This is a genomic window from Neorhodopirellula pilleata (genome assembly GCF_007859915.1).
In the GTDB taxonomy this organism is placed as follows: Bacteria; Planctomycetota; Planctomycetia; order Pirellulales; family Pirellulaceae; genus Rhodopirellula; species Rhodopirellula pilleata.
Genome location: NZ_SJPM01000004.1, coordinates 1 through 230686 on the forward strand (window position 1 = coordinate 1; position 230686 = coordinate 230686).

Annotated in this window: 187 protein-coding genes, 2 tRNA genes, 2 pseudogenes and 1 riboswitch; of the genes and pseudogenes, 71 read left to right on the forward strand and 120 right to left on the reverse strand. The window is 55.1% G+C overall.

The window, feature by feature from the left end:
• Nucleotides 1-450: 450 nt before the first annotated feature.
• The 3 genes from greA to Pla100_RS10870 form a co-directional block, all read right to left on the reverse strand.
• A complete protein-coding gene (greA, locus tag Pla100_RS10860) occupies nt 451-930 on the reverse strand; it encodes a transcription elongation factor GreA (protein WP_146577757.1) in 480 nt (159 codons plus the stop codon).
• A gap of 315 nt (nt 931-1245) precedes the next feature.
• Entirely contained in the window at nt 1246-4392 is a 3147-nt protein-coding gene (locus Pla100_RS10865) for an efflux RND transporter permease subunit (RefSeq protein WP_146577758.1), read from the reverse strand.
• Between the two features lie 168 nt (nt 4393-4560).
• Nucleotides 4561-5892 (reverse strand): efflux RND transporter periplasmic adaptor subunit, encoded by a 1332-nt coding sequence (locus Pla100_RS10870; protein ID WP_231602946.1) that lies wholly within the window; start codon nt 5890-5892, stop codon nt 4561-4563.
• A 217-nt stretch (nt 5893-6109) separates the two neighbouring features.
• On the opposite strand from Pla100_RS10870, the gene Pla100_RS10875 reads away from it, so the two are divergent.
• From Pla100_RS10875 to Pla100_RS10885, 3 genes are all read left to right on the forward strand, one after another.
• On the forward strand, nt 6110-8188 hold the full coding sequence (locus Pla100_RS10875) for a TolC family protein (RefSeq protein ID WP_231602947.1): 2079 nt from the start codon (nt 6110-6112) through the stop codon (nt 8186-8188).
• Nucleotides 8189-8212: 24 nt separating this feature from the next.
• Nucleotides 8213-8743: an SGNH/GDSL hydrolase family protein gene (locus tag Pla100_RS10880; protein ID WP_146577759.1), complete on the forward strand. Its 531-nt coding sequence runs from the start codon at nt 8213-8215 to the stop codon at nt 8741-8743.
• A 138-nt stretch (nt 8744-8881) separates the two neighbouring features.
• Nucleotides 8882-9289 carry a GDSL-type esterase/lipase family protein gene (locus Pla100_RS10885; RefSeq protein ID WP_231602948.1) on the forward strand — a complete coding sequence of 136 codons (408 nt, stop codon included), beginning with the start codon at nt 8882-8884 and terminating at the stop codon, nt 9287-9289.
• Between the two features lie 106 nt (nt 9290-9395).
• Here Pla100_RS10885 and Pla100_RS10895 read toward each other — a convergent pair whose 3' ends face one another.
• A complete protein-coding gene (locus tag Pla100_RS10895; RefSeq protein ID WP_146577761.1) occupies nt 9396-10787 on the reverse strand; it encodes a Gfo/Idh/MocA family protein in 1392 nt (463 codons plus the stop codon).
• Between the two features lie 207 nt (nt 10788-10994).
• On the opposite strand from Pla100_RS10895, the gene Pla100_RS10900 reads away from it, so the two are divergent.
• Nucleotides 10995-12242 (forward strand): radical SAM protein, encoded by a 1248-nt coding sequence (locus tag Pla100_RS10900; RefSeq protein WP_146578106.1) that lies wholly within the window; start codon nt 10995-10997, stop codon nt 12240-12242.
• Between the two features lie 65 nt (nt 12243-12307).
• On the opposite strand, the gene Pla100_RS10905 is transcribed toward Pla100_RS10900, so the two are convergent.
• Nucleotides 12308-12901 carry a hypothetical protein gene (locus Pla100_RS10905; protein ID WP_146577762.1) on the reverse strand — a complete coding sequence of 198 codons (594 nt, stop codon included), beginning with the start codon at nt 12899-12901 and terminating at the stop codon, nt 12308-12310.
• A 473-nt stretch (nt 12902-13374) separates the two neighbouring features.
• Here Pla100_RS10905 and Pla100_RS10910 point away from each other — a divergent pair, with 473 nt between their 5' ends.
• The 3 genes from Pla100_RS10910 to Pla100_RS10920 are packed head-to-tail and all read left to right on the forward strand — an operon-like array spanning nt 13375 to nt 22415.
• A complete protein-coding gene (locus tag Pla100_RS10910; protein ID WP_146577763.1) occupies nt 13375-16083 on the forward strand; it encodes an autotransporter outer membrane beta-barrel domain-containing protein in 2709 nt (902 codons plus the stop codon).
• Entirely contained in the window at nt 16080-21734 is a 5655-nt protein-coding gene (locus tag Pla100_RS10915; RefSeq protein WP_231602949.1) for a protein kinase domain-containing protein, read from the forward strand. Before Pla100_RS10910 ends, Pla100_RS10915 begins: the two co-directional genes overlap by 4 nt.
• A gap of 48 nt (nt 21735-21782) precedes the next feature.
• Nucleotides 21783-22415 (forward strand): RNA polymerase sigma factor, encoded by a 633-nt coding sequence (locus tag Pla100_RS10920; protein ID WP_146577764.1) that lies wholly within the window; start codon nt 21783-21785, stop codon nt 22413-22415.
• A gap of 19 nt (nt 22416-22434) precedes the next feature.
• Here the strand turns inward: Pla100_RS10920 and Pla100_RS10925 are convergent, their stop codons facing one another.
• Together Pla100_RS10925 and Pla100_RS10935 are read right to left on the reverse strand one after the other, a co-directional pair.
• Complete coding sequence (locus Pla100_RS10925) at nt 22435-25467, reverse strand: PVC-type heme-binding CxxCH protein (protein WP_146577765.1); 3033 nt, start codon at nt 25465-25467, stop codon at nt 22435-22437.
• A 457-nt stretch (nt 25468-25924) separates the two neighbouring features.
• Nucleotides 25925-27523 carry a sulfatase gene (locus tag Pla100_RS10935; RefSeq protein ID WP_146577767.1) on the reverse strand — a complete coding sequence of 533 codons (1599 nt, stop codon included), beginning with the start codon at nt 27521-27523 and terminating at the stop codon, nt 25925-25927.
• Nucleotides 27524-28293: 770 nt separating this feature from the next.
• On the opposite strand from Pla100_RS10935, the gene Pla100_RS10940 reads away from it, so the two are divergent.
• On the forward strand, nt 28294-28554 hold the full coding sequence (locus tag Pla100_RS10940; RefSeq protein WP_146577768.1) for a hypothetical protein: 261 nt from the start codon (nt 28294-28296) through the stop codon (nt 28552-28554).
• A gap of 222 nt (nt 28555-28776) precedes the next feature.
• Here Pla100_RS10940 and Pla100_RS32410 read toward each other — a convergent pair whose 3' ends face one another.
• Nucleotides 28777-29139, reverse strand: coding sequence for a DUF1905 domain-containing protein (locus tag Pla100_RS32410; RefSeq protein ID WP_390620596.1), 363 nt, complete (start codon nt 29137-29139; stop codon nt 28777-28779).
• Nucleotides 29140-29790: 651 nt separating this feature from the next.
• On the opposite strand from Pla100_RS32410, the gene Pla100_RS10950 reads away from it, so the two are divergent.
• Entirely contained in the window at nt 29791-31029 is a 1239-nt protein-coding gene (locus Pla100_RS10950) for a serine/threonine-protein kinase (RefSeq protein WP_146577770.1), read from the forward strand.
• Nucleotides 31030-31303: 274 nt separating this feature from the next.
• Here the strand turns inward: Pla100_RS10950 and Pla100_RS31540 are convergent, their stop codons facing one another.
• Nucleotides 31304-31633 carry a hypothetical protein gene (locus Pla100_RS31540; protein WP_231602950.1) on the reverse strand — a complete coding sequence of 110 codons (330 nt, stop codon included), beginning with the start codon at nt 31631-31633 and terminating at the stop codon, nt 31304-31306.
• Between Pla100_RS31540 and Pla100_RS31545 the strand changes: the two genes are divergently transcribed.
• The gene (locus Pla100_RS31545) at nt 31616-31873 is read left to right on the forward strand and encodes a transposase (protein WP_231602951.1); all 258 of its coding nucleotides are present in this window, start codon (nt 31616-31618) and stop codon (nt 31871-31873) included. The two genes, Pla100_RS31540 and Pla100_RS31545, sit on opposite strands and share 18 nt — an antisense overlap.
• A 61-nt stretch (nt 31874-31934) precedes the next feature.
• Here Pla100_RS31545 and Pla100_RS10960 read toward each other — a convergent pair whose 3' ends face one another.
• Nucleotides 31935-32741 carry an SDR family NAD(P)-dependent oxidoreductase gene (locus Pla100_RS10960; RefSeq protein WP_146577771.1) on the reverse strand — a complete coding sequence of 269 codons (807 nt, stop codon included), beginning with the start codon at nt 32739-32741 and terminating at the stop codon, nt 31935-31937.
• A 301-nt stretch (nt 32742-33042) separates the two neighbouring features.
• Here Pla100_RS10960 and Pla100_RS10965 point away from each other — a divergent pair, with 301 nt between their 5' ends.
• The gene (locus Pla100_RS10965; RefSeq protein ID WP_197167847.1) at nt 33043-33411 is read left to right on the forward strand and encodes a hypothetical protein; all 369 of its coding nucleotides are present in this window, start codon (nt 33043-33045) and stop codon (nt 33409-33411) included.
• Here the strand turns inward: Pla100_RS10965 and Pla100_RS10970 are convergent.
• Complete coding sequence (locus Pla100_RS10970) at nt 33388-33807, reverse strand: efflux RND transporter periplasmic adaptor subunit (RefSeq protein WP_146577773.1); 420 nt, start codon at nt 33805-33807, stop codon at nt 33388-33390. The genes Pla100_RS10965 and Pla100_RS10970 overlap by 24 nt on opposite strands.
• Nucleotides 33808-33855: 48 nt before the next feature.
• A complete protein-coding gene (locus Pla100_RS10975) occupies nt 33856-34266 on the reverse strand; it encodes an efflux RND transporter periplasmic adaptor subunit (protein ID WP_146577774.1) in 411 nt (136 codons plus the stop codon).
• Between the two features lie 62 nt (nt 34267-34328).
• Between Pla100_RS10975 and Pla100_RS10980 the strand changes: the two genes are divergently transcribed.
• On the forward strand, nt 34329-34754 hold the full coding sequence (locus Pla100_RS10980; RefSeq protein ID WP_146578109.1) for a winged helix-turn-helix transcriptional regulator: 426 nt from the start codon (nt 34329-34331) through the stop codon (nt 34752-34754).
• A gap of 123 nt (nt 34755-34877) precedes the next feature.
• Here Pla100_RS10980 and Pla100_RS10985 read toward each other — a convergent pair whose 3' ends face one another.
• Nucleotides 34878-35399 carry a hypothetical protein gene (locus Pla100_RS10985; protein ID WP_146577775.1) on the reverse strand — a complete coding sequence of 174 codons (522 nt, stop codon included), beginning with the start codon at nt 35397-35399 and terminating at the stop codon, nt 34878-34880.
• A gap of 81 nt (nt 35400-35480) precedes the next feature.
• Nucleotides 35481-36242 (reverse strand): SDR family oxidoreductase, encoded by a 762-nt coding sequence (locus Pla100_RS10990; protein ID WP_146577776.1) that lies wholly within the window; start codon nt 36240-36242, stop codon nt 35481-35483.
• A gap of 115 nt (nt 36243-36357) precedes the next feature.
• Between Pla100_RS10990 and Pla100_RS10995 the strand changes: the two genes are divergently transcribed.
• Nucleotides 36358-36747: a winged helix-turn-helix transcriptional regulator gene (locus tag Pla100_RS10995; protein ID WP_197167849.1), complete on the forward strand. Its 390-nt coding sequence runs from the start codon at nt 36358-36360 to the stop codon at nt 36745-36747.
• A 100-nt stretch (nt 36748-36847) separates the two neighbouring features.
• Here the strand turns inward: Pla100_RS10995 and Pla100_RS11000 are convergent, their stop codons facing one another.
• The 10 genes from Pla100_RS11000 to Pla100_RS30660 form a co-directional block, all read right to left on the reverse strand.
• Nucleotides 36848-37462 (reverse strand): isochorismatase family cysteine hydrolase, encoded by a 615-nt coding sequence (locus tag Pla100_RS11000; RefSeq protein ID WP_197167850.1) that lies wholly within the window; start codon nt 37460-37462, stop codon nt 36848-36850.
• The gene (locus tag Pla100_RS11005; protein ID WP_146577779.1) at nt 37452-38090 is read right to left on the reverse strand and encodes an isochorismatase family cysteine hydrolase; all 639 of its coding nucleotides are present in this window, start codon (nt 38088-38090) and stop codon (nt 37452-37454) included. Before Pla100_RS11005 ends, Pla100_RS11000 begins: the two co-directional genes overlap by 11 nt.
• Before the next feature lie 768 nt (nt 38091-38858).
• Nucleotides 38859-39104 (reverse strand): carbon storage regulator, encoded by a 246-nt coding sequence (locus Pla100_RS32170; RefSeq protein WP_146577780.1) that lies wholly within the window; start codon nt 39102-39104, stop codon nt 38859-38861.
• Nucleotides 39105-39271: 167 nt separating this feature from the next.
• Entirely contained in the window at nt 39272-39892 is a 621-nt protein-coding gene (locus Pla100_RS11015) for a hypothetical protein (protein WP_146577781.1), read from the reverse strand.
• A 161-nt stretch (nt 39893-40053) separates the two neighbouring features.
• A complete protein-coding gene (locus Pla100_RS11020; protein WP_146577782.1) occupies nt 40054-40635 on the reverse strand; it encodes a redoxin domain-containing protein in 582 nt (193 codons plus the stop codon).
• A gap of 331 nt (nt 40636-40966) precedes the next feature.
• Entirely contained in the window at nt 40967-42199 is a 1233-nt protein-coding gene (locus Pla100_RS11025; protein ID WP_197167851.1) for a dockerin type I domain-containing protein, read from the reverse strand.
• A gap of 128 nt (nt 42200-42327) precedes the next feature.
• Entirely contained in the window at nt 42328-43944 is a 1617-nt protein-coding gene (locus Pla100_RS11030) for a hypothetical protein (protein WP_146577784.1), read from the reverse strand.
• A gap of 126 nt (nt 43945-44070) precedes the next feature.
• A complete protein-coding gene (locus Pla100_RS11035) occupies nt 44071-45012 on the reverse strand; it encodes a hypothetical protein (RefSeq protein WP_146577785.1) in 942 nt (313 codons plus the stop codon).
• The gene (locus Pla100_RS11040) at nt 45012-45542 is read right to left on the reverse strand and encodes an RNA polymerase sigma factor (protein ID WP_146577786.1); all 531 of its coding nucleotides are present in this window, start codon (nt 45540-45542) and stop codon (nt 45012-45014) included. Before Pla100_RS11040 ends, Pla100_RS11035 begins: the two co-directional genes overlap by 1 nt.
• Nucleotides 45543-45973: 431 nt before the next feature.
• Nucleotides 45974-46150: a hypothetical protein gene (locus tag Pla100_RS30660; RefSeq protein WP_197167852.1), complete on the reverse strand. Its 177-nt coding sequence runs from the start codon at nt 46148-46150 to the stop codon at nt 45974-45976.
• Between the two features lie 158 nt (nt 46151-46308).
• Here Pla100_RS30660 and Pla100_RS11045 point away from each other — a divergent pair, with 158 nt between their 5' ends.
• Complete coding sequence (locus Pla100_RS11045; RefSeq protein ID WP_146577787.1) at nt 46309-46692, forward strand: linear amide C-N hydrolase; 384 nt, start codon at nt 46309-46311, stop codon at nt 46690-46692.
• On the opposite strand, the gene Pla100_RS11050 is transcribed toward Pla100_RS11045, so the two are convergent.
• Entirely contained in the window at nt 46682-48289 is a 1608-nt protein-coding gene (locus tag Pla100_RS11050) for a sigma-54-dependent Fis family transcriptional regulator (protein ID WP_146578110.1), read from the reverse strand. The two genes, Pla100_RS11045 and Pla100_RS11050, sit on opposite strands and share 11 nt — an antisense overlap.
• A gap of 223 nt (nt 48290-48512) precedes the next feature.
• Here Pla100_RS11050 and Pla100_RS11055 point away from each other — a divergent pair, with 223 nt between their 5' ends.
• The 4 genes from Pla100_RS11055 to Pla100_RS11070 all read left to right on the forward strand — a co-directional run bounded on the left by Pla100_RS11055 (nt 48513) and on the right by Pla100_RS11070 (nt 51698).
• Nucleotides 48513-49133 carry a carboxymuconolactone decarboxylase family protein gene (locus tag Pla100_RS11055; protein WP_146577788.1) on the forward strand — a complete coding sequence of 207 codons (621 nt, stop codon included), beginning with the start codon at nt 48513-48515 and terminating at the stop codon, nt 49131-49133.
• A 359-nt stretch (nt 49134-49492) separates the two neighbouring features.
• Nucleotides 49493-49963 (forward strand): nuclear transport factor 2 family protein, encoded by a 471-nt coding sequence (locus Pla100_RS11060; protein WP_146577789.1) that lies wholly within the window; start codon nt 49493-49495, stop codon nt 49961-49963.
• 43 nt (nt 49964-50006) lie between these two features.
• The gene (locus Pla100_RS11065) at nt 50007-50999 is read left to right on the forward strand and encodes an alpha/beta fold hydrolase (RefSeq protein WP_231602953.1); all 993 of its coding nucleotides are present in this window, start codon (nt 50007-50009) and stop codon (nt 50997-50999) included.
• A gap of 90 nt (nt 51000-51089) precedes the next feature.
• Nucleotides 51090-51698: a pyridoxamine 5'-phosphate oxidase family protein gene (locus tag Pla100_RS11070; protein ID WP_146577790.1), complete on the forward strand. Its 609-nt coding sequence runs from the start codon at nt 51090-51092 to the stop codon at nt 51696-51698.
• A gap of 238 nt (nt 51699-51936) precedes the next feature.
• Here Pla100_RS11070 and Pla100_RS11075 read toward each other — a convergent pair whose 3' ends face one another.
• The 7 genes from Pla100_RS11075 to Pla100_RS11105 form a co-directional block, all read right to left on the reverse strand.
• Complete coding sequence (locus Pla100_RS11075; RefSeq protein ID WP_146577791.1) at nt 51937-54276, reverse strand: M56 family metallopeptidase; 2340 nt, start codon at nt 54274-54276, stop codon at nt 51937-51939.
• Nucleotides 54191-54493, reverse strand: coding sequence for a VF530 family protein (locus tag Pla100_RS11080; RefSeq protein ID WP_146578112.1), 303 nt, complete (start codon nt 54491-54493; stop codon nt 54191-54193). Before Pla100_RS11080 ends, Pla100_RS11075 begins: the two co-directional genes overlap by 86 nt.
• A 165-nt stretch (nt 54494-54658) precedes the next feature.
• Nucleotides 54659-55399: a phytanoyl-CoA dioxygenase family protein gene (locus Pla100_RS11085; protein ID WP_146577792.1), complete on the reverse strand. Its 741-nt coding sequence runs from the start codon at nt 55397-55399 to the stop codon at nt 54659-54661.
• Between the two features lie 178 nt (nt 55400-55577).
• On the reverse strand, nt 55578-56132 hold the full coding sequence (locus tag Pla100_RS11090) for a hypothetical protein (protein ID WP_146577793.1): 555 nt from the start codon (nt 56130-56132) through the stop codon (nt 55578-55580).
• The gene (locus Pla100_RS11095; protein ID WP_146577794.1) at nt 56129-56365 is read right to left on the reverse strand and encodes a hypothetical protein; all 237 of its coding nucleotides are present in this window, start codon (nt 56363-56365) and stop codon (nt 56129-56131) included. The genes Pla100_RS11090 and Pla100_RS11095 overlap by 4 nt, the downstream gene beginning before the upstream one ends.
• Before the next feature lie 57 nt (nt 56366-56422).
• Nucleotides 56423-57013, reverse strand: coding sequence for an AlkZ-related protein (locus tag Pla100_RS11100; protein ID WP_231602954.1), 591 nt, complete (start codon nt 57011-57013; stop codon nt 56423-56425).
• 103 nt (nt 57014-57116) lie between these two features.
• The gene (locus Pla100_RS11105; protein ID WP_231602955.1) at nt 57117-57698 is read right to left on the reverse strand and encodes a protein-tyrosine phosphatase family protein; all 582 of its coding nucleotides are present in this window, start codon (nt 57696-57698) and stop codon (nt 57117-57119) included.
• Between the two features lie 143 nt (nt 57699-57841).
• Here Pla100_RS11105 and Pla100_RS11110 point away from each other — a divergent pair, with 143 nt between their 5' ends.
• Nucleotides 57842-58300 (forward strand): hypothetical protein, encoded by a 459-nt coding sequence (locus Pla100_RS11110; protein ID WP_146577796.1) that lies wholly within the window; start codon nt 57842-57844, stop codon nt 58298-58300.
• A 368-nt stretch (nt 58301-58668) separates the two neighbouring features.
• Here Pla100_RS11110 and Pla100_RS11115 read toward each other — a convergent pair whose 3' ends face one another.
• From Pla100_RS11115 to Pla100_RS11125, 3 genes are all read right to left on the reverse strand, one after another.
• Nucleotides 58669-59646 (reverse strand): DUF6807 domain-containing protein, encoded by a 978-nt coding sequence (locus Pla100_RS11115; RefSeq protein ID WP_146577797.1) that lies wholly within the window; start codon nt 59644-59646, stop codon nt 58669-58671.
• Nucleotides 59647-59776: 130 nt separating this feature from the next.
• Nucleotides 59777-60586 carry a carboxylesterase family protein gene (locus tag Pla100_RS11120; protein WP_146577798.1) on the reverse strand — a complete coding sequence of 270 codons (810 nt, stop codon included), beginning with the start codon at nt 60584-60586 and terminating at the stop codon, nt 59777-59779.
• A gap of 39 nt (nt 60587-60625) precedes the next feature.
• Complete coding sequence (locus tag Pla100_RS11125; protein WP_146577799.1) at nt 60626-62092, reverse strand: sulfatase family protein; 1467 nt, start codon at nt 62090-62092, stop codon at nt 60626-60628.
• 327 nt (nt 62093-62419) lie between these two features.
• Between Pla100_RS11125 and Pla100_RS11130 the strand changes: the two genes are divergently transcribed.
• Together Pla100_RS11130 and Pla100_RS11135 are read left to right on the forward strand one after the other, a co-directional pair.
• On the forward strand, nt 62420-63364 hold the full coding sequence (locus tag Pla100_RS11130) for a nucleotidyltransferase domain-containing protein (RefSeq protein WP_146577800.1): 945 nt from the start codon (nt 62420-62422) through the stop codon (nt 63362-63364).
• The gene (locus Pla100_RS11135) at nt 63361-64137 is read left to right on the forward strand and encodes a nucleotidyltransferase domain-containing protein (RefSeq protein WP_146577801.1); all 777 of its coding nucleotides are present in this window, start codon (nt 63361-63363) and stop codon (nt 64135-64137) included. Before Pla100_RS11130 ends, Pla100_RS11135 begins: the two co-directional genes overlap by 4 nt.
• Here Pla100_RS11135 and Pla100_RS11140 read toward each other — a convergent pair.
• The 5 genes from Pla100_RS11140 to Pla100_RS11160 all read right to left on the reverse strand — a co-directional run bounded on the left by Pla100_RS11140 (nt 64091) and on the right by Pla100_RS11160 (nt 68075).
• Nucleotides 64091-64675 carry an AlkZ-related protein gene (locus tag Pla100_RS11140; protein WP_146577802.1) on the reverse strand — a complete coding sequence of 195 codons (585 nt, stop codon included), beginning with the start codon at nt 64673-64675 and terminating at the stop codon, nt 64091-64093. The two genes, Pla100_RS11135 and Pla100_RS11140, sit on opposite strands and share 47 nt — an antisense overlap.
• A complete protein-coding gene (locus Pla100_RS11145) occupies nt 64672-65460 on the reverse strand; it encodes a methyltransferase family protein (RefSeq protein WP_231602957.1) in 789 nt (262 codons plus the stop codon). The genes Pla100_RS11140 and Pla100_RS11145 overlap by 4 nt, the downstream gene beginning before the upstream one ends.
• A gap of 121 nt (nt 65461-65581) precedes the next feature.
• Nucleotides 65582-65926: a low molecular weight protein tyrosine phosphatase family protein gene (locus tag Pla100_RS11150; protein WP_146577804.1), complete on the reverse strand. Its 345-nt coding sequence runs from the start codon at nt 65924-65926 to the stop codon at nt 65582-65584.
• On the reverse strand, nt 65923-66486 hold the full coding sequence (locus Pla100_RS11155) for a 3'-5' exonuclease (protein WP_146577805.1): 564 nt from the start codon (nt 66484-66486) through the stop codon (nt 65923-65925). The genes Pla100_RS11150 and Pla100_RS11155 overlap by 4 nt, the downstream gene beginning before the upstream one ends.
• Before the next feature lie 149 nt (nt 66487-66635).
• Entirely contained in the window at nt 66636-68075 is a 1440-nt protein-coding gene (locus Pla100_RS11160) for a protein kinase domain-containing protein (protein WP_146577806.1), read from the reverse strand.
• Between the two features lie 111 nt (nt 68076-68186).
• On the opposite strand from Pla100_RS11160, the gene Pla100_RS11165 reads away from it, so the two are divergent.
• Nucleotides 68187-68441, forward strand: a complete 255-nt coding sequence (locus Pla100_RS11165) for an indolepyruvate ferredoxin oxidoreductase subunit alpha (RefSeq protein ID WP_146577807.1) — start codon at nt 68187-68189, stop codon at nt 68439-68441.
• A gap of 34 nt (nt 68442-68475) precedes the next feature.
• Here the strand turns inward: Pla100_RS11165 and Pla100_RS11170 are convergent, their stop codons facing one another.
• On the reverse strand, nt 68476-68775 hold the full coding sequence (locus tag Pla100_RS11170; RefSeq protein ID WP_146577808.1) for a VF530 family protein: 300 nt from the start codon (nt 68773-68775) through the stop codon (nt 68476-68478).
• Nucleotides 68772-69038 (reverse strand): hypothetical protein, encoded by a 267-nt coding sequence (locus Pla100_RS11175; RefSeq protein ID WP_146577809.1) that lies wholly within the window; start codon nt 69036-69038, stop codon nt 68772-68774. The genes Pla100_RS11170 and Pla100_RS11175 overlap by 4 nt, the downstream gene beginning before the upstream one ends.
• Nucleotides 69039-69558: 520 nt before the next feature.
• On the opposite strand from Pla100_RS11175, the gene Pla100_RS11180 reads away from it, so the two are divergent.
• Both Pla100_RS11180 and Pla100_RS11185 read left to right on the forward strand, forming a co-directional pair.
• Nucleotides 69559-70488: a recombinase zinc beta ribbon domain-containing protein gene (locus Pla100_RS11180; protein WP_146577810.1), complete on the forward strand. Its 930-nt coding sequence runs from the start codon at nt 69559-69561 to the stop codon at nt 70486-70488.
• Nucleotides 70485-70883: a hypothetical protein gene (locus Pla100_RS11185; protein WP_146577811.1), complete on the forward strand. Its 399-nt coding sequence runs from the start codon at nt 70485-70487 to the stop codon at nt 70881-70883. The genes Pla100_RS11180 and Pla100_RS11185 overlap by 4 nt, the downstream gene beginning before the upstream one ends.
• 681 nt (nt 70884-71564) lie before the next feature.
• Here the strand turns inward: Pla100_RS11185 and Pla100_RS11190 are convergent.
• The 3 genes from Pla100_RS11190 to Pla100_RS11200 all read right to left on the reverse strand — a co-directional run bounded on the left by Pla100_RS11190 (nt 71565) and on the right by Pla100_RS11200 (nt 74214).
• On the reverse strand, nt 71565-72266 hold the full coding sequence (locus Pla100_RS11190; protein WP_146577812.1) for a M90 metallopeptidase family protein: 702 nt from the start codon (nt 72264-72266) through the stop codon (nt 71565-71567).
• Between the two features lie 182 nt (nt 72267-72448).
• Nucleotides 72449-73465 carry an aldo/keto reductase gene (locus Pla100_RS11195; protein ID WP_146577813.1) on the reverse strand — a complete coding sequence of 339 codons (1017 nt, stop codon included), beginning with the start codon at nt 73463-73465 and terminating at the stop codon, nt 72449-72451.
• Nucleotides 73459-74214 (reverse strand): SDR family NAD(P)-dependent oxidoreductase, encoded by a 756-nt coding sequence (locus tag Pla100_RS11200; RefSeq protein ID WP_146577814.1) that lies wholly within the window; start codon nt 74212-74214, stop codon nt 73459-73461. Before Pla100_RS11200 ends, Pla100_RS11195 begins: the two co-directional genes overlap by 7 nt.
• 142 nt (nt 74215-74356) lie before the next feature.
• Here Pla100_RS11200 and Pla100_RS11205 point away from each other — a divergent pair, with 142 nt between their 5' ends.
• On the forward strand, nt 74357-74665 hold the full coding sequence (locus Pla100_RS11205) for a hypothetical protein (protein ID WP_146577815.1): 309 nt from the start codon (nt 74357-74359) through the stop codon (nt 74663-74665).
• Between the two features lie 725 nt (nt 74666-75390).
• A complete protein-coding gene (locus tag Pla100_RS11210; RefSeq protein WP_146577816.1) occupies nt 75391-76467 on the forward strand; it encodes an integrase core domain-containing protein in 1077 nt (358 codons plus the stop codon).
• Nucleotides 76468-76756: 289 nt separating this feature from the next.
• On the opposite strand, the pseudogene Pla100_RS11215 reads toward Pla100_RS11210, so the two are convergent.
• The 5 genes and pseudogenes from Pla100_RS11215 to Pla100_RS30675 all read right to left on the reverse strand — a co-directional run.
• Nucleotides 76757-76984 (reverse strand): annotated as a pseudogene (locus Pla100_RS11215) (ADP-ribosylglycohydrolase family protein); the annotation flags it as partial.
• 19 nt (nt 76985-77003) lie between these two features.
• The gene (locus Pla100_RS30670) at nt 77004-103826 is read right to left on the reverse strand and encodes a PKD domain-containing protein (RefSeq protein WP_197167855.1); all 26823 of its coding nucleotides are present in this window, start codon (nt 103824-103826) and stop codon (nt 77004-77006) included.
• A gap of 714 nt (nt 103827-104540) precedes the next feature.
• Complete coding sequence (locus tag Pla100_RS11285) at nt 104541-104795, reverse strand: hypothetical protein (protein WP_146577817.1); 255 nt, start codon at nt 104793-104795, stop codon at nt 104541-104543.
• Between the two features lie 140 nt (nt 104796-104935).
• A riboswitch (SAM-I-IV-variant riboswitch) is annotated at nt 104936-105045 on the reverse strand.
• Between the two features lie 346 nt (nt 105046-105391).
• Nucleotides 105392-105835: a hypothetical protein gene (locus tag Pla100_RS11290; protein WP_146577818.1), complete on the reverse strand. Its 444-nt coding sequence runs from the start codon at nt 105833-105835 to the stop codon at nt 105392-105394.
• Between the two features lie 931 nt (nt 105836-106766).
• A tRNA-Cys gene (locus Pla100_RS30675) sits at nt 106767-106837 on the reverse strand.
• Nucleotides 106838-106889: 52 nt separating this feature from the next.
• On the opposite strand from Pla100_RS30675, the gene Pla100_RS11295 reads away from it, so the two are divergent.
• A complete protein-coding gene (locus Pla100_RS11295) occupies nt 106890-107249 on the forward strand; it encodes a four helix bundle protein (RefSeq protein ID WP_146577819.1) in 360 nt (119 codons plus the stop codon).
• 150 nt (nt 107250-107399) lie between these two features.
• On the opposite strand, the gene Pla100_RS11300 is transcribed toward Pla100_RS11295, so the two are convergent.
• From Pla100_RS11300 to Pla100_RS32570, 3 genes and pseudogenes are all read right to left on the reverse strand, one after another.
• A complete protein-coding gene (locus Pla100_RS11300) occupies nt 107400-108392 on the reverse strand; it encodes a hypothetical protein (protein ID WP_146577820.1) in 993 nt (330 codons plus the stop codon).
• Between the two features lie 243 nt (nt 108393-108635).
• Nucleotides 108636-108809 carry an SPFH domain-containing protein gene (locus Pla100_RS31555; protein WP_231602958.1) on the reverse strand — a complete coding sequence of 58 codons (174 nt, stop codon included), beginning with the start codon at nt 108807-108809 and terminating at the stop codon, nt 108636-108638.
• 177 nt (nt 108810-108986) lie between these two features.
• Nucleotides 108987-109454 (reverse strand): annotated as a pseudogene (locus Pla100_RS32570) (SPFH domain-containing protein); the annotation flags it as partial.
• Between the two features lie 305 nt (nt 109455-109759).
• Here Pla100_RS32570 and Pla100_RS11320 point away from each other — a divergent pair.
• From Pla100_RS11320 to Pla100_RS11330, 3 genes are all read left to right on the forward strand, one after another.
• A complete protein-coding gene (locus Pla100_RS11320) occupies nt 109760-110182 on the forward strand; it encodes a hypothetical protein (RefSeq protein ID WP_456238270.1) in 423 nt (140 codons plus the stop codon).
• On the forward strand, nt 110179-110595 hold the full coding sequence (locus Pla100_RS11325; protein WP_146577823.1) for a hypothetical protein: 417 nt from the start codon (nt 110179-110181) through the stop codon (nt 110593-110595). Before Pla100_RS11320 ends, Pla100_RS11325 begins: the two co-directional genes overlap by 4 nt.
• Before the next feature lie 452 nt (nt 110596-111047).
• On the forward strand, nt 111048-116132 hold the full coding sequence (locus tag Pla100_RS11330; RefSeq protein WP_146577824.1) for an NACHT domain-containing protein: 5085 nt from the start codon (nt 111048-111050) through the stop codon (nt 116130-116132).
• Between the two features lie 366 nt (nt 116133-116498).
• Here the strand turns inward: Pla100_RS11330 and Pla100_RS11335 are convergent, their stop codons facing one another.
• The 4 genes from Pla100_RS11335 to Pla100_RS11345 form a co-directional block, all read right to left on the reverse strand.
• Nucleotides 116499-117956: a hypothetical protein gene (locus tag Pla100_RS11335; protein ID WP_146577825.1), complete on the reverse strand. Its 1458-nt coding sequence runs from the start codon at nt 117954-117956 to the stop codon at nt 116499-116501.
• Between the two features lie 145 nt (nt 117957-118101).
• Complete coding sequence (locus tag Pla100_RS11340; protein ID WP_146577826.1) at nt 118102-119007, reverse strand: hypothetical protein; 906 nt, start codon at nt 119005-119007, stop codon at nt 118102-118104.
• A gap of 8 nt (nt 119008-119015) precedes the next feature.
• The gene (locus Pla100_RS30685) at nt 119016-119186 is read right to left on the reverse strand and encodes a hypothetical protein (RefSeq protein WP_231602960.1); all 171 of its coding nucleotides are present in this window, start codon (nt 119184-119186) and stop codon (nt 119016-119018) included.
• A 439-nt stretch (nt 119187-119625) separates the two neighbouring features.
• Entirely contained in the window at nt 119626-119958 is a 333-nt protein-coding gene (locus Pla100_RS11345; protein WP_146577827.1) for a four-helix bundle copper-binding protein, read from the reverse strand.
• 117 nt (nt 119959-120075) lie between these two features.
• Between Pla100_RS11345 and Pla100_RS11350 the strand changes: the two genes are divergently transcribed.
• Nucleotides 120076-122523: a heavy metal translocating P-type ATPase gene (locus tag Pla100_RS11350; protein ID WP_146577828.1), complete on the forward strand. Its 2448-nt coding sequence runs from the start codon at nt 120076-120078 to the stop codon at nt 122521-122523.
• 222 nt (nt 122524-122745) lie between these two features.
• Nucleotides 122746-124197 (forward strand): TolC family protein, encoded by a 1452-nt coding sequence (locus Pla100_RS11355; RefSeq protein ID WP_231602961.1) that lies wholly within the window; start codon nt 122746-122748, stop codon nt 124195-124197.
• 37 nt (nt 124198-124234) lie between these two features.
• Here the strand turns inward: Pla100_RS11355 and Pla100_RS11360 are convergent, their stop codons facing one another.
• The gene (locus Pla100_RS11360) at nt 124235-124630 is read right to left on the reverse strand and encodes a four helix bundle protein (protein ID WP_231602962.1); all 396 of its coding nucleotides are present in this window, start codon (nt 124628-124630) and stop codon (nt 124235-124237) included.
• A gap of 50 nt (nt 124631-124680) precedes the next feature.
• On the opposite strand from Pla100_RS11360, the gene Pla100_RS11365 reads away from it, so the two are divergent.
• The 6 genes from Pla100_RS11365 (at nt 124681) to Pla100_RS11390 (ending at nt 130139) form a co-directional block, all read left to right on the forward strand.
• A complete protein-coding gene (locus Pla100_RS11365) occupies nt 124681-126195 on the forward strand; it encodes a multicopper oxidase domain-containing protein (protein ID WP_146577829.1) in 1515 nt (504 codons plus the stop codon).
• A gap of 77 nt (nt 126196-126272) precedes the next feature.
• Nucleotides 126273-126551 carry a metal-sensitive transcriptional regulator gene (locus Pla100_RS11370; RefSeq protein ID WP_145283216.1) on the forward strand — a complete coding sequence of 93 codons (279 nt, stop codon included), beginning with the start codon at nt 126273-126275 and terminating at the stop codon, nt 126549-126551.
• Between the two features lie 159 nt (nt 126552-126710).
• Entirely contained in the window at nt 126711-127595 is an 885-nt protein-coding gene (locus Pla100_RS11375) for a potassium channel family protein (RefSeq protein WP_231602963.1), read from the forward strand.
• Between the two features lie 108 nt (nt 127596-127703).
• Complete coding sequence (locus Pla100_RS11380; protein ID WP_231602964.1) at nt 127704-128084, forward strand: hypothetical protein; 381 nt, start codon at nt 127704-127706, stop codon at nt 128082-128084.
• Between the two features lie 116 nt (nt 128085-128200).
• Nucleotides 128201-128611, forward strand: coding sequence for a hypothetical protein (locus Pla100_RS30690; RefSeq protein ID WP_197167858.1), 411 nt, complete (start codon nt 128201-128203; stop codon nt 128609-128611).
• Nucleotides 128612-128690: 79 nt separating this feature from the next.
• Nucleotides 128691-130139 carry a PP2C family protein-serine/threonine phosphatase gene (locus Pla100_RS11390; protein WP_146577830.1) on the forward strand — a complete coding sequence of 483 codons (1449 nt, stop codon included), beginning with the start codon at nt 128691-128693 and terminating at the stop codon, nt 130137-130139.
• Here Pla100_RS11390 and Pla100_RS11395 read toward each other — a convergent pair.
• The 7 genes from Pla100_RS11395 to Pla100_RS31570 form a co-directional block, all read right to left on the reverse strand.
• Entirely contained in the window at nt 130131-130802 is a 672-nt protein-coding gene (locus Pla100_RS11395) for a GNAT family N-acetyltransferase (protein WP_146577831.1), read from the reverse strand. The two genes, Pla100_RS11390 and Pla100_RS11395, sit on opposite strands and share 9 nt — an antisense overlap.
• Nucleotides 130803-130821: 19 nt before the next feature.
• Complete coding sequence (locus Pla100_RS11400; protein WP_146577832.1) at nt 130822-131097, reverse strand: hypothetical protein; 276 nt, start codon at nt 131095-131097, stop codon at nt 130822-130824.
• 134 nt (nt 131098-131231) lie between these two features.
• A complete protein-coding gene (locus tag Pla100_RS31565; RefSeq protein ID WP_231602965.1) occupies nt 131232-132386 on the reverse strand; it encodes a hypothetical protein in 1155 nt (384 codons plus the stop codon).
• 108 nt (nt 132387-132494) lie between these two features.
• Complete coding sequence (locus tag Pla100_RS11410; RefSeq protein WP_146577833.1) at nt 132495-136049, reverse strand: efflux RND transporter permease subunit; 3555 nt, start codon at nt 136047-136049, stop codon at nt 132495-132497.
• Nucleotides 136042-136617: a four helix bundle protein gene (locus Pla100_RS11415; RefSeq protein WP_146577834.1), complete on the reverse strand. Its 576-nt coding sequence runs from the start codon at nt 136615-136617 to the stop codon at nt 136042-136044. Before Pla100_RS11415 ends, Pla100_RS11410 begins: the two co-directional genes overlap by 8 nt.
• Nucleotides 136614-138746 (reverse strand): efflux RND transporter periplasmic adaptor subunit, encoded by a 2133-nt coding sequence (locus Pla100_RS11420; protein ID WP_146578119.1) that lies wholly within the window; start codon nt 138744-138746, stop codon nt 136614-136616. The genes Pla100_RS11415 and Pla100_RS11420 overlap by 4 nt, the downstream gene beginning before the upstream one ends.
• A gap of 278 nt (nt 138747-139024) precedes the next feature.
• Entirely contained in the window at nt 139025-139612 is a 588-nt protein-coding gene (locus Pla100_RS31570) for a hypothetical protein (RefSeq protein ID WP_231602966.1), read from the reverse strand.
• Nucleotides 139613-139745: 133 nt separating this feature from the next.
• Between Pla100_RS31570 and Pla100_RS11435 the strand changes: the two genes are divergently transcribed.
• Nucleotides 139746-141461, forward strand: a complete 1716-nt coding sequence (locus tag Pla100_RS11435) for a TolC family protein (RefSeq protein ID WP_146577836.1) — start codon at nt 139746-139748, stop codon at nt 141459-141461.
• Between the two features lie 95 nt (nt 141462-141556).
• On the forward strand, nt 141557-142948 hold the full coding sequence (locus Pla100_RS11440; RefSeq protein ID WP_146577837.1) for a hypothetical protein: 1392 nt from the start codon (nt 141557-141559) through the stop codon (nt 142946-142948).
• Between the two features lie 6 nt (nt 142949-142954).
• Here the strand turns inward: Pla100_RS11440 and Pla100_RS11445 are convergent, their stop codons facing one another.
• Both Pla100_RS11445 and Pla100_RS11450 read right to left on the reverse strand, forming a co-directional pair.
• Nucleotides 142955-143650 (reverse strand): hypothetical protein, encoded by a 696-nt coding sequence (locus Pla100_RS11445; RefSeq protein WP_146577838.1) that lies wholly within the window; start codon nt 143648-143650, stop codon nt 142955-142957.
• A 66-nt stretch (nt 143651-143716) separates the two neighbouring features.
• The gene (locus Pla100_RS11450; protein WP_146577839.1) at nt 143717-144268 is read right to left on the reverse strand and encodes an RNA polymerase sigma factor; all 552 of its coding nucleotides are present in this window, start codon (nt 144266-144268) and stop codon (nt 143717-143719) included.
• Between the two features lie 213 nt (nt 144269-144481).
• On the opposite strand from Pla100_RS11450, the gene Pla100_RS11455 reads away from it, so the two are divergent.
• Nucleotides 144482-144958: a DUF305 domain-containing protein gene (locus tag Pla100_RS11455; protein WP_146577840.1), complete on the forward strand. Its 477-nt coding sequence runs from the start codon at nt 144482-144484 to the stop codon at nt 144956-144958.
• 14 nt (nt 144959-144972) lie between these two features.
• Here the strand turns inward: Pla100_RS11455 and Pla100_RS11460 are convergent, their stop codons facing one another.
• The 13 genes from Pla100_RS11460 to Pla100_RS11520 all read right to left on the reverse strand — a co-directional run bounded on the left by Pla100_RS11460 (nt 144973) and on the right by Pla100_RS11520 (nt 161027).
• Nucleotides 144973-147447 (reverse strand): heavy metal translocating P-type ATPase, encoded by a 2475-nt coding sequence (locus tag Pla100_RS11460; protein ID WP_146577841.1) that lies wholly within the window; start codon nt 147445-147447, stop codon nt 144973-144975.
• A 30-nt stretch (nt 147448-147477) separates the two neighbouring features.
• Nucleotides 147478-147759, reverse strand: coding sequence for a BON domain-containing protein (locus Pla100_RS32175; RefSeq protein ID WP_146577842.1), 282 nt, complete (start codon nt 147757-147759; stop codon nt 147478-147480).
• A complete protein-coding gene (locus Pla100_RS11470) occupies nt 147717-148478 on the reverse strand; it encodes a methyltransferase family protein (protein ID WP_146577843.1) in 762 nt (253 codons plus the stop codon). The genes Pla100_RS32175 and Pla100_RS11470 overlap by 43 nt, the downstream gene beginning before the upstream one ends.
• A 187-nt stretch (nt 148479-148665) precedes the next feature.
• Complete coding sequence (locus Pla100_RS11475) at nt 148666-149349, reverse strand: ABC transporter ATP-binding protein (RefSeq protein WP_146577844.1); 684 nt, start codon at nt 149347-149349, stop codon at nt 148666-148668.
• A gap of 57 nt (nt 149350-149406) precedes the next feature.
• Nucleotides 149407-150633, reverse strand: a complete 1227-nt coding sequence (locus Pla100_RS11480; protein ID WP_146577845.1) for an ABC transporter permease — start codon at nt 150631-150633, stop codon at nt 149407-149409.
• Between the two features lie 116 nt (nt 150634-150749).
• Complete coding sequence (locus Pla100_RS11485) at nt 150750-151532, reverse strand: hypothetical protein (protein WP_146577846.1); 783 nt, start codon at nt 151530-151532, stop codon at nt 150750-150752.
• 143 nt (nt 151533-151675) lie between these two features.
• The gene (locus Pla100_RS11490; RefSeq protein WP_146577847.1) at nt 151676-152206 is read right to left on the reverse strand and encodes a hypothetical protein; all 531 of its coding nucleotides are present in this window, start codon (nt 152204-152206) and stop codon (nt 151676-151678) included.
• Between the two features lie 61 nt (nt 152207-152267).
• The gene (locus Pla100_RS11495; protein ID WP_146577848.1) at nt 152268-152951 is read right to left on the reverse strand and encodes a hypothetical protein; all 684 of its coding nucleotides are present in this window, start codon (nt 152949-152951) and stop codon (nt 152268-152270) included.
• Nucleotides 152952-152988: 37 nt separating this feature from the next.
• Nucleotides 152989-156240 carry an efflux RND transporter permease subunit gene (locus Pla100_RS11500; RefSeq protein ID WP_146577849.1) on the reverse strand — a complete coding sequence of 1084 codons (3252 nt, stop codon included), beginning with the start codon at nt 156238-156240 and terminating at the stop codon, nt 152989-152991.
• An 11-nt stretch (nt 156241-156251) separates the two neighbouring features.
• Nucleotides 156252-157712, reverse strand: a complete 1461-nt coding sequence (locus Pla100_RS11505) for an efflux RND transporter periplasmic adaptor subunit (RefSeq protein WP_146534462.1) — start codon at nt 157710-157712, stop codon at nt 156252-156254.
• A gap of 274 nt (nt 157713-157986) precedes the next feature.
• Complete coding sequence (locus Pla100_RS11510; RefSeq protein ID WP_146577850.1) at nt 157987-158499, reverse strand: hypothetical protein; 513 nt, start codon at nt 158497-158499, stop codon at nt 157987-157989.
• 246 nt (nt 158500-158745) lie between these two features.
• Entirely contained in the window at nt 158746-159129 is a 384-nt protein-coding gene (locus tag Pla100_RS11515) for a hypothetical protein (protein WP_146577851.1), read from the reverse strand.
• A gap of 107 nt (nt 159130-159236) precedes the next feature.
• Nucleotides 159237-161027: a serine/threonine-protein kinase gene (locus tag Pla100_RS11520; RefSeq protein WP_146577852.1), complete on the reverse strand. Its 1791-nt coding sequence runs from the start codon at nt 161025-161027 to the stop codon at nt 159237-159239.
• On the opposite strand from Pla100_RS11520, the gene Pla100_RS30695 reads away from it, so the two are divergent.
• The 5 genes from Pla100_RS30695 to Pla100_RS11545 all read left to right on the forward strand — a co-directional run bounded on the left by Pla100_RS30695 (nt 161016) and on the right by Pla100_RS11545 (nt 163827).
• Nucleotides 161016-161879, forward strand: a complete 864-nt coding sequence (locus Pla100_RS30695) for a hypothetical protein (protein WP_197167859.1) — start codon at nt 161016-161018, stop codon at nt 161877-161879. The two genes, Pla100_RS11520 and Pla100_RS30695, sit on opposite strands and share 12 nt — an antisense overlap.
• 64 nt (nt 161880-161943) lie before the next feature.
• A complete protein-coding gene (locus Pla100_RS11530) occupies nt 161944-162141 on the forward strand; it encodes a 4Fe-4S binding protein (protein WP_231602969.1) in 198 nt (65 codons plus the stop codon).
• A complete protein-coding gene (locus Pla100_RS11535; protein ID WP_008658347.1) occupies nt 162138-162461 on the forward strand; it encodes a hypothetical protein in 324 nt (107 codons plus the stop codon). The genes Pla100_RS11530 and Pla100_RS11535 overlap by 4 nt, the downstream gene beginning before the upstream one ends.
• Before the next feature lie 156 nt (nt 162462-162617).
• Nucleotides 162618-162887 (forward strand): DUF2024 family protein, encoded by a 270-nt coding sequence (locus Pla100_RS11540; protein ID WP_146577853.1) that lies wholly within the window; start codon nt 162618-162620, stop codon nt 162885-162887.
• Between the two features lie 163 nt (nt 162888-163050).
• Nucleotides 163051-163827, forward strand: coding sequence for an HPP family protein (locus Pla100_RS11545; protein WP_146577854.1), 777 nt, complete (start codon nt 163051-163053; stop codon nt 163825-163827).
• A gap of 17 nt (nt 163828-163844) precedes the next feature.
• On the opposite strand, the gene Pla100_RS11550 is transcribed toward Pla100_RS11545, so the two are convergent.
• Entirely contained in the window at nt 163845-164270 is a 426-nt protein-coding gene (locus Pla100_RS11550; RefSeq protein WP_146577855.1) for an RrF2 family transcriptional regulator, read from the reverse strand.
• A 155-nt stretch (nt 164271-164425) separates the two neighbouring features.
• Between Pla100_RS11550 and hmpA the strand changes: the two genes are divergently transcribed.
• The 10 genes from hmpA to Pla100_RS11600 all read left to right on the forward strand — a co-directional run bounded on the left by hmpA (nt 164426) and on the right by Pla100_RS11600 (nt 174190).
• Nucleotides 164426-165652, forward strand: a complete 1227-nt coding sequence (hmpA, locus tag Pla100_RS11555) for an NO-inducible flavohemoprotein (RefSeq protein WP_146577856.1) — start codon at nt 164426-164428, stop codon at nt 165650-165652.
• 114 nt (nt 165653-165766) lie between these two features.
• Complete coding sequence (locus Pla100_RS11560; protein WP_146577857.1) at nt 165767-168100, forward strand: nitric-oxide reductase large subunit; 2334 nt, start codon at nt 165767-165769, stop codon at nt 168098-168100.
• Between the two features lie 122 nt (nt 168101-168222).
• Entirely contained in the window at nt 168223-168939 is a 717-nt protein-coding gene (ric, locus tag Pla100_RS11565) for an iron-sulfur cluster repair di-iron protein (protein WP_146577858.1), read from the forward strand.
• Nucleotides 168940-168943: 4 nt separating this feature from the next.
• Nucleotides 168944-169786, forward strand: coding sequence for a class I SAM-dependent methyltransferase (locus Pla100_RS11570; RefSeq protein WP_231602970.1), 843 nt, complete (start codon nt 168944-168946; stop codon nt 169784-169786).
• 27 nt (nt 169787-169813) lie between these two features.
• A complete protein-coding gene (locus Pla100_RS11575) occupies nt 169814-170107 on the forward strand; it encodes a GYD domain-containing protein (protein ID WP_146577859.1) in 294 nt (97 codons plus the stop codon).
• Nucleotides 170104-170439, forward strand: coding sequence for a cupin domain-containing protein (locus tag Pla100_RS11580; RefSeq protein ID WP_146577860.1), 336 nt, complete (start codon nt 170104-170106; stop codon nt 170437-170439). Before Pla100_RS11575 ends, Pla100_RS11580 begins: the two co-directional genes overlap by 4 nt.
• Nucleotides 170440-170584: 145 nt before the next feature.
• Nucleotides 170585-171922, forward strand: a complete 1338-nt coding sequence (locus tag Pla100_RS11585) for an outer membrane protein assembly factor BamB family protein (RefSeq protein ID WP_231602971.1) — start codon at nt 170585-170587, stop codon at nt 171920-171922.
• Nucleotides 171919-173070, forward strand: coding sequence for a cytochrome P450 (locus tag Pla100_RS11590; RefSeq protein ID WP_146577861.1), 1152 nt, complete (start codon nt 171919-171921; stop codon nt 173068-173070). The genes Pla100_RS11585 and Pla100_RS11590 overlap by 4 nt, the downstream gene beginning before the upstream one ends.
• Nucleotides 173071-173075: 5 nt before the next feature.
• Nucleotides 173076-173411, forward strand: a complete 336-nt coding sequence (locus Pla100_RS11595) for a cupin domain-containing protein (protein ID WP_146577862.1) — start codon at nt 173076-173078, stop codon at nt 173409-173411.
• A 29-nt stretch (nt 173412-173440) separates the two neighbouring features.
• A complete protein-coding gene (locus Pla100_RS11600; RefSeq protein WP_146577863.1) occupies nt 173441-174190 on the forward strand; it encodes a DUF542 domain-containing protein in 750 nt (249 codons plus the stop codon).
• Here the strand turns inward: Pla100_RS11600 and Pla100_RS11605 are convergent.
• Nucleotides 174174-174623, reverse strand: coding sequence for a hypothetical protein (locus Pla100_RS11605; RefSeq protein ID WP_146577864.1), 450 nt, complete (start codon nt 174621-174623; stop codon nt 174174-174176). The two genes, Pla100_RS11600 and Pla100_RS11605, sit on opposite strands and share 17 nt — an antisense overlap.
• Nucleotides 174624-174798: 175 nt before the next feature.
• Here Pla100_RS11605 and sdhB point away from each other — a divergent pair, with 175 nt between their 5' ends.
• Nucleotides 174799-175626, forward strand: coding sequence for a succinate dehydrogenase iron-sulfur subunit (gene sdhB, locus Pla100_RS11610; RefSeq protein ID WP_146577865.1), 828 nt, complete (start codon nt 174799-174801; stop codon nt 175624-175626).
• Nucleotides 175619-176017, forward strand: a complete 399-nt coding sequence (locus Pla100_RS11615) for a YbaN family protein (protein ID WP_146577866.1) — start codon at nt 175619-175621, stop codon at nt 176015-176017. The genes sdhB and Pla100_RS11615 overlap by 8 nt, the downstream gene beginning before the upstream one ends.
• A 95-nt stretch (nt 176018-176112) precedes the next feature.
• On the opposite strand, the gene Pla100_RS11620 is transcribed toward Pla100_RS11615, so the two are convergent.
• The gene (locus tag Pla100_RS11620) at nt 176113-177744 is read right to left on the reverse strand and encodes a TolC family protein (RefSeq protein ID WP_146577867.1); all 1632 of its coding nucleotides are present in this window, start codon (nt 177742-177744) and stop codon (nt 176113-176115) included.
• Between the two features lie 238 nt (nt 177745-177982).
• Nucleotides 177983-178576 carry a hypothetical protein gene (locus Pla100_RS11625; RefSeq protein WP_146458968.1) on the reverse strand — a complete coding sequence of 198 codons (594 nt, stop codon included), beginning with the start codon at nt 178574-178576 and terminating at the stop codon, nt 177983-177985.
• Between the two features lie 300 nt (nt 178577-178876).
• Here Pla100_RS11625 and Pla100_RS11630 point away from each other — a divergent pair, with 300 nt between their 5' ends.
• A complete protein-coding gene (locus Pla100_RS11630) occupies nt 178877-179242 on the forward strand; it encodes a hypothetical protein (RefSeq protein ID WP_146577868.1) in 366 nt (121 codons plus the stop codon).
• Nucleotides 179243-179355: 113 nt separating this feature from the next.
• Nucleotides 179356-180120, forward strand: coding sequence for a hypothetical protein (locus Pla100_RS31580; protein WP_231602972.1), 765 nt, complete (start codon nt 179356-179358; stop codon nt 180118-180120).
• Nucleotides 180121-180272: 152 nt separating this feature from the next.
• Here Pla100_RS31580 and Pla100_RS11640 read toward each other — a convergent pair whose 3' ends face one another.
• From Pla100_RS11640 to Pla100_RS11670, 7 genes are all read right to left on the reverse strand, one after another.
• Entirely contained in the window at nt 180273-182417 is a 2145-nt protein-coding gene (locus Pla100_RS11640) for a heavy metal translocating P-type ATPase (RefSeq protein ID WP_197167860.1), read from the reverse strand.
• Nucleotides 182414-183058, reverse strand: coding sequence for a cation diffusion facilitator family transporter (locus tag Pla100_RS11645; protein WP_231602973.1), 645 nt, complete (start codon nt 183056-183058; stop codon nt 182414-182416). The genes Pla100_RS11640 and Pla100_RS11645 overlap by 4 nt, the downstream gene beginning before the upstream one ends.
• Nucleotides 183055-183510 carry a thioredoxin family protein gene (locus Pla100_RS11650; RefSeq protein ID WP_146577869.1) on the reverse strand — a complete coding sequence of 152 codons (456 nt, stop codon included), beginning with the start codon at nt 183508-183510 and terminating at the stop codon, nt 183055-183057. Before Pla100_RS11650 ends, Pla100_RS11645 begins: the two co-directional genes overlap by 4 nt.
• A 94-nt stretch (nt 183511-183604) precedes the next feature.
• Nucleotides 183605-183961 carry a heavy-metal-associated domain-containing protein gene (locus tag Pla100_RS11655; RefSeq protein WP_231602974.1) on the reverse strand — a complete coding sequence of 119 codons (357 nt, stop codon included), beginning with the start codon at nt 183959-183961 and terminating at the stop codon, nt 183605-183607.
• A gap of 193 nt (nt 183962-184154) precedes the next feature.
• Nucleotides 184155-184514 carry an RND transporter gene (locus Pla100_RS11660; RefSeq protein ID WP_146578126.1) on the reverse strand — a complete coding sequence of 120 codons (360 nt, stop codon included), beginning with the start codon at nt 184512-184514 and terminating at the stop codon, nt 184155-184157.
• A 43-nt stretch (nt 184515-184557) separates the two neighbouring features.
• The gene (locus tag Pla100_RS11665) at nt 184558-187767 is read right to left on the reverse strand and encodes an efflux RND transporter permease subunit (protein ID WP_146577870.1); all 3210 of its coding nucleotides are present in this window, start codon (nt 187765-187767) and stop codon (nt 184558-184560) included.
• Between the two features lie 12 nt (nt 187768-187779).
• Nucleotides 187780-189465 (reverse strand): efflux RND transporter periplasmic adaptor subunit, encoded by a 1686-nt coding sequence (locus Pla100_RS11670; protein ID WP_146577871.1) that lies wholly within the window; start codon nt 189463-189465, stop codon nt 187780-187782.
• Here Pla100_RS11670 and Pla100_RS30700 point away from each other — a divergent pair.
• Complete coding sequence (locus Pla100_RS30700; protein ID WP_197167861.1) at nt 189464-189649, forward strand: hypothetical protein; 186 nt, start codon at nt 189464-189466, stop codon at nt 189647-189649. The genes Pla100_RS11670 and Pla100_RS30700 overlap by 2 nt on opposite strands.
• Before the next feature lie 517 nt (nt 189650-190166).
• On the opposite strand, the gene Pla100_RS11680 is transcribed toward Pla100_RS30700, so the two are convergent.
• The 9 genes from Pla100_RS11680 to Pla100_RS11720 all read right to left on the reverse strand — a co-directional run bounded on the left by Pla100_RS11680 (nt 190167) and on the right by Pla100_RS11720 (nt 204368).
• Entirely contained in the window at nt 190167-190502 is a 336-nt protein-coding gene (locus Pla100_RS11680; protein WP_146577872.1) for a DUF3147 family protein, read from the reverse strand.
• 29 nt (nt 190503-190531) lie between these two features.
• On the reverse strand, nt 190532-191065 hold the full coding sequence (locus tag Pla100_RS11685) for a hypothetical protein (protein WP_146577873.1): 534 nt from the start codon (nt 191063-191065) through the stop codon (nt 190532-190534).
• Between the two features lie 57 nt (nt 191066-191122).
• Entirely contained in the window at nt 191123-194599 is a 3477-nt protein-coding gene (locus Pla100_RS11690; protein ID WP_146577874.1) for an efflux RND transporter permease subunit, read from the reverse strand.
• Nucleotides 194600-194609: 10 nt separating this feature from the next.
• Entirely contained in the window at nt 194610-196034 is a 1425-nt protein-coding gene (locus Pla100_RS11695; protein WP_146577875.1) for an efflux RND transporter periplasmic adaptor subunit, read from the reverse strand.
• A gap of 163 nt (nt 196035-196197) precedes the next feature.
• Entirely contained in the window at nt 196198-196653 is a 456-nt protein-coding gene (locus tag Pla100_RS11700; protein WP_146577876.1) for a hypothetical protein, read from the reverse strand.
• 86 nt (nt 196654-196739) lie between these two features.
• Nucleotides 196740-200732, reverse strand: coding sequence for an efflux RND transporter permease subunit (locus tag Pla100_RS11705; RefSeq protein WP_146577877.1), 3993 nt, complete (start codon nt 200730-200732; stop codon nt 196740-196742).
• A gap of 2 nt (nt 200733-200734) precedes the next feature.
• Nucleotides 200735-201088: a four helix bundle protein gene (locus Pla100_RS11710; protein WP_146578128.1), complete on the reverse strand. Its 354-nt coding sequence runs from the start codon at nt 201086-201088 to the stop codon at nt 200735-200737.
• Between the two features lie 7 nt (nt 201089-201095).
• The gene (locus Pla100_RS11715; protein WP_146577878.1) at nt 201096-203447 is read right to left on the reverse strand and encodes an efflux RND transporter periplasmic adaptor subunit; all 2352 of its coding nucleotides are present in this window, start codon (nt 203445-203447) and stop codon (nt 201096-201098) included.
• Between the two features lie 9 nt (nt 203448-203456).
• Nucleotides 203457-204368: an anti-sigma factor family protein gene (locus Pla100_RS11720; RefSeq protein ID WP_231602976.1), complete on the reverse strand. Its 912-nt coding sequence runs from the start codon at nt 204366-204368 to the stop codon at nt 203457-203459.
• A gap of 181 nt (nt 204369-204549) precedes the next feature.
• Here Pla100_RS11720 and Pla100_RS11725 point away from each other — a divergent pair, with 181 nt between their 5' ends.
• Genes Pla100_RS11725 through Pla100_RS11735 form a run of 3 tightly spaced genes read left to right on the forward strand, consistent with a single transcriptional unit; the run spans nt 204550 to nt 206543 of the window.
• Nucleotides 204550-204969: a hypothetical protein gene (locus Pla100_RS11725; RefSeq protein WP_146577879.1), complete on the forward strand. Its 420-nt coding sequence runs from the start codon at nt 204550-204552 to the stop codon at nt 204967-204969.
• A gap of 2 nt (nt 204970-204971) precedes the next feature.
• The gene (locus Pla100_RS11730; RefSeq protein ID WP_146577880.1) at nt 204972-205649 is read left to right on the forward strand and encodes a class I SAM-dependent methyltransferase; all 678 of its coding nucleotides are present in this window, start codon (nt 204972-204974) and stop codon (nt 205647-205649) included.
• 18 nt (nt 205650-205667) lie between these two features.
• A complete protein-coding gene (locus tag Pla100_RS11735) occupies nt 205668-206543 on the forward strand; it encodes a hypothetical protein (protein ID WP_146577881.1) in 876 nt (291 codons plus the stop codon).
• Nucleotides 206544-206575: 32 nt separating this feature from the next.
• Here the strand turns inward: Pla100_RS11735 and Pla100_RS11740 are convergent, their stop codons facing one another.
• Complete coding sequence (locus Pla100_RS11740) at nt 206576-207784, reverse strand: AlbA family DNA-binding domain-containing protein (RefSeq protein ID WP_146577882.1); 1209 nt, start codon at nt 207782-207784, stop codon at nt 206576-206578.
• A gap of 110 nt (nt 207785-207894) precedes the next feature.
• On the opposite strand from Pla100_RS11740, the gene Pla100_RS11745 reads away from it, so the two are divergent.
• The 4 genes from Pla100_RS11745 to Pla100_RS11760 all read left to right on the forward strand — a co-directional run bounded on the left by Pla100_RS11745 (nt 207895) and on the right by Pla100_RS11760 (nt 213569).
• Nucleotides 207895-209214 (forward strand): GIY-YIG nuclease family protein, encoded by a 1320-nt coding sequence (locus tag Pla100_RS11745; RefSeq protein ID WP_146577883.1) that lies wholly within the window; start codon nt 207895-207897, stop codon nt 209212-209214.
• 278 nt (nt 209215-209492) lie between these two features.
• A complete protein-coding gene (locus Pla100_RS11750) occupies nt 209493-209984 on the forward strand; it encodes a hypothetical protein (RefSeq protein WP_146577884.1) in 492 nt (163 codons plus the stop codon).
• A gap of 40 nt (nt 209985-210024) precedes the next feature.
• Entirely contained in the window at nt 210025-212301 is a 2277-nt protein-coding gene (locus Pla100_RS11755) for an argonaute/piwi family protein (protein WP_146577885.1), read from the forward strand.
• On the forward strand, nt 212301-213569 hold the full coding sequence (locus Pla100_RS11760) for a PD-(D/E)XK nuclease domain-containing protein (protein ID WP_146577886.1): 1269 nt from the start codon (nt 212301-212303) through the stop codon (nt 213567-213569). Before Pla100_RS11755 ends, Pla100_RS11760 begins: the two co-directional genes overlap by 1 nt.
• A gap of 285 nt (nt 213570-213854) precedes the next feature.
• Here the strand turns inward: Pla100_RS11760 and Pla100_RS30710 are convergent, their stop codons facing one another.
• The 15 genes from Pla100_RS30710 to Pla100_RS11830 form a co-directional block, all read right to left on the reverse strand.
• Nucleotides 213855-213992 carry a hypothetical protein gene (locus Pla100_RS30710; protein ID WP_197167864.1) on the reverse strand — a complete coding sequence of 46 codons (138 nt, stop codon included), beginning with the start codon at nt 213990-213992 and terminating at the stop codon, nt 213855-213857.
• 66 nt (nt 213993-214058) lie between these two features.
• Nucleotides 214059-214724 carry a ThiF family adenylyltransferase gene (locus Pla100_RS11765; protein WP_231602977.1) on the reverse strand — a complete coding sequence of 222 codons (666 nt, stop codon included), beginning with the start codon at nt 214722-214724 and terminating at the stop codon, nt 214059-214061.
• The gene (locus tag Pla100_RS11770; protein ID WP_146578131.1) at nt 214721-215308 is read right to left on the reverse strand and encodes a Mov34/MPN/PAD-1 family protein; all 588 of its coding nucleotides are present in this window, start codon (nt 215306-215308) and stop codon (nt 214721-214723) included. The genes Pla100_RS11765 and Pla100_RS11770 overlap by 4 nt, the downstream gene beginning before the upstream one ends.
• Nucleotides 215283-216308, reverse strand: coding sequence for a hypothetical protein (locus tag Pla100_RS11775; RefSeq protein WP_146577887.1), 1026 nt, complete (start codon nt 216306-216308; stop codon nt 215283-215285). The genes Pla100_RS11770 and Pla100_RS11775 overlap by 26 nt, the downstream gene beginning before the upstream one ends.
• 82 nt (nt 216309-216390) lie before the next feature.
• Nucleotides 216391-216612 (reverse strand): MoaD/ThiS family protein, encoded by a 222-nt coding sequence (locus Pla100_RS11780; RefSeq protein WP_146577888.1) that lies wholly within the window; start codon nt 216610-216612, stop codon nt 216391-216393.
• Nucleotides 216613-216737: 125 nt separating this feature from the next.
• A complete protein-coding gene (locus Pla100_RS11785; protein WP_146577889.1) occupies nt 216738-216956 on the reverse strand; it encodes a hypothetical protein in 219 nt (72 codons plus the stop codon).
• Nucleotides 216957-217056: 100 nt separating this feature from the next.
• A complete protein-coding gene (locus Pla100_RS11790; protein WP_146578132.1) occupies nt 217057-217269 on the reverse strand; it encodes a hypothetical protein in 213 nt (70 codons plus the stop codon).
• A 41-nt stretch (nt 217270-217310) separates the two neighbouring features.
• The gene (locus Pla100_RS11795) at nt 217311-218255 is read right to left on the reverse strand and encodes a hypothetical protein (protein ID WP_146577890.1); all 945 of its coding nucleotides are present in this window, start codon (nt 218253-218255) and stop codon (nt 217311-217313) included.
• A gap of 25 nt (nt 218256-218280) precedes the next feature.
• Nucleotides 218281-218463 carry a hypothetical protein gene (locus tag Pla100_RS11800; protein WP_146577891.1) on the reverse strand — a complete coding sequence of 61 codons (183 nt, stop codon included), beginning with the start codon at nt 218461-218463 and terminating at the stop codon, nt 218281-218283.
• Nucleotides 218464-218473: 10 nt separating this feature from the next.
• Complete coding sequence (locus Pla100_RS11805; RefSeq protein WP_146578133.1) at nt 218474-219967, reverse strand: AAA family ATPase; 1494 nt, start codon at nt 219965-219967, stop codon at nt 218474-218476.
• Nucleotides 219968-219993: 26 nt separating this feature from the next.
• A complete protein-coding gene (locus Pla100_RS11810; RefSeq protein WP_231602978.1) occupies nt 219994-220494 on the reverse strand; it encodes an ATP-dependent endonuclease in 501 nt (166 codons plus the stop codon).
• A 113-nt stretch (nt 220495-220607) separates the two neighbouring features.
• On the reverse strand, nt 220608-220802 hold the full coding sequence (locus Pla100_RS11815) for a DUF2997 domain-containing protein (protein WP_146577892.1): 195 nt from the start codon (nt 220800-220802) through the stop codon (nt 220608-220610).
• A 1-nt stretch (nt 220803) separates the two neighbouring features.
• Nucleotides 220804-221031 (reverse strand): DUF1257 domain-containing protein, encoded by a 228-nt coding sequence (locus Pla100_RS32290; RefSeq protein ID WP_315853469.1) that lies wholly within the window; start codon nt 221029-221031, stop codon nt 220804-220806.
• A 161-nt stretch (nt 221032-221192) separates the two neighbouring features.
• Nucleotides 221193-221744 carry a hypothetical protein gene (locus Pla100_RS11825; protein ID WP_231602979.1) on the reverse strand — a complete coding sequence of 184 codons (552 nt, stop codon included), beginning with the start codon at nt 221742-221744 and terminating at the stop codon, nt 221193-221195.
• Between the two features lie 351 nt (nt 221745-222095).
• Complete coding sequence (locus Pla100_RS11830) at nt 222096-222872, reverse strand: hypothetical protein (protein WP_146577895.1); 777 nt, start codon at nt 222870-222872, stop codon at nt 222096-222098.
• Nucleotides 222873-222975: 103 nt separating this feature from the next.
• On the opposite strand from Pla100_RS11830, the gene Pla100_RS11835 reads away from it, so the two are divergent.
• The gene (locus Pla100_RS11835; protein ID WP_146577896.1) at nt 222976-223251 is read left to right on the forward strand and encodes a helix-turn-helix domain-containing protein; all 276 of its coding nucleotides are present in this window, start codon (nt 222976-222978) and stop codon (nt 223249-223251) included.
• A gap of 224 nt (nt 223252-223475) precedes the next feature.
• On the opposite strand, the gene Pla100_RS11840 is transcribed toward Pla100_RS11835, so the two are convergent.
• The 3 genes from Pla100_RS11840 to Pla100_RS11845 form a co-directional block, all read right to left on the reverse strand.
• Nucleotides 223476-225755, reverse strand: coding sequence for a recombinase family protein (locus Pla100_RS11840; protein ID WP_197167865.1), 2280 nt, complete (start codon nt 225753-225755; stop codon nt 223476-223478).
• On the reverse strand, nt 225748-225993 hold the full coding sequence (locus tag Pla100_RS30715; RefSeq protein WP_197167866.1) for a hypothetical protein: 246 nt from the start codon (nt 225991-225993) through the stop codon (nt 225748-225750). Before Pla100_RS30715 ends, Pla100_RS11840 begins: the two co-directional genes overlap by 8 nt.
• Before the next feature lie 158 nt (nt 225994-226151).
• Nucleotides 226152-227027, reverse strand: a complete 876-nt coding sequence (locus Pla100_RS11845) for a hypothetical protein (RefSeq protein ID WP_146577898.1) — start codon at nt 227025-227027, stop codon at nt 226152-226154.
• Between the two features lie 663 nt (nt 227028-227690).
• Between Pla100_RS11845 and Pla100_RS11850 the strand changes: the two genes are divergently transcribed.
• The gene (locus Pla100_RS11850) at nt 227691-228878 is read left to right on the forward strand and encodes a hypothetical protein (protein WP_146577899.1); all 1188 of its coding nucleotides are present in this window, start codon (nt 227691-227693) and stop codon (nt 228876-228878) included.
• Nucleotides 228879-228882: 4 nt separating this feature from the next.
• Nucleotides 228883-230520, forward strand: coding sequence for a recombinase family protein (locus Pla100_RS11855; RefSeq protein ID WP_146578135.1), 1638 nt, complete (start codon nt 228883-228885; stop codon nt 230518-230520).
• Here Pla100_RS11855 and Pla100_RS11860 read toward each other — a convergent pair.
• Nucleotides 230482-230554 (reverse strand) — tRNA-Asn (locus Pla100_RS11860). The genes Pla100_RS11855 and Pla100_RS11860 overlap by 39 nt on opposite strands.
• Nucleotides 230555-230686 lie beyond the last annotated feature (132 nt).

Genomic DNA, 230686 nt, shown 5'->3' on the forward strand with positions numbered 1-230686 from the left:
CTGACATGATGAGTCCTTCCTAGACTACGGGGCCTATCCAACTTCAGCCGATCTTAGCGTCCTGGCTGGAAAATCGCCCTCCCAATTCTCAAACGTCATCCCAACGCCGATTAGCGTGCCTGCACCCCGAAACTCGCCAAGAGCTTCGGCCTAAACGGCCGGTCACCGAAAGTCTTGGCGATTTTCGCCGCTGCCAGGCTGATTCGCTGGTTCCAAGGCTCCCGCCCTTTTGATCCTACACATTTTTTTGACCCCCACGAGCTTGTCTCGTGGGTGGATAAGGTTTGCAAGCTTGCCAACCTCGGCTTCCTGCCCGACGAGCTGGCCGGGGATCAATCCATGAGGACTTGTGGGCTAGAAAGAAGACGGGAGCCTGGGAACGAGTGGAAATCCGAAACTCTTGGCGAGTTTCGGTGCGCCACGGTCCTCGAGCCGAATCGAGACAAGGGTTTAGAAATTCATTTCGATCTTCAAGATTTTGAATTTCATCTTGCCCGCCGGCACGTCGACTTCGGCCGTTTCACCGACCTTTTTGCCCAGCAAACCCTGACCGAAGGGGCTCGTGACCAAGATTTTGCCCGCGTCGTAGTCCTCGTCGCCGGCACCGACCAACGTGAACTCTTCCTCGTCCCCGTACGCGAGGTCTTCGACCGTCACGGTGCATCCGAAAACGACTTCGTCTTTGGGCAATTTCGAGATATCGATGATGGTGGCCCGCGCGATCTTGTCTTTCAGCTCGTTGATTTTCGCCATCAACATACCTTGGTTTTCTCGCTGGGCGTGATACTCGGCGTTCTCTTTCAAGTCGCCTTCCGCGCGGGCTTCGGCAATTTTCTCCGTCACCAAAGGCATCTCGACGTGCTCGAGGCGATGAATTTCAGCCTTGATTTTGTTGTAGCCTTCACGGCTCATCGGGACGGATTCGACCATGTCATGGTTCCTGGAAACAAGCAAAAAAAAGAAACCTTTTCCGAATTCGCTCCGTTGGGAACGCGAGCCGGAAAAGGCCGTCGTCGTTAGTTGGGATCAATTTGTCGGCCGTCAGGTTCGCCGACGCCGGGCCCCCATTGTGAACAACGACTCGCCCTGGGGCAAGTCCACCCGGGGTGGCTATTGGTCCGGGGCGAACATAACCGTAGCCGGAGTCGCAAGACTTCGGTGTCCGTCGAAAATCGTCTGAACTCTTGCGAGTCCAGCTACCTCTTGGCGAGTTTCTCTAACCGAAGATTCGGCCTTGACGAACCACTACGCATTTTGCCAATCGGATACTTTCCGTCCGTGCACCAACACATAAACGCACGGGACTAGCAGCAACGTCAGCACGGTGGAAACCACCATTCCGCCCAGGAGCGCTCGGGCGAGCGGGATCATCGCCTCGTTGCCCGGGGCGAGCTGGAACGATAACGGGATCATCGACGCGATCAACGTCAGCGACGTCATCAAGATCGGTCGCAAGCGAACCTGAGCCGCTGACAGAGCCGCGTCGTGGGCGGATAGTCCTTCGCCGAGACGTCGGTTGGCGAACTCGACCAACAGGATCGAATTATTGACAACGACGCCGATCATCATCAACGTCCCCATCAGCGATTGAATGTTGATCGTCGTGCCGGTGAAGAACAGCACCACGATCACGCCGCCGATGCCCAGCGGAACAGCCAACATGATGATCAACGGATCGACAAACGAACGGAACTGAGCCATCAGGACGAGATACACCAATAAAGTTGCGACTGCCAAGCCGATCGACAACAAGCTCATTCCCGATCGCATCTTTTCGACCGGGCCACGCAGCGTCACCGAGACGCCGTTGGCGAATTCCATGTCGGCGATGACCGCGTCAATGTCACGGGCGACCGACCCGAGGTCACGGCCGGAAACGTTCACGTGAACGTCATTGACCCGCGCGATGTTGTAGTGTGCGATCTCGCCGGGAATCGTGACCCGACTAACCGTGGCAACGTTCGACAACGGGATCGTCACGGGACCGTCCTTGGTATCCAACGACAACGGAATGTTGCGAACCTCATCGAGCGATTGGAAGTCGTTGGATTCGTATTGCACGCCCATGAAGAAGTCCGTGCCGGATTTGGGATCGATCCAAATCGTCGGTGCGTAGCCGACGCTTGAACCGAGCGCCGTCAAAACCGTTTGGGCGACTTGTTCTTGATCGAGACCGAGGTACTTCGCTCGCGTTCGATCGACCTGCACGTCGAACTGCGGATAATCCATCGACTGTGCGATCTGAACATCTTCGGTTCCGGCGATCGGGCGAATCGCGTCGACCAATCGCTCCGCCGCGTCACGGCACTGTTGCAATGTTCCGGCCGAAACCTGCACACTGATCGGCGTCGGCACGCCTTCGTTGAGCGCCATGTTGACGATACCACCGGTGACGAACAGAAACTGTTCCATCGGATACTGCTGTGCAAGCTCGTCACGAAGCTCGTCGATGTAAATCTTCGTGCTCGTCGTTCGATTGTCTTGCTTCAGGTTAACAATCAGATACGCCGTGTCGGGCCCCGAGTTGGAACTGAGCACGGTCGAAAAACCCGCTCCTTTGCCGACCGGCAAGCCGATGTTCGCGATCAGCGTCTCGATCTGTTCCTCGGGGATGACCTCCTTGATCGTGTTCTCGATTTTGGCAACCAATTCCTCGGTTTTGTCGAGCGAGGTCCCCGGCAATGTCTTGATACGAAGTTCGAACGAACCGGCATCCACTTCGGGAAACAATTCCGTGCCAAGTCTTGGCAATAATAAGAACGAAGCCCCTACCCCAGCCACGATAATCAACGACGTCAAGGCTGGAGCTTTCAGCAAACCCGACAACAACCGGTCGTAGAAACCGTCGGCTCGGACCGGAGCATCGGACCTCACGTCGGACTCGCGTTTAGCATTGACACGATCGCGAACAAATGTCGCGCAGAACGCCGGCACGACCGTTAACGCGAGTATGTACGAAGCGCCGATCGTGAACGCTGCCGCGAGGGACAAAGGCGTGAATAAGTATTTGATCATCCCGGTCAAGAACACTGCGGGCAGGAACACGGCGAGTGTGGTCAACGTGCCTGCCAAGATCGCGCCGGCGACTTCTCGCGTTCCCTCGAGCGCCGCTTGCATTTTGTCTTTGCCCATTCGTCCATGGCGGATGACGTTCTCCACGACGACGATGCCCGCATCGACCACCGTTCCGATCGCCAGTGCGATCCCGCCGAGCGTCATGACGTTGATCGTTTGGCCGGTGAAGGCGAACCCGAGTGCTCCGATCAGGATCGCAAGCAGAATGGTGGAAACGATGATCACCGTCGGTAGCAACCGCCGCAAGAAAACGAGCACGACGATCGCCACCAAGACCGCCCCCAAGCCGACCTGGGTCAAGAGATTGGACATCGCGTTGCGGATGTAGCTCGATTGGTCCGACACGAGGGTGACTTCGGTCGCCTCAGGAATGTCGCCCCGCTCTTTCATTTTCGGGATTTCGGTCGCGATGCCTTCGTAGATCCGGTCGACGACGGAGATCGTGTTCTCGCCCGGTTCTCGCAACAGCGGACAATACACGCTGCGTTTGCCGTTGACGCGGACGATGTTGTACTGCAAAGCCGCGTCATCGACGACGCGACCGACATCGCGGATGAAGATCGGCCGACCGTCGCGAACGGTAATCGGGATCGCTTCGATCTCTTCGGTTCCCGGCAACGTGTTGCGTGGATGAATCTGGTAGTCGGTGCCGCCCATTCGCGCCGTTCCGGCGGCCAAGACGAGATTGGATTTTTGCATGGCGTCGACCACGTCGGTGGCGCTGACGTGATACGCCCGCAGTTTATCCGGATCGACATACACCATCATCTGCCGAAACTTGCCGCCAAATGGGTGAGGGATTTGGACGCCTTGGAGTCCGCCCATTTTGTTTCGGACGGCGTAGTAGCCGATCGTGTAAAGCTCCGATTCGCTGAGTCCTTCGCCGGAGATCGCGGCCAACACGACGGGCAAGTTCGCCGGTTCACTGCGGAGTGTGAAGGGCCATTCGATCCCGGGCGGCAAGTGAAACATGTCGCTGGCTTCCAAATTCACGATGTCGTTCATCGCCGAACTGGGATCGGCACCCGGTTGAAAGAACACTTTAATGACCGCCGCGCCGGGAACGGTGCGAGATTCTTGGTGTTCGATCTTTCCCGCCAACGTTAAGGCACGTTCGACCCGTGAGCTGACCGACTTTTCCATGTCGAGCGTGGGCAGACCTGGATAGGAAAAGAAGCTGACCACGACCGGCTTTTTGAAGTCGGGCAAGATATCGATCGAGATGCCGGGAATCACTGCCGCACCGAGCACGCACAATGCGATCGAAACCGACAAAACGGCAAAGCGATTCTTCAGTGAGAATTCAATCAAACCCATCGGGGCCACTAAGTTGTGAAGGAAGTTACATGGAGCTCAAGTAGGCTGGGTCGCAGCGATAGCGGAGACCCGGCAACCGAACGAGGAAATGAAAAACGATGTATCAAACGGTTGGCGGCAATGCCGGGTGTTCGTCGCAAAGCCTCCTCCACCCAGCCTACGGGCAACCTACAGTGGCTGGACCTTTTGGCCGTCGGTGAAGCGTTTCAGGTGAGCGTCGATGACCCGTTGTCCCGGTTGCACCCCGGAGGTGATCTCGATGAAGTTGCCGTCGTCGATGCCCGTCGTGACCGTGGCCACTTTCACTACGTCGTCGTCGGACAGAACGTAAACGTAAGCCTTGCCCGTTTCATCGAACCGGATCGCGCGGGCGGGTAACATGTGTGCGGCGACCTGCGTGGACAACTCGATCGTGGCTTGCCCGAACATCCCCGGTAACAACTTGCCATCGGTGTTTTCCATTTCGGCTTCGACCATCATCGTTCGCGTGCTCGGGTCCAAACTGCCGCTCGTTCGGGTCACCGTCGCGGTCATCGGCGATTCGCTCGCGAACGAAGGGAACGTTAATGTGATCGTGTCACCTTGGTTGACCATCGGCGCGTCCGTTTCGGGCACCGGCACGCGAACTCGCAACTTGGACACGTGACTGACGACGTACAATGGCTTGCCATTGCCCGTGTCGGATTGGGCACGAACCAGGTCGCCCGGTTCGATGTTTCGTTCGGTAACGATTCCGTCGAACGGTGCCTTCAGGACCGCGAAATCGATTTGCACGTTGAGTTCATCGAGCTCACGTCGGGCGACTTGCGTGTCCGCTTGAGCGGCTTGCAAGTCCGCCTCGGCCGCCGCCAGTTCGGCGCGGGCGACTTGAACGTCCGCTTCGGCCGCGTTGACCAACGACTCGATCGAATCTTTCATGGCCGCTTGCGAGTCGCGATTCTTGCGGGCTTCGTCGAGCATGCGATCTTGCAATGATTGTCGTTCGACCAAGTCTTCGGTTCGATCGAATTGAGCTTCAGCGGCGGCCAACGACGCGTCCGCTCCACTCATTTCAGCTTGAGCTTGTTCGACTTTGGCTTCGGCCGACCGGACGCCCGCCCGAGCCAACTCGACGCGAGATTGCGATTGTTTCTCTTTTGCTTCGGAACGTTGCACATGAGCCTGTTTGACTTGGGCTTGCATCTTCAACTCGGGTACGTCGAGCGTCGCCAATACCGCGCCCGCCTTCACGTAGTCGCCGATGTCGGCGTGCATGGCCTCGACAAACCCACTCACTCGGGCATTGATTTCGGTGCGGTAGTACGCGTGGACGCTGGCTGGTTGCGAGGTGGTGCGGCGAACATCAGTCGTGGCAATCGCAACGGTTTTCACCGGGACGACCTTCACGTCAGATTCTTTCTTCAGAGCAACCGAGGCAGGTTGACATCCGGTCACTGCGATTCCCCACATTGCGATCAGCATCACGGCATGAGGAACGTGAGTCGTGGCGGTAGGCGGCATGGGGTCCCTTCGTTCGTTGAATTTTACCTGATCGTTACAACCGTTCGACGCGCTCGGGTTTGTCTGACAGGCTGTCTTACTGTAGTCGGATCAAGCGGGTTTATCGATGCGACAGTAGCGTGAATCGAAGAGTTTGTGGTGCGCAACCCTCAATATCGGATCGACCGATTGCCGAAGCAAATCTGGCACAACCGAGCCATTCCGACCGAGGAAACACATGACCCGCCCGAAAACGATTCCGGTTTCCATTCGACGACTTACACTGTTGGGATGGATTGGTTGCACAAGCTGTTTGGGTACGGTTGCATCGCCGGGTTGCGCGAGCAGTCGTTATCTCGCCGACGCACCACCCACGGTAGCACCTGAACATTCGCTGCCGATTCAGCCCGAACTGGTCGCCAGTCGCATCGCAGCCTCCGGGAGAGCGATCCAGTCACCGCTCGCCCGAACTTCCACGAAATCGATCCCTGATTCTTCCGACGCGATCGAACCGAATGAAGCGCGAGCAGCCACCATTCGGCTCGCCAGCGCACGGCTGAATCAGGATGTTCCCAAACCGTTCGCGACCAAAACAGCGACAACTCAAGCTAGTCGCCCAAAGACAGACCAATCGCAAACGGTCAAGGCCATGCCTGAGTTACCAGACGCTGCACCAAACGAAAGTGCGGTCACGAGCGCGGTGGCCATCAATAAGGCCGACGACGACACTGCGAGAAACGGTGATCAGGCCCCGCCGTCTCAGTTCGGCACGCTAACAATCAACGGGCAACAATACACGATTCAATTGGCCGAACCCAAACCGTCCGAAGGAGACTCCGCCCGATCGGACCATTCGCTCGTTGCTCTGCCGACTCCTATGGTCAAGGCGGTTCAAACGTCCGATGCGATGAATGAAAGCGACTTGATCCAGGAAGTCAGCGTCACGCAGGAGTACTACGACGAATCGGTTTACCACGCGCCCGTGGTGAACGAAACCATGGTGCCCGTCGACAGTGCCGACGACATCAGCACTCTGGATTTGAACCTGCCTTCGGCACTTGCGATGATCGACGCCAAACATCCTGCGGTAGGCTTGGCGCAGTGGCGCGTTCAAGAAGCGTACGCGAGACTCAGCCAAGCCGAGGTAATGTGGTTGCCCACGATCCAGGCGGGACTCAGTTTCCATCGACACGACGGCAACTATCAATCGAGCAACGGAGACATTGTCGACGTCAACCGAAACTCGATGCAGTATGGTCTCGGCATGGGGGCCACCGGAGCGGGTACGACTCAACGTCCCGGTTTGGTTGCTCAATTTCATCTCGCCGACGCGTTGTTTCAGCCAAAGATCGCCGAACGAAACGCATGGGCTCGCGGTCACGCTGCCAAAGCGGTCGTCAACGACCAGTTGTTGCGGGTCGCGATCGCTTACAACGATTTATTGCGGGCTCACCAAGATCTGCGGATCGTCGAGGAGTCTCGCGATCGAATGAATGAACTCTTCAAAATCACCGACGACTTTGCCCAAGCCGGACAAGGGTTGCGAGCGGACGCGGATCGCGTCGAGACCGAACGACTACTCGTCCAGCGGAGCATCGCCGAGGCTCAAGAAGCCATCGCGACCGCATCGGCGAGGCTGGCCGAAGCTCTCAGCATCGACGCGTCCACCACGATCATGCCGATGGATGTGAATGCGGTCGCGTTGGACTTGAATCCGCCTGGACTCGACAAAGCATCGTTGATTCAAACGGGCTTGACGAATCGGCCGGAACTGAAGGAGTCTCAGGCTCTCGTGGCGGCCGCCTGCGAAGCCTACCAGCGAGAAAAGTACTCGCCATTGGTACCTAGCGTTCTGCTCGGTTTCAGTACTGGCGGATTTGGCGGCGGACTCGGCGGCGACGTCGACGATACCGACGGGCGTTACGACTTCGATGCATTGATGTCGTGGGAAGTACGCAATCTCGGCTTCGGCGAAAAGGCGGCTCGGCGATTGACGTCGTCCCAGGTCGAACAGGCCAAGTACGAGAAAATTCGAGTGATGGATGAAGTCGCTCGTCAAGTCAGCGAAGCGCATTCGCAACTCGATTTCCGACGACAACAGATGTCGTTGACGCAATCGGCGATCCGGTCGGCTCAAGCATCGTATGAACGCAATGTGTCTCGAATCCGGGATGGGCAAGGTTTGCCGATCGAAGTCTTGCAGTCGGTCCAGGCCCTCGAGACCGCACGGAGAGCGTACTTGCGGTCGGTCGTCGACTACAATGAATCGCAGTTCCGATTGCAATGGGCGTTGGGATGGCCGGTCTCACAAGGGTAAGTAATCATCGAGAGGTCAGACGGATTGAACCAAGACGATCCACCCACCAAACCTTTAGCGAGGCGACGACGCCTTTTCGCCATCGCATCCGTTACGCTCGGTTTGGTGGTCTCGGCATTGATAGCGGAGTTCGCCCTTCGTGTTTACGTCGCTTCGCGCGGCTGGACCCCCAATTGTTATGTCACCGGTATGGCGTTCCTTGTGCCGCATGAACAGGCCGGTCATACGCTGCGTCCAAACCTGCGATTGCGCTCGTCGGTGTACAACGTTACGACCAACGCGTTTGGTTTGCGAGGGCCTGAAATCGAAGCAATCAAACCCGACGACACCACCCGTATTCTCGTTTTGGGCGGTTCGAGTGTGTTCGGCTATTTAGTTCCCGACGGACAAGACTCATGTGTTCAGTTGCAAGCGATCTTGAAACAAGAGTCCTCATTGGCGGAACACGATTGGCAAGTTCTCAACGCCGGAGTACCGGGTTACAACATGACGCAATGTCGTTTGCGATACACGTCGGACCTCGCCGCGTTGAAGCCCGATTGGGTGATCCTGTAACTCGGTTGCAACGATACGCCGACGATCATCAGTCCCGAACCCGACCAGATCGACCGCACGCCGCCCGCCCCACCATGGTGGAAACGCGTGATGATCCACAGTGTTCTGTACGGTTTGATCAGTCACCGATTGTTACCAATGAGTGCACCAAAGTTCGTGCCGCCGGAAGACGAGTCAATAAAAATCACCGCTGAGGGTATCGAACGGTTTCGCAACGACTATCAGGCACTGATCGATACGATCGAAGCCTCCGGGGCCAACGTATTGGTTAGCACGCAAATGATGGCAGGCTTACCCAATTGCGAACCGATGGATCGATACCTAGGCGATACGCCTCAACAGATTCAAACCAATAGCGAAATCGCGCAAGCGATTACCGATGCCGTTCGCGAGGTGGCGGCGGCAAATGATTTGCCCTTCGCAGATATCGCCGCGGACGTTCCGTGCAATGATTCCTTACTCGGCGACTCGATCCACCTCACTCGCGAAGGCCACCGTGTCGTCGCCGAGGCATGGGCCGACCATTTCCAATTTGGAAGCTATTAGCTATTAGCTATTAGCTATTAGCTGTTAGCTGTTAGCCAACAGCCAACAGCCAACAGCCAACAGCCAACCGCCAACCGCCAACCGCCAACCGCCAACCGCCAACCCATTACATTTCGATCGCGTAGCCTTCGCGGTAGGGCCGACCGAGCATCGCGTTGGCTTGGTCGTCGCCGACGATTTGTTCGTTCGCGTCGTCCCACTTCAGGTCGCGACCCAAGCGGGCGGAGATTCCCGCAAGGTGACACACGTTGAGCATTTCCATGTGCGAATGCACGTCGGAGATCGGCTCGAGTCCCTCGCGGCTGCAGTACAGGAAGTTTGCCCAGTGTTGGCTCCGTTCGTTGTGTTCCATCGGCAGTCCTTTGTAGACCTTCGAGATCGCGTCGTCGGGCAACGGATTGTCCTTCAAGTCATCGACGGGTTGTCCGACCAATTTTCCACGATTGACGAAAATGCGGCCTTTATCGCCTTCAATCATCGCGCCGTTATCGGTGTCGTTGCGAATGATCATTTGCGTTCCACCGGGGTAGTCGACGGTGAACTGGAACGATGTTGCGGTGTTGTAGCGATCGTTTTGCACCGGCTTTCCGTCTTTGAATTCGACCGGGTGCTTGGCGGTGCCGCCGATCGCGATGGGGCCGTCGGTTTGACCGTTGAGCTTCAACGCCCAATTGCAAATGTCCACATGGTGGGCACCCCAATCGGTCAATTTGCCGCCGGAGTACTCGTACCACCAACGGAATTCGTAATGACCGTTTGTATTGGGGCGATTACCTTTGCTTTCCAAGAAACGGTAATCTGTTTCGGGAGCAGGGCCGAGCCAGCGATCCCAATTCAACTCCGACGGTACGCTTGCAACCGGAATCGAAGGGCTCGTCGGTGCGCCGCCGATGGCCGCTTGGACACGTTGGATTTTGCCCAGTCGTCCTTCGTTGACGATCGCCATGGCTTTGACGAACAACGGGAACGTGCTGCGCTGTTGAGTACCGACTTGAACGATTCGGCCGGTTTGTTTCTGAACTTTGCGAATCAGTTTGCCTTCTTCGATCGTCAATGTCAGCGGCTTTTCGCAGTAAACGTCTTTGCCCGCGAGCATCGCTTCGATGAGTGGTTTAGTGTGCCAGTGATCGGGGGTCGCGATGTGCAAGACCTTGATATCGTCCCGTTCAATCACGCGGCGGTAGTCATCGTACACATCTGCTTTGCCCTCGCTAAACCGATCATTCGCGGCGGCGGCCCGTTTGGAATCGACGTCGGCGATGGCGACCAGGTTGATCCACTTGCGTGCGGAGTTCAGGTTGCCGGTTCCCATGCCGCCAGCCCCGATCAATCCGATCGGCGTTTTGTCACTTTCCAACTCGTCAGCGATCGAACGCGGGCTCCAAGCAAAATAGGGGGTCGCCACAGCGGCCGCGGCGATGCCCTGCAAAACGTGACGGCGGCCAATTTGAGGCGTTTGGGAGGCTGGCGTGGCCGGATTGATTCTTTTCGTGTTCATGAAAAAGGTTTACCAAAGGGCGGGGGGGTGAAGGGAGGTAAAGACTCGCGGGGCGAGAATCGCGTATTGTACCCAGATTACGGACGGTTTGCATTACGTTACCGAATCGAGTTGGTTTGCCGCTTTTATTTGCTAGACTGATCCGAAACCCTATCCGTTGCCCGGAAAATCTGTTCTCCATCTCGATCGCCGCACATGTATCTCGCCATGGCCCGCCGTTTCGCTTTCGAAACCGACAAGCGTTTGCTCGCCAAAGCGGTTTGGATGCTGGGCGTGAAGGGATTACGAAGCATTCACCGCCACAAACGTCGACTCAAACGCGGGGAATTCTTTCCGCCGTTTCTGTACCTGTCGGTGATCAACAGTTGCAACCTCCGCTGCCAAGGTTGCTGGGTCGACGTGGCCGCCAAGCAACACAAAATCGAACTCGAGGCGGCCACCAAGACAATCCGTCAAGCCAAAGCGATGGGCAATAGCTTTTTCGGCATCTTGGGCGGTGAACCGTTCATGCATAAAGACTTGCTGACGCTGTTTGAAACCCATCCCGATGTTTACTTTCAAGTCTTCACCAACGGGCATTTCATCACCGACGAGGTTGCCGCTCGGTTGCGAAAATGCGGCAACGTCACGCCGTTGATCAGTGTCGAAGGCAGTGAAATCATCAGTGATACGCGACGTGGTCGTGATGGCGTGCTGAATCAAACCATGGCGGGCATCGAAGCGGCGGTGCGCAACAAACTGCTTGTGGGCGTTTGCACCAGTGTTTGCAAATCGAACATCGACGACTTGGTCAACGAGAAATGGGTCGACCGTTTGATCGAGATGGGCGTGATGTATTGTTGGTTTCACATCTACCGACCCGTCGGACCGGAACCCAACCCGCAGCTTGCCCTTTCCAGCGCTGAGCAAAAACGCGTTCGGCAGTTTGTCGTTGACACGCGAGCGACCAAGCCGATCGTGGTGATTGACGCTTATCACGACGACGCGGGCAACGCATTGTGTCCCGCCGTAACCGGATTCACGCACCACGTCGGACCTTGGGGCGACATCGAACCGTGCCCCGTGATTCAGTTGGCGACCGAATCGATTCATGACGATCGACCGCTCGCCGAAACGTTCAATAACTCTAGTTTTCTGCGAGACTTCCGCGAGTTAACCGCTGGCAACACTCGGGGATGCGTGATCATGGAACGCCCCGACCTGCTCGTTGAACTGGCCGAAAAACACAACGCCCGCGACACGACCGCCCGGGGCGGCGTGATCGATGAACTCAAAGCGGTCTCGCCTCGGCGCAGCCAATACCAACCAGGCGACGAGATTCCCGAACGAAACTTCATCTATCGATGGGCTAAGAAATACGCCTTCAACGACTTCGGAGCTTACGCGAAGCACTTTGACGCGAGTCGCTACCAAGATCCTGATCAGCGTGTAGCGGAACAGAAATCGTGTAAATAGCCGGAATCGCAATCGTACGAGTTCCACACCCGTTTCGATCAATTCAATCGCGAGTATGCGTATCGCTAGAAAACCAGGAATGCAAAACCTGCCATCGAAGCGGCCTGCATCAGCATGCCGCGGGTGCAATCGGATCGCTCGCCCTGGGAATCGAGCGGTTCGATCGGTATCGGATACTGCTGGCACGTCGTGCAATCGCCATAAGCTGAGACGCACTGGCAAGGCGATTGCGTGACGCTACGGTAAGGCAGCAAGGCGGCGTTACTCAGGAACCAGAAACTCGAGTAGGCGTTCTGCAGACATCCCATCGATTGGCAATCGATCCGGCCGCAACGTTCCAGGTTCAGTTCTTGAAAATACGTTGGTCGGTGGCAGAACGGTACATGAACCCGTTCCGCCTTGACGATCGGTGGCCACTGCGCACTGATTCTCTGTGGCGATTCCGAAGCGAATATGACGGCGGCCTGATTGACCGGTTCGACCGAATCATCAATGGCAAGAACATCGGGGACCAACGTTAACTGTCCGGCCGGCTTATGCAGCGCGGCCAACCGCGTTTCCAATCGCTCGGCGTCTCGTCGAAACTGATCGGCAAGCGTTTCATTAGCCGGCTCGACGTCCGAGTCAACGGTTAGGGGATTGTCCGTTGGTAACGGCATTGCACTTGGAATCGCTTCAGCCTTTGGAGCGGGCAAATTCAAGGAAGGGTCGTCCGGCTCCAAAAGCATCGCAAAATCGTTCGCGGGGGCGGACTCTGGCGAAATGAGTAAGAAGGACCCGGTGATCAGGAAAACGTGCGCGAAACGTCGATCGAACCAGGCTTTCGGCGAGTTTTTTCGAATCCGGATCATTGCCATTCGTCTTTCGTCTCTTCCCAATGGGCGGGCACGTGGCGGTTGACCGCATTGAAGCGAGGACGCCATCGTTTTACAACGATTTCATCGGTTATCCGCTGCCGGACCGTTCATGTGGACGCTTTCAAGCCGGACGACACGAAGGACCTGCACCATCGGAATAATCGCCAAGATCCTCTCGAGCGGTGCATTTGTTCCAGCGAGCCAAGAAATCCGGGACGATTCAACGGTCCGAGGTGACTAAACTGGAGGAACGTCCACTCTGTCATCAGAACATCATGCCTGTCCGTCCGAAACATACCGAGAGCCGCCCAAAGGCCGACACTGATCCTGTGTTGGCCCGGGATTTTAGTGCCATTCGTCGCCCTCTGCGGGTGCGATGTTTGGAACGCCGAATCGTTCTCAATGCCACCGCCGAACTGGCCGCATTTGGCGACTTGTTCATCAGCGGTGATGCGGCCGATGACTCGATTCGAGTCGATACGAATACCGACGGACGGATCGAAATTTTCGATGCCAACAACGCCGTGATTCCCATCCGAGTCGGCACCGACGGATTGGGTAATCCGATTTTGGTGGATTCGGTCGCCCCCGATCAAATCGCCTCGGGACGCCTGACCGTCAACCTCGGTGGTGGTGACGACTCGCTCGACGTGGATTTGCCGGCCGACTTGGATCTGACGGTCATCGATGGCGATGGAAATGATTCGGTCAATGCGACGCTGCGTTCCGATGCCGCCGGTCTGGTCGATCAAACGTTCGACTTGAACGCCGAAACCATTCGACTCGATGCCGATGGCAGTGAATTGAAACTCGGCGATAGCGTTCTACGATCAGAGGGCACCAACGGACGAATTGAAATCCTGAACGCCCTCGACGTCGAGTTAGGCCGAGTCAACGTTGTGGGCGAGTTCAACCTGGGGAGCAGCGTCGAAGTGATTGGCGGTTCGATCTCGCAGAAGACTGGTACTCACATTGATGTTTTGCTGTTGTCGATCACCAACGACGGCGACGTGTCACTCGATCAGCTCACCAACGAAATTCCAGATGTCGTTACCATTGACAGCACTGGAGACGTCGTGGTGAGATCAGCAGTAACCATGGAAGTCCGTTCGGCGAGCGGCGAGGACCTATCGTTCACTTCCACCGGCGACGGTTCGGATTTGATAGTCGGCGATCTTCGGGTGAACTCGCCGACAACCGGCGACATCGTACTGACGGCAGGTGATGATATCTTCGCTATGAACGATGGCACGAATGCACCGACACCGATCATCGCCGATGATTTGATCCTGTTGGCCTACAATGCTACCGCCGACGACCAATCGGGAATCAATCTCCGCACCGACGTCAACGATTTGGACGCAACGGTCGAGGGAACTCATGCGGGCGATCTGATTATCGATGAGATCGGCTCGATCCGTTTGGCGTCCCATGACGGCGGTCCCGATATGGGTAACGTGCGAACCGCCAACGGTGTCATCAACATCACCGCCGGCGGATCCATCTTCATCGACGACGGGGACGTTTCCGACGACGGCGACTCACTGGCCGGTGATCGCGAAATCGAGTCGGGCGGAGTGAACGGTGGCATCAAGTTGGTTTCGAACGAATTGATTGTCGGCGACTCGGTGCAACTCGCATCGCAAAACAGCCAAGACAGGGCAGTTTCCATCACCGCAAACCGAATCGTGTTGGGAGATGAGTTTGAGATCAACACCGGCGACGGAGAAGGCATTGCTAGACGATTCACACCACGTCCGAGTTCCGACGGGTTGCTGCCGACCGATCCACCATTGGACGTCAACCCGAGCTCTCCGGACTTCATCGACATCGAGACGGCTTTTTACGACAGCAATTCGGTCACCACGGATACCTTGACCCAGATCAACGAAAACGATGCGATCGGAACCCTGTCGCTCGAAATCGGAGTTGAAGGCGAGAATGGGTTGGTACTCGCCGTCGATTGGGGCGGACTCTCCGATCGATTCAGCGAAACGCCCAGTATATTAGGCGGATCCCGCGTGGACGTTCAACACGTTTACACCCAAGACGACATCCTCAATTCGACTCTCAACGGGCGCGACAGCGCCACCGACCCACTGGCCGTGCGTTTTTCCGTTTCGCATCACCCGTCGATTCTCATCACCGGTGGTGAGATCGAACAAACGGTTCCCGAGGGAACGATCGGCCGTGTCCGCGAAATGGTCCCGGGCGGCTTGATCTCCTCGACAGATAATCCCGAAACGTTGTCCACGGCAAACCCAGGGCTTGAGAGTGGTCGTGCGTTCTTTGTCATCCCACGTATCGATGTCCCGGTCGCGTTCTTTCCCGTCCGCGACGTGATTCCCGAACCGATCGACCCGCCGACGCCTGTCGTCGTTTCGTCGGTAACATTGGTGTCGGACGTTCGATTGGATTCCGCCGAAGCATCCGCTTCGTCGATCACGATACGCGAAGAGTATTTTCAGCTACGTACGCTCTCACCAGATCCCGAAGGCGAAGACCTGATCGAACCGGTGCGGTTGCCCGAGGGCATCTTGGCGGGGGATCGGCTCAATGATCTGTTTGCCCGGTTACCCGACGGTAGTTACGAAATTCAGTATGTGATCGGTGATGGCGACCAACGGACGATACTCCGAGTCGAACTTCGAGGTGGTGAACCGATCATCGTGGGCGACGAATTGGATAGTGAGGATCTGCGGTTGCGAAAGTTGGACACCGATTCCGATGAAACGAATCAAACCGAAGGCGAACAAGACCTGCAACGACAACCCACCGAGGATCAGACCAGCCAAAACGATTCGCTGAATCCGGGAAAGGATGTTGCATTCGCGACCGGTTCGATCGCATTGATTTTGAACACCCAGCGTCCTTTTTCGCGAGCCAATCGATTCTTGCGGAAACATCCTTCATCCACGTTGAAGCATACGATCCAAGATCGTACCGCCACGTCGCCTCTCGTCGCGGACTCGAAAACGATATGAGTTCACCACAACCCAACGATCCCGATCCAGGGCACGAAGCCGATCTTGAGTCGAGCCTTGACGAAACAGTCGACCACGTTAATCTCGACGCCACCATCGACTTTAGCGGGCCAGGCGATCCAGACGCTACCGTCGATCCCAGTGCCACATTGGATCCCAGTGCCACATTGGATCCCAGTGACACAGTGGATCCGGATGTGACGATCGACCAGCCCGTGCTCGACGAAACGTGGGTCCAACCTGATGCAGACGCCACGGTGGAGCTCGTAGGCAACAACGATCCAGCTTCGGCTAAGACCGTCCTTCAAGAAACCGTCGAAGTCCCAACCGACGCGGCGTCGAATACGGCAAAGAACATCGACGAGACCATCGAAACGTTTGCGAGTATCTCGATTAGCCGCGATGACTCGAACACGCACAACGGCGATCGCGAGAATCTTGAAGCCACCATTGACTTCGAGGATGACCGAACCACCGCAATCCTTGATAGCACCAACCTTGGGCAAACGATCAACCCGAAGTCGCTGTCAAAAGCGGAGGCGGATTACTGGAACGGCATTTCGGCCGAGTTCACTTCGCCTAGTCAGCCGACCTCCTTGCCGCCGGCGATCGATCGCACGATCGTCGAGACACGGTTGCAGATCCGCAATCAATCCATCGCCACACAACTCACCGGCGATCAGGAAACGGCCGACTATCGACTCGTCCGTTTGCTCGGTCGCGGCGGGATGGGTAACGTGTTTGTCGCCCGGCAAGGATCCCTCGACCGTTTGATCGCGGTCAAGGTCATCCGGCCGCTCGATGCGGAGAAGAAAGCCAAGCTGGCTGCCGAAGGCAAACTCGAGAAGGTGGAACAGAGTCGCCGTCAACAATTCTTAACTGAAGCCGTTGTGACCGGTGACTTGGATCACCCTAACATCGTCCCGATCCATGACGTTGCGATCACCGGCCAAGCGACGTTGTTTTATTCGATGAAACGGGTCGTCGGCACACCATGGTCGGACGTCATCACCGATAAGACACGCGACGAGAACCTTGAAATTTTAATCAAGGTTGCCGACGCGATCGGTTTTGCCCACACTCGCGGCGTGGTGCATCGCGATATCAAGCCCGAAAACGTGATGCTGGGTGACTTCGGCGTTGTGATGGTGATGGACTGGGGCATTGCGCTCGCGAAACCCGAATTCGAGAAACTCGACTCGATCACGCCGGCGACCGGCTTGGGCGGCACGCCCTCGATGATGGCACCAGAGATGGCGATCGGACCGATCGAACGCATCGGGCCGGCGGCCGACATTTATCTACTCGGCGCGACCTTATTTCAGATCATCACCGGAAACCCGCCGCACCACGCCGCCAACGTGAGCATGTGTTTGCGGGCCGTGGCGACCAATGCCATCCGTGATTTCGATCCAAAGCATCGCGGCGAATTAATGAACATCGCTCTCAGGGCGATGGCCACCCAACCTCAAGACCGCTATCCCAATGCGACGGCGTTCCAAGACGCCATTCGTGAGTATCGTTCGCACAGCGAATCGATCGCGTTGGCGACTCGAGCAGAAACGGAGATGCGCACCGCGGTCGAACAGAACGACTACTCGGTATTCGCCCGATCTCAATTCGGGTTTGAAGAAGCGATCGCATTGTGGCCGGGCAACGGGCGAGCCAAAGAGGGATTGCATCGCAACCGCATTGCTCACGCCGAGGCCGCCTATCAAAAAGGCGATTTTGATTTGGGTTTGAACTTGCTCTCGCCCGACGATGCGGCGCATGTTGAACTGATCGAGAAACTGAATGAAGCCTTGCGATTGCGTCGTCAACGTGAAGCCCGTTTCGCGTTTCTCAAGAAGGCTGCGGCGGCGATGTTGGCATTCATCTTTCTTGGTGGTTCAGCGGCATCCTACGCGATCAACCAAGCGCGCAACCGGGCGAACGCGAACGCGATACTTGCCAAAAGTGAAGCAGCCAAAGCGGAAACACAGCGAAAAGAGGCCGATAGTCAGAGAAGAATAGCGGAAGAGAATGAAAAGTTAGCGAATCGAAAAACAATCGAAGCCCAAGAGAATTTTGAGCTGGCCCAGCGAAAGCGACTCGAAGCCGACGCCAGCAAGAAAGCCGCAGAAAAGAGTGCCGAGCAAGCCAACAAGAGCGCCGCCGAGGCCCTTAAGAGTGCTGAGGAAGCGAGACTGGCCAGAGCCCGAGCCGAATACGAATCATACGTTTCGCAGATCGGACTTGCGAAAGCCCGAATCGATCGCAACGAGTTCAGCGAAGCCCGTCGCTTGCTCAACAAACTGACCCAAAGTCAATCCGACTCATCGAATGCGATCGGGACGCCTAATACGATCGAGACCACTGGCGCCGCAGCGGCCGCGTGGGAAATTCGATACCTAACCGCGATCGCCAATCAGGCGACTGCGTCGGTCGCGACACAAGCATCCGTCGCAGAAATCGCGTTGCCGGTACGACCCTTGGACGCAACACCGGATCGTCGATCAGGGCCGAATCAGCGAACAGGACTGGTCCGTTTCGATGACGGCACCATTGCCCCACTGACGCTCGACCAACGTGCGAATGAAATTTCGATCGGGAAGGTGATTTCGTTGGATCAAGATCGCTTTGCCACGGCAATCGACGTCAGTCAAGACGGTGGTTTCGCGATCATCGGACTCGACAACGGTGATCTGATACTTCGGCGCGCCGGGTCCGATCCGCAAACGAGGCGAATGACCGGACACCGTAGCCGAATCACCCGGGTGCAGGTACTTGATAACGCGTATGCCCTTTCGTCGTCGAATGATCGCACTGTACGGGTATGGGATCTCAACGAAGGCAATTCGGTGGAAACCCTGTGGCACATTGCCCCGGTTGTCGATCTGCATGCTCAATCTATTTTGTCGAGTTCAAACGAAGACGCCGTTTGGATGATTGCGGCTGCCGTAAGTGAACGGCGCAGCGGTCAAGTCGTCGTTTGGCGATCCGATTTAGGAAACAAGACACCATCGCAACGGGTAGGCTTTTATTCGCCTCACACGACGGCGGTGACGTGCGTCAACGTGTCGGCCGACGGACAACTGATCGCTTCGGGAGACGCAAGCGGCCAAGTTCTTGTTTGGCCGGTTGACGAAATTCAACAGCGAGACCTGAAAGAATTGGTCAATCAAGCCGTTGAGTCGGTCGCGGCCGAAGCCTCCGGTTCTGAACTAACGACACGTTCAGTCAACCGTCCTACCGAACCAAGTCCTTTTGCACTGACTCGTTCTGTGTCGACGGAGACCGCAGCAATCCTCGATCCAATTCCCGCACACGCCTCGGCGGTAAGACGCGTCGCATTCGTTCCCGGCGAGGAGGGCGAAGCTTATTTCAATTGCTTGATTTCTTGCAGCGAGGATTATTTGGTCGCCTATTGGCATCCTGAAACGGTCTCGTCTGCATCGACGCCAACGAGTTGGCGATTGCAACAATTGTTTCGAGGGCACGGAGGTCCGGTCAGCGATGCGGTCTTTATCGGCAAGGATCAATTGATCTCGGGAAGCGACGATCAGAGCATCCGTTTATGGAACCTTACACCGACCGTCACATCGACGAAAAAGACGGTCCATGCGACGGCATCGATCGGCGACGGCACATTCAGTCAACTCGTTCACCAAGAACCAATCTGGGCTTCGGCCTTATCGTCCGACGGCGGCAAGTTCGTTACGGCAAGCCGCGATCGCACCGCGACGGTTTTGGCAATCGAGCCGAATACGTTTCAGTTTCGAGCTGTCGCCAGTCTCAAGGACGATGATCTGGTCCGAACCCAAACATTGGAAGAAGGCAGTTCATTCCGCGCGATGTCAATGCAAACGTCGGCGGACGGCAAACAACTATTCGTCGGAGGCGCCGATTCGGTTATTCGCATCTGGAACATCGATCGTGGAACCGAGTTAAATCGCTTGTCCGGTACTGGACTGAATCAAATCCTTGCCGTCTCGTCGAACGGAAAAACATTGATGACCAGCGCCGATCAGGCTGACGTGGACGCCTTGGTTTGGCGTTGGGACGTCGACTCGAGGCAAGCTACCGTTTTGCATCGACTGCGTGGCCACGAAGAAACCGTCGCCGCCGTCGCCGTTTCCGACAACGGCCGAATGGGTGCGACGGGCGATCGCGCGGGACGTTTGATTTTCTGGGATCTTGCAACGGGACAACCGTTCGGTCGCCCCAATGACTCGTTGCTCGGAACAAGGATCAACGACTTAGCGATCACATCCAATGGTCAACATGCCTGGGTTGCTGCGGACGATGGTCGCTTGACTTGTTTGGAGATTCAAACCGGCCGGGTGATCGATCGTCTGGACCACGACGGATTCGTCACGCAAGTGGCGATCTCCGACGACGGTCGTCTCGCGTTGACGGTTTCGGAGCTCCAAAAGGTGACTGAGACCGTTCATCGTGTCATGCTGTGGCGGTGTGCTTTACCGACCGATTCGAGCACCCGTGATGAACCGAATCGATCCAAGACTCTTTTGGAATTCACCGCCAAGGCGGATGCGAGAACGCTTGATGGCGGCCGTCCTGGAATCGCTGCGGTCGACTTCCGCTCCGCAGCGTCCCAAGCGATTCTGGTATTCACGCCACCTGGAGACGCCGGCAGCCGTGTTCAAGTTTGGAATATGAAAGACGAGCTAACGCAATCGACGCGTGAACTCGATTTCAGGCTGCCTGCATCGCTCGGGGATGTTTCCGGACTCGTGGCTCAAGGAATTGCCGCGAATGAGATTGTTTCCTTGCATGGCAGTTCCGCGTATCGATGGGATATCGCCTCTGGCGAACTGCAAGTCAGCTACCGTGCCCACGGCGCATTGACGTCGGTCGCATTCTCAAGCGACGCCCGTTTGGTCGCCACGGGAAGCCGCAGTCTGAAGATTTGGGACGCCGATAGCGGGGCTTCGCTCGCGAAATTGGAGTCGCCCCACGCCGGAGTGATCCGCGCCATTGCCTTTGTTCGGACCATCGATTCGTCCATGGGCGATATCCTGTTGACCGGCGGTGACGATGCTCGCATTCGTCGATGGCGTTTCGACCGTTCCGAGTCCCGCTTCATCCCCGAAGGTCAGATCGAAACGATCAATGGAATGGGCATCCCGCTTTCGCTGACCGTTTCGTCGGATCACCGGCAATTGTTGGCAACGACCGATCGAGGGCAAGTTGTCATCCATCGCCTCGACGAGCCATCATCCCGGCCTCGGGTTCTCTTGGACGACCCCAGCATCGGCGAGATTCGTGCAGGCTGTTTTTCAGAAGACAGTCACCTCGTCGCCGTCGGGGGAGAAGATCGTTTGATTCGCATGTGGAAGTTGAGCGAGCAGTCGGAGCCGACGATTTGCCAAGGCCACGCCGAAGCGATCGAGGCGATCGCGATATGCGGATCAGTCGATCAGGAGCCGGATCGGATCTTGTCGGCCGGACGTGATGGTAGTATTCGCGTATGGGATTCCAACGATCCGACCGCCCCCAAGCAAGGACGTGAGTTATTACAACTTAACGGTCATGATGACGGCGTCACGGGGCTCGATCTCCATCCCGATCGCAACTCGATGATCACCACCGGGCGTGACGGTCGGGTTGTTTTATGGCCTACCCCATCCGTAACTCGGTTAATCGATTAGAATGCTGATTCGATTCTACCGTTTCGCGTCTCGAACTGACTGATTTCCATGGCGTCTAACCCTTCCGATCCTTCAAACGCACCCGATCCCGGACTCGAGTCGGCCGTTTTGGTTGAGCGATGTCGTGGAGGTGACCAGGATGCGTCACGCGAGTTATTCGATCGGTATGTCGCTCGATTAATTTCGATGGTTCATCGCCGGATGAGCGGGCGCTTGGCCAGACGGGTTGATGCCGAAGACATTGTGCAGTCCGCGTTTCGGAGTTTCTTCGTCGGTGTCGAGAAGGAAAAGTTTCACATCGATGAATCTGGGGACCTGTGGCGATTGCTTGTGGTGATGTCGCTCAATAAGCTCCGTCGCCGCGTGGCCTATCATCGCGCCGGTAAACGCGGGATGGACGCCGAACAGTCTCGTGGACACCACGGCAATGATGAAAACATGGCATGTTTTGAAGTCGCCGCGACAGAACCGTTGCCCGATGCGGCGGCCGCCGTCATGGACGAGTTTGAACGTTTGACGTCGGATTTCGCGCCACATCAACTTGAGATTCTGCAGCTTCGGATGCATGGATATCAAATGGAGGAAATTGCCGAGAAAGTGGGACGTAGCGAGCGGACGGTGCGTCGCTTGCTCGACAAAACTCGGACAATGTGGCAAGAACGCCTCGCAGAATTGGCGTAGCATTCGATCCGGAAATCCATCAACGAAGTGAGTCGAAACTGATGCTCGTCTTACCTTCGGCGAGATAACGCCATCCTTTAAGGTAACCGATCAGGTGTCGCATTTGGTCAACCGTCACGACCTGTTCTAGCCCGACCGGCATCAATGACATCCCGGTCGCTTGCAACGATTCGAGATCGTTTCGAACGATACGGTGCGTTTTTCCGCCGGCTTCCTGCAACGTGACGGCATCTCCGGTGCTTTCCAACAGGGAGCCGGTGATTACATCGCCGTCGATCGTTAATACTCGATACGAAACATATCCCGCGTCGATCGCGGCGTTGGGATCCAAAATGGCGGTCAATATCGACTCGGGCGTCTTGGTCCGACTGTCCGAGATATCCGGTCCGACCGCCGTTCCGATTCCTTCGATGAGATGGCAAGCCCCGCAATGCTGCCGAAAAATTTCTCGACCGGTTCGAAGGTCGGCCGTCCCATCGAGCGCCCCCTGATAGCTCGCGACGACAGCCAATCGATCAGCGCGAGGCGAACCGAACAATTGCTCCGCCCGGTCGGCAACTGCGGGGTCTCGAGATTTCTTTAATCTTTCGATTTGTTGCATCGAAACTAACGTTGTAGGAAGACGCTCGGAATCAATCCAGTTCAATAGAACGCTTGTGGTTTCGTTGTGACGTATCAATTGATCAATCGCACCGGCTCTTACTTCACCAGGAAGTTCCAGAATCGTTTCGGCGAGCCAATCCAGTGTGGCCGGACGATCAATCTCCAACAATCGCGGCAATACTTTCAAGGTGACCGCCGGTACCGAGTCGTCAAGCAATAGCGTTCCAAACCACTCCTGGCAGTCGAGTTGAAGATCGATGGCGATTTGGATGGCATCGAGCCGATCCGCGATCGGGAATGTCGGATCTGATGCGAGAAGCTCGATTGATCGACCGACACGACGAATCATTTCATCCAAATGAACGTCATTCAAACTTTCAAACTGTTGCTTCGGTGATCGACGGGATGCGATGTGACCCTCACACCAACCCGATACTAACGCACGTTCGATCGGCGGAGCCTGTTGGTTGGTTAGCGAGAAGCTTAAACCGGCGGCCGACACCGTACGCGCAAGTCGTTGATGGAGAATCGGCGACCGCGGATCACGATCGTCGGACGACGAGTCGTTCGCAGCGAGGCTCATGTTCAAAACCTCCACCGCCAGCATCGGGGGAAGACACGCCACCGCCAACTCATGCGTTGCATTGACGCCTGACCGACCCGAATCCGCAAGAGGTGTAAGATGATGATGCGCGATCAAACTCGCCATCTTGGTTTGATCCTCACTGGACAGCAACGCGTTCGTGACGAAGTCTCCCGCCAAACCCAGTGCATCGTGCCGAACCCATGGATCGCGATCGGCAAGAAGTTGGCAGCAAGCATTCGTGAAGGATGGCAACGCCGGGTCGCGATGCCGATCGGATTCCTCTAGCCATGATCGGATCAACGAAACCGCCACGCGTCGAACTTGGAAATCTTGATGGTTGATGGCTTGCTCTAGATCGGACGATTCGACCGCTCGGTGTGCCGCGAGTAACCACAACATACGAGCAAAACCCTCTGGACTGACGGTCGACGTCAGTCGTTCTCGTAGTTTCTCCACAAGTGAATCGTCGACCGCATCAAGCAGATGCACCGTTGCCAATTGCCGTTGGGTTGGATTCGAGTGCGACAACCAATCCAACCACTCGTCTTGCGTATCGGGGGAAGCTGAGTCCGTTCGCGGTGCCGACTCATCGGCGACGATACGCCAAACTCGTCCATGCTGGTTGCCCCATCGTTCGTCTTCGCGATGTTTCAATTCCGCCGGCGCCCAATTCGGGTGTTCGATGACCGCCCGGCACATATCGACAACATACAACGCTCCATCGACGCCAATGGTTGTATCAACGGGCCGAAACCATCGATCGCGGCTCGCTAATAGCTCCTCGTCGACGGTGATCCGATGGCTGCGGCGACCGATCGCTTGTCGCTCGATTCGTTGCCGCTGAACCGCATGCGATGTCGGTTCGCACACGACCAAGTCGGATCGCCAATCGGTCGGCATCGCCGTTCCGAGTCCGACGGTCACGCCGCACGCGGCGCTAAACTGGCCTTGATGCGTGTGGCTCGTTGTCCATGTTTGCGTGATCGCGTTGACGTGAGAATCGGCGGCGGAGGCCGCGATGTCGTGCAACGCATCGCGTGGCGTGGACCATTGATTGCGTGCCAGGGTTGCGAGAGGGAACAACGTTTCGATCGCCGGATTCCGATTGCTGCAACCGACACGATTCGCAAAGTCGTCGATCGACATACCGAACTGGCTATTTCCCGAAACGGCTCCGAAGTAACCCGTTCTCCCCGATCGGTTGCTTGGCTTGCTTCGCATTCCTCGGGGATCGAATACGAAATCCTTGGTGCGTAGATCGATCGATTCGTTCGCGGGCCATCGCGGATCAACCGACCGGACGTTTCCGCCTCGCAATCCGTTGGCGACGGTCACAAGTCCATCGGGGCCGAGCGTCGGATGATTGGCTCGAAGTTGTTCGTTGTCTTCAGCGAAACCCTCGAACCATACTTCACGATGGTCGCATTGCCCATCTCCATCACGGTCGGCCATGAACTCAATTCGCCCCGCCAGGGTGACGATGACGCCGTCTTGCCATGGTTGCAAACCGGTCGGGAAAACGAGTCCTTGCGCGAAATCCGTTGCCGTTTCGAAAAAGCCGTCATGATCAGAATCAGTCAAAACACGGATGCGTCCATCAGGACTCGTGCCTTCAATCGGTCCGGTTGGGTAGTCGCGCATTTCAACGATCCACATTCGGCCACTCGCATCGAACCGCAACGCGATCGGATCGATCACCTGCGGTTCGCAGGCGGCCAGTTCAATCCTGACACCCTCGTGCACGACGAGCGAACCAAGCGAATCTCGAGGAGATGGTGGAAGTTCAGCTGAAATCTCGCCAGCAAAAATGATCGCATTGATTATCGCAACCAAATGCAACCGTGAACCGAAATCTTGTTTCATTTGTTACACACGTTTCCAAAGCATAGCCGTACTTCGCCGGATTCTCAGACTGACGAAATAGTTTACTGGAATTCGAGGCGGCTGAAACTTTTCGTTCATCCAGATTCTCTCCTGCCAAATCGAGTGTGGCGAACTGATATTCGGTCTGCTGGTTCGATCGCTCGCTCTTTGTCGGTAAAGAAAGGGGCCGTCTTCTTCAATCCTTCGGTTCGCAGGCCTGTCCAGTTAGCGATGCATTGCCCCAGCCAAAACCCTCGTAACTTATCGTAATATTCGCTTCGCGAGATAACTAGGTCGTCAGCCTGACAGGTGTATTCAGGATACTTCAACTCCGGATCACGCTGGGGCTCCTGACATTTACCATCGAAAATACCCAGCAGGCAGATCGTGGCAGCAACGATGATTCTTGCCAACATTCCGGTTTTACCGCCGTTTGAGGTTTGAAGTTTGTATCTGATCATTGGGTTGAGTCTGCGTCGAAATCGGGATTGGACCTCATCATCTCGGCGTTAACATCGTTGCGCCATCGATTGAGAAGGTCCAGCAAATTTGCAACCATCTCGGGATGTGTTTTCGATAGGTCGTATTGCTCGCTTGGGTCGGCCTCGAGATCGAACAACTCAACCGTGCCGTTTTCAAAGTACTCCATCAACTTGTATCTCCCGCTACGTATCGCACCTCCCGGACTTTGCATGCCGTGATTGCTGTAGTGTGGAAAATGCCAATAGATGGCTTCGCGGTCGAGCGTCGCCGAGCCATCCAGCAGCGGGCAAAGGCTTTCGCCGTCGACGTGTTGTTGAGGCAGGGCAGGCACGCCAATCATGTCGAGGATCGTCGGATAGTAATCCGTACCGGTCACGGGCTCGTCGCAAGTCGATCCGGCAACGCCATGGCCGGGCCATTTGATAATGAGCGGAACGCGAATCCCACCTTCGTACAACCACCCCTTCGCACCACGGAGCGGCAGATTCGACGTTGCGTAGGCCATGTCGAGTTTCGCTCGATGGACAACGCGTTCCGGGCGAGCGAAGTTCGCCGCCGACATGCCTCCGTTGTCCGACGTAAAGAGGATGATCGTGTTGTGCTCGAGACCAAGTGAGTTCAGTTTCGCCACAATGCGACCAAGACTTTCGTCCACTGTTTCGACCATCGCCGCGAACTGAGGATTATCTTGCCGCTGCTTAATTTTAACCATTCGATTCGGCAGAATGCTGTGGCCGTCATAGGCCGGTTCGTCGAGCATTGCCTCTCGCTCGGCTCGCGTGAACGATGGCTTCGCGTCAGGATTATCTTCCAGAATAAACGGATAAGCATCGTTGGGTAGCCGCGAACGCTTCTTTGCATACTTCCTGACGAGGTCTGCTCGCCCCTGGATCGGATCATGAACGGCAAAGTGTGATAAGTACAGAAAGAACGGTTCATCACTGTTGTTCTCAATGAACTTGATTGATTCATCAGTAAGCCGATCGGTCAAATAGTCTCCTGGCTTATCATCGATTCCATCAAACCCGAACGGCGAATGATAGCCTGCCTTCGGCCATCCCTTGTACCAATTCGTCGGCACTTGAACATCAAACCCTTGCTGCAACGGGCCGGCAGGATCCTCGCCGAGATGCCACTTTCCGAAATGACCGGTCTTGTATCCATGACGACGCAGCGCTTCGGCAATGGTGACTTCATCAAGCGGCAATGCGTCGTGAATCGGTGCATTGAGAAGCCGTTGAAACGGAAAGTCTTTTCGACCGGTCAGCCAATCCGTCAGTCCGAGCCGCGCGGGATACTTGCCACTCAGGACGCTCGCACGCGAAGGCGAACAGACGTGGCATGTCGCATAAGCATCAGTGAAACGAACACCTTCGCCGGCAAGATGATCGATGTTTGGCGTTTCATAAAATGGACTTCCATAGCACCCCAGGTCCGACCAGCCCAGATCATCCACCAAGAATAGGACGATGTTGGGCAGCGTTGTGAGGTCTCGTTGGCCTGCAATCGACTTCGACTCACCAGCGACCAAGAAGAAGACGACGCACACGGCGAAGGCGAGCTGTCGAATCATGAAATTCCTAACAAAACCAAGGCCCGATTGCAGGCGAAGCAATGCTTTTCAGGGCCGGGGTGCAACAACGGCGTGATCGCGAAAGCACAAACGTTTGTGCAATCCTACCGAGCTGCGAAACTCGTGTCGATAGGCCGGAGCTAAGATCCCGATCTCACCGGCTCAGCTTCGCATGTCACCCTTGCCTTGTTCGTGGGTTGTGCGTTCACACACCGAGTTAGGCCCGAAGCAAAGGAAGTTCACCGGAATCCGCACGATGTTACCGTTCCCACGAGGACATTTGACACACCGGAAACACGCGGCGAAATGATCCGTTACGCCGAAGCCGTCGAGCGTTTGGATCGGATCATCGGGCGGTTTCGCAAGCTTACAGCAAAACACCAGTCGTCTGATAACCCACTACCAACTAACCAGATCGCAAACCCCGCCCAGGATGCAACGGTGATGATAATCGCGACGGTGGGCATACGAGATGAGCTTGAAGTATCCTCAATCTCGTTGAACGTTTCGATCACTTCGGTGATGGGTCTCTCAAGATTCACGTCTGAGCAATCTTTCGATTTCGAATTCGTTTCATTAACCGAATCCCTTCTAGCAAAAGCGAATCAATGGTCGCGTCATCGGAGTCAGGAAGTTGGTCGCGGAGGTCATCTTCGACCACGCGGATTGCGAACTCAGACTGCTCGGTCCCAAACCTAATGCGTTCCTAGGGACTCGTTCTCACCAAGCAACGGCGGGCGATAGGCTCTAAGTTCGAATTTCAAACTATCATGAAATACAACTTTCGTTTGAACCTATATGTCGCTGTATTCGAAGCGACCTTCATCGTTTTGATTGCCTGCAGAACTTCGCGAGCGCAGCCCCCCAGTCCGGCGGCACTGCATTCAGCGGAATCGAACGTGATTCTAAAGATTGTCTCGCTTGATGGCATTGAAATCGTCCATCGCAAAGCGGGGCCGATGGATGGCCCAGTCCGCCGCAATGCTGGCCGACATTCGTTGATGCTCTCAGGACTCGCGTGCAATCACTGAACCGGCGTGTATAATCTTGGCCCGCGCGGAACTCCGCCATTTGCGGCATCGCTATTCGATCTCTGCTGTTTTCACACGCGTAAGCAGAAGGACGAATTATCACTATGAGTAGAAGATTGAAACAAATTATGACGGGCCTTTGTGTTTGTTGTGCTGGGTTTCCAGTCAACGTTGCGGATGCTTGCAGCCGTGCTGTCTATTTCGGTGCGCTCGGTCAGACAGTTATTCAACTGTAATGGTGACCTCGTAGCTGGTTTTCTCGACGAGTTTTTCCTTGCTGCGCACGGTAGCTTTGACAGGCAGCAAATATGATTTCGATTTGGTGTCGCGAAAGATTGACGTTTGCCAGCTCGTGTCGCCGACCGTAGCGGTCACTCGGATCGAGCCAAAGTTTCGTTTGCGGTGGGAGCAAAACCGTTCGAGATCCTCTGCATCCTCAACGGGAAGACTAACGAACCACCAAGATGACTCACCACCATACTTCCAAAGCTCTCCCGAGAAGCAGCAGCTAAAAATCATCGTGCGAAACCATTTGATTGCCGTATCTATGCAGAAACGCGAACCCGAAGAAGACTGTTTGACCATTAAGCCTCGTGCTGTGTGAACGAAGGTTCCAGGATACCAGAAGCTTGGTCTTGCGTTGACAAAATACGCTTTGGGGCAGGTCTAGGCACGCCGGGTTTCTGTGGACCAACCTCGCTTGCTACGCGGTTGGCGAATCGCATGAAATGAATCGCGATCCAAAAGTACCGCGAAGATATGGACGGTCCGGGAAATCACGGTGATTCGATAGAATCCATATCAATTCAGGCCTCCCTAACTCGACCGTGGTTGACAACGGCACACTTTTAGCTTGTAATGTGCAAGTCACTGGCCGTTCCGACACTCGGAGTTGCTGCCATGTTTTTGTCGATCAGGTGGCCTGTTATTTCTGGTTGGTGTTTTTGTCACTGAAGCCATGCCGGTACGGCAATCATTTGCCGAGGAAAGCGAAGGCGTTTGACCGACGACATGAGCTGGAACGATCTTTCCCATGGCGGTTCAAACTCGCAGGCCATCTTGAACTATTTGAGTGATTCGATTTTCAATGAATGTGGTTTTTGTCCATTGGCACGCAATGCCGCAATATCAATGCGACTCGCTTGCTCCATAGTGGCACGGTGGTCTCCACCGTGAATCACGACGGAGGACCGTCGTGCCACTATTCCTAACGCCAAAAGGTAAAGTGTCGATCACGTGACCGCTGAAAAACGCAGTAATGAATTGCCAGAGACTATCGCCCCCGATCCGACAGCGGCCGGCGACGAAGCCAGCCTCATCCTGACCGGCACGGCCGGACTGACTTCGTTACCTACGGTCGGTCGATCGGGGAACCAGGTGACTCTGACGTCTCGCAATGAAGTACGCTATCGGAGCGAGAGCGTCTTGGGCCGCGGCGGAATGGGCGAAGTACGGCTTGCCAGTGACCAAGACATCGGTCGGCGCGTGGCGGTCAAACGCTTGCTTGACAAAAAAAATCCGCAGTCGGTAGCGCGTTTTATTGACGAGGTTCGCACGGTCGGCAAACTCGAGCATCCCAACATCGTCCCCATACACGATGTGGGCGTCGATGCCGACGGAAGTCTGTTCTTCGTGATGAAATATGTGGACGGAGAAACTCTCGCGTCGATCATCTCACGACTGCGCGAAGGGGACGGCGAGTATCACAAGCGATACAGTTTCGAGGCTCGCCTGGATCTCTTTTCAGGTTTGCTGAGGGCTCTTCAGTACGCTCACGAACAAGGCATGCTGCATCGGGACGTGAAGCCCGAGAACATCATGGTCGGCCATTTCGGCGAAGTCATGTTGACCGACTGGGGCATCGCTCGTCATGTCAATCACCGCCAAGGTAGCTCAGCAGATAACGACAAGCCAGCGGTTGAGATGCCGCGTGCATCGGGACAAACGATCGATGGATCCATCATCGGCACGATCGGATACATGTCGCCCGAACAGGCCTCCGGGCATTCGGAAGAGATCGACGCGAGAAGTGACCTCTACGCAGCGTTTGTCGTTCTTTATGAACTCTTATCAACGCAAGCGTTCGCCCCACGCGGCGATTCGCTGTTGAAAGTGATCACTGACGCGAAGGAACGTCAAGCTCCACAGTTCCTTGACCCGAATTTCGCCAGTCGCTACCAACCGGCGGTGCCAGCGGAACTTCGCCACTTTTTGCGTCGCGGCCTTCAACCCGCAAAGAAAGACCGCTTCCAAAGCGCGGGCAATGTGCTTCGCGATCTAGAACGTATCCGCTCGGGTGAGCCACCGATCCAGTGCGCCGGCACTTTTATCAAGGTTGCCAACGCTAGGCTCGAACGCTTGGTCGACAAACGCCCGATCCTCGCCATTAGTCTCTATGTGATGACGACCTGTCTATTCTTGATTGGGATCGTGACCACCTGCATGGTTATAGTGGCACGTTGGTCCCCAACGTGATAGCTTAAATCGTCAAGCTCACCGTGGAGACCACGGTGCCACATTAATCAGTCTCTATGTGATGACGGCTATTCTATTCTTGACTGGGATCGTGACCACCTGCATGGTTATAGTGGCACGTTGGTCCCCAACGTGATAGCTTAAATCGTCAAGCTCACCGTGGAGACCACAGTGCCACTTTAAGGAGCGAAACGTGATCTGGAATGTCTTTGATCGTGAAGCCGAGTCAAGAATCACCGCTCGCAATCTACCACACGTCGATCAGCCCAACGCACTAACCTTCGTGACGATGCGGCTCGGCGATTCGATGCCCCGCAACGTTATCGCGAAGTGGCATCAAGAGGTTGAAGCTTGGCTTCGGCAACACAAGCTTGACAATAGGTCGGTCGATGAGGTGATGCGGTGTGAATCGGTTGACATGAATTTGAAAAATGAACTGCGACAGTTTCATCAGCGAAAGTGGCATGGTCACCTGGATGATTGTCATGGGGAGTGTTGGCTTCGGCGACCAGAACTGGCTGACGAGGTTGGCCGGTCCATTTTGCACTTCAATGCAGATCGGTATGACGTCGAACGATTCGTTGTCATGCCAAATCATGTTCATGTGCTGATCCAGATGCGAAGCGGTTTTGACCTGCGAAAGACCTTTCGCGAGATCCAACGCTTTTCAGCGCGATTGATCAACAAGATACTCGAACGCGAAGGCCAGCTTTGGCAGGGTGAGCCTTTCGATCATGTCGTGCGAAGCGAAAACCAATTTGGCTACCTTCAAGGTTACATCCGCGACAATCCCAAGAAGGCAAACCTTCGTGAAGGGGAGTTCCTCCTTTGGGAATGTGAATAGTGGCACGTTGGTCCCCAACGTGATGCTTGACTCACGGCGGGGACCGCCGTGCCACTATAGCTCACGCGATGTCCAGCGATTTCTTCAGTTGACTCCGAAACATTTTCGAAGGCATCACGGCACCTAGAAATCCAATCAGCTTCGAAAAACCGTCGGCGCGAATGACAGGATTCATCGTGCGAGCTTCGATCGCGTCCGCAACAGTCTTTCCAATGGCTTTTGGTTCCGGACCTTTTTGCTGCATGCGATGGAAAGCGGCGATGGCCCGATCGCGCGGACCGTCGTACACGGCGACAGGCTCGGCGGCTCGACGGAAACTTGCTTCGGCACCGGTTTTCACGCCACCGTTTTGCAAGTACGAAACCTGGATATCCAATGGCTCGACTTCATACCGCAGCCCATCGCAATAGATTTGCAGAGCGGCTTTGCTGCACGAGTAAATTGCATGGTAGGGCAATGCCGCGTCACCGGCATTGGAACTCATGTATAGCAGTCGGCCTGCACCGGCTTCTCGGAAGTGTGGCAGCAAAACTCGCGTGACACGATGAGCACCGACGAAATAGGCATCGAGCTGCTGGTGTATCTGTTCCGGCGTCGTCTCTTCAATCGCCCCCGCCGTATAGAAACCTGCAGCGTAGAACATCGCATCGATTCGTTGTTCGTTGTCCAGAATCTTGCGAACCGCCTCCTGTATGGAATGATCGTCGTTGATTTCCAGGTCCAAGCCGACAACGTTGGAAATGGTCACCCGCGAGGCATCACGGCTGGTTCCATAGACTCGGTGACCCCGCCCGGCCAATGCTTCTGCGGCAGCTTTCCCAATTCCCGACGAAGCACCAACGACCAAACAGACTTTGCGATTCTTCATTCGAAGTAGGTTCCTATTTCTAATTCTCGACGGTTGGGTAGTCAGATCTCGCTACGATACAGCATACGCAGATAGCTTGCAAAGTGCAACATACGAGGCAGTGTCGACTTCAGTGTTTTTGTACAGCGCCGTGTTAAAATAGTGGCACGTTGGTCCCCAACGTAATTCGTGATTCACGGTGGAGGACCACCGTGCCACTATTAGACCCGCAATCAGGCATCTCCGACATTGCGTCCGAGAGGCAATCCGTGGTAGCTTGCACTGTGAAAGCGAATGCTCCAGAATCACGAGAGAACGAAAAATGGAAAAGGTAGGCGATGTGACGTCACACACGAATGACCGATCGATCCCGCTGGCAGGCGAGAGCAGGACGGCACTGAGGACCTGGCCAGCGATCGGCCTGTTGTCACTGATGATGATCGCGAAAGGCTTGCCATGGTTGTTTTCGGAGCCTCCGCAGTCCGTCCAAGTCGCCAGTCTCTTGGGACCTGCCGCCGCCGCTTTGTTTTTGATCGTTTGGTGGCTCTTTGCCAGCCGTGCGGGCAGAAAGGAGAAAGTTGGTGGTCTGCTTGGCCTGGGCGTCGTCGCGGGTCTAACTTTCTTGCTACTTCATCCGACGATGCGGGTGTTCGAGCTTCCGGTCACTTCACCAGTAGTCGACTCTTTTTGAACGGGAGATGAATCGGCGTCTTGGAGAGACGCCGTTATGGTTCTTTACGCCCACTTTGACTCGCACGGTGCCGTTGGTCGGGTCGATCTTGGGCGACATCTCGCGAATAAAACCGACTGCTTTGATGGGCGGGGCCGACTGCAACGATAGGTCGATGTTGTTCTTTTCCGGCGGTCCGGGAGGGAACGCGTCCAAGACCACGTCCCGTTCACCATCCACGGCAATCGTGTAAACCGGAGCGCCGGCGACGACGACTTGCCCCGCCTCGGCCTGCCTCGTCGTAACCACGCCCGCGACGGTTGCCCGTAGGTCGGTGTAGGAAAGTTGCAACTCTGCTAACTCAAGGCCGCCATTGGCGATCAGCAGACTCGCTTTTGCCGATAATACTTCGGCCATCGCACCGTCGAATTCTTACTTGGACGCCGCCATGCGGGGAAGCAACTGCTAGATTCGTTTGAAATTCGCGTTGCGTTCCTCAAACTCGGCCTGGGCCGACCGCACCGATGCTTTCGCCGCATCGACATCGGCCGTTTGCTGGATGGAATCGATTCTCGCCAACAGATCACCCACGACAACGTGTTGACCGACTTCGGCGATGTGGTACTCGATCCGGCCGCCCGTACGAAACGACATGTCGCTTTCAACACTCGCCCTAAACTCGCCGGTCAACGATTTGGTCACCGGACAAGAAGCGATCCTGGCGACCTGAACACGAACGCCCAGCGGCGGCAGCTCTGGTGACTTCAATCGCGATTCGCATCCCAGTATTGTTGCAAAGGTCAGAACCAATAGAGTCGTTAGCCCTTGGAATTTGCCTCGATTCATGCCAAGATGGAGGATTACGGGCTGCATCATTTTGATCGTTGCTCGTTGCAAGTTATCCATGAATGGCCGCAGGAAACTGGGCCGTGTTCGTTATGAAAAACGACCTTCGTTCCGATTGCCCGATCGCCGCATCTCTAGATGTGATTGGTGACCGTTGGACGTTGGTTGTTCTTCGAGATCTTTTGCTGATGCAGAAGGTTGCTTTTTCGGAGATTGGGGTACAGGAAGGCATCGCGACCAACATCCTGATGAATCGGTTGGAACGACTGACCGAGGCCGGCATCATCGAGTGCTACGCTCACCCGACCGACGGCCGCCGGCGGATCTACTTGCCGACTCAGCGTGGCATTGAGCTCATTCCGGTTTTGGTCGATCTGGTGGTCTGGGGTACCGATCACACAGCGGCTCAAGGCGTCAGAAAAATCGCCAAGGCGATCAAGCAAGATCGCGAAGGGATGATCAAGAACATCGAAGCAAAGGCGGCAGCGAGTCGTGCCGCCAATATGCCCAAGGCCTAAATAGTGGCACGGTGGTCCTCCACCGTGAGTCTTCACTGTGAGTCTTCACTGTGAGTCTTCACCGTGAGTCTTCACCGTGAGTCTTCACCGTGAGTCTTCACCGTGAGTCTTCACCGTGAGTCTTCACTGTGCATCACGGCGGAGGACCGCCGTGCCACTATATCCGCGAAGATGATTGATCAGTCGGTAGGTGATGTAAATCTGCGTCAGCAGGACGAGCGGTACGTAGTACTGGATCACGATCCACATTCCGCCGAGGTACGACTCGAATACACCGGCTTTCAAGCCCGTTGGGATCGCAATCGCAAAGTCAACTCCGCCGACGACTACAAACACGGCAACCAACGGAGTTGCCATCTTCGACTTGGCAGCAACCGCGATCGCAGCAGCCAGTGCGGTAACGGCGGCTGCCAGATCGCCGAACGCCATAAGCTGAATTGAACTTCGGGGAAGTTCAGGATCAATCTGTCCATTTACCAGCATTGTCAGTCCGACGAAGCGGAACGAATGGACAAGCAGTCCCGGCAAGACCGCTGGGCCAAATGGCTGCGCAGCGAACCAAGGCCGTAAGTACGTAACGTAGATGACTAGAATGGCAGTGAGGCACATCACTGCTTGGATGTTCAAAATGATGAGGCTGTTCATGCGTTGGTTATTTCAGGAGTTAGAGTGCCGAGATTGATGAATAGTGGCACGGTGGTCCCCACCGTGAATCTGGACTCGGGATCACGGCGGAGACCGCCGTGCCACTTTGAAGCTCTTGTTGAGTTGCCCATAGATGAATCCTGGAGCGAGTCGGCTGAGCCATCTCAGTTGCGCTGACTGACCAGGCGCGATCTCGTCACGCCCTCGCTTAAGACCGCTGATGAGAGCCGCCACAAGTTTCTCGGGCGGCATTTTTGAAAACGAGTGGTCGAGAGTTGCCGCCAGCGGCGTATCGACGACGGGAGGCAGCAACTCGACCACTCGTACCGATGTCCCAGCAAGCTGTGTCCTCAAACACTGCGTGTATGAATGAAGGAACGCCTTGCACCCGCAGTAGACAGGTGCCGCCGCGAAGGGGACGTAAGCCAAGCCCGAGCTGACATTGACGATGATCGAAGGGCGTTTGAGTAACCCCGGAAGGAAGTGATGCACTAAACGTACTGGGCCGGCGGCATCAATCGCGATCTCGGCGAGCTGCTTTTCCAAGGGATGGCCCTGAGTAACGTCGAAGAAGTCCATCACCCCCGCATTGTTGATTAGAACGTCGGTACCACCGCGTCCGTCCATGAAATCGCGAAGCGCGACAACTTGCTCGTCGTTGGTGACGTCGCAAACGAATGGAGTAACGCGAGTCATTCCAGATGCCGCTTGATCGAGCGTCGATTGATTCCGTCCCGTGATCACCACGTCGGCCCCAGTTTCTCCGAACTTTTTGGCCATCTGAAGACCGATTCCAGAACTGCCACCCGTGATGACGATACTTTTCTCGTTGATTTTCATCATGCAATGCTCTCCTCATGGGAAAATATGCTAACTTTTAATTCACAAGCTATCGTAGCCGCTTGCTCTTTGCAAGGTACATACCGTGTCTCCGAATGAAAATCGATCAGATTGTCCAGTGGCAAATGCGCTCGACTTACTCGGTGACCGCTGGACGCTGCTGATCGTCCGCGACATCGTATTGGGTCAACGTTTCGCTTACACCGAGATCGGGGCCGACGAAGGAATCGCGACCAACGTGCTTTCCAATCGACTCGAAAGACTGGTATGCGCCGAAGTCATCGAGCAATTCCAGCACCCTACAGACAAACGAAGACGAGCTTACCTTCCCACGGAAAAGGGCATTTCGTTGGTTCGCGTATTGGTCGAGTTGTTGGTTTGGGGCGACGCGCACACTTCAGCCACTAGTGGAGCCGAATTTGCGGCGGCCATCCGTAAGGATCGAGAAACGATGATTGCGCACCTAGAAGCCAAAGCACGTCAGAGTGTCGAAGATTTTCACGAATAGATAGTGGCACGGTGGTCCTCCACCGTGAATCAGGGCTCGAAATCACGGTGGAGGACCACCGTGCCACTATCCCCAAATACCCGCCAACGCCCTATGTTCACTATCGACGCGTGAGTTTTTTGAATTGCTGGAAGCTCAAAATAGATTGAGCATAGCGCGACAACGTGCTTCTAGCGTATTCGGAGATCTCTCCGACGTCTTCGCTTATCGCTTCTTGGATGAGCGTCACGTGATAGCCCAGTTGGACGCCATCCCTGACGCTTGAGTCGATCGAGATGCGAGCCAGCGGACCGGCGATGATTAGATGTTCGATTCCTCGCCTTTGAAGCTGTTCATGTAGGTCCGTGCCCTTGAACGCGCTGAGCGTGCTGCGTGCTGAAAGCACCAGATCATCAGGGCCAGGCGACAACTTGTCGGGGATGCCGTCACGGCCATCAACCGGTTTCACAGCCTCTTTAAGCAGCCGATGGGCGCGGGTCTCGAACGTATGCTCTGCCGCGGCGTCGAACTTGCTGTAGACAACGCTAAAATCGGATCGTCGCGCCAACGCGACTAGATCCAGAAGCGACGACATCAATCGGCTGGAGTCGGGCACGAGCCCCTTCTGCGCATCGACCAGCAAGACCGCCGTCTGGCGCGCCGGATAGGTTCGATAAGGGCGGAAACGTCGGTGCAACCACCAACGGGTAATGATACCGATTGTCTCAGGAATCATGGGTGACCTTTTCGGATTGCAGTGCATTGACCAGTTGATTGGTGTCCAGCACAGCGTGAGCGATCTGCGGATAAATTTCAGCGACCGTCGAATGGTGTTCCTTACGCGAGAACGTGGCCACGGCGTCGGTCACCAGCGTGACGTGATAGCCCAGGTCCACTGCGCTTCTGGCAGTTGCCTCGATGCAGGAATTGGTGGCCATTCCCACAAGGATCAGGTGAGTGATTCCGAGTTTCTGGAGTTGATCGTGCAGGTCGGTTTCCGCAAAGCCGCTCGAACAGGTGTGTTCACTGGCGACGATGTCGCCCTCCTGTGGTTCGAGCCCTTTGTAGTACTGGCCGCCAAAGCCATCACGCGGGAATGCTTTGAAAGCAGTTTGTAGCGCCTGCGAAGGGTGCAAATATTTCTTGTCTGAGAAACTGCCCGGCTGCCATCGATGATGGGGTGCGTAGGCAACCTGTAAACCGACGGATCTCGCCGAATCGAGTATCTTTCTGAGATTGGGCAGAAGATGCATTTCCTTGATCGTCGCACCAACACTGCTCCACATTTTCCCCCACCGCGAAAGAAATTCGTTGAAGGGGTCGACGACGATCAACGCCGTGCGATTTTTTTCGTCTATCTGCATCACTGGTTCCTCTGGTTGGCTCTTAACAAAGTGGCACGGTGGTCCCCACCGTGAGCCTGCGGTCTAAAACACGGTGGGGACCACCGTGCCACTATTTCTTCGCGACTACAATTCCTGCGTCAATTAATTGCTGGAACATTTCTGTCATCGTGTCAGCGAGTGGTCGGTACACGATCCCCAGTTCCTTGATGCTTTTGCTCGCATCGACCTTGACCGAGTGATTGACGTTTCGAGAGACGTATTTCCGTGTGATCGTCTTGTCAATGATCGGCCCGGCCAACCAAGCGGCAAATTTCGGTAGGATACGTTTCGGAAACGGATAGGCGTCCCCATCTCTTGCAAGGAAGTAGCGTACATGTTGTCCGCCTTTGAGAGTATTTGAAAATGAATGACCTGAGGCTTAAGCTATGCTGACCGGGTTGCCCCGCCAATCTCGCTTCCTCCCGAAAAATTGCATTGCCTGTCCCAAAATTCTTCGGATTGCACATAGATTGCACATTGCAAGCTACAGGAATGCCTTGCAGAGTGCAAGGGAGGTTTTTCGTCGAATTCTTGCTTCATTCCGACCGCCCAACAGCTGAATCGCTAGATCTGCTAAGCAACCCAAAGGCGATCGTCACTGTCGGTCAAACGGTACTCGGTCAACGATTTAGCCACGGTTTTGCGGTTGCGGAGCCAGCGGAGCATGGCTTCGCAATCGAAGTTCTTGGGCCGACGGCGAGTGACGTTGGCGAGGTTGACCCCAGACGCAACGCTCCCTGGGTGAAGCTACTTTGGGCGAATGCACATGGCTTCCACTGGATCGCTATCGGGCTCTGTGTCTAACAACTCGCTTCGCCGAATCGCCACGTCGATGGGAGCGTCGATGGCGATCTGGACGCGGACTCCGGAGATGCGAATCACCTTGATCCATACCTCGTTATGATTGTCTGATACGACGACGCTCTCACCAAGTCTTCGAGATAGTACTCGCGATCGTTGACTCGAACGGTAAGTCCTGGCCGGTCCGGCAATTCAATGCCAACGAACTGATCCGCGAAAGTTGATTCAATCAAAAGCTTCACGGTCGACAGCTCAACGCTGCGAAGTCTACAGCACTGTAAGCGTGTAAGTTTCAAGGAGCTGCTGCGTCGCAAGAAGGGTTGAACTTCCGATCAGACGTGGCGAACGAATGGGGTGAACTATTCCTCAACCTTTCGCATCTCAAAACGCCAGCGTTTTACCTTCTTGCCGCCGGCAAACTCTTCGTAGGTGCCGGCCCACACGCCATTCCTTTTCGTGTCTGGCTTTAATTTGACCAGCCCGGAAAGCGCGTAGGCATCGTCCTGGTCGAACTCGAACTTGTACTCGCTTGATCCGGACGTGGAATAATCACCGATGCGTTCGTCTCCGGTCGTTTGCACTTTGGACTCGTTCAATCGCTGCGACAGCAGCCCCTTGAGGTTTCCACGAAGGTCGGTGTCCCCATTCTCTTTCGCTTCCTTACCTTCATTCTCTTGCTCGCCGACCATTTTCGGTTTGCCCACGGCAAAGATCGACGTTTGCTTGATCCGAAGACGTCCGGTCATCTTCGTCTCTTTAGAATCGTCCCTTTCGCCCGGTTCAATGACCTTGTACTCCCAGACTGTCCCTTCGACATCTTGACGTCGATTCGTCGATTCCGTGCCACCCTGATTGAGAACGGCTATATCGGGCTTCCCGCCACCAATTTTGTCCTTGAGTCGGACCTGTGCCATGGCTGTGTTCGTGGGGATCATCGCGACTAACAGCGAGAAGATCGTGAAGTGAAGGTACTTGTTCATTGCCTCATTCCTAGGGAAGTAAAAAGAAGTATGGTTGTGAGTCAATCGCTACATTGTGCGAATACGTCGATACAGCGACAAGTTTCAGCGCCGGGCCCTCGAACGTGGTCCGTCAATCAAGTGTGCCCAGTTCGCTCGTCGAGTTTCAACGCGGCGTTTGATTATTCGGCGTAGGAGATGAAACAGCCCACGGCGACGGTTTTCGCGTTTTCGACCGCACGTCCCGCAACAACCGCCTCCAAAGCATCAGCCAAATCGTGCGTGGTGGCGACCTTTCGTTTCTTACCGTATCCGGCGTACAAATTATCAATTCGCCCGTGGTAGATCGGAAGTCGTTGATTTCGGCCGAACACGAAAGCTTGCGGTGTGACCGTTGCCCCGGCCCGACGCGCAATCGATTGATCGTTGTCGATCACAACCGGTGTGGTGATGCCAAACTCGCTCGCGTGCTTGCGAGCTTCTTCGGTTGACAGTGTCTGGCTAGGGTGAATCATGAAGACACGCACGCCATCTCTACGATATTCGTCGGCGAGCCGCTGAATCTGCGGCTGGTAACCATTCGCAATCGGACAGTCGGTTGAAATAAAAACCAGAACGAGACCACGCGTCGACTGCTCTTCAAATGGCTCGTGAACTTTTCCGTCAATGTCGGTAAGTTTCCATTCGATGTTCGGTTCCATCGCCAATGTGTTCGACGACGCCGAAACAAAGAGACTTAGAACGATCTGTGTAATGCGGATCATGGGTCAGATGCTTTCCGTGTGTTGCGGGATTTAGGCTCTTAGTTCGTTGCCCTATCATGGTGAGCCGGTAACGCTAGCCGCGGGCCTCGAAGGGCGGCTTACTCACGCAAGGCCTGCCGCTATCGCCGTCGACTCATTAAATCAACACGCCGCTAGCGGGCTGTTGATTTAGTCTTCATCGAAACCCGAAGCGTGAGCGAGGGATACATACAAAGGACTTAATGGCGATGAATCCCTCGCTCACGCTTCGGGTTACGATTAAATCAACACGGCGCTAGCGCCGTCGGCTCACACTATCAACATCAATTTGCTCGAATTCAAGACGCTCGAGTCATCGCCGCGTGGGCCGAACGATACGATCTCTCGGCCGATCGTGGTTGTTCCAAAACTCGGTGCGAATCGCGTTCACGTCTTCGGCAATCGTTTGAATGTCCTCCTGGGCAATGCCGCTGGCATCGACGATCGATTGGATATCTTCCAGCACGGCATCTCGCTCGGCTTGCGGGATATTCGCACTTTCCAGCACGGCATCGACCCCCGAAGCTAACTGTTCACGATCCGCATCGCTAATTTCGCCATCGCTGCGCGCCGCGCGTGTATCACGCAGCAACTGCAGCTTCAGCGATCGGTCGGGACGCGTTGCTCCCTCGGCAAGGTCAAACAGACTGCTTCGCAACTCTTCGATTTGCTCTGGTGTGACCTCGGACTCGCTTCGAATCGCCGTGATGTCAGATACCAATATGCGAATGTTCTCGCGTTGAGTCTCACTCACCACTGGTTCACGATTTTGAAACTCGGCAAAGATCGCATTCAGGTCAGCGGCAATGATTTGGACATCCTCTTGATCGACGCCGCTTGCCTGGACGATCGAGCGAACACTGTCAGCGACCGATTGTGCGTCTTTCGGCGAAATGTTCGCACTTTCGAGCACCGCCTGCACATCCGCAGTCAACCCAGCCAACTCGACTGGGGTGAACTTTCCATCCTCCGCAGCCGCTTGGGCACTTTCGATCAGTTGGGAGACGGATTCCTCGCTTGGTCGCGTAGCGTCTGCGGCGACCGTCGCCAGATCTCCGAGCAATTGCGTAATCTGCTCCGGTGTCACTTCGGATTCCGCGCGAATCGAATTCAAGTCGCCCATCAGTTGACGAATGTTATCTTTCTGAGCATCGCTGATTCTGTCGCCGCGTGGTCCGACCAGTTCCCGCAGCTGGATCGTACCGCCTCCGTGACGGTTGAGGTGGTTGATCACTAACAAGGCGTCGATGGAACTGATCCTTCCATCGCGATTCGTGTCGCGGAGAGAGTCTCCCACCACGCCGTCGCCCCGTTGCGACTCGCTTCGAACGAGGTGATTGATGACGCTCAGGGCATCGGATGCGGAGACGGCACCGTCGGCATTGACATCCATCGCGAGCGCGGAGGCTCCCATCCCAAAATCCGCTGCCAGCATCGCGCGGGCATCAAGCTTCTCCAATCGCATGGAGCGTTCACGAATGGCTCGCCGGGGCTTCGCTGTGTACCGCGAATTCAACAATCGACCCAAGCTGTCTGGCAATTTCATCTGTGTGTTTCCTAGGTTAGAGGAAAGATTGTGAGGCAACCAAAGGGAATGATTGCTTGACGGGAGTAATTGCCGGAGGCAAAGGAAAAGGGGACAAAGAAGCCAAATAAAATTTCGTATGCGCATCATCAACGGCGAAACCAACCGCGTAATCGCAGAACATTTTCGAGCTCGGATTCGTCCAATGCGCCGCTGTCGTCGGCGTCAACAAACTCAAACACACGGTCCTTCATTCGCGGTGGCGTTTCGCTGCGTTGCAGGCTTCCGTCATGGTTGTCATCCAGTTGCATTAACATCTCAACCAATTGCGAAGGTTCCCGATGGATCAGCGAGTTGATGAAATGTCGTCGAACCGCATTTCGCAGCGATTCTTCGCCGTTTTGATCATCAGCAATCGCCAGCAACGTGATGCTGCCCATTTCGTCGGTCGAGCCGCGTCCCCAGCGGATGTCCTGTGGTGGATGATGCGGGTTCTCCGGGTTTTCGGCCGAGTTGTCGTAGATGAGTTCGGAAATGAGTACCGTGTCGGCCGGCAAATCGATTGGCTCGGCAAACAGGTACTGGTCTTGCCAATCGAGATCCCAATCGTCGATGTGAAGCAGTATCTTTGCTTGGCCACTAGGCAGTTGCGCGGTCAGCTTGAGTTCACGGCATACGTAGTGCGCATGGCCTCCGACTCCGATCGCGCGGGTGGCGACGGGAAGCGTCAACCTGTCGAAAACCCGGCAGTTCTTCTCACCGGCGGGGATCTTGATATTGGCCCCGAATCCGAACATAGGCGGCACCATGATGGGCATCAGCTCTCGCGAGGGTGGCTGTTCTGCAAAATACAGAGCGATTTCGGCTTGCTCAGTCTCGGCTTTTCCAGAGGGGTGAAAGTGGGTTTGCATCACGATGTCGCTTCCTGCCGGCAATGACATCGCTAGGTCTCCCGGCAGCAGGTTCGGAGTGCTGCCCGGAACACATCCACCGAGTCCGCGAGCCAGTCCATCGTTCACGTGGTACGCTTCGTCATCGTCGGAGTCTGCGGATCTTCGCTCGCCCCGAAGCCGCGACAGGATTGTTCCGCCGCCTTCGGTGTTGGTCTCATTTGATTCGCCCAGTCCCGCCAGGAATCCCATTCCCGCGATACCAGTCTGCCCGTCGGCTCCATCCATTTTTCGAGCATTACCGGCGGTGTCGACAAAGAACAGTGCGTGGTGCACCGACGATTTGGCGCGGGGTCGAAGCTGGACTGCCTTCACCCATTTGTCTTGGGGTAAGTCGAGCGGAAAAACAAAGGAACGATAGATGTCGGGTCCGTCGGCCGGGATGTCAAACGTACCATTCATCCTGACGACCAGATCTGGTTTACCAAGTATCCAACCCTCGGTGACCTGCGGAGGATCCGGTGTCTTCCCGCGGTCTCCTTCGGGACAACCGGCGTCGATCCAGCCTTTGATCTTTTGGGTCTCTTCGTTTGACAAACTTCGGTCATTAGCGAAGGCAATTCCATGATCAACCGGTTTCCAGGGCGGCATGTAGCCCATGTCCAATACGGCCTCAATGGTCCCAGCACGCTGCTGCACATCACGGTAGGAGATCAACGAAAACGGCGCCGATGACTCCGGTCGATGGCAACTCGCGCATTTATCATGAATGATCTTGGCCACGTCGTTTGAAAAAGTTGGTACGGTTTCGTCAGCCGACGCAAGCAAGGCAAAGCCAAGGCAAACAACGAAATTAATCAGTGAGTAGCGGGACATAAGACGCTCCTGGGTAGGAAAGGTAAGCAGCTGTTCGGAAAAAAATCCTGATTTCAAAACCCGACGCGTCAGCGAACGATGAATTGAAACGGCGAATCCCTCGCTGACGCTTCGAGTTCTGGTGCGCTAGGGTCGTTCGAATGTCGGCTGGCCGAGTGAATCGATTCGCATGATGACCCGGCGGCCCTGATAATGAGCTTCAGGAGTGAACCATTCATCCGAAAGCGCGGGTTCATCAGTTTGGAATGTCAGAGCGATCGATTTTCGTCCAGCTTCACCGTCTGCCAGATTCCATCGCACAACGATTCGAATCGCCATGCCCGTTTCACGGCTTACCCACAGCTCGATCGTGTCAGGAGCGTTCGGTTCGTCGGTCACATCAAGCTCGGCACGAATGTGTTGGCAGGCCACTACCGTTCCATCGGGAAGGGTGACTTCCTTATCGGACAGATCGTCCAACCGGTAGCCTTGAGACATGCGTGTTAAGAGCGTCGTGACGTGCAGATAGGGGGTATCGAGTTGCTCGTGCGAAGCAAGCCAGCGACTAAGAACCATATCACTTCCAATTCGAACCGGACCAATCGGAGGAACGACCCACTCGTCCGTCTCATTCTTGCCAAGCCAAAAACTGCTGCTTGACAGGAGCCCCGGATGCCGCAAGACAAAACGGTCGTGACCTTGCACGTAGAGTTCGTTGTCGATCTGTGGTTCGGACCCAGTGGGGCTGCGATACTGTACCTGCAGCAAATACTTGCGAGTCATCTGTTCGGCGGCCACGTGCAGGGATCGTTGAACAGCCGCCATGGCCTTGGCAGAAGTGCCGTCAACATCAAGCACAAACGACAGGGCTATCAGCACGGATGCGGCAATCGCGATTGCTCCCCACCGCACTGACCTCCGCGACGTGCGTGTCACATCGGCCACATGCGTTGCCTCAGGCTCGTTAATTCGCTTCATCGCTCGGGCAACGTGATCGGCGTGATCTTGCGGAGTCACGGCACTGGCGAGCAGCGACTCGATCCAGCAATCCCTGAGTTGGCCTCGCTTCAGTTCTTCGTTCTCATTCATCACGACGTCTCGCCAAGTCCCAGTTTGTTCTCCAGGCAGTCCGCCAAACGCGCTTTACCGCGGGCCAGCCGTTTCTTCAAAGTCTCTTTTGCCAGGTTCAACATCGACTCGATTTCGCCCCAAGCCCGCTGTTCGGTGTAGCGCATCGTGATCGGACGCTGGTAAGTTTCCGGGAGAGAACCGATACATTCACGTAAGGCGGCCAGCTTGTCGTGAAATGTGTCACCTTCGAGTGATCCAATCGCGACAAAGCGTTCGTTCAGCCACTGGAGCGCCTCTTCGTCAATCGGCTTATCCGTGCGAGAAGTCTTCCGATAGTAAGCGAGCATCATTTTTCCGGCGATTCCTCGCAACCACGGACCGATCGGCCTGTCTCGGTCGTAAGTATCAAGACGCTTCCAGGCGGTGAGGACCGTTTCTTGATAAAGATCATCCACGGCATGCTGATCTCGCACCCCTGACCGGATGTATGCGAGCAGCATGTCCGTGTTCTCGCGAATTAAGATTTCAAACAGTGTTGTTGCGTCCATGGTTCTCCCTAAAGCTGCCAATCAAGGGGAATTGTCCCGCGAGACGAGAAAGGGGACGGCGAATCGCAAACATTTAACAAATAACCGGGAACACTCGATTCTCGAATCGAAAACGATTCGCGCAGTCCAAAATTACCAGCGAACGCAAACGTTGACGAATACTTTACTGTAGCTCTCTGTTGCGAACCTACTTCACCCTTGTCCCCCTCCACCGGGAGCAATGCGGTCACAAAAGTCGCAGAACAATGCTCTTCGTCTTCCGCTTCGCTCGATGAAAACGGGAGCATTGGGAGCACAGTTTTCGGCTGATGATGTACCGTCACCGGCGATCCAAAGTCGTATCGCTCGGCTTGATTGACTGAACACCGACCTTGCGATCTCGCCTCAATCGAATCGCGCCAACAACGCTGTTACGTCGCACGCGATGTTTTTTAGCTCCCCTCTTTAACCCGGATCACGTAGTAGCCAAATCGATTCAGGAACCCGCCGGGGGCAGAGCCTTCTGCGTTCTCGTCGTCGAACAGAGACTCCTCATCGAGCCAATGAATCAGTGACGTCGACGCCGCTGAGCATTGTTGAATGAATTCGACGACCACAGCGTATTTCACCTGAGCCTCGCAAGCATCATTGGATCCAAACACAACGGAAAATGAGTTAGGCCAAACAGTTTTTCTACCAGACCACAGTTGACCACAAGTGGACTTGGAATCAATGCCTCTGCGTTTGTTGTGCGGCGTTTCCTGTCAACGTTGCGGATGCCTGCAGTCTGGCTGTCTATTTCGGCAAGCAGGGCCAGACGGTGACCGGTCGCACGATGGACTGGCAGGAAGACATGCATACCGACTTATGGATCTTTCCGCGAGGGATGAAGCGTGACGGCGGCATGGGCGATCAAGGCTTTAAGTGGGCCAGCAAGTATGGCAGCGTGGTTTCATCGATCTACGAAGCTGGCACCGCCGACGGTATGAACGAGAAGGGGCTCGTTGCCAACTCGTTGTTTCTTGTCGAGAGCGAGTATCCCAGTCCCAAAGGTGACAATCGTCCGTTGATGTCGATCGCAGCTTGGACACAACCCGAATTGGACTGGGACGCGACGCAGGACTCCTCTCAGTGGCCGAGACGTTCCCGCCGTGTCATTGCTAGTCTCTGAGCGTAATTCCTAGGCTTTTTATCCGAGAAGCTAGTGTGGTGGGTTTCATACCGAGCAGAGCTGCCGCGCCTTTGTCGCCATAGACCTTGCCGTCGCAAGCTTGCAACGCGCGACGAATGTTCGCTGATTCGAAGGATCGTAGCTGCGACGCGGACAAGATCGGCTCGTTCGAAATCGATGTGGAGGGCGTTGTTGTTGCCTTGGTGTTTTCGCCAGAGTTAAGGTCAAAACGCAACTTGCCTTTCGGCGAAGTGATCAAGGCACGCTCGAGCACGTGTTGTAGTTCTCGAATATTGCCCGGCCAATCGTATCGCAGCAGTTCGGCTACATTGGCTTGCGTCAATCGCGGCGGCTGTTTTCCAAGACGCCGGGATAGAATTCCCAGCAGGTGCTCGGCGAGCATCGCAATATCTTCTTTGCGTTTTCGCAGCGGCGGCAATTCGATGGGAAATACACTTAAGCGGTAATACAAGTCGCTTCTGAACTTCCCGGTTTCCGCTTCGTCTTTGAGATTACGATTGGTGGCGGCTATGATGCGAACATTGACTTTGCGAGTTCGCTCTTCGCCGACTCTCTCAAGTTCTCCCTCTTGCAAGACCCGCAACAGCTTGCTTTGCAGATCGAGCGGGATCTCGCCGACCTCGTCGAGAAACAAAGTGCCACCATCGGCTAATTCGAATCGGCCAACCCGGTCTCGTAGTGCACCGGTGAAGCTACCTTTGGTGTGCCCAAAGAATTCGCTCTCGTAAAGCTCGCGTGGAATCGCAGCGCAGTTGACCTTGATCAATGGTCTCGCGTGTCGTGATGAGCGGGCATGAATTTCGCGGGCAACCAACTCCTTGCCCGTTCCGCTCTCGCCGGTCACTAAGACTGTCGCGTCGGTTGGGGCGACGAGACTAATCTGCTGCGCTACCATTTGCAGCGCTGCACTTTGGCCAATCATGTCGCCGAAAGACTCGCCGCGAAGCTCCTCTTGCAGATAATCGTTTTCTAGCTCCAAACGTTTGCGCAGCGATTCAATTTCCTCCCACGCCTGGGCGTTGGCGATGGCGGAAGCTACGTGGTCGGCGATCATCCGCAACCAATCGAGACACTGGTCACCTATCGTTGTGCGGCTAAAGACACCGAGCACTCCCAACACTTGGCCATGGTGGACCAACGGTTGCCCAGCAAATCCACGGATTCCCTCGTCTTTGGCCCATTTGGGATTGGCCAGCCACTCAGGTTCACCGTCAATGTTCTGAACCTCAAGCGGCTCACCCGTCACGGCAATTCGCCCCACCTTACGAACCCCCAACGGGAAGCGGCGAAACGATCCATCAATGCGGTTGAGCGCATTATCCGGATCAACGACGGAAGTCCCAGAGCTGGCCACCAGATGAAGGCAGTTCGTTTGGTCCGGGCACTCCGAACGCATCCGGCACGTCTGGCAGCCAGCCCCCGGTCGAATCAACCAGATGCGGGCCAAGGCGACCACTTGTGAACTCGCTAGTTCCGCAACGACCAGTTTCAACACCTCATCCACGCTTCGCTGCTGGGCCATCGCCAACAGCAACGATTTCGGATCGGGAATCAACGGTAAATGTTGCTCAAGCATGTTGATAGACATACACGACATCTCGTGCATACGCAACGGGCTTTCGTGTTTTCACGAATTATCGTGCCTATGAAAAACGAACGTTAATTACCGTAAGTCATTTATCCACATTGACTTATGTATTCTTCCGTGATTTGGCACTGCAAATGCCTTTAGGATAGGCATGATCAGCAGCTGTTGCTGACAAGTAAAGAAAACCTTCTGGAACCAACGGAGTCCAACCATGTCTCGAATCGAAACCGTAAACCCAAAGCTAGCGACAGGCAAAGCGAAAGAACTGCTCGACGGCGTGAAGGCCAAGCTGGGGATGACACCCAACCTGATGCGTGGCATGGCCAACTCGCCAGCCGTGTTGGATGCGTACCTGAAGTTTAGTGGCAGCCTGGGCAGTGGCGACCTGCCAGCGAAGACCCGCGAGCAGATCGCGCTTGCGGTAGGCCAAGCTAACTCGTGTGACTACTGCCTCAGCGCTCATTCGACCATTGGCAAGATGGTGGGGCTCACCGCGGAGCAGATTCTCGAAAGCCGTCGCGGCTCATCGGCAGACCCAAGCACAGCCGCAGTGCTTCGCTTTGCCCGCCAACTCGTGGACAAACGCGGGAAGGTCAGCGACGCCGATTTAGCGGCCGTTCGAAGTGCAGGTTGGAATGACGGTGCGATTGCAGAAATCGTCGCCAACGTTGCGCTGAACATCTTCACCAACTACTTCAACCACGTCGCCGAAACCGAAATCGACTTTCCACTCGCCGAGGTAGTCGATGAAGCCCCCGAAACCTGTGAAACGCACCAAGCCTGTGCCGTGAACTCGATCTCTGAACCGATCCATCAAACCAACTGTTTATAAAGGTATGAAGTTGCGATTCCTTCGTAACCCGCTGCGTAAGCGAGGGATCATTGATATTGAATCATCCCTCGTTTACGCATTTTGAAGTTGCGCTTTCTTCGTAACCCGCTGCGTAAGCGAGGGATCATTGATATTGACTCATCGCTCGCTTACGCCTTTTGAAGTTGCACTTTTTTCGTAACCCGCTGCGTAAGCGAGGGATAATTGATATTGACTCATCCCTCGCTTGCGCGTCGGGTTACGATAAACCAATGCCACAGGCAAAAAGGCAGTCTTCAAAACTGACGTGTCGGGTTACGATCCTCTTGCTCGATGCGAATGCCGAAGTGATTTCCGAACCGTTCTCAAGGAACCCTATCATGCTAAACCAAACTGATCTTCGCCCACCCTTTACTCTCGAAACGGCGACGGAAAAAGTCCGCGCCGCCGAGAACGCTTGGAACTCACGCGATCCGAATCGTGTTTCGATGGCGTACTCGGAAGACTCGGTGTGGAGAAACCGCAGCGTGTTCATTACCGGTCGTGACCAAATTCGCGAGTTTTTGTCGGACAAGTGGAAACGTGAGGTGGACTATCGATTGGTGAAGTCGCTCTGGGCCTATACCGACACTCGGATCGCGGTTCGGTTTCAGTACGAGTGGCATGATGCCTTGGGAAACTGGTTTCGTGCTTATGGCAACGAAAACTGGGAGTTCGATGAGCACGGATTGATGCGTCGCCGAGAAGCGAGCATAAACGATGTGGCAATCACGGAAAACGAACGCAAGTTCTTCTGGGATGCACCAGGACCTCGTCCTTTAGACCACGTCGGCATCGGCGACGTGAAGTAATCGCAATTTCTCTCTGCAAATCTAACTCGAAAAGTGAACGATCATGAAAATTAACATTCGGATGAAGCTATTTATCGCTGCATTAGCAGCGATCTCCTTCACCTTCGTCGCCGGCGGAACTTCGCTTGCGCAGACGCCCATCGCGACTGCGAAACATTCAGCGGCATCGACTGTGGCCTATAAGACTGTCGCTGTTGACGGTCTTAAGATCTTCTATCGTGAGGCAGGGCCAAAGGATGCGCCGAGCGTCTTGTTGCTGCACGGGTTTCCCACCAGCTCGCAAATGTTTCGCGAACTGATACCAGCCCTCGCTGAAAAATATCATGTTGTTGCGCCAGACTACCCAGGCTTTGGGCACAGCGAGATGCCCTCACGCGACAAGTTCAACTATACGTTCGACAGCCTCGCGAAAGTCGTCGATCGATTCACCGATGAGATTGGCTTGAAAAGCTTCGCGATATACGTTCAAGATTACGGTGCACCCGTTGGTTATCGGATCGCAGCGGCACATCCGGAACGTGTTACAGCGATCGTGGTCCAAAATGGAAACGCTTACGACGAGGGCTTGGACAATGGCTTCTGGAAGCCGATCAAAGCTTACTGGAACACGCCAAAAGATGCTTCTAAGCGAGAAGCCCTGCGAGGCCTATTGGCGTACGATGCGACCAAGTGGCAGTACACACACGGCGTCAAGGAAATTGAGCGGATTAGTCCTGATGGTCCGGCGCACGATCAGTTCTTGCTCGATCGAGAGGGCAATCAGGAGATTCAACTCGATTTGTTCCTCAGCTACGGCAGCAACCCTTCGTTGTATCCAAAATGGCAAGAGTACTTCCGCAAACATCAGCCGCCGATGCTAATCGTTTGGGGTGAGCACGACCAGATCTTCCCGCCTGCCGGAGCGGAACCTTACAAACGCGATTTCAAAAACCTTGAGTTTCATCTTCTAGACGCCGGTCACTTTGCATTGGAATCCAATGGAGCCGAGATTGCCGGACTGATGAAATCCTTCTTGGACAAGACGCTCGCCAAGTGACCGTGTTACGGTTTTGCACTCGCTCGGAAGATACGAGCGAGTGCTCTTGCAAAGACCTGTGATAAAACCATTCAACTTTGGACAACGACCATGCCAACTTCATCCAGCGATATCGCATTCACTCCATCGGTCAAAGCCATTCAGGCACAGAAGGGATCGCGTGCAAGCTACGCCCGAATGGAGTCGCATGGTGGTTGGCAAACAAAGGTTTCGCCCGACCTAGCGGGCTTTCTCGCGGGATTGGACATGTTCTATCTCGGCACAGTGAATGGAGAGGGGCAGCCGTACATTCAGTACCGCGGCGGACCTCCTGGATTTCTCAAAGTCATCGATGATCAAACGCTTGGCTTTGCCGACTTCGGAGGCAACCGGCAGTACATCACACTTGGCAACTTATCAGAGAACCCCAAATCCTTCATCTTCTTGATGGATTACGTGAACCGCCAACGAATCAAGATCTGGGGCCGCGCTGAAGTAATCGAGGATAACGCCGAACTCAACGAGCGTCTTCACGACCCCGACTATGTCGGCAAGGTTGAGCGTTCCATTCTATTTCACGTTGAAGCCTGGGACGCAAACTGTCCTCAACATATTCATCAACGCTATCCACACAGCCAAATCGCCCCGATCATTGAAGGCCTGCAAACCCGCGTCGCTGAACTGGAAGCGAAACTTGCGCGATATGAAATCGATCGGTGATAAACTTTGCCATAGTGTTTACTCGCATCGAATGATTGACCTACGGCAACCCGCCAAGCTCACTTATTTCGACGAACTCATTCGCCAAAAGAGAACCGGCCCCGAAAAAGGGACGCTCAACGCTTCCGATCAAAGGTTCCACGCCGGCAAGTGCGAACGTCTCACCAAAGAACTTGGGTCAGCGTACTCGCAATCCAGCCTTCCGGAGATGTCGTCAGCGCGATCGGCACTCAACGACTTACTTGTTCGGCTGAGACTCTGGAGTTAATCGGTCTCTTGGCACGAAACTTTTCAGGAAATCGTTGTCAGGGATCAGTGTTGTTCGGATCATAAAAACTTGCCCCATTCCATCGCCGCAGTTTTCATGCTCACCGTCCTCTTCGTCGGAATAGGGTCTTGGGGAGAATACGAGCAGAGCTTCGTCCTCGTTCAAAACACTCTCCACTGCGATAGTGTCTGAATGAACTGTTGGCACTTGGATGGTGAGTCGTTCTGGAAAATTATTTCCGCGTGTATTCGGAAGATTTGCGAATTTCACGCCGTCGACGCTCGATTGGGTGAAAACCATTTGTAGCTTTACACGTTCTTCCGCAGTCACACTCGTTTTGATCAAAAATTTCCAGCCATCCTCGATAACGGAAATCTTAGGTTGTAGCGCCGTTGCAAAGTCTCCAGCAACTTCCAACACATCGGTGACAAACGGGCGTTGCACACAGTCGCTGATCAAACCACGCTGGCCGTTGAACATCGTGACCTTCGGAGCCATCATGATGTTCGACCGAACGTCGCTTTGCACTTGATGGATGAAATTCACGCTTTCCAAGTGATTGATCTTGGTCGCCCGTACAGGAAGAGAAACAGATTGCTCGACATTGAACTCCGGTAAATCCTCGTTGGACGCCCCCGACATATTGATGGACAGCGAGGGGCCTTCGATATATGTGTGGTCGTTGTCAACGAGTCCGTCAATGCTGGGAGATCGATCGAGTCGGCGGCAACGAACCGTCGAATCCGATAACGACCAATCAAACGGGTCAAGAAAACGGATATCGGTGTCGATGACCCTCAACTCAGTAACAATCTGCCATAAACCCGATTGTTCAAACGCGGACAGGGTTTGCCTGATCAACGCCTCTTGTTGCGGGGTGACCTGGACCGTCATGAAACCGTCAACAATTTCTGCCAGAGGACTTTGGTCATTGGTCGCGGGAAAGAACCCAAAGTAGGTCATTGCAAACCTCTCTGCATCGATACCGGCTTCCATCTCTTTCGCTTTCTGCAACGCCTTCTCGACATTGATGGAAACAACTCGCCTTTCCTGCTGGTCCCGGGATTCATCGGGTCGATTTATCTTCTTCCAGTCTAGTTCTGCCAAAGCCACTTCGATGTTCGGTATTGGTCGCGGCTTCATGGTGGATGGCTGGACCGTCTTGGCATCCGTTAGTCCACACGCGGCGACCATCGTGATCACAGCGATTGCCACCAAACTTCGCAGCCACCGTACTCTGCGAACCGGTGTCCCCAGCGACGCGATGCGTCGGCTGAGATCTTTCGGCGCGGCCATCGACAGCAAACCGATCGTTGGTCGTCTGCGCGTTTCAGGCTGATCGGTCGCGAAACGAAGCAGTAACTCGCCGTACTCGCGAACTTGCGTTCCAGTCAAGTGCAGCGTGGCTACTTCATCGGCGGCACGCTCTATGCTGTTTTGTAGCTTGGAAACGGCGATCCAAGAAAGCGGATTGAACCAGTGAATCGACCTAGCCAATGTCGCCACAAACAGAAGCAAGCCATCGCGACCTTGAACGTGTGCGACCTCGTGCCGAAAAACCCACTCAAGCTGCTCCATTGTTAGCTTCTCTCGCCAACCGATGGGAAGGCACACGGTCGGCCACAGCATCCCGAACATGGCGGGAGCGTCAAGTGATGGAACCTCCTTCAGTTTGGGCCGTCGTCCAACACCAACGTCATCGCAAACTCGAAGCAAACAGTCAATCGTGTCGCGTTCTGTCACTGCGGGCAACGTCCGTAGCTTCCATACGAATCGGAGGTGCGAGGCGATACCACGCAGTATCAAGATGATCCCGATGGCCGGTATAACGAGGATTAGTAAATAGTTTAACAGATTGAAATTCGGTTCTACTAACACTCGCGAGTTGTCACTTAGTTCGACTTGATTGAATTGCGGCAGCGGACCGTTAGCCGAACCCGATGCTAGTGCTTGTGCATTGATCTTCGCGACATAGGCGTTAGCTTCTGCCTGTTGTTCAGCCGTCGCATCGTCAGGGATCTGGGCAACCGTGACGGGTATGCCGTCTGAGCTTTCAACTGTGAAGGTGCCGACCTCAACTCTGTCGTAGCCGCCATTCCCAACCATTAAGAGCAGTGCTTGAACAGGTGCATCCGCAACCGAGCTGATCGCGACCACCGAAGGCACCGATACCGGTAAAAGTAGCCTGGCTACAACGATCAACCACAGCCAACATAGATAAGCACTACTCGCCTCGGCGTGCTCGATCCCAAACGCTGCCCAATTCGTTGGCCCCATCGCACGCGGCGTTCTTACCCTTCCGCTGGTCATAACTGATCGAGTTCAGGTATAGCCGTTCGATTTTCGCTCTGGCCCATTCGGTCTTGCGAAGGAACTTCAGGCTACTGTTGATGCTCGGCTCGTGGTTGAAGCAATCGATGTTGATCCGCTGCCCCAGTCGCTCCCAACCGTACTCGGCGACCAAGTATTCGAGCATCGCCTTGAGAGTGACGCCGTGCAGCGGATTGTTGGGCTGGGGTTCGTTCATTGCGGTGCGCCGCCCTTGTTCTGGTTCTTGCGGATCCGTGCCTTGACCACTCGCATCAAGATTTCGCAATACTCAAATTGATCAAGCTCACCGTCTGTTTGGTCGTCGAACTGGTTCGCTCGGTCGAGTTGTAGCAGTTCATTGGCACGGTCGACCAGTGGTTGGTCAACCTGGGTTGAAGGAAGCCGACTGCGGAACAACAAAGTCGTGCCAAGTAACGCCATCAGGCAGCGTCAACGACGAGGCAAATTCTAGGTGCAGGATTCGGCGATGCCGACGCGTGCCCTCGACCGAAGGACCGCTGGAATGGCTAATCAGCGGTCGCATCGCCAGCACGTCGCCGGCCATGGCGTGAACGTCGACGGTTGCATCCAAACCGTCGCCTTCGCTCGTCGATGAAACGTGCGAGCCGGGGATGACTCGCAACGGTCCGTTTTCGTTGGTGACCTCGTCTAGGTGAATCCGCAACGTCAGCATTTGTTTCAATACCTCATCGCAAGCGATCAAATGCGGCACGCCGGCTTTGATCGTCGGCCGCGAGAAGAACTCCGAAACGATCGAGTTGTCCTTGACCGCAATCGCCGTGTCTTTGTGCCAAGCGAGAGCCCATGTACGATCGGGTGGCTTGTCAAAGAACAATGCTCTCACTAATCCGAAGGATTCGCCGAGTTGTTCACGCAAAAACGTCAGGAGCGAATCACACTGCCAAACCGTCGTGACCTCAGGAATCGACGCGATCAAATTCCGCGCTGCATAAACATGCCCGCGGCTGGAGCGTGCTCGGACGTCTTCCGAATCGACGTTGAATGTGTCGCGAAAGATAGCCAACATGCGTTGGACGGTTTCGGGCGAAACCGCTTCCACCAACAAACAGAAACCATCTCGTTCTAGACTGCGGACATCCATCCGTATTCTCCCGTGAAGTCATTTCGTCAACATTTGCGGCATCGAAGACTCGACACCAAACGCGATCATCATCGCACCCGGATTCACACCCAACTAAATCACAAACCCAGCCCAAGATGCGGCGGTGATGAAAATCGCGACAGTGGGAATGCGAGATGAGCTTGACGGTTGCAACGTCTTATCCAGCGGAATCGTCATGGGGAGCGGATGCTCTCAAGAGTGCATCAGTCAAGCTCAGTCGGCTAGCCCAGGATTGCAAGTAGTCCTCGTCGAGCGATTTTCGGGTTGCTTCAATCACGCCAGCGACATCATCTCGGTCTTTGGGCCGATCCCAGATTAGTTTTTGAATGATGACGTCCTCAACGGTCGGAATCCAAACTTGTTTGCCAAACAAAACGATTTCTCGCCGCCGCTCGAATCGTGATTGATCGAATGGCTCGTTGGTCAATCTGAATATCTCAATCCGGAACGGCGTGCCTTTGATCTCAATTTCATTCTTGCTCGACCTGCCGACCGTCTCAAACGAGAGCTGCGGATCAAACTTAAATCGCTCGCCTAGAATCGTTGAAAGACGCACGACGCCCAGGTCTTGGCGGCCAACGACAAAATCAGCATCGGTGGTCGAGCGAGGGAATGAGTAATACATGCTTGAGAACGAACCAATGAGCATGTATTCCACGCCGATCTCGCTCAGACCCTCGATAACCCTAGTGATCGCATCCTCGAGATTCATCTCTTTGCGATCCTTCCATTTTGAATTCGTTTCATCAGCCGAATCCGTTCCAACAAGAGCGATGCAATGGTTGCCTCATCGGCGTCAGGGTATTGGTCGCGGAGGCCATCTTTGACCACGCGGATCGCGAGTTCGGACTGCCTGATCCCAGCCAAAATGCGTTCCTCGGGACTCAAGCCGGAACTTGCCTGAACTCGACGTCGAATTTCGTTTTGAAGAGTGCCGTTGTCCATGGACGCAGTATCGCTGATCGGTCTCCACCAAGCAACGGGCATCGGCACGCGGCGCACTCAACGATCTGCTCGTCCGTCTTCGGTTGGCTCGTTCGATGAGTTGATCTCGTATCGGTTGACTAAGTCCAAATGCACCTCTCGCATGGTGAGCCAAAAGTCATTCTTCAGTGACGGATCGTTGGAGCGAACGATGTTGAGACTGATCTGCAGATTCCTGATCGCGGTATCAAACTGGCTCTTCGTGCAACCCAATTGCTCAATGGCTCGCTTTCGCAGTGGCCCGGTAAACGCAGGCTCCAACCGAATGAACTCGTAAAGTTGCTGCGCGAGCTCATCCAAATCGCCGACCGGCTGAAAAGATGCCGGGTAATGCGTTTCGCGGAAGTATTGCATTTCCATCAGCACCGCATCGCCACCTTTGATTTTTCCGTAGAAGACGGCTTCAGGATAGGTCTGTGGAATGCGGGTTTTCCAGTCCCACACAGCCATGACTTTCGGACTCCAACCTCCCGCCCTCGGTTTCTTCTCAGATAGTGCCGTATTGTCCCACAGCGATGGGTGTGGCGAGCCTTTGCTGCCGAAGACCGTGCAAACCTTATGTTCGATGACAAACTGGTAAGCTTCTTCAAATGTTTTAATCATCTGCATTCACGTTCAATGGGGTTATCATCTGAATCGCATTTTGACCGAAAGTGGGGATCCAGAGTTTCACTCGCCGTTGGTATTCGTTGTAAGTATCACCGAATCATGACTAGCTGTTTTGCTTCTCTGTCCACGACAAAACAAAACCTTCTTGCGATTCATTTTCTGGCGCTTTCCAGGTCGCTCGCTCAACGTCCGCTTGCCGCAGTTGCGTCAGCAAACTAAGCACGTTGTCCGGTGATGCAAAACCATGCCGCCGGAGCCAACAACAAATCGTCGAACCTGTTCGTCCCATGCCGCCGAAGCAGCGAACATAAACGGGCCGATTGACGACCAGAGATAGATCGATGGCGTCCAGGATGCATCGCATGCGATCGACAGAAGTCTTTCCGCCGTCGGGAACTGGAAAACGCAAGTGAGCGATATGCTCGCCGCGATCACTGGCAAGCCTTCGCAATTCGTCGTCGTACCGGACGAAGGCCACACCGAAATTGTTTTTCTCGTTCTCTTCTTGCAAGTTGATGAACGTCCGCATGCCGGCGTCGAACAGCGACTGAATCCGCTGGCGATGATCTGCTGGTTCTGGTCGGCCTGGGTACGCCCCAGCGAGCAGCCAATCATCGATGACCCAATAGGTTCGATGGCATGGCGTTGGTCTTTCTGGATGCAGAAATTTTGTTGGAATGGGCAAGCGAGGTCTCGGGAAGGAAGTGCTAGGATATCCTGAGATGGCAATGCGGTCGATCACGTTTCTTGGGGGATTGATGGGTGACATGAAGGTGGTTGGTTCAATAGAGTTTAGCACCACCGGAAGCACACGTATTTTGAGATGCCATGAAAGCCGCCACGATCAGCCAGTTGAAGAAGCAGCTTGCGAAGCTTGAACACGAGGACTTGTTGGACGTTTGCGTTCGCTTGGCCAAGTTCAAGGTCGAGAGCAAGGAACTGCTGACGTACTTGCTAATGAAAGCCGATGACGAGATCAGTTATGCCGAGGAACTGTGCGATGAGATCGACGAGCAACTGAGCACTCCAGGCAAAATCCACAAAAAGACGCTTCGCAAGGTAGTCCGCTGGATGGACAAGTCGCTGCGGTTCTCAGGCGACAGAGAAACCGAACTGCGAGTGCGGATTCACTTTTGCCGGCGGATCAAGGACCAGCGAATCACTTTCGGCGGCTGTCGCGTCAGCGAAAACATGGTCGCGACGCAGTTTAAGAAAATCGACGCGGCGATCGAAAAGGTGCATCCCGATTTGCAGTTCGATTACAACCAGCAACTCGCGGGACTGTGACCGCGCGGGTAACAGCCGCCACGCACTTCGTGTGCGTCGCCGCGTCGCTTGCGGCTTCCCTTGGATCCAACGCCTGGGCGGCTTCGTGCCGCAAGAGACGGCAGACTTCCTGTCCGCCGATAAGAAAGACCACCTTACGGTAGCCTGTTAAAGCACCGTTTCGCTCTGGTGCAGAGGGAGGTTGTCTCAACAAAGAGACCTGACCCATTTGGCGGCTTTCGAATTCCCAAGTGCTGCTTTTAGTGGATGGGCAAAATTCGGATGGGCAAAAAGATGGAAGCATTTTTCTGCCCAACATATTTCTGCGTTGGAACTCAATGTTTCTTGGTTGGACATTGACTCCCAACAGACCGCGAATGAACGGCGGACTATTTCTCAGTCTTCGCGTATTCGTCCCAGTACTTCTCGATCACGTTCACGTCGATTGCTTTGGAAGTCACCAAGTAGCGGTAACGTGAAACGTATTCGTTGCCAGGCGAGATCTCGAACGGGCCTTCGACCATGGGCGAGAAGCAGAAATACGGCTTGTTGGGATGAAGCCGCACAGGTTGAGGCGCACGAAAGTTCTTAGGACTGCAGAAGACGGTTGCCGATATGTCCTGACCATCGATTTTGCCAGAAAGGGCAACCCAGTTGGGACGAGTATGATTCCCTTTCCAGCGGTCATGGCCATCGCTGGTCAGGAATTGCAGGTCGCCAGGCTTGATGCTGTGATCTTCCTTTTCCTTCAGCCACTGGTAGTTGCCGCGAATCGCCATGCCACCGTAATGGTACTCGGACAAGCCCAGCGGCTTTTCGGAAACGCAGTTTTGAACGCTGACAATGTCGAAAAGAAAATGGTCCTCGGGGGTTTGATGAACTGTGACGGTCCAGACCTCGTGGATCGCATCAATCCACTTGTCACCCTGCTTCACCATAAACGCGTGTTTGACACTAAAGGAAACGTTTTGCTTTTCTCGGTTCAGTTTCTGCACTTCGCGAAATTCGATTTTTCCAAGATCCTTTGCCTGATTCCAGAAGTCGACATTCTTTCCGTCAAACTTGCTCTTCACCCAGGCAAAATAGAGAGCATGTTGATGGGCATGATCCTCGGGATAGTCACCCGTGAGTTCCTGCCCGGTCGGGGTGTAAATCGGATGAATGTAGCCGCTGCGGCTGAAGTGCTTCTCAATGCCTTCGGGCACCGGCCTCGCGGTCTTGACGTATTCCAGCACCGTTTGGTCGCGCTGGCTGATGCGAATGGTGTCGGCTGTTTCCGTCAGTTTAAGATCCCCGCCGAAAACGGGCTGGAGTGAGGCGCAGAGCGCACAGGCGAGCAAGAGAACAAGGAATTGGGGAGGTTTCATTGGATTCGTTTCATTGGATTCGTTTCAAAAGTTCAGCTTCCTCTTTGCCCACCGTTCCGGAGCAAAGACACGGCCAGGGTAACGCCATTGCCACTGCTCTTAACGAATGCAGGCATGGCTTCCGATTAGCCTAAGGCTTGTCCTTGTGTTGGGCGAACAGCCACTCGGCGAGACCCTCCTGCTCCTTCCAAGCCTCGCAAATCTGGCCATGGCTCTTTTTAGGGTCCTCGGTGTATTTGATCATGCCACCCACCTTCTCGAGCGCCTCGACGACTGCTCTGGTTCCGGCCACGGGGCAGGTCTGGTCTCCCGCACTGGCGAAGGCCCAGATGGGAAGCTCCTTCCATTGTGCCGCCATCTGTGGATCGCCCCCTCCGGCAATCGGCACCGCCGCAGCGAAGAAGTCTGGGCGTCGCGCGATCGCGTCCCAAGTTGCGAAGCCTCCCATTGAACGGCCGGTGACGTAGATGCGGGTCTTGTCGACAGGCAACTCGGCGACCAGTTTATCCACGATGGAAAGCGCCAGGGTCATTTCGTCGCTGACGGCCACTGTTTTCGAATCGTAAGCGCCATCCGACCAGTTATGGTTGACCCACCGCTTTCCTCCCAGCGGGCATTGCGGAGCGACGATGAAGGCGGGATGTTTACGCTGCATTTCCGCCGAACTCAGGACGGGATAAGCGAGGGAACCTCGGGCCTGGTTGTCGGTGCCCCGACCTTTCGCGCCATGAAAACACAGCATGAGAGGATAGGTCTTCCCATTCTCCACCTTTTCCGGGGTGAAGATCCGATAGGGCATGGTGGTGCCATCGGCGCTCTTGAACAAACGGGCTTCGCCGGCCACTTCATTGGCAGGCTTTTCCGCTGCAAAGGTCGGAAGGGAAACAAACAGAATGGCGAGAACGGTCGAGGGAGCCGTTTTGAATCGATGCGTTTTCATTAGTATCGTAGTTAGTTAGATGCCGAGTAGGATGCTGCTTCACTGTAACTTGTCGCCCTGCAGCAGGCTTTCCAACTGTTTGATCATCGCCTCTTTCTTTTCGGGATCGTTGACATTGTCTTCGTAATAGTCTTCCATCAGCGAGGACCGGGGCTTCGGCTTACCGACCATGTCGGGCAGGTGCTGGAGCTGATAGGAATACTTGTCCTTCTTTGTTCTATCCTGCCATATCTTCATGAGTTTAAAGTCGTCGACGAGCAGGGTGATGCTGGAGCCGATCGTTGTACCCTTGGTGTCCCTGCCTCCATCCCAAGTATTGGATAGATGATTGAGGGTGCGGACGTTCAGATATTGACGTCCTTGCAAAGGTTGCTCTTGCCCCGTGAGATAAGGCATGAGGTCGGTGCCATCGATCTTGAGGGACGTCAGGTCGGTCGACGGGGCCACATACTTTAAGGCCGTTGGGAGGATGTCGCAGACCGACACCAGACCGTCGTAACGGGCCGGTTTGTCTGCGGAAGCCTTGAGAGACGCAGACCAAACGATATAAGGCACCCGGATTCCGCCATCGAAGGGTTCATGTTTGAATCCATGCATGGGATTATTCAGCGAAAGAGTCCCCTCTCCACCATTGTCGCCGGTGAAGATAATCAAGGTGCGCTCCAGTTGCCTGTTCTTTTCCAGGGTCTCGACGAGTCGGCCAATGCCTCGATCCACGGCATAGACCATGGCCATGATCTTCTGGCGCGTGCTGGCGTGCTCGGCCTGCTTGGGAAACAGGGTGCGGAGGTCCTCGTCCTTGGCCTGAATCGGAGTATGGGGGGCGTTGTAAGGCAGGTAGAGGAAAAATGGCTGTTTTTCCCCGGCGCAGCGGTTGATGTAATCGATGCCAAGTTCGGTAAGTGTGTCCGTGAGGTAGGCTCCATCCATCGGGAATTGGTAATCGATCATTTTTTCCCCCACCCGATAGGTGATGGGAGAATTCTTCGTCTCGGCCACGAACTCTCCGGCCTTGCGAAAATATTCGCTCATCGCCTCAAACCCGAAGAACTCGTCGAATTCGAGGAACTCGGAATGATAGGGAAGAGTGATGGTCTTCTCCACCTCATGGTGATACTTCCCGAAATGGGCCGTTTTCAGACCGGCCTCGCGCATGGCTCGCCCGATCATGGGTTGGCCACCCAGAACAACTTTGCGAGTCTGCCACTTCCCGCTCAGCAAGGACATCCGGGACGGGACGCAGTGGTTGTTGCCATAGGCTCTGGTGCAGACGACTCCTTCCTTCGCCAGTCGGTCCAGATTTGGAGTGAAGGAACCGATGGCAGTTTTGAACTCCTCGCCCTCTTGGTAGAGCTTGCGATACACCGGCAGTTCGCCGTAGCCGAGATCGTCGCAAAGGATCACGATGACGTTGAGCTTTGGTTCCTCCTCCCCGCCTTGCACGATCATGGGAGCGATGGTGAACAAGCAAAACAGCGCGAGCAAGGTTGTTGAGAATGGTTTCATGGCAGGCTTTATCGAGTGGAATCAGAACGTGAGAATTATCTTGATTCTTGAGGGAGGAACGAAGCCGGGTTCGACGAACGGCTTTTGATCGAACGCGCTGCCGTCTCCCATTATGCGTGGATCGCCGGTGAATCGCAACTCATTCATCATGCGATCCGTGAGCTCCCGCAGGACCTTCGCGTAGCCGGAATCCGCTGCGACGTTTCATCCCCAATCAACGGTCAATGACAAGCCGATGCAACACCAGAGCTCACGAACCCGCCACGCACAGAATGCCTCAATTCTTTACAATTTGAGATTTTCATGCCCAAATGAAATTACAAATAAATGAATCAAAGCGACAGTCCCACACTGATCTACTCTTCCGGCACCCAGGTCGTCGCCCAGAAAGATGTGATGGTGGCGAACGGCCGGATTGCTCATCCGTCCGGGGCTGTCGGTGTGATCGTACGCTCGCCAGTCGATCGAACCCACGCTTACCGGGTTCGGTTCAGCGACGGTTTTGAAGCACCGATTCATCATGATCAACTTGTTCGATTGTCTGAATTCAAGACGAACCAAATTCGCGCGTCGGATTCACCACTTATGAGCGCCGGTCTGTACGAGAGAGTGATCTACCGCTGCGTGATCGGTTCGCGTGCCTACGGGCTTGACGACGAAGCGTCCGATACCGACCGTCGAGGCATCTACCTACCACCGGCCGAATTGCATTGGTCGCTTTACGGTGTACCCGAGCAACTTGAAAATGACGAAACCCAGGAAGTCTATTGGGAGCTTCAAAAATTCATCGTGCTTGCTCTGAAAGCGAACCCGAATGTCCTCGAATGCCTCTATTCGCCTATTGTTGAAGACGTAACGCCACTTGGCGAAGAGTTACTCTCGATGCGAGAAGCGTTTCTGTCAAAGCTCGTCTTTCAGACGTTCTCGGGTTATGTCGCATCGCAGTTCAAAAAAATGCAAGCCGACATTCGCAACCAAGGCCGCGTGAAGTGGAAACACGTTATGCACCTAATTCGCTTGTTGCTGTCGGGAACGCACGCCTTGCAACAACGCACGATGCTTGTTGACGTCGGCACATACCGCGATCGATTGCTGACGATCAAACGTGGGGAGATGCCATTTGCTGAGGCCGATGAATGGCGGACAAAACTGCAACGCGAATTCGAGGCGGCTTACCAAGAAACCACTTTGTCGGAGCGTCCCGACTATGAACGAGCGAACGCTTTCCTAATTGACGCGCGGCAGCGGGCCACCCAAAGTGAACTTCCATGACCAGCACCACTTCGATTGACTATGACAAGATGATGCAGCACGTGCGGACACATCCGTTTCCGCTCGTGTTCGCCACCATCAGTGGAGCCCATCTCTACGGATTTCCATCGCCCGATTCCGACTTCGACCTGCGCGGCGCACACCTACTGCCGCTTGAGACCGTCGTCGGTCTCGATGAAGGCAAGCAAACCGTTGAAAAAGAAGGCATCTATGATGGCCTGGAAATCGATCTCGTCACCCACGACGCGGCAAAGTTCTTTAGCTTAATGCTTCGTCGCAACGGTTACGTGCTTGAACAGATCTTCTCACCGCTCGTCGTGTTCACCACGCCCGAGTATGACGAACTAAAGTCAATCGCTGCCGAGTGCATCACCCGTCATCACGCCCATCATTACCTGGGCTTCGCGGCGACGCAGTGGAAGTTGTTCAGCAAAGAATCACCGCCACGGGTCAAACCACTGCTGTACGTCTATCGGGTGCTGCTGACCGGCATCCACCTGATGCGAACCGGCGAAGTCGAAGCCAATCTCATCACCCTGAACGAAACCGCCAAGCTCAGTTATCTCGACGACCTCATCGCCCAAAAGCAAACCGGCCCCGAGAAAGGAACGCTGGCCACCAGTGACCTCGAATTCTATACCCGAGAGTATGAACGACTCACGAATGAACTCGAGTTGGCCCATGAACAATCAAGCCTCCCGGAGATGCCATCGGCACGGGCCGCACTCAACGATCTGCTCGTTCGCCTTCGTCTGGCTCGTACGATGAGTTGATTTCGTATTGGTTGACCAAATCCAAGTGCACCTCACGCATGGTCAGCCAAAAATCGTTCTCCAGTGACGGATCATTGGAGCGAACGATGTTGAGACTAATTTGAAGTTTCTTCAGCGCCGTATCGAACTGGCTTTTCGTACAAGTCAATCGTTCGATAGACCGCTTTCGCAGTGGCCCAGTAAAGTTTGGCTCCAAGCGGATGAACTCGTAGACTTGCTGCGCGAGTTCATCCAATTCCGTGACCGGCTGATATGACGCCGGGTAGTGCGTTTCGCGGAAGAATTGCATTTCGATTAACGCCGCATCGCCACCTTTGATTTTTCCGTAGAAGACGGCTTCAGGATAGGTCTGTGGAATGCGGGTTTTCCAGTCCCATACGGCCATGATTTTCGGACTCCAACCTCCCGCCTTCGGTTTCTTCTCAGAAAGTGCGGTATTGTCCCACAGCGATGGGTGTGGCGAGCCTTTGCTGCCGAAGACCGTGCAAACCTTATGTTCGATGACAAACTGGAATGCTTCTTCAAATGTTTTGATCATCTGCATTCACGTTCAACGGGGTTCATCATCTGAATCGCGTTTTGACCGACAGTGGGGATCCAGAGTTTCACTCGCCGTTGGTATTCGTTGTAAGCATCACCGAATCGCGAATTCAGGTCCGACTCTTCGACCGGACGCACCGCGATATGCCACAGCACAGCACCAGCGAGCGAATACACAAGCACCGCATAACTGCCCAAATACCAACCCACCGCGAGCCCTTGCACGATGCCAGCCACCGCCATCGGGTTTCGCACGAATCGGTACGGTCCCGCGATCACCAACCGAGGTGCCGTGGCGGTCGGCAGGGGCGTTCCGTTGCCGTGTGTCGCCATCGTGACGCCGCTCCATAGGCCAAGGCACGACGCCGCGGCAAACAGCCCGATCGACGCTGGTAATTGAAACCCGTGCTCGAATCCGTTAACGCCGCAGAAGCGTTCCAGTTCCACAATCCCCATCGGAAGCACCCACAGAAACACGCTCCAGAAAATCACGGTTTGCCCCAGCGTCCACAGCACCGCGTGCCAGCGCTGCATTGCAGTCATGCGAATCGTTGCTGGCGATTGATCGGCCTTGCCATGAATCGTCGCCATCGCCAGCGATAACCCCGCCATGCTGACCATCATCGCGGACGCGATCCAAGCCTCGCCCGTTTGCATGCTTGTCGCGAGGCAAACGAGCGTCGGATACCAAGTCACCACAGCAACAGCCCACACCACGTTGCCAGCCCAACACGATCGCCGCAAGACTCCGATCGCCGCGACGATCGAGCCCGCAATAATCAAAACGAAATCGGCAAGCCAAAACGACCGCAGCGACTCAGCTGGCCAATCGGCTGGCTGAAACCACTTGACGCTCGGAGGTTAGCGTCGCCGACTCGCAATTGATTTCGATCTGGCACGGCATTTAGCTCCGAACCAACGCAGCGATGATCGGCTCGGCAGCCGACTCGATCAACTCCACCAACTCGTCATCCATGAATTGGTAGTCGTCGGGAATGTCCAACACATGCAATAGTTTGAACTTCGACTCGCCGGGAAAGTCGGCGAAGATTCGTTGTCGGTGTTTGCCTTCCATCACCAAAATCGCGTCCGCCCAAGCGACGTCGCTCGCCCGAATCGTTTGCACAGCCGCCCGCACCGTGCCGCGAGATCGAACAGAGATCCGATCGTCGCTGCGGTAAATCGCTTCGGCCGTCGGACTGCGCCATCGGTTCTTGCTGCACACAAACAGTACGTTCAGTTTGCTCAAAATGAGATCTTTCGAGATGCACCAAGAAGTCGACACAGAATGTCCGCAATATTCCAAGCGTCATCATCACCCCGGTGATGTGTTCCCTCCATCGCCAGCCCCAGTTTCTCGTACGCTCCATCCAAACCGACCTCGTAATTCAATCCGAGCGAAACCGCGAACAGCGTTTTCACGTTGAGGTGCGTCAGTCCGAACGGATAGCCGACGCCCGCCGACTGACACACTCGCTCAAACTGGCGCCGGTCGTAGTCACCCCAACTGGCCCACAACCGATCCTTCGACGAAAAGTCTTTCTTCAATCGTTTGCACGCGTCAGCCAGCGTGCCTGCCTCGGCAAACATCTCAGGCGTGAGCGTTGTCAGTTCGGTACAGAAAGAGCTGATCGTCGATCGCTCGGGCTTGATCAGAATGCTGTGTTTGCTCATTCGAGTTAACGAGCCGACATCGACGACGCACAAGCCAATCTCGATGATTTCGCTTTCCTCGCCCTCCGGCGGCGGCCCATCCCAACACGTCGATTCCACATCGACTACAAGGATTTCATCTAATTTGCGTGCCATTGTTCCAACCTAAAATTTTCAGTGTTCCAGTACCTGCCGACATAACGTGGTTTGCGAGCCTTCATCACATCGATTAAAAACCACCGAAACAGGTTCGCAGCAAACTTCGTCCATTGTATTGTTGGCCCGATGATTCATGAGCTAGCGGTCTAGCTCAGCAGACGGATCAGCTTGCTGGCGCTCTCGATTCGATCATCGGGCGACGGGTTTAGTGTCTCCGTCAAGATGGTTCGGAAAGGCTCGGGACACTCCGCGTATCTCGAGGTCTCCTCCTCATGGTTGGCCAACGTCTTTTCAATAATCTCGCCGAGATGGTGACCGGCGTTAGGAGGCGTGCGATAGAAAAACCAGTGAACCAATCCGCCGACAGCATATATGTCCGTCTTAGGACTGACCGCGCCAAACGACGAATCGATCTGTTCCGGTGCGGCGAAACCAAGCGTACCGCCGAGAATCGAAGTCGCGTCCGAGACGGTCGCTTGAGAGAAACCGAAGTCGGTGATGGTGATGCGATTATCTTGATCGACGAGAATATTGGTGGGAGTCAGATCGCCGTGAACGAGCGCGGCTTGATGGACTGCATCGAGTGCTCGGCAGATTTGCAGTAGCCAGCCTTTAAATTGCTCGCTAGTTGGACTTGAGATTGCATCGAGCGATTGACCATCAATCCACTCGCTCAACAAGTAGGGGCCGCCGTGTGGTGATTCGCCGTAACCGAGGTACCGGATCACACCCGGATGATCGATTTGCGAGGCAACGTCGATCTCTCGCCAGAACGATCCTCGCGCGTCCTCGTTTTGCCAGAACGCTTTGCGAAGAAATTTGACGGCGACGGTTTCGCCACCAGTTTGCATGCCGGCTCGATAAACTTTTCCGAATCCACCACTGCCAATCAATTTGCCGAGCACGAAGTCGTTGTAATCCACTCGTGGCAACTTCGGCGGACTGCTTGCGGCGAGTGCGATCATCTCGCCGTCTAGCGTCTTCGAACCCAGGTGCTCGCGAACTCGCGACAAGCGACGTCGGACGGTTCGCTCGTCAATCCTCAGCGAATCGGCTAACTCACGCTGTGTCTGGCCTGCAAGCAGTCCCTCGACGATGACAAAGAGTTCCTCAGGTAGTTCGATTCTTAGCAACCCGACGACCTCACTAACTTCATCTTCGGCCATTCTCGCATCCTGGACGATGGCAAGCGGTCCGACATCATCAAGGGAAAGTCTCTCGCGCTCTCCACCTCGTTTAGCGGCAGATTGCCGTTCGATGGAGCGAGCCATTTTGCGACGAACAAACGTTGCCAACAGTCGCCACAGCGAGACGCTGCCGCTGACTTCGATGCGGCTGTGCCTCGCGGCGTTGAAGAAACTGCCCATCGCGGACTGAACCACTTCTTCGGGATCAACTGAGGACCGGTATCGGTGATTCAGTCGATTGGCGACCAAAGCGACCAATCGGATTGCATATCGATTCGCGAATACTTCGGCGGCTTGCTCATTTCCCGCTTTCCACTCGCGCAGCAGCCAATCATCGGGGCGATTGGTGATCGCTTCCGATTTGTTTGATTTTTCTTCTGAGCCGCTGTCCGGTTTCAAATTCGCCTTCTCACTTCCTTAGTGGACGAGGTAACAAGTCCAGATTCTACGAACGAGGGATTCGTAACCTCGTCGCCTACAGACTAAAGACTAACAGCTAAGGACTAAAAGATGGCAATGGTCGTGACTCAGCCCTGCATTAGTTGCAAAGACAAAGCGTGCTTGCCGGTGTGCCCGGTCGAGTGCTTCTACGAAGATGAGACGATGGTTTATATCTCTCCTGATGAATGCATCGACTGCGGAGCTTGCGTTCCCGAATGCCCCACTGAAGCGATTTTCTACGAGGACGACGTGCCTGAACAGTGGAAAGGGTTCATCGAGCTGAACGCCATCAAGTCGGCAACATGCCCCTCGGCCCACACCTGATTTCATTTGGGCGATCGAGATCTCCCAAGCTCTATTAGTCGCGACGTGCTCGATCCCAAACGCTGCCCAAGTCGCGAACTTCGTCGGTCGCGGCGTTCTTGCCCTTCCGTTCGTCGAAGCTGAGGGAGTCGAGATACAACCGCTCGACCTTCGCCCGTGCCCAGTCGGTTTGGCGAAGGAATCTCAGGCTGCTGTTGATGGTCGGTTCGTCGTTGAAACAGTGGATGTTGATCCGCTCGCCCAGCCGCTCCCAACCGTACTCGGCGACCAAGTATTCGAGCATCGCCTTGAGAGTGACGCCTTGCAGCGGATTGTTGGGCTGGGGTTGATTCATTGCGGTGCGCCAGCCTTGTTTTGGTTCTTGCGAATCCGGGCCTTCACCAGTCGCATCAAGATTTCGGCAAACTCGAATTGATTAAGCTCGCCCTTTGTTTCGTCATCGAGATGGTTCGTTCGGCTGAGCTGTAGTAGCTCATTGGCACGGTCGACCAGTGGCTGCGATGGCCTGAAATCTAAGATCGCTTTCGGCGACGGCGAATCGGCAAAGAGGATCGCGAGTTCTTCGAGCAGCGAGCTGGGGGCGTGATCGTCGGACATCGCAAACTCCTCGGGGCAACGCTGACGCAAAAGGCTAATCCACGAACGTCTGCAAGATTCAAAACCGTATCACAGAGTTTTTCAAGAATCAGCTTTGCTCGAATGTCGTTACCAGTATAAAGCCGATTTAGGTCATCGACTCGGTAGCCTCCACGCTGCCAAGCAAGACCGTCGAGGTCTACCGAATCGGCGACCCCGAAGTACTGGAAAGGGCAAAGTAAGCGACGGTTGATCGCATCGGGCATGTAGCTCGTCGTGATCACGCGAATCACAGGCCCATCAACTCTCAAGATGGGAGAATGATCTGGCGCGTCCCAGAAAACTTCAGCTGCCTTGCGGTTCCAGTGATAACGCAGATTCAACTTTGTTCCACCACTGGCTGCAGCTGCTTCGTCCTCCTTTCGACTGTTGAACTCCGTAGGCTGCTTTTTGTCTGGTTCTAACCAGAACGACGGCTTACGCGGTAAATCGATATCAACAATGAATCCGCTTTCGGCGTTTCCTCCGTTACGATGCGCCGATGACGTCAGGTTGGCAGACCAACGTCTCCTTCGTGTCGGTCACGCAGCAGTTCAACACTACATCCAGCATGGGGCGATTACTAACCAATCCGATCTACATCGGAAAAGTCTCCTATCGCGACGAGATGTACGAAGGCGAGCACCGAGCCATCGTTGATCCTGAGGTGTTTGCGGCGGTGAAGAAGAAGCTCAATGCGAACCGCGTCAGCATTGGCGACCGCATTCACGGCAAGTCACCCGGCGTGCTTGCCGGTTTACTGCGATGCTCAGCCTGCGATTCCATGATGACGCATTCGACCAGCGGTGGCAGCGGGCGTGGCAGCAAACGATATCGTTATTACGTTTGCAACAAAGCGAAGAAACGCGGCCACAAGACTTGCCCCAGGCCATCGTTGCCGGCGGAGGAGGTCGAACGATTTGTGGTGGCACAACTCCAAACGCTGACAATCGACGAAGACCTACTCAACGAAACCAGCCTTCGCGTTAGCCGAACGATTAACGACAAAGGGGATACGCTCCGGAAAGAGTTGTCCCTACTGAACGAAAGCTTGGTCAACCTGGAGCGAGCGATTGAAGCCATTTCGACACCCACAGGCGAGGATGCTCGCGAAGTCAAACGTCTCGACTCACTTGCATCGCTCACCGAGCAACAAACTCGCGACCTGCGCCGTCGCAACGACTTACAAGAGCAGCTCGCGAAGATCCAAGCCAGCACTCCCGATCGAAAGACGATTCGAAAGGCAATCAAGAATCTTGAAGGCCTATGGGAGCATCTAACAATGGGCGAGCGCAGCCGACTGATGTCTCAGTTGGTAGCAAGCATCGATCACGATCCAGCCGACAGCACCTTGTCGATCACGCTAAGCCCGCTCGGGCTGAAGTCATTCGCAACCGAGAATCCCGACAAAGAAGAAAGCGAGAAGTTATGAGCCACTTCAAGATCCAGTTCGAAACGAGTTCATCATCCCACGGTCGACAACGCGTTGGCGCACCCAAGCCTAAGAAGTCAAGCGCACCAGCCAAGCTTCCTCACATCACCAAGCTGATTGCGTTGGCCATTCGACTCGAACATCTCCTCGCCACCGGTCAAGTCAAAGACCAAGCCGAGATCGCCCGCACCGCTGGCATCACCCGCGCCCGCGTGACGCAGATCATCAACCTCACCCAGCTTGCCCCTGACATCCAAGAAGCGATCCTCAACCTCGAACCCACCACCGACCACGTCCCCCGCTTCCGCGAACGCGAAGTGCGCACAATTGCGATCGTCCCGAACTGGGAGAAGCAACGGATGCTTTGGAAACGGCTCGTCAAGCGAACTAGCTAGACCAGTCTGTACAGTAATGCACCCAACTGTCAGACGACGGTCGAAACTGGAAATTTCGATGATCCCTTGCCGTTGAAAGTCGCGGAAAAAGCACTCTACATAGTGTTCGGCGCTTTGATCGACCTTGAATTGAATTGGTAATTTCTAGGACAATGACCAGCGATCGAATTTACGCAATCCAGGGAGGGTAAAACGTTATGAACAGTTCTGAAGCATCCTTAACCGCTAGCGCTGTGCAAACGTTGAACGCAATCTGTGACGAGTTTCGACGGCAACTTAAAGTCGGCTTGTTAGAAGGCGGCAACATCTCCCCGATGACCCCAGCCGATGTCTTGCGTACTGCTGAAGCATTGCAGCGATCACCTTGGCTCACGAAATTCCAGAAAGACGATTCTGATGACTCCGCGTGACGAGCAGCCTGATCATCCGACGAAGGATTGAGAGCTTTCGGTCTCGGCGATTGAAGAACAAGCTCTCTTGGTTCAAGCATTCCGTCACTTCTTGCAAATTGAATTGTCCAAGATGACTCGAACTCCGGCTACCATGTGATCCTGAGCTCTGTGGCGATCCAACATCCCGAAACTTCGATTCAGAGAGTTGGGATGCGTGTGAGCCAAGGTTGGCATGTCCCCACACACGCACGCCCGGTGAATTGTTTCATCAAAGAGGCGACTGACACATTTACTTGACGTTAACGGCGTTACTCGCATCCGGCTCGACCTGCCAAACTTCCTGCAAAACCTTGACTATCGCCGGGTCGTGTTGTTGCAGCTCCTCGCGATCAAAGGGGAAGAAATCATTGCGGCCAAAGTAGGCTTCCGTGGATTCCGCAAAATACTCTTGCGCGTTGGTGAGCGCGTAGGCTTTTTCTTTGTTTCCGTCGTTGCGCAGCACCACTTCGTAACTGCCGCTATTACGTGCCCGCTCGAACGCGGTTTTGATCAGGGCGTTATCGAACCCGAGCACTTGGTAGTGGTATGCGTGGGCGAGTTCATGCAGCACGATAACTGGCATCCGCTCAATCTCACGCTCGAAAATCGCTGTCGTGGTGAATTCGACGCATTGATAAAGTTCCTTCAAGCGGCCTTCTTTTTCGAGCCACTCTTTGTCGGAATGATATTCAGCCTTCGGACGAACGCCGGCGTAAGGTGGCGAGAACCAAATCGGCACCGTGCGAACGAACGCTAACGGTTCCGCAGGCAACACGCGGATCACGATGCGAAGTTGCTCGGCGAGCAACTCCAACGCTCGCTGCGTTTCCTCAGGTTGCTCCTGGGACAATCGATCGCTGACCCGCACGACCCAGCCCTCCACATCGTGCGTGGTATACCCGGCAATCGGTGCGGGCGACGCAGTCCGCTCGTCGGCAACACAGCATCGCATCGACGACGACGTTACTGATACAAATATGAGAACGGCGAGTATCCAGCGGTGATATGAATTCAAGATGAAACCTGAGGTTAAAGCAAAGAGGCGATCTGTGGCGATCTGCTTCCTTATAATAACGCAGCGACCAAAACACTGTGAGGATTCGCCTCGCTGTGTGCCTCTGAGACGGGGAACGACTACAAGAGTCGGCCTTTCATCCAAGGTGCTGAATTCAGAAAGTTGGCAATCGCGCTGCCGGGAGGGACGACTTGATCGCACGCACAGCGCATTGCCTCGCTCAAACTCATCTTCATGACGGGTAACGCGTCCTCTAGCTGAGCTAACGTTCGGGGGCCGCAAAGTGGAGCCGTGACGCCAGGCTGATCTTTGACCCATAGCAATGCCAGATGGGCGGGACTGATATCGAAGTCGCGCGCCACCCTCACAAATTGCTGGCCGGCGTCGGCCGCTCGATGAGTGATCCGCTCAGCATAAATCCCGCCGCGTCCGAACCGTGGCGTGTCAAACGACTCCGGTTTGCTGCTGTCGTAGCGGCCTGTTAGCAGTCCCATCGCCAACGGAGACCAAACGAATACCGCCAGTCCTGCGGCCTGCGCGGCCGGAAGGATTTCATTTTCAACACGTCGGTCCAGCAGATTGTAAGGCAACTGCTCAGAAACCATGCGAATCAGGCCTCGGTAATCGGCAAGCATCGAAGATTCAGTGATCTTCCATGACGGAGACGTTGTGGAGCCGGCATAGCGTATCTTGCCTTGGCGCTGTAAATCCGTCAGCGCGCCAAGTGTCTCTTCCAAGGGCGTTTGCATACAAACGCGGTGCGTTTGATAAAGGTCGATGTAATCGGTTTGCAGACGACGTAGTGAATCTTCGCAAGCCTTGATGAGGTGCTTTCGGGAATTGCCTCGATCGTTGATTCCTTTGTTACCGACTGGGTAGTAAGCCTTGGTCGCAAGAATCACATCGTCTCGGCGGCCGTTTTCCTTCAAACAACGACCGATGATTTCTTCGCTCTGGCCGTTGGCGTATCCATTGGCGGTATCGATCAGATTGATGCCATTATCAATAGCACAGTTGATGATGCTGGACGACTCCTCAGCCGATGTCGGATTCGCGAAATTATCGCATCCCAAACAAATAGGTGAAACGTACAGTCCCGTGCGTCCCAAGGGACGGTAAAAACTATGGTCTAGCATGCCGTGTAACCTCCATCGACGGTGATAGCGCTTCCCTGCATGTAGCTTGATGCATCGGAGAGAAGGAAGAGTGCGGCCGCTGCGATCTCATGCGGATCGGCAAGACGTTTTTCCGGGATGGTGGCAGCGATCTGCTTGAGCTTATCGTCGATTTCCTGCTGTGTCAGCGAACGACCTCGCTCCGAGGCGAGCATGGGCGTATTGGTTTCGCCCGGACGAATTTCATTCACGCGAACGCCACTGCCAGCCAAGTCGAGCGCTGCGCTGCGTGTAATTTGGCTGACGGCCCCTTTCGAGGCACAGTAGGCCAACACGCCGCCTGCACCAACGTCACTCCAGATCGAGCTGACGTTCACAATCGAGCCGAAACCCTGTTTCTTCATCACACGAGCGGCGGCGCGGCAAAGATAGAAGCACCCCTTGACGTTGACATTCATGACGAAGTCGAACTCATCATCCGTGCAGTCAAGAATTCCGGTGCGTTTGAGGACTCCAGCGAAGTTGACGATACCGTCAAGTTTTCCCCGCTCCTGAACAACGCGTGCGACCAGCGCATCGCACTCGCTCGAACAACTGATATCGATCACACTTGGACAAGCGCCGGTCGTCTTGCAGCCCTGTTCCAAAGCCTCTTGTTGCCGGTCAGCGGCGTACACCACCGCGCCTTCATTGCACAACATCTCAGTCGCCGCGCGTCCCATGCCAGAAGCGGCTCCGGTAACGATGATGATCTTGTCTTTTAGGGTCATAGCGATTTTGGCTTAGCTTGGTGTTAGAGATGATTGATGTCGCGAACTATTCATTGACGGTTCCGGCAGATTGTAGCCGGAGCGTTATAAAGCAACATACCCACTGCTTCATCGGCCACTTAGCTTGGCAACGGAGCGGCATATGCACGACGCAGTTTCCAGCAACACCCGGATATCGGCATTGTTGGAGCTGAGTGAATTTCTTTCGCTGTGCGGACCGAAGCTCTTCATCTGCTTGGGCGCAAACCGTGAAGTAAACAGTTTGCTGCAGACGCCTGGCTCATTGCAGGGGCAAGCCTTCGTTCTGGCTGGCTCGAATGCGAGCCTTGACCAATCTCATGAGCAGCTCTGCCTGTTCGAACTGATCCAGTTCGCGTCGCGACGCCTCGTCGAGCTCATTGGCACGATTCAACTCAAGCAACTGGTTGGCTCGCTCGATGGTTGCCTGTGATGGGCGAAATTCGAGGATCCTGTTTTGCGACGGTGCAGAAGCAAACAGAGTTGCTACTTCGTCGAACAAGGACGATGCGGATGGTGTGGTCGACACAATGACTCCCTCTTTGGCCGGACGGAACATTTTACCGGTTTCTGAAGTGAGTGGTACTTGCCACGCTCCTTCGGATAAACAGCCAGAAGATTCGCTGCGAAATCTGGTCGGAAGATTGAGCCAATGTCGTAGCTCGTTGGCGGATCGTCTTTCCACTCGTTTATCCGTTCGATCGATTGACGGTTGTCAGGAAATGGCAACTCAGGTGGATTGCTTCGCTGCTCCCTTTACACACTTCAATTGCGGCCAGTTCTCTGTTTCGTGGAATCGAGCAAGCCGTTGTCGGAACATGACTTACGAGCGAAACCGATTTTTCGGTCGGTCGATTCGGTCCCAACGCTTGGGCGTTTAGAAGCTGTCTCGGTTAACAGCTTGTGTTAACCCGATCCCATGTTTCTTCGTGGCGTTAATGGGTTAACACAAAGTGAGACATGGATCGCCGACACCCGCTGCGTGAAAAGACGTGACGGTTGTCGGGTCTTGGCGGTGCCGAAGCCGGCGAAGTTACGTGGCGGAAGGCTGGATTGGATTGCGGGAATCGGATCCGTGCGTAGGCTGCTCGCTTCGGCGGGGTACAAATACTCTGCCACTCCGATTGTTACCGGATTTGCAAGGCTTTTGGTCGCACAATGGCGAACATTGTCCACCCACTTTTGACACTGCTAGCGTCGCTGACGCGGCAGGAACTTGCCCAGCAGATTCGTTACCTGAAGGCGGAGAACGAGATCCTTCGGTCCAAGTTACCTGGTCGCGTCACGCTGGACAATCGTGAAAGGAACACGCTGGTCCAACACGGCCAGAAACTCGGTGGCAAGATCAAGGATGTGATGACAATCGTGTCGTATTCGACGTTCAGGCGGTGGGTCCGGAAGATGGAAGACGACTCGCCTGCGACGAAGAAGGACCCGGTAAAGCGAGGAACGGGCCGGCCGAAGCTGGAGGAGGACATTCGCGACACGATCATTCGGATCCGCAAAGAGACCGGGTTCGGCTACACGAAGATCCTGCAGGAACTGCGCCGGATGGGCGTTCACGTCTCGCGGCAAACGGTGAAGAACGTGATCGTCGCGGCGGGCTTTGCACCGACGCCCGGTGACCACCCGGACACTTGGCACAAGTTCTTGAAACGCCACGCCGACACGCTTTGGCAGTGCGACTTCGCGTGCAAGAAGAAGTGGACGCTCAAAGGATTGGTCGACGTCTACTTCATGGTCTTCATTCATCTCGGCACGCGGCAGATTTGGATCTCGCCGTGTACCGAGAACCCGAGTGGCGAGTGGACGACGCAGCAGGGTCGCAACTTTCAAATGCACATCGACGACCATGACCTAAAGTGCGAGATCCTGATGCGGGACCGCGATCGAAAGTACGTCGACTCGTTCGATAACGTATTCAAGACTTCGGATTGCAAAGTCAAGCTCACACCAATCCGCTCGCCCAACTTGCAGGCTCACGTCGAGCGTGTCATTCAAACGATCAAACACGAAGTGCTCAACGCATTCTGCATCGTGACCAACGAACACCTCGATGGAATTCTTCGCACCACGCAAAGTTGGTACAACCAGCGTCGAGGCCACTCATCCCGCGATCACCTGCCGCCGATTCGCGACGAGGCGGTCACGGTGCCGATCAAGTTCAGCAAAGACAACGTCGTCTGCGATTCGGAACTTGGTGGGCACTTGCTGTCGTATCGTCACGTTGCTTGATCGAGTCCGTGTTGATGCTGCTAAGCGGCGAATAAGAAGACGAACGAAGAGGAAGGGATTTGAGACGGTTCAACAACCGCTCGTAAGCTGTGGTCTTATTTTCCGATATCGGCGTGCTCTTGCTCCGACGTCTTACACTTAACGATCGTCGTATCTGTCAGCTGTAACCGATTGGCACACGCGGGAGATTTGAATCATCTCAAGTTTTCCAATGCAGTGGCAAAGTCGCCAACTTCCAAACCAGTTTCCACTTCAGCAATTGCCGGATAAACAGGTCGCATAGTTTTTGTACCGCAGGGTGGTTGGGCTTGGCTCCCAACCTGAGTTTGATGCCTGCTCGAGCGGTCGCTTTGCCAACACCGGCCGGCAACGCCAGGATCCACCATCGCAGCCGACTCGCGAAACGTCGTGCGAAAAGTTCCACATCGCCGTTCGCTTCGATCAACGATTGAGCCACCATGCAGGTGTGTTCGGTATCGTCGGAGATCATGCCACGCCTGAAAAGGAAGCGATAACGATCCTGTGCGCAACTTCATTCACACTCGTCCGTCCCGTGCAAGTAACTCAAGGTAGTCGTCGAGGTCATCATCGTCAGCTTCTTGTTCGTTTGGAACCGTCAAGTCGACCCAATCGTGCGTCGAATCTTGCCATAACTCTTGATCGTTCGATTGGGGTCGTTGAGGGACCTCGATCGTTGGAAGAAATTCATCTTCCACGACGCTTGGCTCACTCTTCGCTGTGACCTGCTCGCCTTCAGGTGCATTTGACGCGTCTAGAGGCAGCGGGCTCGGTGAAACAGTAGAAAAACGAGACAGGTCGTTTGCATTCATATAGTTGATCACCAGAAGTGCATCCAATCCCGTCAGTTTTCCATCCCCGTTGGTATCGTAGTATGGAAGATTGGACTGAAACGGTCGAGATTCCGATAGCTTGTTTTGCGATTCGAGCGGAAAGGCTTCTGAGTGATGGCCATTCAATAAATTGATGATCTTGAGCACATCGATCGAAGAAACATATCCATTGCCGTCGATGTCGAATGCGAGGACTGGGTTTTGCCATGGGGATGGATTTGCATCGATTGGCAAACTGAACGATTGGGTAAACGCATTGGTTGGATCCGCTCCGTCCGTCACCAAGATTTCAAAAGTGACGTCTGTGGTGTCGTTCCGATTCAGTGAAACGTCGTGCTTGAGGGCAAGAATATCGCCGTTGACTTCAAAACGAGGATCATTGACGCTGTAAACGTACGAACCGTGCGTGTCTTCGTCGATTGCAACGAGTTGACCAATCACAAGGCCAGTCAGCCTTTCTTTGATGTTTACTCCGTGCAAGTCGATTCTGTAAGGCATGTCATTGGCATCCAATACCGAGACTGTGATGGACTGCTCGAATGACGGACCGCCGCTATCGGTAACGGTTAGTTGCATTTCGTAGGATGAAAGCTCCTCGAAATTGAAGCTCACGTCATCTCGCAGCTTTAATTTGCCAGCGATGACTTCGAATTTTGGATTGGAGACCTCAAAGCTGAAGGAATTCACTGCACCAGGACCAAACACTGCGATGTCGCCAACGACCGCGCCGAAGACATTTTCCGTGACCGATGAATTAGCGAGTGTCGCACCAAAACTCTGCAAGCCTTGGACTTCGGCTGAAAGGTTCAGCGTGGGGTCCACCTTGAGCGTGTTGAAACCCGCGTGCAGCGTGGCTTTGATGCGATCGACATCGGCCCGAGGGAATCTCCGGAGGCTTGAAGTGGAAGACTTCGGATCTTTCAACTCCACAATCAAATCGGTGCCGTTGGGATCGGGATAGATAGTGAGAGAATCGGTGATTTCCGTGCCGTTGATGTTGAGCACGCGGTCGATGATGCGCACGTCGACGACGTAGGCAACGGTTTCTTTCGTTTCTTTGACGCCGCCATCATCGGTCATCGTGAGGTTGACCACATATTTGCCACCTTTCTGATAGACGTGGCTGGCCGTGACCGTTCCCAACCCGGTCACTGTATCGAAGGTCGTGGTGCCCAAAGACGTTTGGCCGTCGCCCCAATCCAGGTCGGCGCTGAATCCATCAACCATTCGAGGATCGTTGAACTTGGCGGTACTGGGAAGTGGCGTCATGCTGAGAACACTCACTCGATCGACCCGGAAGGAAGTGATGGCGAGATCGATGTTCTTTGACAACACTTGAAGGTTCTCGATCGCGGCAATGCCATCGGCATCCATCGCGATGACAGTAATGCTGAATTCGCGGTCCTCGGCATACACGTGGCTCAGGGTTGGCGTTGGTTCGTGCGATCGAGTTGCCTTTCCGTCCCCCCAATCCACCAGCCATTCGATGATTGGGTGATCACCTGGGTTGCTGGCGGAAAGACGAAGCTGGTAAGGCTCGCCCTGGTTCACGGTCGTTTCGCCTTCCAGCGTGATGATTGGCTGCTCATCGGTGAGTTCAACTTCGGTACTCAGCAGAACTTTGCCGCCGTCCTTGTCGGTGATTTGCCCGAAGACGATATGAGACCCGGCGAGCCGTTGGAAATTCGCGGGCGCTATGGCAGTGGGCGAAGTGCTATCAGTTACTTCAAACTGCCCATCGCTATTAAAATCAAAGCTGTACAGGAATCCTTCCGAGTCTGCTTCGGCAGCATCCCCCACGTTGATGAATGAAATCTCAACCGACTCGCCCTGCTTGACTGGGCCGGCATTGGTAAGCTCGCCGCTCGGGGGAGCGTTCTCCACCAAAACAGAGAGTGGTTCGGAGATCACGGTGGCAGTTTCCCCGCCCTCGACTCTTGCCAAACTGGATGTTGCATAACTGGCATGCACGCTCGCCGAATATTCGCCGTTATCAATGATGGGCTTTTCGGTCGCACGCGTCATGTCTTGGAGTTCGCTCCAAGATAACGTGAACGTACCGCAAGAACGGTTGGAATCCTCTTCGCAGGCATGCGCTGCATTGACCGCGTCAACGATTCCATCGTGGTTCACATCCCAGCCAAATGACAATACCGTCCCCGATCCGCTGGCAGTCAGAGTGAGTGGCTGGCCCTCGGCCAATTTTTCAGCATGAGCATCAATCTGGTTGGGCTCTGCAATCACCTCGACACGATGGGTGATCGTGTCGGATCCGTGATCGTGAACGGCGATGACGGTGATGTCGACGTCACCGACCACTTGAAAGCGGTGTTCGGCGATGTCTTCGCCCTGGCCAAATTCTTCCTCCGGTGATCCGTCACCCCAATCAATGCGCCAGGAGGTGACGGAATCGCCACCGGGATCCGTGAATGAGATCGGAACTTGGAACCGCTCGCCGACTCGGACCTGTTCGGGGGCGAGCACCTGGAACTCGGTGGGCGTGTCTTTGATGACGAGTGTTTCATAGACGAATGTCGACAGACCATCGGCGTTGGTCACTCGAGCGCCGATTTGGAAAGTCCCGTCATCGCCAAGACCAAAATCACGGAGCTGTCGCCAATCGAGCGTCAGCGGATTTCCTACCAAGTCGCCGAACTTGCCGTCGCCATTATGGTCCCAGTGAACTTCCAGGTTGCTCGGTTCTACCGAGACAGCAATCGTCAGCGAATCTCCCTCGTTGATTTCATAGGTCTCCTGCGTGAACTTGATCACGGGGGCAGAAATCTCTGTTGGTTCGGCGATGTCCGTCATGCTTACCATGCCACGACCTTCGACGAACCATGAACCCGGATTCTTCACGATCGTTTGACCTTGACCATCAAAATCAAGCGTGTTGTTGTTTGGCGATCCCGAGTTGTCTGTTACGAATCCGTCGCCAAAGACGTGAACGCTACTCAAGCTATCGATCTTGTTTCCGAGGACCCTAAAGTGATCGTCGCCTTCACCTCCGCTGAACCTAGCGGTCGCGTTGGGACCCAACAACTGAACATCAATTTCGTCGTTGCCATTGCCGCCTAAGATATCAAGCGTGACCGAGATGGCCGGTTGGAATATTTCGCCTTCACCCAGAGCCCCTGGACACGCGAGTCCATGTCCGAAATCGGACTCAGGATCGCTAACGAATCCATCGCACAAATCGAATCCTTCGCCGATATCGAATCCAGGATCGTCATCAACGCTATCCCTTGAAAACTTGAGTTCGATAAGGTTGCCAAACATATCCGAGGAACCTTTGGCACCGATGCTGATTCCCTTCCAGTTAGCGGGGTCGTCAATGGCCAAACCGAGGTCGTTTGCAGTGAAAGTTGTGATCGTGGTGTAGATACCGTCACCATCAACACGGCTGACTTCCCAAATGCCGGTGTCGGTCTGGAAATTGTAGGTCAGACGGTGGTCGAAGAACCGATGGTGGTTCGATTCGAGCGCGTCGTCTCCCACGAGGTTCCCCACGAAGTGCATCGAACCATCCGCGCCGGCCAGAAAAAAGCCGCCGACGCCATCGTGCCCGAAGGTCAATAGAGGGTTGGCGTCCTGATCCAACACGGCTGTGGCCCCTTCCCATTCCGACGACCTTCGCTGGCGCATATTGATTTCAAGTGCCACCTCTGTTGTGTCTTCGGGAAGCGAGAATAGATCGTCGTTGACGTTCGACGCGAAATCGAAACTGCCGAAATTTTCAGAGTGGACCACAGATCCCTCCGCCGTGACCAACAGGCCTGGATCGACCCCATTGCGCCACCCATTCTGACCGTTGAGTCGACCCGCGGTGTACTCGTCCGAGCTGAAGTCCACGACAAACTTGTTTACCGGGGGAACAACAACGTTGCTGTCGAGGTCACTTCCCACGCGGAGCTGTGCTTGGTCGTCGCCCTCGCCCAAGTCCACCGTGAAACTGCCATGGCTGAGATCCTGGATGACAACGAGATCGTTTCCGCTGCCGGTATTGATGTGGGTTGTCGCGACTTCAGGACCGGGAGCCTTGACGATTGACAGAATGTCGTTTCCATCGCCGGTATCAACGCTGAGCGACGAGATGTTGCTGAATCGAGCAACAATTTGCGATGACACCTGATCTTTCACGTCCAGATCATCGAACGTGAGTAATCCGCCGGGAATATCGTCCGTGCCCAACGTCGACACGAACAAGCGTTTGCCATCAGGACTGTTGACCAGCGAGGTTGGCGAAAGGACGTTATTAGTGCCGGCGGAGTCATTGCGAAGAACTTGCCGGAATTCCAACTGGCCATCTTTTTGTTCAAATACGGCGAGCGAGTTCGACACCGATCCCGAAACAATGACAAATCGATTGTCGGGAGTCACTGCGACGTGGTTGGGACCTTCCATGCCCCGGACACCTTCGCTTCCGTTGCGAATGGTTTGGACTAGCTTCGCCTCGGTCAACTCGCCTCCATCGGCGATACTCGCGGCGCTGTACACCAAGATGCGATCGTTATCCGCACTGGCAACGAAGACGTGTTGGTTGTCAGGGCTGACCGTGACAGCAGTGGCGCCCGCCAATTCACTCCCATCCAACGTCTGCAAGATGGCCAGCGAATCGAGCTGAACAACTCGCAATGAGTCCGTCGACAGCACGTAGGCAATGTTTTCGCTGGAACGAACTTCGATGTCGATCACGTTGGAGAAACCATCCACCACACGATCCGCTGTCACCAACCAGTCACCGCCACCTGCGAAGAAACCCGAGTCCGTCGCAACAAGCGATTGGATAGGAATCGTAGGCTGGGAAGTTTTTTCGATGGTCGGTGAATCATCGAATTCGTATCTGTAGACATCCTCGGTCAGCGTGGGAATTTGCAGAACATTCGCCCCGATCGATATCTCGGATACCCCTGAGATATCGACTTCGATCTTGACTGCGTCACCAATGTTATCGACCGACGCTTCCAAGCTTGGGAAAGTAATGACCAGCGTGTCGCCTTCGATCGCATCGAACCGGAACGCGCCATCGGAATCGCCGTTTACCGTTTGCGAGGTGCCCTTGACCGTGACGATGAACGCCTCGTCGCTAACCTGATCCTCGACCCGGACCTTGATCGTGCCGGTGAGGCTGCGGGATGGCGTCGCCAGGGTGCTTTCACTGAACGCTAACCGTCCGCTGTCGGCGTCGCGTTGATACGTGACGACCTGACTATTTTCTTGGCCCACGTAGACCTTGCTACCGTCCGGGGAAACCGCCACAGACGTGGGCTTGGTGATCTCGAAGCCGGCGGGGTTCAATTGGATTTCCTCGCCCGTCGCAGCATCGATCACCACGAGTGCTTGGTTGCTGTGGGATATCCCATAGAGATGTTTGCCGTCGGCACTAGAGGCAATTTCATTCAGCCCATCCAACTTTGTGTTGAGGTCCAGATTGGGGCGCGCGACTTTGATGAATTGAGTTTGGTCTTCCCCGTCGAAGAAGACGTGTGAAAACGAATCAAAACCGGACAATTTAGCGTTGACCGTTAGCCCTTCCGCGTCCTGATTCGTCCGGTCCTCCGGCACCAAGGTGACCCAGACCGAGTGTGGTGGCAGCGATTTCAGTTCGCGGTCACCGTCGATTCCGCCCGCTCGCAAGGGTTGAGCAAAATCTTGTCCCACGATGCCCATTTGCGGATTGGCAAGGGAAATGTTCGTGAGATTCGCGATGACGATGAAGTCGTACCCGGTGTATTTCACATTTGTGAGCGGATTTTTATCGAAGCGAGCGACCGCTGCGACGGCATCGCTATCGGCATCCTTGAACAACTCGGAGCTGTTGTAAAAGTCCGAACTGTCTATCTCGGTCAGCAAACCGTAGATATCGGCTCCACCACGCAGCCCTGCGATCCGCGGGGTGGATGTACCAGCCTCCGTGGTCGACGCGTCGTTGGTATGAGCGTTTGCTCGCCGCGGCCCCGTCAGGTACTCCAGGCTTGCGTCGCCGTGATTGGAGGGGGCGTTTCCGACACCGATCAGGGATCCATCGCGGAACGAAAGACCCTGATTGCTTCCAAGGATCAGTCGTCCGTGGCCACCACCGGCTGCAGAACCTGCGCCGCTGCCTCCCGAAACGTCAATGGCTGCGTTCGATGTGTTTAAGTAGGTCCCGACTAGGCGAATCGATCCACCCGCGCCACCCGCTCCGTCGCCCCCTGGCTTACCGACGGCACCGTTGCCGCCGGCGGCACCCTTACCGCCATCGCCACCGTCGCCGCCGTGGCCACCAACCTTTCCGTCATCTTTCGATTTCTCTGGGCTCGAAGAACCGTTCCCGCCGTTCGAGCCTCCGGTTCCTGCACTGCCATTTCTGTTACCGCTGTTTCCAGCACCGCTACCGGAATCCCCATCACCCCCGGAGGCATCCAACGAGGAACGAGCTCCGATCGTGAGTTGTCCATAAGCGAAAATCTCGAACGCGCCGCCTCCGGCGCCACCGGCCCCGCCCCATCCACCGGAGCTGCCACTGCCGCCGGCGCCGCCGCGACCTCCACTGCCGCCACTGCCTCCGTTCCCTCCATTCGGATATTCAGTTGCACGAGCTGGCGTACAAATAAATTTCGGACCAAAAAAACTACCGAGTGGGTTGGGTACACAGGCTTGCAAATCCGAGTCGAATCCTTCGCTGCCTGATCCACCGCCACCGCCACCGGCACCGCCACCGCCACCACCGCCAGCACCTCCACCTCCTCCTCCTCCGCCGCCGCCGCCGCCAGCGCCGCCGCTGATCGAGCCATAGATTCCGTCATTCTGCCCAGAGAGCCCCGAACTCCCGGAACCGCCACTTGTGCCGTTCTTGCCGGAACTGGAATTATCGCGCCCATCCCGGCCTGGGGATCCGTCGTCGCCGTTACTGTCCGTGAGGCGATCGCCAAGTATCGTGAAGAGACTGTCTCCACCACTTCCGCCACTGCCAGCCCCCGTACCTCGATTGCCACCCGCACCACCACTTCCTCCGGCGCCTCCGACACCCCCGGATCCGCCGGAGCTCGTTTGGCTGTTAATCCCTGGCGTACCAGCGCTGCCGGTGCTTCCACTACCTCCCTGATTCCCGCTACCGCCTTGTCCCCCATTGCCACCCGATGCCCCATTCTTGCCACCATCTTGTCCGCTAGTTTCTACGAAAACACCACGTGCACCCCCAGAACCTCCCGCTCCTCCATAGCCGGCGGATCCACCATTGCCAGCATTGCCGCCTGAGCCTCCTTGGCCGCCGCCAGAGGTTCCTGCCGGGATGACAAACTGGACGTCAGCACCGATGTTGACATCGCCGAGAGCCGTAAAGGAAAAGGCTCGGTGGGAAGTTCCGATGGTACGAATGGTCGTGTTCGCTGGAATATCCAAATTTCCTTGGAATTGAAATTCCGTGATGTTGTTTTCATGCATCGTGACCAGAAGCGAAACGCCGAAGAAGTCGTCGCCACTACTGATCTCCAAATCATCTCCGCCAGTGCCGAAATTATTGAGCCCGTTCTGGGACTTGTCCACGAAGAGTTTGCCAGTGTCGGTCTGAACGAAAAGATCAAAGGTCGAGTCTGAATAGATTGTTGTTTTCAGTTCCGAGAACGTTTCCTCCTGTCCAACTAAAATCTCGAGATCTCGGGCGACGATGTTGTCGACAGCAAATTGCGATGCGTCCCAATGCAACTCCTTCAATGCCTTGAATCCCGGAGTCGATGCCAAAAATTCAACGCGCTGAATTCCGTCGCCGGAAATCGTCTCCTGATGCTCGAACGATGTGTTGTTCATCGTTGTACCGGTGAACGTGATTGTGTTGTTCGTTCCCAATGCGAGGACGTCCATGGCGTAGACGGTGAAGAAAGGGCCACCGGTGGTGGTCATTGAAATGGTGGTGGCGGACCCTTCATTTCCCAATAGCTTCTCGCCACCCTCGACATGCAGACCGGGGGCGACAAAACCCGTTAAATCACCCAATGAGGAGGTGACAGTGAAGAACCCTTTGAAGCTGAACCCGTCTTCCGAGTAGGTCTCGGAACCTGATTCCAGCAAATCATCAAACGTAATGACGTCTTCCAAAGCGCTGAATGTGTTGAATCTGTTTTCGGAATCCAACACCTCAATGCCGGCCCTCAGATCCACGCTGTTTCCCTTGATCGTCCCCTCGCTGGCAAGCTCGCTCTGCACATGGAGCGTGTTGTGTTGACCCTCGCCAGCCAGAATCTCGACAAAGTCAGCGCCAAACGAAGAGATCACTTCGAAGGGAGTCGCTTCGGTATTGGGGTCCTGTGACGGATTCACCGCCTTGACAAAGTCCTGTTCAACGCTCCAGTCGACAGGCTGGTCATTCGTCTGGTTATTGATGATCAGTCCCTCGAAATCCAAACGCAACTTCGAGAACTGGCCTTCCGTGGGGGCACTGGCGATCACGACTTCGACCGCATCATGGTGACCACTTCCAAACACGACGGTCTCCGCCGCTTTGCTGATGCTATGGATCCGCACGTGCTCGTTTCCGTCTTCGCCGTGGATCTCGAGCTTGGTATTGGCCAATCGGTCGTTTCCGTCGGGATCAGTATCCACCGTGATCCTGTCATTGCCCGCACCAAGACGCACCTGAACATCATCAAGGAATACGAAGTTGATCTCACCGGAGGTGAATCCAGTCAGTAAGCCAGAGCCGAGCCCCGCAGCGCTTTTGACTTCGGCATTCACCGATTGCAACGCCGCGGAGCGATCAAGGATCAACTCGTCGAAACCCCCATCAGCGGCTGGATCGCCAACGATCGTCAACCTTGAATGGCTGTCTAGCACGGTGATCTGATCCGTCCCTTCATCCGATGCCGTTCCGGGGCCCAACCCAATCCCTGTGGGATGCGAGATGTTATGCACCGTGATCGTGTCGTTGCCACCTTGGGCAAGAACGGTCATTGGGACGACGGTATCAATGATCTCGATTTCGTCAGCGCCATTGCCCAGCGTGAGGCTCAAATCGGCGATCCCTTCAAAGGCGATTTCACCGACGTGTTCAACCGCATTGGTGGTCTCGTCGAATACCCGGATCACGCCGCGAGTGTCGGTGCGGCGATCGATCGTCAGCTTGCTTTTCGCATCTCCCGCGTCGATACGCAGATTGTCCGTGGCGCCTTCGCCACCCAAGATCAGGAGTGTGTCTCGGATATTGGTCAGATTGCTAACCAACACGATGTCGTTGCTGTCCCCCAGGTCGATGGTCGTCTTGGAATCAACGCCGGTGACCTCAAACCCATCATCTCCAGCACCCAACGAAAGATTCAGTTCGCTGGTGTCTTGATAGAAGATTGCTGTTTCCATCCCCAAGCCAGAAATTTCGCCCCGTTCGAGTTTCCCATCTTGATTGACGGCGTTTCCGCTGTCATCCACGTTCACGATGCTACGACCGGTGCTGGCTTTATTTCCGAACACCTTGATCGGCCCCGCGATGCCGCTGAGTTGCCGCTGGTCGTTGTGGATGTTGACCGTGGTGGTGCCTGTGGACGGCATGTAGAGATTTGTTGCGGTACCGAAGGGAGACGTCGCCTTGACATCGACCGTGGTTCCACCGGCAACGTAAAGATCGACTTCGTTCGCATTGGTGAACTTAATCGCAGCCCCCATTCCCAGGCCCTCGATTTGGCCGCTGGTCAGCGTCGCGAGGTTGGGCTGCAGGTCACCTGAGTCGTCGAGCCAGAGAGTGTCTTCACCGCCACCGCCCATATCCACGGTAATGGTCGAGCGAATCGTGTTGAGCGCACCGGAGGGAATCGCTGCGCCCGCAGCTTCGCTACCGACAACAGATCGATTCTCGCCTGATAAGGAGTCGAATCTTGTTGGAACCGTCGCGGAACTGCCGATCAAGATCGCGTCGTCGCCTTCTCTGGTCCTGACGACCGTCGGTGTATTGGCTGGAATCGAAGTCATCACCACCGTGTCGGGCAGATGGCTGGTGGTGATGTCAATGGACTGTGCTTTGATTTTGCCCTGCAGGTCGATGATCACGCCGTCGGTCTGACCGGTACGCTGTTCTTCGGTTTTGATCGTGAGGGCACCGAACGCATGAAGCAGGCTGCCCTTTGGCAGGAGGACATTGTTCGCGACCGACAGCGTCACGGCGCCACCGGCGGCCCTGACAAAGGCATTCTCGGCCAGCGAAAAGTCCTGTCCGACGGGACCGACGTTCGTGTCGGCTACCGCAAGCGTGACGTCTTGGTGTAGGGAGGACACTCGATCCGTGATATTCAGTGCGCCTTGAACAGAGGTAATCGTGACGCCGTCGGTGGCCCGTACGTTGACGAGGTTACCCGAGAGTGAGACGGTGAGCGGATCGTCTTTCGCACCGACACTACCTTTGACCGCGTGGAGGGATAGATCCTTACCGGCGATGTCAGCCGTCTGTGTCGCACCTTGGGTTACCGTCGCGTCCGTTTTCAGGATCGAGCCGAGGGCGTGAAGATCCACCACGTTGTTCTCATTGGAAACCTGGGCGATGACAAGGTCACCGCTATTCTGATCAATCCAGATCCCCTCCGTGGCAACGGAGGTCAAAGTCGTGCTGTCTCCGCCGACGTGAATAGGAATGTCGCCCGTGCCGATTGCTCCGCCTGCATGGAGCGTCAGAGTAGGAGTCGTGATCAGGATCGAGGGACGACCGTGGGAGTCTTTGCCTTCGGTCGCCGAGATGGAGTCTCCGGTACTGGTGATGTTTGAGGTAGACGTGCTAACAGGGTTGTTGATGTTGCCCGCTAAAATCACATTCCCGCCGTCGGTGTGAGTACTCGAGATTTCGAGGTGGGTGCCATTCGCCGTTGTCGTGAACCGATCACTCGAGAACTTCTGCTGCAGTGTTTCTGGAACGTACGTGACCGGTGAGACGATTCGCGTCGATGGATTGAGAACGTTGATCTGGTTGACGCGCAAGTCCTTGCGTGAGTGGTTAGTCAACGTGACCGCTTCAAAGCCTCGATCGAATTCGAATGCCGCGTGGTCACCTGTCAAGGTCGCCGAGGCGGAAATGTCGTCATCGGTTGAGTCGTCGTGGACGGATGTGGGGATGCGGAACGTGATCGCGCCTGAAAGCGGTCCACCATTGACGATATCTTGAACCACGATTTCAGAATCGTTTTGCTCAAACTCGACGTTGACTTGCTTGACCACTTCGCCGTTTTCCCCGATGACAAGCAACGGGCTGGTTGGCCCAGGAATCACGACATGGCTATTGAAGTCGATCGTTCGATTCGCCGTAAGCAGTTCTGTTTTTGTCTGTCCGTCACTGAACTCAACCAAGGCACGCTTCGCAACCGGATTGGCGGTAAACGTTGGATCCGATGGTGACAGTGCCTCGACCGTCAGAGCTCTCGAGGAGATTTTGGATCCCTGCATCGTGTTTACCGTCGTTGTTGCGGTAAAGTTGTTAGAGGCCGTGGCCGAGGTCGCGCCTAAGAGGGCATGCGAGACGGCCTTGGCATTTGCTTCGGATTTCACAGAGCCGTGGGATGCCTTCAGGGTAACGCGATCATGACCATCTAGAACGGCGCTCTGCCCGATATTGATTTCGGCGTTCGAGCTCGTCGTCACCCTTGTTGTCGCGTGGGCACTATCCACCACCGCTATCGCATCCGATTCCGTCTCTGCCATCACGGTAAGCTCGGTAGCCAAGGCGTTGATGGAGATTTGAGGGCTTGTCAATTTCCCGGCAACGTCTGTGCGTGTCGCGTTCACGACAGTCATTGTCACGGTTGTCGAAGGCAGAACGCCTGCTCCAACGCTGTGAACGATCGCTTTCGGGGTGACCGTCGTTTTTGTTGACGATTCGACGGACACGCTGTTGTCAGCGTTGATGATTGCTCCGCTGCCTACTTCAGCCGTCGTTCTGTCGACGACGTCGAAGGTCACACCTGCACTGGATAAAGCGAGGGCACCGCCGGCACGACTTTCCGCAGATGGTTCTCCGGAGTTATTTGACGTTGCCGAGACGATGACTGTCTCCGTCGCGGTGATCGTCGTGCTGTCCCCGACGGACGCTTTGTTGGAATTGGTAATGTCCACTTCGGGCGAAAGTGCGCCGAAGGCGAGGCCCCCGACCGTGTCTCCATCCGCGATCGCGTTCCCCGTGGCCCTCGAATGGGCATGCACGGTGACATTCTTCCCAACCAGACTGCCACCGCTACTCGTGTAGGCGCTGACTTCCGGATTGACCGTTGCCTTGGGATTGATGACGGTCACCGACACGGCACCGGCGGCGAAGCCATGGCCTGTAGCTCGGGCGTCGGCCGTGCTGTCCGCATTCAACAAAATCGTGCCGTTCGGTGCGGAAATATGAGCGTCCTCGCCCACGTACGCATGCGTTTTGGTGTCAGAGGTGCTGTGCGAGCGTGCCCCACCGGCGCCAACAAGTCCTTCCGCCTTCATTCTCGTATCGGACGTGGATGTCGAATGTGTGGTGGCATGGATCGTGACACCGTCGGTTGAAGCATTCAGCTTCGTCGACGGCCCGGCGTAGGCTTCCACGGTGCTCATGTCCTCCGTCGTCATGCTGATGATGGTTCCAGCTAAAAGCCCAAAGCTCTTCATGTCCGCTGGTGCTTCGACCAGATTGGTGGCATCCGCATTCAAGGAAATGGCCCCCGCGTTGACCACGGCGTTGAATCCGGCGTAAGACTTTGTAGTCGAATTGATGGTGGAATCGACCTTTGCTGCGGCGATGCCGATCGCGCCGGCGGATAATACGTTGGTGTCTTCCCGGGCTTCGGAGTTTGATTTGGCATCGAAAGTCAAAGCCGTTTGGCCGGCTTCGATCGTGCTATTGACGGCAATGAACGCTGCCGTATGTCGGCTGATTTCGCCAACCGCATCGGCGATGGCGCCGGCAGCGAGGCCGGCACTCGCAACGTTGGTCGTAGGCGTCACCGTGCTCTTATCTTCCGCCTTCACCTTGAATTGTTTGGCGTCGATCTTGGTATTGCCACCGACATAGGCCTTCGTTTCGCCGCCGATGTTAGCTTCGGACTGAACGGCTGCGACCGCCGCAAAGCCCGCCGCACCACCGGCGTTCACCGGCTTCGCCAGTGAAGTTGACGTCGCGTTGATCATCACATCGCCGTTGCTTGCCGTTAACGTGGCGTCTTCGTTGTAAGCTTCGGTCGTGCCTTCGATCGTGGTATTCGAGATGGCACCGGCAGCGGACGCGCCGATGCTGATGGAAACGGCGGCGACCCGCGAGTGGGTTTCGATCGTCGGATGTGACGTGGCGGTGGTGGAGATATTTCCGCCAGCAGCGGTCACACTCGCGCTCTCAATGAATGCGGAAACGTTGCTTCGGTTCGTGTCATCTGCGGTGGTCAGCCCCACGGCCAAGCCAACTGGCGCGATTGCCAACGAGAGCGAGACAATGTCTGAGCTGATCTTCGACGTATCATTCGCTAGGATCTCAACCGATTTTTTCGACCGGACTTCCCCGGAATCCTGCACGAACGCCTTCACAACACTGGCAATCACGTTCGTGGCGCTCGTGATGCCGCCACTGGTCGCCAGTCCCGCGGGCGAAATCGCGGCGGCTGCCGCCGCTGCAAAGGTCGTCGCGTTGACGCCGGCCTGCTCCTGGGCAATCACCGAGATCTCGCCCGAGATGGAAGTTACCTTGTGCGCGTCTTGGATGTACGCTTCGATATTGTTGGTGATTTCATTCTTCGCGATCGCCACGCCCGCCGCATTGGCGTCTGCGGACGCTCCGAACGACGCCGACACCGCAGCCGCTCCGGAAATAGCATCAATGGTGGACACATCGTGGGCGTTCAGAAGCACCTGTTTGGCGGATATTTCGCTGGTCGATCCGTCACCGTCAATGAAGGCTTTGACGTCGGCGGAGATCCAGTTCTGAGTGGTCACTCCCGAACCGCTCAACGCGACGCCAACGGCGCCGCCAGAGATCGCTACCGCCCCGGCGATCACTACCGCGTCGATTTCTTGTTCGGCGCGAGCATCGATTGTCAGGTCACCGCCGACCTTGACCGTCGAGTCGCTGATATACGCTTGAACGAGCGCCGGTTTTTCGGTCGGATCTGATAGGTAGCCGTTGCTTTCATAGCCGATCAGGTTTTGAGCCAATGAGGCCCCCAACGCCGCACCAACACCGACCGCGCCACCCGCGGCGGCAAGCGAGGCACTGAGAATCACCGCGTCGATTTTGGACTTGTTTTTGGCGTCCAGATCCACGATGCCACCGCTGTTTATGTGACTGCCATCCACGTAGGAGTTCGTATGAGTCAGGATCGTGTTTGTCGCCTCGGCACCAGCACCGCTGACCCCAACGCCCGCGGTACCAAAACCGGCGGCGATCGACGCAGCGGCGGAGCCAGCATTGATCGATGATGTCTCGGTCGCGGTAATGATGACTGGGCCTGTCGTGGTGATGCCCTGCATCGTTTCGCCCGACACCGTTTGGCTGATCGAGTCCGCATCCTCGATATAGGATTCGATGGAACTGGTGATGTAGTTCGTTGCCAGCGACCCAGCAAGCGATACAGACACGCCGGCCGCGACGCCGAATGAAGCAGCGATCGCAACCGCACCGGCCATCGAGTTGATCGTCGAGTCGTCTTGGGCAGATAGTGTGACCTGACGGGCTTGAATACCCGAGTCACCATCACCGGAGATCGCCGCATCCACGTCGACTCCGATTCGGTTCTCGGCATACACGCCCGAACCGGCAACCGCCACACCAGCCACGCCTCCGGCCCCGACAGCGGCCGATCCCGCTATCACCAGAGCGTTGATCGCTTGACTGGCATCGGCGGTCAGCGTCAGGTCGCCGGCAGCATCAATGCTGGAGTTGTTGATCCGGCTATGAATTTTGGCGGGCTGTTCGTTCTTGTCGGGATGCCAACCGACGAAGTTGCGTGCAACCGAAACACCGATCGCGGCACCAACGCCCGCCGTTCCTCCAACGCCAACGGAGACGGAGACGGACGCCACCAGGGCGGAGATTTCCGAGTGTCCTTTCGATTCGATCTGAACACCACCGGCGCTCTTCAAGACGCTGTCATCGACGGAAGCATTCGTCGAGGAAAGGATGACGTTTTGAGAAACCGCCCCTGCCCCGGCCACGGACACGCCTGCGGCGCCTCCAATGGCAACGCCCACCGAAGCGGCCGCTGCGATCACGGTGATATTGCTGAGGCTCACTCGGATCTTCGCAATACTGTCGGAGTCTTTCGCATCCCGGTGTACCGTGTAGGCAGTTCCGTCACCGGTCGTGACCACCCAGGACGTGCTTCGGCGTACTTCTTGCTTGTCCTTGTCGAATTCACCGGTGCCCTCATCACTTGCAACCGACACACTCAGTGGAATGACTTCTGCCCAGTCGCTGCCTGTGAAGATGACGTCCGGCAGGAACAGCTCTTTTTTCTCGCCGATGAATCGGAAGACCCGGCCCGGCAAGCCGAGCGGATGTTGGTTCGCGGCAGCCTTAACTGTATCGCCCCACTGCAGTTCCAGTTTCTGTTCGTCTTTGTCCTTCTTCTCGGACTTCGGTTTGATGTCGGTCGACTTGAACTTGAAGTTGTTCGCCACCGTGCTGACGTGCGGTAAGACCTTTCCAGCAACCTCGAACGCCTTGCGAAGACTGTCTATGAGCGCCGCATCTGCGGTGATGTCGAGGTGCGCCTCGTTCTCACCGCCGTCGTCCTTGTCCTTGTCGGCCTGGGCGAGGTCGTCCAAATGGTCAAAGGTGATTCCCTGCGCGTTCAGGTCAAGTTCGAATTCATCTCCTCCGGATGATGTCGCCGACACATGAATTGCATCGCTAGTGCCGAGGGTCGCGGTGATGCCTTGATCGGCATTGGTGATGGAGGCGTCGACCACGTTGCTGATTTCGTTGAATGCGAGCGATAAGCCCAAGGCGACCGAGACGCCCGCCGTTCCGCCCACAGAACCCGCCACCGACGCGGCGCCGGCGACTGCGGCGATGTCAGATTTATCATGGGCATTCAATGTCACACGGCTCGCTTGAATTCCGTGAGCCCCATCGCCATCGATAAAGGCTTTCACATGCGACCGGATTCTGTTTTCGTTGTAGACGCCAGCGCCGGCAAACCCAACACCGGTCGTGCCACCACCGGCCAAGGCCACAGAACCGGCAACCACCGCCGCCCGAATTGATTGTTCGGCCAACGCGGTTTGACGGAGATGGCCGGCGGCTGTGATCGCCGAATCCTGAACGTAAGCCTGCACGCTGGCCGCATCGGTGAGGTCATCGGGAAGGACCAGTTTCCAGGAGTTGACATCGCCGAACTCCTGGCCGTCAAAACGACTGCTGCCGACGAATGTCCAGTCTTTGGACGTGCTGTACTTTTGCTTGTCCGCAGCCAGATCGAGTGTTTTCGAGTCTCCGACATAACGATAGATCTTGCCCGCCGAATTGACCTGATCGCCTTTCGCCAGGGAGTGTGAACCGGAGTCTTCATGCTTGTACAGATCGACATCCTCGCCGATGTACTCGTAGGTTTCACCGTCGCGCGCGCCGCCTTTTACCCTTACTCGAGTTCCTTTCTTGAGTTGCTGCTTGACATGGTCTGTGGAAGAATACACCGTAGCGCCCGACGAGGCCGCTGGCAGCAAACCGCTGGGATTCCAACCAATGAAGTTCTTGGCGATGGAAATACCAACCGCGGCAGCGACGCCGGTCGTTCCTCCGCCACCCACTCCAACGCTGACCGCGGCAATGATCGCGTTGATCGCGGACTTGTTTTCAGCATGAATGTCAACGTCCGCCGCGCTCACCAAAGTGCTGTTGCTGACAAAGGCATCCGTGTCCGAGAGAATCACGTTCTTGGCGACGGCTCCGGCTCCGCTGACCGCGATCCCAGAAGTACCGCCAACCCCAATGGACACCGAAGCGGCGGCGGCGATGGCATTGATCGTCCCGTTGGACTTGGCTTCAAGGCTGATATCACCGGAACGGGTCATCACGTCGTTGATCGCATCGATCTTCGCCTCGACGTTGTTGTGGATGTCGTTGAACGCCAATGCGACACCAACCGCAACAGCCACGCCCGTCGTGCCACCGATTGCCGCCGCGAGGGAAGCGGCTCCCGTAATGGTCGAGATCTTAGACGTGTCCTGCGCCGAAATCGAAATGCTGTCTGCATGGATATGGTGGTCGCCGTTGCCAGTGATGTAAGCCTTGACGTCCGTGCCAATCCGGTTGACCGACAACGCGCCTGCAGCGCCTACACCCACGCCGTTAGTTCCGCCTCCGGCCGCAGCTACGGCCCCTGCCAGGACGATCGAGTCGATGTTCTGGTTGGCCAGGGCGTTGATCGTTAAATCGCCGTCGGCGTCGATGCTTGAATTGTCGATATAGGCCAACACCTCTGAGGTCGCCTGATCGTCCTTTTGGTCGAAGCCAATTCGGTTGACCGCCCCGGCAAGTCCAATCGACACGCCCACGCCGGTTTCGCCGCCGACGCCGATAGCCACGGAAATCGCGCCGACAATCGCTGAGATCGAAGCATCGCTGACCGCGTCGAGGTCGACCTTGCCTTTCACATCGAGTGTGCTATTGACGATATGCGTGTTGGTTTTGGTGTTGATGACGTTGTGAGCAAATGCACCAGCGCCACTCACAGAAACTCCGTCTGTGCCGCCGAAGGTGGCCGCAATCGAAGCCGCGCCGGTACGCGATTTGATCGCCGCGTCGGCAAGTTCCCAACGCCCGGTTTCGGAATAGTCTTGGCTTGCCAGATTGATCTTATGAATCTGCCAACGTGAGGTGTCACCGTAATTCTCGGTGCTCAAGTCGGTGATCGCAGCTCCCTGGGAAGGGCTTCCAACGAACTCATAAAACTTGACCGGTGCATCCACCCTCTTGATGATGTGGCCCTTGCGGATGTGCGGCAGTTTGTCGGTCGACAAGAAATCAGCGTAGCCGCGGTAGCGGTAGATCCGTCCTGGAACTCCACCGGATTCATGATTCGCATCGACTTCCACGGTGTCACCCAAGGCGAGTTCCACCGCCGGTGTTTGCCCGCTACTGAACCTAGCGTCTTCAATTTCACCGCCAGTCGACTTGGCATCCATCACCAAGTCCCCGCTCAGTTTGATGTCGGCTGAATCAGCAATGTAGGCTTCCACCTCATTGCCAATCTCGTTGAACGCCAGCGCACCTCCGATGGAAACCGATACGCCGGTTTCGCCGCCGACAGACAGCGCGACCGAAGCCGCGCCCGCATCGGCCTGAATGGTCGAAACGTTTCTCGCTTCGATCTGCAAGTGGTGGGCATCAATCGCGGTGTTGTCCGCGTAGGCTTTGACGAGCGTTTGATTGCGGTTTTCGGCCCAGACGCCTGCGCCACTGAGCGCCACGGCAAGTTCTTCATGCGCCGTGATACCCACTGATCCCGCGAGCACGAGCGAATCGATCGCCTGACTGGCGACGGCATCCAGCAAGACGTCGCCGGCCGCCTTGATCGTCGAATCGTTGGCGTAAGCCTGAACCGTGGCGGCGTCATTGAGCGTGCTGGCGCGAACCAATTTCCAATCATCGGGGTTGGCAAAGTCCTGGCTGCCTAGATCGCTGACTCCAATCAGCACCCACTTACTGTTTCCCGAGTAGTCTTGGGCGCCGAGGTCTCGCATCTCGGACCCGCCGTTCCAACGATACAAGGCTTCGGCGACCTTCACGCGAGTGTTCTTACTCACCATCACTCTACCGTCGGTGTTGGTATGCTCGTAAACGACTCGGTCGTCTCCAATGAATTCATACACGTCGCCGTCGCGGACACCGCCTTTGACCGCGATTTTCGTGCCCTTCGGAATGATGGCGAGTGTGTCGTCGGTGGTTTTGTCGCTCGCATCGACCACGCGCGGATCCCAACCGATGAAGTTGCGGGCCACCGAAACGCCAATCGAGGCGGCACCGAGGCTGGCGGAAACGATGATGGCGTCGATTTTTGACGTGCTGTTGGACGTGACATTAACATCTTGACTGCTATCGAGCATGGCGTCGTCAACGAAAGCGTCGGCCTTGGTCAGGATCACGTTCTTGGCGGCCGCGCCAGCGCCACTGAATGAGATCACGTTCGATTCGCCAAAAGCAATCGCCACGGAAGCAGCTACCCCGACGGCGTCGATGCTGGCCGTGTCAACGACCTTCACATTGATGTCGCCACCACTGGCCATCGTGGTAATCTTCGAACTGTCCACGTAGGCCTTCAGGGAATTGTCAATTTCGTTCAGCGCCAAAGAGATGCCAATCGAGACTGCGCCGCTCGATCCTCCCGTGCTGACGGCCACGCTGACCGACGCGCCAACCGAGACCACGTTGATCTCCGAAGCATCGCGAGCGATCACATCGACGCTTCCCGTTTTGGAAGTCACATCGGTACTGTCCTTAACATAAGCCTCGACGTGATTATCAATATCGTTGAACGCCAACGAGCCCGCGCCGGCGACTCCGATGGATGTGCCGGAGCCAACCGAGACGCCGACGCTGGCGGCCACCGAGATCGCGTTGATCGTGGGGTTTCGACGCGACAGCCGATGATCGTTTCCAGCGCCAGTCGTGCTCAGCGTGATCGACTGAGACGTATGGACATGCGGGATCGAGTCGGCCAGTTGAACGTGGTCGTCATCCACCTTGATAATGTAATAACGCGTTCCTTTTTTGAGGCCGCCAATCGCTTGATCGGAGCTATTCAGGGTGTCGTAAACGATCTGATCGCCATCGCTTAGGCCGTGCTTCGGCAAGGCAATTTTGTTGGACGATACGGATGCATTCAGGAAATCCAACGTGCCTCCGCCGGCACCCGCTGCTTCGCCGATCACGATGATGCTGCCGTCCGCCGTGACCTTTGCGGCATCCATGAAGGCTTTTGTTTTGCTGTCAACATCGTTGATGGCCACGGAAAGACCCAGCGCCCCCGCGCCACCAGTCATCCCGTCCGCCTTGACGCCGATCGCGACGCCGCCGCCGTCCGATCGAATGTAGGAACCATCGACGGCCTTCACCATCACGTCGCCACTGGCGACCAGGATTGCGTCATGGGAGACATGCGCGTTGGCGTTGGCCTCGATATCGTTGTAAGACACAGCTCCCGAAAGGGCGATTTCGGCCTTGCCACGGCCCGCGGCCAAAGCGAAGGAAGCGGTAATCGAGTGAATCTCTGCTTCATTTAGCGCTGAGACCGTGAGGTCGCTCAGACGGCGCAGTTCCGAGTTTTCAATCGCCGCGATCGTGTCGTTATCAATCTCGTTGATTCCCAGGCTGAATCCGACGCCCAGGTTGTTTCCGTCGCCCAGGGTCAAACCGACAGTGATCGAGCCCGCGAGAGCGAAAATGGAGGACGAATCCTTCGCCTGAACCGTCGTCGCATACTTCGTCGTTGGCGGGGCGGTCGCGCTATCATGCACGCCGACGATCAGCGCCTCGGTCGTGTTCTTGATATCATTCAGCGAGACCGAACCGGCGACGACCAGGCTGTTCGCCGTCCCCGTCCCCGACGGCTTATTCACAGCCACACCGAGGCCAGCGGTGATCGCGCGGAGGTTGCCTTGGCGATCCGCGATGACCGATAGACTAGTGCCTGGGTCCAGTTGCAATCCGGCCGCTGCAGTGCCCCCTTTGATGAAGGCGCGAGTCTTCCCCTCGAGTTTGTTTTTGCTGAACGAACCCGCAATCGCGGCCTCGTTGGAACTGCCCGCACCGGGACTGCCCGCACTTGGGATGACCACGCTGGCAGCGCTAGCCAAGGCAAACAGATCCGTTTCATTCATGGCCGATACGTCGACACTGCTGGCGGCGATCGTGCCGGCATCGTGAATGTAGGCGTAAACGTGGTCATCAGGAGTGTTAATCGAGACATTGGCTGAGATTCCAATGCCATACTTGGCCTTCTGCCCGGTCTTGGAGTCCTCGACGGGTGACTCGCCCCCCTGATTCTCGGTGGGTTCAGGCGGACTTTCGCCGCCCGCGACGGCAGCCGCGAGCGTGAACGCGTAGTGCGCCCCATCGTTCTTGGCATTGACCTTGATTGGACCGGACGTGTTGATTTTGGTCTTGTCGCTTATCGCGACGCCGTGGGTCGTATCGATCGACGGGTCAATGTTGCCGATGATGGCACTGGTGTTTCGATCGATGTCGTTGATCGCCACGGTGATTCCGAAACCGATGTTCTCCGCCTTGGCGACGGCCCCGGCAAAGTTAATCGTGGTTTCCAGGCTTCCCGCGTAGACAGTGATGGGGCTGCCCGGTGCGTCGTATTCAGTCTTGCCAATCGGCACTGCCGCTCCGTCGACGATGACGCCGCTGGAAAGTTGCGCGCGGGTGTCACTATCTTGCACATAGACCTGGACGGTTCCGCCAACACCGAATTGTTTGGCCTCGGCGCCCGCCTGCGCAAACCCAAAACTGAAGATCGCCTCTTCTGCTTTCATGTTCAGGCCACCCAGCCAACCGGTGTAAACCGATGCGCCGGATTCGATTTCGGCGTGCGTCGTGTTATCAAGGAAGTTCAGAAACAGGGAGGCACCGACGCCGCCTCGTTGGGTCTTGTTGCCGAGGATGCCCAGCGTGCTTGAATCCTTTCGGGCGTCCTTCCCAAAAGATCCCGCATCCGCTTTGGGTTTGAACTTGTCGAGCGAGAGGCTGGGCAGATTAAAGTCGAACACGCCGGTGACGTTGACCGTCTGCATGTAATTGGTTGCTTGGACCGAGACGGTTTCGTTGCCGGACTCGATTCCGTCGTCATCTTTACTACGGAACTCTTCATCGCGGTTGATTTTGACGTTCGGTCTGACAATCGCTTTGGAAGTATTGTCAAAGTCGAGGAAATTAACCGAACCCGCCAGCCCGGCCCCGCCCTCGTCCGCCTTTGCCGTGCTGCGGGTAAAGGTATTCATAAACGATCCCAGCCCCGAGTCGCCTGTCATGAACCCCTTCACCCTGTCAACGATGTCTGCTCCCGCCTTCAGATTGTCGACCAATTCGCCGACGCCATTGGGAATGACTTCGTCGGGCCGAGTGAGGATCGGATAAGAGACGTCCGAGATGACGCGTGTCGCCCGGTAGGCGTCCAGTTCTGCGCCTTCCTGCACGATCGCTTTGGCCTGATTGTCGAAGACGCCAACCGTTACGGCGGCACTCGCGGCCAGCTTGACGTTCTTTTTATCACCGTCCTCGAGATCGGTGTTCTCAATGGAACCGCCATCCTGCGGTTCATTGGTGGCTTCGGCACTGAGCTGCAGTGACTCGCTGATCTCGGCCTTTACCTCCAAGTCTTCTTTGGACTTGAGCTTCGCACGGGAAACCGTTGATTGACTTTCGATGTGATCGAAAGCTGCGTCGAATCCGTCGCCATCAACGATGTCTCCAACAACCGACAATACCTTGTGGTCCGTGATGATCACACTGAACGCACCGGCAAGGTTGAACTTGGAATCCGAACCCACTTGCTGCTTGACGTTTTCATACTCGCTGTGGCCGGTGAGTTTTCCCATCAAGCCGTCATAAATTCGAGAGCCTGCGGAGGTCGTCAGTGCGTCATGGACCTTCTCCCGCTTGGTGGTCGAAGCCTTGGGGTCGAATTCCCCGCTTGATAGACCGGCCGACGCGCTGGCCGCGTCACTGGTATCCAGGTTCGCGAGAATGCCGACGCCGGTGGTCAATCCCGAATCCAGCACGTGCTGCGCGGCCAGCTTGTGGCCCGTCGAGCTAGCATTTGTCGGATCCAGTTCGATGTGGACTCCGGCCCGGGCTTTGAGTTCGGTCTCGGCTAACCGGATGACTTGACGCAAGGCGAAACGGCTGTTGCCACTAAGATTGGTCTCATTGGTGTCAGCGATGATGTAGTAAATCTTGTCGTTCACCAGGCCGCCGATCGGCTGGCCTGTGGACGAGTATCGAACCGCCTGCCCGACTTCGAACGTCGAGTTATACAGTGAAAAGCCAAGGCTTAAGCCACCGGTCGCGGGCGGATTGTCTAGCGTGATCGAATCTTTTGTTGAATCGACCTTTGTTTTGTCAAACGTCTTTTCGTTCAGGCCCGCCCCGTCTGACAACGCAAGAGCATCGCCCAAGAGTGGGTTGATCGCACTGTTGAAGTCCAGTGGTTGCCCGGCAGCCAGCTTCTTACCCGCAGCGATCGCCTTGGCACGAGTGCTGGAGAGATAGATGTAGTCGGGATCGTTATCGACGACGACATAATAGGTTTGCCCGTCTACCAAACCGCCCTTTACTTGACCGATCCCCACACCGCTGATGCTGGTCCCTCGACGATTGCTGTAGCTGACCGCATCACCTGTCTTCAGCGCGTGGGGGACGGTTGTGCTGTCATTCATCGCCTGCGTGTTACCCAGCGCAATTGCCAGGTTGATTTTGTTGTCCTTAATGACGTCATCTTTGGTCGGATCAAATTCGACCTTGACCACGGCACCCGATTCTTGGTTGGCTTGAATTTCGCCATCAAACTCGGTCTTGATGTCCGCGTCCGAGAATCCAACCGCGAAGGACAAGCCCGCCAATCCGTTCGAGTAGAGCCCGGACTCGGCATTGACCGACGTGTCACTGTTACCGCTGGCAAGAATGTTGGCGGTTTTTCCGGAGGTCATGAGAACTCCATGCGGCACAATGACCTTGGAAACCGCATCCGTCTTGGCGACGGCGATGGATACAGAAAGCTTGGTTGGATCCGAGTCGCCCAAGCTCTTGCTGGTCGACGTGCTCGTCGACCCATGTGCCGTTCCATTGGATTGGACCAGCAATGACTGACCTGCAGTGACGACGGTGTTCAAGTCGGGATTGGTCGATCCGGCAAACTCGACGATCGCCGAGGCGGTGGCCTGGCTGTAGCCAACACTGAACAGCTTGCTGGAGACGCTCGCGTTGCTGTCGCTACTTGCCGTTGCCTTGATCGTAACGTGACCAGCGCCAACGATTTCTACGTTTTGCTTGATGTCGACCAGCGCGTCCGACTCTTTGATCAGTACTTTCACCGGCAGCCCCAAGTCTGCCAGCCCCTGCACCTGGTCCTGCAACGGCCCAATGACATAGTTGTTGACCAGCGTGTTGGTGCCCAGCAGTGAATGGAACGACTTGTCGAGCGTCTCTGCCGAGATGCTGATATCGTCCCCAGCGATCCTCACGCCTTCTGCGATGTTGATCTTGGCCGATTTGGTCTTTACCAACAGTGGCGACTGGTTCTCCCCGGTTGAAATAGCCGACTGCGAGGCGGTGATCGAGATGTCACCGCCCTTGAAGACCGTGAGCGCATCACTGACTTCAGCGTGCAACTGCGAGTTTGCGTTCAGCGTAATCTCCCTGCCCGAGAGCGAGATCGTGCCGGAGTCTCCCACCGATCTTCCAGCCGCGTTCACGTCACGGGTGTCAATCGAGACGCCCATGACGTGGATCGTTTCGGCGCTGAGCTCAACCGCTTTGCCGGGCAGTTTGATGTCGTGCGTGATGTTGATGGTGTCGCTGCCACCACGGTCCGTTCCCAACGCACCAAGGATGGTTTGCGAGCCGATCACTTGACCGACGAACGTTTCGTCAGGCGACTGGCCTTCGTCAATGAACTTCAAACCCGCACGGAATTGACTGCCAAGATCGCCGATGGTCAGCGTGTCGTCACCGCCCCGCAGGTCGATTTCGTAGACTTGCGAATTAGTAAAGCCAAAGGGCACGCCGGCCACGGTTTGATAGCTGCCACCAACCAAGGTCAGAAAGTTCGTGCCCGCGAAGGTCGCCAGTAGTTGGCTGGGATTATTGGGATCAACTTGAAGCGTCACGTCATCGCTAAGCGGAGTCCCGATCAGCTTGTTAGACGCGCCCAGGGAATGATGGTCCAGGTTCTTGTAGTCAATCGTGTCGTCCGCGTTTTCACGGTTCGACGCCGACCCGCTCTGGTCCGCGCTGCCGCTATTCAATCCGTTGAAAATGTCCAAGGTCCCGTTTTGAAAACCGAACGTGTCATTCCCGCCGGCGCCGCCGTCAATGCTGCCTGTCAAGCCTGACGCTGCCCCTTGAAAGATGAATAGGTCGTTGGAGGCGCCGGAACCGGTCAGGTTCTCGAAACCTTGAAAACCAATCACACCAATTTTTCCCTCGTCGGCACCCGTGATGGTCCAGTTCGTATCCGACGACGGCCCAGCGATGATGTCTGCCGTGCTGCCCCCGCCGATAAATTGCTCGATACCATGCACGACCGGAGCAACCACCGTCGTCTCAGCCAGGACACGATCATTGTCCAAATCCAGAGTCACGCCACTCGTCAAAGCTGCGAGATTCAACACGTCATCTTCGTGTTCAACGATGCTCCATGCGTTACCCGTATACGATTGAGCCGAAAGATCTACTGACCCACTTCCTGCGATCGGCGAAAGCGGAGTGGTTGCATCGTACTGGTAGATGCTCCCATCCTGTTGGAGGACGCGGTCGCCAGTATTCACCACCGGTGGTCGACTATCCGTCGTGAAATCAAACGAGCCTTGAGCGCCGCCGTCCAGCGAACCGGTCAGACTCCCACCGACCGCGAAAGTGAACGTGTCCTTATAACCACCGCCCGTAAGATTTTGAAAATCCTTGAACGAAACTGAATTCGCACCCGTGCCGATCGCACCCCGGTCAACATCATTCACCCGCCAGGTACTCACAGCATCCCTGCCGATCAGCGTGTTGCTTGGTGAAAGCACCCAATTCGTATCGTCGCCGTAGTTCTGCGCGGAGAGCTGCACCGTACTGCTACCGGTTGGAGGCAGCAGATCCGTTTCTCCAACGTACTTATAGATCTTTCCGTCGTGTTGAACGCGCTGGCCCAGTTCAACCTTGTCTGGTGTGGCTGTGGACGCGTAAGTGAAGTAGTGCTGATTCCCGCCGACAAAGGAATCCAGGTTCGAGAACGCCAAAACGGCGGTCGCAGTACCTTCGCTCAGGTTGACGGTCACACCTTGGTCGTAGGACGAGAAGTCGAGCTTGTCTTCACCGGTTCCCGTTCCACCGTCGATTGATCCGGTGATCTTGCCACCGTCCCCGATAATCTGTTGATCTTTGATCTTGAAAGTATCGTCATGGCTACCGCCGACGAGTAGCTCGACACCCGTAAAGGAAATACGAGAGTTCAGCATCCCGGAATTCTCACCAATGATCTCCCAGAGATTCGTTATCTCGGGGCCTTGCAACATGTCGTCGCCGACGCCGGTGAACTCAACGTCGATCGTCCCCGCAAAGCTGGCGGCAAACGTCTCAGCGAAACTGGCGTCAAGAATCAACTTCTCGGCCTGATCCGTGCCAGCAATTAAAACCTTGCCGCTGAAATCCGCGATCGGCTGTGACTCGAGGACGTTTGCTTCGTTTTGCGTCTCCCGCAGCATCACGTTGGTGCCGTCCGACGCGAGAGTTAAATCGAAACCCTGCGGGGATTCGGCAGCCGCATCGAACGTCAGGTCGGATGCCAACAGCGCTCGCGTCTCCAGCATCTCGAAACGCAATTGTGTTCGCTTCAACGCCTTCAGTTCGCTTCTGCGGCTTTCGAGCCTCTTGACGAGCTTCTTGAAACGTTTACCCCTAGTGAAGCGGTTTGCCATGCTAGAACTTCTTTAAGAAAACACTGACCGCACCGGACCGAGGGTGCATGAATTTAGACATCACAAGCGACGGCAGTACCGCGCCAGCCCATCGAATCAGCGGTTAACAACAGTTTATTGGAGGGGCCGCACACAAAAATATCTAGTTGCTGCACACAAAGCTACAAAACGCAAGTTGTTTTTGTAAGAAATTCAGGAATGGGAAATGTGGCGGGCGTTGATATTGGCTAGATCCCAGCGGATGGTTCAAAAAGTGTGGGGATTTCATCCTTCCAGGAGCGCCCTGTGCAAAAACTGCATTCACACGAAACCCAAGGCAGTGTGGATGGGATTGCTTCAGCGATTTGTGGAAGTCGATCCTTCAATCGAACGCCGATCGCTGGATTGAATCGAGAATTGGGCTTCAATTGGTTCGATGCGTGCAGACGCTGATCGGCACCTTGCCTGTGCGGGCAGACCGCACGCTTTTCGTTTACGGGAGGACTATGCTGCTCTTGGCGAGTAGCTATTCAACAACCCGCCAAGTCCTTCTTGACAGACGGATAGGACATCCGTGGATCGTAAAAGGTTTTCATTCGTTGTTGCAAAGTGCTGCTCCGTTTTTTTAGAACGTGGAAAGTTTGTGAGAATCGATCAGTGGCATGCCAACAAGATCACACCATCGAATCGCCGGCTAGGAATCGGGGAGTCTCGATTTGGTGGTTTCGTTGCCATCTGTTTGCGCAGCGGGCCGATTCCCATGCTCATCGTCATCAGTTCATCGATCAGTTCTGCTCGTCGCTCAGCTGACTTTTGATCCGTCCGATCACTGAGATGCTCCAGTTCTGACTGCATGTCACGCATGGTTCTCACCGCCGCGTATAGTCGTTTCTGATCTTCTTGTTTCATTTGAGTATCCGTTGACTTTTCTTCAGATTGTTGAGTTTTTCAATTCGCTAGATTTCATGCGAGTTCACCCGCTTGTTTTCGCCGTCATCTCTCAACCTTCCGTCAAATAGGCATGGAAGGATGACGCTCGGTGGCACTGGCTTGGTCCGAATGGTTGCCAAGATGGCCACATGTCCGCGAGAGTGCGGAATCCACCTTGCCCGGACTGGACAGGTTGGCGAGGGCGTCAGCCCTTCTCTTCATGAAAAATAGCGGAGAAGAAAATCCAGCACGCAGACTTGCAACCTGGTTGCTGCCACGGGAACGACAGTGACCAGACCCGAATGATCGGAATCCCCGTGCTGGGTTTTCCTCTCCGCCAACTTACTAGGCTGCATTGGGGCACCAAAGGGGCGCACCAATTCGTAAACTTGCATCAAAAAGTTAAACGCCCGCGACGGATCACTCCGCCGCGGGCGTTTCGGTTTTGCTCGTCTTTCGACTTACAGTTCGACGGAATCCACTTCGCGGACGAAGCGGGATGCGTCGTTTTCTAGGAGCTCCGGGAGGTTGCCGAATGCGTTCAAGTTTGACCAGATCAGTTTGTTAGACTGTGGCTAGTTCTTCCCACCAAAGATCGTTGGTGGCCTGCCCAAATAGTCTTGCCCGCCGAAGATGTTCCTTTGGCTCGTCGAGCGTCGTCCACTGGATCCACGGAAGTCTTGACCACCGTAGATATTGGGTCGGCTTGTTCCTTGGCCACTTGGGCTTCGGTAATCCTGGCTACCAAAGATGTTTGCCCTGCTGGTCACTCGTTGTCCGCTTGGACCTCGATAGTCTTGCCCGCCGAAGATATTCTTTCGGCTCGTCCAATTCTTGCCATCGGAGCTGGTGTAATCGAATCCCCCAAATATGTTGGCCCGGCTCGTGACTCGCTGGTCCTCTGGGCCACGGTAGTCGTGTCCGCCAAAAATGTTCTTGCTGCTAGACCAAGAGGTCTGAGAATACGCCATGGGTGTCGTCAACAACACCATTGCGAGTATCAGCAATAACCGTCTCATGGGAATCGTCCTTGAACCGAAATCCTTTCGATGGTGTCTCGAGGGCCAGGCCACTGAGTTACCACGCGAGCCTTCGGCAATGGTGCTCAATCTCTGGTGCGCGCGAAAGCAAAAAACATGGCTACCGACTGTTAAAGGTGCACTCATTATTCCATCGCTCCTGACGTCTGATTGATTCGGATTCGAACCCACGACCGTCGCATGATGTAGTCCGATTAGGCAGTCAATCGTGTATTCGTGGCGACGAAGTTCTGGACCAGAGGTTTTTGTCTGAGCTACCACTTGCTTTCGCAGCGGACGGGAATCGAACCCGCGACCTCGTCACTCGCGTGACGCGCTCTCCCATGTACTCCGAACCGGCAGTCGCCATGTGTTGTTTTTAGCTGGATCAAAAACGACTGACGAAGTCTTGATCAGAGAATCTATCCTGCGTGTCTTCCAATTCCACCACAACGATCTTGCGATCGAAGGCGGGACTCGAACCCACAAGGCTTGTAGGCCACAGAAGCCCATGTACTCCAAATCGGCAGTCAGTCGTGTTTTGTAAATGGCGACGAGGTAATGACTCAGATCACTAACGTGTAGGAATCGAACCTACCGATCGTGTTGCCACGATCTCCAGACTCACTGGACGCAATCATTGGTGGATGGATTCCAAGCCGGCAGTCGCCATGTTTTGTAAAAGTCCAACGAAGTTGTTGTTGAGAGGGTAAGAACGTCCGTTTCAGCGGTTGCTGATCGTTGACTGGCCCCTTCGTCTACAAGAGACTCCGGCGCCGTTCACTAGCCGGTCGCCCGACATCGCTACCTTAGGCTCCTCATGTATTCCCAGCAGGCAGTTGAACTTTGTGTTGTGATCGGCCAACGAAGGTTTTGAATCAGACGGTTCTTTTGCAAAGATGTATTCCGATTCGTCAGTTGGTCGAGCAAGAAACGCTGGTGGGAGTCGAACCCACTTAAACCGGGTTGCAGCCGGCCGCCTAGCCATCTGGCTCCAGCGTTGCGGTAGTCTTTAGGGCTTAGTCTTTAGTTTCCAGGAAAACAGGGGAATGAAATGCGAGATCATCGGAAACTCCGAGCGTTTGAACTTGCAGATGAATTGGTACTGAAGGTATACCGTGCAACCAAGACATTTCCTCGCGACGAAATGTTCGGTCTAACGTCGCAACTTCGCCGAGCTTCTGTTTCAATCGCATCGAACATCGTCGAAGGCTGTGCCCGCCAGTCGCAAGCGGACTTCGTCCGGTTTCTCGACATGGCGTTCGCGTCCTCACGCGAAGTTAAGTACCAACTCAGCATCGCAGCGAGACTCGAGTACTTACCCGCCGATCTCGCCACGACGCTGAACGACAAAGTCGTCGAGACGTCAAAGGTCACCTACGGGCTCCTCAAATCGCTCCGCAGCGATTCCTGATCCCTACAGACTAAAGACTATGGACTACAGACTCCCTAGTCGTCTCTAAAAGTAGTCGTCGCGATTTCCGTGGCTTTGCCAACTGGCCTCAGCGTCGTGCCAATAGAATTTACAACTCAGATTAATTCGGGCGAGTTCTTTTCGCGTCGGTTAACCGATGCGAGAATAGGAATTAGAACGGGAGGGCGGCAAGCGACCAGCCATGATCATATTGAACGTGAGGACACAATTGAGCGTGCGTTTTTTGTCTGTGATTAGATCAAAAATCCAGTCAACCGGATGGATTGCTAGTCCACGTTCAGGACTGCAAACGCAATACGCTTCGCCTTTTTCTTTTCCCTGGACGTTGCACCATTCCCACTCCAAATCCCAGCAATAACTCTGGCCCACGAAACTCCCAAGCTCAATCGCGAGACCGACTTTCTCATCATGAGTCAGATTCCTGTTATTCCTTGCTTCGGTGACTTCTTGTTCGATGATCTTCAGTCGCTCTGGTGTACCCTTGATCTTGGAAAGCTTTAAACGCTTCATGGCTGCACGAACAAACATCCACATCTCTGATTCTTGCTCTTGTGTTAGTGGCGATTCTGTACTGCGCTTTCTCTTAGGACTCGTGTCGATGATATCTGGTACAGCCGTTACCCAAAGAGATGAGTCGTATCGTATGTTCTTCACAGCCCGTTTAAATACAGGATGGTCGAGAAGCGTTCCAGACCGGGCAAGGAATCTGAAAATGACGGCATGCTTCTTGGCTAAATAAACACGGATGATTTCAGCTTTGGATCGAGGGAATGCGTCTTGCTCCCACTCCTCAGTGAACCCATTCACGTGAAGCATATTCCAATCGAAGAGTTGACCGTCTGCGATCTTGATTCGTCTTTTCTTGCGATCGCGCGTGTACCATTCCAATCTTTCTGAAAGCACACCTTTCGCCAGCGGGAGCTTAAACACTTCGATTCGCAACAAATTTGCTTTGTCCCAAGGTTCTTGCGTTTCGCCCAAGAAGGTTGCCCCCACCGTCTTGGCCGTGCCATCCCAAACAAGCTCTGAGAGTGGCCATAGGTGAGCGCCCTTGATGACCAAGCATCCCATTCCAAACTCCTTTTGCAATCGGGCTTCATCGAGATCAAAACTGTGTTGCATTTGCCTTACCCAGGAGCGGATATATGAGGTGTTTGCGTGCCATTGATTCTGTAACATCCTAGATGTGTCATTGTAGCGAACCTCTCCGTTGGTGTCAGCTAGGCGAAGTACTCTTGCAGTGGAAAGGGGCGGCGTGGCCGAGGTCATGGGAGCATCGACCGATTCTCAGCAGTGCAAGCAAGCCGGCACCAGCGCCGTGGGCCAATGCGTTCGCATCCTTCGCGAATCATTCGTCATCGACGATTATTCATCGTGACTGACTCGGCCTCGTTCGAGATCGAGATACAGTCGTGCGTTGGCGTTCTTTGCCAAATCACGAAGCGTTTCAAGCTCGGCCAATCGCAACAGCGCTGGGTGTCCTTCCAGTACTGCTGCTGCCTTCGCTCGTTGCTCGTAGGCTTGCGTTTCCGCGTCCACCTTCGCTCGCAACGACTCAGCTTCCGCTTGCTCTCGCAACCGAAGTGCTTCTGCATTCGCCGAAGCATCTCGCCGCGTGATCTCCGCTCGCGATTCGGATTCGATCTGCTCGACTTCCGCTCGCGTTCGTGCTTCCACCAACTGGGCTTGGCTTTGTCGTTCCGCTGCCAACACTCGTTTCATGATCTCCTGCAGATTTCCTGGGAAGATCAAGTCCTTCACGTCGGCTCGACGAATCGCGACACCGTAACCATTCGCTGACTCCGTCACGTCCGAAAGAATGTCTTCGCTCAACCGGTTTCGGTTGGTCAGAATTTCTTCCAGATTCATTGTCGACCACGATCGGTTGTCGGAAACCGAACTCGTTGATGCTTTGCACCACGTCGGCGACAGCGTCGTCGTTGATGCGAGGATTGTTCTCGTAAGGCTTGATTCGATCAAGCGTCCACATTTCGACCTGCATGTTTTGGCCCTTCCAAGGCGAGAGAATGAAACGGGAAGGGTTCGGTCGGTCGTTGGCTGAGTAGATGGTTGGGTGGCGATCATCGTCGTCTGGCTCGGGTGCGCCATCGGGGAACTTTTTCTGGAACCGTCGTATCGCAGTGTTGGCGAGTGACTTGGCGATGGTGCGGGTGAATCTTCCATGAGGCAGCCCTCGTGCTTCGGCTTCTTCAAGTAACCAATCCGTGATCGTGTCGATGTTTTGCAGACAACCTTGGGCACCCCAGTCGTTCATCGTGTCGGCGCGGGTGTCGCAGTTGCAGGTGTCGCTCGGTCGAGCGAACCAAGCGAGCATTTTCTTGAGTTCATTGCCGGGACCGGGGCGGTAGTCGGCGAACTTGAGTGTTGTCGGTTCGGACTGGCGATCGGGCAGGTAGCTGCGGAGCATCGCGTGCAGTTCCCGCGTGTCCTGCTTGCGTCGCTTCTTGTTGACCAGGGCCATCCCGATCGTGACGACGTTGATCGCTCGCGGGTTGGATTCGTTTTGGCAAGCGTTACACGCCGCGGGCGTGACTTTGGCTGGGCAGCCCGCCATGCCCGTGGCGACTTCGCAAACGTTGTTGGGTGTCAGGTGCGGGCAGTGGATCATGCGGTCAAGGATCACTGATAGCGAGCAACGCTACAACACGCTCAAGCAATCGTCCGACGAGACCCGCGACGAAATCATCAGCCACGCCGACATCCGCGACGCCCTGCACCAGTTCGACGACATGTGGGACACGATGCCAAGAAAAGAACGTTGCCGGTTGATCGAGCTCATGATTGAAACCGTCAACTTCGATGGTGTCGCCGGTACCATCGACATCACCTTCCAAACCACCGGCATCAAAACGCTGGGGCAAGACATCAACCTTCTGGAGACCGCCCAATGACAACCGCCCCCACCGTCCGCCGCAACTTCCACGTCGCCAAAGTCGATCGCGGGGAACGCCGCATCCGACCCGGTGCCGCCCCACCACGGCCCACCGCCGGCCGACTGCCGCGACTCGCCCGAATCATGGCCCTGGCCATCCACTTCGACCGAGCCCTATTCACCGGCCGATTCCAAACCCAAGCCGACCTCGCCCGAGCCGGCCAAGTCACCCGCGCCCGCCTGACTCAAATTCTCAACCTCACCTGCCTCGCCCCCGACATCCAAGAACAGCTTCTGCACCTGCCGGCCTACACCGAAGGTCGAGCCCCTCTCACCGAACGCGACGTCCGCCCTATCGCCGCCGAACCCAACTGGGCCAAGCAAAGATCGTGGTTCGCCAAGCTTTCAACTCAAAGATCTCTGAGTCTCTGATCGGCCCCCGCCGGCACCATCTCATCGCTGCCCAGAAGCCACAGATCTCGCTCTCAAAAGCCTGGCAACGGTCTCTGCGATCCATCGCATTCGGTTCAACTCAATCGTGTTAACCGAGACCTGAGTGTCAAACAGAGAACCAGAGACATTTCGCGGTTGGGTTTCGTAATCGGGCAGCCACTTCGAGAGATCCAGCACCTTTGTGGAAGAGTCGTCAGTCATGATGTATCGGCCGAGGAGGGGAGCGTATCGCATGATATTGCAATTTCGACAGTCTATCAGTCGCCGGCTCGGCTTTGCAGGGTGAGGAGCAAGTACGGCCTTCGTTCTTGTGTTTGATGAAATGCCGAATGACGTCTCTCATTGCGGTGATGTGTTTCGGGCGTGGTTCGCTCAGGACGATCGAGTGCTAGAATTCTTATTTTCTCGTGTCTTGTGTGCGTGCAGCGAATATGGGCAAAACAACAAAACGAATCTCCAGCCCGATTTCCACCGGTGGTGGTGGCAACGAATTTGAACGTCACACCGATGCGTACTGGTTGGCATTGTTGGCCGTTCGTTCGATTCCGCCGATCTTGATTGATTGTGTTGTTGAAGAAGTACACCTCCAAGCTGAGCACTTGGGATGGGACACGGATGACACACTCATTGTTGGGCGGACAGCGAAGGGCGGTTTGCGGCGACTGGCGTGTCAGGTGAAACGTTCATTCCGGATCAGTGCAAATGATTCTGAATGCTGCAAGACAATCATAGACTTTTGGGGTGACTTTAATTCCGGGTCGCGATTTGATCCAGAAACCGATCGTCTTGCCGTTGTCACGCTTCGTGGTACGAATCGCTTGCTCGGGGACTTCGGAAGCCTCTTGCAGCTTGCCCGCTCCTCCCGAGACGCCTATGACTTCGCGAGACGCCTGTTGACACCGGGCATGATCAATGCGGATGCGATCCGCGACTGCGATGCCATTTGTCAAATTCTGTCCGTTTGCGAAAGCCGTGCGGTATCGAGGCAAGACCTTTGGCCTTTCCTTAAAGCTCTTCACATCTTGAGTCTCGACCTCGCCTCAGAGACCAAAGCGTCCGAGAGCCATGTGAAGGCCATGCTGGCGATTGCCGCAAAAGGGACTGATCGGCTTGCGGATGCAGAAACCTCATGGAAAGACTTGTTGGTTGAGGTTGGTGACGGCATGCAGAATGCCAAGAGCTATGGGAGAGAGGATTTGCCACACTCGGTCCGAGAGCGGATCGGCGGAATCGACAGTCGGCAGGAACTGATTGTCACGAGGATGCGTGAACATTCACAGCCAATTCTTGCCAACATTCATACAACGATTGACGGAGAATTCCACCTTGATCGTGACGAGATCGTTCAGAAAGCACTCAACAGTTCTTTACAGTCGCGAATCGTCGTCATCACCGGCCCGGCAGGTTCAGGGAAATCTGCGATTGCGAAAGAGGTATTCGTTCATATTACCGAGGACTGTACCGGATTCTGCTTAGGTGCCTCGGAGTTGGCTCGACCGCATATCGACGAGACGCTCGTCGCGGCCCATGTTTCGGCGAACCACGCGGAGCTGGCCGGGATCTTCGTCAGCCAACGTCGCAAACTTGTCTTGATCGAAAGTGTAGAACGTTTGCTCGAAGCAGCCGACCGAGCTGCCTTTGCGCATCTGCTGCAAATGATCGAAGGCGACCCGACTTGGCAGCTCATTTTGACATGTCGCGACTATTCGAGTGCGATTGTTCAAAGTTCTTTGCTGGCAAGAACATCCGTCGGTTACTCAGTCGTTGAAGTCCCCAAGTTGACTGACGCCGAAGTCGATGCAGTTGCGCGCAAATTTCCGATCATTAGAGAACTGGCAGCAAGTGAGCCTCTGCGACGATTACTTCGCAGTCCGTTCGTTCTAAGCAAAGTGATTTCGATGAAATGGGAGGCCGCGACGAGTCTTCCAGCAACCGAGCGTGAATTTCGCCGGATGTTTTGGAGTCAAATCGTAAGAGCCGATGACCAACAGACCGATGGGATGCCGGGGCGTCGGGAATCCGTCTTCTTGGAAATATGTATCGAGCGAGCAAACCGGTTAACCGAGTCGGTTTCGATAAGGGGCAAAGACGAAGCGGCCACTATGACCCTTCGGAACGACTCACTGCTGAGCCATGGCAGCGATGGTCCTAACTTCGCTTTCCCATCACACGATGTCCTTGAGGACTGGGCGATCATTCATTGGATTGAAGACCACTTTCAGGATTGCGAATCACAGATATTGGAACTTCAACAGCGTTTGGGCACAGCTCCAGCCATTCGTCGAGGCTACCGCAAGTGGCTCAATGAACTTGCCGAATCAGAGGAGACGCAGATCGCTGAAATCTTTGCAGATGTCGTGAACGCTTCGACGGTGGATCAGGGGTTTGCTGATGACACGATCATCGCGATTTTGAAGTCCAGTCACGTGGCAAGTTTCTTGGTCGAACATGAAACGATGCTCTTTTCACAAAACAAGGCGCTGTTGCGGCGAGTGATTCACTTAACGCGAATGGCTTGTAGGATGCCACCGCCTTATGTCGCCGGTGGCTGGAATGGTTTGATCCAACAACCTGTGGGACGTGTGTGGTGTACGCTGCTCGGGTTGATCAAAAAGCACATCGCGGACTTTGGCGAAGATGACTTGCCACTGCTGGTTGGTTTTGTCGAAGAAGCTTCGATGGCGGAAGAAGGAGACGGTGGTTATCCGGACGGTGCCGAGTCGATGGTGTCGATCGCTTGGTCATTGCTGCCACTGTTGGACAATTTCTCCGGACGCGCACAACAGAAATGTCTGCTAGGGGTCATTGCCAGATTTCCTCGCTGTCAGGCTGCCAGATTTCTTGCAAAACTATCGCCTGAACGCGATGACGAAGAGGTCGATGATGTGTTCGACAGGGACGACTTTCTGGAGCTCATCTTCTTTGGATTTCAAGGAGTTCCTTCCTGCAGGGACTTCCCTGCCGAAACGCTTGCAGCGTTCCTGCGGGAAGTAAAAGCGGACCAGCGCGAATTAGATGGATATCAAGGTGTTGGAATCCAACAGTCGGCAATGTTTGGTCTTACGCATGACTATCATCGTTGGTCTCACTACGCCAGTGCCTACAATGGACCGTTCAACTCGCTATTACAGTTTCACCCGGAAACGGCACTCGACGAGCTGATTCGGTTTGTCAACGAGAGGACCGAGCGATACGCAACGCGACCGATTACAAACCAGTATCTGAGCAGACCTGACCGCGTTTCCATGGAACTGCCAGACGACACGACAGTTGAGCAATGGTTCGATCGGGAGCTGTGGACGATCTACCGTGGCCGCACGGGGCCGGTAGTTCTTCAGTCGGCCTTAATGGCACTTGAGCGTTGGCTGCTGAACGCGGCGGAACGTTCCCCCGATCTTCTCGATAATCTGTTGCTTAAGATTCTGGCGGGCAGCAATTCCTGCTCACTTGCCGCCGTTGTCGCCGCGGTAGCAGCAGCGCATCCTCGAATTGCCCGCGAGACGGTGTTCACGCTGCTCGGGTCACCGCAATCGTTGTGGATGGACCACTATCGCTTTGCTCTCGACCAGACATCACCTCCCACCGCATTCAACCTGCCAACTCACGACCCGATACGCGACGTTTTTCTGAACGAAAGACGAATCGCTAATCAACAACCCCACCGAATTCGCGATATCGAAACAGCCGTGTTTGAGCTGCAATTCGGCCCTGACCGAGAACGCATACAAAAAAGGATCGACACATACCTCGATCAACTTCCCGAAGAAGGAAAGCGATCGGACGCTGATCTTGACTGGCTGATGGCCCTACGGCGAATGGACTTGAGGCACCGAACCATCAGTGAAGTCGATGTTGCGACCCCTGCGTCATCGAATACTGACGCGGAAGAACAGACGATACGCTACCTCAAATTCGAGCTGGAGTTTCCAGACGAATCGCTGCAAGACCGGTCGAACAAGGCGGACCAAGATCACCAGTCAATGGAACAACGCATCGGTCTACTGATGTGGGGGATGAAGGCGTTTGAGCGAGACGCCGATTCTTCAATTGAACCGGCTAAATGGAAAGAATCGCTTCAGGCAGCAATGTCTCGGAGCGGACTTGAGGATGGCGAGTACGATCCAGCGGAGACCGCTCCAGCATTTGTCGCTGCTGTTTGTGTGCGAGATCACGCAATCGAACTTAACCCCGAAGAATTTGGCTGGTGCGTCAATACGATTTGTGCAGCGATAGAGAAAACGGCAAACGAATGGGGGCCGTTGGCCGCTACCGAACGTCACGCTTTTGAAGGCGATATCCCGGCAGCGAATGTTATTGCAAAGCTCCTTGGCTACGCACTCCCGAAGGATTTGCAAACTCGGGTCATGACATGCTTTGCTTCGGCCATGACCCACCCCGATCAACGAGTGGTCGAATCTTGCGCGATCGGAGTCGGAGAGCACCTATTCTCAAAAGATCGTGCTTTGGCTGAGCGGTTCGTTCATGCCATCAACTACAAACAAAAGCTGATAGTCCAGCATGTCGAGGACCATCGGAAATCTGAGTTCGGCGAAGGGCCATCCTACGAGCAACGCCGTATTCAGATCGCGAATGAAGTGCGAAACGCATTTATCGAGGACACGGTCGAAGAGACACCTCTCGTCGATGGGCAGTTTACGCAAGATCACATCGAATCGCTTCCCGTGATTCTATCGGCGCTTCTGCGTGTTCCCCGCGACCCGTTAGCAGTGCCGTCGTTCTTGCACGCATCCACCGCCATGGTTCACTGGTGGGACTTGATGGCAGCAGATCGAAGGAGGCGTCGTGATGCGCCAGTCGAAATTCTGAACTCACTCCGTTTGTTGCTTAGTCAATTTCTGTTGCAATGCGACCAGTCTGAGATCGAGCGAGTGTTAGCTCCAATACTTGACGCTGCGTCCCAGCATCCCGAAGAGTTGGAACTCTTGCTGCTCGCTATCATCGAAAGACAATGTGAAATGCAGGAATCAGAAAACTTCTGGATCGCATGGGAGCTATATGCCAGCGAGATGCGCTCAGCAACTTGGTTGCCGCACGTCGACGAGCGGGGGTGCCAAGGTGCAAAGTTGATGAGGGCAGTTTTTCTCTCTGAAAATTGGGCAAAGCTTTTCCGCCCTTGGGAGCCATTGGAAGGAAACGAATCCAGAATTCACGATCTGCTGTCGGCAACTCCATCTTCTGTCGCAAGACTTGAAAGCTACGTCAACTATCTCGCCTCTGTTGGCGTGAGCACATGTCCAGAATCATTTGTGCAACTTGCTGAGGTCGTCGACTCGGTTCCGATGGAAGGGTGGCGATCCAAACCGGGAGTCGTGTCTACGCTGGAATTGCTGTTGCAACGTTTCCTGTACGCGGAGCCTGTCCGTTTGAAACGCAATCCGAAAATCAGAAGTGCCGTTCTGCTCTTGTTGGATAGGCTTGTCCAGGCAGGATCATCCATCGGCTACCAAATGCGAGACGACTTTGTCACACCCTTGCCCGCAAATGAACAGTTCTAGCACCCTTGGGCTGCTGCTGACAATTCGCCATTCATTTTTTCGTCAGAGGACGTTTTGGTTGCGAAGCTTTTAGCCGAATTCCGAATCCCATGAATTCGACGTCAAAACCACGGTGAATACTATATAGCGTGATGATCGTGAGCCCGAGGATCAAAAGGTGCGAGCTAATGCTTACCATTTTCGTTTTCCATTTTTGCTGATGCGAATTGTCAATCCGACGAAATCAAGCCGGGACAATCAAGCAAGAGTGTTCGGGGCACGATGTCCGAACAGCGGTGCTTACAAAGCTGAAGACGCCTACATTGCCGCCTGAAAAAAATGGTCGGCTATTCGGGAATTCGTCCGAACAGTCCGAACGCTTAGCGCTTAGCCAAGATCGCTGTGTCGGTCTGGATCGCTTCCGTAGGTCCGAACTACGCTCTCGTTCGCGAACTGTGTCAATGTCACAACGAGACTCGATTGTGATTGACAAGCTCGTTTGTACCCTTGATATTCCTCGAACCACTTTTTGAAGTAGCTGGATGCCGTGGAGGGGGCAATTTTGGCAGCGATTGCTAGTTGATTTGATCCGATTGGTTCCCAATTCAGTACCGAACCATTCTCGTATTGATGGTGATGAATCAGAGCAGACTTAAACAACTCTTCCTTTGACTCGTTTTTTGTTCGTTCTGGATGTTCGGTTTGCAAGATCGTTTCACTGCATATCGCGCCAGGTTTCGCGTGGCGCTCAACGACCGTGCCAGACTGAGTCTCTGTTTCCCATTGACCAATTGCGTACTTCGCTCGTTTTTTCCGAGAAAAATGAATAAGCCGTTTTCGCAGCGTCACCCATTTCGGCCAAGTTTTGTCAGTAGTCTCAGATCGAACTAATCCCAGAAAGTCATTTACTTCGTCGGTCAATTCAGGTTCATCCAAAAGCAACGCAAGTTCTTCCCCCTTCTTCGCGACAAACTCTCCGTCGGAAGCGAGCTGCGGGGCAAGGTCAGATTTTTGACTCCGAGAGTTTTGAAGATACGCCTCAACGCGTTTCAAACTTGCTCGATCAAACATAGTGTCAGCGGCGTCGCGGAAGCGAGGGATCAGGCCCGACACAAGTTCGTCGTGAATTTCCACTGCAATTGGAGACGTTGGCGGATTCTGGATTGCTAACCTTTTCGCCTCAGCAAACTGTAAATCAGTTAGGACGTCGAATTGATGCCGCCAGGAATCCAATGTTCCGTCGCCACCATTTTGTGAGAGACGGCAAGATTTCCACGGAAGCTCCGACGAGCCCAAAAGAAAACCGCTGATCTTGCCAGCAGCCCGCGTTAACTCGCCTGGACGCCCTTCAGTCCCAAACAGCGACCCTGGATGGCAACAACCAGAGAGACTGGTTATCAGATTGAGCGGGTCTTTAGCGTGGTCGTTAGTCCAGCTCTGGTAGCAAGGTTCGGGCAGCAAACAATTGACATAGGTCCAGCGACAACTGCTCAAGAATGAATCGCTAAAGCGAATGACGTCGAAGCCATTGTTGCTAATGACTGTCGATTTCGCCGCCTCGACGTAATGTTCCAAATTTGGAAAGCTTCGTGCGGAACTAAGGGCTTGCTCAGATCCGGCTAAATGGTTTTCCCAAAATCGCTTGCGCACATAAACGCCTGCACGCCATCGAATCCAGTCTGAATCCTCCGCCGAGAACGGCTCGTCGCGAAATCGCTCGGCAATAGGGCTGTGATCTTTGCCAGTAATTCGGTCGATCGTACTCGCAATCGTAAACCAAACGCTCTTTATCATCGTCTGGTAGTCAGTCAAAGCGTCCAAAAGAGACTTGCGAACTGTTTTCATGGTCAATTTGGTGCCCGGATTACGAAAAGAGCCTGACCATCAATTCTGAGGATATGGCAGAAGGTTGCAGCGATTGTCAGAGACAGACTCCAAGGTGGCAAGATGATCGCCGCTGAACCATTTGTGGCAATCGCGGAGTCTCGCTTCAACGCACCTTGGGCTGCAATCCCTCCCGCCGTAACTCATCTAGCTCCTCTTGTGAAAAGCCTCGACGAAGTGGTCGATAAGGGAAGAACTGAAGGCAAAGATCATGTGGTTCGCCGTCGTAGTCGGCTGGTTCGATGATGGTGTCGAGCAGCGATTGCAGAGGGGGAGACCAGAACACTCCCGTTGTCCTGGGAGCGGTTGGGTGTGCTTCGACCATTAGCAGCTCATGCTCTTGGTGGCCTAACATCTCAATCGTCACGACAACGTGTTTTACCGTGTTGAATACGGTAACGAAATCAAATCTGGCCTCCTCGTGTTTTTGTTCGACTTCTCGCACGACGTCGGAAAATCGTTGACGAAATAGTTCACCCGACTCATTGTGTTCCGGATATGCAAAAACGATGCTCCCAGCTTCGCAGAGACTGCTGAACAAACAAAACACGTTTCGTCTGGCGAACGCACCAACAATTCCGACTGATTCAAGGTTGGGATCAATGACAGCGTACAGCGTGTCTGGTTGCCAATGAACACCGCTTTGATCCACGTACAAACCGCAGAAACTACCACCAACACCATCTTCGAGCAAATAAGAATGGATGCCGTAGCTCTGAACTAACGCAAGTGTTTGAACGAGATGCCGTGCTGAAATGTCTGGAGTGGAACGAATTCCTTCGAGGCACTTATTCGTGAGATCTCGAAAAGCATCCCCTATACTGCCAATCTGTGCCGAGTCTGCATTCCAACATACAGTTCCGTCTTCATCCTCGTTGAACACGGCGAGTCTTGGCGAGCTTTCAACCGTGTACGCCATCAATGCCTTGACTTGCCTTTTGAGAGCATCGTCTCGCGTCGCGCTTTCAAAAGCAGTCTGAGAATCTTGCCCGTCAGCAATCTCGGATCTCATGTGTTCAATCATCCGATGACCGGCAGTGACACTTCCGGAAAACGTGACCGCACATGGACCGAGATCGTACAGTTTGAGAGTAGCTTCTTGGACGTGCCTTCCCGCTTGCCGTCCTTCCAGTGACGCGTGTTTTTCACCAAACGACGATTGCGATAGACGCGGCGATTCATTTGATTCAACAGCGGAATCCGCGACGAGGTATACGGCTGACTTAGATTTCCATCCAAAACAGTATGTCATTAGAGTATCTCGGAGAATTACGAACGAGCATACGCTTATCGCACGGGAATGTGCGGGACCGCGTCGCCCGAATAACACCGTCGATGGCAGGTGTAATTATCGCTGTTTCGTTGCCTCGGTCGAGGGTATCTACTACCGTTCTGTTCAAATTCTCGCTGACCCATCCCAAGAGTTATGGCATTTCGGTGCGTACACTCCCCAACAATCAGCCGAGCAACGTCAATGTTTAATACGAACACTGGTTCATTTAAAGAAGTCTAGAGAAAGACGCTCAAATGACCGGTCTCGGTCGCTTGTTCCTAGGGGTAATGAGAGGTGCGACCTCAACCAGCCTTTTATATAGCTTGTGGAAGTGCAAGACTATGCCAGTTGGTGATCCTACGACGCCATGGCCGAACAGCTTTCTTGGCACTTGCGGCAGCACTCGACGCACTTGTCCATATTGCCGACCTTGTCGCAACTGTCTGCACATGCTTTGCAGATCTCGGCGCAGGCTCGGCAATACAACGCGTGGTGATCGCTGTTTCGGCTCATGAAGTCGACGCAGGCTGCACAAGCGGCGATGCAGTCGAGCATCAGCTTGACGTGATTCTGGCCGACGTGGTCGCCGCCTTCGGATAGACAGTGGCTGGTAAGCATGTCAGCGCAGGTCGTTTGGCATTCTTGGCAGTTTTCAATGCACTCTTTCATGGATGCGGTTGCAGTACTCATTCGTTTCTCCTTTGAAAATTGTCGATGCGGCCCCGTTGCCGCTGCCTAAGCGGTATGCAACTTGCATACCACTACGGGGTATATTGGAGAATGACTTTTTGACAGCCTGGAGAAATCATGGACCACGCCAGCAAACACGAGACTTCATTGCCGGTCGCCGATCCGTCAGTGCAAATTGATCCGGTTTGCGGCATGAAGGTGCCTGCAGACAGTCCCCGTTCGGCGGATTTCGAGGGCAAACACTATGTTTTTTGTAGCGATGGTTGCCTGAAAAAGTTTCAAGATTATCCGGCGGGCGTGCTGGCGAAGCGATCGCAAAAGGAGGCATCGAGCGGTTCGTCTTGTTGCGGTGGAGAAACGGCGATTCAGATCGGAGAACCCCCGACCGCGTCTTCGTGCTGCGGTGGTCACTCATCGACCAAGGCGAGCGATTCTCCCGCAGACCCCGAGGCGATCTACACCTGTCCAATGCATCCGGAGATCGAGCAGGTTGGGCCGGGCGATTGCCCGATTTGTGGGATGGACTTGGAGCCGAAGGTCGTCGCATTGGATGACGAGGGTGAAGATAAACAGTACGCCGACATGAAACTTCGCTTTTGGGTGGGCGTTGCGTTGTCGGTGCCATTGCTCGTGATCGCGATGGGGCCGATGGTGGGTTTGCGGGTCGCGGATTGGATGAGTCAAAACGTCTTTGGCTGGTTGCAGTTGGCTCTTGCGACGCCGGTTGTGTTCTGGTGTGGATGGCCCTTGTTGGTTCGCGGAGCCAAGTCGTTTCGCACGATGAACTTGAACATGTTCTCGTTGATCGCGGTGGGAACGTTAGCGGCCTATCTGTTCAGCTTGGTCGTCGTGTTGCTTCCCGGTGTGATCCCAGAGGCGTTCTTCGAGAACGGTGTTCCACCTCTGTACTTTGAAGCGGCAGCAGTGATCATCACGTTGGTGTTGCTTGGGCAAGTGTTGGAATTGCGAGCACGCCAGCAGACGGGCGGAGCGATTCGCGAACTCATGAAGCTTGCTCCCGATACGGCTCACCGAATCACTGACGATGGCGAGGAAAATGTCTCGCTCGATGCAGTACACAAGGGCGATCGGCTGCGAGTTCGTCCTGGTGAGAAAGTTCCGGTCGATGGGAAAGTTATTAGCGGGTCAAGCAGCGTTGACGAGTCGATGTTGACGGGCGAGCCGATGCCGGTGAAGAAGGTGGAAGGTGACGAAATCACGGGCGGGACATTGAACCAGACCGGTGCGTTGGTGATGGAAGCCGTCGGTGTTGGCGGTGACACGGTTCTGAACCGCATCGTGCAAATGGTTGCGGACGCACAGCGGAGTCGTGCTCCGATTCAGAAACTGGTCGATGTGGTCGCGCGTTACTTTGTGCCGGCGGTGATCGTTTGTTCGATTGCGGCGTTCATCGGCTGGGCGGTGTTTGGTCCGGAGCCGCAACTGGCTCATGCGTTCGTAGCGGCCGTTGCGGTGCTGATCATTGCTTGCCCGTGTGCGTTGGGGCTGGCGACGCCGATGTCGGTGATGGTGGGCGTTGGCCGTGGTGCGAAGGAAGGCGTGCTGATCAAGAACGCTGAAGTCCTCGAAGTCATGGAGAAGGTTGACACGATTGTCGTCGACAAGACGGGCACACTGACCCAGGGACGACCGGAAGTGACAGGCGTCGAAACGTTTGGTGACTGGAATGAGAACGATTTGTTGACGTTGGCTGCGGCGGTCGAAGCGCAGAGCGAGCATCCGTTGGCTCAGGCGGTCGTTCGCCGAGCGAAGGCGGACGAACTGCAGCTTGTTGAGGCAAGTGAATTCAACAGTATCACCGGTGGCGGAGTTCGAGCTCGCGTCGATGATCATAATGTGTTGATTGGCAAGGCTGACTTGTTGGACGAACAAGGCATCGAGGGCGTCGATGCGGGGCGAGACAAAGCGGGATCGTATCAGGCCGAGGGTGCGACGGTTGTGTTCGTGGCGATCGACAAAAAGTTGGCGGCAATTCTCGCGATTACTGACCCGATCAAGGAGAGCACGCCGGCAGCGCTAATGACATTGCATGAACTGGGATTGAAAGTCGTGATGTTGACCGGTGATGCCGAGCCGACTGCGAAAGCCGTGGCGACAAAGCTGGGCATCGACGAGTTTCATGCTGGCGTTTCGCCCGAGGAAAAGCATGACTTCGTTCGTAAGTTGAAGAAGGAAGGCAAGACAGTTGCGATGTGTGGAGATGGGATCAACGACGCTCCGGCACTCGCCGAAGCGAACGTTGGCATCGCCATGGGCACGGGGACAGGCGTTGCGATTGAGTCCGCTGGTGTCACGCTTGTCGGCGGCGATCTGCGCGGTGTGGCTGCGGCGGCGAACTTAAGCCGCAAAACGATGAGCAACATTCGTCAGAATCTGTTCTTCGCGTTCATTTACAACGCACTGGGAATTCCGGTCGCTGCTGGGTTGCTGTATCCGATCTTCGGCGTGTTGCTCAGCCCCATGATTGCAGCGGCAGCGATGAGTTTTAGCAGTGTGTCGGTGATTGCGAATGCGTTGAGATTGCGGGCAGCCAAGCTCACATAGTTCCGATTGGTCGATTTGCGACCAGCGCATAGGCTCGGTAGACCGTACAACTGGACCCCTTTTCCGCAAATGACCTCCAGAAAGTTCACTGCAAAGATACCCCTCGCAGGTATCCTGCCGATCTGAAAAGCAAGCCGACATGCCGCTGCTCAGATCAAAGGAGTGATTTCAGTGCGATCGTTTTTGTTTAAGTCCGGACTGTCAGTCATTGCGACTGCCGGAATGTTTTGTTCCACCGCCACTGCCCAAATGCCTTCGATGGGCAGCACGGCTTCGCCGATCGGTCGCACATATACACCACCACCGCCAGTGCCATCGGCACCGTACGGACTTGATCAGCTCGATCAGGGAGTTGAAAGTCGACGGTTTAAAGTTGAAAGTCAGCAGTCGGCAGTTGAAAGCTCGGATTCGGCTTTCAACTCTCAACCCTCGACACTCGACTTTCAACAGTACCAGCTAGATGATTTCCTGACGTTGGCGGCTCAGAACAATCCCACGATCCGTCAAGCTCAACTGCAGATTTCAGCACAGACCGCCAAGGCATTGCAGGCCGGTCTATATCCCAACCCGATCCTGAACTACATCGGCGAACAGATCGGAGTTGATGTCGAAGGCGACAAGGATTCGCCGGGCGAGTTTCAAGGCATGACGGTGAGTCAGCGTTTTGTAACCGCCGGCAAGTTGAAACTGAGTCGTGAGAAATACATGCGTCGCGCTCATATCTCCGAGCACCTCGCGATGGCTCAGCAATTCCGCGTGTGCAATGACGTTCGCATCCATTTCTTCCGAGCGCTAGCAGCTCGCGAAATCGTCGAACTGCGAAAGGAATTGTTGAAGACGGCCGAAGACGGTGCCGTCACTGCTCGCGAGCTTTACAACCAAGGCCAAGCAACACGGCCACAAGTTCGCAAGTCAAGCATCGCACTACAGCGTGCTCGGTTGGACGTGCTGACTGCCGAGAACCACTACCGCGAATCTTTCCGGCGGTTGGTGGCGATCGTTGGTGTCGATCTGACTGACGGTATTGTTTCGGGCGAATTGATGCCGCAAGGTGATCCGCTTTCCTATCAAGAAGCGATGTCGTTGGTGTTGACGGAAAGTCCAGAACTTGCCGCCGCCCGAGCGAAACTGGCAGCGGACCGTGTCACCGTCCGACGCGAACAAGTTGAGTGGGTGCCGGACATCGTTGCCGAAGGCGGAGCCGGATACAACTTTGAGGCCAAGGAAACAACCGCTGCGGCAGGCGTGTCGATCGAGTTACCCGTGTTCGATCGCAATCAGGGAACGATTCGCCAAGCTCAACTGGATTACCGACGTCAACAAGAAGAGATTCGCCGTACCGAGTTGATGCTCGGGCAGCAGATGGCGAACGTCTATCAGCAATATCTGACGGCACTGCAAATCGCAACGGAATACGATCGGGTGATCATTCCCGAAGCCGAATTGGCATACCAAGAATTGCTCGAAAGCTACAAAGCAAACCGAGTTGATTGGCCGACGGTTCTGGACGCACAGATGGACTACTTCGATTCGCGCCTGACACGTGTGCAACAACTCGAACAAGTTCGCACCAACGAAGTGCTCGTGCGAGGATACCTACTGCACGGCGGATTGATGGCAGCACCCGGCCCGACGCCGCCGGGTCACATCGACGCGGTTGCCAAACCTCGGTGAGAGTTGATAGTTTAAAGTCGAAGGTTGAAAGCTTGAGTTATTGTTCGAGGCTTCGTTTGAGGCCGCTTAGCATTTTGGAGATTTCTTTGGACTGTGCGTATAGCTTATTGGCTTCATCTTTGGGGATGAACCCTTGTCGCTGGGCAATATGCAGTTGTGAGACAATTTCCATCAGCGAGCCGAATGCGAGTTGTATGAATCTGGCAAAATCTTTTTTTGATTCTCGACTACTTCCTTCAGCGATGTTGGACGAAACGGAGACAGCCGCTCTTCGCATCTGATTCGCCAAACCAAATCGCTCGTAATCAGGGAAATCCTTCGTCAGTCGATACACCACATCCGCCAAATCCATTGACTTCGACCAAACATCCAACTTCTCAAAACCAAACATCACAACAGCTCCCGTAGCGTAAAGAAAATAAACAACTACCACAACCTATACCTCCATCTTTCAACTCTCAACCTTCGACCCTCAACTATCCCATGACCAGTCCAGAAGATCGCCGAAAGTTTCTCAAAGCAGGCTCCATCGCCGCGGCCACCGGTTTCGTTGGAAACTTGCTTGGCCGAAATGCGTCAGCTCAACAGCCCATGAACCATCAGGAAATGAATCACGGTTCGGCGATGCCCGCTCCAATCGGCAACGCATCGGCTGAACCAAACATCCCGGACTCATCGAACGTGCAAACCGAGTACGACGGTTTCTCGCGGTTCAAGCCCAGTCGCGGGCTTGATCCAGACTCGGACTATTACATCGGCAAGCTGGTTCCAGGGTTTCGCAAGGCCGAGGATGGTCCGGCACCGTTTGAAGCTCCCGACATTCCGAAGCTGCCTTACAAGATGGATGGCGGCGTGAAAGTGTTTGAACTCGTGCCGATGGCGGTTCAACAGGAATTCCATCCCGGCGTGAAGATGAACGTCTACGGTTACAACGGTAGCATGCCCGGCCCGACGATCGAAGTCACGCAAGGCGACCGTGTTCGCATCATCGTGACCAACGAATTGCCGGAAGATACGTTCGTGCATTGGCACGGTTTTGAGCTACCCGTTCAGTATGACGGAGCCGCCACGTTGACACAGAACCCCATCAAGCCTGGAAAGACGAAAGTATTTGAGTTCGACATCCATGAAGAAGGCACGTTCTTCTATCACTCGCATGTTGCGATGCAAGAAGCGTTTGGGCAAGTCGGATGGTTCATCGTCCATCCCAAGAAAGTCTTCGATCCGCCGGTGGATCGCGATTTCGGATTGCTGTTTCAGAACTTTCACATTCCGCCGACGCACACGATCAGCGATTCGTGGTCGATGGACTGGAATTGGCACACGATCAATGGCAAGAGTGGCCCCTACACGACTCCGTTGGTATGCAAACATGGCGAGCGTGTTCGTGTGCGACTGTTGAACTTCGCCCCAATGCAACACCACCCGGTCCACTTGCACGGACACACCTTTTGGGTGACCGGTCACGAAGGGGCTCGCATACCCAAGAGTGCCTGGGTTCCGCGTAACAACGAGCTAGTCGGCGTCGCTCAAGCTTCAAGCTTCGAGTTCATCGCCAACAACCCCGGCGATTGGATTTTCCATTGTCACATGATCCATCACATGATGAACCACATGGTCAAACAAGTGGGACCGCGAATGCGCGATGACGCTTCGGTCGATCAGTACCTCGCGAATCTCAGTAGCCGTCCGCAGGTCGACGCTTCACGAAGCGACAAATTCGCGACGCCTGGCTACCCACAGAAGATGCAGGGCATGGAGATGTCCGAGGAATTTATGAAAGCGATTTGGAGTCGAAAAGAAGTCCGCGGAATGCGAGCGAATTACGCGATGTCGGTCAAGGGATTGATGACCGTGCTGCGAGTTCTGCCAGACGATCTGTATGAGTTGGTAATGAACAGCGACCGGCCAGTTGAAAAAGGTGCGGTATTTGCTGAAATCGTTCGTCGTTTCGGTGACCCTGGTAAATACGAAGCTGCGCCCAAGATGATGATGTGAAGCGGACTAACCGCGGAGCCGTTTAGAGGGTAAAATCGGGTACTCCGCGAAACCAACCTGACTAAAAGTCTCCACGAATGCTCTCAGACGACGAGAAAAAGAAGCTCAACAACCGACTTCGACGTGTCATCGGACAAGTCGAAGCGGTTGGTCGTATGATCGAGGATGAGGAATACTGCGTCGATATCTTGATGCAATTGTCCGCCGCGACGGGAGCACTCAACAAAGTCGGCCAAATTGTCTTGGAGCAGCACATCCGCACCTGCGTCAGCGAGGCGATCAAGAGCGGCAGTGCCAAAGACCGTGACGAGAAGATCGAAGAGCTGATGACGGTCTTTCGGAAGTACGGCGAGTGAAAAATTAGCGTGATGAATTGGTTCTTGACTACTGGCGGGTTTCTGATGACCTGCCTTGGCGTCTGGGAAACCTTCATGGCAGTTCTGCATCCTCGTGCAACGGTTGGCCCAATCACGAAAGGCATCAATCGTGGCTTTCACTTTTTAGTCCGAACGCGAATGTTCGCTCATCCGCGAGTTTTGGTTTACTGCGGACCGGCGTTGATCGTGACGCAAGTGTTGTGTTGGGCGACGTTGCTGTTGATTGGCATCAGCCTGGTCGTGTGGCCTCAACTCGGCACGGGCATTACGGCTACCGGATCGACACCGACGGATACTGGTTTTGCGAGCGCGGTGTACTACGCTGGCTTCACGATCACCACATTGGGTGTGGGCGACTTGGTGCCGCGAACGCCAGCGATGCAGTTCTTGACAATCACCGCTGCCGGCTTGGGGTTCAGCTTCTTTACGCTCGTTCTCGCCTATGTCATTTCGGTCTATTCAACCCTGGCCCGTCGCAACCAGTTTGCCAACGAAATTGAGTATCGCACCGGACGAACGGGCGACAGCCTTGGCTATTTGCGAGCGTATCTGACCGAGAGCGATCCTTCGTTGGTCAACCAAGACCTATACACGATGTCGTCGAACATGGCGGACTTGTTGGAGTCGCATCATTTCTATCCGGTCCTGCATTACTTTCGATTCAGCGAACCGCGGTATGCGATGAGCCGAATGCTGCGATTCTGTTTGGAGGTTTCTTCAATGATGCGAGCGGCGCGGCAGGTCGATACTGCCAGGCCCGCCGCCAGTGCCGAGGCTGTCGATCGGCTTTGGCACGCTAGCATGCAGATGCTGGAGGAGACCAAACGGCATTTCGTGATCTGTCACTCGACGTATGACGTTCCCGACCCACGGTTGGCGATCGAGATTTCGCGGTCAATCGGCGACTCTGACGACTTATTGGACAAGCTAAAAGCCGCCTTTGTCGATCAGCAATCCGAGTGGCTTCACGACCTGAACGCGCTTGCCGTTTGCACCAGAAGCGAACCCCTAAAAGAATCCTGAAATCTTTTCGCGAAGTCGTGAAGAAACGTCGGGGCCGTGCATCCAAAGAGCATCAAAGAAGAGATTCCCTCAGTGGGAGTCCTTTGAAAGCTCTTGGAACTGTCCGCCATGAACCGTCGTCACACCAACCCTGCCACTCGATTGTTTGCTGCTTTTGCAGTAATCGCGGTGCTGTTGGCGTCCTCGCCGGCCGCTCGGGCAGGATCACACGACGCGAAGCCTTGCCCTCATGCGTGCTGCCAATCGCAGCCGGTCGGGCACAGTTGCTGTGACGGCGAAACGTCGAACGAATGCCCTGCGATGGCTTCGTGTGAGACCAAAGTCTGGTTGCCGCCGCGAACTTCTGGCGACGATCCGTCGCCTCGCGGCTTGGATCGCAGCGACTTCTTGCAGATCATCTGGAAGACCGAATCGGTCGCTCTTGGTCGGCCGGATTCTCTTGTCCGTCCCAACTCTCTGATTGATTGGCACGTTCGTCTTCAGATTTAGCGGTTGGCTCTGCTTCGACCTGCGAAGCCAGACCCAATTCAAAAAAAGAAGATGTTTCTGTTTCCCAATCGGTGCATGTCGATGTCGGCTGCGCCATCAATCCTGGAGTTTCCAAAATGTTAGCGACTGTATTCTCTGCTGTTCTGTTCGCCGTTTCCTTCGTCCCCGCTGGCAATGTTGACACTGCCGCCTCGGCTGGGCCGACGTGTCGTGCGAAGCACGCATACTGCTGCACCGTCCAAGCGGCGTGCTGCGGCAAGAAAGCTGAAACGACAGCAACCACTGACGAAGTGGCGAACGCGACTTCCCAACCCACGTGCTGTGCCAAGCGTGCCTATTGCTGCTCGGTGAACGCACGATGCTGTGGGAAGCACGCTGGAACGAACACTGCAACCAGCGACGTCGTCAGCGCGGCCGGTCAACCGACCTGCTGTGCGAAGCGAGCGTACTGCTGCAGCGTCGGTGCTGCCTGCTGCGGAAATGGATCGGCAAATGCAACAGAGGTCGAGCCTGCTGAACTCAGCTAATCGCTTCTGATTCCGTTCGATCCCACATCAGCCGGGCGAGCCTGAACACTCGCCCGGCTTCTCTGTTTAAGGTGCCGTCATGGACACATTCAAACACCGATGGCATCAGTTGCCGATTAGCCGGCAACTGCTTGTCCTCGTCAATGCGATTCTCTTTGGGTTTGTCGTTCTGTTTCTTGTCGTTGACTACCGCGTGAGGATGGATCGGCATTTGAACGAGAAGCAGATCGCGTTGACCGAAGAAGCTAAAACTATGTACGAGTCACTGTTGGTCGCTGAACCCCACGGCGTCGAGGCGATTCAAAATCTGGTTGACAACGTCTGCGCTCGAATGAATACCGACGATTCGCCCGGTCACCATATTGCTGCGGATTGGCGAGGGCTTCCGTACCAGGCTGTCTCGCATGGGCATGCTTCCGACGAAATGCTCCTGGCAATGCGGTCGGCAGCTGATTCAACCGTCGCCAGATCAAACGCCACCGGCGCGCTCGTTGTCGGGTCTTTCACTGGACCAGCGGGCACTGTTTACATATCCGAGAAACGTTCAGCAGTCGTGGGCGCAACACGCCGCTCGCTGTTGATCCAGATGTTCGGAGTCTTATTGCTGGGAGGGATTACCGCCTTTGTGGTCAGCGCGGTATTGCGGCAATTGATCGCCAAACCGATCCAAGGCTTTGTTTCGGCGCTGCGGAGTGTTGCCGCCGGAGACCTAAGCGTGATTGCACGTACGAGAAGCTGTCGAGAACTGAGTTATCTCGCCGATCAAATCAATTCGATGACTGAGGCACTGGACCACGCTCAGCGCGACCATCGCGTTCACATGGAAAAGGCACGCCAGATTCAACAGAACTTACGACCGACGGTGAATGGCTTGGTTGGAATCGACGTCGCCGAATTGTTCGAGCCGGCCGACGATGTTGGCGGTGACTACTACGACGTGATTCCATTGTCCGATGGACAGTATCTACTCTGCGTCGCGGACGTATCGGGACACGGCGTGCCGGCCGCGATGGCGGCGACGTTGTTGAAGGCGTTTGTGTCGGAAGCGGCAAAGAAATCGTCCAGCCCTGCCCAAATCCTGACAGATGTCAACGAGCGTTACTGCGAGTACGTGATGATGGGACACTTTGCGACCATGACGCTACTGGTCGTTGACCCGAAAAGGAGACAACTGACCTACGCCAATGCTGGTCATGAACTGCCGTTCTTGCAGATTGGAAGCGAGACGCCAGTGCGATTGAACGTGGGTGACTTGATCTTGGGCGTCGAGGACGATACCCACTACAGCGAAGAAACAATCCAGCTCGGCGATGCGTCGCGTTTAGTCATTGTTAGCGACGGAGTGACCGAGGCGTTCGACCCTAGTGAGGAGCAATACGGCACCGATCGAATCGAGCAGTTGATGAACACGGTCAAACGCTGCAACGCTCGCGAACTGGTTGATGCGTTTGAATCGTCCATCGAAACATTTCGCAAGGGTCGCAAGGCGTTCGATGACACAACGCTATTGGTGGCTCAGTTAACTTGAATGGGCTGCGGTATCGTCGCCGACATACCTTCCGATTGTGAATCCAATATCGTTTGGAAGCGTCGGGTAGGTTGCTCGACTGAGCGGCCCGATACGAAAGAACGACGCTTGACCAACTTTACGAAACTGCATGCGCTGAACGGCCTTCAAAGCGTTCTGGTTGGAACCCTCAGTTGTTAGTACTAACGTATGCATTCCATTATCTTGCAACTGGTCAGCCATCTGGCTCAAGATCGCCGCATATAGTCGCCGTCCTCGGTAGGCAGGAAGAACCAAGACTTGGAATACGAAAGCGGCTTCGTCGACGAGTTGGATTGGCAGACCAGTTGCGGGCTTGCCGTCGTGGTTCATTTCACCAGTTATGTTTCCAAAGGCGACCCAAGCGAATCCGGCGAGTGAATCGGCTTGGAAGGCTGCGAAGCATTTTGCTGCGCCGGCGTCCAGCATTTCCAAATCCCGTTCTGGGATCGCGTAATCCAGTTCGGATGCGTGTTCGCGTAGACGCTTGGATGAACACGAACAGATGTCGTATTCGCTCGGCGTTGGCGTTCGCGGCATCTTGTCGATCGGCGACTGATAGAAATGACAGACATTTGCAATCGCAAAACGCCGGACCACTCGATACGCCAACCAACGTGTCGAGCGTGTGGATTGAGTCTTCATGGCAGAACTTGTTCCCGCGTTAGTGGCAGCAGCTTCCGCCGCCCGATGAGGGGAGAGAGGAAACTGAAGTGGGAGCGGTTGAGAACGAGTTTGCTGCGGGCGGTTGGTCGTCAGTGTCGAAATCAATCGCCGTGTCGTATTGAATATAAGCGGCAGCTTGCTCGGCATATTGCTGAGCGGTCATTGCCGGTTCGTCTTTTCGATTGCCCAGCCAGGGCAGCGATTGGCATCCGGCGGAAAGTGAGAGGTTCAAAGCGAGCGCAGCGGTAGCGCAGTATTTCCATAGCGATTTCATGACGACTTCCTTGTCGTGAGTTGAAAACAAAAAGGCAGGGACGGCGTGGTGACGTCATCACTTGCGTGAATCAGCCGCGACACCGCCCCCGCGTGTGTCAGAAAGAGAGCGAGCAATTCTCGCTCCCGAGTTGATTAACGAATCGTTGGAGCGTCGACTCCTTGTGACTTCAGAACAGCTAACCACTTTTGCGGTTCTGCTGCGATCTTCTTCGCGCATCCGGGGCAGCAGATGTAGATCGCTTTGCCCGCTGCGTTGACTTTGTATGGCCCGCCCATCGCATCAAGCGGTTCGTCCATCACGGGGCACTTCTTTTGTGCGGCAATGAAGGGGGCGTCGGCAGCAACCACTTTGAAAATGCCTTCACGAACCTGCTCGGTCCCTGGTGGAACTGCTGACGCGGTCGCGGTGCTTCCCTCACCTTTGCCGTAAACCATCGCCAGATATTTAGCCGGCTCGGCTTGAATCTTCTTGATACATCCTTTGCAGCACAGATAGATCGGCTTGTCGCCAACCATCACCTTGATCGGAGTGCCCATGCCACCGAGAGGTTCATCCATCACGGGGCAAACCTTCTGGGCGGCAATGGCCGCTGCGTCGGCTTGCGTTGCCGTGGTGATGGTGATTTGGGGACGGCCAGCGGCGTACTTGGTGGGGTTCGATTTCACCGCGTTCACGCAACCCGCACAGCAAACGTAGAGCTTCTGTCCATTGACATCGACGGCCACGGGATCGCCCATGCTGCCGAGCGGTTTGCCGCTGACGGGACAGATTTTCTGACGTGCAATCGCGGCAGCCGCCAATTGCTGTTCACTGGCGGGTACGGCTGCAACCTCGTTGAAGCTGACGACGTTTCCGCCGGAAGCCTTCATGCCGACCAACTGAACGTCGACGTCGATTTGTCGGCCAGCAAGCTGCGAAAGATTGACCGGTGCTGTCAGTGCTCCTTTGCCATCAGGCAACAAGTCGTAGCGATAACGTTTTGCATTGCCTTCGACTCGTACGGAGACGGCACCGCGTCCCTGGTCGACCGACACCGGCTGACCAGCGCGGTCGTAGACGAACATTTGCAGCCCGCCTTGTGAAACAATCGTTTCGATTTGCAGGTTGCCGGTTTGTTTCAAGCTGCCACCATGCGGCCCCGCTTGAGTTACTTCACTTGCCTTCGTCATGCCGGGCATCGCGTGGTTGTGTCCAGCATGATCGTGCTGCGATTGAATCGTTTGCCCAAACACGCTCGATGCGGACATCGCGAGGGAGAAAACAGTGATGATGAGTGTTTGTTTCATGGGAGAACTCCGTTGTAAATGTCAGGACGCCATCCGTTGGGTCCGTCGGTGAGATTGTGAATGTTGGATGCCCGAGTCGTTGATTCCTTCACGGGCAAACGAAAATTATTATGCCGCCTTCATCAGTTCCTCCTTTGGCATCGCTTCGGTTCCTTCCCAAAGCTCGTCCTTCAAGCCGAAACGCATTTTCAATTCCAGGTAGCCGCAATACAGCGTCGGCACGATGAACGAAGTGAACGGCTCGGCCAACATGCCACCGAACACGGGAATCGCCATCGCTCGGGCAACGTCAGCTCCACGGCCTGTCGCGATCAACACTGGAATCAATGCAGCCAGCGTCGTCACCGTGGTCATCATGCAAGGTCGAATGCGTTTGAGACCGGCTTCGTAAACTGTGTTACGAATGTCCTGGACTGAATTGATTTCGCGTTTTTTCATCAACTGATGGATGTAAGTCGCCATCACGACACCATCGTCGACGGCCAATCCAAACAGCGCGATGAAGCCAACCCACACCGCGGTGTTCAATTCAACGTCCATGGTTGCGACCGCGATCATGCCACCAGCGAACGCAACAGGAATGCCGGAGAACACGGCAAGGGAAATTGGAAAGTTGCGAAACTCCATGTAGATCAGAAGCAAGTTGATGCAAATGACCAGCGGGATGATCCACATCAATCGCAGGTTCGCCTCGATTTGGTTTCGGAAACTCCCCACTGCTTCAAGCGAGTATCCAGCTGGCAGTGAAAGGCGATTTGGATTCGATGGCGGCAACGACTGGGCCGTGCGCAGTTGCTCTTCGATTGCGGAGACCGATTCGAGATCGCCCCTGCTTCCGTTGGTCATGAAAGCGACGTGAGCGACCAGTCGACCGTTTTCGCTGTTGATTGCACCTGGCCCCCACGTCGTCTCAAGCTTAGCGAGTTCTTCGAGCGGAACGACCGCACCAGAATGCGTGACAACGGGCAAGCGTTTCAATCCGTCGATCTGTTCGCGAAGGTCACGGTTGTACCTTAGCCGCACCGGATAGCGCTCGCGACCTTCCACGGTTTTGATGAGATTCATACCACCAAGTGCAGTTTCGATGACTTGATTGACCATCGACGCATTCAGTCCGTACCGAGATGCCGCGTCGCGATCAACGGTAAACTCGACGTAGGGCTTGCCAAGCACGATGTCTGGATTGACCGTACCGGCGTTGACAAACGGCGATTTCTTGAGTTCCGCTGCCACGTCCATCGCGGCATCGGCCAGTTCATCTAGTTCGTTGCCGTAAACGCGAATCGCCATCGGAGCTTTGATGCCCGACTGCAACATCACAACGCGGCCCTCGATCGGTTGCAATGCCGATGCGGGCGTCACTCCAGGCAACGTCGCCACGCGATTGATCTCGTCCCATACATCGCGAGCGGTCACGCCATCTCGCCACTCGCTTTCGGGCTTCAGCATCACGTAGGTTTCGATCATTGCCGCTGGCGCAGGATCGAGAGCCGACTCGACGCGACCGATCTTACCGAGCACGTCCTTCACTTCCGGTATTTGACCAATCAACACGTCTTGCGTTTGCAGCACCTGCATCGCTTGCGAAAAGCTGGCTGCCGGATACAGCGTCGGCATGTAGAACCAGCTCCCTTCGTCGAGCGCGATCCAATCGTCACTCTGTAAACCCGTGAACGTGTGTTTGGCGTCGACGTAGCCGGGGAAATCATTCAACTCAGCGCCGAAAATGTTGGCAAACTTTTCAACTGGCCTGAGAACCGTCGGTAGTCCAATCCATGCTCCCAGACCGACGAGCAACAGGATCGCCGGAAACGACAACGCGAACGCTTTGTGATTCAATGCTTGGCGCAATCGAGCGGCGTAAATCCAATGGACAAATCGACTCGAAGGAATTTCCTCGATCGGTCGAATGCGCTCACGCATCAATTGCCAGCCAGCAATGAAGCCAAGCAAAGCGGCGATCGCAGTCACTGCCCAGATTTGCAAGCCGAACCGTTCAGCAATTCGCGATCCCCAAAGGAAGTGCGAGGCCGCACCGAGCATACTGGCGAATGACAACGCGGCAACCAACGCGGTCGATTTGCGACGCACGTTGCTACGCAACATTAAACGACACAACGCCGGCACGACGGTCACGGCAGTAATCATCGCCGCCGCGATGGCAAAGGTTTTTGTGTACGCCAAAGGCGAAAACAGCTTGTAGTCACGCCCGGTGAGAAAGAAGACTGGAAGGAAACTAACGATCGTTGTCGCGACGGCAGTGACGACCGCTGGTGCGACTTCCACCGTTGCGTCATAGACGACCGCTGCGCGAGTAGGGGAGGTGGGAGTTGGGAGTGAAGGAGATTTTTGCTTGCTCCCAACTCCTCCACTCCCACCTCCCGACTCCCATTCTGCCAAATGCTGGTACACGTTTTCCGAAACAATGATGCCCATGTCGACCATTGTTCCGATCGCGATCGCAATGCCTGCGAGCGACATGATATTTGCGCCGACACCGACGAATCGCATGGCAATGAATGACATCAACACGGCCGCAGGCAAGCAAATCGCTACGACAAAACTGCTGCGAATGTGCAGCAGGAAAAGCAGAATAATGATTGCCGTGATGATGATCTCATCACGGAGAGCGTGCGTCAGCGTTGCCATCGTTTCGTCGATCAAGCCACTGCGATCGTATACCCCGTGAATGGTCACGCCTTGCAGCGACGGCGTGATCGCAGCGATCTTGGCTTTCACGCGGTCGATTACCACTCGCGGGTTCTCGCCGTACCGCATTACAACGACACCGCCGACCGCTTCGGCTCCGTTGTAGTCCAATGCCCCGCGACGGAAGTCTGGGCCAAGTTGCACGCTAGCGACGTCACGCACCCGCACCGGCACACCTTCACGTTCCAGGATCACCGTATCTTCGATGTCCTCAATCGCTTTGTTCTTGTCGCCATCACTGCCGAGGAATCCCTTGCTGCGGACGATGAATTCCATGCCAGTCGCTTCTACCGTTTTGGCACCGACATCCACGTTCGATCCCTTGATCGCCATCGCCAGTTTGTCCAGCGATACGTTGTGGAATCGAAGCTTGTCGGGATCGACTTCGATCTGATACTGGCGAATGTAGCCGCCGATTGACGCGACCTCGCTGACGCCTTCAACCGCTTGCAATTCATACTTCACGACGAAGTCTTGCATGCTGCGAAGTTCCGCCAGCCCCATTCCTTCATCGGGTGGCTGTAAAGTGTAGTAGTAGACTTGCCCAAGTCCTGTCGCGTCCGGCCCGAGTTGTGGCACAACGCCATCCGGTAATTGAGACGCGGCACTGCCGAGTTGCTCGGAGACTCGACTGCGTGCCCAATAGAAATCAATCTCGTCTTTGAACGTGACCTGCACAAAGCTGTAGCCGAACATGCTCTTGCCACGCACCGATTCGGCACCCGGCACAGCCAGTAACGAAACGCTGAGCGGATACGTCACTTGGTCTTCGATGTCCTTCGGCGAGCGACCCGGCCAAGGCGTCAGCACGATGACTTGGTTCTCGCCAATGTTAGGAATCGCGTCGATCGGAATCGACTTGAAACTGATCCAGCCCGCGACGCTTAGACCAACGGTCAGCAATACCACCAGCCAGGGTTCTTTAACGCAAAAGCGAATGATCAGATTAAGCATCGCTTCGCTCCGAGGTGAGAGTAGGGGAGTTGGGAGTGAAGGAGGTGGGAGTAGGGGAGGTGGGAGCTAGGAGAAGATGTTGATCGAGTACGGGATAGTCGTTGTCGATGTCGTAGTTCTCCCCACTCTCCTTCACTCCCGACTCCTTCACTTTCCCTTCTCCCTTCTCCTTCACTCCCTTCTCCTTAAAGTCAACGCACCACTTTGATGAACCGTGAATCATCGCGACGATCATTCGCAAAATCTCGTCGTAGAACTCGATGGCCTGTTTTGTTGTCTCCGCGTCTAGGTAGCCATGAGCGGATGCGTACTCGATCCAAACCTGTGTTTCGGCGGCTTCTGCTTCGGCGACGTTCATGGTGCTACAGAAGTGTTTTTCGTAACGTCGCTTTCGCCACGCCTCGGCAATGTTGGCACTCACACTTCGTGACGAACGACGAACCTGGTCCGTCAACGAATATATCTCCTCACGAGGGAACGCTTTCGACAACTCAAAAATCCGCTTTCCCGCCGCGAACGATTTCTGATACACGATCAAATCGCGATGAGTCTTAATCTGCTCACTCATTTCACATCTCCCAACGACCCACCAACAGCAACCTGCTTCTCCCCACTCCCAACTCCCATCTCCTTAACTAACTCCCCGCACGTCAACATCTCGCTGCCCCAATACGGGTTCTGTAAATCGCCGCCCGGCTGCATCCAGTCGCCCCCACCGCCGGGAACCATCGGGCAGTAATAGTGTGTCAGCTTCACGGCTGTCTTCGGACCACGAGCAACCGTCGCCGCCTTCAACATTGCGTGGCTGACGCCGCGATAGGCTTCGCGAGCCGTTTCCAACGAACCATCCATGCGTGTGGCCGCACGGCGAGCGGTCGCGAATCTGCGTTGAGCTTCGTCGGGAACAACGGCAAACATTTCAAGTTCGCGGAGTCCTTCGATCAGCGTGTTCAATGCGACGGGCGGAGGCGTCTGGTCGGCCGCCATCGCACATTGAATCTCGAAGTAGGCGTCGTAGGTGCGATCAAGCGTCTTTCCAGCGTCGGTCGCTAACATAACGGGGATCGTTTGTGGTAAATCAAGCGGTCCTGGCGAATAGCTTGGTGCCTTCGTGGGGTCCATCAACGATGGGTTTCCGGCAAGCTGCATTTGCGAGTCGATCAAGAAATTGCCGCCGGTTGCAACTGTCTCGCCAGCCGAAAGTCCTTCAACGATAACAGCCTCTTTGCGATTCATCGGACCAACGGTGACACGGCGAATTTCAAAACGTCCCGGTTCGGTTTCGACATAGATCACACTGTTCTCGCCCGCCAGCAACACGGCGTCGCGTGGAACAGTGACGACTTGCTGCATGGGTAAGGGTTCAGACGCGAATCCGAGCTGCGATGTCGGCACCAAATCCATATCGCAGAGTGGGCACTTGCCCGGTTCATCGCGAATAACTTGCGGGTGCATCGGGCTGATGTGTTTGTTCGCGAGCGCCGGATCGTACACTTGGTCCATCGGGATCGCTGGTACCGTCACGCGAGCCGTTGCGTAGTCGCCTGGTCGCAGCTTGCCGTCGAAGTTCATGATTTCGACTCGCACGCGAACCGTTCGAGTCGTTGCATTCACGGTCGGATCAATGAACGCGACGCGGCCGGTAAACACTTCGCCGGGCATCGACTGAATTTCCGCTTCGACTTGTTGACCGAATCGAACGGCGGATGCGTCGTCGGGAAACAGATCGAGCATTAGCCAAACACTACTCAGGTCTGCAACGCGGTACAGCTTGTGACCGGTTTTCACATAGTCGCCTTCGACGGCCGACTTCTCAATCACCGTTCCACTCTGCGGTGACTTGATGCGGATGCGAGACATCGGCTTGCCAGACTTCGCCAGTTGTTCAATCTGGTCCTGCGTCATGCCAAGCTCGGCCAAATTCTCGCGTGCCATCTTGTTGAGATCGCCGCCAGAGATTTGAAAGCGACCGATTTTGCCGTCGCTGTTAATGCTCGTGATGAACTCGGTTTGTGCGGTGTAGAGCTGCGGGCTGTAGATTAGTGCGAGGTCGTCGCCTTCGTTGACTTTCACACCGGCGTAGTTTGCGTACATCTTTTCCAAGCGACCGTCGATGTAGGCACTGATCGTCGACAATTGGCTTTCGTCGAAGTCGATCGAGCCGATGGTGCGGATCGTGCGATTGACTTCGCCCAACTTCGACATCGCGGTTTGAATGCCGACCAACCGCCGAGCGGATGATTCGATGGTGACCGAGATACCATCACCGCCTCCGCCGCCGGTCGCTTCGACCAATTCCATCGCGCAAACCGGGCATCGTCCTGGTTCGGTCGACGGAGGCGTACACATCATCGGGCAAATGTATCGTTTGTCTTCGGCGGTGGCTTCCGCGAAGGATTCGTCTTGGCCGCCTGAGAATCCGTCAGCGGTCAGCCAACCGGTCCGCTGGGCGACGCCAAGCAGAAAGAAGACGAGTCCCGCGACGATGACGACTGTTGCCGCTTGGACGCCAGTACGCACGAGCCACGTCGTTCCGCCAGCGCTCTTGATTCCAATGGGCTTCGTTTCAACTGGCGTGGGCTTTTCTTCGGCGGCGATCGCCACTGGTTCGCTGTCGCTCGGCGCACCCGCATCCACAAAGCTGACTTGATCATCAACATCGGCGTCATTAGGTCTAACTGGTTCGTCCTGATTCATCACATATCTCGCGGCGTTGTCGGTAAGCGTTTGCGGTTTCATCCGCAAGCGCCAGTACAAGAGGCGACCGACCGATGCTGCAACGTAGCAAGTCGCATCGTCGGCAAATCATTGCCTCCAGGCTGTGACCGGTTCGTTGTTTAAGTTCGCGCGTATCGGATCGCGCAGGGATTGCATCGGAAAAAGGCTTCACACGTAGCGAGCGCGCAGCGTCACCCGCATAAAGCCAACTTGAAATCGAAGAACTGCAGGCGCGCAGCTCTCCTATCGAGACGACGCTAAATGCGCCAGATGCAAAGAAACCGCTGAGAGAAATGCGGAGAGAGATCGCCGATCGGTAAACGGGAACGCACATCGTTCGGACGAACTGATAAGCCGGCTTCGGACGCGACGTGATCCAAGTAGGCGATCACGATCAGTTCACGGACCTGCGGGGCGGGAACGCGATGAGGTGAGGGTGCGATTGGTTCGGACCGAATGCCACACTTGCACGACGAAACCGATGCCTTGCCTTCCGCCAATTCATCGCCCGCGCCGGTAAACTCAGGAACAATGTCGGAACTTTCGCCGAACAACTCATCGTTTGTCGGCTTGGAAGAATCGTTTCTTGGCTCGGAGGCATCCGTATTCCCGCAACAACTGCCAGGTTCGTCCCTGCCGCCGCTGCAACAACCGCACAAGTCCCCGTCTGTTTCGACTTTGCAGGACTTGCATGACTGGCATACCGTTTTGGCTTGGCAACACGCTCCGGCCGAGACGCCTTGAGCACAATTTCCCTGCGTAGCCACAATCGCCATCGGCTGGATCACCATTGCAGCGATCAGCCAAAGTTTAACGGCGGTGCGAATTAGGGGGGAGTTGCTCACTGTGACCTTCCGAAAAGAATACCCGTGCCCGGTATAGCAACTGTATCGGAGATCTGGCCGAAAAGTTCAATAGGGATTCACCGGTTGGGCAAACTTTGACCTTTGTATTGTAGCTGATGAGGACGCCGACGCTATGGATCGCCGCAACACGAAGCACGCCAAACGCCTTTTGCTGGCCGCGATGGTCGCCACGACGGTGTCCGGCTGTGCGACCGGGCGAGGCTTTTCGCTGACGAAATCGACGCCGTCCGCCTCGGATGCCACGCCAGTCGCTGCTCAGCCGTTCCGCAGTTCAGCGGCAACACCTGACGTGGTGAACGATGTCGACTGGAATCATGTCAAGTCGTCGCAATCCTCGTTGGCGGTCCAGCCAGCCGGGTTCAACGACGAAGCCTTAGCCACCTCGCCCGCTGCGTTTGCGCAGGCACCCTCCGGCAGCAGCAACGGTAGCGTCAGTGATCTGTTACAGCTGGATTCGCCGAAGGGGAGTGATGAGTTGGGAGTCGGGAGCGGCGAGAAGAAAGATGGTGATGACACCGAGACTGAAAATGACTCTGACGCAAAAGACGAAATAAACGCGTCACGAAACTCTTCAACAGCCGCTGACAACCCCTCAATCCCAGCTCCCGACACATCAGCCGGCCAGTCCGTCGACTTCTTTGTAAGCTCAGCGCTAGCACGCCATCCGAAAATCTTAGCTGCACGCCAGCGCGTCGCCGCAGCATCCAACGTGATCCCACAAGCCAAGGCGTTGCCAGACCCAACATTTAACAACACCTTCTGGCCACTACACGACAATGCGCTTCAAACTGCCGGTGGTCGGGTTGGCAATCAAATGTCGGTTAACCAAATGGTTCCATTCCCCGACAAACTGAAAACGAAAGCCGTCATCGCCAGCCGCGAAGTCCAGATCGCTCAAACCGAAGTCGACATGATCGAGCGGGAGATCACCGAGTCCGTTCGCTTGGCGTACTACGAAGTCTGGTTCGCTACCCGAGCGATCACGATCATCGAAGAAACCAAGGGCCTCGTCGCGGACCTAACCGACGTCGCCGAAGCCCGCTACCGCAGCGGAGGCTCGCAACAAGACGTGCTGCGTGCGCAACTTGAAACCGATCGCCTCGACGAACAACTGATCGCACTGCGTAAACAGAAACAAGTCGCTCAAGCCGATCTCGCCACGCTACTGCAACAACCGGTGGGGCTGATTCCCGAAGCATCCAGCGAACTCGGCATTAACGACACGCCTCAGCAGATCGAATCGCTGATCGCGTTGGCCGAACAGTGCAACCCAAAACTGCGCGGTCTCGCATGGGAGATCCAACGTGACCGCGACAAAGAACGCTTGGCGTGCTTGCAGCAATACCCCGACTTCAGCGTCGGCCTCAATTGGGGATTGATCAGCGACGGTCACGATGTGATCAGTCCCGTGGCCGACGGCAACGACAATCTCAGCATCAGCTTCGGAACGACGCTTCCGATCTGGCGAGAGAAGATTAACGCCGGAATCCGCGAAGCCGCCCATCGACGCAGCAGCACCACCCGTCGTCTTGAAGCCGAACGCGACGAGCTGTACGGAAAGATTCGCCGCCTGATCGTCCAAGCCGACGCCTTGGTCGAGCAACGCGACATCTACGAAGAACGCATCATCCCGCGCACCGAAGACACACTCAAACTGTCGATCGCCGACTACCGAGGCAAACGCACGGACTTCTTCACGCTGATCGAAACCTACCGCGAACTGTTGATGTTCGAGACCCAACTCGCCCGCATCGACGCTACGCTAGCCGGCACGATCGCTCAATTGGATCGAACGGTCGGCTGCCCATATACGACGGAATCGCGGTAATTTGCGGGCCAAAAAATATTTTTGAAATTTGCTGCGAGAATCCTGCGAATCGAACTCTTTTAAGGTAAATCAAACCCTTTTAAGAGGAAAATCACATGAAGAATGAATTGATATGGCTGAAATTTCGAGGCGGTGATGCGGAAAGCATCAAGCAAGCAATCGAAGATCGAGGCGAGTTTACAGCGGTCGTATCTGTAGCAGATGTGGCACCACAGACGAATCAAATCTGCTTGCTATCGCTACAGGACGACGAAAGCAGACTAAGCGATGATGGCCCCGAGCTAAGCATCGACTTCGTCGGTGTATCCCAGCTGGGCAAGTGGATCGCAACGGGAAAGAAGCAATTGAAAGTCAGCGGCGTTGTGGAAACGGGTCGGACTGACGTTGAGGTTCTTCTTGAACGATTGGACGGGCGATTTCGCAACAGAGTCGACACGAACTTCGGTGAGGCGACCCGATTGCCGGAAAAGACGTCGGCAGCCTTGCTTGGGGCACTACAGGGCGTGTCACAGAGCTTGCGGGAGGGAATGCCCGGAATTCAATCGCTGATAGCTGAACTCGCCTCCATTCGCAGCCAAGCCGAAGGCGGCATTGCCGACATCGAGCGTGACGCAGTGGTAACGTCGCTTGAGATTTTCGGCGGTTTACGTCTGCGGAAAGAGATTCTGCGTGGCACCACGCCGGCACAACAAGCGGCAACCAGCTTTCTGAACCGATTGTCACACTACAACGTCCGTGAAGATTCGCAGATCAATTTGGATGCAATGTCGTTTCCAGGTTTTAACTTCATTAAACCCTACATCACGAGTCGTGTTGATGTGTCCAACGATACCGGTGAGACGCTCTCGATCATCAACTGCAATCGTCAACCGCTCGAACACACGCTCGGCGTGGACCTAATCTATTACAGCCACGTCCATCAGTCGTTCGTGATGGTGCAGTACAAGAGGCTCTCCGCAAAGGGAGATTCCAAACCGACTTATTATCCCAACAGCGACAAGAATTACGCAGGGGAAGTGGACCGGATGAATGCGGCAGAGGCGATGCTGCGGGAGTTAGAGGAAACGGAGCCGTCGGTCGCTAGCTACCGTTTGGGCAAAGAAACGCTGTTCCTGAAATTCTGTGAGGCGAAACAAAAGAGTTCTCTGGACAACAGCATGGCTTCCGGTTTCTACATCCCGCTTGGACTGTGGAACGCTTTTACGGCAGCCCCCGCATCGAAGGGACCAAAGGGCGGTCTGCGAATTGACTGGGAAAGCAAACCTCGATCGTTGAACAACACCGAATTTTGCAACATGGTCCGATCTGGTTGGTTTGGATCTTCATCGGCACAAACCGACTGCCTGAAGGAGATCATTCAACAAACCATCGAAGCCGACCGAATGCTGGTCTTGGCGGAAACGTCACCAAGCCAAAATCGTCCCGATCAACTTCGTGATCCGTTTGGCCGCTACACGGAAGAGGACGACCCGCTTGGGTGGCGATAACGAACGTCAGGGTTGAAGTTCATAGGTCGGCTTCACATCAGGAGCCGACCACGAACTATACATAGAGTATTCCGGCATAGTGAAGTCGATGGGTAGGGTCGTGATAGTTCCAAACTGAAACTGCATGGTCTTTCCATCCGTGCTGCAGGTGTATTTCTGCTCGACACGATGCTGACGGCCACGAGAATCACGACAGCGAATAAGCGCGGTGCCCTTAGTCATCCGCTCTGGTTTTTCGCCATTATTCAAGGCATCCGGTATGGCGAAGAAGCCAGTTTGCTGTTCAGGAAGCAGGTGCATTGGCGACGTCGGAAAGAGCTTTTTGTCATCCCCTTCGTAGCTGACTTCAACGTGCAATGCTGGACCGGCTCCGTAGTTTGTGAGAGTTGGAATGGGCGTTTGGTCAATCACGACGCCATCTTTTCGGACCAAATCAAACCGGCGTCCATTTACCTCCGTAGCCTCAACGGGGAATACGAATGTCACACGATCAAACGCAACGAAAGGCTGCATCCGCATATCGCGCTCTGCATCAAATTGCTGTTGCTGTTGTCGCATTTGATCGACCGCCAATGCGCGTTGCTCTGTTGCGTGATTCGCTCCAAGCACCAACGCAACGACGGCAACGAGTGAGGCGACCACCGCAGCAATCGCCGAAATCGCTGACCAATTCATCTCACGGCTCTTCTTTTTGTCTGTCATAGTTCTCCTTCGTGTAGTCTTACCGTAGTCTCTTGGCACGAGATCAAGTGCAACAGGGCGCGCCACTCACTGAGGTGTGTCAATTGACTTCCGAAGTTCCCGCCGTGCCCGGTTCAACCTCGATCCAACAGTGCCTTCTGGAATGCTGAGTGTCGCTGCGATCTCTTGGTATGACAGACCGCTCTCTTCTTTGAGCGTGAAGATCGCCCGCAATTCCGGATCGAGTTGATCGAGGGCAGTTCGTACCATCGCAGCTCGTTCGTCTTGCTCGACGTGGTCGGTTTGCCGAACAGTCGGCTCGACCACCAGTTCTTTGGTCCGCCGATGTTTCTCGCGGCGTAGATGCTGCAGAGCTTCGTTGGTCGCAAGTCGATAAAGCCACGTCTCCAACTTCGACTCGCCACTGAATTGATCGAGCTTCGTGAACGCTCGAACAAACGTCTGCTGCGTTAAGTCGTCGGCGTCCTGTTGACCGACCATCCGCACCATTAAGCGGAAGACGCGATCCGCAGTGGCCTCGTAAATCTGGCGGAGCGCAGCGCGATCGCCGCCGGCACCGGCCCTGACCGTTGCGTCGTCGATTGGCTCTCTGTCATTACACGCACTGCGGTGCTCCATTTGTCAGATTGTACCAATACCCGAGGGGGGTACTAGCGGCCTTTGCGTTCGGCGTGCCCTGGCGATTACCGACCAATGCGGTCGCGCATCACACAGGCTATCGCGACTTCGCGTTGGAATTTGCGATTTCTCCCGGCATTCGGATACCTCGGCACCGTATTTGCAAATTTGTTTTTTGGGTACTCGAATCACAAACAGAACAAGGAAAACGACATGTCCAACTACCGACTCTTTGGAGCGATGATCGCAACTTCGACCGCCGTCATGCTGTTGTTGATGTATCTGAACACCTACGCGATCGACCACGTCTACTGGAGTGAGACTCGTTTCTACATGGCACTCGTCATGGGAGCGACGATGGCGATGATTATGTTGTCGTTCATGCTCGGCATGTATAAGAGTACGAAGACCAACGTGGCCATTTTCGCTACCAGTGTCGCCGTTTTTGCTGGGTCGCTGTACCTCGTACGCAGCCAAGAGACCGTTGAAGATGTCTCGTGGATGAAAGCCATGATTCCACACCACTCGATCGCGATCCTTACCAGTGAACGAGCCGAGATCACCGACCCTCGAGTGCGTGAACTGGCCGACCAAATCATCGAAACGCAAAAGAAGGAAATTGCGGAGATGAAACGACTGATTGCGGACCTGGAAAACGAAGAAACGAATGCATTGGCATTGAAACATTGACTCGCGAATGACCTCTATTGTTTATAAGCCAATAGTCGCAATGCGTTGAAGACGACGACGAGCGTACTGCCTTCGTGCAATGCAACTGCGGGGCCAATGTTGAGACCGAGGATCGTGGCGGGGACGAGGAACGCGACCATGCCGAGACTCATCCAGAGGTTTTGACGGATGATGCGGCGAGTGGCGCGGCTGAGTCCGATGGCGAGCGGCAAGTGGTCGAGGTTGTCGGCCATCAGTGCGACGTCGGCGGTTTCGAGGGCGACATCGCTGCCGGCGGCTCCCATCGCGATGCCGACGGAGGCGGATGCCATGGCGGGTGCGTCGTTGACTCCGTCGCCGACCATCGCAACGCCGCCTTCGCTTTGCAGCTTCTTAATTTCGTTGACCTTGTCGTCAGGCATCAAGTCGCCGCGGGCTTCATCGAGGCCAACTTCTTTCGCGACCGCATCAGCGACCTTCTGATTGTCGCCGGAAATCATAATCATTCGTTCGATGCCGAGTTCGCGAAGCCGCGAAATCGTTCGTTTGGCAGCCTCACGCGGTGTGTCCATCAAACCGATGACGCCGAGGTAACGATCGCCGCGCCGGACGATCATAGTCGTGCGTCCATTCTCTTCGAGCGATTCAACAATCTTGCGAACGCTATCTGGCAGCGGTGGCCCCTCGACTTCGGCGAACAAGTCGTCTTTGCCAATATGGACGATGTCTCCTTCGACCGTTGCTTGAATGCCGCGCCCGGTGATGCTCTGCAAATCAGTAGCATCCGGAATCGCTCGCCCACTCCCAGACTCCCCTTCTCCCAATCTTGCCTTTCCGTCACGAACGACGGCTTTGGCAAGCGGATGTTTGCTGAGGTCTTCGACCGCGATCGCGGTTCGTAGCAGTTCAGTCTCATCGACACCGTCAGCGGTGCGAACATCGGTGACTTTTGGTTCGCCTTCGGTGAGCGTTCCCGTTTTGTCAAACGCGACCGCGTCGAGACTGCCAAGGCTTTCAAGTGGTCCGCCACCTTTGACAAGGATGCCGCCGCGTGCCGCTCGGGCGACGCCGCTGAGCACCGCACTGGGCGTTGCGATCGCGAGCGCACACGGACTGGCAGCGACAAGAACCGCCATCGCTCGGTAGAACGATTCGCTGAAGGTTTCGTCGATGACAAGCGGCGCGAACATCAACAGTACAACGCCGGCGATGACCGATGGCACGAAGTATCGCTCGAATCTCTTGGTGAATTTCTGCGTTGGCGACACTCGCGTTTCCGCTTCGCTGACCATCGTGACGACGCGAGCCAATGTGTTTTCGGATGCGAGCTTGGTGACTTGGATTTCGAGCGATCCCGATTGGTTGATCGTTCCCGCAAATGCTCGATGCTCCGGCGGAAGCGACTCGGGATCGGATGCGGCAGCGGCAACGTCATCGACGGGGCGTTTGTCGACAGGCACGCTTTCGCCTGTGATCGGTGCTTGGTTGACGCTGGACTCGCCGGCGGTCACGAAACCGTCTGACGGGACTCGCTCGTCGGGTTTGATGATGACGATGTCGCCAACGACCAGTTCTTCGACCGAGATTTCTGATTCGTTGCCCTCGCGTCGAACTCGTGCTGTTTTCGGAGCCAAATCGGACAGTGCTTCGATGGCACGTTTGGCTCGCCCCATCGCGTAGCCTTCCAAGGCGTGGCCGATGCTGAACAGGAACAGCAGCAACGCACCTTCGGCCCACGCTCCCAGCGAAGCGGCACCGGCAGCAGCCACGATCATCAAGAAGTCGATCTCGAACTTTCCAGCTCGAATCTTTTCAATCGCTTCGGTGACGGTGTAGTAACCGCCGAACACATAGGCTGCAACGTAACAACCCAGCGGAATCCATTTATTAAAATCCGCAAACGTTTCTATCAGCCAACCGACTAACAGAAACAGGCCACAGAGAACCGCAAAGATCAATTCCGACTTCGGTCCGAAGATGCCGCCGTGCGCGTGGTCATGACCGGCATGGTCGTGATCGTCCTCGTGACCTTCGCCGTCGTGCCGATGGCCTTCATGCTCGTCGTGTTCTTTTAGTTCAGACGATGACCAATCATCCAAAGCGCTTGCGATCGACGAAGCGTCGGTTGTTTGACGATCGAACTCGACTCGAACGGCTCCGTCCGGAGAGACGACTGATTCGATGACACCGTCGATTCGAGCCAAACGCGATTCAATCGCGGATGCTCTGCCTGCGTGCATCGGCCCAACTCGCTTATGCCAATGCCCATACCGCTGGTCAAGCTCTGCCCCAGCGCGCCGTGCCAATTCGCGAACCTCGCCCGTCGAGACCACGCTCGGGTCGTAGTGAACACAGATTTGCCCTGGGCTTTCGTCACTCGGCTTGAGCGAGTGTGCGGCGTCGATTCCTGCTTTGCTTTGCAGCAATTCCGCCAGCCGCCTGATGCACGAATCGTCCGCATCTTTGACCGTAGGTAGAAGCAGTTTGAGTTCAATCTTTTCTTTGTTCATGCGTGTGTCGACCTAACTTGGTATATCCGTTTAGTTCGGCTTGGAAACGGTGATTTCACTGCGGACCACGGTGACACCCGGAGTGGTCCGGGCGATCGCGACGAGCAACGCACGATCGTTGACGTCATCGACAATACCGGTAAGAGTGACGTGCCAGGACTGATCACTGGATACATGCACTCCTTCAAAGCCGAATCGCCTGATGATGCGTTCGACTCTAGCGCTGAGCGGCTCAGGATTCGCAGGAGAGTGCTTGGAGCTATGCGATCTCACTTTGCGGCCTCGTACAAAATTCGCTCGTATTTGAGCCATCGTCGGAGTTGCCGTTTCATGACCCGAGCGATGATGTAGAGAAGAATACCGCTGCCGAGCAGGATGTACCACGATTTTTCCATGGCGACATTGCCATGCTGAGCTGCGTGCATCGCCAATTCCAGTGCCGGGAATGTCAATGCGATGACTGCAACGGCAGCAGATTCGGCTCGAATGACTTTGGGGATGTCCAACGGGAGTTCCGCCGACTTCCATTGCCGAAGTCTTGGTACGAACGCGGGCGTGCGAGCGGACCAATCGCTGAATACCCTACCGAACTTTTCTCGCAAGAACGCCTCCTCGGTGAACATGATGCGTTCGTAATACAACGCGAATGCCATCAGGTAGACCACGACCAACCAAGGGGCAGCGGAGTGCAACACGATGCCCAGGGCAATCAAAAAGTTGCCGAGGTACATTGGATGCCGAACGACTGAGTAGAAGCCAGAGGTGTTGAGTGTCTCGGCAACTTGCGTTTTCGTGTTGCGCCCCGATGTTCCGTCAGCGGCATGCCCAACCGCGTGACAGCGAACCGCTAGTCCGATTAGCGAGACGCCTAGACTGACGATGCTCCAGACGAAATGCAAATTGGGATGCGATTCAATCACGGGATATCGAAGCACGGCAGTCACGATCAACGGTAGGAACACAAAGGGCAGATAACTGCGCCAACGGAACAGCCACGATCCCGTGCGTTCAAATTCTTCAACGAGTGCCATAAAAAATTCTGTGTTCGGATTGGGAGACGAAAAACGGTTCCCGGTGCGTCGGCTGGTGAGTGACGCGGTCCGGGAACCTAGCTGACGGCTGAATGGCAACCGTCAGTTTTCAAGTTGGGAGTCAGGAGACAAGCAGAGAGGGGGACAAGAAGTCCATCTCCCCTTCTCCCACCTCCCCATCTTTTGCTTACGCTGCCCGCGCCACTGCAACTTCATTCGTGACTCCGGCGACTAAGCGAATGGTGCGGTGCGCAAACGCGGCGGTGTCGGCGTCGTGGGTGACCATGACGATCGTTCGCCCGTCTTGGTGAAATTCATTCAGGTAATTCATCACCTGCTGGCGGGTTTCTGAATCGAGGTTTCCGGTCGGTTCATCGGCCAGGATGATTTGCGGATCGTTGGCGAGCGTCCTCGCCAACGCGACTCGTTGTTGCTGTCCTTGGCTCATTTCCGACGGACGGTGATCGGTTCGATCGGACAAGCCGACGCGGTCGAGCATCTCCATCGCACGATCTTCTTGTTGCTTGGCCGTTTTGCCGGACAACATCAGTGGGATCTGCACGTTTTCGCGAGCGGTCAGCCACGAGATCAAGTTGAACGACTGAAAGACGAATCCGATCTTTCGGCCTCGCAACGCCGTGCGTTCTTTCACCGACAGGTCATACAACGATTCGCCATCGAGCATCACGTCGCCAGTTGACGGTGCGAGCATTCCACCGAGGACGGACAACAACGTGGTCTTGCCACTGCCGCTGGGGCCAACGATTGCAATGAAGTCGTTGTCTGGAATCGTCAGGTCGGCGTTGTCGAGTGCCGTGACGATCTGGCCTCGGCGTTCGTAGGTCTGGGTAACTGATTTGAGTTGATACATGAGTCGTTCCATTGAGGATTGTTGATTGCAGATTTGAGATTGAAACGGATTCGATCCCTATTCGTTGAAAACGAGACACGGATCGAGACCAGCGGCGCGGCGCGCGGGCAGGAGGCTGGCGACCACTGCAACGATCGTGGCGGATGCCATCCCAACCCCCAACAGCATCGGCATCGGACTGACGTGAATGCCCAGCAACTGTGGTCCCAGTACTGCCGCGACGATGGTGCCGACGACGAAGCCCGCTGCTCCACCGGCGAGTCCTAAGACAGCGGCTTTACCAAGGAACATTTGGGTCACGAAGTTGCGACTGGCTCCAATTGCCATCAGCGTTCCGATTTCTTTGCGTCGCTCGGTCACGTTGGCGTACATCACACTGGCAATGCTCGCTCCACCGACCAACAGCAGGATCGACAGAAAGACCCAAGACAAACGCGACATCAATCCGTTGACGGCAATTTGAGTTTGAACCACTTGCGCGATCGTGACGATCCGCGTCTCGGGCAGTTCAGCGGAGAGGCTGGTAATCAGGCTGCCAGCCGCATCTTCGCAACACGCCATGATTTCGATCACGTTGACGACTGGGCCTGCACCGGACAATTCTTGAACGCTGTGCAAGTGAGCGAACATGCGGCCGTCGTCAATCGTTCCGGTCGCTGGCAATACCGTCAGGACGGTGAAATCCTCGCCGAACAACTGCAACGTATCGCCAACTTTCGCACCGAGTTGTCCCGCCAGGTCGCGACCGAGAATGACATCTCGATCGCCCAAGTCTTGAACGGTTCGGGTATTAGCCAGCGAGTTCGGGTCATCGTTTCCCGCACCGGTGTCGGCGGCGGTGGCACAACAACCGCGATCGCTCCCAACCGCGTTGCCCAACATTCCAAGTCCCTGCCATGCTGCTTTGGCTTGGAACTCACTTCGTGGCAAAATTCCGGCGAGAGTCACAGGGATCGAATCAACAGAGGCTTCGACGCACAACTTAGGAGCCAGATTTTCGACACCGGCCAACCGTGCCAGAGCGAGTCGGGTGACGTATTCCTCGGGCATCGTATGCCCGTGCATGTCGGCTCCGTAGTAGTCCTGCAACGTCACACTTGGCGGTAGTACCAAAACGTTAGCACCGAGCGATTCCATATCACCGGCAATCTTCCGTTCAGAGAACACGGTGATGTTCTGAATCGCTACCAATGCGGTGACGCCAAGTGTGACCGCCAACAGGCTGGTCAACATAGGTGTTGGACGTTGCCAAAGTTCTTTCCAGATCAAATGTCGAAGCTTCATAGAATCCATTCCTTGAATTGCAGATTGTTGAATTGAGTTTGAGGATTTTGAGATGAGCGATGAGAGATGGGAGCAACGTGTCTCCTTCTCCCACCTCCCCCTCTCTCGGACCGTTCCTAGCGTCGTGACGGTTGCGAAGCCTCAGCCGATTTGTGATGTTTGCAGTTTTCGTCGTCACAGCACTTGCCTGCGGCGGCGAGCTTTTGTGCCAAATCGTCAAGACTTACGTTGGCATTGAAAATTCCGACCATCACGCCCGGCGGTGCCATGAAGGCGACTACGGGAGCCGGTTGATCGGTTTTGACGCGAAGCTGTTGCAGGAACTTGGCTTCGGCAGGATCATTTGCGATCACCGTGACTACTTCGGTCCGATTTTCATAAAGCTTGTCGGCTTGAAACTGTCGAACGCCCATCGGGATCGAAGCGCCAGCACTCGGTTGAGCACACAGCAAAACCAGCTTGCGATCTTGCAACGCCTTCAGGCACTGAGCCTGACCAGTCGACACGATTGCAGCGGTAAGTTGCTGGGACGTTGCCTTTTGTGGGAACACGCTACATACCGCCCCGTTGGGAGCCAACACGGCAGTCGCAGGCATCGGCATTCGGGTCGCATCGTAATGTTTAACCAAGGCCTGTTCGGCAGCATCACCAATTTGTACAGGCACGATCACCGCATCTTGCCGATTGGCCAGAGTTGTTTGCAACGTGCCGTGCATGGCTTGCGTCGGGGCATCGTTCCCGCGATAGAACATCACGAATGCGAACTGATTATTCGCCGCAGCGTTTTGAATCGCTTGCTCCGCAGGACTTGCCGCCCGCGCAGTTTGTGCAAACGACAGACAAGCTGTCACTAAGGTCATGGTCAGTGCGATTGCAGTTTGACTGAAATTCCGTTTCATCGTCGTCATTCCTTTTGAGTGCCGAGAGAAGTTGTTTCTTCAGATTCCACCTCGGCGCGTGGATTCCGAATTGGTAGTGCGATTTTTGTTTGGCTGGTCTGGGACCCTGGCTCTCGCCTGGGTCCCAGATTTGCCAGTTTTACCTATTTGTGATCGTGATCTTCGTGGTCGTGATCGTGGGCAATCGTTCCACGGAACGACTTACCATTGATGGTGAGAACGAGCCGTGGTTCGGCTCCTTCTTCGTCCAGGTGCTCGCCGAGTTCTGCGTCAGTGGACACGAATCGCGAAGATTTGCCTTGCGGGTCGCTGGCGTCGGGGGATGCCGTCAGCTTGAACTGCTCGGGCTTGCCATCATGCTTGACGTTGATCGTGATATCCGATCCTTCGATCGGCACCTGTTCGGTGGCCGCTGCATTTAGCACGTAGATCGTCACCGAGCCGGTGGCTTCATCATGCACGAGTTCCGCGTGGTACTCTTCGTTGCCTAATTCGATCAATCCGCCGTGATGCGGTCCTTCGCTTGGGTGAGCATGACCTTCATGGTCGTCGTGGGCATCGACCGTTGCTGGGGGGGGCGAGGTTTCCACGTTCGTGCCAGCGTCTTTGCAGCCGACAAAGCCGAAGGTCATGGATGCCAATGCGAGCGTGAAGAATGTGTTTGTCAGTTTCATTTGATTTCTCTTGGGAAGGGGGGTAATTTAGAAGTAAGGAGTTAGGAGTTAGAAGTTGTTGTTAGTGCATGTGCTTCACCTCGAATCCGGTTTTTTGAAGCCACTTTTCCCACATCGACGCGACGTCATGCGAGCCGACTTCGATGTGTTTCCACTGCGGGCAACGGAAGTTCAGATCGGCGTGACCTGCGTGCTCAGTGGTTTTCAGTTCGCATCCGAGTCCCTGCAACATGGCGGTCAGTTCGGCAACCTGTGCTGGGTTTTCCAGGTGCAGTGACTTCCACTCTGCAACGCGGTAGGCGACCTCTTCGGCTTTGCCAGGAGCGTGACTGTGACCCGCGTGATCGTGATCGTCGGCGGCATGGTCGTGTTCAGCGTGGTCGTGGCCTTCGTGACCCGCTTCGTCGTGGCCGTTGTGATCTGCCGCGTGTCCGTGCAACGTCTCGAAACCGGCCTCTTTGAGCCAGTCTTCCCATTGGTGGGCAAGCTTGTCATCCGCCACTTCCATGCTCTTCCACTTGGGCGAACGGTAGACGACATCGGTGTGACCGTCGTGGTTGTCCATCTTGGCTTCGCAGCCGAGCTTCTGTACCGCCGCCAAGTGCTGCTGTGCTTTGCCCGCGTCATCAAAGTGCATCTGCTTCCACTGCGGCAGACAGAACGCGACGAACTCCGCCGCGTTCGCAAGGCTACCTAGCGACGACAGTGCAACAGCACACAACAAAACGCTGATTCGGTTTGACATAAAACTTTCCTTCAAGGTGATCCGTTCGCTTCCTGTCTTAGGTCGCGGGTTCGGAAAGGGGTTGGGAGGTCTCTGTCGTCCTTGACCGAGATTGGTCGAGTGGTTGGTGAGATTCCTCGTCTTCGGACTCTTCAAACAGAGGAATGTCGGTTTTCGATTCGTTGACAACTCGTTCAGCCGATTTCAGTCCGATCAGCCAGAACAACGCGGGGTGAACGAAGAAGTCGAGTAGCGTCGAACTAATCAGTCCGCCGAGAATCACGGTCGCGACTGGATAGAGGATTTCTTTGCCGGGTTCGCCAGCCGCCATGACCAACGGGACCAAGCCGATGCCGGAGGTAAGTGCGGTCATCAACACTGGTGCCAGACGTTCCAGTCCGGCACGTACAATCATTTCTTTTGTCCAGTCTTCGCCTTCGTGCTGGACCAAGTGCAAATAATGGTTAATCAGCAGGATTCCGTTTCGCGATGCGATTCCGGCGAGCGAGATGAAGCCGACCATCGCAGCAACGGTCAGCGTTTGGCCGGTGACGACCAACGCGATTACCGATCCGATGAACGCCATTGGTAGGGCCATCATCACTTGCAGCGAGAGGTTGACGCTGCGGAACATCGTGTACAGAACCAGGAACACGCCCACTAGCGAGACGGCGAACAGGATGCCGATGACTCGCGATGCCGATTGCTGGCTTTCAAATTGTCCGCTGTACTGAACGAAGTATCCTGGCGGCAACGACTCGACGATGGGTTGAAACTTCTTTTGAATGTCTTGCACCACGTCGACCACACCTCGCTCGGATACGTTGCACTGCAACACAATTCGGCGACGAACATCTTCGCGGTTAATTGTGTTTGGGCCGCCTGATTGGTAGATGTTCGCGACCGATTCCAACGGCACTTTCCCACCGTCGGCGAGGTCAATCGTCAGCCGCTTGAGAGTTTGCAGGTTCTCGCGGTAATCTTCATCGAGACGCAGCATCAAATCGAACGTGCGTTGGCCGATCAAGATTTCGGAAACGACTTGTCCGTTGAGGGCCGTTTGGATGAACTCGTTGACTTCGACGGCACTGAGTCCGTAAAGCAACAGCTTGTCGCGGTCGAGTTCGATCCGTAATTGCGGAATGATGACTTGGGGTTCGACCAGCACATCCTTCGTTCCGGACACCGTCTTCATTACCGCTTCCATCTCGCCCGCTTTGCGACGCAACAGATCGAGATCGTCGCCATAGATTTTGATTCCAATTTGAGCCTTCACACCGGAGATCATGTGCGAGATCAAGTGAGCGATTGGTTGCTCGACCGCAGTGACGATGCCGGGAATGTCGGCCATCGCCTCGCGAATTTCTTCGAGCTGTTCTTCGCGGGATCGCGGCGATTCGGGATCGAGTTCCAAGATGAACTCGCTCATATTCACGCCCTCGGCGTGTTCGTCCAACTCGGCGCGTCCGGTGCGGCGAATGAAGCCTTCGATGTCTTCAATCTCTCGCAATCGAGTTTCGACATGGCTAGAAATGTCGTTGGAAGTAGCCAGTGAAGTGCCCGGCGGCAACACGACGTTTAGTTGAACCGCACCTTCATTAAATGGCGGCAGGAAGTCGCGTTCGAGACTCATCAGGAACATTCCGGACAAAACGACTAGTACCGCTGTGACGGCTAGATTGAATCGCGGAACCGTCAGGCTGAAGCGGATGACTTTGTCGCCAATCCATTTGATGCCTCGCAGGACGAATCCGTCTTTCTCGTGCCCCTTAAGCTTTTGACTACCGAGCAACCAATAGGACAGCACGGGTGTGACGGTCAGCGACACGAGTAACGACGAAAGTATCGAAACGATGTAGGCGACACCCAGCGGAGCAAACAAACGTCCTTCCATGCCCGAGAGCGCGAACAGCGGTAGAAATACGAGGATCACGATCATCGTGCCGAATACGATTGAATTGCGAATCTCGATACTGGCACGGAATACGACCAGCAAGGGATGCTTGGGGTTATCGCTGGCCCGATTTTCCTTCAATCGGCGATAGATGTTTTCCACATCGACGATCGCGTCGTCGACCAGTTCACCGATCGCAACGGCCAAACCACCCAGCGTCATCGTGTTGATCGACAAATCGAAGATTGAAAACACGATCGCGGTCATTACCAGCGACAACGGAATCGCGGTCAGCGTGATGAATGTCGTGCGGACGTTCATCAGGAACAGGAACAAGATAATGACGACCAAGATGCCGCCGTCACGAAGTGCCTCGGCAACGTTCTCGATCGCTCGGTCGATGAATGACTTTTGCGTGTAGAGCGGTTCGATGCGTAGGTCACCCGGCAAAGAAGGCCGCAACTCATCAATTGCCGCCATCACATCGTCGGTCACTCGCCGCGTGTCGGCTCCCGGTTGCTTGTTGATCGTAAGAATGACCGCAGGGCCACCGCTGTAATTTCTGTCCTCATCGCGTACCCAGGCTGAACTGTCGCCGCGTTTGACTTGCGCACCTTCGACGACGCGAGCGATCTGGCCCAGCGAAATGGGGCGGCCTTCCTTCATCGTGACGACGACCTTTTGCAGGTCTTCAATGCTCTGAACACGGCCCAGACCACGAACTAGCAATTCGTTCGGGCCTTGTTCATCCAAGTAGCCGCCCGTGGCGTTGTCATTGCTGTTCTGAACGGCTTGCTTAACCTGATGCAACGCAATTCCGAATCGCAACATCGCATCGGGGTCGACCAACACTTGAAACTGCTTGCGTCCGCCGCCCATCGTGAAGACTTGCGAAACGCCAGGGATGGTCAGCAATCGCTGCCGCACGACCCAATCTCCGAGCGTTCGCAGTTCAAGCGGTTCGGTTGCACCGTCGTCGCTCCACATTCCCAACATCAGGATTTGACCCATGATGGAAGAGATCGGTGCGAGCGTTGGCTTTACGCCTTTCGGCATCCGTTCTTGAACGAGTTGCAGTCGTTCGGCGACGATTTGACGGTCGTTGTAAATGTCCGTGTTCCAATCGAACTCGACATAGACGACCGAGATACCAACGCCCGATGAACTTCGGACCGCTTGAACGCCGTTCGCGCCATTGACCGCCGTTTCAATGGGGAACGTCACGAGCGTTTCGACTTCTTCCGGTGCCAGCCCTGGTGCCTCGGTCATGATGACCACACGAGGACGGTTGAGGTCGGGGAAGACGTCGATCGGAGCCTGCATCGCCTGCCAAGTCCCGAATCCCACCAGGAACAAGGCAACGGCGATGACAAGCATGCGTTGCTTCAACGCGAATCGAATGATTGAATCTAGCATGATGTGGCTCCTTAGTGGTTGTGGCCTGCGTGTGGATCAACTCCACCGCCAGACTTATTTTTGAGAGCCATTTGCATTTGATGAGCGCCACGCATGGCGATGACGTCACCAGGGAACAGCGAACCGTCGTTGTCGATCACGGCGGAATACTGATCGCGATACTTCACATGAACCGGCACGCGGTCGAAGTGACTGCCGTTCTGCTGGAACACGAAAGTTTCCGCTCCTTCGCTCGCCACCGCCTCGACAGGCACCACGATTTGTTCCGGCATTTCTTGGACTGGTACTCGCAACTGCATCCGTTGACCGGGGACGTAACGCCATTCGACGTAGCGATTGCCGTCGGCGCGATGATCCTTGGCGACTTCGTTAGGAAGGCGAACATAGAAATTCAGCGTTCGCGTCTTGGCATCAACTTGATTGGCGAGATACGCCATTTTCAAGCCTTCGATCACACGGGATTCGGAGCCTGGTTCTTCCAAGATCGCGTCAACTGCCCAGCCATTCTGGGACGCTTTCCGAAGCTGCTTAATGTCTTGCTCGAATGCGAGCCCTTCGATGAACAGTTCGTCGTAGTCGGTTAAGATGCAAAGTGTTTCGCCCGCGTTGATGGACTGGCCTTTGTGAACAGCCAAGTCTTGCAGGATCAATGGGCCAGTGTGTTTGGGTTGCTCGTCTTTGACATAACCCGCTTGAATGACTCGTTGGGTCAAACGCAATTCTTCCTCACCGTGGCTATCGACACTCGGAGCGAAGACTTGTAGCTCACGGAGCAATCGTCGCTCCCGTTCAATTTGCTCTACTTGGTTGTCTGACAATCCGTGCAGCCGAAGCGATTCACGCATGGCACTCAAGTTGGCGTTCAGCTTGTCGCGAGCGTACTGTCGTTCCAGCAAAACCTTGCCGGCGATCGCACCACTACTGGTGACCTGTTGCAAGCGAGCGACCTCGCGTTGTTCAACATCGAGTTCCCCGAGCGTGCGAAGGAAATCAGTTTGTGCGTTGACAAGGTCTTCGTGTGTCAAGCGAATCTGAAACAGTAGACTTCCCGGCTCGACCGCTTCGCCTTGCACCGCGTGAACATGCGTGACGACGCCGGTCATCGGCGTGGCAACTTGGACTCGTGAACGACCAGGCCGTTCGACGACGACGGCGGGAACCGTGATGGATCGACGGAAGGTTTCCAACTTGATCGGGCGGATCGTCTCGTCGGACAATCCGATGTTGCGGATCGCCTGCTTTGACAGTTCCAACGAAGTCGCCTCGTCGTGACCCGCATGCGCTGCGTGATCGTGACCGGCATGAGGATCAGCCTCGCCGGCCGCCTCACCCTCGTGCGATTCGCCTCCGCCATTGCGGAAAGAAACAGCGGTTTGATCGACCCACGCCTTGGTGGCCGGGAACCAACGCTGCCAAGTAAAACCACCGACGATCACAACGATCAGCGTGGCGATTAGCCAAACCCACTTCATGGGCACTTTGGGCATACGGATTTTCATGGTAACGAAACCAACGGAACAACTGCCGGAGAAACCGACCCACGATTCAATATGTGTGGGTCAGAGAAAGGTCAACGCGAAGAAGCGTCCGTGGCAGATGATCGGCGAATGCAGGCTGAATCAATCAGCGCAAGCGAAATTCGCCAAGAGTGTCGGAGCTGATGCACGAGGATCGAAAGTCTTGACGACTTTCGCCACGGCATAGAGGCACAGTCACTCTCATCCAATCACGGACGAGAGCGGACCATTACAGACGCCAGACTTGCGTCTTGATGCGGAGGGGCGACTGTACGTCGTGCGGATCGGGCGGCGAACCGTACACCGTCCGTAGTGCGAGAATGTCTTGCGACGACAACGACAAACAGTGCGTTAGCAAGGGCGACCAATCGTAGGTCAGCATCAACGAAATGCCGTTGTCTCGTTGATCGGCAACAAAGTTGCAGTCAGCTTCGTCACAGGATTCATGCGGTCCATGGGAGCCCGAACAAGGCTGGCTGGATTCGTCATCAAAGCACTCGCAAGCAATCGAGCCATCTGCGTTGTGCTGATGTTGGCAGGAAGCCTTGTGACCTTCGTGGGAATGCTCGTCGTGATCGTGGCCAGAGTCGCTGAGACCAACCACGTGCGGAACTTCCACCATCACCTGGTCATCACCGTGATCGTGCGTGCAATCCGCGTGAGCGTGATGCACGCAACAACCCAGCAGTGCGTGAAGCACTACGGCGGTCATCGTTGAGTAGGTGAGGAGCTTGTGAAACATGGTCGCTTTGTTGGGACACGGACGATCGGCACAATGGGACGAATCGTCGCAGTATTACTATCGAATTTTGGCTGTCCGGTCTACAGTGAAATTGTGCGGGAAGGGTAATGCAGAAGCTGTGCCAATCGCGAATTTGCGGCGAATCGTTGGCAAAAGTCGCGAAATCGACGCTCAATAAAATTCGGGATTGTCGTCAACCTGACCGCGACACCGTCGCATAGTGCGACGGTGTCAGTGTCAATGAACTCAGTGCCAATGTCCAGATTGGTGAACATCGTAGTGGCCGGGGCGGTAGTCGAGATGTCCGTTGTGTGGCACCAACGACGGTGCGTGGTAATCCAAGTGTGTCGTATTGTGATATCCGCGATGGATGTTCGGCGAAGGATACGTCGGGTAGCTCGGGTAGGAGGGATAGGTCGGCACGTACCGAGAAGGTTGGATGATGTGCCCACTACCGTGATGACCTCCGCTGTGAAATCCGCTGTGGCTTCCGCCGTGATGGCCACCGAAATGACTGCTTTGGTGGCTTCCAAAATGAGAGCCGTGCTGTGCTTTCGCCTCACTACCCATGACGAACGTAAATAGGGCAGCAAGTGCGATGGCAGGGACGATTTTCGTTGAGATCGACATTTTCGTTTCCTTCGTGCTTGGTTGAGAACATTGTTTTGGGCTTCAGTAAGCCCGACAACCAAGACAAGTCAAAAACGTACGCCCAGCGGAAAGGAATCCTGAAAGTTTTATTCGGCGTGTGTGAAAGCAATCATCTCGACGCCAATCCCTTGCCTGTTGAGTTCGTGCGTCGCGTCCCTGAGGTGCTTTTGGACAGTCGCCAAGGGAGCGTTGATATCCTGCGGTAATCCCAGAGAGCGGTCGCTCTGTTCGATTGTCAGCACACCATCGACGATCCGGAATACCAACGCATCACCGATAGACGGCCATTGAGTGCTGGGACGCAGGATTTCGGCAGTTTGCTCGTTGTAGATGCCCGTACTCAGTTCTTTCGATGCGGGCAGTTCAAGCCAAACGATTACCTCCGTGCCCGCAGGGCCAGTGAGCGGAACTGCTTGGTCAAGCTTGGCGGGGTAGTGAACCCAACGCGGTTGATCCTCAGCGGCAAAACCGGCCAAACGTTCAGGCTTCCCTTCGCTTGAGACAATCCATAACTCACCCTGCCGTCCGCCGCGAAGCGAAGCGTTGACTTGCAAGCCTTCTCCTGTGGCTATCGGCACGCGATGAACGAGTTCAAAGGCATATTGCTCGGACCATACTTTGACATCCAGCAGTCCTAGGCGTTTCGATTCAGTAATCCATTTTGATGGCGAGACAGCCAGCGGTAAAGGAAAATTCATTTGACTTGAGTTTGATCGCCAAAGGACCAAACCAACAAAGCTAAATACCGCAATCGAGATTGCCAAAATCGTTTTGTAATAAAGAGGTCGGCTGGTTCGTTGTTCAAGCCAACACTGTAGCTCGTCCGCAAAGTCGCTAGCCGACGCAGTACGTTTTCCAGGATCAGTGGCCAATGCCGCTTCGCAAATTCGGATCACTTGACTGGGTGTGTCCGCATTCCGAAGGACATCGCGATCCCATTGCCCGGTGGCGACTAGATCAACCACATTGAGCGACGAGCGCGAAGCGTAAGGATGATTTCCAACCAAGCCGAAGTAGAGCAACGCACCGAGCGAGAATACATCCGATACGGGTTTCCGATAACGTCTTTCATCACGATTGTTATCGGAAGTGAGCAATTCTGGGGCCATGTAAGCGAGCGTACCGCCGGAATGATCTTGTCGCCCGGTGGCATTCTCGTCCCAAACGTCTACGCCGCGATTGATCGCTAGCCCAAAATCAACCAATTTAGGAAGTCCGTTTGCATCGACCAGCACGTTCGCGGGCTTAATATCGCAGTGAACGATTCCGGCCTCATGCAAAGTTTGGACTGTGCATGCTAGTCGTATTAACGCTTCAACAAGCTGGGTCTGCGTTAAAGTACGGTCATCCACACGTTGCTTTAGTGTCGTGCCACGAATCAATTCCGATACGATGAAAGGCCGATCGTGCCATACACCCGCGTCGATCACACGCGCTATTCCGGGATCGTTGACCGTGACCAGCAAACGTCCCTCTTCGAGAATCCGGTCGGTGGCTGCGGTCTTGCACTTGCCGACCTTCATTGCCAGTTCGCAGCGAAGCATGGGATGGATAACGCGAAAAACCTCGGCTTGCGATCCTTCGCCGATCTTTTCAATCACCGTGTATGCGCCGATGTGCTCGATCGCCGTGACGTGATTTTCAAACGAACCTAGTGGGTCCGTCTCGCCGTCGAGTCGCGACAACTCGGTGTCCACCTCAATCTGTCGCAGCAGCTTATCGGCAGATTCAGGATAGCGAGTGCAAAGATCACCAATTTCCGCACTGACACCGCTGGATTGTTTAGACAGATATTCCAAGTAAAGTAAATCGACCCTCTGGCTGTCATTGAGCCGATCCGCTTGTTGAGCGATCACAGTTGCAACATGCGACGACATTTCGATTGGTGGCAAAACTTCGGTTTCGCGAAGCAGCTTAACGGTGATGACACCGACACGCTTTCATCCAGCGAAGAAATGGTCTGTGTCGATGCGTCGGTCGCTAACCAAGTTGCGTTTGACGAGTCGCGAGACTATTCATCCAAGGTCGCCTATCTGCACAACTTGCATGGAATCGCGATGGGAATGCGTTTTCAAGGCGAAACGGCACTGGCAGCCGCCGAGTATCGAAAACTCACCGACCGCGTTGAATCTGCGTTCGGTCAGTTTCGCAGTGACTCCGCTGACGCAGCAATCGAAGATCAGTTCATCGGTCGGACTATCAATACGCAAGAGCGACTTGGCGACTGCAACCTATTTGGCGATCCAGAGGTGCGAGACTTAAAGGAAGCTCTTGATGACTATCGCCGCGCCATGACGCGTGTGCATTTGCTACGTGATTCGGCTCGCGATCAAACCACTGCCGTGTTGTTGTACAAACAAGCGTTGGCGTTAAGTCTTCTGCCTCAGTCGATTGCATCGCTTCAATTCGCCTCTGTACCGACGTGTAGTCGCTGTCCTCGAGTCGCTCACACATGGCAACGACATCGGGGCGTGACCTCAAGATCAAATGGAAATGGTTCGATAATATCGCGAAACCCAGTAAATCTATACCAAAGAATGCAGAAAGTTGCTGCAGATGGTTTTCAATCCAGACCTTTCGATGATCGAAATTTTTGCCTGAAACCGGGTCGTCTCCCATCAAGAAGCACCGGCGCACTGTTTGACTGTAAAGGTGCCCTATGGCCACTGCTCGTGGATCAAAAATTTCCGCACGGTTCAAACGAGCCATCACGCACCTCTCCAGTCTGACGGGTTAGAAAAGTCAACCTGTTCCTCATTACCGCTACAGAAGGGACAGTCAATAGTTGAAAAAGTGCTATGGCCCCATGAAATTCCCGTGTGCAGCGAACGATGCCCCGTCGACGGAGCGATCACGGTCACCGACGGCAAGCCAACGATTAACGAAGACACCTGCACCGGATGCGGCGTGTGCCGTTACGTTTGCCCAGCACCCGAAAACGCGATCCTGCTGATGCCCGCATTCTCACGTCCTGGATTACCCAACGCATGACATCGAAAAAGCTGACGCTGGAAGACCTGGAAAACAACGAACCGCTACCGGAAATCCTGCAAGCCGAATGGGCCAAGGACCAAGTCTTGCAGTTGTTTGCCGATCTAGCCGGTGGTGCTGACGTTCAACAGGTGCAAATGAAATCGCACGCAACCGATGCTGCCGTCACGTTGGCGACCGCCGAAGCCGCCTTTGCCGCCGACGAAGCACAAGCGATCCAAGTGCGATACGTCTTCGAGGGCGAGATGTGGTGCGACACCATCATGCCTGGAAATCCCACCACCAAGATCATTCGCAACAGACTTCCGAATGTTCACTAAACAGCATTCGCAATCACAACCTGGGCGGTTTGTAACGACGAAACGCCGCCGCATCAATCGAAAGCAACGCTTAGTGCCGATGACAACGATTGACTTCCTTTAGGCGGGAGGGCACTGATGACAAAGGGTCGGACGCACTTTCAAGGATGAATCACGATGATGTTTGATAGCTACGATACTTACGCCACTGGTCGCGACGGTGAGATCCTGCATTTCGACATCGTTGTCGCTGCGGGAACGCCGAAGCCGGTTGTCGAAATGCTCGCCGCGAAATATGCGGAAAGCCAATCGCCCGAAGTCGAAACAGAACTGGTTTCAAGAACATCCACTTTGCCGGCCGAACTTGCGATGGACCAACGGGCTGCCGTGAAACAACACGGCTTCGCGATCGCGTCTTATAGCGACCGAAGAAGGATGGCAGCCTAAGGGTGTCAACTCGCGGTGACAAGCATGTCGGTTGCTCAGTTCTTCCGTTGACTCTGACTTTCATTGCTTTATTCTGTTGATTCGATCGACGCACGACGAGGCTGTGAGCGGACGCAGCCTTGCATGATGCCGATCGAATCTACTGATAGGCGGATGAAATTGGATGCGTGCATGCAAATGGCTTGGAATTGAATTGGTGGAAGTGAGCTGGGCAGAGAAATTGGTTTCTGCCGTTGGCTCTTGCGTGGCGATCTTTTGCGTGTTTTGCGTTACTCGGTACAGCTTGCCGGCAGCCGCCGCGGCCGGCGTGATCGCGTCGATGGGTGCCACCGCGGTTCTGCTGTATGCCGTGCCGCAGGGGCCGCTATCACAACCGTGGCCGTTGATCGGCGGGCACACGATCTCGGCCGTGATCGGCGTGTGCTGTGCTCGCTATGTCGACAACACCGCCGTAGCCACCGCACTCGCCGTGGGACTGGCGATCGGCGTGATGTATCAATGCAAGTGCATTCATCCGCCCGGTGGCGCAACCGCGTTCACTGCCGTGATGGGCGGATCAGCGGTACACGAGCTTGGGTTTACTTTCGTTCTGTACCCGGTGTTGCTCAATGCGTTGGTCATGCTGGTACTTGCGATCGTGATCAACTATCCGTTCCGCTGGCGACGTTATCCGGCTTTCTTGGTGCGCCGATTCGATGAAGCTGAGCCTGAGAACTTGCAAGTTTCGGAGGACGTTCACAAGCACGTCTTGGCCTCCATCCGGTCGCTCGATTCGTTCGTCGATGTCAGCGAAGATGATTTGCTGTACCTCGCAAGCGACATCGCTGCTCGTGTGGGCAACAAGAATGAAAGCGATGCTGTCTCCGTGCGACGGAGCGTTTCGTCCGATCGCTGGAACGATGTGGCTAGCGACGAGCCGGAACGCACGCTAACGCCCTGACGTCGGCTAGCGAGCTCTCATTCGACCAGCGGAATGATCGGGTTAGTCGAATTCAGCAATCCCGCGATCGTGACTTTTGCAAACGCTTCTTCCGTCGCCGCGTAGGCACGGTCCAGTTCCGCGTGCAGCGGGCACAGTGACGTGTGGGATTGCAAATTCAACGGGCAGTTACAAATTCGCCCTAGCGGTTCCACCGCGTCGACGATGTCCAGGATTGTGATCGCTTCGGCCGATCGGGCGAGCGAATAGCCGCCCTGGGAGCCGCATCGCGACTCCACCAGATCTGCGTTTGCCAAGTTTTGCATCACGCGGTGCAGGTAGCGACGCGGGTTCTTTGTGATGCCGGCGATCTCTTCGGCGGACGAGGGCGTTTTGCCGCAGGCGGCTTGGCCGGCCAAGCAGGTCACTGCTCGAAGGGCATATTCAGTGGTTTTTGAGAGCATCGTGGAGGTCAGACGGAGGAAAAAGCATCGACACCCCGAACATACACCTTGACGTACACAATAGAAAGTATACCTTTGGGTGAATGTCTTGAGGCGACGCGAATGATGGCTTCGGATTCTTCCCACCAACTGCCCCTCCAACGAGAAACCTGTTCATGCTGAGCGAAAAAACGATTCGGATTGTCAAAGAGATCACGCCACTGGTTGCCGCCAACGCGGAAACCATCACGCGTCGCTTTTACGAACGGATGTTCGAGGCGAATCCGGAAGTGAAAGTGTTTTTCAACCAAGCCCACCAGCACACCGGTGGTCAGCAAAAGGCTCTCGCGGGTGCGATCTGTGCCTACTTCACCCACATCGACAATCCCGCCGTGTTGATGCCGGCAGTCGAGTTGATCGCACAGAAGCACGTTTCGCTTGGCATCAAGGCCGAACACTATCCGATTGTCGGCAGCAACCTGCTCGGCGCGATCGGCGACGTGATGGGTGATGCGGCGACGCCCGAGATCGTCGAAGCGGTCGGCGAAGCTTATGGATTCCTCGCCGACATCTTCATCGGTCGCGAAGGTGCGATCTACGAAGAACAAGCGTCAGCACCCGGCGGATGGAACGGCACGCGAACCTTTGTTGTCGCCAAGAAGGTCCCCGAGAGCGACATCGTGACGTCGTTCTACTTGAAGCCCGAAGACGAAGGACCGCTGCCACCTTTCAAACCCGGCCAGTACATCACGGTCCACATCGACCACCCCCACACACCGACTTCGCCACGCAACTACAGCCTGTCGGACTGTGCCAGCCAACCTCACTACCGGATCAGCGTCAAACGCGAAGAACGACTCGCCGCCGATGCACCCGATGGATTGATCTCCAATCACCTGCACGATGGCATCGAAGAAGGCCACACCATCCAGCTCGGCCCGCCATGTGGCGAGTTCACTGTTGATCCCAATGAAGTCGCCAAACCGGTCGTCCTGATCGCCGGCGGTATCGGTGTCACGCCACTGTTGTCGATGGCGAAGTCGATCATTCACGCCAATCCCGATGCGCAGATTACCTTCATTCAAGCCGCTCGCAACAGCAAGGTGCAAGCCTTCGCAGACGAGCTTCGCAACCTGTCACAAGCTGGATCGAACGTTCGCACCAAAGTCATTTACGACGCACCGCTTCCGGGCGATGTCGAAGACGGCAAGTGCGACGGCACCGGTTTCGTCACGACGGACTTGCTCCGCGATTGGACACCGTTTGCCGACGCGGACTTTTACTTCTGCGGTCCGAAGCCGTTCATGCAGAACATGCATGCGTGCCTACAAGAACTCGGCGTCGACGAACATCGCGTTCGTTACGAATTCTTTGGCCCGAAGGAAGAACTGGTCACCGCGTAACGCAGGATTCCTCGTAAACGCTGAGAGCCGACGGCGATAACCGCAGGTTCCACACTCCCTGATTCATACTCGACACCCGCGGTTAGCGCCGTCGGCTCACAAGAGATACCTCCCATGAAACGTTTATGGATGGCCTTTGCGGCCGTGATGATCGTCTCCTTCCTAATCCTTGGCTGGATCGGGACACGAATCTATCAAGAGATGCCGCCGATTCCCGATAAGTATGTCACGACCGATGGCGTGACGCTGATCGACAGCGGAGAAGTTGGCGAGGGTCAAAATGTTTGGCAGTCGCTTGGCGGAATGCAGGTCGGCTCCATTTGGGGTCACGGCAGTTACGTCGCTCCGGACTGGACCGCCGATTGGTTGCATCGTGAATCCGTGTTCATTCTCGACAAGTGGTCGGGGGCTGAGTTTAGTCAGCCGTTCGCTCAACTCGATTCAGAACGACAAGCCCAACTGAGCGGCCGTTTGTCGGACCTGATGCGAACCAACACGTTCGACGAATCCAGTGGTATTGTCACGATTGACCCGCTGCGGGCCGAAGCTTTCAACGCCAATGTCGATCACTACCGAACCGTGTTCATCGACGGCAACGCGGACTACGCCATTCCCGCCAATTCGATCTCCAGCGAAGAGCGACTGCGTAAGTTCTCGGCGTTCGTGTTTTGGACATCGTGGGCCGCTTCCACAACCCGTCCCAACGACATTGCCAGCTACACGAACAACTGGCCCCACGAACCGTTGGTTGGAAATCGACCGACCGGCGACAACATTGTTTGGACGGGCGTCAGCGTTATCATGCTGCTGGCGGGCATTTCCGGGATGGCCTGGTGGTACGCATCGCGGCGTGAAGAAGAAGAGAAGCCCGACAGCATTCCCTCCTACGATCCGCTGTCCCGTTGGCAAGCGACGCCATCGCAAAAAGCGACGATCAAGTACTTCTGGATCGTCGCAGCGTTAATCTTTGCTCAGATGGGACTCGGGATTGTCACAGCCCACTACGGTGTCGAAGGCGAAGGCTTTTACGGCTTTCCGTTGGCTGAGTATTTGCCCTACAGCGTCTCCCGAACTTGGCACGTTCAAATCGGATTGTTTTGGATTGCCACCGCTTGGCTTGCTTCGGGATTGTTCATCGGTCCGTTGGTCAGCAATCACGAACCGAAGTTTCAGCGACTCGGCGTGAACGTTCTGTTCGGTGCGTTGCTGTTGGTCGTCGTCGGGTCGCTGGCCGGTGAATGGTTGAGCGTCAAGAACTACATGAGCGACACCGTGTCGTTTTACCTCGGTCACCAAGGATACGAGTATGTCGAACTCGGCCGCGTCTGGCAGATCGGATTGATGGTCGGCTTGCTGCTGTGGCTGGTGTTGATGCTTCGAGTGCTATGGCCGGCGCTGCGGCAAAAAGGCGACCCAAACTCCACCGAAGCCAATTCGCAGCGTCACCTCGTCGCTTTGCTTGCCGTTGCGACCGGAGCGATTGCGTTGTTCTACGGAGCCGGTTTGACATGGGGTCAACACTCGCACCTGACAATGGTCGAGTACTGGCGATGGTGGGTCGTTCACTTGTGGGTCGAAGGCTTCTTTGAAGTCTTTGCCACCACCGTGATCGCGTTCGTATTCATGCGGTTGAACCTCGTTCGTCCAGGACTGTCTGCCGCGGCGGCGTTGTTGGCCGCGACGATCTTCTTGTCCGGCGGTATCATCGGGACACTGCACCACCTGTATTTCTCTGGCACGCCGACCGTGGCACTCGCTTGGGGATCGGTGTTCAGTGCCCTGGAAGTTGTGCCGCTGACGCTGATCGGGTTTGACGCGATGGAAGACCTTCGTCGCAGCAAATCATCACCGTGGGTGCAACGCTACAAGTGGCCGATCTACTTCTTCGTCTCCGTGGCGGTTTGGAACATGATCGGTGCAGGCATCTTTGGGTTCATGATCAACCCACCGATCGCCCTGTACTACATGCAAGGTTTGAACACGACCCCGCTTCATGCACACGCGGCACTGTTCGGCGTGTACGGGATGCTTGGCATTGGGTTGATGCTGATGTGTTTGCGAGTGTTGATTCCCGGCCGACCGTGGAAAGACGGCATGTTGAAGATCGGATTCTGGGGCATGAACATCGGGCTAGCCGCGATGTGCTTGCTGAGCCTCTTGCCGGTCGGTCTGTTGCAAACCAAAGCATCCGTTGAAAGCGGCTACTGGTTCGCTCGCAGCAGCGAGTTCATGCAAACCGACTTGATGCAAACACTCCGGTGGATGCGAGTTCCTGGCGACACGATCTTCTTCCTCGGCGCGGTTGCACTTGTCTGGTTCATCTTCGGACTCTGGACCGGCCATTCGTTCTCGAAGAAACCGGATGGATTCGACCCACCCGAAAACGACGGAGAAGACACGTCGGAGGTAATCAGCGAACTGGAACGTGAGCCTGCACTGATGAGTTGAGCTGAATCAAAAGACGATTGGTAGAAGATTGTTGGTAGAAGATTTTCACTTGTCGTCTTTCGGTTCCTTTCCATTTTCCACCAGTAATTTTCTACCAATTCATCTTTCTAGGAAACCCACTGATGCTAACCCTCGATCCCGAACAAACCGTTGGCGATTTCGTTCGCCAGAAACCAACCCGCGCTCGCGTTTTTGAGTCGCTCAAAATCGACTATTGCTGTGGCGGCAAGATCTCGCTCAACCGTGCTTGCGAAAAACGCGGCATTGCAGTCGACGAAGTAATGCAAGCCATCACGACAAACGACGCTCAAGCTGACACGGACACGCTGGTGGACGTCGACGCAATGGGATTGACCGAACTGGCCGATCACATCGAAACCACACACCACGCCTATCTGCGTGAAGAGTTGCCACGGCTCGATTTCATGACCGAAAAGGTTTCGCGAGTCCACGGAGACAAGGACGAGCGGCTATTCAAGATGCGTGAGGCCTTCGTCGCCCTCAAAGCAGAACTGGAACCGCACATGATGAAAGAGGAAAAGATCCTATTTCCGATCGTGCGTCAGTTGGAAGCGTCTGCCGAACGTCAGGAATTCCATTGCGGCAGTGTCGCGAATCCGATCCGCCAAATGGAACACGAGCATGATCAAGCGGGTAACGCACTGGCGATTTTGAGTGAGTCCACCGACGGCTACACGCCGCCCGAGTGGGCCTGCAACACGTACCGTGCGATGCTGGACTCGCTCTCGCAACTCCAGCGAGACATGCACCAACACATCCACAAGGAGAACAACGTGTTGTTTCCTAAAGCGATTCAACTCGAACAAGGCAAAGGTTGAAACGATGACCATCGCCACTCATCCGAAAGCTGGTTCGCACGCCAAGCCTTCCCCCGCGATGCCGGGCGAGAAACTCGACGCATCCAAGATGCCGGGGCACTGGCTGCTGGCACGCATGGGCAAGCGAGTCCTGCGCCCCGGTGGTATCGAACTGACCCGGCGGATGCTTGATTCATTGATGATTTCATCCTCCGACACGGTCGTCGAACTCGCACCGGGGTTGGGCACCACGGCTCGCATGACACTGGCGAAGCGCCCGGCGGCGTACATCGCCGTCGAACGCGACCCCGACGCGGCGGCTCAAGTGCAAGCCTTGGTGTCCGATCCGCGTGACCGCTGCGTCCAAGGCAATGCGGCACAAACAGGTTTGCCAAGCGAGTCGGCGGACGTCGTTTACGGCGAAGCGATGTTGACGATGCAAGTCGCCAGTAAAAAACAGGCGATCGCCGAAGAAGCCTGGCGAATTTTGCGTCCCGGCGGTCGCTACGCGATTCACGAACTCGGTTTGATGCCGGACGACCTCGATGAATCGCTCAAGGACGCGATCATGCAAGATGTCTCCGAAGCGATCCACGTCGGCGCTCGTCCGCTGACCGTTTCGGAGTGGCGGCAAACGCTCGAAGCGGCCGGATTGCGTGTCGATTCATCGACGTGCGTGACTGCTCCGATGCACTTATTGGAACCGCGACGTGTCCTGGCCGATGAAGGTTTCTTCGGCACCGCTCGGATCGCTTTCAACGTATTGCGAACACCCGCCGCACGAAAACGAATTCACGCGATGCGTCGCGTTTTTCGTCGTTATGAAGATCACCTTTGCGCCGTCACAATGGTCGGCCAGAAATCCTAATTCCTTCCAACTTTAGAGAATTTAAAGATGATTCGTTACCTCACCCTCCTCCAATTCACAGACCAAGGCGCTCGCAACGTTGACAAATCAGTGCAACGAGCATCGGACTTCGGGAAATCCGTCAGTGACGCTGGCGGCAAGCTGGTCTCGCAAGTTTGGACCGTTGGCCAGTACGACGGTTGCGTCGTGTTTGAAACGCCCGATGAAGCGATCGGTTCTGCTTTGTTGATCAAACTGGCCAAAGACGGCAACGTGCGTACCCAGACGATGCGCTGCTACGACAACCAAGAATTCGAGAACGTATTGAAGGCGGTATCATGAGCGACCAAGCCAAGACCTTCCTCGACCTTGCCACCGAAGTCGAGATCCAATCCGGCGGAACGATCAGCAAAACGCTGCATCAAGACGACGCACTGAAAGTGGTTCTGTTCGGCTTCGACGCCGGCCAAGAGCTGTCCGAACACACCGCCGCGGTTCCCGCGATCCTGCAGTTTCTCGATGGCGACGCCACGGTGACCTTGGGTGACGAAACGATCCACGCATCGACGGGCACGTTCGTTCACATGGCCGCAAATCTGTCGCACAGCATCACGGCGAATACGCCAACAAAGATGCTGTTATTGCTGCTCAAGGGAGCGAAGTCGAATGCGTAAATCCAGGATGGATTTTGGTAGAAGATTGCTGGTAGCGAATTTTTCCGCTGGCCATTTTCTACCAATAATTTTCTACCTGTTCGTCGCTCTCCCCATCCACGCAGGTGAGAAGTGGACCGGATTTCGTAGCGATGGCAGCGGGACCGTGACTGCAGACTTGCCGACACGTTGGTCGCCCGATGAGGGTATCGCTTGGCAAGCTGATATCCCCGGCTACGGGCAATCATCGCCAGTCGTTTGGGGCGATCATGTCTACGTGACCAGCAGCGAGGGACCATGGCAACAAGACTGCCAAGTTCACGCGTTCGATTTGCAGTCGGGAGAGAATCTTTGGACCACGCACGTGGAAGCGACCACGAAAGTTGAAAACTACTTTCGCAATAGTCGTGCCGCGCCGACGTGCTGCGTCGATGAATCAGGTGTGTACTCGTTCTTTGCCAATGGCGACGTGACGGCGATGACGCACGCGGGAAAAATACGTTGGAGCACCCCGGTAATCAAAACGTTCGGCGAAGTCGATAACGAACGCGGCGTCGCCAGTTCGCTCGCTCAAACCGAAACGCACCTATTCGTTCTGGTTGACCATCATGGGCCGTCGTATCTGTCGTCTATCGACAAACGCAGCGGCGACGTGGTTTGGAAAGCCGACCGAGGTGATCGGGTTCCGTCGTGGTCCTCGCCGGTGATCGCGAAGACTGGAAAGCAAGCCATCGTCGTTACCAGCTCGGCCGATACCGTGGATGCCTATGACGCGGCGAGCGGAAAACGCCTGTGGCAGCTCGATGGCTTGCAAGGCAACCACATTCCCTCCGCATCGGTCATTGGCAATCGCATCTTCGTCGGATCAACGACGATGTACGGCGGCGCGACCGACGAAGACGCCGTCGCGGGATCGAACTGTTGCATTGAACTGACCGAAGACGACGGCAAACTCGGCTACAAAGTCCGCTGGGGTGCCGAGCGAGCGAACTCGTATTATTCAACGCCGCTCGCCTTCGCCGGATACGTTTACTATGTGAACAAGGTCGGCGTCTTGTACTGCGTCAACCAAGAATCAGGCGACCAAGTCTTCGCGAAACGAATTGGCAATCCGTGCTGGGCCTCGGCTGTTGGCGTCACGAAGCCTGATGGCGAACAACTCGTCTACTTCGTTCTGAAAAACGGTTTTACCATCGTGCTGCGACCCGGCAACGAATACGACCAAGTCGCCCGCAACCAGCTCTATGATGCCAGCGCGATGATGGACGCACGCGAGACGGCAGAGAAACAACGCAAAGCCAACACAGTGCCGGCCGATCAGGCGAAGCCAAAGTCCGGTCCTGAAAAGGTTTTCGCGGGCATGCCCGAAAGCCAACTCCATCAAATGTTTTCCTACGGCGATCCAATGGTCTACGGCGTCGCGGTCGCGAGGGACCGGTTGCTGATCCGCACCGGGCAGACTCTGTTCTGCGTGGGGCAACAACCGAAAGGCGTCGCAAAATGAAGCCAACATGGAATCCCGAATCGGATCAGGTCAATCGTGATCAGGTCAGCGCGTACGACGAAATGCGTCTCCGCTGCCCGGTCGCCCATAGTGAATCGCTTGGTTGGTCGGTGTTTCGCCATGCTGATGTCATGCGAGTGCTTCATGAGCATCAAACATTTAGCAATCAGGTGTCCCAACATCTATCGGTTCCCAATGGCATGGACCCGCCTGAGCATACGGTGTATCGCAAGATCATCGAACGCTATTTCACGAGCGACTCAGTGGCCGCTTTCGAGCCAACGTGTCAACAGATTGCGACCAAATTGCTGCGAGAAGCGTATGGCCGCGGCAGCGATATCGAAGTGATGACCGAGTTGGCTTCCCACTTTGCCGTCCGCGTTCAATGTGCGTTTCTTGGCTGGCCAACCGACCTGCATGATCCGCTTCTACGTTGGGCCAGTGATCAACAGCATGCGACTGGCGCGGGAGATCGTGAATCGCTGTCGCGTCTCGCCGCTGAATTGCAACTGATCGTGAATGACCTGATCAGCAACCGTCGATTGAACAACGCCGACACCAACAACGATGTGACTTCGTCGCTGATGAATGAGACCATCAGCCAACGACAACTCAGCAACGAAGAGGTATCGAGCATACTGCGAAACTGGACCGTTGGTGAGTTGGCGACCATCGCCGCCTCCATCGGAATTCTAATTCACCATTTGGCTCAACATCCTGACCATCAAAGCCTGCTTCGTCGCGACCCATCCATGCTGCCCGTTGCGATCGACGAAATCCTGCGAGTCCACAATCCGCTGCATGGCAACCGACGCAAAACGACATGCCCCGCTCAGCTCGGCGGCGTCGACATCGACGCGGGTGAGCGAGTTTACCTGAACTGGATCGCCGCCAACCGCGATGAGATCGTTTTTGAAGACGCGGGTACAGTGAAGTTTGATCGTGACCCACAACATAACTTGCTCTACGGATCCGGTATTCACGTTTGCCCCGGCGCTCCACTGGCACGAATGGAACTGCGAGTCATGATGGAGTCGCTCTTGCAGCAAACAGCGTCATTCACGCTGGACCCAACACGCACCGCTGAACCGGCCGCCTATCCGGACAGTGGCTACACAACCGTTTTCACTCGTTTCCAATGGAAGTAGACATCATGGCCATCTCTCACGCGAAGCCTGCGCAAGTCATCAACCTCGAGCCGCTGGGTGACAAGATTGCAAGCTCGAAAACTCATACGCTGTTCAAGACCGACATGATGGAGGCGATCCGATTGGTGTTGCCCGCCGGCAAGCAAATCGCTGAACACAAAGCCCCCGGTGAAATCACCGTCCAGTGCCTCGAAGGCCAAATTAGTTTTTCGGCCGATGGGAATTCGCACACGCTGAATGGAGGCGAGCTGTTGTACCTGGAAACCGCCGTCCCGCACGCGGTTGAAGCGATCAAAGATTCCACGGTCCTGGTCACGATTGTGTTTAGCCGATCAAAGTAGCGGCATCGTTCACTAGCGAGGTTTCTCTCATGTCTGACTCAAGAATTGCCAGTTTGCCACCCAGTGCGACCGTCGGAGATTGGGTGGCCAACTATCCCGAGACGGCCGAAGTCTTTGACATGCTTCAAATCGACTACTGCTGCGACGGTACCAAGCCGCTGGAGAATGCGTGTTGGGAGAATGGCCTCGAAGTCATTCGAGTTCATTCGTTGCTGAAACACACCGTTGCGCAAGCGGGGAACAAGCACGAAACGGACTGGATGCATGCGTCTCTTACCAAGCTTTGTGACGAAATCGAACACACGCATCACAAATTGTTGAAGGAGACGTTGCCGTTGCTTAGCGACATGATGGCGGAAGTCGTTTCCCTTCACGGTGAGAGCCACGAATCCTTGCACGAAGTCCAACAGCACTTCATGAATTGGCGGGACGATATTCTTGGTGTGATGGCCGAAGAGGAGCGTAGCCTGTTTCCCGCCATTCGGGAACTTGAAGCAGGCGGTAAACCTGACGCTTGCCTTCGAGCATCGTTGAACAAAATGATTCACCGCATCCAATTCAATCACGAAGACATTGGAAAGGCATTGAAGAACGCACGAACCGCGTCCGAGAATTTCAAAGCGCCCTGCGATGCGTGTCCGAAGTTCGCTCAGATGTACGGCCTGTTACGTTGGATCGAAAACGATGTCCGGCACCATGTTCACAAAGAAGAATCAATCCTGTTTCCGCGGGTGCGTCAGTCGTTGAACCATGCCATCGGCGTTAATCCTGGCGAGTGAATTTGGCGATTTGTCTTTCCTTCGTCGTTTCAAACTCACGCAACCGCTGGGCCAATTCCACGACGGATGCCGCTGCTGTGCAATCCGCCATCCGATCGAGCAACTCGGTAAGTCGTTGATCCGAGGTCAGAGCACAGCCAAGCGCGTCGTGAAAGCTAGGCTCGTCACTACAGCAACAGTCTGCAGCATGAATCGCATCGCTGCTCAGTTGCGGGCCGGTGATCAAGTAGGTTGCGTGTTCTGGGTCAAGCTGCTCCATCTCACCACGAATCACCTGAGATGAACGTGTCTCCAGCTCAACCAAATGATCCAACAGAATGTCGGCTTGGGGATCAACGCTCGCACCGACGAGCTGTCGATAACGAAGGGCCCTCTGGTTGTGGTAGTCCGCCAACATGGCCAGCACATCGTAAACCGTTCGAGGTTGTTTCATCGTTCCGATCTCCTTACATGGCACCGCAGGCCTGGACAATTGAACTTACTCACCGTATTCTATACCTAAAGGTGTTCGTTCGGAAGCTGGGAAGCGAATTGTCGCCCGAACGCTCCGCCGATCGGAATTCAAACCGCAAACCGATTGCGCGACTACCACTCACTTGGAAACATCAATGCCGAATAGATCGTTCACAGTTCGCGTTCAGCGACAAGACCATCCTTCCAAGCCGAGTTACTGGCAATCGTTCTCGCTTAACTACGAAGCCAGTTTGAACATCACAAGTGTCTTGCAGCGCATCGCGGCGAAGCCAGAGACACAAGATGGTGCGAAGGTCACGCCAGTCGCGTACGAGTCGGGATGTTTGGAGGAGGTTTGCGGTTCGTGCACCATGCGAATCAACGGCCGCGTTCGACAAGCTTGCTCTGCATTGGTGGACCGCTTGCTGGAAGACGACCCAAGCGGAATTGAATTGCGTCCGATGAGCAAGTTTCCTGTCGTGCGTGATCTGTGCGTGGATCGTTACCGAATGTTCCGCGCTCTTGAGCGGCTGGAATGCTGGATTCCCGTTGACGGCTACTACGACATGGGTGGCGGCCCCAAGCAAAGTGTCCAGCAGCAGGAACAGAACTACCCGCTCAGCCAATGCATGAGTTGCGGTTGTTGCCTGGAAGCGTGCCCGCAGTATCAGCAAGTTTCGATCCTGCGACAGGACGACGAAACCGACATCGAGTATGAGCAGCGTCGGGACGAAGACCTGGACCGTCACTTCATCGGGGCGGCTCCGATGAGCCAAGCCGTGTTGATGAACTCCAACCCGACAGGGCAGGCGATGGCGTCGCAGCGTCTCGAGTCGCTAATTGCACCAGGTGGCATTCAAAATTGCGGCAAGGCTGGGAATTGCCAAGCCGTTTGCCCGAAAGCGATCCCGTTGATGGAATCATGGGGCCGCGTTAACCGTAGTGCAACTCTGCATGTGATCAAGAAGTTCTTCGATGGTTGAACCCGTACGTGGTCCGAAGCGATTTTTGTACTGGTGCGGCGCGGCGTTCTTCTTCACGCTCGCCATGATCGGTGTCGTGCTGCCCGGCATTCCAACGACACCGTTCCTGTTGTTGATGTGCTATTTCCTGCTCCGCGTGTCACCGGCTCTGCATGCCAAAGCGATGGCATGGCCCATTGTTGGCGGACCGCTGCAAGATTGGCGCGACCAAGGCGGTGTTCGCCCCAAGGTGAAACGCTTGGCCTACGCGATGGTCACGCTGTTGGTCGGTTCAACGCTAATTTTCAGTTCACTTGGCCCCGCGTTCAAGTTGGTCGTTTTCTGCGCGGCGGTCTACGGCGTTTCGGTGGTCGCTCGCTTACCCGTCGCCCGTGGCGATTTGGCTAAGTAATGAGTGAACCAAAGCGTGGTTGCTTTCATCGTCTGCAACACCGAACGCAAACGAAGTTGCCAAACCTCGCGGTAACTCCAGAGAACATCCGACGGCTACTGTTGACTCAGTGTCAGGCCGCGAAGGCTATCGTCGCCGCTGTTGTCAACGACCGCATCCAATGCACCGGTCAGAACAAAACCATCGACGCGGGCGCGAGCTTGGGCGAGTTGTTGTTGAGAAACGATGTACTGCAAGTTCGTATCGAAATACGTTCGACGCGCCACTAGAACTTGCACGAAACTCGTCTCGCCAGCTTTGTAAGCGAGTTCAGCCAGCTTCAAACCCTCTTCGGCGTTGGGAAGGATGTCGTTGGAATACTGCTCCACGGCTACCAGGGAAGAATCGAAGTCTCGCGAGACCTGGGCCAAGCGTGCTTTGATCGAGTTTTGAATTCGGTCAAGTTCGCGTGACGCACGCACGTACTCAGCGCGGGCCGCCGAAATGTTGCCTTGGTTCTTGTTGAAGACCGGGATCGGTGCTCCGACTTGAAAGTTGATCATGCCGTTGTCCGTGCCGTTGTCATACCCAGAGGCAAGTTGCAAATCTAGGTTCGGAATCGGCTGAGCCTGTTGGCGGCAAAGGTTGGCTCTGGCTTGATTGATTCGGGCCTGCGCGGCCTGCACTTCGGGGCTCGATGCGATCATCGTGGCCGCAACGCTGGGCCAGTCCAAGGCGGAATCCGCGTTGGGCAGTGCGCCTAGTAGTGCCACGGGCATCATGTCGGGATTGCCGGCCAATGCGGCCATCTCTCGCCAAGCGGCGTCGAAGCGAATCTGGGCTTGCCGGAGAGCCAAGTCGATCTCGTTCTTTTGAACCTTTGCTTGAACGATTTCCAGCTGCGAGCCTTCCTGTGCCTCTTTGAGTTGCTCGGCTATATCGACTCCCTTGTCAGCGACCGATTGGAAATCGCGGATCAAATTCACTCGTTGCTGTGCCGCCAAGGCATCGTAGAACGTGATGCGAATGTCAGTCGCGATACGGTATTTCTGAGCTTCCAGCTGCATCAGCTGCGCACGCAAGGCTTCATTGAGCACGGCGCGATTGAGCGCAAGTTTGTCGCCAGTGATGATTGTTTGCGAGATGAACACCGAGTGCTGATCGGTACCTTGGTCGGCGAGTTGGACAGCGCTGTAGCCGAGTACAGGGTTGGCACGCAGCCCGACTTGGCATTTGAAACCCGCGGCTTTTTGCGTTGTCGCGACCAATTCAGCGATGGTCGGATTGTTCGCCAAAGCCATCGACTCGATCGCTTCGAGCGTCAATCCGGCGGGCTGTTCGCTGAGGTAGTACTCATTGCCGGTTGAAAATGGCACAACGGCGACTTCGCTGAGCGACTGTTCGGGCAAATCCAGCGCCATGATGCCTCGCAAGGAACCGGCGGACTCCTTATCGGAATCGTCCTCTTCCGTTGCAACGGGTTTGTCGTCATCCGACTTGTCGTTGTATGCGACCGTGATCACGGGTGCCGCAACGATGGCCGTCGCCGGTGTTGAGGCGACGTTCGCTTCGCTCGATTGAAGCATTGTGGGATTGTGAGCTGATGTCGCAACTTGATTGCCAACACTCTGGCAACCCGCCGTGAAACTCATCGCTGAACCCAGCATCAATGTCATACTCAAAGCCGCACGCAACCGCCGACGCCGCGATTGACGAGTACGATTGCTGGTCGGTTGTGTTGCGATCACCGCGTTTTCCTCCGTGAAAAAATGAGACCAGCCGTTGGTTCCTATCGGTTAGGGACGAGGGGATTTTCACGTCGTACCCTTGCAATCCGGCCTATCGCAACCTGCTCAGGTCGGGTGATGCGGGTCGTACGGAAGATCGGTGCGGAAGAGGTCCGCAGAAGTGCGTCCAACAGGTGGCCGCTTGACGCCGGATTCCGTTCCGGCGAACGTCATTTATTCAACTGTCTTGGACACAAGCCTAGTGATGGCCACCATGAAGATGCGTCGTCGTGTGGGGAACGGCGTCGATGTGCGTGGTAGTGTGAGGAACCGCGTGCAGATGATTGCCATGTTGCTGGTAATCAATGTGCGTCTGTGTGTGAGGCACGTAGTCGGTGTGCGTTTGCGAATGCAGGTGCGGTTGCTGATACGATGGGCGGTAAGACTGATACGGTTGAGTGTAAGTCTGGCGAATGCCGTTTCGGTAAATCACTCGTCCTTGCTGCGGATACGACTGTCCCTGGATATACTGTTGCTGCGGGTATTGCTGCTGGTACTGGCCCTGAATCACGGGCCGGGCCGATTGATAGCGTTGCTGATACGGCTGCGTCGTGGTTGGGTAATTGCCGTACGGCGACACATGATCGACGTGCGTGGTCGTGTGCGGGACGCGGTCAATGTGGGTTGTTGTGTGAGGCACCGCGTCAACGTGATTGCCATGTTGGACGTAATCGGTGTGCGTCGTCGTGTGTGGCACATGGTCAATGTGCGTGGTCGTGTGGGGAACGCTCCACTGGGCTTGTGCGGTGGTCGCGACAGCCAAAACGGCGAATGCTGAGAGGAAACATTTCATTGGTCTAAACTCCTAACGTGGGGCAAACTGTGAAGGACAATGCAAATCCGTCGAATTGTTCGCATCGCCCGCTAAGGGTTATTGTACCATCCCACGCGAGGGGTGCAATCGCGTCGATCTGCTGCGACTTATCTTGAAATGAGATCGTAATGAGGTCGCGATGTATTCAACTTGACGTCAGGCATCTGGTGTCAAACCTGGGAATTCACTGGTTTTTCGGTTTGGCACACGCAATGCGTTAGATGTGTTTCCAGCGGCACTTGCCGTGAACCTCCCCTCGAATTTCAGGACTGACACCTTATGAATCGTGCCTTCGCAATTGCCGCTCTCGCAGCAGGATTGTTCGCCTTTGCCGGAAATACCGGTGCCACCGCTAGCGACTACTTTCATGGTGGTCATGGCGGACACCACGCCTACTCCGGCGGCCATCACGGTGGCGGTCACCATGGCGGCTACGCTCAAGCACCGGTTCAAACCTATGGCAATTACGGCTATACATCGAACTACGGCGGTTATGGATACGGCCAAACGTACCAACCGAGCTATCAACCGCAATACCAGCAACAGTACTCTCCTACCTACCGATCACAACCCTATCGTCAACGCGGTGGATTGCACCTTGATATCGGACGCTTCCATGTTCTAGGTGCTGGCGGCCATCACTAATCAAGCGTTGTTCGCTTGCGAATGTTACCGACCGTTCTGAATCGACTGGACGGGCGAGCAAGTCTCGTCCGTCCTTCTTGTCTCTGTGCAAAACTTACAACGAAATGAAAAACATGCCGAAACACGCCGTTGTTGCGCTCGCCGCATTCGCTTTCGCTTCCTTTTCGCAAATGCAACCAGCAACTGCTCAGCACTGGCATGGATATGGTCATGGAACTCATCACCATACCGACCACGGACATTTTTACGGGCACTACCAGGGCGGTCATCACTATGCGCACGACTCGTACCACTACCAAGACAGCCATCACGGTCACGCCCCGATCGCTCTCGGATACGTCGACATGCCGCTGAACCAATATCACAGCAACAACAGCGTGTACTGCCCCGACGATGTCGGTTGCCCGTTGCAGTACAACCAGCCCGCACTAGGTGGATTGTCCCAACAGATTCCACCCCATCAGGATGCACCCTACCTCGACGCACCCCGTCAGTATGAAATTCCAAACGGCGCGACGGGTTCCTATAATGACCACGGCCACCATGCCAACGATGGCCATGATCATGGCGACCATTCACACGATGGTCACGCACACGGCCCTGTGAATCCAAGTCCCCGAAACCCCGCCGTCACTTTCGGCACGCCTGATCGTCAGCCGATGACTGCTCCAACGCTTCCTCACCGCGATGCAGTCCCGCAACCTCCCCGCTTCAATGCACCGAGCAACCGCCAACCGCCATCCAGCAACCCACCAACGAACGACGGCCCAATCCGAATGGACGGTCCGCCTCCGAGCCTAACGACATTGGGAAGATCAGCTGATACCGGTCAGTTGACGCAGCGAAGGAACGTCAAAGTTAGCTTGGGAGCAGAGTGAGCAATCGCATTTTGACAAAGTCGCGAATCTCGTCACGGACTCGGCGCTAAAGATCCAGTAGCCTTGCGGCTCCGTAGATATGTGTCTGCAATACGCGACATCGCACGATCTAATGCAATGCCAACGAACTGTTCGGCCATTGTTGAATTTGCTCACCGTCGCAGCAAGCGTAGTCCGTTCGCAATGACCAGCAACGATGCCCCCATATCGGCAGCAATCGCGGCCCACAACGACGCGAAGCCGGCAAAAGTCAGGATCACGAACAGCACTTTCAAAGCCAGCGAGAAAACAATGTTCTGGCGTATGATCTTCAGTGTTCGACGCGAATGATGAATCAACCACGGCAGCTTCGAGAGATCGTCGGACATCAAAGCGATGTCAGCGGTCTCGATAGCTGCATCGCTTCCGGCGGCTCCCATCGCAAGGCCAAGTGATGCACGGGCGAGTGCCGGTGCGTCATTAACCCCGTCTCCGATCATGGCGACGTATCCGTACTTCTCGACCAGCCGTTCGACGGCTGCGACTTTGTCTTCGGGCAGTAGTTCAGCATGAACTTCGTCGATACCAGCTTGCTTAGCGATTGCCTTCGCGGTCCCTTCATTGTCACCGGTCAACATGACCAAATGCTCGACACCCGCTTCGTGAAGCTGGCGAATCGCGTCGCGAGTTTCTTTGCGAATGGCATCTGCCAGTGTGATAAAACCGCAAACATGTTCCTCATTGCCAACAACCACGACGGTTCGCCCTGCTTCCTGCATCGACTCAAGTTGCTCATGAACTTCGGGCGTCTCCTGGCCCCGCTGTTCCAAGTAGCGATGCGATCCAAGCCAAAAGGCTTTTCCGTTGATAACGCCCGCCGCACCTTTGCCTTGGATCGTTTCAAAGTTGTCGGCGGCGACCAACTCAATGTTCCTGCGTTTCGCTTCATCGACAATTGCACGTGCGAGCGGATGATTGCTGTTGAGTTCCAAAGCACCGGCTCGCATCAGTAGTTCGGCTTCATCGTGTCCATTCATCGGCACAACATCCACCACAGCGGGCGCTCCCTGCGTGAGCGTGCCGGTTTTGTCCATCGCAATCGCCTTCAGTTGAGCCGGTAGCTCAATGAACACTCCACCTTTGATGAGGACGCCGTTTCGGGCAGCCGCCGCCAAAGCAGCAACGACGCTGACAGGCGTGGAAATCACGAGGGCACAAGGACACGCGATCACCAGCAGAACCAGCGAGCGGTACAGCCACACGGACCAAGCACCGTCAAAAGCCAATGGCGGTATCAGCAGCATCAACAGAGCCACGATCATCACAGCGGGCGTGTAAACAGCCGCGAATTTTTCGACCCACTTCTCGGATGGAGCACGCTTGGAACCAGCATCGCCCACCATCTTGATGATGCGAGCAAGCGTCGTATCGTCGGCAGCTTTGGTCGTTTCAATTTCCAACAGTCCGTCACCGTTGATGGTTCCGGCAAAAACCTCGTCGCCCAACTCTTTTTCAACAGGAACGCTCTCTCCGGTGATCGGAGCTTGATTGACGCCGCTAGTGCCGCTGATAACTCGACCATCAAGAGGTATCTTCTCACCGGGACGCACAACGACTGTCGAACCCACGGTAACCTCCGCCGGAGCCACGTCTCTGACCTCACCCGTTTCATCTCGGAAGTGAGCCGTCGGAGGCGACAGGTCCATCAAAGACGCAATCGCTCGGCGTGCCCGGCCAACACTCCACGATTCCAGCAACAGGGATAGCGAAAACAAAAAAGCGACGGTCGCGCCCTCGAACCATTCGCCGATCAGCACCGCTCCAACGACGGCCACCGACATCAACAAGTTCATGTCGGGGCGAAACGAGATGAGTGACCGCCATGCTTTCGGCAGCACCATCAAAAGCCCGGCCAAAATGCCGATGCAGTACAAAGCGATCGACGCCCACGGTACGGATTCCGACTCACCGGCAAAGGTCAGTTGCCAAATCAACCCGGCCAATCCGAACAGCCCACTTACCGCAGTCAGAATCGAACGCTGATGCAGTTGCCAAAATGTTTGGTCTTCACCCGCTGCACTGCCGCCTCGCCAAGGTTCGGATTTGAGCCCAGACCTCTCAACGGCAGTCAGCACATCCGCCCGCGAAATGTCCAACGACGACGTATCGACGGTCAGCTTTCCATTAAGCAAATCAAAACCAAGCCGGTCTTGATCGCCAATCAACGGTATCAACTCACGTTTGAGCAGCGATACTTCTTCGGCACAGTCCATGCCGTGGATTCGTAAAATGATCGGTTCGTTGATAGGGTCATTCATTCGTTCGTTTCAACCTCAGACGGAGTTACATTCCAAGCGTCACGCCCTGCTTCAAAGGCTTCCCAAGCGACGTATGGCACAATCAACAGTGCGGCCACGGGATCAGCCCACCACCAACCTTGCCACTGAACCAGCCCAATGCCGATCAAGACGACGATGGTTTGGTACTCGCAAATCATCGTGTCGATGGCGTCATATTTCAGAGTCGCCGAATCGGTCTTCTTGCCATAGTGATACTTGCCCCACGCCAACATCGGGTTGACGACTAACGACACCAGCAAGATGCCAATGCCCCACCACGACATCGACGAAGTTTCTTGACTGATGAACTTGCTGATCGCCTCGTAGCAGATGAACAGGACAGCGATGGTAAATGCAGTCGACAAAACACTCAACGCGATCTTCTTTCGTTTACGCTTCGCTCGCTCATCAATTCCATTGGCAACGCCGTTCAGTTGCCAAATCATAAACGCTGCGGAGTTCGCTTCGACGATGCTATCGACACCCCAACTGATCAATGCCGAACTGCCCGTCATGAACCCAGCCGTCAGCGAGATCGCCACCTCGATGATGTTGTAGATCAAGCTGGCAATCTCGACGTTGCGGCCCTTGCGAATCCATTTAGTTCGTTCTTCGCTCATCCCAATTCCTCCTCGATCAAGTGTTCCGATAGAGCTTCCAACAGCTCTTTGTGGCTTTGCGTTCCAACAAGCCTTTGCACCTCAATTCCATCAACGAATATCAGCAGCATTGGGTATTTGTCGATGTTGTACTTCTCTTTGATGAACGGGTTTTGGTCGATGTTCAATTCGGCGATTTTGGCTCTGCCCGACAAGTCCGATGCAAGTTCACGAATCGTCGGCTTCATGGCGATGCAAGGCTGACACCAAGGTGCCCACATATCGACCAATACGGGAAGCACACTGTCGATGACCTCGTTTTGAAAATTCGCGTCGGTTAATTGAATGGGATCGGCATCATTCACGGATGCAGTGTCGTTCACCGGCGACGAATCGCGACCGCATCCGGCAGCGAGCAGAACGAGAACGACAAGAGTCTTTGCGGAGTGATGATGATGATTCGTAAACGACATGACGAGTTATTCGCTTTGGACAATGATTCGCCAACGACCGCCGATGCGAGGGATTCCTCGCATCGACGGCAGAGAAGCAATCATTCGCTGGGGACTATTTCTTCGGTTTGGACGTGAACGTTCCGCTCGGGCCTTCGAGCTTCACCGGTTCCTTGCCAGCTTTCTCGATCGCTTCCCACATTTGCAGCGGCGATGGGGTCGCGCTGCTCTTGGGGGTCACGGTCGCGGTCTTCGACTTGACATCCATCTTGACGTCGCCGACGCCGGAGACTTCGGTCAACTTCGCCGCCACCTTCTTGGCGCAGTTCTCACAAGTGAGAACCTTCAAGGTGATGGTGGTTTTGGTCGTCGAAGCGCCGACCGCATCGGCGGCATTGGCAACGCGGCTATGGGCCGTCATGCAAATGGCAGCGGCGAACGTCAGGACAAGACATAGGGAGATACGGTACATTTTCAGATTCCTTTCAGGTAACTAACAGAAACTCAAGACCAGACAAAAAAACGTGGCTGGGGGCGAGCGACTCAGCGGGCTGGCCAAATGCGCTACCGTTTTTCCCCCAGCCACTACTGATCAAACGGCTATCGCTGTGGGTGGGTTGAGGATTCAACTTTGGCCAAGGGCATGGTTGAATCCTCGCTGTTCTCTATTCTTCCGGTTGCGGTGGTTTGTGGCCCGTCTTGGCTTCGTAAGTCGCTGCGAACTTGTCGAAACGTTTGGGGCTGCAAATGAAACACTGTGATTCTGGTCGATCGTGCTCGTCGCACCAATCTCCATCCTCCTTGAACTTCGACACCAGCGACTTGTCGCAGAGCGCACATTCTTCCTCGGGCACACCATGTTCGACGCACCACCAACCACCGTGGCTGTGATCGACGTTGGTTGCCGCGACGGGATCTGCTGCACCGTCGCTTGTGACTTGGTCTTTATTGCATCCACTCAAGCCGATCGCCATGGCGGCGATGGTTGCGAGCGAGATGCCTTTGAAGCTAGTCATCCAATTCATCATTGTCATCGTAAAATTCTCCTTCGGCATGGCCGAACTAAAGTTAGACCGATGCCGTTTCAGACGCGCGCCTGATATCCGGGTCAATCGGTTCATGGGGTTCAAGACGATGACCGTCATCGTCATCACCTGCATCAGCATCACTGCGCAGTTTTTCCATCGGCGTGTTGAACACGACGTAGAGCACTCGAAGCACGAGCAAACTCATCACCATCGCGCTGCACACGCCGCCAATGACCACCGTTGCCAGTGGTCGTTGCACTTCGGCGCCCATCCCGGTGCTGAATGCCATCGGGACGAATCCAAGGCTCGCCACGAGCGTCGTCATCAAGATTGGACGCAATCGTGTCATCGCGGCCTCTTCGACCGCTTCGTCAAGTGATCGCCCTTTTCGTCGCAGTTGCCGAATCGTTGACACAAGCAGCATGTCATCGAGCACCGCGACTCCGGACAATGCGATGAATCCAACCGCTGCCGAAATCGAAAACGGCATGTCGCGAATCCACAACGCCAGAATCCCGCCAATCCACGCGAATGGAACGCCTGTAAAGACTCGGAACGAGTCAACCCAGTTGCGATAGGTCATGTAAAGCAGCGAGAGAATCATTAGGAGTGCAATTGGCACCACGATCATCAGGCGGGTTTGAGCACGCTGTAGATTCTCGAATTGCCCACCCCATTCGATGCGGTAGCGTCCGGCGGGCAATTGCACCTTTTCAGCAACCACACGTTGAGCTTCGGCAACAAAGCTGCCCAAGTCGCGACCACGGACATTCGATTCAATTGTGATCCGTCGTTGATACCAATCTCGCTTGATCGTGTTCCAACCTTCCACGGTTTCGATCGTGGCCAGTCGGGAGAGCGGGATACGTTCGCCAGATGGCGTGGCAACCAAGATTTGCTTGATGGCCTCCGGATTAGCGCGAGCTTCTTCAGGCAGTCGGATGATCAGTGGAAACCGCAATTGGCCTTCGTAGACTTCGCCGACGTTATGCGTGCCCAAAGAGCGGACAAGATTCATGACCGTGCTGGCGGGGACTCCGTAGCGAGCGATCTGGTCTTGGTTGATGCGAATTTGCAGAACCGGCTGACCAGAAACCTGTTCGACTTTCACGTCTTCCGAACCGGGAATCGAGTTGAGTGCCCGCTCAATTTCTTCGGCTTTCTCTACCATCACATCCAAGTCATCGCCGTAAAGAATCGCGGCGACATCCGAGCGTACACCCGAGATCATTTCGTTCATTCGCATTTCAATCGGCTGCGACATCGCCAATCGCGGACCGGGTAGATCACGCAGCTCTTCCTGCACCTTGATCACCAATTCATCCTGCGTTTCGGCGCGCGTCCATTTCTCACGTGGATGCAGCGTCAGAAACAAGTCGGTCAACTCCGTACCCATTGGGTCGGTCGCCACCTCCGCCGTTCCGATGCGACTCCAGACCTGTGCGACTTCATCCGGAAACTTTTCCAGAATGACCTGTTCCATTTTCGTGTTGTAACGCATGGATTCTTCCAGCGTCGTCCCCGCGAGTCGCACCACGTTGATTGTGATAGCACCTTCAGAAAGTCGTGGGACGAACTCGCTGCCGAGATTCGGAGCGACGAGGCCAAACACGGTTACGAGTAACAACAGGGCCGATCCGATAATGAACGTCTTGTGGTGCATCGTGAACCGCAATACCGGCGCGTAGAGGCGTTTTAACACGCGAATCAGTAGCGGCTCGGTTTCCTTGATGTTCTTGGGAAGGAACAGACTCGCCAACACGGGCATCAGTGTCAGTGAAAGAACCATCGACCCGGCAAGAGCCATAATCACGGTCATTGCCATCGGTCGGAACAGCTTGCCTTCGATGCCTTCAAGCGTCAGGATCGGCAAGTAGACGATCATGATGATCAGTTCGCCAAACATGGTCGGCTTGCGAACCTCAACCGCCGCATCGCGAATGATCTGCAAGCGACTGCGACCGTCCGACTTGTGCGTCAAGCAACGAACGCAGTTCTCGATCATCACGACTGAACTATCTACGACCAATCCGAAGTCGATGGCACCGAGGCTAAGCAAGCTGGCAGCAATGCCGAACTTCAGCATTCCTGAGAACGCGAACAGCATCGACAGCGGAATTGCGAGCGCCACAATGATTCCTGCTCGCAGATTTCCCAGGAAAATGAACAACACTGCAACGACCAGCAAACCGCCCTCGAACAGATTCTTCTGAACCGTGTGAATGACATGATCAATTAGCTCGGTACGGTCATAGACCGTTTGAATCTTGACGCCAGCAGGGAGTGATTCCTGAATACCTTCGATCTTTTCTTTGATGGCCCAAGTGACGTCGTGGCTGTTTTCGCCCATCAGCATGAAGCCCAACCCCAACACCGCTTCACCGCGACCGTTTGCCGTGACCGCGCCCCGCCGAATCTCATGCCCAATCATCACATCGGCGACGTCGCGAATGCGAACTGGCACGCCATCCTTGGAAGTGATGACGATGTCTTCGATCTCCTTGATATTGACCGTTCGGCCAATTCCATGCACCAGCAGCATTTCGCTGCCGTCAGTGACCGTACCGCCGCCGACATTCTCGTTGTTCGTTTCAATTGCATCAGATACCTGCTCGAAGGTCAGGCCGTACTTGAACAGCCCTTCGGGATCGAGACGAATCTGATATTGCTTCTCGTACCCGCCCCAACTGTTCACTTCGGCCACACCTCGAACCGATCGCAACTGTGGCTTGACCACCCAGTCGTGAATCGTTCGCAACTCGGTCATGCGTTTAATACGCTCGGCCTGAGAGGCTTCCGAGAAGTCAACACCGTCGTAAACCAGAACGTAGTGAAAGACTTCGCCCAAACCGGTCGAGACCGGACCCATCTGCGGTCGGCTGATACCGTCGGGTAGCTCGACTGTGGATAACCGTTCGTTAATCAACTGACGAGCAAAATAGATGTCGATGCCATCATCAAAAATGACCACGACCTGTGACAGACCGAACTTGGAGATCGAACGCAATTCGTGGAGTCCCGGCAATCCGCTGATTGCCTGCTCGACGGGAAAGGTGATCTGCCGTTCGATTTCTTCAGACGCCAGCGACGGGGCGACCGTGTTGATCTGAATTTGAACCGGTGTGGTGTCCGGGAATGCGTCGATATCGAGCTGTTGGAGTGAGAACACGCCTACAACCGCGAACAACGCCGCCGTTAGTATCACGAGCGCACGATGGCGCAGTGATACGTCGATTAGCCAATTTAGCATCCGTGCTCTCCTTTATTCTGCGACGCAGTCGCAGCCTGCACCAAGATTGTTTTTTAGTAACTGCGCTCGCAGCACGTCACTGCCCGCTGCGGCGATCACTTCACCGGGAAGCACACCAGAAATGACTTCCGTGAATTCTCCGTTCGTTGCACCCAAGCGTACCGAACGGACGTGAAAGACTTTGAAGCTGTCGGGACTGTCGAAGTAATGCTTGTCACGCACGAAAACAACTTGGCAGCAACCCTCCCAGTGTGACGATCCGTTGGGAATCACGATGGCGTCTGGCTCTTCCCTCAATATGATTTGGCCCGTACCGAACGTTTCGCTTCGTAACTTGCCGTCAACGTTCGGCAGCATTGCTCGCACCTGCACCATCCGCGTTTGCGAGTCCGCCGCCGTGCTGATCCAGTCCAACTTGCCTTCCACTTCATAGCGACTGCCATCGGCTTGAAAGCGAATTGGTTGCCCGACAGCAAGCTGATCCATGTTCTCTAGTGGAACATTGAGTGTGAGCCACATCTGGCTGGTGTTCGCGACTTCAAACAGAATGCGAGTCGGGTCAACGACTTCACCCGGAGCAACATGCCGTTGTGTGACGAAGCCTTCGATCGGCGAAACGATCGGTATTAAGTTCGACGTGATTGTCTTGCTGTTGAGTTGGGCGCGAATCTCATCGGGAATTCCCAGCAAACGCAGATTGTCGAGGACTTGTCGCTCAGACAAGCCTCGCAGCGATTCGGTTTCGATCGGCAATCCAAGATTTCGCAACGACTGTTCAGCGGACAACACATCCGCTTGAGCTTTGGACAGGGCAGCTTCAGCATCGAGAATCCGCGACCCCGCAATCGCACTTCGAGCTTGATTAAGCCGCGAGACGTTTTGTCGTTGCAGGTTTTCTTCGGCCAACGCCCGCAGTAGATTCGTTTTTAGATCACCGACTTGTGCCGCATCCACGACGGCGAGAACTTCTCCCTTGGTGACCAAATCGCCAACGCCCTTGGTTACCAACCAAACGCTTCCGGGAACTCGCGATGCCAAGCTCGCTTGCTTCGTGGGGTCGTAAACAATCTCCCCGCTGCCAGTGATCGCTTCGACAATCGGAGCACGTTCAATCAATTCCACATCAACGCCAGCCTGCTTCACTGACTCAATGGAAGCGAACTGAATCCGGGTCTGGTAAATCTTACAGGCACTGTTGTTCTCTTTACGCGGAGCCACGGCCAAAGCGCGAGCGGCTCGCTCAAGATCGCTTGGCAATATCGACGGCGTCTCCTTCATCTGTGCTACATCGGGATGATCAAGCACGCAGTTGTGAACGCCATGTACCTCGCACCAACCGTAGTCGGGGCCTTTGGGCATCAGGGTGGGATCACACTCGACACAAATGGATTCAGGCACGGCGTGTTCTTCACACCAATCGTCGGCGATCGTCTCGACACTCCCAGTCAAAGCGGCGAACTTAGGAATTCGCCAGTCATTGTGGTGTCCGTAGTAGAAGACCGCAGCAAATCCGATCAGAACCAACGTCGGCCCGATGCTGCTCAACACAAGGGATAGCCCTCGCCGGAGCGGTCCGCCTTGCCCTATTTCCTTCCCCGTCTCGGGCTCGACTGTATCGACCTGATGACCGTTGACGGACCGCTCCGCCGGATGACGCGACGGGTTCTGTTTCGGCGCATCAACAATGGGATGACTCATGGAACGACTCCTGCTGGCAAAAGATTGGACAAGCTCGAAACGCAACCGTTGCGATTTCAAGCACGAACCGTGGGTGCAGGCCAACCAGACAAGTCGAATCAAACCGAGCAGCGACGAACCAAATTTGGTAACAGCAACGCAGTTCGCTGGTTTGCGAGCGATGGCCAGCAGCGGCCTAGATTAAGAGAGAAGCGTGCGCAAGGCGCAACAATCGACCAGTAGGTAGACCAAGTCGGCGAGGTTGCTCCTCGAACCGAGCCACACGAGCTTCCGATAAATCGAGCGTGTCCAAACAAAGAGGGGCAAAATCCAGCATCGACAGAACGTCGATCGCTACCCGATGCCCCATCTCTGGTGTGATCTGGCACTCACATCCGGATTCACACGGACAAGGCGAATCCATGGGCGGCATTTCGCTCTCTCCACACGGTTCGTCCTGATTCTTGGAGCAAGAGCACGAATGCGTGACCGCAGCCTCAACGCCATCCGCATGACATTCCTCCATGGCACAACACACGGGGCAAGCAATTACCCGCAATGCGATGAACAAAAGAAGAAGCAAACGAAACATCAGGGAATTGTAAAATACATGGAGCGGGCCATCCGTACTATGGCTGGATTGTAGGCAGTATCACGCCACGCGTCAACCTCATCACTGGATGCCCGATGAAAGTACTCGGTACCTGAATTCTAAGGTCCAGTTAAACCTGCGGGCCGAATCTGAACCAAGCCCCTATCGTTACCGACGCCAGTAGAACGCCGATTGCGAAGCTGGACCAGAACGATAGCCCCGTCCGATCCGAAAGTGCTAACGGGACAAAGAATGGCAAGCCCAGCGGAACCAGTACCAAGGTCTCGCGGGCAAGTTTTGCAATAGTGGCTATGTCGTGCTCGTTATTCCACGTCATGATGAACGCGAGAATGCTGATGATCGGCAGTGTCAGCAATAACGCGCCCAGCCGAGGCATCCGAGACGACAATTCGGCCACGGCGACAATCACTGCAGCCGAAATCAAAGCTTTGACGATCAACCACATTTGCATATTCCTTGTTGAAATAGTGCGGCCTACTCGTGGCCGTGAGCTTCTTCGGCAAAATCACCTGAGTAGGGTGTGCCGTCGATAACGCCAGTCATCGTGCCTGCGTATTCCTGAACGACACCAAGCTTTTCGTGGTTGCCGACGAAGCGTGATGCTTTGCCCGCTGGATCGCTGTCTTGCGGTGCAGCCTTCAACGTGACTTGCATTACTGGATCGCTGATGCTCAAGTCGATCGACTCGGCGTCGATTGGAACGGGCGACTTCTCGTCGGCACCAAGGACGTAGACGGTTGCTTGAGTCTTGTCGTGATCGACTGTGAATTCGACGTGATACTTTCCGCCGCCCCAGTCGGCGATCGTGCCGTCGTGTGGCCCGGCACCGTGGCCGTGACCTGCGACGGTGTGGTCGTGGCCCTCTTCGTCTTCGGCGCGTTCGTGACCGTGGTCGTCAGTTTCGACGGTTGGCGTTGGTGTTGTTGATGCGGTTTCTTGCTTGCAACCGACGAATGCAAAAAAGCAAGCGACGGTGAGCAGCGAGACGAACGGTTTTTGAATCTTCATGGAATGGTTCTTTTAAATAGAGAGTGTAAGTTTTGTCGTAATGGTCGGTTGTGTGGGTTAAATCATTGCCAGTTCGTCCTCCTCATTTTCGAGTTTTGCTAGTCGTGCGGCGTCTTTTCCGCTGAACTGCCAGAACAGTCCTGGGTGAATCAGGAATTCACAGAACGTCGATGTGGTCAGTCCGCCGAGGATGACCGTGGCAACGGGGTAGAGAATCTCACGGCCTGGCTCTTGCCCGCCCAAAACGAGCGGAATCAATCCAATGCCAGCGGTTAGAGCCGTCATCAAAACCGGTGCAAGTCGCTCCAAGCTGCCTCGCAGCACCATCTCCTGAGTGAAGTCTTCGCCTTCTTCCTTCATCAGGTGGAAGTAATGGGTGACCAATAAAATCCCGTTGCGGACCGCGATTCCACCAAGCGAGATAAAACCAACCAAGCTGGCGACCGTTAGACTTTGCTGCGTGATGACCAGCGACATCACGCCACCGATGAATGCCGTTGGTAAAGCGTTCAAAATTTGCAGCACGATACGGATCGACGGGAACAACACCAATAACACCACGAACATTCCGATCACCGAGATGCCAGCCAGCACGATGATGAGCTGTGTTGCCCGCTGTTGACTCTCGAATTGTCCGCCATATTCAATAAAGTACCCAACTGGCATTTCAACTTGATCGCCGATTCGCTGTTTGATATCGCCGACCGCTCCGGCCAAATCGCGTCCTTCGGTATTGCAGCGAATGACAATCCGGCGACGGGCGTTTTCTCGGTTAATCGAGTTCGGCCCGGTGCCGACGCCTACGTCCGCGACCTCGCGAAGTTCGATCTGCCCACGATCGGGCTGACCTTCTCGATCGGGTAGGTCGATGCGAAGCCGATCGAGGTTGGCATAGTCGGTGCGATATTCTTCTTCGAGACGCACAAGCAAATCGAAACGTCGTTGACCCTCGAGAACTTGTGAAACGACTTCACCCTGCAATGCCGTTTGCAAAACGTCGGCGACGTACTCGCGAGTCAGACCATGCAATGCTAAATCGTCTGCTCGCAGTTCGATATGCAACTCCGCCGTCTCTTGAATCGGCTCGACCACCGGCGGTGTGATTCCTGGCACGTCCTGAATGGTTGCCTTCACCTGCTCGGCCACTCGCTGCAACGTGTCCAAGTCGTCGCCGTGAATCTTGATCGCGATTTGAGCGTAAACGCCCGATATCATGTGGCTAATCAAGTGTGCAAGCGGTTGCTCGACTTCGATATCAACGCCGGGAGCTTCATCGCTGATCTGTTCTCGCAATCGAGCTAAGATTTCCTCTCGTTCTGTCGGCGATTCCGGATTCATGCTCAGGATGTATTCGCCGAAATTGACCGGCGAAGCGTGCTCGTCCATTTCCGCACGTCCCGTTCTGCGAACAAAATGCAAAATTTCGCCATCGGGGTTCTCATCGTTTTTCTGCATCGACAGAAACACGGAATCAATTGCACGCGAAACCTGATTGGATGCGTCAAGCGACGAGCCCGGCGGCAGCGTCACGTTCACTTGAATGCTGCCTTCGTCGAACGGAGGCAAGAAGTTTCGCCCCAACGTTGACATCTGCCATGCGGCGACGGCGACGGCAAGCCAAGTCAAAATCAGTAGCGTTCGCGGCATCGCCATGCTGAGACGAATCAAGTAGGTCACGACCTTCTTCAATCCGTTCAGTAGAAAACCGTCGCCTTCGTTGTGAGTTGCTCGCGAGTTCGGAAGGAGGTAGTAGGACAGCACCGGCGTAACGGTCATCGAAACGACGAACGACGAAAGTATCGACACGATGTACGCGAAACCAAGTGGCGTGAACAACCGGCCTTCGACGCCAGACAATGCAAACAGCGGCATGAAGGACAGAATCACGACCGCCGTACCGAATACGATCGAGCTGCGAATCTCCTTGCTCGCCTCGAAGGTAATGACAATAGACGGTTTTTGCTGCTCGATGGGCAACAGATTATTCTGCTTCAACCGCCGGAAAATGTTTTCAACGTCGACGATGGCGTCATCGACAAGCTCTCCCATGGCGACGGCGATCCCGCCCAGTGTCATCACGTTGATGGAAAGCTCGGTACCGCTAATCCAACCCATGATGCGAAACGTCAGTGTCGTTAGCACCAGTGAGAGTGGGATTGCCGTGAGCGTGATGAACGTCGTGCGGAAATTCAGCAGGAACAGAAACAAGACGATGATGACTAACACCGCACCGATGACCAGCGCCTCAGCAACATTGAAAATGCCACGGTCGATGAAGTTTCGCAGTCGGAACAATTCCGAATTGACAATGATGTCCGCTGGCAAAGATGCTTCGACCTCGACAAACGCATCCGCGACCGCATCGCTTAGAGCGCGAGTGTCAACGTGAGGTTGTTTGACAGTGGTGAATACGATCCCCGGTTTGCCATTGACACTGCCGTCGCCGCGTTTGAACTGTGGCCCTTCGGTCACGCGAGCAACCTGCTCCAGTAACACGGCGCGTTTTGTGTGATTTCCAACGGGAACCTTTTTCAAATCCTCGATCACGACACGCGACTCTGGTCCCAAACGGCCGAGCACACGGATTGGGCGTTCCGTTTCTCCCGTTACAGCAAACCCGCCACTGGTATTGATGTTGCTTGCTCGCAAGGCTTGTTCAACGTCTTGAACGGTGACGCCGTATTCGAGCAGCGCCGTGGGGTCGATCAGAATTTGATACTGCTTGCGATCGCCCCCGAGCATGAAGACTTCGGCGACTCCAGTCACTTTCAGCAGCCGTGGACGAATGATCCAGTCGGCAACGGTGCGAAGTTCGAGTTGCTGTTTTGCATCGCTGTAGAAATGTGCGTCATACGACTTGCCTTCGATTTTGACCGAGGCGATACCGATCGGAACATATTTACTCTGTATTTCCGAATTGGAATCATCGTTCCACTGAACTTCTTGTGTCTCGACTTTCTTCCATGTCGAGAAATCATGCCGATTTCCCGGCATCCAGACCTTGATTTGGAAATTTTCGTTTTTCTCCATGACCATTTCGGCCATCATTTCCGTAGTGCCAACCTGCGCTAGCCGGCCTCCGTTGGGACCATTTTGGCGATAGATGCCCGCGACGATGATCTGACCCATGATCGAAGAAGGCGGCGTCATCTGGGGACGAATCCCATCGGGCAGGATGCCTTCGAGCGTCGACAGTCGCTCTTGCACGGTCTGTCTCGCCGCCCGAATTTCGGTTGACCAATCGAACTCGATGTAGATGACGTTCAGCCCGGCCGTCGACTGACTACGAACGGCTTGAACACCGTTGGCCCCCATCAGCGCAATCTCGATCGGCTGTGTCACCAGCGTCTCGACTTCTTCCGTCGCCAGTCCAGGAGCTTCGGTGATGATGACGACGCGAGGTCGGTCGAGGTCGGGAAAAACGTCAATCGACATCTGTGCGGCCAAGTACGAGCCGTAGACCAGCACAAACAGGCTGACGACGACGACCAGCATTCGGTATCGAAGCGAGAATTTAATAATTGCATCAAGCATGTTGATTCCTTTAGTGAGCCGCGTGAGTAGTGCCGTCGGCGTGGACGTGAACACCGGGCTCTTTGCCGCTGGCCGATTGCGACTTCAGCACGCGGTTGAGCGATGCCGCTGAGCCTTGTGCCAAGAAGGCTCCCGATGTGATGCTGCCGTCGTTTGCGATGACAACTGATCGTCGATTCTCGTGAAGCACGTGAACCGGAATCTGCTTGAACAAGTCGCCGTTTTGCCGGAACACGTAGGCTTCGGGGCCTTCCCGAACGACCGCTTCGGATGGCAACACAAACACTTCATCAAACTTTTCAACCGGGACGTGGATGCGCGCACGTTGGCCTGGTCGGAAACGCCAAACAAGAAAGACACGCCCTTGCTCGCCATACAAACGCGACTGGTTCGTCAGCGGTACAAAGAAATCAAAAGTACGGCTGTTCGTGTCGATTGAGTTCGCTAGATGGCGAATGTTGAAAGTCTGATTCAACTCCGGCCACCGTCCTTCTCCGTCCTCGGCGAACTCGATCTCGATAGGACGCTTTTCTTGAGCTGCCTGCTCAAGATACGCGGCCTCGCGTTTGAAGGCGTGGCCGACAACGTAAAGCATTTGATGATTCGACAGGTTCGCGAGTAACTGCCCGGCTTGAACTTGTTGCCCAAGTTCGACCGACAGTTCTTGCACCTCGTAAGCAATGCCTTCGTACTGTCCCGCTTCGTTGATGTAGCTGACCTGCTGAACCGCCTGCGGCGGCGACCGTTCTGTGACGGATGACAAGTCGCGAACCGGCGGAGCGACGACATCGACGGTTGAAACGAACGTCCCCGATTCAATCTGCTGCACTTGATCTGGCATTAACCCGCGAGTGAGTAGTTCCTGACGAGCCGCTTGGATTAACGTGTTTTGACGACTGATCTCACTCTGCAATTCGATCATCTTGGATCGCGAAACCGCGCCGGTGCTGACGGCACCCGATAGGCGGTCAATCTCAGCTTGGACGATCGCAGTTTCCTGCCGCGCCTTGAACAATGAAGTTTGAGTCGCTTGCAGATATTCACTGAAAAGCCGCAGCGTGAACAACGGTTCGCCAGGTCGCATGGTGTCGCCGGGGAACGCATGAATCGCCGTGACTACACCGACCGCCGGTGATGTGACGCCCCGGTCGGACAACCCTGGACGGTCGGCGACTTCGCCAGGAATCACGACCGTCCGCCAATACGACTGAGGCCGGGCAGCTTTGGACGTCAGCGACAAGTTCTTTCGAGCTTGCTCGCTAATCTCCAAAACAGTCTGCTTCTCAGCGGACTCCGCTGACGGCTTGTCGTCGGACGCGGCAGCCGTTTCCTGCTGCGGAAACAACTGCTTGCGGAACGTCCAACCCGCAAATAAAACGGCTACCAGAATCGCGGGACCAGCCAGCGATTTAGCAATCGAAACCAATCGGTTCATAAAAGAATCTCGTCAAAAGTCCACAGAGCAGCACCGAGCGCAGCGACTTTCCGAGCGCGCACGCGCAGGCCAAGAGGCTGTCTCGATCAAAAGAAAAAGGTGGCGATATCACCGAGAAAGAAGTCCGGCGCTAAGAACGCCGAGATTCGGTGATGTGCGTCCGCTACAGCCGCAGCGAAGCGACAAGAAGATAGATCGGAAGCCCCGCAGACCGATCGGGCATCTGATTCGAGCCGAGCAACGACCGTCGATCAGGACGATCGGTAAAGACTTCAACGAACGTGCAAATGTTCGCGAAATTCAGTTGTGAGACGGCGGAAGCTCGCCCCAAAGTAATGTTCGACTGACCAACGTAGATCGCGTCGGAGTCATGATTAACGGGAACCGACAGAACACCAGTCCGTGGTGAATCATCGGATGCTTTATCGTCTTGATGGTCGTGACCATGTTCATCGCCATCTTGATGGCCTTGATCATGCGAATGCCCAGAGGACAAATGCACATGGGGGCGACCCGCATGGTCATCCTGCTCAACCATACCGCTACCCGCATGTGAATGAGGCAGCGCTTGCCCCAGCACAAAAAGCGGAATCAACAGAATGGAAAAAAGTCGGTTCATGATTTCACTCTACCCAAACGGATTCGGAATCGCTAGGCCAGTTTGGGAGTCTGAGAGTTGGAGTTCTCCTTCACTCCCCATCTTCTTCAAGCGTCCTCTGCAAAGCGTTCGTCTTTGACGCCGAGCTTCAATTTCCATTCCATTGCACTGCAATATAGCACGGGCACGACGAGCATCGTCATGATCTCGATCGTCATGCCGCCGAAGCTGGGGATCGCCATTGGCACCATGATGTCGCTGCCGCGGCCGGTGGAGGTGAGGACGGGAATGAGGGCGAGTAGCGTGGTTGCCGTGGTCATCAAGCACGGGCGAACGCGTCTCATCCCGGCGGTGACGGTGGCTTCGCGGGCGTGTTTGGCGTTTTCAATGCGATCCTTGCGGAAGCTTTCGTCGAGGTAGGACGCGATTACGACGCCGTCGTCGCTGGCGATTCCGAACAGGGCCAGGAAACCGACCCAGACGGCGACGCTGAGGTTGATTGTTTTGACTTGAAACAGTTCTCGCATGTTCGTGCCGAGCAGACTGAAGTCGAGGAACCACTCGGTGCCGTACAGCCACAGCATGATGAAGCCGCCGGCCCAAGCGATCAGAATGCCGCTGAACACCAGTGATGTCGTGATGGCTGATTTGAACTGCATGTACAGGATCAAGAAGATGATCCCGAGTGCTAGCGGCAACACGATCGCCAGTGTCTTCTGCGATCGGATTTGGTTCTCGTAGTTGCCTGCGAATGTGTACGTCACTCCGGCCGGCAGCGTGAACTCGCCCGAGTCGATCTTCGATTGCAAGAACGCCTGAGCATCCTCGACGACGTCGACTTCCGCTTCACCGGGCTTCTTGTCGAATAGCACGTACCCGAGCAAGAACGTGTCCTCGCTCTTGATGACCTGTGGCCCGCGGGTGTAGCGGATGTCGGCGAGCTGCCCGAGCGGAATCTGTGCGCCCATCGGCGTCGGGACCAAAATTCGGTCGAGCGATTCGAGGTCGTCACGCAGTTCGCGAGCGTATCGCACGCGAACGGGGAATCGTTCGCGACCTTCAACCGTCGTTGTGATCTGCCGGCCGCCGATCGCAACTTCGATCACGTCCTGCACGCTGCGGATGTGCAACCCGTACCGCTTGATCGCGTCACGGTCGATGTCGATTTCCAAATACGGCTTGCCGACAATGCGGTCAGCTATCACAGCGGAAGATTGAACGGTCGGAATTTGCTTCAGCAACGATTCCAGTTCCAAGGCAACCCGCTCGATCGTTTCCAGGTCCGGGCCTTTGACCTTCATTCCCATCGGTGCCCGCATGCCGCTTTGCAGCATCACGATCCGAGCGGCAATCGGTTGCAGCTTGGGTGCTGAAGTCGTCCCAGGAATCTGTGCCGCCGTCGTGATCGCTTGCCAAATGTCATCCGGCTTGCGAATCTCATCGCGCCATTGTCGAAACGGTCGGCCGCCGGGATCAGGGATTAATTCGCCTGTTTCGTCGCGGACAAATTCTTCGGTTGCGTTGTCGTAGCGAAAGTTCAGTCGATGACCGTCTTCGTCAGTTTTGTATTCCGATTTGTAAGTGATGTAGGTTTCGAGCATCGACACGGGAGCCGGGTCGAGCGGCGTGTCGGCGCGACCGATTTTTCCGACGACCGATTCGACCTCGGGAATCGACACCAACAATTGATTCTGCAATTGCAATACGTCGAGTGCTTCACCGATCGAAGCGTGCGGCATCGTTGTCGGCATGTACAGGAAAGAGCCTTCATCAAGCGGCGGCATGAACTCTTTGCCGAGTCCCGGCAACACGCCGGTTGCGGTTTGCCAGGGACCGGAAAGCCGAACGTTGGTTTCCGAAACGCCAACCATCGAGAGCGTCTTCGGGATGAACCCGAACACCTTGTCAAAACCCAACCAAGCCGATCCGCCGAACAATAGGATCGCGATTGGCAGCGTCATGAACGCAAGTTTGTGATCGAGGCACCAACGCAGGATCGGTTCATACAAAAATCGTTGAAAGACGGTAAAGAACCCCAGGATGCCGCCAATCAATCCGCCGACGAACAGTAAGTTCAGTAGCAAACCTTTCTGTGGTCCGAGCGGCAACCATTCTTGAGTCAGCAACACGCCGACGACCAACGCCGCGAGCGCACTGGCCGCATAAGGACCGTAACGCTGATAGCGTTCAGGAATGCGTTCCTCGTACAGCTTGTATGCTGACAACACGATCAAGATGGCACCGACCCACCACGTCAGCAGCATCGACGCGGCAATGCCCAGGACCAGCAACGCGAACCAAGCTCCACGACGCAAACTCTTGGATTCAATGCGTCCGCCCATCAAGACGTGGGCAACCGGCGGAATGATTGTGAGCGCAACGATGACGGACGCGGCGAGTGCGAAGGTTTTGGTGAACGCCAGCGGGCGAAACAACTTTCCTTCGGCACCGATCATCGTGAACACGGGCAGGAAACTGACGACGGTCGTTGTCACGGCGGTTAGCACCGCACCAGCCACTTCTTGAGTGGCCTTGAAGATCAACGTCATCTTGTCGTCTTCGGGATCAGCCTCATCGAGATATTTGAGAATGTTCTCCGTGACAATGATCCCCATGTCGACCATCGTCCCGATCGCGATCGCGATGCCCGACAACGCCACGATGTTCGCGTCCACACCGAAGGTCTTCATGGCGATGAAGCACATCAAAACAGCCAGCGGAAGCAACGCACTGATGAGGAACGAGCTGCGCAAGTGGATGACCATCACCAAGATTACGATGATCGTGACGAGAATTTCTTCAAACAGTGCCGTGTTCAAAGTGCCCAGCGTCTCGTAGATCAAACCCGTGCGATCATAAAACGGTACAACCGCGACTTGACTGGTCGTGATCCAGCTGGGCCACTGTTCTTGCGACATGCCGCGAAGGTGCTTCACCCAAGCGTCGCTGGTGGTCGTCGCTCCGGTGATCGGTTCCAGGTCATGCCGATCGGCATACAGGTCAACTTCATCAGCCGACGTCTTCGTATAGTCAACGAGCACCTTGGTGGGCAAACCCGGTGAGACTTCTTTGATGCGCTGTTTGATGTTCTTGATCGCCGCCAACGGGTTGTACCCGTAACGCACGACCGCGACGCCGCCGACGGCTTCGGCACCGGCTTTATCGAGCGCACCTCGCCGCAGCGCCGGACCTAGCGACACGTTGCCAACGTCGGCCACCGTGATCGGCACGTTATCCGTCACCTTCACGACTGTCTTTTCGATGTCTTCAATGCTCTCGATAAAGCCCAGACCACGGATGACGTATTCAGCCTTGTTCAGTTCAATCGTCCGTGCCCCGACGTCGACGTTCGTCATGCGAATCGACTCGAACACATTGGCCAGCGTAACGCCGGCGGCCCGCATCGCGTCGGGGTCCACGTCGATTTGGTATTCCTGAACGAAGCCGCCGATCGAAGCGACTTCACTGATGCCTTCGGCCGACGTCAACGAATAACGAACGTAGTAATCCTGGATCGTTCGCAGTTCTCGCAAATCCCAACCACCGGTCGGTTTTCCATCAGGATCGCGGCCTTCGAGCGTATAGAGATAAATCTGTCCGAGTGCCGTCGCATCTGGCCCCAGCGTCGGTTGCACACTATCTGGCAACGTGCCGGCCGGCAAACTGTTCAGCTTTTCCAGCACTCGTGTTCGCGACCAATAGAAGTCCGCGTCTTCGCCAAAGATAATGTAAATCGACGAGAATCCGAACATCGAATAGCTGCGGATCGTCTTGACTTCGGGAATGCCCAGCAGCGCGACCGTCAGCGGATAACCGATCTGGTCTTCGACGTCTTGTGGGCTGCGTCCCATCCATTGCGTGAACACGATCTGTTGGTTTTCGCCGATGTCGGGAATCGCATCGACGGGAACGGGATCGCGAGGCAACGCTCCGGTGTCCCAGTCGAACGGCGCGACCATCACGCCCCAACCCATCGTTGCAATGACCAGCAAGAAAATGACCAGCTTGTTGGTCAAGCAGAACCAGATCAGCCGGCCGAGCAGACTCCGCTTCGCTTCGTCTAGTTGAGAGTCGGTAGTTGAGAGTTGAGAGTCAGGCATGCTTAGACGCCCAGACTGCGTTTCAGGCCGCTAATCATTCGTGCGATTTCTTCGCAATCCTGATACAGCTTCCGTGCATCTTCTTTCGGAATGAACTCTTGACGCTGAGCGATATGAAGTTGCGACACGACCTCCATGACAGATCCGTAGGCAATCTGAAGAAACCGAGCGAAATCTTTCTTGGATTCGCGACCACTACCCTCCGCGATGTTCGATGAGATCGACACAGCGGCCCGTCGCATCTGATTTGCCAAACCAAACTTCTCGTAGTCGGGGAACTCACGAGTTAGTCGATAAACCTCATCCGCCAAATCGACCGACTTCTGCCAAACATCAAGTTTCTCAAATCCAAACATACTCAAATTACCTATCGGTTTTACTCTCAACACTCGACCCTAAACTCTCCACTCGATCTGCACACTTCAGCATCGAAGCGCCGTAGTACGGATTGCGAACCGCGTCATCGGATTGAAGCCACGACGCACCGCGACCCTCGAAGGCCATCGGACAATGAAGCTCGTAAAGGGTTTCGTCGGTCGGGAGTTTGAACATTCGCTCCAGACTCAACATTTGTTCGGACAGCAACGCGAATCCGCTCCGCAAGGCAACGAGATCATTCGCCTTCTGCAATCTTGCAACGATCTCGGACAAGTCGCGTTTCTCTTTGCTCCACATTTCGACCGCTTTGGATTCAGAAACGATCGGCAGCAATGAAGCCAAACGTTGATGAAACGGATCGACGGCTTGCTTCGCCGCATCCAGATCGTCGGCCGCGAGTGCTTGGCTGAGTGCCAAGTAGGGAGCGACGAAGCCGCTGAGTTGTTCTGTCACCTCCGGCGGAGCGTCCATGTTTGCCATGGCCGGCATCTGCATTTCGTCATGCGACATCGGCAACGGAAACTGAGCCTTCATCTGATCGACGTGCTGGCGAGTCAACGTGAATACACGATCGGCTTCACGCATAGAATTGACCTCGCGGCCTTCGGTGACGTCATTGCGAAGCAACATCGCGACCTCGAACCACTGCGGTCGCATCTGAGGACCGATCAAGTCCGCCGGCACCGCCTCGACAGCTTTACCCAGTTCGTCGTAGCCGGCACGAATCTCTGCGAGGTTCGCCGCCTCGACCTTTTCCTGAATCGTTTTGTATTGCTTAACAATGCCGAGCATCGCATCACGTACCGCTGGCACCAACTCCATCGGACTCGCGTCCATCGTCACGCCTTCGTCTGCCTTCGGCATTTCCATGCCACCGTGATTGTGTCCACCACCACCGCCACCTTGCGGCGTCATCATCGAAGGCTTCGCTGAAATCTGCAACGCACTGTCGAGCTTGAAGTTGCCGTTGGTCACCACCAAGTCGGCTTCCTTGAGTCCGGACTTCACGAGATAGAAGTCTCCTGCTCGCGGACCGATCACGATCTCGCGTCCCTCGTAAGTCGGCTTCTCAGCATCGGGAACTTGGACGTAAACGATGGCTCGCGTTCCGGTCAGCAACACTGCCTTCACCGGTACGATTAACGGCTTCGCGGCGTTCGTCGGCTCGGCGGTGACGTACCCGAGCGACTCGGCTCGCACCAAAGGCATGCCGCAGATGTCACAATCGCCTGGCTGATCTTTGATGATCTCCGGGTGCATCGGGCTGATCCACTTCCCAGCCAACGAAGCGTTGAGCACCCGACCGCCCGCCGCGATGTTGCTCTGCACGATCGCTCGCACGAACATCTCCGGTTTCAAGCGACCATCGTCGTTCGGCACGTTAACCCGCACCTTCACCGTTCGCGTGTCTTCGTTCAGCACTGGGTCAATGAACGCGATTCGGCCACGGAACACTTCGCCGGGATACGCTTCGGTCGTGAATTCGACGTCTTGCCCGTACCGCAACCAAGCTAGGTCGGATTCGTAAGCATCCATCTGAACCCATAAGATGTTCAAGTCGGCGACGGTGTAGATGCGGTCGCCCGTTTGAACGCGGTCGCCTTCTTGCTTGTTCTTCGCAACTACCACACCGCCGACCGGCGAATAGATCGTCACGGTTTCGGATGACTTGCCGCGCTGTTCGATCGTTTGAATTTGCTCCGGCGTCAGACCGAGCAAACGCAATTTCTCGCGAGCGGACTCGGCAAGATCAATCGGCTCGATGAACCGTGACGTGCTCAGCGGTCGATCACGCTTCGTCACGGCAAGCAATTCTTCTTGAGCCGTGTAAAGTGACTCGCTGTAGATTTGCACCATGTGATCGCCCTTGTTGACTTCGACGCCAGTGAAGTCGACGAACATGCGTTCCAAGCGACCAGGCACCCAAGCGGTGATGTGTGCGAGGCGAGTTTCGTCGTAGTCGACTTTGCCGACCATGCGAACTTCAGCCGTCACGTACCGCCGACGCACGGGACTGACTTGCACGTTCATCAGACTCTTGATTTCTGAACTGATCGAAACCGTGCGGACTCCGTCGGCCGACTCCCTGACGGGCACCAAGTCCATCCCGCAGATCGGACAACTGCCCGGACCATCTCGACGAATCTGAGGGTGCATGCTGCACGTCCAAATCGAAGGTTTGGATTGAACCTCTCCAGTAGCGGGAGTCGCAGAGACTTTCGACTCGCCTGATTCCCCGCCACCAAACCACGTGGCAACGAACACACCGAACAGCACAAACGCTACCGCTTGTGCAATCCAGAGTTTTCCGCGGTGTCGTTTGATCAGTTCGTTCATGAGATTTCTCTAAGACTTATCCAACCAATTCACTAGCGTCGTCACTTCCTCTTGGTCGCGAACGCCGACGGCGGTCACACTTCGCGTGCCTTGCTTCCAGGTCGCCGCGATGCTGGAAGCAAGATCGACGAGGCAGCAATCCTTGTCGCCGCACATCGCCATGGTGGAGGGACGATCGCCGAACCACGCGGTCTCTTCGTCGTCGTGCTCAAACAACACCAAGGTCGATCCGTCACTGCGTTTGCAAACCGCTTTCACGCACGTGCAACACGGCATCTTCAAGACGCTGGTCGACGCGAGCGAATAGCCCTCTGGCAATCCACCCGAGATAATCGGACGGTAACCGACCAACTTGACGGCACCATCCGAGTCGACGGTTTCGCCGTTGTACTTCGACAGCAGCATTTGTTCCGCTGCGTCCGGATCGCTGGGCAAGATCTGCAAATAGTCGGTCATCACACCAGCGAACTCGGCCATGTGCTTGGCTGACATTTCATCATCGTGCGAATGCCCGTCGCTGCCGTGCATCGCCATCGCTCCACCGCCCGCCATGTCGCCATTGTTGCCGTACCAAAGCCCCGCCCCCAACAGCACCAAGACGGACGCTGCCATCGACACCAGCCCCGCTCCGTAGGGCGACTCGCGAACCCAAACACCAAACCGCTTTGACAACGTCACCGGTTCCGCGGTCGTTGGCAGTTCGCGTTCGATCCGCTGCCACAAATCAGAAGGCTTCGCTGGCATTTGCGTTTGAGCGAAAGCCGACCCGATTGCTTCAAACGCATCCAGCTCCGCCGCACAGGACTCGCACGATTCGATGTGCTTCGCGACCGTTGCCGCCTGTCCAGCCGACAACTCACCGTCGTGGTAAGCCGACAGATGAGAACGAACTGTATTGCAATCGCTGGATGACATAGGCATTGCATTCTCCGCTGGATGCTTCTGGTGATGTCCGTTTGGATGCCCGAAGTGCTTGCTTCTTCACGCATCTAAACGAAATAGCCGAATTCTTTTCGCCAATCGTGAAGAAATCTACCTCCCACGCATCCAAACCCACGTTCATCCATCAAACCGCCCTCCCAATCCGCGAAGGCAAAACCCTATGCGACTCACAAAATTCCTGCCGATCCTGCTCAGCGGCATGCTCCTGCTCGGCATTTACGGCTGCACCACGCCCGAGTCCGATCCAATGACGCCACCAGCGAATCCCGCCAGCGATACGGCCGAGGACCACACCGACCATGACCATGGCGACCACGCCGAACACGATCACGGCGACCACGCCACCGCCGATTCCGATTCGCCAATGGCAAAGATGATGCCGGGCCTGAAAGAGCTTTCTCAGGAAGACTACAAGTCCGCGATGGCCCAGCACATGTGCCCCGTCAGCGACGAGATGCTCGGCACGATGGGAGCCCCCGAGAAGGTCGACGTGAACGGCAAATCGGTGTGGATCTGCTGCGACGGCTGCAAAGACAAGTTGCTCGCCGAACCCCAGAAGTACCTAGCGAAAGTGAAGTAAGCATGTTGATGGCCGCCACAGAGTTCATGAAACGTGCCTTCACCAAAGGTCCATCCAACTCGCTGCAAAGCGTCTTGAGCGTCGTCGATGACTACGCTTTCGATCGTCGACACCGACTCGACACGCGATCCGAAGTCGCGATCAGGGACTTGGACATCAGCGACGAAGACAAACAGCACGCCGACAAATACAAGCCGACGCGGGCTCGATACTTTCGCAAGATCATGGCCAAGCTAAATCTGCCACTAGAGGGCGTCTGTGTCGACGTCGGATGCGGCAAGGGGCGGGTTCTACTGCTCGCCGCCGAACACGGTTTCGACCAAGTCGTCGGCTTGGAAATCTCGCAAGCGTTGTGCGAGATCGCCAAGCGGAACGTCGCGACCTTCCAAGAAGGCACGCCCACTGCAAGCTCGATCAAAGTCGTCTGCACCAACATCCTCGATTACGAGATGAAGGGCAGCGAAACCGTCTTCTTTTTGTATTCGCCCTTTGATCACGCGGTCACCAAAAGCTTCCTGGCAATGATCCGACAATCGCTCAATGATCATCCACGAGACCTGTGGCTGATCATCGACGAGTTTCGCTTTCCCGAGTTGCTGGAGGACGACGAACTCTTGAAGAAGACACATGTTTACGAATACGGATCGGCCATCTTCCACGTCTATCAACACCAAAGCTAATTCCCAACGGAGCATCCCATGAGACTTTCGTTCATTGCCGCAATCTCGCTCTTGGCGACCACGCCATTTACAGTTGCCCAAGACGCCGCGTCGCACCATGCAACGCACAACCACGAACAGCACGCCGCCCCAGCAACCACTGGCCCGCACGGCGGCACTCTGCAAACCGTCGGCGACCGTCGCGTTGAAACGGTGATCGCCGAGAAAGGCATCATGTTCATGATCCCTGGCCAGAACGATCAACCCATCGCACCGCCGGATGCCTCAGGAACACTGAAACTGCGAGTCGGTGACAGCGAGAAGGAATACACCTACCAACTCAAAACGCTCAAGAATCTCGCGATTGGAGTCGGCGTCGACCTTTCCAAAGTCGTTGACCAAACGTTGCACATGAATGTCGAGATCACCAACATCGGCACGGATCCATTGACTTTTCACGCGATGGGCAAACTCGCCAGCGGCAAACTCTCCGACGAACTCCTCATTAGCCTGCAAGCCACCTGTCCCGTCAGCGGTCAACCGCTCGGCTCGATGGGCAAGCCACCCAAGATCACGATCGGTGATAAGTCACTTTTCGTCTGCTGTGCGGGCTGCACAAAGAAAGTCGAAGCCTCACCCGACCAGTACCTCACCAAGTACTACACCGCCAAAGGTGAACAAGTCCGCGAGGGCGTTTTCAAATCCACGCTTGCCGATGCTGCTGCAATCGCCGCACAGAAAACCTGTCCCGTGATGGACGAACCGCTGGGTGGCATGGGCGTCCCAGGTAAAGTCAACGTCAACGGAAAAGCCGTCTACATCTGCTGCCCCGGCTGCGCCAAAAAGCTAGTCGCCGATCCAGACAAATACCTCGCCGCCCTGAAAGCCCAGGGCATCACACCGCCGGCATTTTGATGTTGAACGCCCGAGACCGGATCACCGAAAACTTAAGAGGGCCACTCGCCTTCTTGTGTGAAGTCCATGCATTGTTTTACGCCAAACGCCTGCCACATTTCATCAAATAATGGGCGAAGTATGTTTGCGAGAAGCGAACGGTCATCGGGGATCGGTTCGTCAATCAGCTGTTCAGAGAATGTGATTTGGTTCGTTTTGATTGTGACCGTGTCGATGAAATGTCGGAACCGTTCCGGTAGGTGAATCTGACAAGGTGCAATATTCAAGAGCGATACGAAGATGACATAGGGCGGATCGACGTCGAGATGATGGTAGAGATTCCGCAACTTTATGAGCGTGGTTAGCAGGTCATTGCATAGGTGCGTCGCGGAAAAATTACTCGATTCGCCGTTATTTTTAACGTGGACGGATGATGAAACAAATTCAACAGCACCGTTTCGGAACAATTGCCCGTAGATTCGTGCTCGATCAGCTTCGTTGGTCGCCGTATACTTCGCGTAGCCGTCTAGGTTAATTCGCTCCAGTCCGTCTTTTCCAAACGGAGCGAAGTTCAGCGATTGGGGGTGCTCGATGTCACGCGGATCAATTTTGTGCGAATCGAGCATCGCTGAAATCGGGACGAAATGAACTGCAGCGATCGGGCCGTCGATCAATGAAATCGAGGCAGCGTCGTCAAGCAGTTTCGTCAGCCGTTCAAGAACGAAAGCTCGAAGCATCTCCGGTAGTTTTGCCGACTGGACGAAAGCCGTTCGGATCTCGCCGACATCGAGTTGGTGCTTTCCAGCGCTCGTCCGTCCGTGAAATCGTGAACTTCCCTTAAAAGTCACCATGTGTGGTTTCTGAAAGCTATCTGGGATGCGGACGAGTATCGCTGGGCCTTCATCACCGCCCTCGATCTCGACGACGTCTAGACCGACGATTCTAGGTGCGACGCCGTGAAGCACCATCTCTTTTAGCCGCAGCGTTTCGGCGTCTGTCGAGATCCCCTTTAGCCCGGTGAATTCTGACGCTGCGCCAGTGGTATTTCCATCTGCATCACGTTCACCACTCATCCCGTACACGATATCGCCACCGGATGTGTTGGCGAATGAAGTTATATCAGCGAGAAACTCCTTGCGATCAGAGTCCCCGCGTCCTGGCAACGATTCTTTAAATTCAAGCGTCCGTCCCTCCTTCACTCCTTCGGAAACGATTGTTCGCAAATCGTCACCAGAAATTGCGTCAATGCGTTTCGGAATCATTGTTCTTTTGTTCCTGGGTTCAACCTAGCTGGGCTCGTTGTCGGTAGCCTTATCCTAAGACAGAATAGCATTTGACATACGATTGGCGAAGAACGAGGCGAGGCAAAATAATGGATCCGAACTGGGAGACAATCAGAACGAAGTGGCCGACCTACGGCATTGACCAGCAGGATGAATTCTTGGTCGACCCGTCGACGTGCCGCTTCGCTGGCGACGGCAAACATGAAATTGCCGTGTACTCATTTGGTCGCTACACACGTCGGGCAACCATCGACCCTGCAGCGACTTATCCGCTTTGCTTTCGATTCGGAATTCACTTTCCGTCCTTCACGTCGGACGAGGAACCGGCGATTGGACACCTGCGGACACGTTTCTCTGCCGACCCGACTGGACTGGTCGAGCCGGTGCAGCTTCTCGCTGTGCTGTCGACTAGCAATGGCCCCTTCGTGTGGCGAGAAGTACACCGAGCGATGGCTGAACGCAGCCAACTTGTTCTGGTCGGACCTGAAAACGATCACGAAGTCTGGTACGACAGCCAGATTGCCGTAGTCATGGACGCTTTCCAGATCATCGAGGAAAGCCCAACGCCTAGATTCGTTCCAATGTCGCCGCCTGATTCGGTGTCGGTTTCAATATCGCTAAACGATTTGCCGAGCGATCCGTTTCCGGGCTACGAGATCGAGCACGAGCACGTTTCGCCGAAGCGGCAGGGAAAGTGGGCTTACGAGATGAAGAAGCATCTTCGCGCCGGCGGAACCGGAACGCAGCCATGCCGAGAACGGATCATCCTGCGTGAGGATCTGCGACGCGTCGATTCGTCTTTGTTCAAAGGCCAACTCGGATGGACGGTTCCCGAGACTGGCTTTTCAATTAAACCCGGTCGGACAAGCCTTCAAGTAACGGTCGAGTGCGACTCCGGCTTCAGCTTAGACATCGACATCTACTGGATCGACTTCATCCGCGAAGAACTCGCCGATGAACTTTCCAGCAAAACCGTCGAGAGCTTCCGTGATACCCCATTTGATGCAAACCCCGACGCGGGGGCGAAGTGGATGCTCGACCTTCCTTTCTTCAAAGAAACCGATTGCAGGATAGTTGGCCATGGCTTGGACGAGGTCTACGCCTACACCTATCTCGCAGCCGTCGAACAGTCAGCCGCTGGCGAACATCGCCACTACCCGATGAAGATTGGATACACGAGCGGTCTCGACGGAGCCGTGCGACGCGTCGCGTCCCAGTTCCCATCGGCGATCGCACACGACGCACACATTCAATTCATCGGCCGATGTGACAACGGCCGAGCAATTGAAGGCAAGATCCACAAAGCGCTCAAAAAACGAGGCGGTCGGGTTGAAGGATCGCCTGGCAAAGAGTGGTACTGGACGACGGCCGATGAAGTCGCCGAATTGTTTGATGAGGCTTCGCGGTAGCCATGACCATGAAGCAATCATTGTTTTCCGACGGAAAAAAACTTAGAGAAAGGGGATTGACGAAGTTATCAGCATGCGTGAATCTTTCAATGTGGACGTTGGTTGACGCCATCCCCACGCCGCTGTGATGGCGGTTTTTCTGCTCGCCGGGTCGATAGCCCGTATGCAGTTCGTTTGATTACGAGTTTGCCTGATGGCGACGAGGGAACGGTTCTCTTGTGTCCCCAAGGCCCACACTTTCTGCGCCCGCGTTCAATTGCAGGCGTCGGAGATGTCTCATGCCATTTAATCGCATCAACGGCTTCTATGTCGGAGCCTTCCAAATGCCGGAGAAACCTGAAATGACCATTGATGAGCGCAACGAAGAACTTAATGAAGCCCTGACTGCCCGGTTGGAGCAGTTGAAAGCGGTGATTGAGGATCAGGAAAATCAGTTCAAAGCAATGCGGCTGGCTTGCGACGCCATGCACGCCTACCGTTCCGAAGGAATGGAAGATGATCAACGGAATTGCATTGGTGAGATCAACTGGTACGTCGGCATGATCAAGCTTAAGGGTGGTTGGCGGCTTTGTTATGCGAAAGATCACGAGCACTACAGCTGGCCCGGCGAGTCGATTGACTGGAAGCCACTGGTCGACTGCAGCATCGAAGAGCGCATCGACGCCGTTCCGCACATCGGAGCGTTGCGCGAAGCGATTGTTAAATCGAAAGAATCGCTGGTTCCAGAACTCGAAAAAGCGATCGAAGCGGTCGCGAAGTTGACTAAATAGCTAGACGACGCAACGAAGATCAAAACCACACGAGACACTGATGCTGCAACTGAACGGATTTTCAATCGAGATTGTCGGCGGGTCGTTGACGGTACTGAAGTCGAGGATCGCACCGACGGACGTCAAGGAAACGCGACGTTCGCTCGGGGACGATTGGTTTACGATGTATCACGAAGGGCACCTCTATTCCCTTGCAAAGAACCCGAACCCGTCGGGCGGGCTTGGTGAGACGGAACTCTTGGTGCTCTCGGACCACCTCGGGCTGCGTTTTGTAAAAGCCATGCTCAATCAGGCGATGCGTGGCGTCTTTGATGCGTACGATCCAGTACGCGATCGCCCGTTTACCTTTTTGGCTCGCAATGTCGATCTTGTCGCGTTGGCTGCAGAGAATTTGGAATCAAAGCCCAGTCTGCTTTCTAAGTTTGAGATCCGACCAAAGTATGAACTAGAAGCGAAAGTGGTCGAGTTCCGGCCAGGCGAGTTGGAACTGATGCTTGCACTCAATCTGACCACTCGCTGGATCTGCAACGCCAGCGTGGGGGAGTTGATCGAAGAGAACATTCCAGTCCGGGGAATGCATCTGATTCGCAGGAATCGTGAGCCAGGACAACGAAGCTTGGTCGGGACTTTCGACCGAATGGAAGGAGACAACGCTCTACTCCAGGATGCGTACGACGGCCAGGACAAGATCGCTGCATCGCAAGTCCGAATCGAGGGATCGAAGGAGGTCTTCGCGACAAGTCTCCGGCGTCTGCTTGGCAATCGGTACACCAGTTTTATGCACTCAGTGGACAATGAGTATGGGAAGTTGTGTGGCGGTCTTGGTTTTGACGGTGAGCTTCGCAAAATGCAAGGATTTCTTGCGAAGAAGAGCCCGATTCAATTGCATGGCGGTGTGGAGGTGTCGGTCGGACAGCGAGTTCAGCTAACCAATCAGCCGGGGTACAAAACGACTGTCGAACTGCCGCAAAGCAAATACTGCTTCGACCGGTCTCGAACGAAACTACATCCATACGCTTGGGACGGTTTAGCTAGATTCGGGCCGTTTGATCGTGGAAGTTTTCCCACACGGTCTCCGCGCATTTTGCTTGTTACACCCGATTCGGCATCCGGAAAGGTCAGCCAAGCTTTGAAGAAGTTTCGCGACGGGTTCGGGTCGAGCCAGTCGAGCATGTACGACGGGTTTCTCGATACTTTCCATCTTTCGAGCGCACCCTTTTTCCCGCTCTCTGTCAAATTGGACGGCGTCCAGCGATCGGATGTTGGCAAGGCATATCGAAAAGCAATCGAAGACAAGTTGGCTCGTGATGACGATTTCGATGCTGCGTTTAACATTCTGCTGGATGAACACGCCAATCTCCCCGACTCGCACAACCCGTATCTGGTTGCCAAGTCAATCCTGCTCTCGCATGGAATCCCCGTGCAAGAAGCCAGGGTCTCGACGCTAACCGCGAACGAGTATTCGCTGCAGCACACATTCAGAAATGTTGCCACCGCACTGTACGCAAAAATGGGCGGAGTTCCTTGGACGGTCGATCACGGCGAAACGGTTGACGATGAACTGGTGGTGGGAATTGGAAATGCTGAACTGTCCGGCAGCCGCTTCGAGAAACGACAGCGTCACATCGGAATCACCACGGTATTCCGTGGCGACGGCAACTATCTTCTCTCAAATCTGTCCAAAGAGTGCAGGTACGAAGACTACCCCGACGTGCTTCGCGAATCGACGATCGCTGTCCTTCGCGAAGTCAAGCAACGAAACAACTGGCTGCCTGGACAAACAGTGAGAATTGTTTTCCATGCGTTCAAACCGCTGAAGAATGTTGAGATCGCGGACATCATCGCATCCAGCGTCAAGGAAGTCGGCAGCGAACAGACGATTGAATTCGCTTTCTTGAATGTCTCGCTGGCCCATTCGTTCACGTTGCTGGATATGGCCCAGCGAGGAATAACGAAGAAGAACCAGACGAAAGGAATCTACGTTCCTCGCCGAGGAATGACCGTTCAGGTTGGACGATACACACGGCTCGTCACGTCAATCGGTCCTCACATGGTCAAGCGTGCAAACCTTGCGTTGCCCAGGCCCCTATTGATCCACCTGCACAAGCAATCGACTTACCGCGACCTTTCCTACCTTTCTGAGCAGGTGCTGAACTTCACGACGCTGTCGTGGCGATCAACGCTGCCGTCGGAGAAGCCGGTCACGATTCTTTACTCGTCACTCATCGCTGACTTGCTGGGCCGTCTCAAGTCCGTGGACGATTGGTCGCCAGCGGTCCTCAATACCAAACTCCGCAACAGCAAGTGGTTTCTGTGATGGACGAACCACTGGTTCAGAGTTTTGCCAAGGTGGCGGACGATCTACGCCGTTACATCGAGGCGAACACGGTCTTACCCGATCCCGACGCTGGCTTTTCACTATTTGTTGGACAGACGAGCCGTCTGAACAATGCAGCCATGAACCCACTCCCAGAATGGCCTGCCGGGGCTGGGTTAAAACACCCTCAGGAACTTGCATGCTTCGGCTACCTCGTCTCGCTCAGTGGCGACTATGGACAAGCGATGCACGGCGACTGGAAGACATCGCTTGCAGCAAATCTGACTCGCGACTTGTTCCCAATTGATCGGCAGTCGTTCACCTACCGTCCCGTCGAAGTTTTGGGGCTTGCCGTTGGTGTGAATGCTTTGATTGGCCAAGACGACCGTCTTCGTTCAGACTTCGCGGACGTTGTTCGGCAGTGCCGTGAGCGAGGATGTACAGACACAACTTCGTCATGGATGTACTGGCTCGCAGAATCTACGTTGGGCAAGTCCACGACATCACGACCAAACATTGGCGATAGCAATCTCCCGATCAATGTTGCTGCTTTAATCTATTGGATCGTTTCGAGGCCGGAGCTTCGCTCATCGGTAGATCCCGATCTGATGCTAGCCTTGGAGGACGTGCTGCTCACACAAATCGCGACGCGAGGCATAGCGATCCGTGATCTTCCAAATGCGTCGGTGACATTGGCCAGCTTGGAAGTATCTGTTCAGCGCAGACTCCGATCACGTCTCGACGAAACGACGATCGTGCCCTCAACGACAAAGGATGCTATCGAACTGGTCAAGCGAATCAGCGAAAACTTCCCGCTGTTCGCACGGCAGCTTCTGCGGCGACGGAAAGACGTAAAGGTTAGAGGAAAGAAGGACAAGCAATCCCGCCCGACCGTCGTCATGAACGACGAATACGACGTCCAAGACTCCCTGCATGCAATTCTGCGACTGTTTTTCAACGATGTACGCGATGAAGTCTGGACTCCGTCATACGCCGATAATCAAAATCGGATCGACTTTGTTCTTCCAGACTTTGAGATTGCGATCGAAGTGAAGCACACGGGACATTCCCTAACCCAACGCAAGATCGCGGATCAATTGATCGTTGACAAGGAATACTACCGGCAAGACACAAACTGCAAACACTTGATTTGTTTCGTCTACGACCCCGAGTTGAGATTGAAGAATCCCGCGTCAATCGAAAACGACCTATCGGCCCCTGACGATGACTTTGAGGTAATCGTGATCGTCTCACCGAAAGGCAAGTAGCTGGAGAAATTGCGGAAGCGTTGTAGTTCAAGCTGACCGACAGTAATTCTTGTATCTCACTACGGTAGTAGCAAAGTCAATGCATGTATCAGTTCGGATCGTTACTTGGCGAGTTTGGGAGCCACTTCTATTGCCTCGAACCGCTCCAGCGACGACATCAATCTCGCGCTATCCAAACGAGTTGAAAGGCTTGAGCTAATGACTGATTGGACATGCGATTCTCTGGTAGCTAAAAAAAAGGGAACGCCGTGACCGCCCCGAAGGGCGGTCGCGACGTTCCGGTGGTTAGCGGCGGTGATGGTTACTGCGTTTACTGCGGCTGCGGCCGACGTTGTAGCCTTTGCGGCTGCCGGTGCGTTTGCCGGTTTTGTAGAACCACCAGGCGACGGTGCCGATGATGATCCATCCTGCGAGAGCGTCCATTGTTACTCCTGACGATAACGAGTGGGGCGGGATGCCTTGGTGAAAGCTCGTGCCCTGTGCGTTTCGTTACGGAGTGTCGTGGACGGTCCATTCGCCGGACAACAGATTGACGCTGGTGTCGGCGTCGGTTGGGATGTCGCGGAGCCAGCGAGTGAACTGGTGAACCATCAGAGCCGCAGCGATGCTGGCGGCATAGATCGTGCTGCGTGACGTGCAGGTTCCTTGCTGGGCTTCGGACGAAGCGAATAGAGTAGAGGCGTAGTGTGTTGACGACGCACCGTCGGTGACGGCGAGAACTCGCAGCACTTCGCCCAACATTCGTCCGTCCGCCCAAAACCCCGAGCGACCTTTGACCGATTTCCAAATCGCGGATCTTGCGGCGATGGAATCGACGCAACAGAAGACTGCATTGCCGATTTCCTGGCGCGGACGAAAGCGATCCTCCACTCGAATGACTTCGATTGACGGGTCGATTTCACTGATTGCCTGCGAACAAGCAAACGGCTTTGCCCACTCAATCTCGTGCTTTCGATAGCCTTGGGTTGTCGTGTTCGACAAATCAACGGTATCGAAGTCGATCAGTTGGATTCGCGGTGTTCCGATGGCCGCGAGTTGAATCGCGACTTGACGTCCGACCGCACCCACGCCGATCACAGTCGCAGTGACTTCAGCCAATCGGTCCATCGGGACCAATTGGCTCTGACGCTCGAAGCGGTTTTCGACGGCATTCACCTGCCTGCCTCCAGCAGTCTCTCACTCCAAAGATCAGCCGCTGATGGTGCTTGCTCCCACCAATCCGACTCGTAATAAGCGTCGGTCAACAGCCGACTCGAAGCGAACGGATCGTAGACCGTCACGTTGTCGCAGTACTCGATGTACCACTCTTCGTGGTCGGAGGCCGGGAACTCTTGCGAAAACTGAACACGCGAACGCAAACGTCGCTCCGTGCCGGGGCCGACGTTGAAACGTGCTCGGGTGTAGGTGTTGCCTTCTTCGGCGATGATGTGCATTACAGCCCAGTCGACGCCTCCGAAGCAACGCTTGAACGTTTCTTCGTCAGTGCCGCTCGGGGACGGCGACGCTCCTGGATGCGTGTGAATCCAGATTCTCGCGAACTGTTCCGGCTGCCGCCCGGCGTCGACTTGTTGGTCGAAGAAATCGGCGACGCTATCGTCATCGAACTCGACGGAAACAACCGTGCAGACTTGTTCGACGAGTTGAATGTCCTCGACGAGCAACAGATCGTCAGTGTTGGAGATACCGAATCCGCCGACTTCGGTGGGGCCGACATCACGCAGGTACAGCAACTTTGCCATCGCGTACGGGGTGAACCGCAGGCTGCGGTGGTTCGCTCGTTGCTTCTTCGTCTTCAATCGCTTCGTTTTGCTTGGTGATGCAATCATCGCAGGTTCCTTCAAAGAGACAGGTTTTACAAAAAGAATCGCCGCAGTCGTCACACGACTTCAGGCACATTTGACAGACATCGTCGCCACAGCACTGGCAGGACGAGATGCACTCACTGCAAAACCGATCCACGCAAGATTCGCAGCAGGTACTGCAATCCAGGCACAGCTCGGTTTCGCATTTACAGCAGCCAACGACTTCGTCTTCATCGACGTTGTCGCCGCACGCTTTGCAACTGACTCCGTTCCAATCTTCGATTTGCACGTAAGCTGAACCAGAGTTGTAGTTACGCAGCACTTGATCGACGATGCAGAAGAAGTCGTAGATACGGCCCTCGTCGAGGGCGCGCCGGATCGCGTCCACACCCTCGCCTTCGCATAGCGAGTCGCCTTGCACATGCGGGTGCGTGACGCTGTCGTTGGACGATGGGTAATTCGGATCGACCGCGAGGACGTCGTAGGGTGACGAGTCCTTGATGAACTTCCAGTTCAAACAGATCTCGAAACATCCGAGTTCGACATATTCCAGCGAAATGCACGATGTTTGAACCGTGATTCGCTGGTTTGCACGGTCGATCGACACTTCCTCGAACTCGCCGCGAAGCGCTTCGATGTCTCGAAAAACGGAAGTTGCCGTCGGTTCGAGACGTGGCTTGGTGAGGCGATTCAGATCGTCGATCGCGTGAGTTGATCGCATGCGCAGAATGTCGAGTGCGCCACGCAGTTGATCGGAAGAATCTTTCGCAGCCGCAGTCCAATTCTTGGCGGTGGCTAGTGCAAGCCGTCGCCGCCAGCGACGACACTGATCGAACGAATCGTCCAGTGAAGTCAGTGGTTTGGGGGCAGGGATACCTTGAAGTGCATGCAGGATATCCACTGCCGCCCGGTAGTCTTGCTTGATTTTGTTCTTCATTGTGTTAGCTCCAAAAGAAGCCCAGTCGGGTTAGTCAGCTACTTGCAAACCAACCATCCCGACTGGGCAATGAAGATTCAAATCAGGCCGCGCCTTCGATCTTGAGCGGCGTGAACGAGACGCGGTCGCCATCCCGCAGCACTTGGTCAGCAGCGGCAGGTTGCCGATTGACGCGGATCAAGTAGCTGTCGGCGTGAAACGTTCCGACATGTCGCTCAAACATTTGTTGGACGGTGGTGTTTTCAGGGGCTTCGACGTGGTGGGCGTAGCCGCCAGCGTCATTGGAAATGAGCAGTACCTTCATGTTTGGTTCTCTTGGGTTTCGGGGAAGTGGTTTTGCGTTTGGGAAAGCGAAGTCGCCGCTGCCCACGAGTGGGCAAGCGGCGACTCGCTACGGTCGGTTGCTTGCAGCGATGAAGTTTCATCGCGTTAGCAGTATGCGGCTTCGGGGTCGAAGCGGCCTTCATCGAGTTCCTCGCGAAAGAGGTCGAAGTCGTCCCAGTCGATGACGCGCCCACCGAGCAAAGGATCGGTCGGATCGTCGATTGGTTCCGAAGGATGTGCGATCATGAAGCCGAGGCGTTTGATCGCGGAAATGGATTCGCCGGTAGCTGCTGCTACGGCACGGTTGAGGTCATTCTGGTTCATCGAAATTGTTCCTTACGGAAGAGTGGAAACGAAAAAGCCCCGTTCGTCTGACTTGCGTCGCGCGAACGGGGCTTCGGGAAAAACAGTTGTGATGGAACGGCTATTCCAAGTTTGGAATCAACCAATTCTGCTGAAGCCAGGCAACTTCCGCTGCCAGAGCTTCGATACGTTTGTCGAACGGTCCAAGAACGGGGCCGCCGACGGGATAGAGATCGGCGGTCCATTGTCCGGAAAGCGTTGGCTCAACATGCGAGCCGCGCTGAATGGAAATTCCACCGACCGAACGAAGATCAAGTCGATCATCGAAAACCATTCGAGTCTCCCCGTTTGTCGTTACGACCAATTCGATGGAATTCACCGAGGGCCTCGAATGATGTTACGACGTGGACGGTCCGTCATCAGCTCTTCGAGGCTCATTTCGACTTCAGTCAACGAACGAGCGACACGGTCTCGCAGCGTCGAACGGTCGCGTAAGTCTTGTGGGTCGACACCGCTGATCACCTGCCGAGCGCTTTCAACAAGTTTTTCGAGTTCTTCGTTGCTGCCAATGTTGAGATGCTGAAAGCGTGAAAAGAATTCGGACAGGTTGGCTATGGCAGAATCCCGAAAGACCTTGGGCTTCCCATCGACCGAACCTGACAAGCGTTCGGCCAAATGACCGACCAACTGCGAGAGTTCTTCGGCGAAGGTTTGCTCGGCCAGCTCAACGGCCTCTGCAAACTGAGCTTTCACCCGTTGGCACTCTTGTTCGTACAATTCTGGGTTGACCGTTCTCAGGTACGCGGGTGGCGTGACCGAAGGAAAGTCCCACGACACTGCAAACTGGTCCGCAACCGAGACCGGGTAGTCTGCCGCATCAAACAAGTGTCCAAGTTGCGTTCGAGCTTGATCGACGAGTTCTGCGAAGCAGCGATCGAGCTCTTCGACCGCATCGACAAGTTCAGCACGAATGACAATCATGCGATCATCGAACTCAGAAACGTCGCCTCGGCGCAGCAATCGGATGCCCGGTTCGATGTACGGCAATGTCATTCCTTTCCACAACGCACCGGCCTTCGTCTTGATAGCCGATACGGCGCGGAACGAGGGGTGCGATGTGTCGAAAAGTCGCTTGGCCGCGGAGAGCGTTCGACTGTCGGCGTCAAACGCTCCGGCGGCTTGCTGTTTCTGATCGCGGCTGAGACTTTTGCGAGTGCCCGGCCAGCGAATGTGCAGCCGCACGGCGGTTGTCTCCGCTTGCAATCGCGTCCCGTGCGACGCTTGGTTGGTGGTAACAGGTTCATCGAGCATGGTGCTCATAGATTTTCCTTGGGCTGGTTGGGTGTTATTCGTCAAAGGCATCAGATCGAAGCCTCTGAATCAGTGCTTCGATCTCGAAGGGGGTCAGCGATGGAGCGGGCGACACATCAAAATAGTGACGGGTCGTTGACTCGCTGGCCGACGCCATTTCATCTTTCCAGAAACGCAGTGCCGCTCGGATCGTCGCGAGTTCATCTCGCGATGGCATTTCAACTTCATCAATTCGATGAGGGTTTGGCACGCGAGACTCGCCTTCGTGATGGGGGCTGAGCTTGGTGCTGGTAGATGCCTGATTTCTCGGCATCTAAGCATCGCCCACTGGCCCACTTGCGAAGCTGATCGACAGATTCCGACGCCGTCACGGCAACCGGAACGACGTTAAGTCCCGCTTGCGAAAGTGGAACATCAAGCAATGCCGCTAAACGGCAGCACGCGCGGATTTCTGCGCCGGTGTAGTTCGAGTCGTCGGGCCGCTTCTGATTCGTATCAAGATCAAACATCGCGACGTACTGATCCCAAATGCGATCCTTTTGCTCGCGCTGGGGCAAGTCAAGAAACACGATCCCGTCGAACCGTTCGGCACGCGACAACTCCGGCGGCATCCGCGAGATGTCATTGCACGTTGCGATCAAATAGACGTTTGTCGTGTGGTCGTTCATCCATGAAAGCAGCGTACCGAGCATTCGACTCGACACGCCCGAGTCATTTTGACCCGATCCCGCCGATCCGCTCAGCGCCTTCTCAATTTCGTCGATGAACAAGATGCAGGGTGCCATCGCATCGGCGATACAAAGCGCGCGACGAACGTTCTGCTCAGTCTGGCCAACCAGGCTTCCCATCAATGCACCAATGTCAAGAATCAACGTCGGACGCCCAGACTCCTTTCCGAGCGCTTTCGCAAACGCCGACTTCCCCGTTCCCGGAACTCCCAGCAGCAAGACGCCGCGAGGTCGCTTGAGCGGATTATCACGTCCGTGTTGGAGCAGTGATCGTTTGCAAAACGCTTTCAAGCTGTCGAGTCCGCCAAGTGACGAGAAGTCCCCGTCACTCTTGTATAGCTGAAGCAGTCCAGACTTTTTGAGCATGCTCGACTTCAATTCCCAGACCGACTCGGGTTGGATCACTGAGTCACGCACAAGGCTGAGTCCGAATGCATTCTCCGCTTCCAATCGCGTCAGTCCCATTGCCGCATCGAGTACCAATTCGAGACGGTCGGCGCTGGGGAGTTCGCCTTCTTCGGTCGCCATCCCCTCGGCGATCTCTTTCAACTGTTCGCGTGTCGGTAACGGATGGTCGATCACGATGAACAGCTTTTCAAGTTCTGTCGGGATTTGCACGATCGGGGACAAGATGATGAAGATCGTCCGGTTGGACTTGCCGTCAACGATCTGTCTCGCCAGAGCCTGCATGACCTCGGTCGAGCCCAAGAAGCGATGAAAGTTGGAGAGCACAATCAGCGACGCCGTGTCTCCAGTGCCGAGCGATTTCATCGCACGAATCGCAGCCAAAGGGTCCGCTGCGCCGCCATCGTCCACGGTGGTGCTGCCGCGAACACGCAGTCCCTGGTCAATGTCCCAGGTGGCGAGTCGCCAATCTTGCTCGTGGCACAGTTTGCTGATTTCAAGTAAAGCGTCGTCATGCTCATGGGACTCGACCCAAATGCCGGTAAAAACCGCTCGGACCAGTTCCAGTAAGCGATCGGATAGTTTCATACTCATTCCTATGTTTGTGTGGTGGATTAAGATTCAAGCAACTCGTTGATCGCTAGCATCCAAGAAGTGATTTCACCATCGCTGTCCTGCTCAGCGAGCATCGCTGGCGTCATCTGTTCAACGGCTTTCGTATTCAGCCATCGTTTCGCACGATTCGCCATGCGGCTTTGCGAACGACGAGCCTGCAATTGCCAAGCGATCTCACCAGGACGCTGGCGATACAACTCACGAGCCGTCAGTTCGGCCACGCAATCAAAGTCGTCGAACTGGACATGAATGTCGCCAGCGGCAAAGATGGCATCCGAATGCAAGTAGTTTTCGAGACACCGCTTCTTGGTGAGAACAGCCTGACATTGCGAACGCTGATTCACAGCAGCGGCGGCCTGTTGCCGAAGTTCAGTCTCCGGTGGCAGCTCGTGGTCGTAAAGATGGAATTCTGGACGAGCCAGCGGAGCAAGACGTTCTGCCCAAGCTCGCACATGACCGCCGCCGAACGGCACGAAGATCAGCTCTCCGTGCCGTTCCATCTCCGCAAGATTCGGGAGCCGACTGTTTTCCGCGTGAAGCATCACTGAGATGCGGCGTAAGAACTCAATGTCGTTGGTTCCCTCAACTACGAACAGTAGCCGTACTGAGTCTTCTATGTTGTCGATTTGTTCTCCTGCTGAGTTTGTGAATTGGTGGCGTAGAATTCGCCGGTTAGCGTTTCGGTTTTCCGCGTTCCAAGTGACGCTTCGAGAAATCGACTGGCGTCGCGACATGACGTTCCTGCGAAGCCTTTCGTTTCGACTTTACTTTTGCCATCCGCAGCAATCGTGATTTCGATGGTTTTCAAGTCACTCTCCTACGCAGACGGTTAGCTTGATCGAGCCGTCACTAAGCGTTTGCTCGGTGACGGTGTGGCCCTGGCGTCGTGCCTCCAATTTGCATTTCTCAGTCGCGTACGACTGCAGCAATTTGTCGAGGTGAGATTGGTCGCCCCAGTGGCCTTCATAGTTGTCATAGACGACACTTCCGGAATCGGTATCGCAGACGACGGGGTATCGCCATCTGGGAAGTTGCACGAGGTAGCCCGTCGCCTCTGAGCTGAACAGCTTTGCCGTGCCTTGAACTGGACCAGCGAGTTCGTTCCGACGACAGGCTAACCGCAATGCGTCTGCGTCACGAATTTCCGCTTGAATTTCTACAATGTGCGAAATTGGATGTCTCCTTTGTTTTGAGTTTGTTAGGTGAATTGGTCAGCATCTCTGCGGTCGGTAATTCGACTAGCTCCATCACCGAAAGATTTCGGCGGCGCGTCGATAATGCGAACAATCGTCGGTCGATCAGCGACCATGTCACTTAGAAGAAGCTCAGCCACCGCTGCGGATTCATCCGGCGTATCGCTACGTCGCAAAATCTGCAATGCGATGAGAAGCGGGACCAAGCATGCGATCAACAATCCAATGGCCTTTATCGACTCGGCAATGATGGATTCACGGTTTCGAGTCTCCGCAATCTGACGGCGTTCGTCCTCCATACGATCCCGTTGTGCCCCGAGTCCTTGCCGTTCCGCCTGAACATCGCGATGGATTTCGACGATGGTTTCGCGAGCGCTGGCATCAGCTTCGACCAAGCGTTTCGTTCCCTCAGCCACTTGGTGCTGCAACTCTGTGTTGCGAGTTTCTTGTTGAGCTTGTCTATCAAGATTCCTTTCCGCCATCTCGGCGAGGCGTTTGTTCTCGTTGTCCCGACACCCGCTGGCGTTGAGCACGAGAATGGCCGCGAGAAGAGCCATGCTGGTTCTTCCCATGCAATCTCCAATGTTCGAGGATGCGATTGAGAATGGCTTGCAGTCCGAGGCGCAGTCTGCGTTCCCGAGACAAGGCGATCACGGCGACGAGCAGCGATACGCTTAAAGCCACAATGAAAACGTAACTGATGTCCACCTCCTTTCTGTAGTGAGTGGAAGGGCTAATCAACAGAGGCACTATTAGGATTCGCCTCACACTATATGCCGCAAAAACAGCATCAATTTAGATGAAAGCACGCGTCGATCTGTGCATCTCCATTCGTGCGGAATGCTAAGATATCCCTCAAGTAATATGCCACGTTTTTGCCCCGAATTTAGCTACTGGAGATCGTTCCTTTAGAAAGCGTTTCCCGTGCCGCGGCAGCGAGGGCAAGTTTGGACTTGAAGCACACCATTGGCATCGACAAAACAATAAACCTTTGCGCCATCGCACTGAATGCACACATTGCCGCCTTCTCCGGCGTACTTTAGACGCGGATCGTTGCGGTCCTGCTCCTGTTGTCGTCTCTGCTGCTCTGCCGCAGCACCGATCAACGCACCCATAAGTTTCGCCGCCGCCATGTCGGCTTCGTCGGCCGAAATTTTTGGCTTCGTTTGCACCTGCGGTGTTCGCGTGGCGGGTTTGGGCGTGTACTTTTCCGGAGTTGGACGAACTTTCGCTTGTGATTCTGTCGGTGGATTTGACTTGACCTTCGCCTTTGCGATGACTTTGGGAAGCTGAGGAGTTGGTTTCGCCGGCTCGGGGTCGATTTCGCTGATCGTAGGCTTGGAATGCGTGGGTTCCACCGATGTTTCAGCAAGTGATCGAGTGGGTGGTGTATCCCGTTCCACCGGTTGATCCGAGGGCACACACGACAGCAGCAGAAAGATCATCACCGTCGCAAAACCTGCGGACAAAGCTTGTCGCGACTGCGGCCTTTCAACGGATGGGTCACTTGAAGCACTCTGGCTCGCTTTGAAATAGCGAAACGCGAGAAACGCCGAGGTTCCCAGACCCACTATTGCGGCACCTGACAGAATGAAACGTACCAAGGGCCACAAAAGGCCAAAGAAGTAGAGCAGCAACACCGATACCGTGGCGACACCGATCCAGATTTTTCGCTTTTGAGTCATTGTTGGCTCCTTTGGAGTGTGAAGGTAAGAGGTTTGCGACGAAAAGAGTATCCTGAAATGGGATATTCCATAACAGGATATAGCCTCCACCGCTTTCGAGGGAATGCGTGTGGAAAAAAACCTGTACACCGACCGCCAACAGGCGTTATTGGAACTTTTGCGAGAATGCCGAGAGCAAGCGAACCTGCGTCAGGCCGATGTGGCCGATCGTTTGGAGAAGCCGCAGTCGTTCGTCAGCAAATACGAGTCGGGTGAGCGTCGACTAGAAATCCTCGAACTGCTGGATGTCTGCGAAGCGATCGACACGACGCTGGTTGCCTTCGTTCGGAGGCTTGAGAAGCGTCTGGCAGCGTTGAAGCCCCCAGCGACCGACAGTTAAGCTAGGTCCACTACCTTATATGCCGCAAAAACGCCGCTAATTTAGCTGTTTTGCGTTTTATACGCCTCTCGCATGGCGAGGCGTACATGGTCGTGTGTACCGACCCATGCGAGAGGCTTACATGCGAGCAAGACGCCGGGTTTCAGTTCTTCTGATAGCTAAAAAAAGACCGGGTCCGCAAATGCGAACCCGGTCCAAATTCGGCCAAGCGGACGACCCACGCATCAGTCTTGATGCCGAGTCGCGCGCCCGTCAGGCTTTTGCAAACCTCGCTGATCGTATAGACGTTTTAATGCAGCAGTGATCGAACTGCGTGACGTGCCAATCTCACTGGCGATGTCCTTCTCCAGAACGCCTGCGTCGTGCATTTCCTCGATTCTTCGCTCGACCTCCACGTTACCTTTGATTTTCACCGTCGACGCTCGGCGGTGTTTGGTGGTCGACTCATCGTGATCGCACTGAGCGTAATCCAACGCTTGCAGAATCGTCGGACGCGATTTACCAAACTCTTTTGCCAAGGCATTGCAGGACGGCTTTTTGCCAGTTTTAGATTGCAATTCGAGGTAACGTTTAAGGACAGCAGAAGCATTGTCCTTGGACCAGCAAGACTTTTCGGGAATGAGAAACCTGTCAGTCCAAAACCAGTCATCCGGCATCCCTGCAAAGCGATCGGGATTGGTGACGTGTTCGGCAATCTCGCGAAGATGCGAGTCCTCGTTGCCGGAAGCTAAGTCTTCGGTGGCAATCCTGACCCTGCGCCTCGGCTGCGTGCAATGGCGATCTTTGGGGGAAGTGATCGCTTCGCGCTCGGCCTCGTTTTCGCCGCACCAATGCATGGATTCTGGGCACGAACCCAACTTGCAAGTTCGCATGACGATCTGACCGTCATCCGACACGACAATACTTTCGATATGCATCGAGAGCATCAGATTGCAAAGCGTTGGACAATCCTTGGACAGTACGTCGGACAGGCGGTTCAAACGCGACGTGACCTCGCTGGGATTCACGATCTCTGAGACTTGTCGAAATTCCGAATCCTGACGATTTAGCAACGACTGGATCTCGGCGATCCTGTCCAACGCGGATGCGTAGTCGGATTCGATCTTTTGCCGAAGCCGAGCCGCGAGCCCCGAGTTCGCTAACGATACCGACCAACCAACTGTCTGCTCTTCAAGTTGGCTCATCTCTCGAGCTAACGCGGGACGCGAAACATCCCGCTCGGAATGCGTTCGTGCTAGCTCCGACTTCACCAGATCGACGATCTCCGTCATCCAAGGTGGCTCGCCTTCATTGGAATCTACTGGAAACAAACGCTCGCGGAGCTTCTCGATCACGGTTTCTCGAAGCCAATCCTCTTTCACGTGAGCCTTGTTGGTACAGAGACCCGTGTAGGACTTTGCACAAATGTATGACACGTAGCGGCGTTCTTCACCAGCGGCTGTAACATAAGCACTCGATCCATTAGGAACCATCGAAGCACCGCATGTGCCGCAGCGAACCAAACCGGTCAACATGTAGTTGTACGTCATGCCAACCTGGCGGCGAGTACCCGCCTCCGTTATGCTGCGATTGGTGCGACGTGCCTCGCGAAACTGTCCAACCTGGTCAAAGATTGCCTTCTCGATGATCGGTTCGCAGAAGTTTGGAACCCGCATCACTTCATCGTCCGGATTCCGTTCGAGAATTCGCATGTCGTCAACGATGTCAGTCGAGTATTCCGCCCAGACCAGTTCGCCGGTATAGATCGGGCTGCAAAGCCAGCGTCCAACAGTGTCGGCGTGAAAAGGTTTGAACTCGTCCGAGATGTCCGCACGTTCGTTCAGCCACATTGCAAGCGCGCCTTGTCCCATTGATGGGTTGCGCACCGACTTCATGAAAACAGATCGTGCGATCGCTGCAGTAACCTCATGGTGGATCAGATGGCTGTGCCTGACGAGACGATCGCCACGCGGTTCAGTCCTTACGACGTGGAGCGAAAATCCAAATGGTGCCTTCGATCCTGGCCAGAACCCCAAACGAATTTTGTCCCTCTTGCCTCGAATAACGTTGTGTCGCTTCACGCGACTATCGGCCCGCGCACGAAAGTTCTCCAGCAGCGCTGCGGCTTCGCCATTCTGAGTATTGGGATCAGCAAAATCTTGATCCGCACAAAGCACGCTGATTCCGTATTTGCGAAACAGTCGCCGCCGCAGCTCGTCAAGATCCTCGTTTCTGCCGAACCTCTCAATAGTGTCCACAAGGATATACCTTGCCGGGATGATACCGCTCTTCACGTCAGCAAGCATTCGGTTGAAGTCCGGCCGATTGCGAAGCATTCGACCAGTCTTTGCCTCGTCTCGATAGGTTTGGTTGGTAACCCATGGAAGGTTGCTTCGTTGCAAGCGTTCGTCGATCACGTCGTTCTGTTGATCTGGGCTCCGCTTGTTCTGCTGGTCCCCGCTCATTCGCAGGTACCTCACAACATCCCAAGGTTTGCTCCGATCATCGGGGCGATAATTAGCCATAGTTAGTCTCCTTACTTGACCGCTTCTCACGGTCGATGTCGCTTGCAATCGCGCAAGCGATGAAATGCACGAGGCGACGATGCCGAGCAACATGCACCAGATCCAGTAGGGGCGAGAGAACGTCGGGAGGCCAGTCATTCGGGACTGGCGCCTCACCGGTTGCAATCATCTCTGCAAGGTCGGGCAGCCGCTCTTCGGGCAGATTCACCTGTACGATGTTGGGTTTATCACTGACCATGTGTGTCTCCTTAGGGAAGACGCAAACGCCAGCCAACCCGGCAACATGCCGAGTTGACACTAGGCATTTGCGCGCTGGGAAAATTTTGGTTCTGAAAGATGACCGACATGCGTGTCGGCGATCTTCAAGATGGGGTAAGTTTTCGGATTATTCGGAAACTACCGACACTCACGCTGGGCAGCGTAGTGGTGTAAAGAAACGAGCCCCGCATGGAGAAAGCGTTCCTGGGCTTCTTTGTTGGTGGGGGACTCAAGAATGTGGCATACAACTCGCTTTCCCGCATTCGTAGAAAGAAGGTCACCAAATGCCGGATGCAACCCAAGCACAAGACCGTGCAGCAGGTGCTTTGGATGCGGTTCGCAGGGGACTCGCTGTTCCAGATGCCACAACGCATGAAACGAGTTGAAGAATGCCTGATCGTTTTGCTCTGCCGCCAAGTGCGGAATCAGCTCGCACCAGAGAGCTGAGTAGCATTGATGAAATGCAGCCTTACTCTCGAACGAAAGAATGTCGAGGATCTGCTTTTCGTCTTCACATCCACGCCGGCGTCCAAACGACTTGTTCATTCGGTCCCACTGGGAGTGGACACAGGCGATTGATGCACCTAAATCGTCTCGCCAAACCGGGATCGCTTGGTCGAAGAGTTGCGCAGAAAATTCTTCGTAGCGAGCCCATACCTCCTCTTCATACTCCGGGAAACCAAGGGCTTGCCGATTCTGCACATCAAACTCATGCAAAGTCATTCGTTGATTCGCACTGAGATTTAGCATTTCGTCCAACGCTTGGCGGTGCGACCTTTCTGTTCGATCGCGAAGCTTTAGGGAGGCGTCGGGGAAAATACGTTGCGCACCGTTAGATCGGCTTGCGCTCAGTAGCGATGCTAAGATATGGGTTTCGGCGACGGTATGGGCGTCACGGTTACCAGCATTCAGAGCGACGCATCGAAACGCCTGAAGAACTGCCTGGTGATTAGAAGAAGACTGATTTCGAGTCCCATACAATCCAGGTTTTCGCATCCAGTGCTGCTGCACCATCCGGTTACCCAGTTCAATCTGACGGTGACAGAGCGAAATCGACGCGTCTTCGTCGATTGCAATCCCCAGCTTCGACAATGTGATTTCGCGGTGTTGGATTCGGCCATAATTTTGCGTCATTGATACACCAGGGCTAATCGCCTATGATTGCTTTGCCTTTCGCCGCTCGATCGCTCGAAACATCAGACGCCCGAATTCACGTAGGCGTTCTGACTCCGAGAGAACCGAGGGATCAGGTCGCGAATCGGTGCGCCACAGAGGCGGGGCGATCGACTCCCTGGCCTTTGTCTCCTTTTTTTGCGTTGTTTTCAGTGAGATTCCATCCATGTCGGTCCGTCCCGTTTGCCAGTGAAGCTTTTGAACGGGGTAGACATTGCGCACTGGGTGAGCGTCGATTTTTTGATGAAAAGTTTTGATTGGGCATTGGTTCCTTACTTGCGGAAGTTCGTGATAGATAAAGTTCCCTCAAGTAATATGCCGCGTTTTTGCCCTTAATTTAGGAGTGAAACCATTGTGAAAGATGAGCATTGCTCTGCGATAAGAGACACCGAAATTCGCGTCGTGACCGACAGGTACCCGTCGGAAACACGCGACTTCGTCATTTGCAAGCAAATCCCAAATGGGGTTCAGCAGCTCAACCCCATTGAGCTACTCGGCACCGACATGGCAGTCCGTCTCCTGAAATTCACGGCGAGAACGGGAGACGAAGATATCGCGAGACAGAACACGCTTTCTCGGTTGCTGACTCAGTGCCTTGAGTATCAAGGCAACCGACGACACCTAATCTGCGAACCGTGGACCGAAGACGATCTTCGCGGCGACACGATGTTCGAGAACAATCGGACGGAGTTCGCACGTGACTGTGGAGTAGAGCAGGCTCATCGTTTCCAGGTCGTAATGTCTGGTGAACAAGATTCAGAACTCCCATCAGAAGAGCTTTACTGGGGCTCGTTCACGACGCTTCCCCAAGTTGAAGATACCTTTACGGATGCTAGTCTTCAGAGCTTTGCAGACCAGTTGCAGCAAATGATGATGGGCAATGGCGACTCGCCCGTGACCCTTGATGTCATGCAGATGCGAAGGAACGTCAAAACTGCGTGGGACAACCAGTTCAAAGAATTCGATCTCGACGTGGCAATTAGAGACCGGCGTCATCTATTCAAGCGGCTGATGTCAGTCTCGATTCGTCAGACATCGAACTTGACACAACGAATCGCGTTTGCATTCGTTCTGAAGAACCTTGGCTCAACCGCGTTGCAGCGAGATCGATCGACCTTCAGCGAACGTGAGCAAAAATTGTTCGATCTGAGATACGGGAATTGTGAGGCTCTTGGGAGAATTAATATTGGCTTCCTATATGAGTACGGAGAGCTTCACGCTGAGCTGATCAATCAATTTGCCAACAGCCTCATCTCCGACAAACCAGAGGTTGCATGGCAGCAAGCGGAAACCAATCTTCGGCGTCACGTGCAACTGCTTGGCGAACTGCGTGATTTGCGACGGTTCGTACGAGCGGACCAGCGCAAGTCAACGCGTGATCGGGGAACTCGCAAACTGCCTCGACCGAGAATCGACGCGGGAAGTGGCGAAGAGGCAGACGCAAGGGCCGCAGCGCCAGACGATAAGCTACTCGAAATCGAAATGTTGAATGAGCTGAAGCGAGTTGTCAATCGTTTGAAACCGAGAGACCGGAAGCGTGCGCAAGCGTTGATCGACTCAGGAGGAGACCGCGGGCTGGCGGCTGAATCTCTTGGGCTTACGCGAAGAAGTTTCAACGATCAGTTCCGACAAACGGTGCGACCAAACTTAAAAAAAGAAATACGAAAATTAAAACGTGAAGAAAAACAATAACCACATGGCGAAAAAAATTTCTACTCCAAAAACTCGCAAGAAATTGGCGGCGATCTACTGCCGCGTTAGCACCTTCGATCAAAACCGTGGGGACTACAGCAGCCTTGAGGACCAAGAGCAACGTTTGCGTCGCGCGGCCGAAGAGGACGGCTACGAGGTCTTTCAGGTCTTCAAGGAAGTCGCTAGTTCAGCGAGCCTTGATCGAGAAGAGTTGGGGAAGATGCTTGGTAAACTCGATCAGATCGACGCCATCTACGTCACCAAGCTTGACCGACTGTCCCGAAGCATGAGCGACTGGTGCCGCATCAATGAATTGCTGGATGAACACGACTGTGCGCTCGTCTCAGTTACTCAGAAGATTGACACTACAACAACGATGGGGCGGTTCTTCCGCGACTTGTTGATGTTGTTTGCTCAATTCGAGCGAGAGATGATCGCTGAACGAACCTACGAGAAAATGGCGGAGCAAGCGAAGAAAGGCCGCTGGAGTGGCGGCCATCCAATCCACGGGTATGACGCTGTAGAGAAGAAGCTCATCGTCAACAAAGACCAGGCGAAATTGGTTGACGCAATCTATGACAAGTATCTTGAAGTTGCTTCCATATCACGCACTGCTCGCTGGGCGAACGATAACGGCCACAAAACGAAGGGTGTGAGATACAGCAATGGTCGCGAAGTCAAACCACGCAAATTTACTCGTGCAGACATCCAGCGGATGCTCAGCAACATCACCTACATCGGCAAAGTCCGATTCGACGACATGGAATTCGATGGCGAGCACGAAGGGATCATCGACGAGAAAAAGTTCATTGAAGTACAGAAACTGATGGAAGCGCGAAAGGAAAAACCTCGGCGTGGCGATCAATCACAGCAAGACACGTTGCTGCTGGGTCTACTCCGCTGCGGATATTGCGGCTGCGCCTACACCACGAGTTTCGTCAATAAGAAAATGAAGGACGGAAGCACGCAGCGTTATTACTACTACAAATGCACAACCAAATCCAAAAAAGATGCCGCTGCCTGCTGCGGCGCAGATCTGAAAGCGGACGTCATCGACACCGCAGTCGTCCAGTACATCAAGGAACTCGCCAAAAAGCCTGAGCATCTCACTGCGGTGATTGCCGCCGCGACGGAAGCGAACCGGGACGGGGTCAAGTCTCTTGAGTCAGAGCGGACCAAGCTCAGCAAGGATCTTTCCAAGCTGGAAAAAACTTCTCTGGCCCTCGTCGATCGCCTAGCTGATCCATCGCTACAAGCGATTACCGCCATTATCGACCGGTTGGCGGCGCTGGAAAAAGACCAACAGTCGCTCAAATCTCGGATCACCGAGCTGACTTTGCAGATCCGGGATCGCCGCGACGGGGACATTTCAACCGAGGAAGTACGCACAGCGTACGCGGATTTCAGTGGGCTATGGGACGAACTGGGCTTCGATGAGCGACAATACGCCCTACGACTGCTCGTCAAACAGATCAACCTCAACTTCGAGAAGAAGGAACAATCTGGAGAGATACAAATAGAGGCGTGGGGCCGAAGACCCACGCCTCTGCGTGTTTCCCTGGAAAAAGCACGCAACGGAAAGTTGCGTAACCAGGATGGAAGGCTCCCCCGGCTGGACTCGAACCAGCGACAAGCGGATTAACAGTCCGCTGCTCTACCGACTGAGCTACAGGGGATTGGGCGTGAAAGCACGAGATGCTTTCCCTCGGTCGTTGGACCGGATGTTAGCTTTACCATCACCGGACTTCAAGCCGACTTGGTCCACTTCATGGGACATTTTTCCAGGAGTCATCGCTTCTCGCTGGGGT

What these genes read in the sequence shown, in the direction of transcription:
- Pla100_RS11345 (WP_146577827.1), bottom strand. Translation starts at nt 119,958, where the DNA reads ATGAGTACTGCAACCGCATCCATGAAAGAGTGCATTGAAAACTGCCAA.
- Pla100_RS11800 (WP_146577891.1), bottom strand. Translation starts at nt 218,463, where the DNA reads ATGCCATCGCGAGATGAACTCGCGACGATCCGAGCGGCACTGCGTTTC.
- Pla100_RS11630 (WP_146577868.1), top strand. Translation starts at nt 178,877, where the DNA reads ATGAATCGTGCCTTCGCAATTGCCGCTCTCGCAGCAGGATTGTTCGCC.
- Pla100_RS11830 (WP_146577895.1), bottom strand. Translation starts at nt 222,872, where the DNA reads ATGACTCAAAAGCGAAAAATCTGGATCGGTGTCGCCACGGTATCGGTG.
- Pla100_RS11485 (WP_146577846.1), bottom strand. Translation starts at nt 151,532, where the DNA reads ATGAAACGGAATTTCAGTCAAACTGCAATCGCACTGACCATGACCTTA.
- Pla100_RS30715 (WP_197167866.1), bottom strand. Translation starts at nt 225,993, where the DNA reads ATGGTCAGTGATAAACCCAACATCGTACAGGTGAATCTGCCCGAAGAG.
- Pla100_RS11055 (WP_146577788.1), top strand. Translation starts at nt 48,513, where the DNA reads ATGTCTCGAATCGAAACCGTAAACCCAAAGCTAGCGACAGGCAAAGCG.
- Pla100_RS11415 (WP_146577834.1), bottom strand. Translation starts at nt 136,617, where the DNA reads ATGAGTGAGCAGATTAAGACTCATCGCGATTTGATCGTGTATCAGAAA.
- Pla100_RS11805 (WP_146578133.1), bottom strand. Translation starts at nt 219,967, where the DNA reads ATGAAACTATCCGATCGCTTACTGGAACTGGTCCGAGCGGTTTTTACC.
- Pla100_RS10870 (WP_231602946.1), bottom strand. Translation starts at nt 5,892, where the DNA reads ATGCCGCCTACCGCCACGACTCACGTTCCTCATGCCGTGATGCTGATC.
- Pla100_RS11050 (WP_146578110.1), bottom strand. Translation starts at nt 48,289, where the DNA reads ATGCTTGAGCAACATTTACCGTTGATTCCCGATCCGAAATCGTTGCTG.
- Pla100_RS11725 (WP_146577879.1), top strand. Translation starts at nt 204,550, where the DNA reads ATGCGACTCACAAAATTCCTGCCGATCCTGCTCAGCGGCATGCTCCTG.
- Pla100_RS11440 (WP_146577837.1), top strand. Translation starts at nt 141,557, where the DNA reads ATGAAGAATGAATTGATATGGCTGAAATTTCGAGGCGGTGATGCGGAA.
- Pla100_RS11435 (WP_146577836.1), top strand. Translation starts at nt 139,746, where the DNA reads ATGGATCGCCGCAACACGAAGCACGCCAAACGCCTTTTGCTGGCCGCG.
- Pla100_RS11195 (WP_146577813.1), bottom strand. Translation starts at nt 73,465, where the DNA reads ATGCTAGACCATAGTTTTTACCGTCCCTTGGGACGCACGGGACTGTAC.
- Pla100_RS10985 (WP_146577775.1), bottom strand. Translation starts at nt 35,399, where the DNA reads ATGAACAGCCTCATCATTTTGAACATCCAAGCAGTGATGTGCCTCACT.
- Pla100_RS11090 (WP_146577793.1), bottom strand. Translation starts at nt 56,132, where the DNA reads ATGAATCTCGAGGATGCGATCACTAGGGTTATCGAGGGTCTGAGCGAG.
- Pla100_RS11600 (WP_146577863.1), top strand. Translation starts at nt 173,441, where the DNA reads ATGTCTGACTCAAGAATTGCCAGTTTGCCACCCAGTGCGACCGTCGGA.
- Pla100_RS11015 (WP_146577781.1), bottom strand. Translation starts at nt 39,892, where the DNA reads ATGAACAAGTACCTTCACTTCACGATCTTCTCGCTGTTAGTCGCGATG.
- Pla100_RS11095 (WP_146577794.1), bottom strand. Translation starts at nt 56,365, where the DNA reads ATGGACAACGGCACTCTTCAAAACGAAATTCGACGTCGAGTTCAGGCA.
- Pla100_RS11490 (WP_146577847.1), bottom strand. Translation starts at nt 152,206, where the DNA reads ATGAAACTGACAAACACATTCTTCACGCTCGCATTGGCATCCATGACC.
- Pla100_RS11350 (WP_146577828.1), top strand. Translation starts at nt 120,076, where the DNA reads ATGGACCACGCCAGCAAACACGAGACTTCATTGCCGGTCGCCGATCCG.
- Pla100_RS11450 (WP_146577839.1), bottom strand. Translation starts at nt 144,268, where the DNA reads ATGGAGCACCGCAGTGCGTGTAATGACAGAGAGCCAATCGACGACGCA.
- Pla100_RS11470 (WP_146577843.1), bottom strand. Translation starts at nt 148,478, where the DNA reads ATGGCACTCGTTGAAGAATTTGAACGCACGGGATCGTGGCTGTTCCGT.
- Pla100_RS11540 (WP_146577853.1), top strand. Translation starts at nt 162,618, where the DNA reads ATGATGTTTGATAGCTACGATACTTACGCCACTGGTCGCGACGGTGAG.
- Pla100_RS10935 (WP_146577767.1), bottom strand. Translation starts at nt 27,523, where the DNA reads ATGATTCGACAGCTCGCCTTCGCCGTGTGCGTCGTCTTCTTCTTGGTC.
- Pla100_RS11375 (WP_231602963.1), top strand. Translation starts at nt 126,711, where the DNA reads ATGTTCGCTCATCCGCGAGTTTTGGTTTACTGCGGACCGGCGTTGATC.
- Pla100_RS11700 (WP_146577876.1), bottom strand. Translation starts at nt 196,653, where the DNA reads ATGAACCGACTTTTTTCCATTCTGTTGATTCCGCTTTTTGTGCTGGGG.
- Pla100_RS10885 (WP_231602948.1), top strand. Translation starts at nt 8,882, where the DNA reads ATGAGTGCACCAAAGTTCGTGCCGCCGGAAGACGAGTCAATAAAAATC.
- Pla100_RS11380 (WP_231602964.1), top strand. Translation starts at nt 127,704, where the DNA reads ATGAACCGTCGTCACACCAACCCTGCCACTCGATTGTTTGCTGCTTTT.
- Pla100_RS11460 (WP_146577841.1), bottom strand. Translation starts at nt 147,447, where the DNA reads ATGAACAAAGAAAAGATTGAACTCAAACTGCTTCTACCTACGGTCAAA.
- Pla100_RS30690 (WP_197167858.1), top strand. Translation starts at nt 128,201, where the DNA reads ATGTTAGCGACTGTATTCTCTGCTGTTCTGTTCGCCGTTTCCTTCGTC.
- Pla100_RS11660 (WP_146578126.1), bottom strand. Translation starts at nt 184,514, where the DNA reads ATGAATTGGATGACTAGCTTCAAAGGCATCTCGCTCGCAACCATCGCC.
- Pla100_RS11730 (WP_146577880.1), top strand. Translation starts at nt 204,972, where the DNA reads ATGTTGATGGCCGCCACAGAGTTCATGAAACGTGCCTTCACCAAAGGT.
- Pla100_RS11340 (WP_146577826.1), bottom strand. Translation starts at nt 119,007, where the DNA reads ATGAGATCCGAGATTGCTGACGGGCAAGATTCTCAGACTGCTTTTGAA.
- hmpA (WP_146577856.1), top strand. Translation starts at nt 164,426, where the DNA reads ATGCTGAGCGAAAAAACGATTCGGATTGTCAAAGAGATCACGCCACTG.
- Pla100_RS32175 (WP_146577842.1), bottom strand. Translation starts at nt 147,759, where the DNA reads ATGGCTCAAATACGAGCGAATTTTGTACGAGGCCGCAAAGTGAGATCG.
- Pla100_RS31540 (WP_231602950.1), bottom strand. Translation starts at nt 31,633, where the DNA reads ATGAACATGATTTGGCATGACAACGAATCGTTCGACGTCATACCGATC.
- Pla100_RS11175 (WP_146577809.1), bottom strand. Translation starts at nt 69,038, where the DNA reads ATGTCCGACGATCACGCCCCCAGCTCGCTGCTCGAAGAACTCGCGATC.
- Pla100_RS11115 (WP_146577797.1), bottom strand. Translation starts at nt 59,646, where the DNA reads ATGAAACCTCCCCAATTCCTTGTTCTCTTGCTCGCCTGTGCGCTCTGC.
- Pla100_RS11420 (WP_146578119.1), bottom strand. Translation starts at nt 138,746, where the DNA reads ATGAATCAGGACGAACCAGTTAGACCTAATGACGCCGATGTTGATGAT.
- Pla100_RS11705 (WP_146577877.1), bottom strand. Translation starts at nt 200,732, where the DNA reads ATGCCTGACTCTCAACTCTCAACTACCGACTCTCAACTAGACGAAGCG.
- Pla100_RS10900 (WP_146578106.1), top strand. Translation starts at nt 10,995, where the DNA reads ATGGCCCGCCGTTTCGCTTTCGAAACCGACAAGCGTTTGCTCGCCAAA.
- Pla100_RS11135 (WP_146577801.1), top strand. Translation starts at nt 63,361, where the DNA reads ATGACCAGCACCACTTCGATTGACTATGACAAGATGATGCAGCACGTG.
- Pla100_RS11200 (WP_146577814.1), bottom strand. Translation starts at nt 74,214, where the DNA reads ATGACCCTAAAAGACAAGATCATCATCGTTACCGGAGCCGCTTCTGGC.
- Pla100_RS11605 (WP_146577864.1), bottom strand. Translation starts at nt 174,623, where the DNA reads ATGAAACAACCTCGAACGGTTTACGATGTGCTGGCCATGTTGGCGGAC.
- Pla100_RS11035 (WP_146577785.1), bottom strand. Translation starts at nt 45,012, where the DNA reads ATGAATGAGAACGAAGAACTGAAGCGAGGCCAACTCAGGGATTGCTGG.
- Pla100_RS11165 (WP_146577807.1), top strand. Translation starts at nt 68,187, where the DNA reads ATGGCAATGGTCGTGACTCAGCCCTGCATTAGTTGCAAAGACAAAGCG.
- Pla100_RS11180 (WP_146577810.1), top strand. Translation starts at nt 69,559, where the DNA reads ATGACGTCAGGTTGGCAGACCAACGTCTCCTTCGTGTCGGTCACGCAG.
- Pla100_RS11025 (WP_197167851.1), bottom strand. Translation starts at nt 42,199, where the DNA reads ATGAAATTGCCAGACAGCTTGGGTCGATTGTTGAATTCGCGGTACACA.
- Pla100_RS30710 (WP_197167864.1), bottom strand. Translation starts at nt 213,992, where the DNA reads ATGGACGCTCTCGCAGGATGGATCATCATCGGCACCGTCGCCTGGTGG.
- Pla100_RS11130 (WP_146577800.1), top strand. Translation starts at nt 62,420, where the DNA reads ATGAATCAAAGCGACAGTCCCACACTGATCTACTCTTCCGGCACCCAG.
- Pla100_RS10865 (WP_146577758.1), bottom strand. Translation starts at nt 4,392, where the DNA reads ATGGGTTTGATTGAATTCTCACTGAAGAATCGCTTTGCCGTTTTGTCG.
- Pla100_RS11750 (WP_146577884.1), top strand. Translation starts at nt 209,493, where the DNA reads ATGCCATTTAATCGCATCAACGGCTTCTATGTCGGAGCCTTCCAAATG.
- Pla100_RS11185 (WP_146577811.1), top strand. Translation starts at nt 70,485, where the DNA reads ATGAGCCACTTCAAGATCCAGTTCGAAACGAGTTCATCATCCCACGGT.
- Pla100_RS11615 (WP_146577866.1), top strand. Translation starts at nt 175,619, where the DNA reads ATGGTTGAACCCGTACGTGGTCCGAAGCGATTTTTGTACTGGTGCGGC.
- Pla100_RS11590 (WP_146577861.1), top strand. Translation starts at nt 171,919, where the DNA reads ATGAAGCCAACATGGAATCCCGAATCGGATCAGGTCAATCGTGATCAG.
- Pla100_RS11840 (WP_197167865.1), bottom strand. Translation starts at nt 225,755, where the DNA reads ATGGCTAATTATCGCCCCGATGATCGGAGCAAACCTTGGGATGTTGTG.
- Pla100_RS10990 (WP_146577776.1), bottom strand. Translation starts at nt 36,242, where the DNA reads ATGATGAAAATCAACGAGAAAAGTATCGTCATCACGGGTGGCAGTTCT.
- Pla100_RS11515 (WP_146577851.1), bottom strand. Translation starts at nt 159,129, where the DNA reads ATGTCGATCTCAACGAAAATCGTCCCTGCCATCGCACTTGCTGCCCTA.
- Pla100_RS11075 (WP_146577791.1), bottom strand. Translation starts at nt 54,276, where the DNA reads ATGACCAGCGGAAGGGTAAGAACGCCGCGTGCGATGGGGCCAACGAAT.
- Pla100_RS11070 (WP_146577790.1), top strand. Translation starts at nt 51,090, where the DNA reads ATGCCAACTTCATCCAGCGATATCGCATTCACTCCATCGGTCAAAGCC.
- Pla100_RS10970 (WP_146577773.1), bottom strand. Translation starts at nt 33,807, where the DNA reads ATGGCCGAAGTATTATCGGCAAAAGCGAGTCTGCTGATCGCCAATGGC.
- Pla100_RS10905 (WP_146577762.1), bottom strand. Translation starts at nt 12,901, where the DNA reads ATGCCGTTACCAACGGACAATCCCCTAACCGTTGACTCGGACGTCGAG.
- Pla100_RS31565 (WP_231602965.1), bottom strand. Translation starts at nt 132,386, where the DNA reads ATGAAACAAACACTCATCATCACTGTTTTCTCCCTCGCGATGTCCGCA.
- Pla100_RS11390 (WP_146577830.1), top strand. Translation starts at nt 128,691, where the DNA reads ATGGACACATTCAAACACCGATGGCATCAGTTGCCGATTAGCCGGCAA.
- Pla100_RS11755 (WP_146577885.1), top strand. Translation starts at nt 210,025, where the DNA reads ATGCTGCAACTGAACGGATTTTCAATCGAGATTGTCGGCGGGTCGTTG.
- Pla100_RS11665 (WP_146577870.1), bottom strand. Translation starts at nt 187,767, where the DNA reads ATGCTAAATTGGCTAATCGACGTATCACTGCGCCATCGTGCGCTCGTG.
- Pla100_RS11670 (WP_146577871.1), bottom strand. Translation starts at nt 189,465, where the DNA reads ATGAGTCATCCCATTGTTGATGCGCCGAAACAGAACCCGTCGCGTCAT.
- Pla100_RS11295 (WP_146577819.1), top strand. Translation starts at nt 106,890, where the DNA reads ATGCGAGATCATCGGAAACTCCGAGCGTTTGAACTTGCAGATGAATTG.
- Pla100_RS10980 (WP_146578109.1), top strand. Translation starts at nt 34,329, where the DNA reads ATGAAAAACGACCTTCGTTCCGATTGCCCGATCGCCGCATCTCTAGAT.
- Pla100_RS11005 (WP_146577779.1), bottom strand. Translation starts at nt 38,090, where the DNA reads ATGCAGATAGACGAAAAAAATCGCACGGCGTTGATCGTCGTCGACCCC.
- Pla100_RS11810 (WP_231602978.1), bottom strand. Translation starts at nt 220,494, where the DNA reads ATGGAACGGCACGGAGAGCTGATCTTCGTGCCGTTCGGCGGCGGTCAT.
- Pla100_RS32410 (WP_390620596.1), bottom strand. Translation starts at nt 29,139, where the DNA reads ATGGTCAAACAGTCTTCTTCGGGTTCGCGTTTCTGCATAGATACGGCA.
- Pla100_RS11580 (WP_146577860.1), top strand. Translation starts at nt 170,104, where the DNA reads ATGAGCGACCAAGCCAAGACCTTCCTCGACCTTGCCACCGAAGTCGAG.
- Pla100_RS10915 (WP_231602949.1), top strand. Translation starts at nt 16,080, where the DNA reads ATGAGTTCACCACAACCCAACGATCCCGATCCAGGGCACGAAGCCGAT.
- Pla100_RS11395 (WP_146577831.1), bottom strand. Translation starts at nt 130,802, where the DNA reads ATGAAGACTCAATCCACACGCTCGACACGTTGGTTGGCGTATCGAGTG.
- Pla100_RS11355 (WP_231602961.1), top strand. Translation starts at nt 122,746, where the DNA reads ATGTTTTGTTCCACCGCCACTGCCCAAATGCCTTCGATGGGCAGCACG.
- Pla100_RS11695 (WP_146577875.1), bottom strand. Translation starts at nt 196,034, where the DNA reads ATGAACCGATTGGTTTCGATTGCTAAATCGCTGGCTGGTCCCGCGATT.
- Pla100_RS30700 (WP_197167861.1), top strand. Translation starts at nt 189,464, where the DNA reads ATGGAACGACTCCTGCTGGCAAAAGATTGGACAAGCTCGAAACGCAAC.
- Pla100_RS11085 (WP_146577792.1), bottom strand. Translation starts at nt 55,399, where the DNA reads ATGGATGTCCGCAGTCTAGAACGAGATGGTTTCTGTTTGTTGGTGGAA.
- Pla100_RS11625 (WP_146458968.1), bottom strand. Translation starts at nt 178,576, where the DNA reads ATGAAATGTTTCCTCTCAGCATTCGCCGTTTTGGCTGTCGCGACCACC.
- Pla100_RS10895 (WP_146577761.1), bottom strand. Translation starts at nt 10,787, where the DNA reads ATGAACACGAAAAGAATCAATCCGGCCACGCCAGCCTCCCAAACGCCT.
- Pla100_RS10875 (WP_231602947.1), top strand. Translation starts at nt 6,110, where the DNA reads ATGACCCGCCCGAAAACGATTCCGGTTTCCATTCGACGACTTACACTG.
- Pla100_RS11210 (WP_146577816.1), top strand. Translation starts at nt 75,391, where the DNA reads ATGGCGAACATTGTCCACCCACTTTTGACACTGCTAGCGTCGCTGACG.
- Pla100_RS10975 (WP_146577774.1), bottom strand. Translation starts at nt 34,266, where the DNA reads ATGATGCAGCCCGTAATCCTCCATCTTGGCATGAATCGAGGCAAATTC.
- Pla100_RS11300 (WP_146577820.1), bottom strand. Translation starts at nt 108,392, where the DNA reads ATGCAACACAGTTTTGATCTCGATGAAGCCCGATTGCAAAAGGAGTTT.
- Pla100_RS11775 (WP_146577887.1), bottom strand. Translation starts at nt 216,308, where the DNA reads ATGAAGAACAAAATCAAGCAAGACTACCGGGCGGCAGTGGATATCCTG.
- Pla100_RS10910 (WP_146577763.1), top strand. Translation starts at nt 13,375, where the DNA reads ATGCCTGTCCGTCCGAAACATACCGAGAGCCGCCCAAAGGCCGACACT.
- Pla100_RS11785 (WP_146577889.1), bottom strand. Translation starts at nt 216,956, where the DNA reads ATGAACCAGAATGACCTCAACCGTGCCGTAGCAGCAGCTACCGGCGAA.
- Pla100_RS10920 (WP_146577764.1), top strand. Translation starts at nt 21,783, where the DNA reads ATGGCGTCTAACCCTTCCGATCCTTCAAACGCACCCGATCCCGGACTC.
- Pla100_RS11190 (WP_146577812.1), bottom strand. Translation starts at nt 72,266, where the DNA reads ATGCGATGCTGTGTTGCCGACGAGCGGACTGCGTCGCCCGCACCGATT.
- Pla100_RS11480 (WP_146577845.1), bottom strand. Translation starts at nt 150,633, where the DNA reads ATGAAGCTTCGACATTTGATCTGGAAAGAACTTTGGCAACGTCCAACA.
- Pla100_RS11560 (WP_146577857.1), top strand. Translation starts at nt 165,767, where the DNA reads ATGAAACGTTTATGGATGGCCTTTGCGGCCGTGATGATCGTCTCCTTC.
- Pla100_RS11040 (WP_146577786.1), bottom strand. Translation starts at nt 45,542, where the DNA reads ATGGACGCAACAACACTGTTTGAAATCTTAATTCGCGAGAACACGGAC.
- Pla100_RS30695 (WP_197167859.1), top strand. Translation starts at nt 161,016, where the DNA reads ATGCGACGACATTTCGATTGGTGGCAAAACTTCGGTTTCGCGAAGCAG.
- Pla100_RS11855 (WP_146578135.1), top strand. Translation starts at nt 228,883, where the DNA reads ATGGCGAAAAAAATTTCTACTCCAAAAACTCGCAAGAAATTGGCGGCG.
- Pla100_RS11155 (WP_146577805.1), bottom strand. Translation starts at nt 66,486, where the DNA reads ATGGCACGCAAATTAGATGAAATCCTTGTAGTCGATGTGGAATCGACG.
- Pla100_RS10940 (WP_146577768.1), top strand. Translation starts at nt 28,294, where the DNA reads ATGAAATACAACTTTCGTTTGAACCTATATGTCGCTGTATTCGAAGCG.
- Pla100_RS11505 (WP_146534462.1), bottom strand. Translation starts at nt 157,712, where the DNA reads ATGAAGTGGGTTTGGCTAATCGCCACGCTGATCGTTGTGATCGTCGGT.
- Pla100_RS11735 (WP_146577881.1), top strand. Translation starts at nt 205,668, where the DNA reads ATGAGACTTTCGTTCATTGCCGCAATCTCGCTCTTGGCGACCACGCCA.
- Pla100_RS11655 (WP_231602974.1), bottom strand. Translation starts at nt 183,961, where the DNA reads ATGTACCGTATCTCCCTATGTCTTGTCCTGACGTTCGCCGCTGCCATT.
- Pla100_RS11500 (WP_146577849.1), bottom strand. Translation starts at nt 156,240, where the DNA reads ATGCTAGATTCAATCATTCGATTCGCGTTGAAGCAACGCATGCTTGTC.
- Pla100_RS10960 (WP_146577771.1), bottom strand. Translation starts at nt 32,741, where the DNA reads ATGAAGAATCGCAAAGTCTGTTTGGTCGTTGGTGCTTCGTCGGGAATT.
- Pla100_RS11140 (WP_146577802.1), bottom strand. Translation starts at nt 64,675, where the DNA reads ATGATCAAAACATTTGAAGAAGCATTCCAGTTTGTCATCGAACATAAG.
- Pla100_RS11455 (WP_146577840.1), top strand. Translation starts at nt 144,482, where the DNA reads ATGTCCAACTACCGACTCTTTGGAGCGATGATCGCAACTTCGACCGCC.
- Pla100_RS11790 (WP_146578132.1), bottom strand. Translation starts at nt 217,269, where the DNA reads ATGGTTTTCGATGATCGACTTGATCTTCGTTCGGTCGGTGGAATTTCC.
- Pla100_RS11445 (WP_146577838.1), bottom strand. Translation starts at nt 143,650, where the DNA reads ATGACAGACAAAAAGAAGAGCCGTGAGATGAATTGGTCAGCGATTTCG.
- Pla100_RS11720 (WP_231602976.1), bottom strand. Translation starts at nt 204,368, where the DNA reads ATGCCTATGTCATCCAGCGATTGCAATACAGTTCGTTCTCATCTGTCG.
- Pla100_RS11000 (WP_197167850.1), bottom strand. Translation starts at nt 37,462, where the DNA reads ATGATTCCTGAGACAATCGGTATCATTACCCGTTGGTGGTTGCACCGA.
- Pla100_RS11650 (WP_146577869.1), bottom strand. Translation starts at nt 183,510, where the DNA reads ATGTCGTTTACGAATCATCATCATCACTCCGCAAAGACTCTTGTCGTT.
- sdhB (WP_146577865.1), top strand. Translation starts at nt 174,799, where the DNA reads ATGCCGAATAGATCGTTCACAGTTCGCGTTCAGCGACAAGACCATCCT.
- Pla100_RS11335 (WP_146577825.1), bottom strand. Translation starts at nt 117,956, where the DNA reads ATGAAAACAGTTCGCAAGTCTCTTTTGGACGCTTTGACTGACTACCAG.
- Pla100_RS11835 (WP_146577896.1), top strand. Translation starts at nt 222,976, where the DNA reads ATGCGTGTGGAAAAAAACCTGTACACCGACCGCCAACAGGCGTTATTG.
- Pla100_RS11685 (WP_146577873.1), bottom strand. Translation starts at nt 191,065, where the DNA reads ATGAAGATTCAAAAACCGTTCGTCTCGCTGCTCACCGTCGCTTGCTTT.
- Pla100_RS11795 (WP_146577890.1), bottom strand. Translation starts at nt 218,255, where the DNA reads ATGAGCACCATGCTCGATGAACCTGTTACCACCAACCAAGCGTCGCAC.
- Pla100_RS11325 (WP_146577823.1), top strand. Translation starts at nt 110,179, where the DNA reads ATGACAACCGCCCCCACCGTCCGCCGCAACTTCCACGTCGCCAAAGTC.
- Pla100_RS11680 (WP_146577872.1), bottom strand. Translation starts at nt 190,502, where the DNA reads ATGTGGTTGATCGTCAAAGCTTTGATTTCGGCTGCAGTGATTGTCGCC.
- Pla100_RS11825 (WP_231602979.1), bottom strand. Translation starts at nt 221,744, where the DNA reads ATGGCTCTTCTCGCGGCCATTCTCGTGCTCAACGCCAGCGGGTGTCGG.
- Pla100_RS11715 (WP_146577878.1), bottom strand. Translation starts at nt 203,447, where the DNA reads ATGAACGAACTGATCAAACGACACCGCGGAAAACTCTGGATTGCACAA.
- ric (WP_146577858.1), top strand. Translation starts at nt 168,223, where the DNA reads ATGCTAACCCTCGATCCCGAACAAACCGTTGGCGATTTCGTTCGCCAG.
- Pla100_RS11710 (WP_146578128.1), bottom strand. Translation starts at nt 201,088, where the DNA reads ATGTTTGGATTTGAGAAACTTGATGTTTGGCAGAAGTCGGTCGATTTG.
- Pla100_RS11645 (WP_231602973.1), bottom strand. Translation starts at nt 183,058, where the DNA reads ATGAGCGAAGAACGAACTAAATGGATTCGCAAGGGCCGCAACGTCGAG.
- Pla100_RS11640 (WP_197167860.1), bottom strand. Translation starts at nt 182,417, where the DNA reads ATGAATGACCCTATCAACGAACCGATCATTTTACGAATCCACGGCATG.
- Pla100_RS11510 (WP_146577850.1), bottom strand. Translation starts at nt 158,499, where the DNA reads ATGTTTCACAAGCTCCTCACCTACTCAACGATGACCGCCGTAGTGCTT.
- greA (WP_146577757.1), bottom strand. Translation starts at nt 930, where the DNA reads ATGGTCGAATCCGTCCCGATGAGCCGTGAAGGCTACAACAAAATCAAG.
- Pla100_RS31545 (WP_231602951.1), top strand. Translation starts at nt 31,616, where the DNA reads ATGCCAAATCATGTTCATGTGCTGATCCAGATGCGAAGCGGTTTTGAC.
- Pla100_RS11520 (WP_146577852.1), bottom strand. Translation starts at nt 161,027, where the DNA reads ATGTCGTCGCATGTTGCAACTGTGATCGCTCAACAAGCGGATCGGCTC.
- Pla100_RS11170 (WP_146577808.1), bottom strand. Translation starts at nt 68,775, where the DNA reads ATGAATCAACCCCAGCCCAACAATCCGCTGCAAGGCGTCACTCTCAAG.
- Pla100_RS11030 (WP_146577784.1), bottom strand. Translation starts at nt 43,944, where the DNA reads ATGTCCCGCTACTCACTGATTAATTTCGTTGTTTGCCTTGGCTTTGCC.
- Pla100_RS31580 (WP_231602972.1), top strand. Translation starts at nt 179,356, where the DNA reads ATGCCGAAACACGCCGTTGTTGCGCTCGCCGCATTCGCTTTCGCTTCC.
- Pla100_RS11365 (WP_146577829.1), top strand. Translation starts at nt 124,681, where the DNA reads ATGACCAGTCCAGAAGATCGCCGAAAGTTTCTCAAAGCAGGCTCCATC.
- Pla100_RS11745 (WP_146577883.1), top strand. Translation starts at nt 207,895, where the DNA reads ATGGATCCGAACTGGGAGACAATCAGAACGAAGTGGCCGACCTACGGC.
- Pla100_RS11120 (WP_146577798.1), bottom strand. Translation starts at nt 60,586, where the DNA reads ATGAAAACGCATCGATTCAAAACGGCTCCCTCGACCGTTCTCGCCATT.
- Pla100_RS11020 (WP_146577782.1), bottom strand. Translation starts at nt 40,635, where the DNA reads ATGATCCGCATTACACAGATCGTTCTAAGTCTCTTTGTTTCGGCGTCG.
- Pla100_RS11550 (WP_146577855.1), bottom strand. Translation starts at nt 164,270, where the DNA reads ATGCTCTCAAAAACCACTGAATATGCCCTTCGAGCAGTGACCTGCTTG.
- Pla100_RS11545 (WP_146577854.1), top strand. Translation starts at nt 163,051, where the DNA reads ATGCGTGCATGCAAATGGCTTGGAATTGAATTGGTGGAAGTGAGCTGG.
- Pla100_RS11080 (WP_146578112.1), bottom strand. Translation starts at nt 54,493, where the DNA reads ATGAACGAACCCCAGCCCAACAATCCGCTGCACGGCGTCACTCTCAAG.
- Pla100_RS10965 (WP_197167847.1), top strand. Translation starts at nt 33,043, where the DNA reads ATGGAAAAGGTAGGCGATGTGACGTCACACACGAATGACCGATCGATC.
- Pla100_RS11370 (WP_145283216.1), top strand. Translation starts at nt 126,273, where the DNA reads ATGCTCTCAGACGACGAGAAAAAGAAGCTCAACAACCGACTTCGACGT.
- Pla100_RS11060 (WP_146577789.1), top strand. Translation starts at nt 49,493, where the DNA reads ATGCTAAACCAAACTGATCTTCGCCCACCCTTTACTCTCGAAACGGCG.
- Pla100_RS11535 (WP_008658347.1), top strand. Translation starts at nt 162,138, where the DNA reads ATGACATCGAAAAAGCTGACGCTGGAAGACCTGGAAAACAACGAACCG.
- Pla100_RS11330 (WP_146577824.1), top strand. Translation starts at nt 111,048, where the DNA reads ATGGGCAAAACAACAAAACGAATCTCCAGCCCGATTTCCACCGGTGGT.
- Pla100_RS11400 (WP_146577832.1), bottom strand. Translation starts at nt 131,097, where the DNA reads ATGAAATCGCTATGGAAATACTGCGCTACCGCTGCGCTCGCTTTGAAC.
- Pla100_RS11110 (WP_146577796.1), top strand. Translation starts at nt 57,842, where the DNA reads ATGAAAGCCGCCACGATCAGCCAGTTGAAGAAGCAGCTTGCGAAGCTT.
- Pla100_RS11065 (WP_231602953.1), top strand. Translation starts at nt 50,007, where the DNA reads ATGAAAATTAACATTCGGATGAAGCTATTTATCGCTGCATTAGCAGCG.
- Pla100_RS11845 (WP_146577898.1), bottom strand. Translation starts at nt 227,027, where the DNA reads ATGGTGCAGCAGCACTGGATGCGAAAACCTGGATTGTATGGGACTCGA.
- Pla100_RS11570 (WP_231602970.1), top strand. Translation starts at nt 168,944, where the DNA reads ATGACCATCGCCACTCATCCGAAAGCTGGTTCGCACGCCAAGCCTTCC.
- Pla100_RS11290 (WP_146577818.1), bottom strand. Translation starts at nt 105,835, where the DNA reads ATGAGACGGTTATTGCTGATACTCGCAATGGTGTTGTTGACGACACCC.
- Pla100_RS11690 (WP_146577874.1), bottom strand. Translation starts at nt 194,599, where the DNA reads ATGCTTGATGCAATTATTAAATTCTCGCTTCGATACCGAATGCTGGTC.
- Pla100_RS11595 (WP_146577862.1), top strand. Translation starts at nt 173,076, where the DNA reads ATGGCCATCTCTCACGCGAAGCCTGCGCAAGTCATCAACCTCGAGCCG.
- Pla100_RS10925 (WP_146577765.1), bottom strand. Translation starts at nt 25,467, where the DNA reads ATGAAACAAGATTTCGGTTCACGGTTGCATTTGGTTGCGATAATCAAT.
- Pla100_RS11125 (WP_146577799.1), bottom strand. Translation starts at nt 62,092, where the DNA reads ATGAAACCATTCTCAACAACCTTGCTCGCGCTGTTTTGCTTGTTCACC.
- Pla100_RS11850 (WP_146577899.1), top strand. Translation starts at nt 227,691, where the DNA reads ATGGCAGTCCGTCTCCTGAAATTCACGGCGAGAACGGGAGACGAAGAT.
- Pla100_RS11780 (WP_146577888.1), bottom strand. Translation starts at nt 216,612, where the DNA reads ATGAAGGTACTGCTCATTTCCAATGACGCTGGCGGCTACGCCCACCAC.
- Pla100_RS11760 (WP_146577886.1), top strand. Translation starts at nt 212,301, where the DNA reads ATGGACGAACCACTGGTTCAGAGTTTTGCCAAGGTGGCGGACGATCTA.
- Pla100_RS11410 (WP_146577833.1), bottom strand. Translation starts at nt 136,049, where the DNA reads ATGCTTAATCTGATCATTCGCTTTTGCGTTAAAGAACCCTGGCTGGTG.
- Pla100_RS11285 (WP_146577817.1), bottom strand. Translation starts at nt 104,795, where the DNA reads ATGAAACAAGAAGATCAGAAACGACTATACGCGGCGGTGAGAACCATG.
- Pla100_RS11100 (WP_231602954.1), bottom strand. Translation starts at nt 57,013, where the DNA reads ATGCAGATGATTAAAACATTTGAAGAAGCTTACCAGTTTGTCATCGAA.
- Pla100_RS11475 (WP_146577844.1), bottom strand. Translation starts at nt 149,349, where the DNA reads ATGTATCAACTCAAATCAGTTACCCAGACCTACGAACGCCGAGGCCAG.
- Pla100_RS11575 (WP_146577859.1), top strand. Translation starts at nt 169,814, where the DNA reads ATGATTCGTTACCTCACCCTCCTCCAATTCACAGACCAAGGCGCTCGC.
- Pla100_RS11495 (WP_146577848.1), bottom strand. Translation starts at nt 152,951, where the DNA reads ATGTCAAACCGAATCAGCGTTTTGTTGTGTGCTGTTGCACTGTCGTCG.
- Pla100_RS11770 (WP_146578131.1), bottom strand. Translation starts at nt 215,308, where the DNA reads ATGGCAAAGTTGCTGTACCTGCGTGATGTCGGCCCCACCGAAGTCGGC.
- Pla100_RS11205 (WP_146577815.1), top strand. Translation starts at nt 74,357, where the DNA reads ATGCACGACGCAGTTTCCAGCAACACCCGGATATCGGCATTGTTGGAG.
- Pla100_RS11740 (WP_146577882.1), bottom strand. Translation starts at nt 207,784, where the DNA reads ATGATTCCGAAACGCATTGACGCAATTTCTGGTGACGATTTGCGAACA.